Origin of the sequence: Methylobacterium aquaticum, assembly GCF_016804325.1 — a bacterium.
Taxonomy (GTDB): Bacteria; Pseudomonadota; Alphaproteobacteria; order Rhizobiales; family Beijerinckiaceae; genus Methylobacterium; species Methylobacterium aquaticum_C.
Genome location: NZ_CP043627.1, coordinates 2,081,888 through 2,306,095, shown reverse-complemented (window position 1 = coordinate 2,306,095; position 224,208 = coordinate 2,081,888). Strand labels below are relative to the sequence as shown.

Sequence of the window (224,208 nt, the reverse complement as noted above, 5' to 3'; positions counted from 1 at the left end):
GCGCGCCCGACGAGATGCGCTGAGGCACCGCCCGAGACCGGAACGCGACCTGACGTCGCGGCACGCCGTGAGGCGGCGCCGCGACGGGATGCGAGCGATGGGATCTGACGGCCGCCCGTCCCATATGGGGATTCGGCGGCCGGTGCCGCCGAACCGGGCCCGATGCACGGCGAGGTGACGCGAGGGCGAACAGGATGGTGCTGCCATGACGACCAATGCTTCCCGGGTTCCCGTCGATTACGACGGCTACGAGCAGGATCGGCAGCCGGCCAACGCCCGCCAGGACCAGGCGCGCCAAGGCGCCCGGCCCGATCCGCTCGCCGAACTCGCCCGCATCGTCGGCCAGGACGATCCGTTCCGCGCCCTGCTCGAGGCCAAGGAAGCCAAGGAGGCGAGCCGCACCGAGTCGCGCGGCCGCGTCGAGCCGGTGATGCCGCATTACGGCGAGGCGCCGGGCCCCGCCCTGTCGGCCACCCGCGGCGAGCCGACCTTGGGCGCCCCGATGCCGGAGCCCGGCCCCGCGCCGGCGCACACCCCGGCCGGCGCCTTCAACCAGTACCTCGCCGCGGTGGACCGCGAGATCGATTCCGAGCCGGCGCCCGGCGCGCCGGAGCCGGCGGAGAACCCCGAGCCGCGGCCCCGGGGCCGCCGGCGCATTGCGCTGGTCGGCACGGCGCTCGGCATCGTGGCGGCCTCCATCGGCGGCGCGCTGACCTGGAAGGCCTTCCACCACAGCCGCTCCGGCGCGCCGATCCTGGTGATGGCCGACCAGGCGCCGCTCAAGGTCGCGCCGCAGAATGCCGGCGGCGTCGAGATCCCGGACCAGAACAAGCAGATCTACGAGCGCACCGCCACGGCGCCCGCGAAGGATGCCGGCCAGATCCGCATCGTCAACCGCGAGGAGCAGCCCCTCGACGTGAAGCAGGCGGCGCGCTCGCTCGCCGCCGAGGCAGGCGCCTCGGCTCCGCCCGCCACGCCGGGCAACCCCCTGACCGATTCCCTCGGCGAGCCGCGCCGGGTGCGGACCGTCTCGGTCCGGCCCGAGCCGTCGCCGGCCGAGGCCCAGCGCGCCGCCCAGGCCGCGGCGCAGGCCGCCGCCGAGCAGCAGGCGCCGGCCTCGCCGATCCCGACCATGACCCTGCCGACCGAGGCGACCGGCTCGACCCCGGCCCCGGTCACGCCGCGCGGCCCGCGGGCGATCCCGATGACGCTAGCCACCCCGGCGCCCGTCGCCGAGACGCCGGCCGCCGAGCCGGCGCGGCCGAAGCCGGTCCAGCGCGTGGCTTCGGCCGAGCCGCCGACCACCACCCAGGCGATGCCCTCGCCGCAGACGCCGGTCGGCGGATTCTCTGTGCAGCTCTCAGTGCGTGCCACCGAGAAGGAGGCCGAGATCGCCTTCCGGCAGGCCCAGGAGCGCTACGGCGCCGTCCTCGGCGGCCAGTCGCCGCTGATCCGCCAAGCCGAGGTCAACGGCAAGTCGATCTATCGGGTCCGCGTCGGGCCGATGTCGAAGGAGAGCGCCGACGGCTTGTGCGGCAAGCTCAAGGCCTCGGGCGCCGCCTGCTTCGTCGCCAAGAACTGAGGTCGCAAGGCGCGTCGGGCATCGGCGCTCGACGGGCCGCGCCCCGAAAACCTCCCGGCCGTGGCACCGCGGCGACAGCCGCGAGCCGGCGAATCGCCGCAATTCGACGTTCTTTCCGCCTGCGATTCCCGTTCGATCGGCGCCCGCATCGGCGCCGGCGGGGACCGTGCGACCGTTTTCTTCCAACCGACGAGAGCCGCCGTCGATGACCCTTGCCCTGATCCTCGGCTGCGCCGGACCGACCTTGAGCCCCGAGGAGGCCGCCTTCTTCCGTGCGGTGCAGCCCTGGGGCTTCATCCTGTTCAAGCGCAACGTCGAGACCCCCGAGCAGGTCCGCGCCCTCACGGCGTCGCTCCGCGAGACCGTCGGGCGGGCCGACGCCCCGATCCTGATCGACCAGGAGGGCGGCCGGGTGCAGCGCCTGACGCGGCCGCACTGGCAGGCCTATCCGTCCGGCCGCGCCTACCTGCGCGCCGGCGGCCCCGAGGGCGGGCCGGCGCTCGCCCGCCTCGGCGCCCGCCTGATGGCCCACGACCTCGCCCAGGTCGGCATCAACGTCGATTGCGCGCCGGTCCTCGACGTGCCGGTGCCGGGCGCCCACGACGTGATCGGAGACCGGGCCTACGGTACCGATCCGGCCGTGGTCGCAGCCTTCGGGCGTGCGGTGGCCGAGGGGCTGATGGCCGGCGGCGTACTGCCGGTGATCAAGCACATGCCCGGCCATGGCCGCGCCGGCGCCGACAGCCACCACGCCCTGCCGGTGGTCGAGGCGAGCCTGGACGACCTCGACGGGCACGATTTCCGGCCCTTCCGGGCGCTCGCCGACCTGCCGATGGCGATGTCGGCCCACGTCGTGTTCCGCGCCCTCGATCCGGAGAGCCCGGCCACCACCTCGGCGACGATCATCCGCGAGATCGTGCGCGGCCGCATCGGGTTCGACGGCCTCCTGATGACCGACGACCTGTCGATGAACGCCCTGTCCGGCAGCTTCCGCGCGCGCGCCGCCGCCGCCTTCCAGGCCGGCTGCGACATCGGCCTGCACTGCAACGGCGATCGCTCCGAGATGGAGGAGGTGGTCGCCGAGAGCCCCGTGCTCTCCGGCGAGGCCCTGCGCCGGGCCGAGGCCGCGTTGGCCCGCCTGAGCCCGGCGCAAGCCGCGTTCGATCCGGCCGAGGCCCGCGCCCGCCTCGATGCCGGGCTCGCGGCCGCGGCCTGAATGCCCGTTTCGAGTGTATTCGACTGGCAAAATGCAGTGGTGAGGAGGAGATATCCTACCCTCCCACCTGATCCTGAGGTGTTAGTCGATCGAAGATCGACTGACCTCGAAGGAGGATTCCAGAGGCGACGGCGATTTCCGGAGCCCTCCTTCGAGGCTGCCGCAAGCGGCAGCACCTCAGGATGAGGTTAAGGGTAGGATGATCCTGGTTTCATCCGGTATTTAGTGGAAGATACGACTCGAGCAGGCTCTGAGATGACCGAGACATTCGAGGAGCCTGCGGAGGCCGGCGACGGCGCGGGTTTCGTCGTCGATGTCGACGGATTCGAAGGCCCTCTCGACCTCCTCCTCGAACTCGCCCGGCGCCAGAAGGTCGACCTCTCCCGGATCTCGATCCTGGCCCTGGTCGAGCAGTACCTCGCCTTCATCGACGAGGCACGCCGCCTGCGCCTGGAACTGGCGGCGGATTATCTCGTGATGGCGGCCTGGCTCGCCTACCTGAAGTCGCGCCTGCTCCTGCCGGCGCCGCCCCGCGGCCCCGAACCCGCCGCCGGCGACCTCGCCGAGGCGCTGGGCCTGCGCCTGCGCCGCCTGGAAGCGATCCGCGCCGCCGCCCTGATGCTCTCCGAGCGGGCCCAGCTCGGGCGCGACGTGTTCGCCCGCGGTGCCCTGCCGCCCGAGCCCGCGACCACCGCTCCGGGTTCCTTCGCGGTCACCCTGCACGACCTGATCGCGGCCTATGCCCGCCAGCGCCAGGAGCGGGCGCGGGCCCAGGTGACCTTGCCGCCGCGCAGCGTCTGGTCGCTGGTCGATGCGAGGAATGCCCTCGAGCGGCTGATCGGCCCGCGGGACGACTGGACTGATCTCGATTCCTACCTCGCCCAGTACCTCGCCGACCCGAAGCGCCGCGCCACCGTGCGCGCCTCCTCGCTCTCGGCGGTGCTGGAACTCGCCCGCGAGGGCCAGATCCTGCTGCGCCAGGACGGCGCCTACGCGCCGATCCAGATCCGCGCCGTCGGGCCGTGAGTCGCGTGGCCAACGACCGTGCGGCGAAGAATTCCGGGGCCAAGGCGTCCCGTCTGCCCGACACGCCGCCCCCCTCGGACACCGTCCGCCTCGCCGAGGCACTGATCTTCTGCGCGTCCACGCCCGTCACCGAGGCCGACCTCGCCGCCCGGCTGCCGCCCGGCACCGACATGCGCGCGGTGCTGGCCGAGATCGCCGGCGCCTACGCGGACAGGGGCCTCGTGCTGGCGCGGGTCGCCGGCGGCTACGCCTTCCGCACCGCGCCCGACCTCGCTCCAGCCCTACGGGGCGGCGTGCCGGAGCCGCGCAGGCTGTCGCGGGCCGCCCTCGAAACGCTCGCCATCGTCGCCTATCACCAGCCGGTGACCCGGGCCGAGATCGAGGAGATCCGCGGCGTCACCACCTCGAAGGGCTCCCTCGACCTCCTGCTCGAGACCGGCTGGGTGCGGCTGCGCGGCCGCCGCCGCACGCCGGGGCGCCCGGTGACCTACGGCACCACCCCGGCCTTCCTCGACCATTTCGGCCTCGACGCCGTCTCCGACCTGCCGGGACTCGACGAGCTGAAGGGCCTCGGCCTGCTCGAGGGCCGGTTGCCCGCCGGCTTCCGGGTGCCGCAGCCGGGGGACGCTGCCGGCGCCGACGAGGATCCCATCGACGGCCCCCCGCTCCCCGGCGACGCCGCCGCGGAGTGAATTCCCGGGTGGGGCATTCCGCCGGCCCCCGAGGAAATGCTTGTTTTCGCCTCTGGCCGTCCTTACGTTCCGGCCGCACCGCACGCGCTCGGGCCGCCCCCACGGCGACGATGAGCCTGCGGAATCAGAGGTTTGGGACGTCGTACGACGCCCCGCGAGAGTGCCGCGGCGATGCAGACGCCGCGCAGGAGAGAACCATGGGCGGCGCGAGTATCTGGCACTGGATCGTCGTCGGCGTGATCATCATGCTGCTGTTCGGGCGCGGCAAGGTGTCCGACCTGATGGGCGACGTCGCCAAGGGCATCAAGGCGTTCAAGAAGGGCATGGCCGACGACGACCAGGCCCCGGCCGCGCAGGTTCCGCATGCGCAGGTTCCCCCGGTCCAGGTGCCGCCCCCGGTGGTGCCGCCGGCGGCCGTGCAGCCCGCCCATGTACAGCCCACCCATGTGCAGCCTCACGTGCCGACCGCGCAGATGCCGCCGCTGGGCACCGAGCCGAACGCCGACCGCAAGGTCGGCTGAGCGGTCCCGCCCGGGCCCGATCCCCGTGCGGAGGAGCGCGCGACCCGTCCGGTCGCCCTCCTCGTCGCCGCCGACGCGACCGGCGGATCCCGGCGTCAAGGTCCTCATCTTTCATGCGGAACCTGCTCGGCGGTGACTGGCGTCGATGCGTCGGCGTGCTAGACAGCCCGCGCGAGGCGCCCGCTCACGAGCCGCGCCGCGTGAGTCCAGGAATCGCGCCGCGCGAGTAGCAGGGCCGTCACGCCATGTTCGATATGAGTTGGGGCGAGGTGATGCTGATCGGCGGCGTCGCGCTCGTCGTCATCGGCCCCAAGGACCTGCCCAGGACCCTGCGCACCGTCGGCCAGGTCGTCGCCCGCGTGAAACGCATGGCCGGCGAGTTCCAGAGCCAGTTCAGCGAGGCGATGCGCGAGGCCGAACTCGACGACGTCCGGCGCGAGGTCGCGGACATCAACCGCAGCGTCTCCTCGGCCACGAGTACCGGGTTCAACCCGGTCCAGACCATCCGCAACGAGATCAAGGGCGCCGTCGACGGCGTGCCGAAGCCCACGACGCAAGGCTTGCCGGGCGCGGAGGCTTCGTATTCGGATCCTTTGGCCTCCGACACGCCCGCCGCCGTGCCGCCGGAGCCTCCGGCCTTCGATCCCGCCGCGCCGCCGGCCTATCCACTTCCCGAGCCCGTGGCCGAGAAGCCGTCCATCTCGGCCCTCGCGGCGGCGACCGCCCAACTCAAGGCCGATGCCGCCCGTAGCGCGTCATCATCCGCCACCTCCCACGACACCGCCAGCACGGGCCACACTGCATGATGACCGAGGCCGATGAAGCCGAGATCGAGGCCTCGCGCGCACCCCTGATCGAGCACCTGATCGAGCTGCGCTCGCGGCTGATCAAGTCGCTGCTCGCCTTCGCGGTGATGTTCTTCGTCTGCTTCTTCTTCGCGCAGCACATCTACAACATCCTCGTCCACCCCTACGTGGCGGTGGTGGGGGCCGACAAGGCGCGGCTGATCGCGACCCACTTCCTCGAGCAGGTCTTCACCAACATCAAGCTGAGCGTGTTCGGCGCCGGCTTCCTGTCCTTCCCGGTCGTCGCGACCCAGCTCTACGCCTTCGTGGCGCCGGGTCTGTACCGCAACGAGCGCCGGGCGTTCCTGCCCTATCTCGTCGCCACGCCGGTCTTCTTCCTGCTCGGCGCCCTCGTCGTCTATTTCCTGGCGATGCCGCTGCTGATCAAGTTCTCGGTCAGCCTGCAGCAGATCGGCCAGCCCGGCGAGGCCACGATCGAGCTCCTGCCGAAGGTGGACGAGTACCTCTCGCTCATCATGACGCTGATCTTCGCCTTCGGGATCGCGTTCCAGCTGCCGGTGATCCTGACCCTCCTGGGCCAGATCGGGCTGATCGATTCGACCTTCCTGAAGGAGCGCCGCCGCTACGCGATCGTGCTGGTCTTCGTCGCCGCCGCGGTGCTGACCCCGCCGGACGTGATCAGCCAGCTCTCGCTGGCGGTGCCGATGCTGCTCCTCTACGAAGCCTCGATCGTGTCGGTCCGCGCCATGGAGAAGCGCCGCGAGCGCGCCCGGGCGGCGGAGGAGGCGGAGAGCTAAGTCCGACCGACTTCGCTCCCGACGTCTCGGACACCCGCCGCGTCATTCCGGGGCCGCGCAAGCGGAGCCCGGAATCCAGAAACTCAGGCGTTGCAGGAAAGGACGGAACGGTCTTCGCTTCGTCCTGAACCACCAGCGGTTCTGGATTCCGGGCTCCGCTTGCGCGGCCCCGGAATGACCCGGCGGGTGGAACAACGGCTTGGGTCGATCTCAAGCCGGGGCTCTTGCCGTTTCAACGTCTTCCAACGCCCCATCCATCTCCGCCGCCAGGTCGAAGAACCGTCGCCGCACCTCCGCCGCGTAGGGGTTCTCGCGCTCGATGGCGTGGTAGACCTCCGGCGCGTCGTGCCGGACCATGCCGACCGCCTGTATCACCAGGTCGAAGCTGCGGGTGGTCATCCGGGTCGGCAGCGGCTCCATCGCCACCAGCACCTTGGCGATCAGGTGCGTCAGCCCCTGCACGGCGGCGGCCTCGCGGTCATGCGCCTCGGGCGTCGTCAGGATCACGGTGAGCCCGAGCGCGCGGCGCAGGAAGGCGCCGACCCGGCCCGCCTTGTCGCCCCGGACCGGGCAGACCGCGATCTTGAGGCCGCGCAACCCGTCCCGTGCGCTCTGCGGCCCGAACAGCGGATGGGTGGCGACGATGTCGATGCCCGGCGGCAGGCCGGCCCGCATGATCTGCGCCGGCCGCACCTTCACCGAGCCGACATCGAGGACGAGGGCGCCCGGTTGCAGGTGGGGGGCGACGTCGCGCACGACCGCGGCGAGGGTCGAGACCGGGGTCGCCAGGATCACCACCGGGCAGGCGGCGGCCTCGGCGAGGCTGCACCGCGCGAGGCCGGCCGCCGCGAAGGCGGAATCGGGCGCGAACGGGTCGTGGACGCGCAGCGAGAACAGCGGCGCCAGATGGGCGGCGACGAGGCGGCCGAAGGCGCCGAAGCCGATCAGGCCGAGGGCGGGAAGCGGGACGGGGGAGGACGGCATGGGAGACCTCGGATGGGGCGAGGTCGGCGGGTCCTGATGTTCTGGAGCCTCAACCGCCGACACGTCGCAGCGGTTGAGAGATGACGAGCACTCTGCCGCTTACGGGAGCGGCGCGTAATAGAGTCCGGCGAGGCGGGTGCTGGTCATGGCCGAGCCTCTACGCCGGGCCGGCCGGCCACGTCAATCAGAACTCGATCCCCTCCTGCGCCTTCACCCCGGCGGCGAAGTGGTGCTTGACCTGGCCCATCTCCGTCACGAGGTCGGCGGCGGCGATCAGCTCCGGCTTGGCGTTGCGGCCGGTCACTACGACGTGCAGGTCCGGCCGGCGCCGGCTCAAGGTCTCGACGACCTCCGCCAACGGCAGGTAGTCGTAGCGCAGCGCGATGTTCAATTCGTCGAGGATCAGGAGCCGGATGGTCGGATCGGCCATCAGCGCCTCGGTCTGCGCCCACGCCGCGCGGGCCGCCGCCACGTCGCGGTCGCGGTCCTGGGTCTCCCAGGTGAAGCCCTCCCCCATCGTGTGCCAGGCGACCTGATCGCCGAAGCGCTCCAGGGCGAAGCGCTCGCCGGTCTCCCAGGCGCCCTTGATGTACTGCACCACCCCGACCCGCCAGCCGCGGCCGAGCGCCCGCAGCATCAGCCCGAAGGCCGCGGTCGACTTGCCCTTGCCGGGGCCGGTATGGACGATGAGCAGGCCCTTCTCGATCGTCTTTCCCGCCACCTCGGCATCCTGCACCGCCTTGCGCTTCTCCATCTTGGCGCGGTGGCGCGCCGCCTCGTCGTCGGTCATTCGCTGTCTCCCTTGATGGTCATCGGCAGGCCCGCCACAACCAGCACCACCCGGTCGGCGATGGTGGCGAGGCGTTGGTGGAGGCGGCCCGCCTCGTCGCGAAACCGGCGCGCAAGCGCATTCTCCGGCACGATGCCGAACCCCACCTCGTTCGAGACCAGCACGATCGGCCCGGGCACCGCCTTGCACGCGGCGATCAGGGAATCGACCTCCGCCGCGAGGTCGGCCGCCTCGTCCAGCATCGCGTTGGTCAGCCACAGGGTCAGGCAATCGACCAGCACCGGCCGTCCGGCCGGGGCCTCCCGTATCGCCGAGGCCAGGTCGCGCGGCGCGTCCACCGTCTCCCAGGGCGCCGGGCGGCGGGCGCGGTGCTCGGCGATGCGAGCCGCCATCTCGTCGTCCCAGGCTTGCGCCGTCGCGACGTAGCGCCAGGGGCTCGGCTGCGCCTCGATCAGCCCTTCGGCGTAGCGGCTCTTGCCGGAGCGGGCGCCGCCCAGCACCAGGGTCAGGCGCGGGGCAGCGCGAATCCGGTCCGGCACGGGCATCTCCTCGGTCGAAAGCCTGATGCGAAAAGCTGGGCCCGGAGGTGTCGCGGCAGCCGGCATCGATTGCAAGCCCGTTCCCGACCCGCTAGGGTCGCCACGACGGTGCCTCGGCGACGAGGTGAAAAGGGAACGCGGAAACCGGATGTCCGGCGCGCCGCGGCTGCCCCCGCAACTGTGAGCGGTCGAACACGGTCCGCCATCGGCCACTGGAGCGATCCGGGAAGGCGGTGGGCCGGCACGAGGCCGCGAGCCAGGAGACCTGCCGTCCCCCCTTCTCTCTCGACGCCGCCGGTGGGGCGGCAGGAGCTCGTCATGGTCGCGATCACCCGGTCCCTTTCTCCCGCCCTCGTCGGCGAGCGCCTGAGCGCCGTCGTCCTGGCGGCCACCCTCGGCATCGGCCTGCTGTTCGTCTCCGGCTTCGCGCCGGTGGTCGCCCTGCACAACGCCGCGCACGACTGGCGCCACTCCGCCAACTTCCCCTGCCACTGACCAGGGCCGAACCCATCCGGGCCGTGCGGCCTGCGCCCTGACCGGGCGCGGGCCCGCGGCCCTTTGGTCGTGCAGGTGATCCCTCCCATGACGAAAAGTCTTCTCGCCGCGGCCCTGGTCGCCGGCTTCCTGGCCGCATGCGTGGCCTCCGCGCTGCAATTCGCCCTCACCTCGCCGCTGATCCTTGCGGCGGAGAAGTACGAGACCGCCGAGACCGTCGCCCCCGCCCGGCACGCCCTGGCCAACCCGCTGATCGTCCTGGCCCATGCGGGCCACGACCACGGTGGCGAGCCGCAATGGCAGCCGGCCCCCGGCCTGCCGCGCCTCGCCTTCACGGCGCTCGCCACCCTGGTGAGCGGCGTCGGGTACGCGCTGCTCCTCGGGGCCGTGCTGGTCGCGACCGGCCGCACGGTGACGCCGTCGGAGGCGTTGCGCTTCGGCATCGGCGGCTTCCTCGCCGCCAGCCTCGCGCCGGCCATCGGATTGCCGCCGGAACTGCCCGGCATCGCCGCGGCGGGGCTCGAATCGCGCCAGCTCTGGTGGGTGGCGACGGCGCTCGCCACGGCGATCGGCCTCTACCTGGTGGCGATCCGCCGCGGGCCGGTCGCGATCGGCCTCGGCCTCGCCCTCATCGTCGCGCCGCATGTCTGGGGCGCTCCGCACGGGCCGGAGGAAATCTCCGCGATGCCGCCGGTCTTCGCGGCGCAGTTCGCCGCCCGGTCGCTCGCCATCGGCTTCGCCTTCTGGGCGGTGCTCGGCCTCGCCTTCGGCTGGGCCTGGGAGGCGGTGAGCGGGGCGAACGACGCGGTGCGCCGCAGCGGGGTGACCGCGTGACCGATCCCGTGACCCTCTACGTCTGCACCACCTGCCGCGACGCCGCCGATCCGGCGGAGGGTCCCCGCGCGGGCGCCCGCCTGCACGACGCGCTCGCCCAGGCCCTCGCGGCCCGGCCGGGAGCGCCGATCCGGATCGAGCCGGTGGAATGCCTCTCGGTCTGCAAGCGGCCCTGCACGGTCGCGGTCGCGAGCCCCGGCCGTTGGACCTACGTCTACGGCGACCTCGATCCGGCGATCTCCGCCGACATCATCCTCGACGGCGTCGGCCTCTATGCCGGGACCCCGGACGGCATCGTGCCCTGGCGCGAGCGTCCGCAGGAATTCCGCAAGGGGGTCGTCGCCCGCATCCCTCCCGCGCCGGTGACCGCATGACCATCCTGAACAAGATTCCCTGCACCATCGTCACCGGCTTCCTCGGCGCCGGCAAGACCACGCTGGTGCGCCACGCCATCGAGCACAACGACGGTCGGCGCCTCGCCATCATCGTCAACGAGTTCGGCGATGTCGGCTTCGACGGGTCGCTGCTCGCCGAATGCGGCATCCCGGGCTGCGACGCCGACGCGGTGGTAGAACTGCCGAACGGCTGCATCTGCTGCACCGTCGCCGACGATTTCGTGCCGGCGCTGAACAAGCTCCTCGACCGGCCGGAGCCGCCGGAGCACATCCTGATCGAGACCTCCGGCCTCGCCCTCCCGAAGCCCCTGGTCCAGGCCTTCAACTGGCCGGCGATCCGCTCGCGGGTTACCGTCGACGGCGTGGTGGCGGTGGTGGACGGCCCGGCGGTGGCGTCCGGCGCCTTCGCGGACGACCCGGAGGCGCTGGCCGCCCAGCGGGCCGCCGATGCCAGCGTCGATCACGAGAACCCCCTGGAGGAGGTGTTCGAGGACCAGCTCCTCTGCGCCGACCTCGTGGTGATGAACAAGTCCGACCTCCTCGACGAGGGTGAGCGGGCCCGCGTCCGCGCCGAGGTGGAGGCGCACCTGCCGCGCGCCGTCAAGCTCGTCGAGACCGCCCACGGGGCGCTGGATCCCCGCGTGCTGCTGGGCCTGAATGCCGCCGCCGAGGACGACCTCGCCTCCCGCCCGTCGCACCACGAGACGGAGGAGGATCACGACCACGACGATTTCGAGAGCGTGGCCTTGCCGGTGAAGGCCGCGGGCTCGCCCGAGGACCTCGCCGCCCGGGTGGCGAAGGCCGCCGAGGTCGAGGGCGTGCTGCGGATCAAGGGCTTCTGCGCCGTCGCCGACAAGCCGATGCGCCTCGTCGTCCAGGGCGTCGGCCGCCGCGTCGCCCACCATTACGACCGCCCCTGGCGCCCCGACGAGCACCGGGACGGGACGCTGGTGGTGATCGGGCTCACCGGGTTCGACAAGGATGCGGTGGCGGCGGCATTGAAGGGCTGAGGCATCGAGCGGCCTCGTCCTTTCCCGGCGGGCAGCAGGGCTGTCCGTGGACGGGACGTGGCGCTGATTTTCCCCTCTCACCGCGGGCGGGGAGAGGCCTGAGCTTCGAAGGCGCTCAGGAAGTCCGGCAGCGAACCGGGAGGTTCGCCGCGAGAGTGAGGGGGCTCGACGAATGAGATTCCTCCGGACATACCCCCTCACCCTCGCTGCGGCTTTCGCCTCCGCTTGCCGCGTCTCCTGAACGGAGACACGGCCCTCTCCCCGCCTGCGGGGAGAGGAGAGAGCCCGCGCTATGCTTTCAAGTCGGGCCGGCCGAGGCCATATCGTCGGCATCACGTCGATCTGTGCATGAAAACCCCAAGCCCCGGAGGGCATCGCATGTCGGAGCCCGCGGCGCGGCGCTGGAGCGTGCAGGAGTTCTTCGCCTGGCAGGAGCGCCAGGACGAGCGCTACGAGCTGGTCGGCGGGGTGCCGGTCCGGATGAGGCCAAGCGCCCGCAACGTGTATGACGACATCGTGGTCAACCTCGTGGCGGAGTTCCGCACCCGGCTGCGCGGCACCCCGTGCCGGCCCTTCACGGGTGACGGCAGCGTCGAGACCCTGCCGGGCCAGATCCGCCGGCCCGATCTCGGCGTGGATTGCGGTTCGCGCGATCCGAACGGGCTGACGGCGGCGGAGCCGCGTCTGGTCGCCGAGGTGCTGTCGCCCTCGACGCGAGACTTCGACGCTTTCGACAAATTGGAAGAGTACAAGGCGGTCGCGGGTCTCGCGGTGATCCTGCTCGTCGAGCCGAACGCTCCCGAGATCGCCCAGTGGCGGCGGGATGCGGACGGCGCTTGGCAGCGCCGCCTCGTTGCCGGGCTCGACCAGACGATCGACCTGCCGGAGCTTGGCATGAGCCTGGCGCTGGCGGATATCTATGACGGCGTCGCGTTTCCAGTTCGGCCCCGTCTCGTCTCGGGGACCTGAGGGCCGATGCATCTCCTGCGCATCGATACGGTGTCCCTCGACGAGGGCGAGGCGGCGATCGATCTGGGCCAGGCGCCCGGCGACATCGTCGCCCTGTCCTTCACCGATTCGGACCTCGCCGGCCTCGCGGGCGCCTACACGGCGCTCACGGGCGGGGAGAGTGGCGTCGAGTGGCCGAGCCTGCGGCTCGCCAAGATGGCGCAGCTGCGCCACCCGCTCTCGGTCGATCTCTACGCCGATGCGGTGATCGCCCGGGCCCGCTTCGTGCTGGTGCGCTGCCTCGGCGGGCTCGATTACTGGCGCTACGGGCTCGAGCGGCTGGCCGAGACCTGCCGGGCCTACGGCATCCCGCTCGCGGTGCTGCCGGGCTGCGACCGTCCCGATCCCCGCCTCGCCGCGATCTCGACGGTGACGCCCGGCTTGCGCGACGCCCTCGACGGCTATGTCCGGGCCGGCGGGACCGAGAACCTGCGCCGGCTCCTCGTCCGGATCGCCGCCGAGCTCGGCCGCCCGGTCGAGCCCGAGCCGCCCCGGGCACTGCCGCGGGGCTTTGCCTGGTGCCCGGGCTGCGGCCCCCTCGACTCCGTCGGCGCGGCCTCGCCCGTCCCGTGCGCGGTCCTGCCCCGCGCGCTCGTGCTCGTCTACCGCTCGGCGATCCTCGGCGGCGACACCGCCCCCGCCACCGCGCTGGCGGCGGCGCTGTGGGAGCGCGGGCTGGCCCCCACCATCGTGGCGGTGGCGAGCCTGAAGGATCCGGAAGCCGTATCGGTCGTCCGCGAGGCGATCGCGGTGCAGCGCCCCGCCGTGATCGTCGCCGCGACCGCCTTCTCGGCCCGGGACGATGCCGGCTTCGTCCTCGATGGGGCCGATTGCCCGGTGATCCAGGCCTTCACCGTGGGGTCGAGCCGGGAGGCCTGGGCGGCCTCGTCGGGGCCTCAGCGCCGCCGACCTCGCCATGCAGGTGGCTTTGCCGGAATTCGACGGGCGCATTTCCGGCTTCCCGGTGTCCCACAAGGAGGAGGCGCCGGAGGTCGAGGGGTTTCGCGAGCGCCGGGCGGTGCCGGATTTCGCCGGGATCGCCGCCACCGCCGACCGCGCCGCCGCCTGGGCCCGCCTCGCCGCGATCCCGCGCGCGGAGCGCCGCCTCGCCCTGGTCCTGTCGGATTACCCGGCCCGGGGCGGGCGGGCCGGCTTCGCGGTCGGGCTCGACACCCCGGCGAGCACGCGGGCGATCCTCGCCCTTCTCGCCGCCGAGGGCTACGCCGTCTCGGACATCCCGGAGCCGGACGCCCTGATGCGCCGGCTCACCGAGGAGGTCCCGAGCCTCGCGGTGCCGCTCGGCGCCTACGAGGCCTGGCGCGCCCGGCTCCCGGAAGAGGCCCGCGCGGCGCTCCTCGCCGAGTGGGGCGAGCCCGGCGACGATCCGGCGTTTCGCGACGGCGCCCTCCGGTTCCGGGCCGTTCGGGCGGGCAACGTGCTCGTGGCGCTCCAGCCGGATCGCGGCCACAAGGGCGACCGCAAGGCGGCCTATCACGATCCCGATGCGGTGCCGTGCCACGCCTTCCTCGCTTTCCACCTCGCGTTGCGCGAAGGAAGCGATGCGCTGATCCATCTCGGCACCCACGGCACCACCGAGTGGTTGCCCGGCAAGGCGGTGGCGCTCTCGCCCGCCTGCTGGCCGGCGCTCGCCGTCGGCGCCCTGCCGGTGATTTACCCGTTCATCGTCGACGATCCCGGCGAGGCGGCGCCGGCCAAGCGCCGGATCGGCGCCGTCACCATCGGCCACCTGCCGCCGGAGACGGCGGAAGCCGGCCTCGACCCGGAGGCCGCGACCTTGCGCGAACTCGTGGAGGAATACTCCGCCGCGACGGTGCTCGACCCGCGCCGGGCGACCCTGATCGCCCGCGGCATCCTGGAGCGGGCCGAGGGGGCCGGGCTGCTCGCCGCCGCCGGGATCGACCGCGACACGGCGATGCCGGACGCGCTCGCCGCCCTCGATGCGCATCTGTGCGACCTCGCCGAGGTGACGATGCGCGACGGGCTGCACGTCTTCGGCGCGTCACCGGAGGCCCACCCGAATGCGGACCGGCCGAGCGGGCGGGGCTCGTCGCCGCCCTCGATGCCCGCTTCGTGCCCCCGGGCCCCGCCGGTTCGCCGGCCGCGGCCGGGCCGACGTGCTGCCGACGGGCCGCAACCTCGCGACCCTCGATCCCCGCGCCCTGCCGACCCGGGCCGCGGCGATGCTCGGCGAGACGGCGGCGAAGGAAGTCGTGCGCCGCTACCTCCAGGACGAGGGCGAGTATCCGGCCCGCCTCATCATGGATCTGTGGGCCTCGCCCACCTTGCGCACCGGCGGCGAGGATGTGGCGCAGGCGCTCGCCCTCATGGGCGTGCGCCCGACCTGGGACCACGCCTCGACCCGGGTGACCGGCTTCGAGGTGCTGCCGCTCGCCCTCCTCGACCGGCCGCGGATCGACGTGACGGTCCGGGTCTCGGGCGCCTTCCGCGATACGTTCCCCGACACGCTGGCCCTCCTCGACCGCGCCGCCCGCATGGTCGCGTCGCGCGAGGAGGACGATGCCGACAACCCGCTCGCCGCCGCCCGCCGCCGCGGCGAGGCACCGGCCCGGGTGTTCGGGGCCGCCCCCGGCCGTTACGGCGCCGGCACCGCGGCGCTCGCCCTCGACGGGGAGTGGAGCGGGCGGGACGACCTCGCCCGCGCCTATCTCGAGGCCACCGCGGAGGCGACCGGCGCCGAGGATGCCGATTTCGCCGCCCGGGTCGCGGCGGCGGATGCCTATCTCCACGCCTTCGACGTCGCCGAGCGCGACCTCCTCGACGGCGATGCCGGCGCCGACGCGATGGGGGGTTTCTCCGCGGCGGCCGAGTCGCTCGGCGCGGCGCCCGTGCTCTACAGCCTCGACACCAGCCGCCCGGAGGCGCCCCGGGCCCGCACCGCCCGCGAGGACGTGGCCCGGCTGATTCGCGGCCGCCTCGCCCATCCGCGCTGGATCGCCGCGCAGCTCCGCCACGGCTGGCGCGGGGCGCAGGAACTGGCGCAGGGCTGGACGCGGTCTTCGTGATGGCCGCCGCCACCGACGCGGTGCCGGATGCCGAGATCGACCGGCTCTACGATGCCTATCTCGGCGACCCGGACGTGCTGGCGGCGATCGAGGCGGCCAATCCCGGCGTCGCGCAGGCGCTGCGCGACCGCTTTTCGGAGCTGCGCGACCGCGGCCTGTGGCGCAGCCGGCGCAACTCGCTCGCCGCCCTCGAGCCGCGCGAGGCGGCCGAATGAGCGCCGTGAACCCGGCTCCCCGGCGCGGGTGGTGCCCGGGCCTCGCCCGGCCGATGCCGACCGGCGACGGTCTGCTCGTGCGCCTCCATCCGGTCGCCGGCCGGCTCACGGCCGATCAGGCGCGGGCGGCGGCGCGGGCGGCGCGGGAGGGCGGCAACGGCCTCCTCGACGTGACGGCGCGGGGCAACCTCCAGATCCGCGGCGTGACCGAGGAGAGCCACGGGCGGGTCGTCGCGATTCTGGCCGCGGCAGGCCTCGGCGACGTGCGCCACGACGGCGGGCCCAGCGGCTGACGCTCAGCCCGCCGCTCGCGGGGGCGACCTGCCTCGCCGTCGTCGCGGCCGTGGAGGCGATCGGCCGCGCGGTGACCGGGCTGCCGGCCAAGACCCTGGTGGCGGTGGAGGACGACGGCGGCGGGCTCGGGCCGGTCGAGGCGGATGTTTGGGTGCGGATTTCAGGCTCCTCCCCCTCCCCTTGCGGGGAGGGGTTGGTGCAGGAGGCACCACTGAGCCTTATCCGGCACCACCCCCACCTCCAACTCCTCCCCACAAGGGGGAGGAGAGGTGCACGCCTTCAGCGGTCAGTGGGATAAAACACGGCTCTAGGCTTGTGTTGGATCGGGTGAGAGACAGGGATCTGCCTCAACTCCAGCTCGCCCTCGCCACCCCGTCCGGCCCGCTCTGGCTCGCGCCGATCCCCGCGCCCACCGCGCTCGCCACCCTGCGCACCCTGCTGCAAGCCCTCGCCGCCTCGGGCGCCCGTCGCATGCGCGCCCTCCCCGATCCGCAGCGCGACGCCCTCCTGGCCGATCTCGTCCCCGGCGAGGCGCCCGCCGCGAGCGTCGCCGTGCCCGCCGGCCTGCACGGCCGCACGCTCCTCGCCGAACTGCCCTTCGGCCGCTGCGATGCCGCCCTCCTGGAGGATCTCGCGGCCTGGAGCGAGACCCATGGCGACGGCCATCTCGCCCTGACGCCGGGCCGGGGCATCGCCCTGACCGCCCGCGACGACAGCGACGCCACGGCCTTGCGCGAAACGGCCGCCGCCGCCGGCCTGATCGTCGATCCCGGCGATCCGCGGCGCGCCGTCGCCGCCTGCCCGGGTGCGCCGGCCTGCGCCTCCGGCGGCACGCCGGCGCAAGGCCACGCGCCCCGCCTCGCCGCGGCCTTCGCGCATCTGGCCAGGCTGGGCGCCACCGCCCACGTCTCCGGCTGCCCGAAGGGCTGCGCCAGTCCGAGCCCTGCCAGCCTCACCCTGGTCGGACGGCCGGACGGCCGCTACGGGGTGGTGCTCGACGGCAACGCCGGGACGCCGACCGACCTCTTGCTCACTTTCGGCGCCGTCCTGGAGCGGCTAGAGAGCACACGAATCACCGCCACTCTTGATGACCCCTCGGGCCTGAGAGACGCATTCCGGGAGCCCGCATGAACCCGCGCCTCGACTACATCCGCGACGGCGCCGCCATCTACGCGCGCTCCTTCGCCATGATCCGCGCCGAATCCGACCTCGCGCGCTTCCACGGCGCCGCCGAGCGGGTGGCGGTGCGGATGATCCATGCCTGCGGGATGACCGACCTGCCCGCCGATATCGACCTGTCGCCGGATTTCGCGGATGCCGCCGAGGCCGCCTTGCGCCGGGGCGCCCCGATCCTGTGCGACGTCCGCATGGTCGCCGACGGGGTGACCCGGGCCCGCCTGCCGGCCGGCAACGAGGTGATCTGCACCCTCTCCGACCCGCGGGTGCCGGAGCTGGCAAAGACCCTCGACACCACCCGGAGCGCCGCCGCGATGGAATTGTGGCGCGATCGGCTCGCCGGCTCGATCGTCGCCGTCGGCAACGCGCCGACCGCGCTGTTCCGCCTGCTCGAGATGCTGGACGAGGGCGTGGCCCCGCCGGCCGCGGTGATCGGCATTCCGGTCGGCTTCGTCGGCGCGGCCGAATCGAAGGATGCCCTCGCGGCGGATGGCCGGGTGCCGTTCCTGGTTGTGCGCGGCCGGCGCGGCGGCAGTGCCATGGCGGCGGCGGCGGTCAACGCGCTGGCCAGCGAGGTCGAGTGATGGACGGGCCTTCCGCCTTCCTGCCCCCCGACCCGGCCGAGACCGCCGACGCGCCGCGCGCCGCCGTCACCGGCACGCTCTACGGCGTCGGGATGGGGCCGGGCGATCCGGATTACCTCACCGTGCGGGCGGTGCGGGTGCTGGAGCGCGCCCACCACCTCGTGCATTTCTGCAAGGCCGGCAAGCGCGGCAATGCCCGCACCATCGCCGACGCGGTGGTGCGGGATGCCGCCCGCGAATGGCCGCTGCCCTATCCCTACACCACCGAGCTGCACCCCGAGGACCCGGCCTACGTCTCGGCACTCGCCGCCTTCTACGACGAGGCGGCGACGCGCCTCGCCGAGGTGCTGGCCGCCGGCCGCGACGTGGCGATCCTGTCGGAGGGCGATCCCTTCTTCTACGGCTCGTTCATGCATCTCTGGCGCCGCCTGAAGGACCGCTTCCCGGTCGAGGTGGTGCCGGGCGTCACCGGCATGTCGGGCTGCTGGACCCGGGCCAACACCCCGATCACCTGGGGTGACGACGTGCTGACGGTGCTGCCCGCCACCCTGCCCCACGCGACCCTCGTCGCGCGGCTGAGCACGACCGACGCCGCCGTGGTGATGAAGCTCGGGCGGCACCTGCCGAAGGTGCGCGCGGCGCTGACCGAGGCCGGACTGATCGGCCGCGCGGTCTATGTCGAGCGCGGCACCATGGCGGGCGAGACCGTGACGCCACTGTCCGAGAAGCCCGACGACCAGGCGCCCTATTTCTCGATGGTGCTGGTCCCGGGCGAGGGCCGTCGGCCGTGAACGGATCCGTCACGGTGATCGGCCTCGGGCCGGGCGATCCGCGCTACCTCACGCCGGCCGCCGCCCAGGCGCTCGACGGGGCCGAGGACCTGATCGGCTACTTTCCCTACGTCGCCCGGGTGCCGGAGCGGCCGGGGCTGGTGCGCCACGCCAGCGACAACCGGGTCGAGGTCGACCGCGCCCGCCACGCCCTCGAACTCGCCGCCGCCGGGCGCCGGGTCGCGGTGGTGTCGGGCGGCGATCCCGGCGTCTTCGCCATGGCGGCGGCGCTCTTCGAGGCGCTGGAGGCCGGCGATCCGGCCTGGCGGTCGCTCACCATCACGGTCGAGCCCGGCATCACCGCGATGCTGGCGGCGGCCGCCCGCGTGGGCGCGCCGCTCGGCGGCGATTTCTGCGCCATCTCGCTCTCGGACAACCTGAAGCCCTGGGAGGTCATCACCGCCCGGCTCAACGCCGTGCTGGCGGCCGACCTCGTGGTGGCGCTCTACAACCCGATCTCCCGGGCCCGCCCGTGGCAGCTCGGCGCGGCGCTCGCCCTCGCCGCCGAGCACCGCGCGCCCGACACCCCGGTGATCCTCGCCCGCGCCGTCGGCCGGCCGGACGAGGCGATCCGGGTCCTGCCCCTCGCCGAGGCGCGCGAGGCACAAGCCGACATGGCGACCCTGGTGATGATCGGCGCGAGCGCCACCCGGCTGATCCCGCGGGAGGGCCGGGCGCCCTTCGTCTACACCCCGCGGTCGGTCGCCCGATGAGCCTCCAGCCAGGCCAGGGCGTCGCGGGCTCGATCCACGCGGGTCACGTTCGGCAGCACGGGCTGCCGCACGATCACCACCGGGAGCGCGAGCGCGCGCGCCGCCGCGATCTTGCCGTAGGTCGCCTCACCCCCGGAATTCTTGGTCACCAGAACCTCGATGCCGTGGCGGCGCATCAGCGCCTCCTCCTCCGCCGCGCCGAACGGGCCGCGGGCCTCGATCGCCGTCACGTCGAGCCCCGGCAGCGCGTCGCCGACCGGCTCGATGGTGCGCACGACGTAGCGGTGCTGCGGGGCTGCCGCGAAGCCGGCGAGTTCGAGCCGGCCGACCGTCAGGAAAATCTTGCGCGGCGTGGCGCCCAGGGCCGGCACGGCCTCGGCCACGCTGTCGACCTCGCGCCAGTCGTCGCCGGGCTCCCGCGCCCAGGCCGGGCGCCGGATGGCGAGGAGCGGCACGCCCGCCGCGCGGCTCGCCAGGGCGGCGTTGCGGGAGATGACCTTGGCGAAGGGGTGGGTCGCGTCGATCAGCGCCGCGATTGCGTGCTCGCGCAGGTAGGCCGCCAGCCCTTGCGCCCCGCCGAAGCCGCCGATGCGGGTGCGGGCCGGGAGCGCCAGGGGCGCCGCCGTGCGGCCGGCGAGCGACAGGGTGATGTCGAAATCCGTCCGGTCGGCGAGCAGCCGGACCAGGCCCGCGGCCTCGGTGGTGCCGCCCAGGATGAGGATGCGCATGGCCGCCTTGTCGCCTGAGGCGCCGTCCCTGTCGAGCGCCCGCGGGTCGTCCTCGATTCCTTGGCTGTTCGTCGTCGGGATCGGCGAGGATGGCCGGGCCGGGCTGTCGCCCGCCGCCGCCGCGTCCCTCGATCGGGCCGGGCTGGTGATCGGGGGACGGCGCCACCTGGAGCTTGCCGCGCCGCTCTGCGCCGAGACCCTGGCCTGGCCGAGCCCGCTCTCCGACGCCTACCCGGCGATCCTCGCCCGGCGCGGCCAGCCGACCTGCGTGCTCGCCACCGGCGACCCGTTCCATTACGGCGTCGGCGCGGAACTCGCCCGGCTGGTGCAGGCAGACGAGATCGCGGCCTTTCCGCAACCCTCCGCCTTCAGCCTGGCGGCGGCGCGGCTCGGCTGGCCGCTCGCCGAAATCGCCTGCGTGACCCTGCACGGGCGGGCGCTGGAGCGGGTGATCCCGCATCTCCAGCCCGGCGCCCGGCTCCTGGTCCTGTCATGGGACGGCTCGACGCCCGAGAAACTCGCTGCTCTGCTCGCCGCGCGCGGCTTCCCGCGCTCGCGCCTCACCGTGCTCGAGGCGATGGGCGGTCCCCGCGAGCGCCGCCGCACCGCCCCGGCGGCGGAGTTCGCGGAGGCTGGAATCGATCCGCTCAACACCGTGGCGGTCGAGGTGGCGGCCGAGCCGGATGCCCGGGTGATTCCCCTCGCGCCCGGCCTCGACGATGCCTGGTTCGAGAATGACGGCCAGCTCACCAAGGCGGAGATCCGCGCCGTCACCCTCGCGGCCCTGCGCCCCCGCCTCGGCCAGCTCTTGTGGGATGTCGGTGCCGGCTCGGGGTCGATCGGCATCGAGTGGTGCCTTCGCCACCCGGCGAATCGCGCGGTCGCGGTCGAGGCGCGCGAGGAGCGCGCCGCCCGCATCCGCCGCAACGCGCTGAACCTCGGCGTGCCCGACCTGCGGGTCGTGGTCGGCCGGGCGCCCGAGAGCCTCGCCGGCCTGCCGGCGCCGGACGCGGCCTTCCTCGGCGGCGGCGTCTCCGATCCGGCCCTGGTCGCGGCGGTCCTGGACGCCTTGCCGACGGGCGGGCGCCTCGTCGCCAACGCGGTGACGCTGGAGAGCGAGGCCCTGCTGCTGCGCTGCCACGCCGAGCGGGGCGGCACCTTGCGGCGCCTCTCGGTCGCCCGGGCCGAGCCGGTCGGCCACCTCACCGGCTGGCGCCCGGCGATGCCGGTGACCCAATGGGCGCTGACGAAGCCGTGACGCCCGCGATCATCCAGGCGCGGGTCCCAGGGAGCGCCCCGCCGCCGCCGCTCCTGCACGGCCCGGCCCGCACGCCCGCCAGGGCGGCGCCCCGCGCCCTCGTCGCCGGCATCGGCTTTCGCCATGCCACCGCGGCCGACGAGATCCTGGGGCTGGTGGCGGAGGGCCTGCGCCAGGCCGACTTGCCCGGCGCGCACATCGCGGCGCTCGCCACGGCCGCCGACCGCGCCGGCGATCCGGCCATCCGCGCGGCGGCCGAAGCCCTCGGCGTGCCGCTCGTCGCCATCGGGGTCGAGGCCCTGCGCGAGGCCGGCCGCCGGGTGGTCACCCGCTCGGTCCGCATCGAGGCCCTGCGCGGCATCGGCTCGCTCGCCGAGGCCGCGGCCCTCGCGGCGTCCGGGCCCGAGGGCCGCCTCGTCCTGCCCCGCATCGCCTCGGCGGGCGCCACCTGCGCGCTCGCCGCCAGCGGAGACGCCCTTTCGTCATGATCCACTTCATCGGTGCCGGCCCCGGGGCCGCCGACCTCATCACGGTGCGCGGCCGCGACCTCATCGCCCGCTGCCCGGTCTGCCTCCATGCCGGCTCGCTGGTGGCGCCGGAGATCCTGTCCTGGTGCCCCCCCGGCGCCCGGATCGTCGACACCGCGCCCCTCTCCCTCGACGCGATCATCGACGTGATGAGGCAGGCCTATGCGGCCGGCCACGAGGTGGCGCGGCTGCATTCCGGCGATCTCTCGATCTGGAGCGCCGTCGCCGAGCAGACCCGCCGCCTCGACCGGCTCGGCATCCCCTACGACCTCACCCCCGGCGTCCCCTCCTTCGCCGCCGCCGCGTCCGTGCTCGGGCGCGAACTGACGGTGCCGGAGGTGGCGCAATCGGTGGTGCTGACCCGCACCAGCGGCCGCGCCTCGGCGATGCCCGGCACGGAACGCCTCGCCGCCTTCGCGGCGACGCGGGCGACGCTGGCCATCCACCTGTCGATCCACGTCATCGAGACGGTGGCGGCCGAGCTGATCCCGCATTACGGCCACGACTGCCCGGCGGTGGTGGTGTTCCGCGCCACCTGGCCGGACGAGCGGGTCCTGCGCGGGACGCTCGAAGACATCGCGGCCAAGGCCGCCGCGGCGGGGCTGGAGCGCACGGCGCTGATCCTCGTCGGGCCGGCGCTCGGGGCGACGGAGTTCCGCGAGAGCGCGCTGTACGCGGTCGATTACGACCGGCGGTTCCGGCCGGGCGGGGCCGTGGCCGCGCCGGCCGGACCCCAGCCGACCTGACCCGATCCGCGACGGCTCCCGGCCGTTGCGGATGTCGTACTCCGTCCGGAGACAGTGTCATGCGGATGAGACTCGCCACCGACGCCGACGCGGCCCTGCTCGCCCGGATCCACACCGCGAGCTGGAGGAGCGCGTATCGGGGCATCCTCGATCCGGACTTCCTCGCCGGCCCGATCGAGCAGGACCGATTGCAAACCTGGACCGGCCGCCTCGGGCCGCATCATCCGCACGTGACCGCCCTCATCGCCGAGGAGGCCGACGAACCGCTCGGCTTCGTCTGCGCGGTCGGGGCGGAGGATGAGCGCTGGGGAACGCTGATCGACAATCTCCATGTCCTGCCCACGGCGAAGGGGCGAGGCCTGGGGACGGACCTGCTCGGCGCCGCGGCGGAGTGGTCCCTGCGTTTCCATCCCGCTTCAGGAATCTACCTGTGGTGCTTCGAGCAGAACGAACCGGCCCGCCGCTTCTACGAGCGGCGCGGCGGCGTGATCGCCGAGCGCAGCCGGCACGCCATTCCCGGGGGAGGCGACCGGCCGGTGATTCGGTATCATTGGCCCGAGCCCGCCGTTCTCGGTAGGTCCAAGTCGACCGGCCGCGCTTGACGCCACCCGAGATGGTGGAGCAGATTCAGGTTCGAATATCGGCATCTCAACCGAATGTTGTTCCCCATTCGCAACCTCATCCTGAGGTGTCAGTCGATCGCAGATCGACTGACCTCGTAGGAGAGCTCCAGAAGTCTCAGCGATCTCTGGAGCCCTCCTTCGAGGTTAGCCCATCTTCGATGGGCTAACACCTCAGGATGAGGTCGAGTGTGGGATTGCATGTTCGAATCAAGCAAGCAGTACCTGATAGTAATTAATAAATTATTGCAGTTGATCGAATTGACCGGCATGAAAAAAATGAGTGCTCCATTGAAGTTTCTAAATGTCGATATCGATATTATTGGTCCGACCGGCGGCCAAGTTATTGCAAATTATTTTCGACAGCAATTGATTATTTTGCAGAATAGCCCAAGCCTACTCTCGTTTGAGCCACTCGTAATGCACAGCGATGCCAATTCTTGCATCGCATCGTTAGCATGCTTGATTCGTGCAATGCCCTCGGATTTGAAGCTGTTGTGGTCGCACTCTGCGGCACGTTACTTCAATGTCGGGTACGAGGGCGACCTGGGAATGCACTCCGTCACGGCAGAAATTTCGAGTACATCGCTTCAAGTTATGGGAGAGATTGGTGCGCAGCTTCGAATAACGATTTATGCCCCTCAGCGAGCATGACCTGGCTGCAAGGTGAATTTGCCAATTTCGATCCGGGGATGCTGCAACTTGAACTGTCCCGTGCGCTCAATCGTCCGCATGGAGATCGGCCAGCAATGCCTCGACACTGTCGAAGCGGGGAAGCTGACCGGCACGGGCTTCTTCCTGCATCGCCGCGAGCGTCGTCTCGTTCGGCGCGAGGAGATCGAGAGGCACCGTGCCCTCGCGCGCGACGCGGATGAGCATCAGGCGAACCGCATCGGAGACCGTCAGCCCCATGGCTTCGAGCGCCACGGCGGCTTCGCGCTCGGTCGACGCATCGATCTCCGTTTTCACAAGAGCCTAAGCAACCATCGTCGTAGTCTCCCTGAGGGCCATGCCTTTTAAGGTCTTAAATACTTGGAATTGCTGCAACATGCGACTGCAGTGCGGCCAAGCTTGATGGGGCACTCGGAGGTCCAGAGTGCTTCGGATACCAGAATGCTGGCGTGAGCAAAAATGGCGCGTCGCCATTAGATCAATACTAGATATTTATCAGTAAAAATCACCTTAAAAGGCATGTCCCTGAGGGCTTGAATGTAATCCCTTCCGTTAGGCGCGTCACGCGACGACGCCCCTCACCCCACCGGATGAAACGGCGCCCGCCCGACCAGCCCGCCTTCCCGGTCGAACACCACCACCTCCAGCGAACTGCCCGAGCCCGCCAGCACCCGCGCCGCGGTCGCCCAGGCGTAGCGGGCGATCAGGTCGGCGATCGGAAGATCGTTCGCTTGCGCCAGGCGCAGCACCTCCAGCGCGGTGTTCGCGCCCGCCGCCCGCAAGCCGAGGTCCGGCCCGCCTCCGGCCTCGACGATGCGCTCGGCGAGCCAGGCGAGGTCGACGGGCCCGGAGCGCGAATGCAGGTCGAGGAGGCCGTGGCCGAGCTTCGCCATCTTGGCGATGCCGCCGGCCACCGTCACCCGCGGCACCGGGTGGCGGCGCAGGTACTTGAGCATCCCGCCGGCGAAGTCGCCCATGTCGATCAGGGCCTGGGGGCCAAGCCGTGCAGGCGCGCCACGGCCTCCTCGGAGGTCGAGCCGGTGGCGCCGGCGACGTGATCGAGGGCGCCGGCCCGGGCGACGTCGATGCCGCGATGGATGCTGTCGATCCAGGCGGCGCAGGAATAGGGCACCACCACCCCGGTCGTGCCGAGCACCGACAGGCCGCCGAGGATGCCGAGGCGCGGATTCAGGGTCTTCTGGGCCAGAACCTCGCCGCCGGGGATCGCGATCTCCACCACCACGTCCGGCGGACCGCCGAGGCCGGTCGCGGCCTCCGCGATCGCCGCCGCGATCATCCGCCGCGGCATCGGGTTGATCGCCGGCTCCCCCACCGGCAGCGGCAGCCCGGCCCGGGTCACGGTTCCGACGCCGGGACCGGCCCGGAACGCGATGCCGGAGCCCGGCGGACCGCGCCGGACGGTCGCCAGGACCAGGACCCCGTGGGTCACGTCGGGATCGTCGCCGGCATCCTTCACCACCCCGGCGAAGGCCCCGCCCGCGACGAGCCCGCTCCGCGCGAGCGCGAAGGCCGGGCGGGCACCGCTCGGCAGCGCGATCTCGACCGGATCGGGGAAGGCGCCGGTGACCAGGCCGACGTAAGCCGCCTTGGCGGCGGCCGTCGCGCAGGCGCCGGTGGTCCAGCCGCGGCGCAGGGTCTCCCGTGGTCGTGTCGCATCCATGCGGCGTGGTATCACCCGGGAGCGGCGCGGTGAATGCGCGCCGTGTCGCCCAGTGATGGACTCGTTCGTGACCCAAAGCCCTGCCCGCGGTCTCCTCATCGCCGCCGCCCGTTCCGGCTCCGGCAAGACCACCGTGACCCTCGCCCTGCTGCGGGCCCTGCGCCGCCGCGGATGGGCGGTCGCCGGGGCGAAATGCGGGCCGGACTACATCGATCCCGCCTTCCACGCCGCCGCCACCGGCCGGCCGAGCTACAACCTCGACAGCTTCGCCATGGACGGCGCGCTCCTCGACGCGGTGGCGGGCCGGGCCGGCACGGAATCCGACCTGCTGCTCGCCGAGGGCTCGATGGGCCTGTTCGACGGCGTGGTGGCGGAGGAAGGCCGCAGCGGCGCCAACGCCGACATCGCCGCCCGCTACGGCTGGCCGGTCGTGCTGGTGCTCGACGTCTCGGGCGCCGCGCAATCGGCCGCCGCGACGGCGCTGGGGGTCCGGGCCTACGACCCGCGCCTGACGCTGGCCGGGGTGATCCTCAACAAGGTCGCGAGCCCCCGCCACCGCCGTCTCGTCGAGGTCGGGCTTACCCGGATCGGAATCAAGGTGCTCGGCGCCGTGCCGCGGGAGGCCGCTCTGGTCCTGCCGGAGCGCCATCTCGGGTTGATCCAGGCCAGCGAGACCGAGGACCTGGAATCCCGCCTCGACCGCCTCGCCGATCTGGCCGAGGCCTCGATCGATCTCGACGCGATCGTGGCCGCCGCCGGCGGCAGGGTACCGGAGCCGGCGATCGGGCATCTGCCGCCGCCGCCCGGCCGGCGCCTCGCGGTCGCGCGCGATGCCGCGTTCTCGTTCGTCTACCCGCATCTCGAGGCCGGCTGGCGCGCGGCCGGGGCCGAGATCGTGCCGTTCTCACCGCTCGCCGACGAACCCCCGCCGGAGGAGTGCGACGCCTGCTGGCTGCCCGGGGGCTATCCCGAGCTCCATGCCGGCCGGATCGCCGCCGCCTCGCGCTTCCTCGACGGCTTGCGTGCCTTTGCCGGAACGAGGCCGGTCCATGGCGAGTGCGGCGGCTACATGGTGCTGGGCGAGAGCCTGGAGGATGCCGAGGGAACGACCCACCGCATGGCCGGCCTCCTGCCGGTCGCGACCTCCTACGCCCGGCGCCGGCTGCATCTCGGCTACCGGATCGCGACGCTTGCCGGGGGGGGATCCCTCGGTGCCGCGGGGCAGGGCCTGGTCGGGCACGAGTTCCACTACGCGAGCGAACTCACGCCGCCGCCGGGGCCCGACGAGGCCCTGGCCGAGGTGACGGATGCGGAAGGGCGTGCCCTCGGGCTGGCCGGCCACCGGCGCGGCCGGGTCAGCGGCAGCTTCTTCCACCTGGTGGGCCTGCGCTGACCGGAGCCTGCGCGACGGGCGGCCGCTATTCGGCGGCCGCGACGCTGTCCTCGCCGCCCGCCGCGCTGGCGTGGCGGCCGAGGCGGGCGGCGGAGCGCACGATCGCCAGAACCTCGCGGCGCAGTTGCTCGTCCTCGATCTGCACGTAGGCGCGCAGCAGCTCGATGGCGCCTTGCGCGCTCAGGAAGCCGAAGACGTTGTCGTCGCCGGACTCGCTGCCGCCCTGGTCCTCGAAGAAGGCCGAGACCGGCACTTCCAGCAGCCGGGCGATCTCGCGCAGGCGGCCGGCGCCGACGCGGTTCTGGCCCTTCTCGTATTTCTGGACCTGCTGGAAGGTCACGCCGACGGCATTGCCGAGGGCGGTCTGGCTCAGTCCCTTGGCCTTGCGCAGGGCCGTGATGCGGACTCCGACGAGACGGTCGACCTCAGTGGTTTGCTTGGGCATCGGTCCTCGACATCTTCGTGCTGGCTTGCCGGAAGCCCCCTCCCCGATTCCAGAGGGCCGCCGTCCCGCGTCGTTCATGCCCGCGACGGCCGGCGCTCCCCGCTCCGGTGACACCACGGATGTTCGTGCCCGGCCCGGCGGCGAAGACGCCTCGCATCCGGTCCGCTCCATTCCCTCGTCGTCCCGTTCCGACCCCGGCGTCTCTCGCCCCGTGAGGGCGCGCGGACCGCGGTCGGACGACATGAAAGACTAGCGATGCCCGCCCGGTCGAGGCCGTCCTGTCGTCGGTCTCGCGGTGCGGGTGCGGGTCTGCCATGCAACCCGCATCCCGTCTACACGCTCCGAGGGAATTCCCCAAGGGAACAAACGTGGAAAAAATACTGAGTTGCACAGCCTCCCCAGGTTGCCGCCTCATGGACCCCGGCCGGCCTGGGCGGGTCACCTTGCCGAGGGCGGGATGGTTCCCATCTCCACGGCCTAATCCGAACGGACAGGAGGATGCCCGCGATGTTCATCGCCATGAACCGGTTCAAGGTCTACAAGGAGGCCGCCCAGGACTTCGAGCAGGTCTGGCTCGGCCGCGACAGCCACCTGGGAGAAATGCCGGGTTTCGTCGAGTTCCACCTTCTGCGCGGGCCGGAACACGAGGACCACGTTCTCTACGCCTCGCACACGATCTGGTCCTCGCGGGCGGATTTCGAGGCCTGGACCCGCTCCGAGCAGTTCCGCAAGGCGCATAGCCGCGCCCCGGGAACGAAGCCGCTCTATCTCGGCCACCCGCAATTCGAGGGCTTCGAGACGATCCAGACCGTCGCCCGGGAAGGCTGACGATCCCCGGCCGACGATGGCCAGCTAACGGTCATAAGCGGGGGCGGATCGCCCCCGTCCCCGTCATCCGGCCGGGGTCACGCCGCCCCGGGCCGATCGAGCCGCGGCAGGAACACCGCGAGCAGGCCGACCGCCGGCAGGAAGGCGCAGAGCCCGTAGACGAACTCGATGCTGGTGCGGTCGGCGACCTCGCCCAGGATCGCGGCGCCCAGGCCCCCCATCCCGAAGGCGAAGCCGAAGAACAGGCCGCCGACCAGGCCGACCCGGCCGGGCAGCAATTCCTGCGCGTAGACGAGGATCGCCGGCATCGCCGAGGCCAGGATCAGGCCGATCGGCACCGTCAGCGCCACGGTCCAGAACAGGTTGGCGTGCGGCAGCGCCAGGGTGAAGGGCAGCACGCCGAGGATCGAGCCCCAGATCACCACCTTGCGGCCGAACCGGTCGCCGATCGGCCCGCCCGCGACCGTGCCGGCCGCGACCGCGCCGAGGAACACGAACAGGTAGAGCTGCGAATCCTGCACCGACACGCCGAAGCGGTGGATGAGGTAGAAGGTGAAGTACGAGCTGAGGCTCGCCATGTAGAAGTATTTGGAGAAGATCAGCACCAGGAGCACCGCGATGGTGCCGACCACCTTGCCCCGCGGCAGGGTGCGGACAGCCGCCCCGCCCTTCTTGCCCCGGGCGGCGCCGGCCCTCAGGCGGTCGCGGTACCAGCGCCCGACGAGGCTCAGGACCACGAACCCGATCAGCGCCGCGACCGCGAACAGGGCGACGCTCGGCTGGCCCAGCGGCACGACGATGAAGGCGGCGAGCAGCGGCCCCAGAGCCGTGCCGGCATTGCCGCCGACCTGGAACACCGATTGCGCCAGGCCGTAGCGCCCGCCCGAGGCGAGGCGGGCGACCCGCGAGGCCTCCGGATGGAAGATCGCCGAGCCGAGGCCGACGAGGCAGGCGGCGAGGATCAGCAGGCCGTACGACCCCGCATGCGACAGGAGCAGGAGGCCGCAGAGCGACAGCAGCATGCCGGTGGCGAGCGAGAACGGCATCGGCCGCTTGTCGGTGAACAGGCCGACCACCGGCTGCAGCACCGACGCCGTGAGCTGGAAGGCCAGGGTCAGGACGCCGATCTGGCCGAAATCCAGGCTGTAGGCCTGCTTCAGGAGCGGGTAGATCGCCGGCAGCAGCGACTGCATCATGTCGTTGAGGAGGTGCGACAGGCTCAGGCCCCCGAGCACCACAGCCGCCGGTCCCGCCGCCGCAGCACCGGACGGCACGCCCCGGCCCGCGGCCGCCGGCATCTCCACGGCCACGCCGCCCTCGCTCGCTCGCGCATCCATCGCTGGGTCCATCCCTTGCCGGCCGGCCTGTCGGCCGCTCGCGCCGCGCCGCCCGTCGACAACGATCCAGGGGTTGCGGCGAGTGTCTCATACACCTGCCGTCTTGACCCGTCCCCTCGGCCGAAGCAGGGCTGGGATGCCGTCGGTCCCGGGCTTGCTGCCTGCCCGGCAATCAGCCGGCGGCGGCCCGGGATGCGTGCGGAAACGGCACGGTCCCGCCCGGTCCGTCCCCTTCCGGCACAGGCACGGGTCACGGGTCATCTCGCCATGCGACACGAACGGTTCCCGGGAGACGACAACGCGGGCCTCGCCTCGTCGGAGGCGCGGGCGGTCTGGAACGCGCTCCTGCCCCGCCGCGGCCGGGCGGTCCTGCGGCTCGCCATTGCGGGCGGCGCGGCCCTGGCCGAGCTCGCGGCGGTGACCCTCACGGGGCTGGCCTGCGAGATGATCTACCACCTCGTCACCTACGAGCGGCAGCCCGAGCTCGGCCCCTCCCTGGCGGTCGGGCTGTTCCTCGGCCTGTTCGTGGTGCTGCCGAACGTCGCCCGGGGCGAGTACAGCATCGAGAACTATCTCGCCCGCGCGCCGCATCTGCGCCGGACCATCAGCCTGTGGCTCGCCGCCTGGGCGGTGGTGCTCGTCCTCGGCTTCCTCAGCAAGACCACCGGCGACCATTCCCGCGCCGCGGCGCTCGCGACCTTCCTCGCCGGCCTGCCGGTGCTGGTCGTGACCCGCTTCGCCACCGTGGCCCTGGTGCGCCACCTCATCACCCCGCGCTCCGATTCCGCCCGCCGCATCCACCTGATCGGCTACGAGGACGACGTCGCGAGCTTCTACGCCACCCACGACACCGCGGCCCTGGGGCTCAGGGTGATCGGCGTCAGCACCCTGCGCGACGCCCCTCCGGGGGGCGATCCGGAGGCGCGCCGGACCCAGCTCGCCGAGGACCTGGATCTCAGCGTCTCGGTGGTGCGCTTCCTGCGCCCCGACGACGTGTTCGTGCTGGTGCCCTGGGCGGAGGTCGAGGATCTGGAGGCCTGCGTCGACGCCTTCCTGCGGGTGCCGGTCGCCCTGCACCTGCGCCCGGGCCGGGTGATGGACCGCTTCAGCGACGTGCGCCTCGGCCGGGTCGGGCTCCTCACCGGCATCAATGTCGGCCGCGCGCCGCTCTCGGCCCTGGAGGTCGCGACCAAGCGCGTCTTCGACGTGGTGGTGGCCTCCCTCGCGCTGCTGGTGCTCTCGCCGCTGCTCGCCCTGATCGCGATCCTGATCCGCCTCGACAGCCGGGGTCCGAGCCTGTTCCGCCAGAAGCGCTACGGCTTCAACCAGGAGGCGTTCTGGGTGTTCAAGTTCCGCAGCATGCGCTCCGATTCCGGCACCGCCTTCCGCCAGGCAACCCGGGACGACGATCGCATCACCCGGATCGGCCGCATCCTGCGCCGGACCAACCTCGACGAATTGCCCCAGCTCCTCAACGTGATCCGGGGCGACATGTCGCTGGTCGGCCCCCGCCCCCACGCGGTCGCCCACGACCGCAGCTTCGAGCGCCGCATCGCGCTCTATGCCAGGCGCCACAACGTGCGGCCGGGGATCACCGGCTGGGCGCAGGTGAACGGCCTGCGGGGCGAGACCCTGACCGATGCCGACATGCAGCGCCGGGTCGAGCACGACCTGTTCTACATCGACAACTGGTCGCTGTGGTTCGACCTTAGGATCCTGGTCATGACGGTGGTGGCGCGGAGCGCGTTCAAGAACGCGTATTGATCCCGACGGTCGGTGGAAACGACCTTTGTTTCCGTTCTCGAATTGTCGTCGAGCCTCTGGCTTGGCATGGACAATTCGAGATGGCTCAAGGGCCCGATGCGTCAGCATATTGGGCCATTGGGATGAGAAGGGCGCCCTCTGCGCCCCTCCCTGTGTCGCACCGGAACGGCGAGGGACGGCGCCGGATCAGCCCGCGAGCTTCAGCCCGTGCCGGCGGCCCGCCTCGAAGGCCTGGAGATCCAGCGCCAGGCCGACGACCTGATCGGACTTGAGGTGGGTGGGGTCCAGCGGACCGCCGAACCCATGCTGCAGGTAGATTTCCTGGACCTCCGGCGTGCGCATCGCGCCGCCCATCGTCCAGTTCGGGAAGAGGCGTCCCGGCACGTCGCGCACGTTGACGATCGTCGCGGCGGCGTGGCGCGGGTCCCGGGCGATGCGGTCGTAGGTTCCGGCCACCCTCGCCCGCTCGCCTTCGAGGATCTGGACGAACCAGGTCTTGTCGAAGATCAGGAAGCCGGTGATGCCGTCCCGGCTGTTGTTGCGCTGGGAGATCGAGAGGATCTCGCGCATGTTGGTCAGCATGGCGCGGTCGCCGCCCGGCACGGTGTTGCGGCTGTAATAGACGAGTTGGTGGATCATCGGACGCTTCACTCCCACCGGCGGATTCGGATCGCCCGGAGGAGCGCCAGCCGCCGTCATCACGACGCGCGAGTCGGGATGCGAAGTGAGAAGCGTCGAACCGGGCTCAGGCTCCCGACCGCCGGCGGTCCATTCGCGAGGAGCATTAACGAACCGTCCACGACCGGACGCGGAAGCGGATCGCCGCATTCGGCCTTCGGCAAGAATCGTCGATCCTGGCGGGCTCGCGGCCCCGGGCCGGACGGCCGCCGTCAGCCGGCGTCTCCCCGCCCCTGGCACGCCCCGCACTCGCCCTCGATCTCGACGATCCGGCTCGCCGGCTTGAACCCGGCCTGCGCCAGGGTCCGGTCCAGGCTGCGCTCGATCTCGGCCGAGATCGTCTCGTCGACGCTGCCGCAGCTGCGGCAGATCAGGAACACCGCGCTCTCGCCGGCGCCGTGGCCGTGCTCGCAGGGGACGAAGGCGTTGCGGCTGGCGATGCGGTGGACGAGGCCGTGCTCGGTGAGGAAGTCGAGGGCGCGGTAGACCGAGACCGCGGCGACCCGCTTGCCCGGGACGCTCAGGCGCTCGGCGATGTCGTAGGCGCCGAGGGGTCGCCCCTCCTCGGCCACCACCTCCAGGGTGCGGCGGCGCAGGGACGTGAATTGCAGGCCGAGATCCTGCGCCAGCCGCTCGGCCCGCGCGATCAGGTCGGCCGTCCGGGCGGGACCATGGGCGTGCCCGTCCTCGCCATGCGCGTGACCGTGATGCCCGCAGGTTCCGTGCTCGTCCATCCGACACCCTCCCGCGCCGTCCTAGTGCATCTTCGACGGAGTGCAGACCGGCTCGTCGAAGAAAATGCGGCAGAATCAAAAACCTAGAGCATCGTCCGATCGCAGGGCGATCCGGTGATGCTCTACCCCACCTGGGCGGCGGTTGACAGGCCCCGCCTGTTACAGTGTAACGATCCGCACCGGGGCGCCATCCGGCCGCCCCCATATGGGGTCCGCGCGCCCGCCCGCCGAGGGCGCCCGAGACCCGAGCGACCGATTCGCCGATGCCGCATTCCCATGCCCCCGCCCTGCGGGACGATGCCGCCCCGCGGCCCCAGGCCGTGCCGTTCTCGCTGCTGCGGGTCGGGGTCGGCCCGCGCCTCGCCGTGGCGGCCCTGCTGGCGGGAGCGCTCTGGGCCCTGATCGGCTGGGCGATCGCGTGACGGCGCCGCTCCCGATCTCCGCCCATGACGGTACCCTTGGAGGCCCCCCCGGCGGCGCCCTGGTCCTGCGCGGGCTCACCCTCGGCTATGCCCGCCATCCGGCGGTCCACCACGTCGACGGCACGATCCCGGCCGGATCGCTCATCGCGGTGGTCGGGCCGAACGGCGCCGGCAAGTCGACCCTGCTCAAGGGCATCATCGGCGAGATCGCGCCGCTCGAGGGCGAGGTCGCCCGCGCGGGGCTGGCGCGGCAGGACATCGCCTACCTGCCCCAGGCCGCCGAGATCGACCGGGCGTTTCCGATCGCGGTGTTCGACCTCGTGGCGATGGGGCTGTGGCGCCGGGTCGGGCCGTGGCGGTCGCTGAAGCCACACCGGGCCGCCGTCGCGGCGGCGCTGGCGGCGGTGGGCCTCACCGGTTTCGAGCGTCGGCCGATCGGCACCCTGTCGGGCGGCCAGCTGCGTCGGGCCCTGTTCGCCCGCGTCCTGCTCCAGGATGCCCGGGTCATCCTGCTCGACGAGCCCTTCGCGGCGATCGACGCGCGCACCACCGACGAACTCCTGGCGCTGGTCCATGGCTGGCACGCGGAAGGGCGCACCGTGGTGGCGGTGCTGCACGACCTCGACCAGGTCGCCCGCCACTTCCCCTCGACCCTGCTGCTCGCCCGCGAGGCGGTGGCCTGGGGGCCGACCCACGAGGCGCTGACCGCCGACAACCTGCGCCGCGCCCGCCGGCTCTGCGAGGCCTGGGACGAGGACGCGCCGGTCTGCCGCGCCCCGGCCGCAACGCCGCACAGTCACGACCACGCGCCGCACGGCCACGGCGCCCACGACCACACCCACGGGCACGCCGCGTGATCGACTTCCTGACGGCACCCTTCGTCGAGTTCTCGTTCATGCGCCGGGCGCTCGCCGGCTGCATCGCCCTGTCGGTCGGCGCCGCGCCGGTCGGCGTCTTCCTGACCCTGCGCCGGATGAGCCTGATGAGCGAGGCGATGAGCCACGCCATCCTGCCGGGCGCGGCGGTCGGCTTCCTGTGGGCCGGCCTGTCGCTGCCGGCGATGACGCTCGGCGGCCTCGTCGCCGGCCTCGCCGTGGCGCTCCTGTCCGGCTTCATCGCCCGCTCGACGGTCTTGCGCGAGGATGCGAGCCTCGCCGCCTTCTATCTCATCTCGCTCGCCGCCGGCGTGCTGCTGATCTCGGCCAAGGGCTCGTCGATCGACCTCCTGCACATCCTGTTCGGCACGGTGCTGGCCCTCGACGACGACGCCCTGGTGCTGCTCGGCGGCATCGCCACCGTGACCCTGGCGGGCCTCGCCGTCGCCTACCGGCCGCTGGTGATGGAATGCGTCGATCCGCTGTTCCTGCGCTCGGTCGGCCGGGCGAGCGGACCGGTGCATTACGGCTTCCTCGCCCTGGTGGTGCTCAACCTCGTCGGCGGGTTCGCCGCGCTCGGCACGCTGCTCGCCGTCGGGCTGATGCTGCTGCCGGCGATCACCGCCCGGTTCTGGGCCCTCGACCTCACCGGGCTGATGCCGATGGCGGTGATCCTGGCGCTGACGGCGAGCGTGGCCGGGCTCCTCGTCTCCTACTATGCCAGCCTGCCGACCGGGCCGGCGATCGTGCTCGCCGCCGGCGCCCTCTACGTCGCCTCGATGCTGTTCGGGCCCCGCGGCGGACTGGTCTGGCGGCTTTTGCCCGCCCGTCACCTGGAAGCGTGAGCTACTTCGCGGTGTGAGACTCGGGCGGCCGCGCCGGCTCGCCCCGGTGCGCCGCCCGCCGGCAGGCATCGGAGCAGTAGCGCACCTCGTCCCAGACCCGCTCCCATTTCTTGCGCCAGGCGAAGGGCCGCCCGCACTGGGCACACATCTTCTGCGGCAGGTCGCCCTTGCGGCGCATCTTCGGCATGGCTTTGTCAGCGTCCGGTCTTGCCCGCATCGGCGAGCGGGATGGCGCTCCAGCGGGTGATCTGCACGTAGCCGTCGCGGGCCGCCACCAGGAGTTGGCGGCGGTAGGAATGCACCACCGTCCCGGGGACGTGGCGGTGGCCTTCCGTCCAGCCGGAGGCCTCCTGCACGAAGACCCGGTTGTCGTTGACCCGCGCCAGGGTCTCGATGGAGCCGAAGGCCCGCACCCGGCGCAGGATGGCGGCGACCGGCTGGCGGAAATCCAGGGTGCGGTCGAGGTCGGTGACCCGCGGCCAGTAGGCGCCGTCGCCCTGCGGCTCCGCCTTGCGCCACAGGCCGGGCAGGTCCCGGGCGATCGGCCCGCGGGCGAGCCGCGTCGCCGCCATCTGGCAGCGGGCGAGCAGGGTCTCGTGCGTCTCGGCGGCGGAGATCGGGAAGACGTCCTGGGCCAGGATGTCGCCGATGTCGAAGCCCCCCTCGGCCAGGACGTGGGCGGTCACGCCCCAGCTCTCGTAGGAATCGAGGATGGCGCGGAACAGCGGATAGGGCCCGCGCCCGTCCGGCAGCGGCGAGGGATGGATGTTGAGGGCGTAGCGCACCCGGCCGGGCCAGCCGGTGATCAGCCACGGATAGCCCGCCACCACCAGCGCCCAGTCGCGGCCGTGCTCGGCCGACAGGGCCTCGATGTCGGAGACGCGGATGCGCGAGAGCTGGATCGGCACGCGGTGGCGCCGGGCGAGCGCGACGACCGCCTCGTTCTGGTCGTAGATCCCGTCGCAGGGGCGGGAGAACAGCTTGATCGGCTGCCAGCCCGACGCGACCAGCCCCTCGAACACACCGCCCAGGAAATCGATTCCCGCGAAGGCGAATTTCACGTCGCGAACTCCCTGCACCCCGACGTCCGGCGGCACCACGCGCCCTAGCTAGGGGTGTTATGGGCAGTCGGAGGGGAGTCGCAATGGTGCGTGTGTTAGCCAATGTTTCACCGGGAGGCTGACCGCGCGTGCGCACCCTCCGCCTCGTCCTCGGCGACCAGCTCCATCCGCGGCTCGCCACCCTGACCGATCTCGACCCCGGCGCCGACACGGTGCTGATGGTCGAGGTTCTCGAAGAGGCGACCTATGTGCGCCACCACAAGCAGAAGCTGGTGCTGGTCTTCTCCGCCATGCGCCACTTCGCGGCCGAGCTGGGCGAGCGCGGCATCGCGGTCGACTACGTCGCCCTGGACGATTCCGGGAATACCGGCTCGTTCACCGGCGAGGTCGAGCGCGCCATCGCCCGCCACAGGCCCGACCGCATCGTCGTGACGGAGCCCGGCGAGTGGCGGGTCGAGGCGATGCTGCTCACCTGGGAGGAGCGGTTCGGGTTAGCCGTCGAGATCCGGGACGATACCCGGTTCCTGTGCCCGCGCCCGGTCTTCGCCCGCTGGGCCGAGGGGCGCGAGGCCTTGCGGATGGAGACCTTCTACCGCGCCATGCGCCGGCGCACCGGTTTCCTGATGGAGGGGCGCGAGCCGGTCGGCGGGCGCTGGAACTTCGACCACGACAACCGCCGCCGCCTGCCCGCGGACCATGCGGTGCCGGAGCGCCGCCGCTTCCCGCCCGACGCGGTGACGCGCGCGGTGATGGATCTCGTCGCACGCCGCTTCCCCGACCATTTCGGCGATCTCGACGGCTTCGCCTGGCCGGTGACGCGACGGGACGCGCTGGAGGCCCTGCGGCACTTCCTCGACGATTGCCTGGCCGCGTTCGGCGATTACCAGGACGCGATGCGGTCCGGGACGCCGTTCCTCTATCACGGGCTGATCGCGCCCGCCCTCAACCTCGGCCTCCTCGACGCCGAGGAGGTCTGCCGCGCTGCGGAGAGCCGCTGGCGCGACGGTTCGGCGCCCCTCAACGCCGTCGAGGGCTTCATCCGCCAGATCCTCGGCTGGCGCGAATACGTGCGCGGGCTCTACTGGGCGCGGATGCCGGATTACCCGGAGACCAACGCGCTCGACGCCACCCGCGACCTGCCGTGGTTCTACTGGTCGGGCGAGACCGCCATGGCCTGCCTCGCCGAATGCGTGCGCGACACCAGGGCCCATGCGCATGCCCACCACATCCAGCGCCTGATGGTGCTGGGCAATTTCGCGCTCCTCGCCGGCCTCGCGCCGCGCCAGGTCGAGGAATGGTTCCTCGTGGTCTATGCCGACGCCTATGAATGGGTGGAACTGCCCAACGTCCACGGCATGGCGTTGTGGGCCGATGGCGGGCTCCTCGGCTCGAAGCCCTACGCCTCGTCCGGCGCCTATATCGACCGGATGTCGGATTACTGCCGTACTTGCGCCTACGACGTGAAGGCGAAGACCGGCGAGACCGCCTGCCCGTTCAACTACCTGTACTGGAACTTCCTGATCGCCCACGAGGATCGTCTGCGCGGCAACCCGCGGCTCGCCATGCCCTACCGCACCCTCGACAAGATGGCGCCGACGCGGCGCGAGGCGATCGCGGTGGAGGCCGCCCGCTTCCTCGATTCGCTGAGCCCGTCAGAGGGGCAGCCAGGCGGTCAGCGTGCCGTAGACGCCCGGGCGCCGGATCTGTTCCTCGTAGACCCAGCCGGCTGAGATGCGAAAGCTGACCCGCGCCAGCGCGAAATCGGTGGCGTGGAGGCCGAGGCTCCATTTCCGGTAGCCGGTCCGGTCGGCGTAGAGCGCGGCCTCGGGACCGAGATAGGCCGCCCCGAGTTCCGGCAGCCGGATGCCCCACGAGACCCGGCCCCAGGCGCTCCAGCGGGCGGTGCCGGCGATCAGCGTCGTGGTCAGGAGCGTCGCCTCGGTCGGCCGGGCCCACAGCTCGCCCTGCACCCGTGCCCCGAAGCGCGGCGCCGGCAGTTTCGTCGTACCGGGGCTGTCCAGCACCTCGAAGGCGAGTTCGGGCCCGGCGAACAGGGCGGCGACGCCCCAATCGTGCATCCATTGCCAGCCGGCGACCGCACCGGCCTGGACCGTGTGGCGCAAGGTGCGCGGCGGCGTCTGCTCGGCCTTCGCCCGCGGATCGCCCCACCAGTCCCGTTCCGGCCGCAAGCCGTAGCCGAGGGTGGCGAGCGTCACGACGCCGTCCCGGTCGATCCCGCCCGGGGCGACCTTGGCCCCGGCGCTGACGAAGGTCGAGCGGCCGGCATCCAGGCTGCCGAACAGCACGGTCCGCACCTCCTCCCGCTCGTCCGCCCATGCGCCACCCGGCCAGGCGAGGCCGACGACCGCGTAGAACAGGGCGGGATGGACCGGGGAAAGAGGCACGGCGACCAGGCATGGCGTCGCGAAAATGGAAATATCTTTTCCATAAAACGCAACGTCAAGCGGCAACAGGAACCACGTCACAGATTTGCATTGGTACCCGCCATCTCGCCCGACGACCTATCGTCGGGTGGATCGTGCCGGGATCCCGCCCCGTCCGGTCCGATCGCGGCGTGAAGCGCGCATGCAGACCGGTCCCGAGACTGTCAGCACTCGCGCGCCTAGGCTGCTATTGCCTGAAAAATCAACGAATTAGGTGCCGTTCGTGCTTGAACTTAACCAATGATTAACCGCATCATCGGACGCTTGGCCGGCAAAGCGCTCTGCACCCCCAGAAGGATCGTCTCACGCTCAGGAGGTTCCATGGTCTCCAAGGAGTTCCGGCAGCAGATCGAGGGTTACGGGCTGACCACGGCCCACATCCTCTACCGCATCCCCGATCATCCCGGCGTCCTGCAGACCTATGTCTGGCAGGATTACGACCTCGCCCCGCGCTTCCCGGTGCTCAACGGTTTCCTGGATTTCTGGAAGCGCGAGCTGGACGGGCCGCTGCATTCGGTGCGGGTGGCGCATTCGCACCTGATCAAGCCGGCGGAGTTCAAGGCCGTGAACGGGGTGCTGACGCTGCACTGAAAGTCCGGGGCTCGGCGCTTTATCCGGGAGCGTGGCGCTTTTTCGGCGCTCTGCCCTACGATTGCCCGGTTGACCGTGTGTGAGGCCCCCAACGGTCGCGCTCCTCGAGGAGCGGGACGCTCACGTCGGTGAACCATGCACAGGCGCATCCTCTCCGCGGCCGGGCCGCTTCGACGGCGGCTCGGGCCCCTTGTCGCCGCAGGGCCGGCCCGTGCCGATCTCGGTGCGGGGGCCGCCCATGCGCGCGGGTTGGCCCGGGCGGCGGACTGGGCTAGAGGGGGCCGGGCGACCGCGCCGGCGAGCGCGGCGCCCTCCCCCGAGGACGCCACGATCCCGCCCGGGGGCACCTCCCCGGCACCCGACGGCCAGAGCCCCGTGACGCAATTCTCCCGCACATCCGAGGTCCTGACCGTTCTTGCCGCCCAGGAGACCGAGCGGCTGACCGTCGGCGACATCGTGGCGGTTCTGCGCGACCGGGCCTTCGCGCTCCTCGTCGTGCTGCTCGGCCTGCCCAATTGCCTGCCGATGCCGCCGCCGATCCCGCTGATCTGCGGCCTGCTCCTGGCGCTCGTGGCGGCGCAGATCGCCGCCGGCATGTCGGCGCCCTGGCTGCCCCGCGCGCTGCTGGGCCGCTCGATCGCCCGCTCCGACCTGCAACGGGCGGTCTCCCGCGCGGTGCCGCTGCTGCGCCGGCTCGAGCGCTGGTCGCGGCCGCGGCTGCGGGTGTTCGAGAACGACATCGGCATGCGCGCCATGGGGCTCCTGCTCCTGGTGCTCTCCCTGGTGCTGATCGTCGCCGCCCCCCTGGTCGGCCAGATTCCGCTCGGCCTCGCCGTGACCCTGGTCGGCCTTGGCCTCGTCGAGCGCGACGGCGTCGTGGTGGCGGCGGGCCTGGGCGTCGGCGTTCTCGGCGTGCTGCTCAATCTCGGCTTCGTCTACGCGGTGTTCACCGCCGTGATGGGGCTCCTGAGCCTGGGTGCCGCCGGGGCGTGAGGCGGAGATCGGCCGTCGCGTCCGGGTGAGGTCAGGCGTGCGTCCGGAGCCCGACAGCGGCACCGGGCGTCGATCGCAGCCGGAAATCCGTCGCACAGGGGCCGATGGGCCCGTGTGAGGCGCGGACCATCACAGGCGGGCCGACACGATGTCCCTCTCGATCGACCTTCCCCTGATCCTCTCCGCCGCCTTCGTCGCCAGCGCCAGCCCTGGCCCGGCGACGCTCGCGATCGCCGACACCGCGATGCAGGCCGGGCGGCGCACCGGCCTCGCGCTCGCGCTCGGCGTCGTCACCGGCTCGCTGACCTGGTCGGTCGCCGCGGCGCTCGGGCTCGCGGCGGTCATGGCGTCGAGCGTGTGGATGCTCGAGCTGCTGCGCTACTGTGGTGGCGCCTACCTGCTGTATCTCGCCTGGCGGTCGGCGCGCAGCGCGATCCGGGGCTCGGCGGCCCGGACACCCCACGTCGCCGAGGCCTCCGCCGCGCGGGCCTATGCCCGGGGCCTCGCCCTGCACCTGACCAACCCGAAGGCGATCCTGTTCTTCGGCTCGCTTTACACGCTGGGCCTGTCGCCTCGGACCACGCCGGCCGAACTGATACTCGTGATCGCCGCGATCGGTCTGCAGAGCACCCTGATCTTCACCAGCTATGCCTGGCTGTTCTCGAATGGCCGGATGGCCCTGGGCTATCAGCGGCTGCGGCGCTGGTTCGAAAGCGCCTTCGCGCTGCTGTTCGCCGGGGCGGGCCTGCGGGTGCTCACCGCGCGGCTGCCGACCTGATCGGTCGGTCCAAGCCGGCCAGGGCCGCCGGCGTATCGACGTCGATCAGCACCCCCGCCTCGTCCACTGGCAGTTCCAGAACATCGTCGCGCCGCGCCAGGAGCGGGCCGGCACCGCGATCACCGTCGAGAGCGGCGAGGCCCGGAGCGAGAAGGCGGCGGTTGAGCAGCACCGGGTTGCCCCGCTGCCCGTCCCGCACCGGCACCACCGCGGACGGGGCGACCGGAGCGGTGCGAAACCCCTCGGCGAGCCGTACGAGCAGGCCGGGCCCGATCCGCGGCATGTCGCCGAGGAGAATCAGGGCCGCCGCGATCTCGCCCGGCAGGGCATCGAGCCCGGCGCGGAGCGAGGTCGACAGGCCGTCCGCATAATCCGGATTCTCCACCAGCGTCAGCTTCAGGCCGGTCAGCGCGTCTCGCACCGCCTCGCCTGCATGGCCGAGCACCGCCACCACGGGGCCGAGATCCGCCGCCACGGCCGCTTCCGCCGCGTGGCGCACCAGGGGCTTGCCGTCGAGGGGGCTCAGAAGCTTCGGGCTCGCGCCGAAGCGGGTCCCGCGGCCGGCGGCCAGAAGCACCGTGCCGACCGGGTCAGGCATCGTCGGCGCTCTCCCCGCCGGCCCGGGGCTGGGGCCGCGACACGATCTCCATCAGCAGCCCACCGACCCCGAACCCGACGATGTCGTCGCGGGTCACGGGCAGGCCGGCCAGCAGGCGCTGGAGCACCCAGTCGAACCCGTTCTCCTTCGGCGAGCGGGCGCAGCCCGGCGCGCCGATGACCGGCGCCTCACCCAATCGGCCGAGCAGCAGAAGGTTGCCGGGATCGACCGGCATGCCGAGATGGTCGACGACCCCGCCCGCGGCCTCGATCCCGGCTGGGATCACGTCGCGCCGGTCGGCGATGGCCGAGGCACCGAACACCACCGCCAGTTCCGCGCCGTCCCGTGCGATCGCGTCGTGCAGGGCCCGGGCCACGGCACCGGATTCGTGCGGCACCCGGGACTCGGCGACGATCCGGGCGCCTGCCGGCTCCAGGCGAGCGTCGAGGGTGCGGAGGGTCTTGTCGACGACGCTCGGCTTCAGGCCCGGCAGCAGGGTCGAGATCGCGGCCACCCGCGTCAGGCGGTAGGGCGCGACCCGGATCGCCGGCGCGGCCACGCCTAGCGCCCGGTCGAGCACCGCGCCCGGCACCGCGTAGGGAATGATCTTGACGGTCGCCACCATCTCGCCGGGCACCACCGGCTTGAACGGCACCAGGGTCGCCAGGGTCACCGATTCGTCGATGCGGTTCACCGCGGCGATCACCGCCTCGTCGAGGACGAGGAGGCCGGCTTGCGCGGCGTGGAGGTTGGCCCGGCCGGTGAAGGGCGGCTCGACGGTGACGCCCGGCCCGGCGACGGCCGCCGCGAGCCTGTCCGCCGCCGCATCCTCGCCGACATCGCCCGGTTCGAGCGCCACCGCCACCACCTCGGCGATGCCGGCCGCTTCGAGGCGCGTCGCTTCGTCCGGGCCGATCACCCGGCCCTTCTTCACCACTGCCTCGCCGGCGCGCACCGAGTGGGCGGCGATGAGTCCGGGGGCGTCCGCGATCGGAACCGGGCCGAACCTCATGCGGGGCCCGGCGGCGATCCTGCCGCAGGGCCGCGATCACCTGGGCCAGCACCGAGACGGCGATCTCGGCCGGGCTGACCGCGCCGATATCGAGGCCGATCGGCGCGGCGACGCGGGCGATCTGCTCAGGCGCCAGGCCGGCGGCGCTCAGGCGCTCGACGCGCTTGCCGTGGGTCTTCCGCGAGCCCAGCGCCCCGACGTAGAAGCATTCGGCCCTCAGCGCCGCGATCAGCGCCGGATCGTCGATCTTCGGGTCGTGGGTCAGGGCCGCGACCGCGGTGTAGCGGTCGAGCGGCGGCAATTGCGCCAGGGCGTCGTCGGGCCAGAGCGCGAGGAGCGGCACGTCGGGAAACCGCTCCGGCGTCGCGAAGGCGGTACGCGGGTCGATGATGGTGACGTCGAGGTCGGTCGCCTGCGCCATCGGCGCGAGCGCCTGGCTGATATGGACCGCGCCGACCACCACGAGCCGCGGCGGCGGCACCTGCACGGTGAGGAACAGCGAACGGCCTTCCGTCTCGACGATCCCGCTCTTGCCCGACCGGAACCGGGCTGCCAGTTCGGACGCCAGCGGATCGCTCGCCACCTCGGCCTCGCGCACGAGGCGCTGGGAGCCGTCGGCGGTGTCGGTCACCAGGATGACGGCGCGGCGGGCGGCGCGCTCCCGGTTCATCTCCCGCAGGATGTCGAGCCTCACGCGACCGGCTCGACCAGCACGCGGATGCGCCCGCCGCAGGACAGGCCGACCCGCCAGGCGGTCTCGTCGGCGACGCCGAATTCGAGCACCCGGGACTTGCCGTCCTCGATCACGTCGGCGGCCTCGGCGATGACCGCGCCCTCGACGCAGCCGCCTGAGACCGAGCCGAGGAAGTTGCCCTCCTGGTCGATGATCAGGTGCGAGCCGACCGGGCGCGGGGCCGAGCCCCAGGTCTCGATCACGGTAGCGAGCGCCACGCCGCGGCCGGCCTCGCGCCAGGCCTCGGCGGTGGCGAGGATGTCGGTGTCTGTCGACAGCATCGGACAAGATCTCCGGGGCCGTCAGCCCCGCTCCAACAGTTAGGTGTCAACCGGCTTCGCGCAACCACGCCTTCGGCTCGCGGCCGCGCGGCTGGTGCGCGCCGAGCGCGCGGCAGAGATCGGCCATCGCCGACAGGCTGTGGATCGGCCGGAAGTCGTCGACATGGGGCAGCATCGCCCGGATGCCGCTGGCCCTGGCGGAAAACCCCTCGAAGCGCAGCAGCGGGTTGAGCCAGACCAGCCGCCGGCACGAGCGCCGCAGGCGGTCCATCTCGTGGGTCAGCTCCGGCGTCACCTCGCGCTCGAGCCCGTCGGTGAACAGCAGCACCACCGCGCCGCCGCCGAGCACCCGGCGCGACCAGTGCCGGTTGAACAGGTGCAGGGCCTCGGCGATGCGGGTGCCGCCCTCCCAGTCCTGCGCCCGGGCGCTGGCGCGGGACAAGGCCTCGTCGGGATCGCGGCGGGTGAGTTCCCGGGTGATGTTGGTGAGCCGCGTCGCGAAGACGAAGCTGTGGACCCGCCTCTGCTCGGACAGCGCGTGCAGGAAGTGCAGGAACAGCCGGGAATACTCCGCCATCGAGCCGGAGATGTCGCAGAGCGCCACGATCGGCGGCGGCCGCTCCCGCGGCGCCCGGAAGGCGAGGTCGATGGCGCCGCCCGCCCGCACCGTGCGCTGGAAGCTGCGGCGGGGATCGATGCGCCCGCGCGGGCGCGCCTCGAACCGCCGCGTCCGGGTCGCGTCGTCGGGCAGCCGGAGCGCGCCGATGAGCCGGCGGGCCTGGGCCACCTCCTCGGCGCTCATCTGGGCGAAGTCCTTGGCCTTCAGCACCTCGGCCTGCGACACAGACAGGGTGACGGTGGTGAGATCCTCTTCCGTGACTTTGGGCTTGGGCCGCTCGGATTTCGGCGACAGGGCGTCCTGCACCCTGAGCGCCCCGGCATTCGGGGGTTTGGGCGGCGCCTTGTCGGGGGCGACCGGCGACATCTGGGCGATCATCTTCTCGATGAGGTCGCGCCGGCGCCAGAACAGCCGGAAGGCCTCGGCGAACAGGGTCGAGTGCTCGCGCCGGCGCACCAGCACCGCGTGGAGGGTCCAGTAGAAGTCCTCGCGGCTGCCGATCGCCGCGGCCTCGACCGCCTCGACGGCGTCGATCACGTCGCCGGGCCCGACCGGCACGCCGGCGGCGCGGAGAGCCCGGGCGAAATACGCGATGTTGTCGGCAAGCCGGCCGGAGCCCGCGGGCGCGTCGCTCATCCAGCGGACGATCTCACCTCGTCGAGCAGCGCCTTGGCGCGCCCGCCCTGCATCGCCTGGATGTCGTCCTGGTACTTCAACAGCACGCCGAGCGTGTCGATGACCAGCGTCGGATCCAGCGCCACGGCGTCGAGCTCGACGAGTGCCGTGGCCCAATCCAGGGTCTCGGCGACGCCCGGCGCCTTGAACAGATCCTCCTTGCGGATCGCCTGCACGAAGGCGACGACCTGGCGCGACAGGGCCTCGGGCGCGTGCGGCAGGCGGGTGCGCAGGATCTGCAACTCGCGCTCCGCATCCGGGTAATCGACCCAGTGGTAGAGGCAGCGGCGCTTCAACGCGTCATGAATCTCGCGGGTGCGGTTCGAGGTCAGGATCACCAGCGGCGGCTCGGGCGCGCGAATCGTGCCGAGTTCGGGAATCGTGACCTGGAAGTCGGACAGGACCTCGAGCAGGAAGGCCTCGAAGGCCTCGTCGGTGCGGTCGAGCTCGTCGATCAGCAGCACCGGCGCCCCGTCCGCACCCGGCTCCAGCGCCTGGAGCAGCGGCCGGCGGATGAGGTAGCGCTCGGAGAAGAGTTCGGATTCGAGCCGCTCACGGTCGACGGCGCCGCCGGCCTCGGTGAGGCGGATCGCCATCATCTGGCCGGCATAGTTCCACTCGTAGACGGCGGCCGCGACATCCAGCCCCTCGTAGCATTGCAGCCGGATCAGCGGCCGGCCGAGCGACTTCGCCAGCACCTTGGCGATCTCGGTCTTGCCGACCCCGGCCTCGCCTTCGAGGAAGAGCGGCCGCTGCAGCTTGAGCGAGAGGAACACCACGGTGGAGAGCGCCCGGTCGGCGACGTAGCCGGCCGAGGAGAGCAGCGCCTGGGTGGCGTCGATGGAGGTGGGGAGGGTCATTCGGCGGAGGAGGCTTCTCGCGGGTGACGGGTGGCTTCCGCCAGCTTGCTTTGACGATAGCTATTTGGAGCGGAACGCCGCCAATCAAACCCTCCCCCCTCTGCGGGGGAGGGTGGCCCCTGCGTCAGCAGGGTCGGGAGAGGGGACGCCGTTTCCGGAGAGGTCGCGACCATGATGACGGCTGCCACGTCCGGTGCCGTCGCGCTGCCCCTCTCCCGGCTCGCATCCGCTCGCCACCCTCCCCCGCAGAGGGGGGAGGGTTCTCACACGCGCGTCGCGCCCTACCGATCCGCCGCCTTCTGCACGGCGCGCCGCGCCATGACGCCGATCAGGTGGGCCCGGTAATCGGCATCGGCGTGGATGTCGCTGTTGAGGCCGCTCGCCGACGGCGACATCCCCTCCAACGACTTCGCGGCGAAGCGCTTGGCCAATGCCTCCTCGGCCTCGGTCCAGCGGAAGACCCCGTTCGAGCCGGCACCCGTCACCGTCACCCGGATGTCGCTCGGGCGCTTGGCGACGAACACGCCGACGAGGGCGTAGCGCGAGGCCGGGTTGCGGAACTTCTCGTAGGCCGCCTTGTGGGGAATAGGGAACGAGACGCCGGTGACGATCTCGCCCTCTTCCAAGGCCGTCTCGAACAGCCCGGTGAAGAACTCCTCCGCCGTCAGCTTGCGCTTGTTGGTGCTGATCGTGGCGCCGAGGGCGAGGCACGCCGCCGGGTAATCGGCCGCCGGATCGTTGTTGGCGACCGAGCCGCCGATCGTGCCGCGGTGGCGCACCGCCGGGTCGCCGATCAGCGCCGCGAGTTCGGCCAAAGCCGGAATCGCCTCCTTCACGTCGTTCGACGCGGCCACGGCGCCGTGGGTGGTCATCGCCCCGATGGTGATCGAGCGCGGGCTGCGCTCGATGCCGACGAGGTCCGGCACCTTGCCGAGGTCGATCAGCGTGCCGGGGGCGGCCAGCCGCTGCTTCATCGTCGGGATCAGGGTGTGGCCGCCGGCGACGAGCTTGGCGTCCTCTCCGGCGAGCAGGCTCACGGCCTCCTTGAGGCTGTTCGGCTGGTGATAGGCGAAAGCGTACATGGGGCTCTCCAGATTGTCTCTTATTCCGCGGCTTCCGGGCGCAGGTGGGGGCTCGCCTGCGCGGCCCGCCACACCGCCAGGGGCGTGGCAGGCATCGCGATGTTCTCGTGGCCCAGCGCGTCGGTGAGCGCGTTCATCACCGCCGCCGGGGCCGCGATGGCGCCGGCCTCGCCGCAGCCCTTGATGCCGAGCGGGTTCGACGGGCACGGCGTCACCGTCATGCCGACCTCGAACGACGGCAAATCGGCCGCCCGCGGCATCCGGTAATCCATGAAGCTCGCGGTGACGAGCTGGCCGTCGGCATCGTAGAACGCGCCCTCGAACAGCGCCTGGCCGACGCCCTGCGCGATGCCGCCATGGACCTGGCCCTCGACGATCATCGGGTTGATGACGTTGCCGAAATCGTCGACCGCCGTGAACTTTTCGATGGTGACGACGCCGGTATCGGGATCGACCTCGAGCTCGCAGATGTGCATCCCGGCCGGGAAGGTGAAGTTGGTGGGATCGTAGAACGCCCCCTCCTTCAGCCCCGGCTCGAGCTGCGCGCCGCTGAACTTGTGCGCGACGTAGGCCTGCAGCGCCACCTCGCCGAACGCCAGCGACTTGTCGGTTCCGGCGACCGAGAAGCGGCCATCCTTGAACTCGATGTCGTCCTCGCCGGCCTCCATCGCGTAGGCCGCGACCTTGCGGCCCTTGGCCACCACCTTGTCGATCGCCTTGGCGATGGCCGACATGCCGACCGCGCCGGAGCGCGAGCCGTAGGTGCCCATGCCGAACTGCACCTTGTCGGTGTCGCCGTGGACGATGGTGACGCTCTCGATCGGCACGCCGAGCCGGTCGGAGACGAGCTGCGCGAAGGTGGTCTCGTGGCCCTGGCCGTGGCTGTGCGAGCCGGTCAGCACCTCGATCGACCCGGTCGGGTTCACCCGCACCTCGGCCGATTCCCACAGGCCCACGCCGGCACCGAGCGACCCGACGGCCTGCGACGGGGCGATGCCGCAGGCCTCGATGTAGGACGAGAAGCCTAGCCCACGAAGCTTGCCGTTGCGGACGCTCTCGCGCCGGCGGCGGGCGAAGCCCTTGTGATCGGCGATCTCCAGCGCCTTGTCGAGGGAGGCGGAATAATCGCCGCCATCGTACATCATGATGACGGGCGTCTGGTGCGGGAAGCTCTTGATGTAGTTCTTGCGCCGGAACTTCGCCGGGTCCTGGTTCAGCTCGCGCGCCGCGACCTCGACCAGCCGCTCGATGACGAAGGTCGCCTCCGGCCGCCCGGCACCGCGATAGGCATCGACCGGCGCGGTGTTGGTGTAGACCCCGTCCACCTCGCAGTAGATCGCCGGGATGTTGTACTGGCCCGACAGGAGCGGCGCGTAGAGGTAGGTCGGCACCGACGACGAGAAGGTCGAGAGATAGGCGCCGAGATTGGCGATGGTGTGGACCTTCAGCGCCAGAATCCTGCCACCCTCGTCCATCGCCAGTTCGGCATGGGTGACGTGGTCGCGGCCATGGGCGTCGCAAAGGAACGCCTCGGTGCGGTCGCTGGTCCACTTCACCGGCCGGCCGACCTTCTTCGCCGCCCAGACGCAGATCGTCTCCTCGGCGTAGATGAAGATCTTCGAGCCGAAGCCGCCGCCGACATCCGGCGCCACCACCCGCAGCTTGTTCTCCGGCGCGATGCCGATGAAGGCCGAGAGCACGAGGCGCGCGACATGCGGGTTCTGGCTCGTGGTGTAGAGGGTGAAGGCTTCCTCGGCCTCGTCGTACTCGCCGACCGCGGCGCGAGGCTCGATCGGGTTCGGCACCAGGCGGTTGTTGACGATGTCGAGCTTGGTGACGTGCGCGGCGCGGGCGAAGGCCGCCTCGACGTCGGATTGGTTGCCGAGATGCCAGTTGAAGACGGTGTTGTCGGGGGCGACGTCATGGACGACCGTGCCGGCGCCCGCGGCCTTCGCGGTCTCGACCACCGCCGGAAGCACGTCGTACTCGACGGTGATCACCTCGGCAGCATCCTTGGCCTGGGCCAGGGTCTCGGCGATCACCACGGCGACGTGGTCGCCGACATAGCGCACCTTGCCCTGGGCCAGCGCCGGGTGGGGCCCAGCCTTCATCGGCGTGCCGTCCTTGGAATGGATCATCCAGCCGCAGATCAGCCCGCCGACCTTGTCGGCTGCCAGATCCTCGCCGGTCAGGATGCCGACGACACCCGGCATCGCTGCGGCGGCCGAGGTGTCGATGCCGCGGATCGTGGCGTGGGCGTGGGGGGAGCGCAGGAAATAGGCATAGGCCTGGCCCGGACGGTTGTAGTCGTCGACGTAGCGGCCCTTGCCGGTGATGAAGCGCTGGTCTTCCTTGCGGCGCACCGAGGCGCCGATACCCGTGGCGGTCATGGCGTTGAGTCTCCCGGATCTGGCCTCGTGGGCCGGCGCCGAGGGGCCGGCCTCGTTCTTGATGGCGTCTCGTTGTTGGTCCGGTTGGTGCGGACAGATTTTCGTAGAGCGCAGGGTGTGAACCCTCCCCCCTCTGCGGGGGAGGGTGGCCTGCGAAGCGGGCCGGGAGAGGGGCAGCGCAACGCTGACCCAGCTCGCGCCCTTCAAAACGGCTCAAGCTTTTCCGAAACCGGCGTCCCCTCTCCCGCCCCGCATCCGCGGGGCCCCCTCCCCCGCAGAGGGGGGAGGGTCACCGGCAGCGTCGCCCTACTCCGCCGCGACCTTCTGCGGCTCGGCCGCCATGTTCTCCGCCCCCGCCGCGATCGCCTTGACGATGTTGTGGTAGCCGGTGCAGCGGCAGATGTTGCCCTCGAGCTCGTCGCGGATGGTGTGCTCGTCCAGCGCGTTGCCCTTGCGGCGCACCAGATCCACGGCGGTCATGATCATGCCGGGGGTGCAGTAGCCGCACTGGAGGCCGTGATGCTCGCGGAAGGCCGCCTGCATCGGGTGCAGCTCGCCGCCCGACGCCAGGCCCTCGATGGTGGTGACCGAGCGGCCGTCGCACTGCACGGCGAGCACGGTGCAGGCCTTGATCGCCTCGCCGTCGAGATGGACCACGCAGGCGCCGCACTGGCTGGTGTCGCAGCCGACATGGGTGCCGGTGAGGCGCAGGGTCTCGCGCAGGTACTGCACCAGCAGGGTGCGCGGATCGATGTCGGCGGTCACGGCCTTGCCGTTCACCGTCAGGCTGACAGCGCTCATGGGTGACGTCCTCCTCCTGGCCCAAAGGCTTCTTGGCCGAAAACCCGCGGATCCTGTCCGTCGGACCCGGTCGCTCGTGGTGGCCGGGCCGGCCTGCCTTTCTGGAATCGCTCGAATTCGAGTGTCAACCGGCCGGAAGCGCCGGTCAAGGCGCGGCACTCCGACTTTTTGGCGCGCAAACCGGCCGTTTTCGCCCGGTTTGGATCACTCTGCCGATTCGCCTCGCAACAAGTTGATCGCGGGCGATCGAAAGCGGCGTCAGGCGGCCGAGGTCTCGCCGGCCTCGCCGCCCTGAACCTCCTTGGCGAACGTGTCGAAGAAGTTGTCGGCGTATTTCTTCGCCACGCCGTTGATCAGGCGGCCGCCGAGCTGGGCGATCTTGCCGCCGACGCTGGCCTCGACGTCGTAGGTCATCTTGGTCTGGCCGCCCTCGGCGGGCTCGAGCCGGACCACCGCCCCGCCCTTGGCGAAGCCCGCGACCCCGCCCTGGCCCTCGCCGGTGATGCGGTAGCCGTTCGGCGGGTCGATGTCGGTGAGCGTCACCTTGCCCTTGAAGGTCGCCTTCACGGGCCCGACCGCGATCTTGGCCGAGGCCTGCAGCTCGTTGTCCCCAACCTTCTCGAGGGTCTCGCAACCCGGGATGCAGCGCTTGAGCACCTCGGGGTCGTTCAGCTTCTCCCACACGGTCTGCTGGTCGGCCGGCAGCAGCACCTCGCCGGTCATCGTCATCGCCATGGCGGCGTCCCCCCTGGTTTCTGGTGAAGCGGGCTTCGCCGAAAGGGTAGCGGAGCCGTAGCGTCACGGCCAGCGGGGCTTTCGCACACCCGCCCGGCAACCCCGGATTGTCGAGTGGTGCGGTGCTTGCTAAGCCTCGCGGCAAGGGACGGTCGTGACACCCGGGTGACGGGCACGGCCAGGGAGGCGCGGGCGACAAGCCCGCCAATGGAGAACGTGACCGCATGGAGGTCTTCGCGCAGCAGCTCATCAACGGGCTGACGCTGGGGTCGATCTACGGCCTCATCGCCATCGGTTACACGATGGTGTTCGGTATCATCGGCATGATCAACTTCGCCCATGGCGACGTGTTCATGCTCTCGGCCTTCATCGCGCTGATCACATTCCTGATCGTCACGACCTGGCTCGGCATTTCGTCGATCGCGCTGGCGCTGCTGATCGTCCTGATCTGCGCGATGGTGCTCACCGCCCTGTGGGGCTGGGCGATCGAGCGGGTCGCCTACCGGCCGTTGCGCGGCTCGTTCCGCCTGGCGCCGCTGATCTCGGCGATCGGCGTCTCGATCTTCCTGTCGAACTTCGTCCAGGTGGTGCAGGGCGCCCGCAACAAGCCGACCCCGCCGATGATGCGCGAGGTGATCACGCTGTGGACCGGGGATAACGGTTACGCCGTGGCGCTCTCCTACAAGCAGATCATCATCATGCTGACGACCGTCGTGCTGCTCGCCGGCTTCTGGTACCTGGTGCAGAAGACCTCGCTCGGCCGGGCCCAGCGCGCCTGCGAGCAGGACCGCAAGATGGCGGCTCTCCTCGGCATCGACGTCGACCGCACCATCTCGCTGACCTTCGTGCTCGGCGCCGCGCTGGCCGCGGTCGCCGGCACCATGTACCTCCTCTATTACGGCGTCGTCTCCTTCGCCGACGGCTTCACCCCCGGCGTCAAGGCGTTCACGGCGGCGGTGCTCGGCGGCATCGGCAGCCTGCCCGGCGCGGTGCTCGGCGGCCTGCTCATCGGCCTCGTCGAGACCTTCTGGTCGGCGTATTTCTCGATCGAGTACAAGGACGTGGCGGCGTTCTCGATCCTTGCGATCGTGCTGATCTTCATGCCCTCCGGCATCCTCGGCCGGCCCGAGGTCGAGAAGGTCTGATGGCGAATCCGGCCACCTCCGGGGCGGCGCCCAACGCCGCCGACCGCGCCGCCACCGATAGGGCGGCGATCGTCAAGGACGCGGCGCTGTTCGCGCTCGTCACCCTCGGCCTGTGCGTCCCGATCGTCGCCTTCCGCACCGATCTGAGCCAGACCTCCGCCCTCGACCTCGTGCCGCGCTGGGGCCTCGTCACGATCCTGTGCGGCCTGGTCTTCGTCGGGCGGCTCGCGCAACGGCTGATCCTCGCCAACCGCGACGCCCGCCGGACCCTGACCCCCTCGCCGGTCCAGGCGACGGAGGCGGTGCATGCCGAGCCGAACGCCTCGCAGAGGCTCTCGGGCTTCGCCCTGCCGGCCTTTCTCGGCGTGACGCTCGCCTTCCCGCTGCTCGCCGTGCTCGGCACCGGGGGCCTGGGCGAATCCCGCTACTGGATCGATCTCGGCATCCTGATCCTCACCTACGTGATGCTGGGCTGGGGCCTCAACATCGTGGTCGGGCTCGCCGGCCTCCTCGATCTCGGCTACGTCGCGTTCTACGCCGTCGGCGCCTATTCCTACGCCCTGCTCTCGACGGTGTTCGGGCTGTCGTTCTGGATCTGCCTGCCGCTCGCCGGCCTGTTCGCGGGCCTGTGGGGCATGGTGCTGGGCTTCCCCGTCCTGCGCCTGCGCGGCGACTACCTCGCCATCGTGACCTTGGCCTTCGGCGAGATCATCCGCCTGGTGCTGATCAACTGGACCGACTTCTCGGGCGGCGCCGCCGGCATCTCGTCGATCCCCCGCGCCACCTTCTTCGGCGTGCCGTTCACGGCGGACGAGGACGGGTTCGCGGCGAAGTTCGGGCTCGACTTCAGCCCGATGCACCGGGTGATCTTCCTCTACTACCTGATCCTGGCGCTTGCACTGATCACCAACGGCGTGACGCTGCGGCTGCGCCGCCTGCCGATCGGCCGCGCCTGGGAGGCCTTGCGCGAGGACGAGATCGCCTGCCGGTCGCTCGGCATCAACACCACCAACACCAAGCTCACGGCCTTCGCGCTCGGCGCGATGTTCGGCGGCTTTGCCGGCTCGTTCTTTGCCGTGCGCCAGGGCTTCGTCAGTCCCGAGAGCTTCAACTTCCTCGAGAGCGCGATCATCCTGGCGATCGTGGTGCTCGGCGGCATGGGCTCGCAGATCGGCGTCGCCATCGCGGCGGTGGCGATGGTCGGCGGGCCGGAGATGCTGCGCAACCTCGGCTTCCTCAAGGCGGTGTTCGGCGAGGGCTTCGATCCGAACGAGTACCGCCTGCTCCTGTTCGGCCTCGCCATGGTGATCATGATGATCTGGCGCCCCCGCGGCCTGATCTCGGAACGCGCACCCTCGATCGTGCTGAAGGAGCGCAAGCGCATCTCGGGCTCCCTCGTGAAGGAGGGCCACGGCTGATGGCGGCCTCTCTCGCCTCCCCCCGCATGGCCGACCCGGTCCTGACGGTCGACCACGTCACCATGCGATTCGGCGGCCTCGTCGCCGTCAACGACCTGTCGTTCAAGGTCGGCCGCGGCGACATCACGGCCTTGATCGGCCCGAACGGCGCCGGCAAGACTACGGTCTTCAACTGCATCACCGGCTTCTACAAGCCGACGGAAGGCATGATGACCCTGCGCCACCGCGACGGCGCCGAGTTCCTGCTGGAGCAGCTGCCGGGCTACGCGGTGAACCGGAACGCGCGGGTCGCCCGCACCTTCCAGAACATCCGCCTGTTCACCGGCATGACCGTGCTGGAGAACCTGCTGGTGGCCCAGCACAACCCCTTGATGCTGGCCTCCGGCTTCACCATCGCGGGGCTCCTCGGCCTGCCGGCCTATCGCCGGGCCGAGAAGGCCGCGGTCGAGCGGGCCAAGGACTGGCTGGAGCGCATCCAGCTGATGGACCGCGCCGACGACCCCGCGGGCGCCCTGCCCTACGGCGACCAGCGCCGGCTCGAGATCGCCCGCGCGATGTGCACCGATCCGGTCCTGCTCTGCCTCGACGAGCCGGCCGCCGGCCTCAACCCGCGGGAATCGCTGCTCCTCAACGATCTCCTGCGGGCGATCCGCGACGACCACGACACCTCCGTGCTCCTCATCGAGCACGACATGTCGGTGGTGATGGAGATCTCCGACCACGTCGTGGTGCTCGATTACGGCACCAAGATCGCCGACGGCACGCCGGCGGAGATCCAGAGCGACCAGAGCGTCATCGCCGCCTATCTCGGCGTCGAGGACGACGAGGTGGAGCAGGTCGAGGCGGAGGTGGGGGTATGAGCGTCGCCGGCATCAACGTCCTGGTGGACGAGACCCGCGCCCGGGAGGCCGGCACCCGGGCGCCGCTCCTCACCGTGCGCGGGGTGAAGACCTATTACGGCAACATCATCGCGCTCAAGGGCGTCGATCTCGACGTCAACGAGGGCGAGATCGTCACCTTGATCGGCGCCAACGGCGCCGGCAAGTCGACCCTGATGATGACGATCTTCGGCAGCCCCCGGGCGCGCGAGGGCACCATTACGTACGCGGGCCGCGACATCACCCGGATGCCGACCCACGAGATCGCCCGGCTCAACCTGGCGCAATCGCCGGAAGGCCGGCGGATCTTTCCGCGGATGACCGTCTACGAGAACCTGCAGATGGGGGCGGCCGTCAATGGCGGCGCCCATTTCGAGCAGGACCTGGAGCGGGTCTGCGCCATGTTCCCGCGCTTGAAGGAGCGGCTCTACCAGCGCGGCGGCACGATGTCGGGCGGCGAGCAGCAGATGCTTGCGATCGCCCGGGCGCTCATGAGCCGGCCGCGGCTCCTGCTCCTCGACGAGCCGTCCCTCGGCCTGGCGCCGCTCATCGTCAAGCAGATCTTCTCCGCCATCAAGGAGCTCAACGAGCGCGACGGCATGACGGTCTTCCTCGTCGAGCAGAACGCCTACCACGCCCTCAAGCTGGCGCATCGCGGCTACGTGATGGTGACGGGCACGATCACCATGTCGGGCACCGGCAAGCAGCTCCTCGACGACCCGTCGGTGAAGGCCGCCTATCTCGAAGGGGGACGGCACTGATGCAGGGGTTCCTCCACGAGGAGAGCACGATCTGGCTCTTCCTGCTCGTCACCGTGGTTATGGGCGGCTGGATGGCCTGGATGATCGGGCGCGGCATCGCGCTCGGCTGGAAGCCGTACTGGCAGGCGGTGGTCTCGCTGCTGCTGCTCGGCTTTGCCGTGCGCTTCATCCACTACGCGTTGTTCGAGGGCACGCTGCTGTCGCCGTACTATTACGTCGTCGACACGATCGTGCTGCTCGTCATCGGCTCGGCCGGCTATCGCGCCACCCGCGCCCGGCAGATGACGACGCAGTATCGCTGGCTCTACGAGCGCAGCTCTCCGTTCTCCTGGCGGGCGAAGGCGGGAGACGCCTGACGCCCCCTGCCCTGCACGCGTCGCCGGGTGCAGGGCCTCACGCGATCCGGGGCGTCTCGCCCCGGCCCCCGATCCGGGGTCCCCACGCCCCGGTCTCCCGGCCGAAAGGGCCCAAGAGCCCGACGTGACCGTCGATCCAGAGGAGTATTGAGATGAAGCGTACGCTACTGGCCGGCTTCGCCCTCGCGGCCACCGTCGCCTGGGCCGGCTCGGCGCAGGCCCAGATCAAGCTCGGCGTGGCCGGCCCGATCACCGGCGCCAACGCCGCCTTCGGCGCCCAGCTCAAGAACGGCGCCGAGCAGGCCGTCGCCGACATCAACAAGGCCGGCGGCATCAACGGCCAGAAGATCGTCCTGGTGATCGGCGACGACGCCTCCGATCCGAAGCAGGGCGTGTCGGTCGCCAACAAGTTCGCCGCCGAGGGCGTGAAGGCCGTGGTCGGCCACTTCAACTCCGGCGTCTCGATCCCGGCCTCCGACGTCTATGCCGAATCCGGCATCGTCGAGATCACCCCGGCCTCGACCAACCCGAAATACACCGACCGCAAGCTGTGGAACACCTTCCGCACCTGCGGCCGCGACGACCAGCAGGGCGCGGTCGCCGGGGCGTGGCTCGCCGACAAGTTCAAGGGCAAGAACGTCGCCTTCGTCCACGACAAGACCCCGTATGGCCGCGGGCTGGCCGACGAGACCCTGAAGGCCCTGAAGGCCAAGGGCGGCAAGGACGTGCTGTTCGAGGGCATCAACCCGGGCGAGAAGGACTATTCGGCCCTCGTCTCGAAGCTGAAGCAGGCCAAGGCCGACGTGGTCTATTACGGCGGCCTGCACACCGAAGCCGGCCTGATCGTGCGCCAGATGCGCGACCAGGGCCTCAACGCCCCGCTGATGAGCGGCGACGGCATCACCGACAAGGAATACGCCCAGATCGCCGGCCCCGGTGCCGACGGCACGCTGATGACCTTCTCGCCGGATGCCCGCAAGAACCCCAACGCCAAGGACGTGGTCGCGGCCTTCAAGGCCAAGAACATCGACCCCGAGGCCTACACCCTCTACTCCTACGCCGCCGTCCAGATCCTGAAGGACGCCATGGAGGCCACCAAGTCGACCGACGGCAAGAAGGTCGCGGCCTACATGCACGAGGGCAAGCCGTTCAAGACCGTGATCGGCGACATCTCGTACGACAAGAAGGGTGACATCACCCGTCCGGACTACGTGATGTACATGTGGAAGAAGGGCGCCGACGGCCGGATCGACTATACCGGCAACGAGCAGACCCAATAACGGTTTAAGAGCCGATCGAACCGGCCCGGCGCCTCGTGCGCCGGGCTTTTCTATGGAGAGTTTTCGGCTGAATTTCGGGTCTGGCGAGGCTCGGCAGATCTCGAACTCTCCTCGTCATTCCGGGGCCGCGCAGCGGAGCCCGGAATCCAGAGCCGCCAAGAAATCAGAAGAAGTCGAATCGCGCTCCGCTTCATCTATATCCGCCTGCGGTTCTGGATTCCGGGATCCGCTGCGCGGCCCCGGAATGACGAGGAGAGGTGTCGACGCCAGTTCCAGATCGACTTGCGATGAGTCGACCTGTGCCGAAAGCGAACCATGCACCGGGCAGCAGAAGCCTGCCCACGCGCGGCGCTTGTCCGTCCCTCGCTCCCGTGCTCCGCTGGGGCGACAGCGCAGGAACCGCCGATGCCTTCGTCCGATCTCGTCATGATGCGTGCCACCGACCTCGCGCGGGCGATCCGCGACCGGGCCGTCTCGGCCCGGGAGGTGATGCAGGCCCATCTCGACCAGATCGCCCGCCACAACCCGGCAGTGACCGCGATCGTCTCCCTGCGCGATCCCGACATCCTGCTCGCCGAGGCCGAGGCCGCCGACCGGGACCTGGCGGCGAACGGTCCGCGCGGGCCGCTGCACGGGCTGCCGCACGCGGTGAAGGACCTGTCTGCCACGGCCGGAATCCGCACCACGCAGGGCTCGCCGCTCTTTCGCGACACGGTGCCGGACACCGACGCGCTCCACGTCGCGCGCCTCAGGCAGGCCGGCGCGATCCTGATCGGCAAGACCAACGTGCCGGAATTCGGCCTCGGCTCGCACAGCACCAACCCGGTCTTCGGCACGACCCGCAACGCCTACGACCCGGCGAAGGCCGGCGGCGGATCGAGCGGCGGCGCCGGGGTGGCGCTGGCGCTGCGCATGGTGCCGCTCGCCGACGGCAGCGACCATGGCGGCTCGCTGCGCAACCCGGCCGCCTGGAACAACGTGCTGGGCCTGCGCCCCGCCGCCGGCCGGGTGCCGGGCAACACCGACGAGGTCTTCCTGCCGCAGCTCGGCGTGATGGGGCCGATGGCGCGCTGCACCGCCGATCTCGGCCTCTTGCTCTCGGTCCAGGCCGGCTACGATCCGCGCACCCCGACCGCGATCCGCCAGGACCCCGCCGCCTTCGCCTCCGTCCGGCCGCGGGAGCTGAAGGGCCTGCGCATCGGCTGGATCGGCGATTTCGGCGGGCATCTGCCCTTCGAGCCCGGTGTGCTCGACCTCTGCGAGGCCGGCCTGAAGGCCTTCTCCGATCACGGCGCCGCGGTCGAGCCGGTCCTGCCGGCCTTCGATCCGGAGGCGATCTGGCGCGCCTGGGTGACCCTGCGCCAGGGCCTCACCGGCGCCGGTCTCGCGGCGCATTGGCGCGATCCGGGCAAGCGCGCGCAGATGCGGCCGGAGGCGGTCTGGGAGGTCGAGCAGGGCCAAAAACTCACGGCGTTCGACCTGCATGCCGCCAGCGTCGCCCGCACCGCCTGGTATCATTGCGTGCGTGGTCTGTTCGAGCGCTTCGACGTGCTGGCCCTGCCCGCCGCGCAGGTGTTTCCGTTCGATGCCGGCGAGACCTGGCCGCGCCGCATCGCCGGGCACGCAATGGACACCTATCACCGCTGGATGGAGGTGGTGGTGCCGGGTACGCTGTCGGGGTGCCCGGTGATCAGCCTGCCGGTCGGCCTCAACCCGGCCGGGCTGCCGATGGGGCTCCAGCTCATCGCCCCGAACCACGACGAGGCCGGGCTGCTTGCCATCTCCGCGGCCTACGAGGCCGTGACGGGGTTCGACCGCACCCTGCCGCCGGCCTTGCGCGACTGAATCGCGGCGGCGCGGACGGGATAGGCTGCCTGCTCCGCTTGCCGCCGACAAGACCCGGCGCCATAAATGGCGGGCAACAAGCTCGGCCACGCCCGAACGGCCGGCACCGGAGGAAATCTCGATGAAGCCCTTCCTGATGGCGGCGCTCGCCGCCGGCGTGTCTTTCGCAGGAGCAGCGCTCGCGCAGGACACGACCGCCGGCGACACCAAGTCGAAGGTCGACAACCTGGAGAAGCTCGGCAGCTTCAAGCAGACCGGCGTCGCCGAGCCGGCGCCGATCCCGCAGACCGGCCGGCGCGCCGACGCGATCAACCGTACCCTGCAGAAGATCAAGGTGCCGGACGGCTTCAAGATCGAGCTCTACGCCGTGGTGCCGGATGCCCGCGCCATGGCGGTCGGCCCGAATGCCGGCGTGGTCTTCGTCGGCACCCGCAAGTCCAAGATGTACACCGTCACCGACCGCGACAAGGACCGGGTCGCCGACGAGGTCAAGGTCTACGCGCCGGGCGTCGACTTCAAGATTCCGAACGGCGTCTGCTTCTCCCGGGACGGCGTGCTGACGGTGGTGGAGCAGAACCGCGTGCTGGCCTTCCCGGCCGCCGAGTTCTTCTACGAGGGCACCGACGGCCCGGCGGTCGTGGTGGTCAAGCAGGGCGAGCTGATCCCGCCGGCGGAGGAGAGCTACAACCACACCGCCCGGATGTGCCGCATCGGGCCGGACGGCAAGCTCTACGTCTCGCTGGGCCAGCCCTACAACGTGCCGCCGAAGGACAAGGCCGACCTCTACGCCAAGACCGGCATCGGCGGCATCATCCGCATGGATGCCGACGGCAAGAACCGCGAGGTCTACGCCACCGGCATCCGCAACTCGGTCGGCATGGACTTCGCCAACGACAAGACGCTGTGGTTCACCGACAACCAGGTCGACGGCATGGGCGACGACCAGCCGCCGGGTGAATTGAACCAGATCACCAAGCCCGGCCAGAATTTCGGCTTCCCGTGGTATGGCGGCGGCGGCGTCCGCACGGTCGAGTACAAGGACGACAAGATCCCGGCCGACGTCGTGCCGCCGAAGGCGGAACTGCCGCCCCACGCCGCCGATCTCGGCATGATCGTCTACAAGGGCAAGTCGTTCCCCGAGAAGTACCGCGGCGGCATCTTCACCGCCGAGCACGGCTCCTGGAACCGCACCACGCCGATCGGTGCCCGGGTGATGTTCGTGCCTGTCAACAAGGACGGCAGCGCCGGCAAGCCCGAGCCCTTCGCCGAGGGCTGGCTGACCGAGGGCGGCGAGTATCTCGGCCGCCCGGTCGACGTCGCCACCCTGCCCGACGGTTCGCTGCTGGTCTCCGACGACACGGCCGGCGCGATCTACCGCATCTCCTACGAGAAGTAGGTTTTTTCGGAGTTGGGGCGGCGCTGCCGCCCCGCTCCCCTCCAGGAGATGCTCATGACCCGCACCCTCGCCCTCCTGATCCTTCTCGGCGCGACCGTGCCGGCCGCCGCCGGGGACGCCAAGGCCGGCCGGGCCAAGGCGGTGGGCTGCCAGGCCTGCCACGGCCTCGACGGCCTCTCGAAATTGCCCGACGCGCCGAACCTCGCCGGCCAGGTCGAGCCGTATCTCGTCAAGGCGCTGACCGAGTTCCGCAACGGGACGCGCAAGAACGAGGTGATGTCGGTGGCGGCGCAGGATCTGTCGGATGCCGATATCGCGAATCTCGCGGCGTATTACAGTGGGATCCAGATCGATGTGATCCCGCCGGGGTGATTTGTGCCGTGTGAGGTCGTTCACCAGGCAGTTTCAAAATCAATTACTCCGTCCCACCTGCGACCTCATCCTGAGGTGTTAGCCGATTAGAAATCGGCTGACCTCGAAGGAGGGCTCCAGAGATCGCCGAGGTTTCTGGAGCCCTCCTTCGAGGCTCCTTTCAGTCGCACCTCAGGATGAGGCCGTGGGTGGGGGCGACTGCAAGAAGCAGTCGGCAGGCCACAGGCTCCCAAGCCGACCGATCCGGTGCGTTACGCCCCGACCCGCCCGATCACCGCCACCGGCCCGCCCCCATCCGGCCCCTGGTGCTCCGCCCCACCCGACACGAACAAATCCGTCCGCCCGATCGCCGCGGCCGCGACGCCTCCGACCAGCGCCCGCGCATGGCGAGTGGCGTTGATGTCGCTGTCGTCGTTCATGATGTGGCGCTGCCCGCGGATCAGGCCGTTGCCGGTCGGCTCGGCCTTCGCGAGGAGGGCGACCACGCGCTCGGCGGCCTCGGGCGGGAGCTGGCCGCCCGTCGGCAGCCCGAGATCGGCGAGCGCACCCTGGATCGCCGGAAAATCGATCCCGTCGCGCATGACCCGGTGGGCGATGCGCAAGCGGCCGCTCCAGCCCGGCGCGTTGCCGAGCACGATGACCTCGTTGCGCATCAATTCGATTCCCGCCGAGGCGCTGGCGCGGCCGGAATAGAGATCGGTGCGGGTGCCGATCACGGAATCGTCGAGGGCCGATTCCGGGATCTCGCCGAGCGCCAGCCCGATCCCGAGCGCCGAAGCGCCGCGGGACAGGCCCATCGAGGCGTAGGTGTCGTGGGTGGCCACGGACTCGCCCCGGGACGCCGCCTCCTGGATGCGGGCGCTGGTGAGGAGCGGGCATTTCACCTGCACGAAATGCACGTCCTCCACCTCGGTGAGGCCCGCGTTCGCCATGGCGCGGCGCACGGCGGCGGCGGTGGCGCGGACCTGCGCCATGCGGCCGATCTGTTCGGGCAAGAAGTCGTCCGTGAAGGCGGTGCCGACCGCGAGCGCCTTGCCCTCCGGCGTCTCGCCCTCCACGCTCGGCCCCTCGCGCCGGGCGACGATCAGGAGGTGGGGCGAGAGCCCGCCCTCGGTGCCACCGGACATCACGAGCGCGACCCGGGCGCCGATCGTCGCCGGCGACACGCCGAGGCGGGCGGCGAGCGCCGCTTCCAGCGCCATCACGGCGAGCGGCCGGGTGAAATCGTTGACGCAACCATTGCCCTCGGTCTTGCCGAACACCGCCACGATCTCGTCGGGCGCCACGGTGCCGGTGTCGATCAGGGCCTCGAGCCCCGACACGTCGGCGGGGTGGCGGGTCGGCACGCGGAAGACGAGGCATTCGGGCATCGGGGACTCTCGGTGTGCGGCGGTCGAATGGGCCGGCCGGGAAGCCGGACGGGCGGCGCCCGCCCTTGCAAGTGCGCCGCCAACCGCCCGACGAGGCTGCGCCGCCACAAGCCTGGCCATAACTGCGCCACCCGGGTAGCCGCGCCGGGGGCGGATGCGCTAGTCTGGCCTCCCGCGCCCGGGAGGTCCGAAAACCCGATGCCGATACCGTTGAGCCGCACCCGGCCCGCCGTGTCCGCACGGGCCTCCCTGACGCCCCGGGCCGAAGTCCCCGCCGGATGAGCTTCGTTTCCCCTTTACCCGGCGGTGCCCCGCAGCGGGTTCTGATCTACTCGCACGACACGTTCGGGCTCGGCCATCTGCGCCGCGCGCGGGCGATCGCCCATGCGCTCGTGGCCGGGGCGCCGGAGCGGCGGGTGGTGATCCTGTCGGGCTCGCCGGTGAGCCACGCCTTCCGCTTCGCTCCCGGGGTGAGCTGCCGGCGCCTGCCGGGAGTGACCAAGCTCGCCAGCGGCGAATACCAGAGCCTCGGCCCGGGACATGGCCTCGGCGAGGTGGTGGCGGCCCGCGCCGCCCTGATCCGCCACGTCGCCGAGCGCTTCGATCCCGATCTCTTCCTCGTCGACAAGGAGCCGGCGGGCTTCCACGGTGAGGTGCTGCCGGCGCTCCACCGCCTCAAGGCGCGGGGCTGCCGGCTGGTGCTGGGCCTGCGCGACGTCCTCGACGATCCCGAGCTTCTGGCGCCCGAATGGGAGCGCAAGGGCGCGCTCTCGGTGCTGCCGCTCTACGATTCGCTCTGGGTCTACGGCCTGCGGGAGATCTACGCCCCCCTCGACGGGCTGGCGCTGCCGGGAGGCGTCGCGGAGCGGCTGACCTATACCGGCTATCTCCGCCGCGAGGCGCCCGAGGCGGACCTGCCCGACGAGGCGGCGGAGGAGCCGTTCCTCCTCGTGACGCCGGGCGGCGGCGGCGACGGGGTCGAGCTGGTCGAGGCGGTGGTGCGGGCCTACGAGGCGCATCCCATCGCCCACCGGGCGCTGGTCGTGTTCGGTCCGTTCTTCCCGGCCGCCGCCCAGGCCGCCTTGGGCGCCCGCATCGCCGCCCATCCGCGGCTCGCCTCCCTCGATTTCGACGCGCGGCTGGAGCGGCTGATGCGCCGCGCCGCCGGCGTGGTGGCGATGGGCGGCTACAACACCTTCTGCGAGATCCTGTCCTTCGACCGCCCGGCCCTGATCCTGCCGCGGGTGCGGCCCCGGCGCGAGCAGCTGATCCGGGCGCGGGCCGCCGCCCGGCTCGGCCTCGTCGGCGTGATCGAGCCCGGCGAGGACGAGGACACCACCCGCATGGCCGCGGCCCTCGACGCCCTGCCCCACCGGCCGACCCCGTCGGCCCGGCCGATCCCCGGCCTCCTCGACGGCCTGCCGGCGATCCGCCGCCTCGCCGCTGCCGCCGACGCCCCTTGCCTGGCCGCCGAGTAAGCGACGTCCGTTCATGCCCCCGCTCCGCATCGCCGTCCTGGTCAAGGGCTATCCGCGCCTGTCCGAGACCTTCATCGCGCAGGAACTCCTCGGCCTCGAGGCACGGGGGCTCGACCTCGCGATCTGGTCGCTGCGCCAGCCGCATGACGGCGCCGTGCATCCGATGCACCGGCAGATCCGCGCGTCGATCGCCTACCTGCCCGAATACCTCCACCAGGCGCCGTGGCGGGTCTTGCGCGGGGCGCTCGCGGCCCTGCGCCGGCCGGGCCTGTGGCCGCTCCTGAAGGTCGTCCGGCGCGACCTCGCCCGCGATTGCACGCCCAATCGCGGCCGGCGCCTCGGCCAGGCCCTGGTGCTCGCCCGCGAGCTGCCGGCGGAGATCGGCCACATCCACGTCCATTACCTGCACACCCCGGCCTCCGTCGCGCGCTACGCCGCGCTCTTGAGCGGGCGGAGCTGGAGCGCGTCGGCCCACGCCAAGGACATCTGGACCACGCCGGACTGGGAGCTGGCAGAGAAGCTCGACGATGCGCGGCTCGCCTTCGCGGTCACCTGCACGGCGGCGGGCGCGGCGCGCCTGCGCGAGGTCGCGGCCGATCCGGGCCGGGTGTCCCTCGTCTATCACGGCCTCGACCTGTCGCGGTTTCCCGCGCCGCCGGAGAGCCGCCCGGGCAGGGACGGGTCGGACCCGGCCGATCCCCTGCGCCTCGTCACCGTCGGCCGGGCGGTGGCGAAGAAGGGGTTCGACGACCTTCTCGACGCGCTGGCCGCCCTGCCTCCCGACCTGCATTGGCGCCTCGCCCATATTGGCAGCGGCGAGGCGCTGGCGGCTTTACGCGAGAAGGCGGCGGCGCTCGGCCTGTCGCAGAAGGTGATCTTTTTGGGCTCCAAGCCGCAGCCCGAGGTGGTGGCGCTCCTGCGCGAGGCCGACCTGTTCGTGCTGCCGGCCAAGCGCGCCCCCTCCGGCGACCGCGACGGGCTGCCCAACGTCATCATGGAGGCGGCCTCGCAGGGGCTCGCGGTGGTCGCCACCGACTTCGCCGGCATCCCGGAATTCCTGCGCGACGGCATCGAGGGACGGCTGGTGCCGCCGGGCGACTGGGGGGCGCTCTCGAACGCCATCAACCTGCTCGCCCGCGATCCCGCCGAGCGGGCGCGCCTCGCCGCGGCGGCGCTCGCCCGCCTGCGGACGGAATTCGGCGCCGAGGCCGGGTTCGAGACGGTGGCGCGGCTGTTGACGGATGCCGCCGGGCGATGAGCCGGGTCGCCTTCTACGCGCCGCTGAAGGCCCCCGATCACCCGGTGCCGTCCGGCGAGCGCACGATGGCGCGGCTGCTCCTGCGGGCGCTGGCAGCGGCCGGATTCGCGCCGGAACTCGCCAGCCGCTTGCGCACCCGCGATCCCGACGGATCCCGGCATCCGGGCTTGAAGATGGAATCCCTGGCGGAGGCCGAGCGCCTGGTCGCGGCCTACCGGGCCGACCCGCCCGCTCTGTGGTTCACCTATCACGTCTACTACAAGGCGCCGGACTGGATCGGCCCGGCGGTGTCGCGGGCACTCGGCATTCCCTACGTGGTGGCGGAGGGCTCGCGGGCGCCCCGGCGCGCCACCGGCCCGCACGCCCTCGGCCATGCCGGCGCCGAGGCGGCCCTCGACGCCGCCGACCTGATCCTCGTCATGAACTACCGCGACCGGGCGGCGCTGGAGGCGGCGCGGCCGAGCCGGCAAGTTCTGTCCGAACTTCCGCCGTTTCTCGATCCGGATGATTGGGTGCTGTCCGGCGGCACACAAGGGGATTCGAGTTCGAGAGACACGCCTTCGAAAATTCAGCGTGGGATCCCCTCTCCCGAGTGGGAGAAGGGTAGGGGCGATCGAAGATCGCGCGAGGGTGGATCGGCTTCAGAATTAAACTCAGTCCGTTCCGCTGCGTTGCTCGGCGCTCGGAGTTCAATCCTGAAGCCGAGCCACCCTCACCCCCGACCCGTCTCCCACTCGGGAGAGGGGGGAACCCGCGCCTCGTCCTCCGCCCGCATCGCCCTGCCCGCCGGGAACTCGCCCGAACCCCTGCGCCTCCTCACGGTCGCGATGATGCGCGACGGCGACAAGCTCGCCTCCTACCGCCTGCTGGTGGAGGCGCTGGCGCAGATCGGCGACCATCCCTGGACCCTCGACGTGGCCGGCGACGGCCCGGCGGCGGCTGAGGTCGCCTCCCTGCTGGCGCCCTTCGGCGACCGGGTGCGCCGCCACGGGGCCGTGGAGCCCGCCGCCCTCTCGACTCTCTACGCCGCCGCCGACCTCTTGGTCTGGCCGGCCGTGAACGAGGCCTACGGCATGGCGCTGCTGGAGGCCCAGGCCCATGGCTGCCCGGTGGTGGCCGGCGGCTATGGCGGGGTGCCGGACGTGGTGCGGGACGGCGCGACCGGCCGGGTGACGCCGCCGGGCGACGCCCCGGCGCTCGCCGCCGCGATCCGCGACCTCGCCGGGGCGCCCGACACGCTCGCGGCGATGGGCCGAGCCGCCCTCGCCTTCGCCCGCGAGGAGCGCGGCCTGACGACCGCCGCCGCCCGCCTGCACGCGGCGCTCGGGCCCCTGCTGCGGGAGCCCGCATGAGCCGGATCCTGATCGCCGTCACCCATCTCCTCGGGGCCGGCCATCTCACCCGGGCGGCGTCCCTCGCGCGGGCCTTCGCGGGCGCCGGCCACGCCGTGACGCTGGTCTCCGGCGGCATGCCGGTGGCGCTGCCGCGCCTCGACGGAATCCGCCTGGTCCAGCTGCCGCCCGTGAGAATCACCGGCACCGCCTTCACGGCGCTTCTCGACCCGGACGGCGCGCCGGCGACCCCGGAGCGCCTGGCGTCCCGCCGCCAGACCCTGCTCGCCGCCTTCGCGGAGGCCGCGCCGGACGCGGTGATCACCGAGCTCTACCCGTTCGGCCGCCGGGTCCTGGCGCCGGAATTCGAGGCCCTGGTCGCGGCGGTGCGAGGGGCTGCGTCGCGCCCTCTCCTCCTCGCCTCGATCCGCGACGTACTGGCGACCCCGAGCCGCCCGGAGCGGATCGCCGCCACCCATGCCCGCCTCGACGCTTACGATGCCGTGCTGGTCCACGGCGATCCGGCCTTCCTGCCGCTGGACGCCTCCTGGCCGGTCGAGGCCGCCCTGGCCGCGCGGCTGCGCTATACCGGCTACGTCGACGAGGCGGAGACGGCGCCGGCTCCGGGCGGTCCCCGCTCCGGCATCGTGGTCTCGGGCGGCTCCAGCGCCGCCGGGCTGCCGCTCCAGGAGACCGCGGTCGCGGCCGCGCGTCTCACCCCGGCCCTGTCCTGGCGCATCCTCGTCGGCCGCGCGGTGCCCGAGCCGGCCTTCGCGACGCTCGCGGCGGCCGCGCCCGCGAACGCCGCCGTGGAGCGGGCCCGGCCGGATTTCCGTGCTCTCCTGACGCGGGCCGCCCTCTCGGTCAGCCAGGCCGGCTACAACACGGTGCTGGACCTCCTGCACAGCGGCTGCCCGGCCCTGCTGGTGCCGTTCGAGGCCGGCCACGAGACCGAGCAGCGCCTGCGCGCCGAGACCCTGGCGGCCCACGGCCTCGCCCGGGTGCTGCCGGAATGCGAACTGACGGCGGACAGCCTGGCGGAGGCGGCCCTGGCGGCGGCGCCGCCTGCCACGGACCGCGCCATCGCCCGCGACGGGGCGCGGCGGAGCGTGGCGATCGTGGAGGGGATGCTGGCTGGAAAGACGAAGCACTTCCCCTCCCCCTTGCGGGGAGGGGCTAGAGCATTTTCCGACGAAGTGGATACCGGTTCGTCGCAGAAAATGCGGCAAAATCAACGACCTAGAGAGCTTCGCGATTGCAACGCGATCGTGAAGTGCTCTAGGGGTGGGGGTGGTGCAGAAGGCACCGCCTCGCTCCGCGTGGAACCACCCCCACCCCTGACCCCTCCCCACAAGGGGGAGGGGAAGGCGCTCTACCTCCACACATCTTTCGACATCACCCCCCTTACCGACGCCCTCGCCCGCGCCGCGGACGAAGGCCGCATCACCTCCCTCTGGTGGCGCGACGACGACGCGGTGTCCCATACCCCCGCTCTCGACCGCCTGCTCGCGCTGGCGGCCCGGACCGGCTGGCCGGTGGCGCTCGCGGCGGTGCCGGCCCGGGTCGAGCCGTCGCTGGCGGCGCGCGTCGCCGACGAGGCAGGGGTCGATCTCCTGGTCCACGGCCTCGCCCACGCCAACCACGCCCCGCTCGACGCCAGGAAGGCCGAGTTCGGCCCGCATCGCCCGCCGGCAGCGCTGAAGGCCGAGGCCGCGGAAGCCCTGGCGCTCGCGACGGCCCGCCTCGGCCCCCGCCTGCTGCCGGTGCTGGTGCCGCCCTGGAACCGCATCGCCGCCGCCCTGCCCGAGGCCCTGCCGGCTCTCGGCTATCGCGGCCTCTCGGCGGCCCATCCCGTGCCCACGGTGCCGGGCCTCGCGCAAGCTCACGCCGCGATCGACCCGATCGCCTGGCGCGCCGGGGCCACGCTCGCCGATCCGGCTGCGGTGATCGCCCGCGCCGTCCGGGCGGTGGCGGAGGGCGGCGCGGTCGGGCTCCTCACCCACCACCTGGTGCAGGACGACGCGACCTGGGACTTCTGCGAGCGCCTCCTCGACCGCCTCGCCTCTTCCCCTGCGACAGGCCGGGCATTCGGAATATCGCGGGCCGCCACTTTGTTTGCGCCCACGCCGTCGCCCATGTCACAACCGGACCCTATCTTCCGGTGAAGATCCGGGGCCGCCCCCATCCCCGAGAGGACAGCACGGCATCAGGATGACGGCACCGCTCCTGTCGATCCGCGACCTCACGGTCGATTTCACCACCGATACCGGCGCGTTCCGGGCGGTGGACGGCCTGTCCCTCGACGTGCCGGCGGGCCGGACCGTGGCCCTCGTCGGCGAATCGGGCTCGGGCAAGTCGGTCACCGCGCAGGCCATCCTCCAGATCCTGCCCAAGGTCGCGCGGATCAGCGGCGGCCAGATCCGCCTGTCGGATCCCGCCAGCCCGCCGGGCGTCACCGACATCGCGGCGCTGAAGGCCGATTCCACCCGGATGCAGTCGCTGCGCGGCGGGCGGATCGCGATGATCTTCCAGGAGCCGATGACCTCGCTGTCGCCGCTCCACACGGTCGGCGACCAGGTCACCGAGGCCCTGCGCCTGCACGCCGACGTCTCGGCCGACCAGGCCAGGGCGAGGGCGATCGAGGTGTTCGAGCGCGTCGGCTTCCCCGATCCGAAACGGGCTCTCGTCACCTATCCGTTCGAGTTGTCGGGGGGCTGCGCCAGCGCGCGATGATCGCGATGGCGCTCATCACGAAGCCCGCCCTCCTCATCGCCGACGAGCCGACGACGGCGCTCGACGTGACGACCCAGGCCCAGATCCTGGAGCTGATGCGCGAGTTGCAGGCCGAGACCGGCATGGCGATGCTGCTCATCACCCACGATCTCGGCGTCGTCGCCAACATGGCCGACGACGTGGTGGTGATGTATCGCGGCCGGGTGATGGAGGCGGGCTCGCGGGACGACATCTTCCGCCGGCCCGGCCATCCCTACCTGAAGGCCCTGATGCGGGCGGTGCCGCGTTTCCACATGGAGCCCGGCGAGCGCCTCACCCCGATCCGCGAGGTGAAGAGCGCGGTGCTGGCCCGCAAGGCCGGCGAGCCGCACCGGCCCGATCCGGCCGGGCCGCTTCTCGCCATCGAGGGGGTGCGCAAGTCCTTCACCCTGCGCTCGGGCTGGTTCAAGGGCAAGACCCGCACCATCAACGCCGTCAACGGCGTGTCGCTCAAGCTGCATCCGGGCCGGACGCTGGGCCTCGTCGGCGAATCGGGCTGCGGCAAGACCACCCTGTCGAAGGTGGTGATGCGGGCGTTGCGCCCCGATTCCGGCACCGTCACCTTCGACGACGGCTCGGGGCGCGGGCCTCGCGACGTCTTCGCTCTCAAGGACCGGGAGCTGAAGGATTTCCGCCGCGCGGTGCAGTTCGTGTTCCAGGACCCGTTCTCGTCGCTCAACCCGCGGATGACGGTCTACGAATTGCTGACCGAGCCCCTGCGCATCCACGGCGTCGGCAATGCCGACGAGCGCTACGAGCGCGCCAAGGAACTCCTGGACATGGTCGGGCTCGACCAGTCGTCGTTGCGGCGCTACCCGCACGCCTTCTCGGGCGGCCAGCGCCAGCGCCTCGGCATCGCCCGGGCATTGGCCTTGAAGCCCCGGGTGCTGCTCTGCGACGAGCCGGTCTCGGCCCTCGACGTGTCGGTCCAGGCCCAGGTGCTCAACCTGTTGAAGGACCTGCAGGCGAGCCTCGGCGTCTCCTACCTGTTCGTCTCGCACAATCTCGCGGTGGTCGACTACATCGCCGATACGATCGCCGTCATGTGCCGGGGCTACATCGTCGAGGAGGCGCCGAAGGAGGCGCTGTTCCGCAACCCCGCCCATCCCTACACGCGGGCGCTGCTCGCCGCCGTGCCCGAACCCGATCTCGACCACCCCCTCGACCTGAAGCTGCTGATGAGCGACCGCTTCTCCGATCCCGCGAGCTGGCCCGAGCCCTACCGCCTCACCGGCGGCGCGGCCGGCACCATGACCGAGATCGAGCCCGGCCATTGCGTCCGGGTCGCCGGGCCGGTGCTCCGGCAAGCCGCCTGATTTTCTCGACGAGATTCCGATGTCCCACGGCGCCGCCCTCCGTCCCCATCCCTTCGTCGAGCGGCTGCGCCGCCGCTTCCTCGGCCGCCTGTTCGATCGGCTGGGCTACGACCTCGTCCCGGCGGTGTCCGACTGGAACCACCGCCCGCTCTCGGGCCCCGAGACCGAGGCGCTGATCGCCGGCGCCGCCGCGCGCCTCGACCACGATCTGGCCGCCTCCGGCCTGTCGCTGCCCGGCGGGACGCGCGCGGCCGTCGCGACCTTCTGGGACCTGATCGCGACGGCGCCGGTGGCGCAGAAGCGCGGCGGCAACGGCTTCAACGGCGCGTTGCAGCTCTACGTGCTGATGCGGGCCCTCAAGCCGGAGGTGATCGTCGAATCGGGGGTGTTTCGCGGGCTCACCACCTGGGTGATGCGCCAGGCCTGCCCGGAGGCCGAAATCTTCTGCTTCGATCCCGACCTCTCCGGCCTACGCTACCGCGATGCCAAAGCGCATTACCACGCGGGCGACTGGTCGGCGGCGCGCCTGCCGCGTCTCGAGGCGGACCGGGCGGTCGGGTTCTTCGACGACCACATCAGCCAGGCCCGACGGGTGCTGGAGGCCCGCGAGCGCGGGCTGACGCGGCTGGTCTTCGACGACGACGCCGCGGCCCACCGCCTCCACTCCCACGGCGGTCCGGCCTTCCCGACCATCGCGATGCTGACCGCGCCCCGCTCCGGCGAGCCGGTGCGCTGGCGCCGCAACGGCCGGGAATTCGTCTACCGGCCGGACGACCCGGAGGCGCAGGCAGCGCGTGCGGCCATCGCCGCCACCCACGCCTTCGACGACCTGCACGCCGCGACCGGCTACTCGCCCACCCGCCTCACCTGGGTGCGCCTGCACGGGAGGGACGGGACATGACGCTCGGGTTCCGACGCCTTTTCAAGGACGCGACGGCTCACCCCTCCCCCCTCTGCGGGGGAGGGTGGCCTGCGGAGCAGGCCGGGAGAGGGGAACCCGGGCTCCGGAAAAGACTGAACCGTTCTGAGGGGCGCCAGCTGGATCAGCGTCGCGCTGCCCCTCTCCCGCCCCGCTCCGCGGGGCACCCTCCCCCGCAGAGGGGGAGGGTTGGGCGGGCATCGCCCTGTCCCTCCTGTTGTTGGGCGCCCTCCCCGCCCTCGCAGCCGAATCCCCCGCGGACCGCCTGCCCAAGCAACCCCTCGTCGTCGAGTCCACCACCCAAGGCCGCCAGATCGGCAAGCCCGGCGGCGACGTGGTCACCCTGGTCTCGAAGGCCCGGGACATCCGCTACATCTCGACCTACAGCTACACCCGCCTCGTCGGCTACGACGAGACCTTGGCCTTGAAGCCCGACATCCTGGACAAGGTCGAGAACGACGGCGACCGGATCTACACCTTCACCTTGCGCGAGGGCCATCGCTGGTCCGACGGCCAGCCCTTCACGGCGGAGGACATCCGCTACTGGTGGGAGGACGTCGCCAATGCCAAGGACCTGAGCCCGTCCGGCCCGCCGGAATTCATGATAGTCGACGGCCGGCCGCCGCGTTTCGAGGTGATCGATCCGCTCCACGTCCGCTTCACCTGGGACAAGCCGAACCCCCGCTTCCTGCCGGAACTGGCCTCGCCGCGCGATCCGTTCATCTACCGGCCGGCCCATTACCTGAAGAAGTTCAACCCACGCTACACGCCGAAGGCCGAGATCGAGCCGCTGGTGAAGCAGGCGAAGGTCAAGGGCTGGGCGGCGCTCCACAACCGGCTCGACGCGATGTTCGAGCAGACCAACCCGGACCTGCCGACCCTCCAGCCCTGGCGCGTCACCAACACGGCGCCGGCGGCCCGTTTCGTCTTCGTGCGCAACCCGTACTACCACCGGGTCGACGCCAACGGGCAGCAACTGCCCTACATCGACAAGGTCTTCATGGATGTCGCGGCCGGCGGCCTGCTCGCCGCCAAGGCCAATGCCGGCGAGGCCGACCTCTTGTTCCGCGGCCTCAACATGGAGGACATTCCGATCCTGCGCGAGGGCGAGCGGGCCAAGGGTTACCGCACCCATCTCTGGCCCACCGCCCGCGGCTCGGAACTCGCGCTCTACCCCAACCTGACCGTCACCGATCCGGTCTGGCGCCAGCTCAACCGCGACCTGCGCTACCGCCGCGCGCTCTCGCTCGCCATCGACCGGCGCACTCTCAACAACGCCCTGCTGTTCGGGCTCGGCACCGAGGGCAACGACACGGTGGTCGAGAAGAGCCCGCTCTACAGGCCGGAATACCGGACCCTCAATGCCGGCTACGACCCTGCGCAGGCCTCCCGCCTCCTCGACGAGATCGGGCTGACGCAGCGCAACGGCGCCGGCATCCGCCTGCTGGCCGACGGGCGCGAGCTCGAGATCGTGGTCGAGACCGACGGCGAGAGCAGCATGCTCACCGACGGGCTGACCCTGATTTCGGAATTCTGGCGCGAGATCGGCGTCAAGCTGTTCGTCAAGCCGCAGGACCGCACGGTCCTGCGCAACCGCGCCTATTCCGGCGCCGCCGTGATGGTGGCGGCGCAAGGGCTCGACCTCGCGATGCCGACCGCCGACATGTCGCCGGACGAGCTCGCCCCGGTTCACCAGGACACCTATGCCTGGCCGAAATGGGGCCAGTACGTCGAGACCAAGGGCAAGGAGGGCGAGCCCTGCGACATCCCTGCCGCGAAGGTGCTCATCGACCTCAACGCCCGCTGGATGGCCACCGCCGACAACACCGAGCAGGCCAGGATCTGGGGCGAGATGCTCCGGAACCGGGCCGAGAACCAGTGGGTGATCGGCACCGTCTCGGGCGCGCTCCAGCCGGTGGTGGCCAAGACCCGGCTCCTCAACGTGCCCGACAAGCAGACCTATAGCTGGAAGCCGACCGCCTTGATCGGGATCTACCGCATGGACCAGTTCTTCTGGGGGCCGAACCCGAAGGAGGCGTCGCGGTGATCCGCTACCTCGCCCGCCGCCTCCTTACCATGGCGGTCACGCTGCTCATCATCTCCGCCCTCGTCTTCGTCATCATCAAGCTGCCGCCGGGCGACTTCCTCACCAACCAGATCGCCGAGTTGCGCTCGCAGGGCGAGGCGGCCTCGGTCGCCAAGGCGCAGTTCCTGATGCAACAATACGGCCTCGATCGCCCGGTCTGGGAGCAGTACCTGCGCTGGATCGGCCTGTGGCCCAACCCGGAAGGCGCCTTCAACGGCCTGATCCAGGGCAATTGGGGCTGGTCGTTCGAGTATGACCGCCCGGTGCGCGAGGTGGTCGGCGACGCGCTCTGGCTCACCCTCGTCGTCAACCTGGCGGTGGTGATCTTCGTCCACCTGGTCTCGATCCCGATCGCCCTCTACTCGGCGACGCGGCAATACTCGATCGGCGACTACGTCGCGACCTTCATCGGCTATATCGGGCTCGCGACCCCGTCCTTCCTGCTGGCCCTGGTGATGCTGTTCTACGCCAACCGCTGGTTCGGGGTGTCGATCGGCGGGCTCTACGACAGTGCCTATGCCGGCCTGCCCTGGACCTGGGAGAAGGTGCGCTCGCTCCTCGCCCACCTCGTCGTCCCGACCCTGGTGATCGGGCTGGGGGGCACCGCCGCGATGATCCGGCGGATGCGCGCCAACCTCCTCGACGAGCTGGGCAAGCAATACGTCGTGACGGCCCGCGCCAAGGGCCTGCCGCCGACCCGGGCGCTGATCAAGTATCCGTTCCGGATGTCGCTGAACCCGTTCATCGCCGATATCGGCAACCTCCTGCCCCATCTCATCTCGGGCTCGGTGCTGGTGTCGCTGGTGCTGAGCCTGCCCACCGTCGGGCCGATCCTGCTCGCCGCCCTCAAGAGCCAGGACCAGTTCCTGGCCGGCTTCATCCTGATGTTCGTGGCGATGCTCACGGTGATCGGCATGCTGGTCTCCGACCTGCTGCTCGCCTGGCTCGATCCGCGCATCCGTCTTGGGGGAACTGGCCGATGAGCCTGGAGCTGCGCGACCGGCCGCACCACTTCGTCGACACCGCCCCCTTCGATCCCGGCCGCACCGAGCCGGTGGGCGCCGAGAGCAGCGCCGTCGACCGCGCCTCGTCCTGGCGCCTGACCTGGTGGAAGTTCCGCAAGCACCGGGTCGCGGTGGCGGCGGGGCTGATCCTGATCGCCTTCTACGCCCTGATCCCGTTCGTCGAGGTGATCGCGCCCTACAACCCGGCCAAGCGCCACGGCGACTACCTCTACGCGCCGCCGCAATCGATCCATCTCTTCCACGAGGGCCGGTTCGTCGGACCCTACACCCATCCCTACCACTTCACCTTCAACATCGAGACGTTCCACCGCGACTACACGGTGGACCGGACCAAGGTGCAGCCGCTGCGGTTCTTCTGCCGCGACGACGGCTATTCCTTCTGGGGGCTGGTCGACACCGACTGGCACGTGGTCTGCCCGCCCAAGGACGGCACGATGTTCCTGCTCGGCACCGACCGGCTCGGGCGCGATCTCCTCTCGCGGATCATCTCGGGCACCCGGATCTCGCTTACCGTCGGTCTCGTCGGCATCGCGGTGTCGTTCGCCCTCGGGTTGTTCTTCGGCGGCTTGGCCGGCTATCTCGGCGGCTGGGTCGACAACGTGATCCAGCGCGTGATCGAGATCCTGCGCTCGCTGCCCGAATTGCCGCTCTGGCTCGCGCTCTCGGCGGCTTTGCCGCCGAACTGGAGCCCGATCCTGGTCTTCTTCGGCATCACGCTGATCCTCGGGCTCCTCGACTGGCCGGGCCTCGCCCGCGCCGTGCGCTCGAAGCTTCTGGCTCTGCGCGAGGAGGATTACGTCCGCGCCGCCGAGCTAATGGGTGCCTCGAAGAGCCGGATCATCGCCCGCCACCTGATCCCGAACTTCATGAGCCACCTGATCGCGTCGGCGACCCTGTCGATCCCCTCGATGATCCTCGGCGAGACGGCCCTGTCCTTCCTCGGGCTGGGCCTGCGCCCGCCGGTGACGAGCTGGGGCGTGCTGCTCAACGAGGCGCAGAACCTCGCGGCGGTGCAGCTCCATCCCTGGCTGCTGGCACCGATCCTGCCGGTGGTGATCGTGGTGCTGGCCTTCAACTTCCTCGGCGACGGCCTGCGCGACGCGGCCGACCCTTACCACTAGGCGGCGATGCGCGAGCGCCTCGCCTCCCGGCTCCTCGTCCTCGACGGCGAGGACCGGCTGCTGCTGTTCCGCTTCGCCTTCCGCACGGGCGCGCTCGCGGGCAGCGAGTACTGGGCGACGCCGGGCGGCGCCGTCGAGCCGGGCGAGAGTTTCCTGGAGGCGGCGATCCGGGAGTTGCGGGAGGAGACCGGCCTTGCCTGCCCGGAGGCGGCGCCGGAGATCGGCGAGCGCGCCTTCACCATGCAGCTGATGGATGGCGAGTGGGTGAGCGCGCGGGAGCGCTTCTTCGCGCTGCGGGCCGGGACCGCTCCCCTCTCCCGCGACGGCTGGACGCCCGACGAGGTCGAGGCCCTGGCCGAGCATCGCTGGTGGTCGCGAGCCGAGATGGCGGCGTCGGGGCTGCGAATCTACCCGCAGGACATCGTGAACCTGTACGACACCGCCTGCGCCGTCCTGAAAGGTCCCGCGTAGGGCCGCGGGACCGGGATCGGGCTGCTCCCTAGAGGCTGGCCTCTTCGGCGTCGAGCGACGCCAGTTCGGTCCGCGCCTCGGAGATCAGGCGGGCATGCTGGAGCTGGAGGGCGCGGCTGTTGCCGCCCAAGCCCGCCGAGGAGCGGATCTCGGCGAGGGTCCGCTCGTAGTCCTCGAGCTGCGCTTCGATGCGCCGACGGCGCTCCGCGATGCTGTGCGACATTCCGGTTCCCCTTGGTTGTGGGGCGGGCCCGCCGCGAAGGCGGACCCGCTCGAGACGCCAAGCCCGGCCGCCGGAACGGCCAGGCTTGCACAGCCAAGGTCATGGATGCGGCGAGAATGCGGCGAGGCCGCCCCGGATGGGGCGGCCGGCCAGCGCAACGGCTCAGAAGCCGCGATAATAGCCGCGCGGGCCGTGGCCCCAGCCGCGATGGTGGCCCCAACCGCGGTGGTGACCCCAGTGGCGCGGGCCGCCGAAGCCGTAGCGCGGCCCGAAATGGCGGCGATGGCCGTAATAGCCGTGGCGCGGGCCCCAATGGCGGTGGCGGCCGTAATAGCCGTATTGCGCCCAGGCAGTCGGGACTGCGGACACGTCGGGAGCGGCAGCGGTCTCGGTCAGGGGAGCGGCGGTCGCCCCCTGCGGCATGGCGGCGACGCCACCCAGGATCAGGCCGGCGGCCAGCATCACGGTCTTCAGCACGTGGTCGGTCCCTTACTCATGCGGGCCTCCGGAGGGAGGCATGGACCGCGGAAACGCGCGAGGGGCGAAAAGCGTTGCGCCGCTTGCGTCATGAGATGAACAATAGGGTGCCGGATGCAGGCAGAAGCGAGAGCACGGAACGATCTGGAAGCCGGCGCACGGATCGTCTGTTGAGAGAAGGTCAATCCTCGACTTCGACGCGGAGGGCCGCCTCGTCGCCCTGGAGGTTCTCGACGCCTCGACCTCGCTCGCCGCAGGGGCCGACATCCGGAAGCTCGGCTCCGAGGCAGCCTGACGCCGGGCGTCGTCACGCCATCTTGAGCGTCATGTCGTCGACGCGGGCGTTGGTTGCGCCCTTCACGAGCGCGATGCCGTGCTCGCAATCCTCGCGGCGGACATAGCCTTCGCCCGAATCGGCCACCACCTCGCCGTTCTCGGCCCGCAGGCGCCAGCGCCACTCGCCCTTGCCGTCGCGATAGAGTTCGAAGCGCATCGGGGTCTCCTGTGCTGGACATGCCAGACCCAAGAGATGGTGTACCGGGCGGGCCAGGCAATGACGGGATTCGCGTCCCGGCCGGTCATGGGCGCTCGACTGCCGGGGGAAGGGGTCGAAGCGCAGGCCCTCCGGAAACGGGGCACGGCTTGCGACGCGCGGCGAGGTTCGAGCCCCCGACGCGCTCCGGAATGCCTCGGTGGTGCCGGGGCATTCGACGGGACGTCGATGGCCGCGCGCGAGTATCCTTGCGTCAGTCACGTTCCCCAGGGTACAGACTTACGCTTGGCTGGGTGGCAAGGGTGGGTGGAGAAACGCCGCGTCTCCATGGCGTGACGCGTGACGGGCAATAATCTACGTGCGACGTTCATTTTGTCGGCGGACGGCCTTCGATTTACAACATATTTACATGTTGGACGATTATATACTTAGCATGTTAATCATAATGAAATATGACTACCATTCCGAGAGGCCGAATCGTTTCAAGCTCTGCCACTTAACGCCGCGTTGAGCCAATTCATGTTAGTTCTCCGGAATGGAGGAGATCGATCAATGCTAGGTATCGATATCGATTTGATTGGGATCCCGGCATTCGTCATCGATATATGCTCGAATGATAATTTCTGGGTCGTGGCGATCAACCGCGCCGACGCTCAAGCAATGAATGTCGAAATATGTGATGTCATCGGACGGCGCGTCGAAGAGTGCGTTCCGCCGGAGGTTGCCGAGCACATCCTTGCTCGCTACTCGGAGTGTGTTTCGAAACGAGCCTTGCATGAATACGACGAGCGGATCGGCAGCGGCGACGAGGCGCGATGGTGGCGCACGACCCTGACGCCTGTCGTCGATCCCCAATCCGGTCGCGTGTGCCGGATCGTCGGCGTCTCGGTCGAGATCACCAAGAGAAAAGAACACGAAGACATCCTGTCGGATGCCGCATTCTCCGATCCCCTGACGGGCCTCGCCAACCGGCGCCGCCTCGAACGCGATGTCGCGCATGCGATCACGCGGGCGAGGCTCGAGCATCGTGGATTCGGACTGGTCGTCGTCGACCTCGATGGTTTCAAGCCGATCAACGATCGCCACGGCCACCGGCGCGGCGATGACGTGTTGCGTCACATCGGATCCTTGCTGAAGCTCAACGTCGATCATCGTGAAACGGTCGCCCGGCTCGGAGGCGACGAATTCGCCCTGATCATGGAGACGGCGAGTGCGGGGGACGTGCGGAAGCGAGCCGCCGCCCTCGGCCTGCTCCTCGATCGGAACCTGCTCATCGCCGGCGAGTCGATCAAGATCGGCGCCAGTGTCGGATGTGCGTTCTGGACCGTCGAGACGACGTTCAACGAACTGTTCGAAGTCGCCGACGCCGATATGTATCGACAGAAAGCAATCCGGAAGATGGCGGCCTGATCGCGGCCTTCGGCGTGGTGTGGGGATACGCTCGCTTCACAGATGGCCGCGGGCCTCGGGGCGCCGCCATGGGCGGCGCTCCCTTCGGTCGGCGAGACCCGGAATGCGAGAAGCCCGCGCTCCTGTCCGGAACGCGGGCCTCTCATCCGTCAACGGAGATCGGGTCGATCAGCGCGGGGCGCGGTCGAGCCAGCCGATCGAGCGGCCGTCACGGTTGGCCCCGCCGCCCGCCGGGCGCTGCTGGCGGTTGCCGTCGGCGCGCTGGCCCCCCTGGGGGCGGCCCTGGCCTTGGCCCTGCGGCCGGCCTTGACCCTGGCCCTGCGGCCGGGCCGAACGGCCCTCTTGGCCGCCGCGACCGTCATGGGCGCGGGGCTCGCGGTGCTCCTGGGGACGGCCGGCGCCGTGGCGCGGCTGGCCTTGACGGCCGGCCGGCTGGCCCTGGCGCCCACCGGGCTGCTGGCCCTGGCGGCCACCGCCGGGACGCTGGCCGCGGGGACCGGAGCCGGGCTGGCGCCGGTCGCGCTCGGCCTCGGCCACGGCCTGGGCGGCCTCCTCGCGGCTCGGGGGCACGAAGCCCTCGGGGATCGCCATCACCGGCACCTTCTGGCGAGTCAGGCGCTCGATGTCGCGGAGATAGGCCTTCTCCTCGTCGTTGCAGAACGAGATCGCGAGCCCGTCCTTGCCGGCGCGGGCGGTGCGGCCGATGCGGTGGACATAGGCCTCCGGCACGTTCGGCAGGTCGAAGTTGACGACGTGGGACACGCCGTCGACGTCGATGCCGCGGGCGGCGATGTCGGTCGCCACCAGCACCCGGCAGGTGCCGGCACGGAAGGCGGCGAGCGCCCGCTCGCGCTGCGGCTGCGACTTGTTGCCGTGGATCGCCGCCGAGCCGATGCCGTCGCGCTCGAGGCCCCGCACCACGCGGTCGGCGCCGTGCTTGGTGCGGGTGAAGACCAGCACCCGGTCGATCGACTCGTCGCGCAGGATGGTGGCGAGCAGCTGCTGCTTCGAGCCGGTCGGCACGAAGACGACCTTCTGGTCGACCCGCTCGGCGGTGGTGGCGACCGGGGTCACCGCGACCTGCACGGGGTTCTTCAGGTACTGGTCGGCGAGGCCGGCGATGTTCTTCGGCATGGTGGCCGAGAAGAACAGGCTCTGGCGCTGCGCCGGCAGCAGCTTCACGATGCGCTTGAGGGCGTGGATGAAGCCGAGGTCGAGCATCTGGTCGGCCTCGTCGAGGACCAGGTACTCGACGCCGTCGAGGGTGAGCGAGCGGCGGTCGATCAGGTCGAGGAGGCGGCCCGGGGTGGCGACCAGCACGTCGACGCCGCCCGCCAGCGCCCGCTCCTGGCGGCCGATGGTGACGCCGCCGAACACCACCGTGGTGGTGAGCTTCAGGAACTGGCCGTAATCCTTGAAGCTGTCGGCGATCTGGCTGGCGAGCTCACGGGTGGGGGCGAGCACCAGCACGCGGCAGGAGCGGCGCGGGGCCGGCTTGCCGGCGCCCTCGGTGGCGAGGCGGTGCAGGATCGGCAGCGCGAAGGAGGCGGTCTTGCCGGTGCCGGTCTGGGCGATGCCGCACAGATCCTTGCCCTGCATGGCCGGCGGGATCGCCTGGGCCTGGATCGGGGTCGGCGTGACGTAGCCGGCCTGGGCGAGCGCCTTCAGGATCGGCGCCGCGAGGCCGAAATCGGTAAACTGGGTCAAGTTGAATCTTCTTGGTATTTGGCAGCGGGATCGCCGCAAGGCGCGCGCGTTGCACGGCCTTCATCGCGATCCGATGTCAGGAGACCGCCCGCGTGATGGAGCGATCCGAGGGACGAGCGATTAAGAGAGGGCCGGGCCTGCCGCGCAGGTGCCGCGGCGAAATCCGTCACGCAGCCCTCTCGAGCGGACCGCGATCGGCCGCTGACGCTGCAATCCGCCATATGGCGTTGTGCGGGTGCGAAGTCAATCGGCGGATCCTGCATCCACCGCGCCGCACCCGTGCGATGAGCGCTTGCGAGGGAATGGCACCCGGTGGTTGATACGGCCAAGAGCGTCGTCAGGCCGGAGCCGCCCGAAATGTCCGACCACCCTGCCCTCGCCCGCGCGGAATCCTTTGCCGCCGCCTACGGCCTGCGCCGGCCGCTCCTCCTCGCCCCGATGGCCGGGGCCTGCCCGCCGGCCCTGTCGGTCGCGGTGATGCGGGCCGGCGGTCTGGGCGCCTGCGGGGCGCTGCTGATGCCGCCGCCCGCGATCCTGGCCTGGGCCGATGCGGTGCGGGAAGCGGGGCCGTTCCAGATCAACCTGTGGATTCCCGATCCCGCCCCCACCCGCGATCCCGCCCACGAGGCTCGGCTACGCGCCTTCCTCGGCCGCTTCGGCCCGGCGGTGCCGCACGAGGCCGGCGACGCCGCACCGCCCGATTTCGCGGCGCAATGCGAGGCGCTGATCGAGGCCCGGCCCCGCGTCGTCTCCTCGATCATGGGGCTCTACCCGCCGGATTTCGTGGCGCGACTGAAACAGCGCGGCATCGCCTGGTGGGCCACGGTCACGAGCGTGGCGGAGGCCCTGGCGGCGCAGGAGGCCGGGGCCGATGCGCTGGTGGCCCAGGGCGCCGAGGCCGGCGGCCATCGCGGGAACTTCCGGGCCGAGGAGGCGGAGGCCCGGGCGGTCGGCCTGATGGCCCTGCTGCCGGCGGTGGTCGATGCGGTGCGGATTCCCGTGATCGCCACCGGCGGCATCGCCGATGCCCGCGGGGCCGCCGCGGCCCTGCTCCTCGGCGCCAGCGCCGTTCAGGTCGGCACCGGCTTCCTGCGCTGCCCGGAGGCCGGGATCCCGCCCGCCTGGGCCGACGGCCTCGGCCGCGCCCGCCCCGAGGACACGCGGCTCACCCGCGCCTTCAGCGGCCGTACGGGGCGAAGCCTCGCCACCGAGTATGTGGCGGCGGCAGCAGAACCGGATGCCCCGGCGCCCGCCCCCTACCCGGTCCAGCGCGGCCTGACGCAAGGCATGCGCGAGGCGGCGGTGAAGGCGGGCGATCTCGCCCGGATGCAGGCCTGGGCCGGGCAGGCGGCGGGATTGGCGCGGGCGGTGCCGGCGGGCGAGCTGGTGCAGGAGATCGGGGCAGGGATGGATCGGCTGTTACGGTAGGCAGACGACGCATCGATTCGACGAGGAGCGCCAGCCGCCCTCCGGCTGATCGCCTCGGCCTCGCCCCGCATTGTCGGGCGGGGCCACAGGCAAGCGAGGAACGGAGACTGTCTTGGTTACGCTCGACATTGCCCAGCCCGACGATCTGCAAGCCTTCAAGACCGAGTTGCAGGACGCCTTTGCGGTGGCCGTCATCGAGGAGTTCGGGCCTCTTCCGAATGGCCCGATTCCGTCCGAGAGCGATCTCGATCACTCCATCGCCTCCCCGGGCGCCGTGGTTCTGCGGATTCTCTGCGACGGGCGAAAGGTCGGCGGCGCCATCGTGACGATCGATGGCGAGACGCACCACAATTCACTCGACTTCTTCTTCATATCGACGCTGGAACATGGCCGAGGTCTGGGTCGCGCAGCCTGGACGGCGATCGAGAATCGATATCCCGAGACGCGGGTCTGGACGACGCACACGCCGTATTTCGAGAAACGCAATATCCACTTTTACGTGAATACGTGCGGATTCAAGATCGTCGAATTCTTCAGCGCCCATCACCCCGACCCCCATTTCCCGGCCTCTGACGAAGCGTCACGGCAGGACGACTTGCCCGGCGGTGGCGAGGCCTTCCGATTCGAGAAGATCATGCGGGGGCCGGGCTGCTGAACCGGCCCGACGCGTCCCGCCGGCGGCCTCGGCCATGGGCATGATCCGGTACTGCCACCGCTCGGCCTCAGGCCGATCGAGCCGGCGGGGATGCCGGGCTCCTCGGCGTCCTATTCCGTCGCCGCCAGCGGCTTTGCCACATCCTCCAGCGACTTGCGCTCCGCCGCCACGCCCCAGATCCCCGCCACCACCCCGGCGGCGATCATCAGGCCCGAGGCCAGCAGGTAGCCGCCGAAGATGGCGGTGCGGGACTGGCCCTCGATCAGCACGCCGAACAGGGCCGGCCCCACCGCCCCGACCGAGGTGCCGACCGCGTAGAACAGCGCGATGGCGAGCGCCCGGATCTCCAGGGGAAACACCTCGCTCACCGTGAGATAGGCCGAGCTCGCCGCAGCCGACGCGAAGAAGAACACCGCCATCCAGCACAAGGTGAGAGTGGTCGCGGTGACGAGATCCTGCTGGAACGCCCAGCCGCTCAAGGCGAGCAGCACCCCCGACATCGCGTAGGTGAGGGCGATCATGGGCTTGCGGCCGACCGTGTCGAAGAACCGGCCGAGCAGGACCGGGCCCAGGAAGTTGCCGGCGGCGAAGGGCAGGATGTACCAGCCGACCCCGTCGGCCGGGACCTTGTAGAAATCGATCAGGATCAGCGCGTAGGTGAAGAAGATCGCGTTGTAGAAGAAGGCCTGGGCCGACATAAGCACGAGGCCGACGCCTGCCCGCTGCCGGTAGGCCTTGAGCGCGGCAAACACCTCCGAGAGCGGCGTGTGGCTGCGCTGGCGCAGCCGCGCCTTCGGGAACGGGCCGTCGCTCACGGTATGGCCCTCCTTGCGGAAGCGCGCCTCGATGCCGGCGACGAGCGCCTCCGCCTCCTCGTGCCGCCCGTGGGTCATCAGCCAGCGCGGGCTCTCGGGAATCCAGGTCCGTAAGGCGAGGATGATGAGCCCCAGGAACGCGCCGAGGCCGAAGGCGACGCGCCAGCCGAGGTCCGGCCCGAACAGCGCGGGATCGAGCACGACGAGCGACGTGCCGGCGCCCAGCACCGCACCGAGCCAGAAGCTGCCGTTGATGACGAGGTCGGTCCAGCCGCGGGCCCGGGCCGGGATCAGTTCCTGGATGGTCGAGTTGATCGCCGTGTACTCGCCGCCGATGCCGGCCCCGGTGAGGAAACGGAAGAGGCAGAAGCTCCACAGGTTCCAGGACAGGCCGGTGGCGGCGGTGGCCGCGAGATAGACCGCCAGCGTGATGAAGAAGAGCTTTTTTCGCCCGAGCCGGTCGGTGAGCCAGCCGAACCCGACGGCGCCGAGCACCGCGCCGGCGAGATAGCTCGACGTGGCGAGCCCGATCTCGGCATTCGAGAATTGCAGCGTCGGGCTCGCCTTGAGCGCGCCGGCGAGCGCGCCCGCCAGCGTCACCTCGAGCCCGTCGAGCACCCAGGTGATGCCGAGCGCCAGCACCACCAGGGTGTGGAACCGGCCCCAGGGCAACCGGTCGAGCCGGGCCGAAACGTTGGTCTCGATCACGCCGCCGGGGGCGGCACGGGAGCTCGGGGAAACCGTCATCGGGGCCTTTTTCGGCGCGGGGCTGACCATGTCCCCGTGGGAAATGGCTCACCGGGCCGCGACGGGAACCCGCAACACGCCGGAAACCTTGGAGGCGAGCGCCTACCCCTTCACGCCGACCGGCTTGAACACCCCCGTGGCGGTCGCCACGATTCGCCCCGCCGCGTCGCGGATCTCGGCGTCGCAGAACAGGATCGACTGGCCGGCCCGCGTCACCCGCCCCTCGGCGAGGAGCACGCCGTTCCCGGGCGAGAGGAAGCGGGTCTGCATGTCGAGGGTCACCACCGGCCGGCCGGCGGTGAGCCGGGCCACCGTGCCCATGGCGATATCGAGGAGGGTGCAGAGGATGCCGCCATGGGCGATGCCCAGGTTGTTGCCGTGCTGCGGCCCCAGCTCCAGCCGCAGGCGCGTGCGCCCCTCGACGACCTCCAACGCCTCGATGCCGCAGAGCCGGGCGAACGGGATGTCCGCGCCGTAGATCGTGCCGTCCGCCGCCTCGTCCATCATCCGCTCCGTTGCGTCTGTCGCACCTATGAGGAGTGTTCGCCGGCCTGGCAATTCGCGCTATGACGGCGCATGAGCGCTTCGACCCCCACCTCCTTCGTCCGCACCCGCTGGTGGTGGGTGCGTCACGCCCCCGTGCGGAGCGACGGCGGCCGCATCTATGGCGGCCAGGACATCGCCTGCGATTGCTCCGATGCCCACGTCTTCTCCGGCCTCGCCCCCGTGCTGCCCCGCGGCGCGGTCTGGGTCGCGAGCCATCTCGGCCGCACCCGCCAGACCGCCGAGGCCCTGTGGCAGGCCGGCGACTTCACGGTGGACGGCACCATGCCCCGCCTCACCGCCCTCCCCGCCCTGGCCGAGCAGGATCTCGGCGACTGGCAGGGCCAGGACCGGACCCGCTTCTTCGCCGAGCGCCAGCCCGAGGCGGCGAGCTACTGGTTCGCCCCCGCCGACGAGCGCGCCCCGGGCGGCGAGAGCTTTTCGGAGCTGTGCGCGCGGGTGAACGGCGCGATCGAGGAGCTGACCGCCGAGCATCGCGGGCGCGACATCGTGGCGGTGGCCCATGGCGGCACGATCCGGGCGGCGATCGCGCTCGCGCTGAATCTCGGGCCGCAGGGCGGCCTCGCCTTCGCGATCGAGAATTGCTCGCTCACCCGCCTCGACCACTATGCCGGCCCCGACGGGGCGGGATGGCGGGTCGGGATGGTGAACGCCCAGCCCTGGCTCGGCGCCGCGGACGGGGCCGGGCCGGCGGCCTGACACCGACGAAGCGGGGCCATACCGGTTTTTCAGCGCCGCCCCGCTCGGGCGGCGGTTGACAACCGGGTCCCCTTGTCCGGACCATGCACCCGGGCGCCCTCGACGGCGTACCGCACGAACGAACGTCTTCGACGAAGGACGGACCGGGTGAGGACAACGTTTCTGGCGGCGGCTCTGGCCGTCGCATTGCCAGTGATGGCTTGGCAGGGGGCGGCCTGCGCGCAGCAGGCGCCCGCCGGCCATTCCCAAAAGACCTCCGCGAGGATCTCGGACGGCGTCGTGCGCCTCGGCTTCCTGCTCGACATGTCGGGGCTCTATGCCGACGTGACCGGGCCCGGCAGCGCCGCGGCGGCCCGCATGGCTGTGGAGGATTTCGGCGGCACGGTGCTGGGCGTGCCCATCGAGGTCGTGGTCGCCGACCACCAGAACAAGCCCGACATCGCGGCGGCCACCGCCCGGGCCTGGTTCGATACGGACAGGGTCGACGCGATCCTGGACGTCGCGGCCTCCGCCACCGCGCTCGCCGCCGCCGACATCGCCAAGGCCAAGAACAAGGTCATCGTCTTCAACGGTCCCGGCTCGGTGCGGCTCACCAACGAGGCCTGCTCGCCGGTCTCGGTCCACTGGGCCTACGACACCTATGCGCTGGCCAACGCCACCGCGCTCGCCACCGTCAAGGCCGGGGGCGATTCGTGGTTCTTCCTCACCGCCGACTACGCCTTCGGCCAGGATCTCGAGCGCGACGCGAGCGCCGTGGTGAAGGCGAATGGCGGCAAGGTGCTGGGCAGCGTGCGGGCCCCGCTCAACAACGCCGACTTCTCGTCCTTCCTGCTCCAGGCGCAGGGCTCGGGGGCCAAGGTGGTCGGTCTCGCCAATGCCGGCGCCGACACCACCAACGCGATCAAGCAGGCGGCCGAGTTCGGGCTCAGCCAAGGCGGGCAGAAGCTCGCCGGGTTGCTGGTCTATATCAGCGACGTGCACAGCCTCGGGCTGAAGGCGACGCAGGGGATGCTTCTCACCGAGGGCTTCTACTGGGACCTCGACGACGAGACCCGGGCCTGGTCGAAGCGCTACTTCGAGCGCGTCGGCAAGATGCCGAACATGTCGCAGGCCGGCGTGTACTCGACGGTGACGCACTACCTGAAGGCGGTGAAGGCCGCCGGCACCGACGAGACCTCCGCCGTGATGACGGCGATGCGGGAGATGCCGGTGGACGACTTCTACGCCCGCGGCGGGCGCATCCGGGAGGACGGCCGCATGATCCACGACATGTACCTGTTCGAGGTCAAGAAACCCGAGGAGTCGAAGGAGCCGTGGGATCTCTACCGGCGCGTCGCCACGATTCCGGGCGATCAGGCCTTCCAGCCGCTCGCCGCCTCTCGCTGCCCGCTGGTGAAGAAATGACCCCGATGGCCGGAATACGGCAATCGAACGGCCCCCGGCCATCGGCGAGCGCGACGGCGCGCCGCCGCGCGCGCGGTGGACCGTCCTCGCAGCGCCAGCGGAGAGGACCGCACCGATGACTCTACGCTGGCGCCGCCGCCCGGAGGGCTCGACCTGGGGCGATTTCGGTCCCGACGACGAGCTCGGCCGGCTCAACCTCCTGACGCCCGAGAAGGTGCGCCAGGGCGCGGCCGAGGTGCGGGAGGGCCTGACCTTCTGCCTCAGCCTGCCCCTCGACTTTCCCGGCGGCAACGTGCTGAACCCGCGCCGCCACCCGCCGCAGATCCGTCCGACGGTGCGGGCGAGCGGCCGGCCGAACATGAATTTCATGGTGTGCGAGGAGGTGCCGGACGCCACCGACGTCATCAGCGACGACCTCGCGGTGCTGCACCTGCAATACTCGACGCAGTGGGACAGCCTCGCCCATGTCGGCTCGCTGTTCGACGTCGAGGGCGACGGCACCCCGCGCCCGGTCTACTACAACGGCTTCCGGGCCGGCTCGGACATCACCGGCCCGGCGACGGCGGAGGAGGCGGGCGCTCCCTCCCGCGCCCAGGCGCTCGGCATCGAGCGGCTGGCCGAGCGCGGCATGCAGGGCCGCGGCGTGATGATCGATCTCCACGCCCATCTCGGCGAGGCGCGGGTGGCGGTCGGCTACGACCAGCTCCGCCGCATCCTCGACGCCGATGGCGTCGTGGTCGAGCCCGGCGACATGGTCTGCCTGCATACGGGCTTCGCCGAACGGCTGCTCGGCATGAACCGCAACCCGGATCCGGCGATCGTCTTCGACCTCTGCGCCGGCCTCGACGGGCGCGACCGCAGGCTCCTGAACTGGATCACCGATTCGGGGCTCTGCGCGCTCATCGCCGACAACTATGCCGTCGAGGTCCATCCGGCCCTGCCGGGGGACGGCTGCTGCGCGACGCTGCCGCTCCACGAGCATTGCCTGTTCCGCCTCGGGGTCAATCTCGGCGAATTGTGGCACCTCACCCCGCTCGCCACCTGGCTGCGGGCGAACGGGCGCTTCCGCTTCTTCCTGACCGCGCCGCCCTTGCGGCTGCCCGGCGCGGTCGGCTCGCCGACGACGCCGATCGCCACGGTGTGAGAGAGGTTTGAAGGGCCGCATGGCTCGTCCCAACCTCGAGCTCATCCCGAGAGCCTGTTTGATTGATCTCAACAGGTCCCAAACCAACCGCGTCATTCCGGGGCCGCGAAAGCGGAGTCCGGAATCCAGAACCGCCGATCGCCCAGAATAAAGCGGACCGTGTGTCGCTTTATCCTTTCACATCTGAGGCTCTGGATTCCGGGCTCCGCTTCGCGGCCCCGGAATGACGAGGAGGGGATCAAATCTGTAGGATCAAACCAGAAGCTCCGAAGTTTGAGCGATCGACGGTCGCGGACAGATCGAAACCACGTCAAGCAACCAATCAATACGGGAGGACACCATGAGCGAGATCGCGGTCATCGGGGCCGGGCTGATGGGGCACGGCATCGCCCTGGTCCTGGCGCTCGGTGGGCACCGGGTGCGGCTCACCGACAGCCGGAAGGAGACCCTGGACCAGGTGCCGGGCCTGATCGCCTCGGCCCTCGACACCCTGCGCGAGGCCGGCGCCGTCTCGGACGAGTGGACGCCGGAGCGCGCCGCGCAGGCGATCCGCCTCGAACCCGACCTCGCCGCGACGGTCGCGGGGGCAAGCCTCGTCATCGAGGCGATCACCGAGAACCCGGAGGCGAAGCGCACCCTGTTCGCCGAGCTCGACCGGCTCTGCGCCCCCGAGACCCGAATCGCCAGCAACACCAGCTATCTCGACGTCTTTCCGCTGATCCCGGACAACCGTCAGAAGCACGCCCTGGTGATGCACTGGTACACCCCGCCCTACATCGTCGACCTCGTCGACGTGGTGCCGGGGCCGCAGACCGACCCGGCCGTGATCGAGGAGGCGCGCCAGCTCGCGCTGGGCCTCGGTCAGGTGCCGATCGTGCTCAAGCGCTTCATCCCGGGCTACGTCGCCAACCGGATCCAGTCGGCGATTTCGGCCGAGGTCTACCACCTCCTCGACGAGGGCGTGGCCTCGGCCCGCGAGATCGACGACGCGATCATCCACGGCCTGGCGCTGCGCATCCCGATCCTCGGCCACCTCGCCAAGGCGGATTTCACCGGCATCGAACTGCTGCGCCATGCGCTCGCCAATGCCAGCTACAGCCCGCCCCCGGCCCGCACCCGCTCGGACGCGGTCGACGACCTGGTGGCGCAGGGGCGCACCGGCGTGATGGCGGGGAAAGGCTTCTTCGACTGGGGCGGGCGCGACCCGGCCGAGCTGTTCCGCGACCGCGACCGCCGGCTCCTCGCCCTGAAGCGGGCGATGAAGGAGGTCGGCCGGATGGAGGGCGAGTGAGCGGTCGACCAGGGCCGCCGCGGCGCTATAACCGGTAGCCTTGAGCGCGGAAGCGAGGCGGCGGCGATGTTCGAGTTCCCGGTCCTGTTCGGCGATATCGGTGGCACCAATGCGCGCTTCGCCGTGCAGGAGAAGCCGGGCGCCGAGCCGGTCGTGCTCGCCCACGAGAAGACCGCCGCCTATCCCGATCCGAGCGCGGCGATCCGCGCCGCCCTGGCGGCGAGCACGGTCGCCCCGCCCCGCTCGGCGATCCTGGCGGTGGCGGCCCGGGTCGACGGGCCGGCGGTCCACCTCACCAACGCCCATTGGGTGATCGAGGGCGAGCGGATCGGCCGCGACTTCGGCCTCGCGAGTTGCCGGATCGTCAACGACTACGTGCCGGTCGCCGCGGGCGCCGCCGATCTCGACCCGGCCGGGCGCGACCGCTCGATCCTCGAGCAGATCGGCCCGACCCTCTGCCCCGATGGTGGCGCGCGCCTCGTCCTCGGCCCGGGCACCGGCTTCGGCGCGGCGGGCCTCGTGCCCTACGGCAAGCAACTCGCCATCGTGTCGACCGAGGCCGGCCACACCGATTTCGGGCCGAGCGACCCGGAGGATTTCGCGTTCTGGCCGAATCTCGCCCGGATCGAGGGCCGCATCACCGTCGAATCGCTCCTCTCCGGCCCGGGCCTCACCCGGCTCCATGCCGGGCTCGGCGGCGGCGAACTGGACGCCAAGGACATCACCGAGCGCGGGATGTCGGGCGAGGACCCGGCGGCGCAGCGGACCTTGCGTGTGTTCTCCCGGCTGCTCGGGCGGCATTGCGGCGACCTCGCCCTCACCTTCCTGGCGACCGGCGGGGTCTATATCGGCGGCGGCATCGTGCCCCGCATCCTTGACGTGCTCAACGAGGGCGCCTTCCGGCAGGCCTTCGAGCACAAGCCGCCCTTCTCCGACCGCATGAAGCAGATCCCGACCTGCGTCATCACCATCGCGGATCCGGCCTTGGCCGGCCTCTCGGCGCTCGCCTGCCAGCCGGAGCGGTTCGCCTATGACGGGCAGCACTGGACGGCGTGAGCGACGGCGGTGATCGAGGACGTCTTGCGACCTGATCGACGGTCTTCACACCCGCCATGTCAATCCGGGGCCGCGACGCGGAGCCCGGAACCCCAACATCAGAGCCTGTTTTACTTGCGAAAATTAAGCTGCAACGACCTTTTTCATCCCACTCGCGACCTCATCCTGAGGTGCTGGCGATCGAAGATCGCGACTGAAAGGAGCCTCGAAGGAGGGCTCCAGAAGTCTTCGCGATCCCTGGAGCCCTCCTTCGAGGTCAGTCGATTTTCAATCGACTGACACCTCAGGATGAGGTCGTGTGTGGGAGTAAGTGCTTGAGTCAATCAAACAGGCTGTCAGATCGTAGAGAACGAAGCGGAACGAGGCCTGCTCTGTTCTGAACCATCAGCAGTTCTGGCTTCCGGGCTCCGATTCGCGGCCCGGGAATGACGCATTGGACGTGAGATCAGTAGAGACCGATCAACCAGTCTCTGGAACCGTAAATTTAATACCCCTTCCACAATCCCGGCGTCGCCAGTTCGACCAGATGTCCGTCGGGATCGCGAAAGTACAGGCTGACGCCGCCGCGCGGCCAGGTCGTGCGGCCCTCGATCGCGATGCCATGCGCCGCGAGGTGCCGCTCCCAAGGCCCGAGCGCGTCGGCCAGGATCGACAGGGCGAGGTGCAGCGGACCCGATCCGTCATGCGGCGGGATGGTGCCGCCGGGCGTGGGCACCGGGTTCAGGGAGCCGCCGCGGGGAAACAGCAGCAGGACGCCGCGCCCGGCGACGTCGAAGGCCCGCATCCGGTGGTCCTCGTGGAGGCAGGGCAGGCCCATCGGCCCGCCCCAGAACGCGGCGGCCCGCGCGAGGTCCTCGACATAGAGGACCGTTTCGAGGATCCCGGCGATCTCCGGCATGGTGCGACCTCCCGTCGGAGAACGCCCGGGCCCCGCCGAGGTTACGCGGCGGCCGGGTTGACCGCCTCCTCGGCGAGCTCGGACAGGAGCTCGTCGGTGTTCTCCTCCTCGACCAGGGTTTCCTTGATCAGGCTCTCGGCCTCGCCGAGGCCCAGCTGCTTGGCCCAGGCGAGCAGGGTGCCGTAGCGGGTGATCTCGTAATGCTCCACGGCCTGCGCGGCGGCGATCAGGCCGGCATCGAGCGCCTCGCTGCCGGAGAATTCCTGCATCACCTCCTCGCCCTCGGCGATGATGCCCTGGATCGCCTGGCAGGTGACGCCCTCGGGCTTCTCGCCCACGATCCGGAAGACCTGGTCGAGGCGCTTCACCTGCTCGCGGGTCTCCTCGACATGGACGGCGAGCGCGCCCCGGAGCTCCTCGGAGCGGGCGGCCTTGGCCATCTTCGGCAGCGCCTTCAGGATCGCGTTCTCGGCGAAGTAGGTGTCCTTGAGCTGGTGCAGGAAGAGCGCGCGGAGGTTCTTCTCGTCGGCCATGGTCATGCTCCCGTGGGGTACCCAGATACCCCGGCAACGTCCCGGTCGCCGCCTTCGTTCCTCGTGCGATCACGCGCTTCGTGATCGGCGCGGGCCCTGTTTCGCATGGGCGGCCGATGCCATCTCATGGGGAGGGGAGTGGCGATACGCGGAGATCACCCCATGACCACGGTGTTCGACGAACGGGAGAGGGCCGCCGAGGCTTTGTTCGCCCTCGACGAGGAATTGCGCTTCCTGGCGCTCGCCCGGCGCAACAAGATTCTCGCCACCTGGATGTGCGAGCGTCTGGAGCTCACCGGCCGCGAGGCGGAGGCCTACAGGCAGCGCCTGGTCGAGGCCGGGGCGACCCCTCCCCCGGCCGGTCGGACACCCGACGACGCTCTCGCCGAGCGGTTGCGGGCCGATCTCGCGGCGAAGGGCGTCGTCGCCGAGGACCTGCCCAGGCTGATCGCCCGCACGGGTGCCGAGGCGGCCCGGACCGTGCGCGAGCAGGCGAGGCGCTGAAGGGCTGACGCCGTCCCGTGACCGGCGCCGGACAAACGCCCATCGTCGCCGTCGTCGCCGACGCATGCCTGCGCGATGCCTGCGCCGAGGAGCAAAAAACGATGCTCGCAACCGGGATCAACTGAGTTGACGACGCGGAGGGCGTCGGGATCGTCGGGCCAGTATCGGCGCCATCCGCAGAGCCTCTCGATCCTCACCGCCCCCGCCCATCGCGCCACTTCAGGAACTCCTGATACAGCTGATCCCGGTCGACCTCACCGGCGCCCCGGCGCTGGGCGAGGAACTGCGCCACCTCTCCGGGCGCTGCCGCCGCCTGCGGGGCCGGGGCGCTGCGGTGCTCCAGCCAGTCCCGGGCGGCCGGGAAGCGGGGCCAGTCGGCGACCTCGGCGGCGAGGTTCACCTCGCGCCATTTCGGATGGCGCGGGGGTTTCAGGAACGCGTCGTACCGGCTGAAGAAGGCGTCGACGAAGCGGGCGATGCGGGCATAGCGCTCGCTGCCCTTCGGCCAGTTATAGGCCGCCAGGATGGTGCCGACCGCGAGCGTGCGCACCGTCTTCCCCTCCGGCGCGAGGAGCGGGTAATCGGCATGGGCCAGTTCCGCCGGCATGTAGCTCTCGGCGACGCCGTCGGCGAAGGGCACGTCGAGCAGGTGGAAGCGGTCGCCGGCCTGGAACTCGGCCAGAACCGCCACCGGCTTGGCCGCCACCGAGACGACGGCGGCGATCTCGCCCCGCTCCAGCATGGCGAGCGCCTGCGGCTGGTCGACGTTGACGACCTCGACGGCGAGCCCGATCCCGGACAGCATCGCCCGCCCCGACACGTCGGTGCCGCTGCCGCGCACGTCGAAGCTCACCTTGCGGCCGGCGAGCTGGCGGATGTCGGTGATGTCGCGCGGGGCGACGACGTGCAATTCGTCGTTGAACAGCCGGGCGATGGTGGCGATGTGCGACCGGGCGTTGCCGACCCGCTTGTCCTTGCGCAGCTGGTCGAGGGAATCGGTGCGCACGAAGGCGATGTCGATCCCCCGCAGGTAGCGCAGGTCGTAGGCGTTCTGGCCCGCGCCCTTGCCCATCACCGGCAGCACCCGCAGGTCGTTGACGCCGTCGAGCACGAAGGCGAGGTCGCTCGCCATGCGGAAGTAGGTGCCGCCGGGGGTGCCGGAGATCACCGCCACGGTGTTGGCGTTGAGGTGGCTGCCGAGCGCCACGTCCTCGGCGCTCTCCCGCGGGGCGGCGGCCTGCACCCGCGGCTTTGCCGGGGCGGCCCGGGCGGGCCGGGCGGGCGCCGGCGCGGGGCTCGGCGGGGGATCGGCGGGCTGAGCGCGGGCCTCCGGGCCGGCCCAGGGCAACAGGCAAGGCAGCAGGAGGGCGAGCCGGAGCGCGGCGCGGCGGATCATGCGGTGTCTCCCCATCGCTCGAAGCGGGTCACTCGCCGCCCCAGGGCGCGGAGAGGGAGGGCACGAAGGGGGCCGGCAGACCGGCCTGCCGGACCGGGCTGGTCCAGCCCGCCGGACCCCGCGGCGCGAGGCCGGCCGTCGGCGTCTCGCCGGGATCGCGGGTCGCGAGATCCCGGTTCGGCCGTTCCGGCGTCCCTTGGGCCTGCCGGTACAGGGCGCTGGCGGTCTCGGGATCGCCGCGCAGGCCGCGAACCTGGAGGGCGGCGAGCCGGTCGGGATCGTAGGTCTCGGCGAGGAGCGCGGTCGCCCGGGCGCTGCCGCTCCGCAGGCCGAGGGTGAGGTAGAGCCGCGCCCCGCTGATGTCGCCGCGCCCGAGCAGGGTGGCGGCCTGGGCCAGCAGCCGTTCCTCGTCGACCGTGTCCGGCACGCCCGCCGGCCGGGGCACGGTCCAGGCGGCCCCGCCCCGCGGCGACGGGCGGGCCTGGACCACCATCGACGGCCGCGACGGTGCCTCGCCGGCCGGCAGGCGGGCCTCCGCGTCACGGTCGCGGCCGGCCTTCAGGCGTGCGAGGCGCTCGCGCGTCTCGGCGACGGTCCGCTCGGCGGCGAGCCGGCCTTGCTCGGCCCGGTCGCGGGCGCCGGCGGCCTGCGCCTCGCGGGCGACGGCCTCGGACTGAGCGACCTGGGCGGCCCGGAGCGCCACGGCGAGGCGGCGCAGGCCGGCCCGCATCATCGCCCGCTCCCGCGCCGCATTCTGCGCCTGGGCCTGGTGGGCGACCTGCGCCGCCTCGGCGGCCGTTTCCAGCACGGCGACCCGGCGGCGCGCCTCGGCGAGCGCGCCCGCCAGCTGCTCGGAGCGCGCCCGCTCCTCCGCCAGCGCCTGCCGGCCCGCATCGATGGTCGTCTCCACGGACAACCGCCCCTCGTCGGCGGCCTGGGCCTGGACATCCGGCCCGGGCACCTGCACCGCCCGCGCCCGCAATTCCTCGACCTCGGCCCGGGCGGCGATCAGATCGCGGCGGGCCGCCATCGCGGCGTCCGACAGGGCGTTGGCCCGGGCTTCCTCCTGCTCCAGCCGCCGCCGGGCCAAGTCCGTCTCGCTCTCCGCCTGCCGCACCCGCGCCTCGGCCCGCTGCCGGGCCTCCTCGACGGCGCGGACATTCACGGTAGCCGGTGCGGGCTCGGGGAGCTTCGCCGCGGGGCGGCCCCGATCGACGGGGCTCGCCTGCTCGGATGCCTGCCGGGTCGTATCGGCCGCCTGGCGGGCCAGGATGACGCGCGCCTGCATCTGGCGCGGCACGCCGGCCCGGTCGGCCTCGCTCACGTCGGTCCAGGCCGTGGCCGCCCGCGGCGGCGCCGCCTGTTCCTGGCCTGCCTGGTCCTGGCCCGCCGCCGGCGGGCTCTCCTCCACCATCGTCAGCGCGACGCCGGATGCCGCCAGCGCCAGGCATCCCGACAGACCGAGCCAGAATTTCATCACGCGCCCCTCCGGCTCGCACGGACGGATCACCGCGCCGTCTCGTCCGGCCGACATTGGGCCGCCGGGACAGCCGGGAGCTATCTGGGCGATGGGGGGCGGTCGGGACGCGCGTCGTCCCCGAAGGGCGTAAGGCGCGCCTCCGTCTTTCGGATCAGGCGAGGGCGCGACGGATCGCGGCCCGGACCCGCTCGGGTGCCTCGAAGGGGAGGAAATGCGTGGTGCCCGGCACCGTCTCGACCTCGACGGTGCCGCGTCCTTCGTCCAGCACGCAAGTGCTGCCGGTCTCCGCCCGCAGGATCCCGGCCGGGCAGGACAGGCGGGCGAGCGCCGCCCACGGATCGTGATCCTGCGCCGTATAGCTCGACGCCTCCCAGGCGCCGGTGCAGGCCAGCGTCACGCCACCCGCGACATCCCGGAACCCGTCGGCGACGTAATCGGCGAGCGGCGCCTCCGGCCAGGTGCGGAACGCGCCGCGCCCCCTGTAGGCGGCGAGAGCCGCCTCGCGGGACGGGAAGTCGCTGCGCCGCCGCAGGGCTCCCTCCGCGAGGCCGGCATGGCCCTCGCCGCGGCGCTCCGGCGGCTGGATCACCGGATCGAGGAGCACGAGGCGGCGCACGCGCGAAGGCCGCTCGGCGGCGGCGAGCAGCGCGGCGGTGCCCCCATCGAATGGCCGATCAGCACGAGGCGCGGCGCGTCGAGCCGATCGAGGAGCGCGATGAGGTCGTTCGTGACGTCCCACCAGTCGGTCCGCCCCTTGGGCTCCGCCGGCAGGGTGGAGCGGCCGTGGCCGCGATGGTCGCAGGCCAGGATGTGCAGGTCCGCCAGCGGCGCGAGCAGGCTGCGATAGGTGCGGGCGTTGAAGCCGTTGGCGTGCAGCAGGAGTCCGGCGAGGGGCTGTTCGGCCGGCCCGAATTCCAGGGCCGCGAGGCGCCCGCCGGAGGGGTCGCCGATGTCGATCATCCGCCGTTCGAAACCGGATTCGCTCACGCTCTGATCCCCTTCGGTCGCGCCAGGGCGGTCCCGGCGGCGCCCAGCGCCATCAGCACGGCGGTGCCGAGGAAGACCGCCCGCATGCCGACATGCCCGCCGACGAAGCCGCCGAGCAGCGGCCCCACCACCTGCCCGACATATTGCGACGAGGTCGAATAGCCCAGCATCGTCCCGGCGACACGGTCGGGCACCGAATGGCGGATCACGCTGGCGATGCAGGGCAGGAGCCCGCCCAAGGCCAGTCCCATCAGGAAGCGCAGGGCCACGAGCTGCCACTCGCTCGTCACCAGGGCCTGCGGCACGAGGAGCAGGGCGGAGGCCGTCAGGCTCCCGGTGATGACGGTCCAGGGGCCGATCCGGTCGGCGAGCCGCCCCAGCCGCGGCGCCGACAGGATGCTGCCCAGGGCGGTCGCCGACATGGCGAGCCCGGCGACCAGGGTGACCCGGGCGGGATCGGGCGTCAGCTCGGCGACGTAGACGGTGATGATCGGCTCGACCGACATCACCGCCAGCATCAGGAGCATGCCGGTCGCCAGCATGGCGAGCGCCGGGCGCTTGTCGGGGATGCTGGAGAACCCGCCGCCTTCGCGCGCGGATTTCGGCGGGCGCGGCGCCTCGCGGATCAGGAACAGCGTCGCCAGGAAGGCCAGGAAGATTACCGCGCCTGCGGCCAGGAAGGTGGCGCGGATGCCGATCAGCGGCGGCAGCATCCCGCCGACGAGCGGCCCGACGAGGTTCCCCGCCATGATGCCGGAGCCGAGCGTGCCGAGGGCCCAGGCCGAGCGCGCCTTCGGCGTCTGCGTCGCCACCAGCACCGTCGAGCCCGAGGCATAGCCGCCGAGGAACCCCACCAGCAGCCGCAGAGCCACCAGTTGCCAGACGTTCTCGGCCAGCCCGATCAGCGACATCGCCACCGCCATGCCGAGGCTCGCCCGGATCAGCATCAGCTTGCGGCCGTAGAGGTCGGCGAGCCGGCCCCAGAGCGGCGCCACCAGGGCGGCACTGAAGAAGGTCGCCCCGAAGGCCACGCCGGACCATTGCACGATCGCCGCCTGGTCCCTGACCCCGAGTTCCTCGACATAGAGCGGCAGGAACGGCAGCAGCAGCGTCATCGCCACGAGGGTCGTGAACGAGCCGAACACGCACACCGCGAGGTTGCGCCGCCAATGGGCGTCCTCGGGGGCCTCGTCCGGATCGCGGTCCCGGGTCATCGTCACGTACCTCCCCCGTCCGCCTTTAGCATTCACACATCTGGATTTGAGTGCTTCTCCCTTCGAAAGTCGCGCGCCCCTCCTCCCCCTTGTGGGGAGGAGTTGGAGGTGGGGGTGGTGCCGGAGAGGCCTCGCGCTCTACGCGGCACCACCCCCACCCCTAACCCCCCCACAAGGGGGAGGGGAAAGCGCTCGCGTTTACAATGGGTTGGACTTCAGAGGAGTTATGGGAATCTACATCTGCAAGCCTCGTCCACTAAGAGCTCGACCGTAGACGCCTCTCCGCCCGCCGCGAAGCCGCGCCGGCCGCGCGCCGTCATGCCGCGGGCCGCCAATCCGGCCAGGCCCCGACGCGGTGCACCAGCCTCCGGTCCCGCGCCTCCTCGCCGAACGGCGCCAGGACCCAGTCCCACTCCAGCATCGCCGGCCCCGGATCGACGCCGTAGAGGAGGTCGATCCGCTCCACGACCCGCCCGTCCCGGTCCTCCTCGGTCTCGCCGCGGTCGGTGACGAGACAGATCCGGGCCGATAGCCCCGCCAGGGCGTCGAGATGGGCCGCCACGATGCGGCGCCCGAACGCGTCCGCGTCCGTGAAGGGCCCGAGCCGGCCCGCCGCCTCGAGCCGGGCGACCGGCAGGATCGGCAGTTGCGACAGGAGATTGGCCGAGACCACGAGGTCGGCCTCGCGGCAGGGAGGCGGCAGCATCGGCCCAAAGGCGTCGCTGCGGCCGAGCAGCAGGTCGCGCGTGCCGCTGAGGTCGTGGACGAGGCGCGAGACGTTGGGGTGGCGCCGCGCGCGCCAGCGGCCCCGCCAGGGATGCACCGCATCGACCAGCACCACCCGGCGAAACCCCGCGGCCAGATCCTCGATCGGCACGTCGTCGATGAGGCCGGAACCCAGCACGACGACGGTGTCGCGCCGGGGCAGGTCCCGCATCGCCGCCCGCACCGCGTCCTTCGCCGCCGCCAGGTGCGGCGCCCAGGCCGCACGGCAGCGCCGGGAGCGCGAGGCGAGGCGCACGCTGTCGCCGGCATGGCCGAGGCGCCGCGCGGAGAGCGACGCCGGCTGGACGATCCAGTGCAGCAGGTCGAGGAGCACTAGAGCCCCCGGCCTCCACCACGAAGCGCGCCACCGCCTCGACCCCGTCGCCGTGACGTAAGGACGCGAAGACGTAGGGCCGCGCGCCGCGCATCCGCTTGGTGTCCTCCTCCATCACCCCGAGATCGGCGCCGACGAGGGGCGCGAGATCGGTCTTGTTGATGACGAGGAGGTCGGAGCGGGTGATGCCGGGGCCGCCCTTGCGCGGGATCTTCTCCCCGCCGGCCACGTCGATGACGTAGATCGTCAGGTCGGCGAGTTCCGGCGAGAACGTGGCGGCGAGGTTGTCGCCGCCGGATTCGAGCAGGACGAGGTCGAGGGCGGGAAAGCGCCGGCGCATCTCCGCCACCGCCGCGAGGTTGATCGAGGCGTCCTCGCGGATCGCGGTATGCGGGCAGCCGCCGGTCTCGACGCCCATGATGCGCTCCTCCGGCAGGGCGCCGGCCACGGTGAGGAGGCGCGCATCCTCCTTGGTGTAGATGTCGTTGGTGATGGCGCAGAGGTCGTAGCGCTCGCGCAGGGCCTTGCACAGGCCCTCCATCAGGGCGGTCTTGCCCGACCCGACCGGGCCGCCGATGCCGACCCGCAAGGGGCCGTGGTTGGAACCGGGACCGTGGCTGGAGGTCATGGTGTGGTCGATCTCCTGAATGTCAGTCTGGAAGTCAGTACAACCGCCCGCCATTCGGCACCGGCCGCTCGGGCGCGATCAGCACCACCGCGCCCTCCCCGTCCGGAACCCCGAGGGTCAAGACCTCGGAGCGGACCGGGCCGACCTGGCGCGGCGGCAGGTTGACGACGCAGAGCACCTGCCGGCCGATCAGGCTGTCGGGCGTGTAGTGCACCGTCACCTGGGCGGAGGATTTCCTCACGCCGATCGCAGGCCCGAGATCGATGACGAGACGGTAGGCCGGACGGCGCGCCTCCGGGATCGGCGCCGCCTCGACGATCGTGCCGACCCGCACGTCGAGCTTCAGGAAATCGTCGATGGCGATCGGGTCCGGCGAAGGGGTCTGGTCCATGGAATCCGGGCTCGGAGGGAAGGAGGACGGACCGTAGCCGAGTTTCCCCTCGGGCCGAACCCCACGATCCACCTGGAGCACGTCACGATTGCCCCGCAATCGTGACGTGCTCCAGGTCTTTGATCGTGCGGCGTTTTCTACGACGAACCGGCATCCACTTCGTCGGACAATGCTCTACCCCGCGATCTCGATCCGCGCCTCGACGCCGAGGAGACGCCCGAGACCGCGCAGGCGGTTCGAGAGGCGGTCGCTGGCGAGATCCCGCAGATCCTGCGGAAGGGTCAGGACGACCGCGCCGTCGCGCATCGCCAGTGGCGTGCGGGGCAGGATGCCCTCCATCGCCACCGAGACCGGGAAGGCGACGCGCAGCACCGCGCCGAGGAGGCGTGCCTGCTCGAACAGGCGCGGGCCGGCGAGCTGGCGCAGGAGCGGGCTCGCCTTCTCGGGGGAGACGCCCTCGTGGCGGAAGAACACCGCCACCGCCAGATAGGCCCGGCCGGGATGGTCGATGCCGACGAAGGAGGCGTGGGCGATGACGTTGAGGCTCTGCTCGCCGCGGTAATCCGGATGGGTGCGCCAGCCGACATCGGCGAGGAGGCACGCGGCGTGGCGCAGGCGCCGCTCGTCGGCGGTCTCCGGCGTCGACAGGCTCGCCATGAAGGCGTCGGTCCAGGCCTGGAGTTCGGAGCCGTGGCCGGGGCTGCGGCAGCGCAGGCGGTTGAGCTCGGCCGCCGCCAGCAGCAGCGGGTCGCGGGCACGCGCCGCGTCGTCGAGCTTCTCGTAGAGCAGGCCCTCGCGCACGCCGGTGGCCGAGATCGCGATCTCCCGCGGGCGCCCGGAGCGGATCAGCTCCTCGAGCACCACCGCGCCGTAGGCGAGCAGCGGCCGGCGCGCTTCCGACACGCTCTCGACGGCGGCGAGCGTCGCGGCGTCGGATTGCTCGACGACCTGGAGGAAGGACAGCTCGTCGTTCGGCTCGATGGTGTAGCCGTGCATCACGTGCAGGCGGTAATCCCGCGCCGCCTGATGCAGGCGCGCGAGCGCCCGCCAGGTCCCGCCGACGGCGTAGAAGGTGCGGCCCTTGAGGGTATCGAGCTGCGGGCCCGCCTTCTTCAGCGCCTCCGCGGCGATCTTGCGGGCTTTCTTGAGCGAGCCGCCGCTGAGATCCTGGAGCGCGAGGCCACCGAGCGGCATGGTCACGCCGCTGCCGACCGCCGAGCCGCGCAGGTCGACGAGTTCGAGGCTGCCGCCGCCGAGATCGCCCACCACGCCGTCGGGCGCGTGGAACCCCGAGATGACGCCGTAGGCCGACAGCTCCGCCTCGCGCCGGCCCGACAGGAGCTCGATCGGATGGCCGCAGGCGGCCTGCGCGGCCTCCAGGAAGGCCGGGCCGTTCTCGGCGTCGCGGGCGGCGGCGGTGGCCAGCACGAAGACCTGGCCGACATGCATGGCCTCGCACAGGACCCGGAACCGGGCGAGCGCCTGGAGGGCGCGGCGCACCGCCTCCTCGTTGAGGCGGCCGGTCGAGAGCACGTTGCGGCCCAGCCCGCACAGGACCTTCTCGTTGTAGAGCGGGGTCGGCGCCCGGCTGATGCCCGAATAGGCGACCAGCCGGACGGAATTCGACCCGATATCGATGATCGCGACGGGGCTGCCCGGCTCGATCCGGGCAAGCGCGGCTTCGTTGAGGGCGGTCTGATCCAGGCCCATCCAGGTCCTCATACGGGAGCGCCGCCTCATGGACGGGGCTCCCGGGACGGGCCTGGGGCCTCGTGTCAGGCGCGCTGGGCGCGCCGGCTGAGAGCGCGCGGACTCGACTTCTTCGATGCCTTCCCGCGCCCCGACAGGCTCGGGTTGGTCATGAAATACTTGTGCGCGTTGAAGGGCTCCTCGCCCTCGGCGGGCTCGATCCGCTCGCTCGCGCCCGACGCCAGTACACGCCAGCTCTGCTGGTTGTCGAGGAGATTCGCCATCATGATCTGGTCGAGCACCTGCTGATGCACCGTCGGGTTGAGGATCGGCAGCAACGCCTCCACCCTGCGGTCGAGGTTGCGGCTCATCAGGTCCGCCGACGAGATGTAGACCCGCGCCTTGGGGTGGGGCAGGCCGACGCCGTTGCCGAAGGCGTAGACCCGGCCATGCTCCAGGAACCGCCCGACGATCGACTTGACCCGGATGTTCTCCGACAGGCCCGGCACGCCGGGCCTGAGGCAGCAGATGCCGCGCACCACGCATTCGATCACCACGCCGGCCTCGCTGGCATCGTAGAGCGCGTCGATGATCTGGGTGTCGACCAGCGAGTTGCACTTGATCCAGATCGCCGCCGGCCGCCCGGCCTTCGCGTGGGCGATCTCCTCGGCGATGTGCTCGATGAGGCGCTTCTTCAGGGTCAGCGGCGAGACCGCCATCCGCTCCAGCTCCGCCGGCTCGGCATAGCCGGTGATGAAGTTGAAGATCCGCGACACGTCGCGGCCGATCACCGGGTCGGCGGTGAAGAACGACAGGTCGGTGTAGATCCGCGCCGTGATCGGATGGTAGTTGCCGGTGCCGACATGGCAGTAGCTCACCAGGCGGTCGCCCTCGCGGCGCACCACCATCGAGAGCTTGGCGTGGGTCTTCAGCTCGATGAAGCCGAACACGACCTGCGCGCCGGCCTTCTCGAGGTTGCGGGCCCAGCGGATGTTGGCCTCCTCGTCGAAGCGCGCCTTCAGCTCGACGAGGGCCGTCACCGACTTGCCGGCCTCGGCGGCTTCCGCCAGGGCGGCGACGATGGGTGAGTTGGACGAGGTGCGGTAGAGCGTCTGCTTGATCGCCACCACGTTCGGGTCGCGGGCGGCCTGCGACAGGAACTGCACCACCGAATCGAACGACTCGTAGGGGTGGTGGACGATGAAGTCCTTCTGGCGGATCGCCGCGAAGCAATCGCCGCCGCTCTCGCGGATGCGCTCGGGGAAGCGCGGGTTGTAGGGCTTGAACTTCAGGTCCGGGCGGTCGATCCCGACGATCTGCGAGAGTTCGTTGAGGGCGAGCATCCCCTCGACCACGAACACCGCGTCGGCGGCGATCTCGAGCTCGTCGGCGACGAAGTTGCGCAGGTCCTCCGGCATGGTGGCCACCACCTCGAGGCGGATGACCACGCCGCGGCGGCGCTGCTTCAGCGCCGTCTCGAAGTGGCGCACCAGGTCCTCGGCCTCCTCCTCGATCTCGAGGTCGGAATCGCGCACCACCCGGAAGCCGCCCTGGCCCTTGACGAGGTAGCCCGGGAACAGGCGGCTGGTGAACAGCACGATCACCTGCTCGATGGCGATGAACCGGGCGGTGCCGGTCTGGCCGAGATCGGGCAGGCGCACGAAGCGGTCGATGATCGAGGGCAGGCGGATCAGCGCCCGCAGCACCCGGGCGTCGCGCGGGCGCACCAGGGTGAGCGCGATGGTCGAGCCGAGATTCGGGATGAACGGGAACGGGTGGGCCGGATCGATGGCGAGCGGCGTCAGGACCGGGAAGATGTGCTGGAGAAAGTAATCCTCGAGCCAGGCCGCCTCCTCCGCCGAGAGGTCCATCGCCTCGACGAGGTCGATGCCGTGATGGTGCAGCTCCTCGCGCAATTCGCTCCAGCGCCGCTGCTGGTCGCCGGCGAGCCCGGTGACCTCGGCATCGATGCGGGCGAGCTGCTCGGCCGGGGACAGGCCGTCGGCCGACGGCGCGGTCAGCCCGGCGCGGACCTGGTCGTGCAGGCCGGCGACCCGCACCATGAAGAACTCGTCCAGGTTGTTGGCCGAGATCGACAGGAAGCGCAGCTGCTCCAAGAGCGGATGCCCGGTATTCGAGGCCTCTTCCAGCACCCGCCGGTTGAATTGCAGCCAGGACAATTCGCGGTTGACGTAGCGACCCGGCTCCTGGCGCAGGGCCCGGCCGGCGGCGACCGCCTCGGCCCTGGCCTGGCGGGCGGCGTCCGCGACGACCTCGGAACCGGATTTGGCGGCCGTCTTGGAAGCGACCTTGGACGCTGCCTTGGATTCGGCCAGGATCTCCGCCTCGTCGCGCCGGGCGCCCTCCCCCGCCTCAGGCGTCGCCTCGGTCTCGTCGAGGACCGGGATAGCACTGGTTCCGGCAGCGGTGTCCGACACGATGGCTCCTCCTTGGATCGATGCCGGGTCGCGGCTTCCAGCCCTCCCCGGTGACAGGATAGTTTGACATTTGCATGAACGGGGTCTGCATGAACGGGGCCGGATCGCGCCATTCGCGCTTCCGGGGGGCCGTCCGGGCTCAGTCCTCGTCCGGCTCGTCGCCGGGATGCTCCTCCTGATCCCCCTCCAGTTCCGCCAGGGTGGCGAGCGCGAGCGGCCGGGTGATGCGCCGGCGCCGGCTCAAGCCCTCGCGGTCGAGGAGCGCCACCACGTCGCGGGCCCGCGCCAGCGACCGGTCGAGCCGCAAGGCCAGGGCGTCGACGACGCTGGTGTCGACGACGAGCTGGCGGTCGAGGAAGAGCTTCACCAGCACGACCTTGAGCAGGGCCTCGTCGGGCGGCGCGACGCCGATGCCGGGCGCCAGGCGCAGGCGCGAGCGCAGGTCCGCGACGGAGAGCCCCCAGGCGTCGACGGGACGCGACGCCGTCACCACCACGCTCAAGGCCCGCTCGCGGGCGAGGTTGAGGAGGTGGAACAGGGCAGCCTCGTCGCGCCCTTCCGCCCGGTCGGCATCCTCGATCACCAGGGCGTCGGCTTGCGCCAGATCCGGCACCGCCGCCGCGGTCACGGCGGCGACCGGCACGGTCAGGGCGCCGGAGCGCTCGGCGAAGATCGCCGCGAGATGACTCTTGCCGCTGCCCGGCGGCCCGGTGAGCACCAGGACCCGGTCCGGCCAGTCGGGCCAGGCCTCGATGCGGGCATACGCCCCCTCGTTGGAGGGGCTGACCAGGAAGTCCTCGGAGCCGAAGCGGGGAGCGACGGGCAAATCGAGGGCGAGCTGGCGCGGTCGGTCGGACATGCGGTGTCGGGGGTCCGGGAGTGACGAGGCAGGGGTTCGAGGGGTTTCAGGGCTTCGATATGGCGGGCGGCGCCGGTTTCGCCACCGTGACCGTGGCGACGGTGGCGTCGGCGGTCAGGATCGGCGTGCCGTCGTGGTAGAGCCGGCTTTCCAGGTAGCGCTTCACCGCGAAGCGGGCGACGACCCCGAGCGCCGCCGCCACCGGCACCGCGAGCAGCAGGCCGAGGAAGCCGAACAGCGAGCCGAAGGCGAGCAGCGCGAACATCAGCCAGACCGGGTGCAGCCGCACCGCGTCGCCGACGAGCTTGGGCTGGAGCACGTTGCCCTCGAGGAACTGCCCGACCAGGAACACCCCGACCGTCAGCACCACCGAGACCCAGTCGGGCCAGAACTGCACCAGCGCCACGCCGGTGGAGAGCAGGAAGCCGGTGAGCGAGCCGACATACGGGATGAAGGTGAGGAAGCCCGCCATCAGGCCGATCAGCACGCCGAAATTCAGCCCGACGCACCACAGGCCGAGCGCGTAGAACGTGCCGAGGATCAGGCAGACCAAGCTCTGGCCGCGGATGAAGGCGGTGATCGCCCCGTCGATGTCGCGGGCGAGCATCCGGGCGGTGGGGCGGTGGCGCGGCGGCACCCAGCGGTCGAGGGTCGCGATCATCCGGTCCCAGTCGACGAGGAGGTAGAACGCCACCACGGGCGTCACCACCAGCAGCGAGATGATCCCGACCACCGCCTGGCTGCCCGACCACAGCGAGCGCAGGAAGCCGAGGATCCAGGCCACCGCCTGCCCCATCAGGTTGCCGACCGAGGATTGCAGTTCCTGGAGCGCGCCGTGGCCCCCCGCCCGCTCGATCAGGGGCCCGGCCCGCTCGGCGATGATCGCCTGGAGTTTCGCGATCATCGCCGGCAGCGAGGCGACGAGGGCCGCGACCTGGTTGGCGGCGAGCGGCACCACCAGGATCAGGGCCAGGATCAGCCCGAGCAGGAACGTCGCCAGGATGATCAGCGTCGCGGTGAGCCGCCCGATCCCGAGCCGCTCCAGCCGGTCGGCGACCGGATCGAGGGCATAGGCGAGCGCCGCGCCGGCCACGAAGGGCAGCAGCACGTCGCGCAGCTGGTAGAGCAGGACCACCACGAGGGCGACGACCGCCAGGATGAGGGCGGCCCGGCGTTGGATCGGCATGCTCAGCTCACCCCCGTCGCCCCCGCGAATCCGTCGCGTCCCGGCCGGTCCGAGATGGAAGGGCGCCGCCGCAGGGTCAAGCCCGGTCTGCGGGCGCTTCGGGATTCCGGCGCCGGGCGCCCTGCGGAAATAGGTTAATAAAAAATATCCCGGCCATCAAAAATAATACATCAGCTCGCCGAGAAATTCAATGCTTTGGGTTTTCTTGGCGTTGCCGCTGGGACATGAATCGGATAAATAGGAGATACACCGAAAATCGATGGCGGCCTGCCCCGTCTCCAGCGCCTGCGCCGTACGAAGGAAGTGCCATGACCAGCATCGGCAATACACCGGCGTCGTATATCACCACACTCATGCAGCCGACCGGCCCAGTTCACTTCGGTCCCAAATGGACCCCTGGACCGGGAGATACGGACGAGGCGGCCGACGCTATTCTCAAGATTGTCGACACCATTTCCACCAAGGCGTCCGCCGCCACCAAGACGGCAGCCGCCAGGATCGGCGAGGAGGCGATGCGCGCGGCTGAGATCTGGGCGAGCCACAACCACGGCAGCAGTGACGGCGTGCGGTATTACGAGCGTCCGGAGGACATCGAGGATCCGGTCGAGCGGGCCGCGATGATCAAGTTAGCCAAGGAGCAGGCCGAGTGGAATGAGCGGACCCCGGGGATGCATCACTGGCCCGAGAGTATCCGAGAGGGGCAGAAGATCTTCGCGCTTATGGAAAATTATTTCTGGACCGATTTTTCCTACACGACAGGTCGCGCCGGCGGTACCTTCGTTCCGCCGCAGAGCAGCATGGCGACCCTGCAGTTCCTCGGAACGCTCCGGACGAAGATCGACGCGCTGACCGCCGATATGGAGGCCGTCGCCGACATCACTGGGCACATCGTCTCCCCGCGCACTGACGGCCAGCTCGAACTCGGCAAGTTCGAAATGCGGGATAAGAGAACCGGCAATCTGTATATGAAAATGGGCGACGATCATTTTCTGAGATATTATGATATGGGCAAAGAATTTCTTGCGCTTGATTATAGCGATGGCGGCGTCGAACCGTAACGTGACGGCGTTTCGGTCTCGGGTGGCGTCTCTAAGCGACGCAAAAATGTTCATCATGACAAAAAATCGAAACAAGCGACAATATCGGCCTTGATACTCTATCGATCGACCGCGTTTTATTTCCACTCGAAATGAAATTCGATCGGCTCCAATGCCAATACGCTCCACTCCATTGCGGCCTGCGCCATCAGGAGCATCTGCGCCGCGTCAAGGATGTGTCATGACTAGCATCGGCAATACACCAGCGTCGTATATCGCCAACCTGATGAAGCCGACCGGACCGGTGTTCTACGGCCGCGCACCTGGGATTGGACCGGAGGATACGGACGAGGCCGCCGATGCGATCCTCAAGATCGTCAACAAGATCTCGGTGGAGACCACCGCTGCGAGCAAGGCGGCTGCCGCCAAGATCGGTGACGCAGCGTTGAGCGCGGTCGAGCGATGGGAGATGCCGAATCACAGCAGCAGCGAGGGTGTGCGGTACTACGAGCGCCCGGAGGACATCGAAGATCCAGAGTATCGCGCAAGAATGATTGATTTAGCCAAAAAGGAGACCGCGCAGAAGGCAATCGACGCCGTGACGCCGGGGTACCATCGCTGGCCAGAACAAATGCGGGAGGGCGAGAAAATATTTTGCATCATGATGGATTATTTTAAGTCAGATTTTTCATATACGACCGGCAAAACCAGTGGCGGCGATGTCATCGAGCAAAGCAATACGTCGTATTTGAATTTTCTTGGATCACTTCGGGAGAAAATTGCGACGTTGACCGCGGGCGTCGCAGAGGTTGCAGACATTACCGGCAAGATCGTCTCCCAGGGAGCCGATGGCCAGCTTCGCATTGGCAAATTCGAGGCACGAGACAAGATAACAGGGCAATTGTTCATGAAAATGGACGATCAGAATATGCTCAGATTTTACGATCAGGGCGCAGTATTGCTCGATGTCGATTTTGGGATATCAAATGTGGAGCAATAGGCGATTTTCACTGCCTATCGTTCAGAAGAGTTCTTTGATAAGAAATCAAATATGAAAAAATAATCAAATAACATTGTCGAAAAAAAAGGGTCAACACTTCAAGCGGTACATATCACGGAGACTGCCATTCTTGATAGTGTGACATCCCTATCTCTTCTAGCTGTGATACGGCCACATATGCCATCGACCCCGGTTGCGGCCAGTGTCACCGAGAACACCTGCACCACGCAAAGGATGTGTCATGACCAGCATCGGCAATACACCAGCGTCGTATATCGCCAACCTGATGAAGCCGACCGGACCAGTGTTCTACGGCCGCGCACCTGGGATTGGACCGGAGGACACGGACGAGGCCGCCGATGCGATCCTCAAGATCGTCAACAAGATCTCGGTGGAGACCACCGCTGCGAGCAAGGCGGCTGCCGCCAAGATCGGTGACGCAGCGTTGAGCGCGGCCGAGCGATGGGAGATGCCGAATCACGGCAGCAGCGAGGGTGTGCGGTATTACGAGCGCCCGGAGGACATCGAAGATCCAGAGTATCGCGCAAGAATGATTGAATTTGCGAAGAAGGAGGTCGAACGGAAAGCCACTGAAGCTGTGACTCCGGGTTTCCACCGTTGGCCGGAACAAATGCGGGAGAGCGAAAAAATATTTTTTATTATGGAAGATTATTTCAAGTCAGATTTTTCATATACAACCGGCAAAACCAGTGGCGGCGATGTCATCGAGCAAAGCAACATGTCGTATTTGAGCTTTCTTGGATCGCTTCGCGAGAAAATCGCGACATTGACAGCGGGCGTTGCAGAGGTTGCAGATATTACCGGCAAGATCGTCTCCCAAGGAGCCGATGGCCAGCTTCGCATTGGCAAATTTGAAGCACGAGATAAGGCGACTGGGGAATTGTTTATGAAAATGGATGATGAAAATATCCTCAGATTTTACGACCAAGGCACGATACTTTTCGAAGTAAATTATGGAGAATCAGATGTCGAACAATAGTACTTAAATCATTAATGATCGTACTATTGATTACACACTGATTGATTAAATTGAAATTAATTTTCAAAAAATCGAATTTTGTCACTGATATTATCGATCATAGCGGTGACTATCATGCCCAGAGGCGTGACAGTCACCGCATTTTCTATCCGTATATGTTGTAAGGCGCGGTGCCGAAGTCGTCAGCACTAATCAGCGATGCCGAAACTCCGGATAGAAGCACGCTCGTTGTTCCAGCGGTGATCAAAGTGCTGTTTCCGGATGCAGCAAAGCTGTATCCGAGCTCAGCTGGAAGTAAAATTTTGTCTATACCATCCTCAAAGTCGTAGATAATATCAGCACCGTGTTCAGTATTGAAAACAAATTCATCCGCGCCAGCGCCACCGTAAAGCGCGTCGTTGCCTCGCCCCCCAACTATCTCATCGGCTCCACCGTCACCGTAAAGAGTATCATTTCCTGCGTAACCCTCAAGAAAATCATCTCCGTCCAAGCCTTTAATAATATCATTTTGTCGGCTCCCTTTTATATACTGCGTACCAGCCATTCCTCTTATGTCGTTTATACCTCTCAGCTCAGTTCCGTTCAAATTCAAATAATTATTTGTGACTATATACGCCGCAAGCGAACTCTGATTGTCGATCAACTCGACGCTTTCCATTGATGCTATCTCCAGCCAGATGAAGTTATAGTACCACGGAACATTAGTGATGAGAATTCTATCATTTCCAGTCCCGCCATCATAATGATCGGGACCTTGCCCGCCCTCAACGAGAAAGGTGTCATTCCCACCTTTACCGATAAGAACGTCGTTTCCCAATGCGCCATCGATTGTATCATCGTACTCCGTTCCATAAAGAACGTTATTATTGTAATCACCCTTGATGGTCATTGTTATATCCTCGTTGCATCGCGAATCGCGCGCACCTGAAATCTACGATTTTTTATTCAAATTTACTCCACAGAAATAAAATTTTCTCGGAGGTTGCAGAAAGCACATTTCCAGAAATGAAGCGGCACAGCGGCACCCGCCTCATCGACCGGTCGCCCCTCCCCCTCGCCACCCCGCAAGCCCCTGCACCACCGCAGAGGCGACCGACAGCCCGGCGAGCGCCGGCATCGCGACCGCCTCCGCCTCCACCGCCGTGATCCCGAGCGCCCGGCTCCCGAGGAGCCAAGCCAGGAAGGCGATCTGGCCGGCAGTGTTGAGCTTGCCGATCGCGAGCGGCGGGGTCTCCAGCGGGCGGCCGGCGAGGCGGGCGAGGCCGGCACCCAGCACCATCAAGGCATCGCGGGCGATCAGCAGAGCGGGGAACCAGACCGGTACGAGGCCGGCCAGCGTCAGGCTCACCAGCACGGCGAGCATCAGGGCCTTGTCGGCCAGCGGATCGAGGATCGCGCCGAGCCGGCTCGTCAGGCCGTAGCGGCGGGCGAGGACTCCGTCGATGCCGTCGGAGAGCCCCGCCACGGCAAACAGCAGGAAGGCCGTGCCCCAGGCCTCGCGGGCGATGCCCCAGACGACGAACGGCACCAGGGCGAGGCGCGCGGCGGTGATCAGGTTCGGCAGCGATCGGAGCGGCATCGTCGACAACGGCAGGTGCGGCAAGGACATGACTCCCCGAGGACATGGCTCCCCGGCTGCCCTGCCTCGCGGTCGCGGGCAAGACTCGCGATCCCTCACAAGAGCGGCTAAGAGCGGTCGCAGCATGGGACGGATCGAGGCGAAGGGTCGAGGGATGACGACGGGCGAGCGCCAGAACGGGATGACCTACGCGGAGGCCGGCGTCGACATCGATGCCGGCAACGCCCTGGTCGAGGCGATCAAGCCCCTGGTGCGGGCGACCCGCCGGCCGGGGGCCGATGCGGAGATCGGCGGCTTCGGCGGCCTGTTCGACCTGAAGGCGGCGGGCTTCAAGGACGCGATCCTGGTGGCGGCCAATGACGGCGTCGGCACCAAGGTCAAGATCGCGATCGAGACCGGCCGCCACGCCACGATCGGCATCGACCTCGTGGCGATGTGCGTCAACGACATCATCGTCCAGGGCGCCGAGCCGCTGTTCTTCCTCGATTACTACGCCACCGGCAAGCTGGTGCCGGGGGTGGGCGCCGACATCGTCAAGGGCATCGCCGAGGGCTGCCGCCAGGCCGGCTGCGCGCTGATCGGCGGCGAGACCGCCGAGATGCCGGGCCTCTATGACGGGTCCGATTACGACCTCGCCGGCTTCTCGGTGGGGGCCGCCGAGCGCGGGGCGCTGCTGCCGGTCCCCGGCATCGCACCCGGCGACGTGGTGCTCGGCCTGCCCTCCTCGGGCGTGCACTCGAACGGGTTCTCGCTGGTGCGCCGGATCGTGGCGGCCTCAGGTCTCGGCTACGACGCGCCCGCGCCGTTCGCGGAAGGCGTCAGCCTCGGCGAGGCGCTGCTGCAGCCGACCCGGATCTACGTCAAGCCGCTGCTGGCAGCGCTGAAGGCGACCGGCCACGGCGCGATCAAGGCGCTCGCCCACATCACCGGCGGCGGATTTCCCGACAACCTGCCCCGCGTCCTGCCCGACGGGGTCGGCATCGCCATCGACCTCGACGCGGTGAGCGTGCCACCGGTCTTCGGCTGGCTCGCCCGCCAGGGCAACGTCGCCGAGGCCGAGATGCTGCGCACCTTCAATTGCGGCATCGGCATGGTGGTGGTGGTCGATCCGGCCAAGGCCGAAGCGGTGGAGCAGGCACTGACGGCTGCCGGCGAGGCGCCGGTGCGGCTGGGGCAGATCACCCCGCGGGGCGAGGCGCCCGTGACCTTCTCGGGCACGCTCGCCCTATGAGCACGCGGACCCGGATCGCGATCCTCATCTCGGGCCGCGGCTCCAACATGGTGTCGCTGATCGAGGCGGCGCAGGCGCCGGACTACCCGGCCGAGATCGGGCTCGTCGCCTCGAACCGGCCGGATGCGCCGGGCCTCGCCCGCGCCGCCGAGGCCGGGCTCGCCACGGCGGCGGTCGATCACCGCGCCTTCTCCGACCGGGCCGCCTTCGAGCGGGCGCTCGACGCGGAATTGCGCCGGCACGGCGTCGAGCTCCTGGTGCTCGCCGGCTTCATGCGGGTGCTGACGCCCTGGTTCGTCGAATCCTGGGCCGGGCGGATGATCAACATCCACCCCTCCCTGCTGCCGTTGTTCCGCGGCACCCACACCCATGCCCAGGCGCTGGCGGCCGGCGTCCGGGTGCATGGCTGTACGGTGCATTTCGTGGTGCCCGAGCTCGATGCCGGCCCGATCGTCGCCCAGGCCGCCGTGCCGGTGCTGCCGGAGGACGACGAGGACAGTTTAAGCGCCCGGGTGCTGGTGCAGGAGCACCGGATCTATCCCGCGGCCCTCGCCCTGGTGGCGAGCGGGCGGGCCCGCCTCGATGGCGGCCGGGTGGTGTTCGCGGCGGGCAGCGGGGCCGCCGAGGGTGCGCTGGTGGTGCCGGGCCTCGCCTGATCCCGGTCACGGTGACGCATCCGCCTCGAAGGGAATCGTAAACCTTCGGGGCGAGGATTGCGGAGCGTGCCGCGTTCTGGCACCGCACCCTCCGCATCCTGCATGATGCCGCACGGATCCTCCCTCGCATGTCCAGAGCGTCGCGCATTCTCGGCTGGCTCATCCTGGCCGCCATCACGGCGGCGACGATCCTGCCGATCGGCTATCGGCCGGTGAGCCACATGCCGGTCTCGGTCGAGCGGGCCGGCGCCTTCGCGGTGCTCGCCTTCCTGTTCGCCATGGGCTATCCGCGCCATCGCTGGCGGGTGCTGGTGCTGGTCGTGGCGGTGGCGGGGGCCCTGGAGGCGTTCCAGCTGCTCGAGGCGACCCGGCACGGCCGGTTCGCGGATTTCCTGGTCAAGGTGTTCGGCTGCGGTTGCGGCACGGCGGCGTCGCTCGCCGCCGACCTGGTCTGGCCCCGGCTTCGCACCAGCGGCGAGGCGTGAGCCTCAGTTGATGCTGTAGGCACGCTCGATGACGACGCCGCAGCTCTCGGCCAGGGTGAAGGCCATCTCGCGGGTCAGGCCGAAGATCAGCGGCGTCTCGCCGCGATAGAGCGTATAGCGGCCGTTGGGCCGCACCGTGATGCGCACCGCCTCGTGCATGGCTGCCTCCTCCGATGGCCGGCCCGTTCTCGTGCGGATCGGCTCGGGGCGGGACGATAGGCCAATTCGGGGCGGCCGCGAAGGGCTCAGACGGCCGATGGCGGGTGGCGGACGACCGTGACCTCCTCCTCCGGCGCGGCGACGCGAAATCCCGCGAGGGTCAAGCGGCAGAGACGCGATCGGGCTGCCAGGCCCGGCGGGGGAGCGGCGCGGGCGCCGCATGGGCGCCGGCCCGTTGCAGCGCGATCTCGGCGGCGCGGCGCGACTGCTTCAGGGCGACGAGGGCCGACCAGCGCATCGCCACCTCGTGCCGGGCGAGGAGCCGGCCGGCGCCATCGAACCGGCGCCAGCCGCAGCGCTCCTGGCCGGCTTCGTCGGTCTCGTCATAGGTCTCGTAGCGGGCGACCAGGGTGCCGGCGGCGTCGAACTCGTCGTGGTACCAGCGCACCCCATCCAGCGGGGCGCCGCGGCTGCGCGAGCCCCGGATCACCAGACGATGCTCGACGGGGGTGCGGAAGATCGTCTCGAAGACGGGCGGCTGGAACAGCATGACCGTCGATCATCCCCCTCTGCATCGTCGCGAACAGCTCTTCTGGGCGACATGGTGCGATGCAGCATAACCGTCGTCAAGACCGTGGCGCTGCGACACGCGATGCGATTTGGGCGCCGATGGGTGCTCCTTTGGTCCAAGATGCCCTAGCTTCCGCGGCGGGTCGCGACGAGCGGGAGATTCGTGGATGCAGGGTGGGGCGCTTTGGGGTGTCGGAGTGCTGGTATTGGCCCGGCTCGCGGGGCCGGCGCTCGCCGCCGAGGGCGATTGCACCGGTTACGGGGAACTGGGCGCCGGCGCGGGACCGCGCCTCGGCACGATCAAGGAGGGCGAGGCCCGGGTGCCGTTCGTGAAGGGCACCTCAGGGGGCAAGGGCTGCCCCGGGCCCGATCCGGCCTGCCGCGAGAAGGCCTTCCTGGTGCCGGGCGATACCGTGATCCTCGGCGCCGCCCGGCCGGGCTTCGTCTGCGCCACCTACGTCGGAAAGACCGGCGCGACCCGCTCCGGCTGGGTGGCCGACAAGGCGGTCGCCGCTGCGCCCGCCTCCCCCGCCCCGTCCCTGAAGGACTGGACCGGCACCTGGACGGCGCCGGAACAGACGGTGGTGATCCGGCCGGGCAAGGCGGCCGGCACCCTCGCGGTCAGGGGCGACGCCACCTTCGGCTCCCAGGATCCGGACCGCATCCGCCGCGGCACGGTGAATGTCGGCCAGGTCGAGGGCGAGACCGCGCCGAAGGGGACGGACCTCGCCTTCACCATGGGGGACAAGGGCACGCTGCCCTTCTCGGCCGGCGATCCCGGCGATTGCCGCCTGCGCCTCACGCTGCTGCCGCCGTACCTGCTCTCCGAGGACAACCATGCCTGCGGCGGCATGAACGTGACCTTCACCAACCTGTACCGCCGCACCAAGCCCTGACCATCGGGCCCTGATCCGGACGAGAGCAAGGAGCGATTGCCATGCGCCGCCACCGCCACGCCAAGATCGTCGCCACCGTCGGCCCGGCCAGCAACACGCCGGAGCGGCTCAAAGCCCTGTTCCTCGCCGGGGTCGACACCTTCCGGCTCAACTTCTCCCACGGCACCCACGACGACCACGCCAAGGTCCACGCCGCCATCCGCGCCCTGGAGCAGGAGACCGGCCGGCCGATCGGCATCCTCCAGGATCTCCAGGGCCCGAAGATCCGCATCGGCACCCTGCGGGGCGGCCGGGCGGAGCTGGCCACCGGCGACCGCATCCGCTTCGTGCGCGAGGGCCGGGAGGGCGGCACCGACGCGATTCCCCTGCCCCACCCCGAGATCTTCGCCGCGGTGGCGCCGGGCCAGGAGTTGCTGATCGACGACGGCCGGGTCCGGGTCCGGGTGGTCGGCGTCGACGACGCGGCGATCGACGCCGACGTGGTGGTGGGCGGGCCGATCTCCGACCGCAAGGGCGTGAACCTGCCCGGCACGGTGCTGGCTCTCTCGCCGCTCACCGAGAAGGACCGGCGCGACCTCGCCTTCGGGCTCGATCTCGGGGTGGACTGGGTCGCGCTCTCCTTCGTCCAGACCCCCTCCGACGTGATGGAGGCCCGCGGGCTGATCGCCGGCCGGGCCGGGCTGATCGCCAAGATCGAGAAACCCTCGGCGCTCGACCACATCGAGGACATCATCCGCATCGCCGACGGCGTGATGGTGGCCCGCGGCGATCTCGGCGTGGAACTGCCGCCGGAGGACGTGCCGGGGCGCCAGAAGGAGCTGGTGCGGGCCTGCCGCCGGGCGGTGAAGCCGGTGATCGTGGCGACCCAGATGCTGGAATCGATGGTCGCGGCGCCCTCCCCGACCCGGGCGGAGGCCTCCGACGTGGCCACCGCCGTCTATGACGGCGCCGACGCGGTGATGCTCTCGGCCGAATCGGCGGCGGGGAAATACCCGATCGAGGCGGTCTCGATCATGGACCGCATCATCCGCCGCACCGAGCAGCACCGGCTCTACCGCTCGCTCGTCGCGGCGAGCGAGCCGGAGGTCGAGGACAGCCCGCCCCACGCGGTCGCCGCGGCCGCGGCGACTCTCGCCGACGCGATCGAGGCGGCGGCGATCGTCGCCTTCACGTCGAGCGGCACCACCGCCGCCCGCATCGCCCGCAAGCGCCCCAACGTGCCGATCCTCGCGGCGACCTCCGACACGGCGGTGTCGCGCCGCCTCAGCCTGTACTGGGGCGCCCATTCGGTGCTCGGGCCCGAGATCGATTCCTACGAGGCGATGGTCGACCGCGCCGCCGAGGTCGCCGCCCAGGAAGGGTTCGCGCAGGCCCCGGACCTCGTGGTGGCGGTCGCCGGCATCCCGTTCGGCCGGGCCGGGACGACCAACAACCTGCGGGTGGTGGAGCTGGGGCGGAAGGCGAGCGGGGTGTAATCGTCCGTCGTCACTCAACCGGTTTCACCACAGGGCTCGACACCGGCGCGAAACCCGCTGCAATCATCTACTCCATCCACGACCTCATCCTGAGGTGCGACTGAAAGGAGCCTCGAAGGAGGGCTCCAGGGATCGCGGAGACTTCTGGAGCCCTCCTTCGAGGTCAGTCGATCTGCGATCGACTGACACCTCAGGATGAGGTGAGAGGGTAGGAGATCGGGTCTCTACGCCAAGCAACACGCCGGTGACTGGGCACCGGCATCCCGGCTCCGCGACCTTCCGTCAGACCCAAAAAGTTCGGACGACGACAAGTTGTACACGCGGAATCGGCCTGCTACACTCGGCCTTCCCTAGGAAAACCGATCCCGGAGGGCCCGGCCATGCGCACCCTCGTCGCCCTGATGACCCTGCTCGCCGTCGGCCAGGGCGCGCTCGCCGCGAGCGGCGACGGGGAGGCGGCCCGGGCAGCGATCCTGCGCCAGCAGGAGGCCTTCCGGCACGACGACGCGGCCGGCGCCTATGCCGAGGCGGCGCCCGCCATCCGGTCGATCTTCGGGAGCCCCGAGACCTTCATCGGCATGGTCCGGCAGGGTTACGGCGCGGTCTACCGCAACCGCCGCTTCGAGTTCGGCAGCGACGAGGCCCTGCCCGACGGAAGCCTCGCGCAGGGGGTGCGCATCCAGGACCAGGACGGCACCGATTGGGAGGCGCTCTACACCCTGGAGCGCGACGGGGACGGGGCGTGGCGGATCACCGGCTGCCGCCTGCGCAAGGCGCCGGGCGCGAGCGCCTGAACCACGGGCTGACGCGCGGCGCGGTTTCGTGTAGGGCCTGCGCCAGTATCAGGACCGATCACCGTGCTTCATGTCTCGACCCGCGGCAGCGCCGCCCCGCTGACCTTCACCGACGCGCTGCTGGCGGGACTTGCCCGCGACGGCGGCCTGTACATCCCGCAAGAGTGGCCGCAGATCTCCCGCGAGACCATCGCGGGCCTCGCCGGGCGGCCCTATGCGGAGGCGGCCAAGACCGTGCTGTCGCCCCTCGTCGACGGTGAGATTGCGAGCGCCGATTTCGGCCGGATGATCGACGAATCCTACGCCACCTTCCGGCATCCGGCGGTCTGCCCGCTGACCCAGCTCGGCGACAACCTGTTCCTGCTCGAACTGCATCACGGCCCGACGCTCGCCTTCAAGGACGTGGCGATGCAGCTGCTCGGCCGGCTGATGGACCACGCGCTGAAGGCCAAGGGCAGCCGCGCCACCATCGTCGGCGCCACCTCGGGCGATACCGGCAGCGCCGCCGTCGAGGCGTTCCGCGGCCTCGACAACGTCGACGTGTTCATCCTCTACCCCCATGGCCGGGTGTCCGAGGTGCAGCGCCGGCAGATGACCACGGTCGATGCGGGCAACATCCACGCGCTGGCCGTCGAGGGCACCTTCGACGATTGCCAGGCGATCGTGAAGGCTTTGTTCCAGCACCCGCGCTTCGCCGAGGACGTGCGGCTCTCGGGCGTCAACTCGATCAACTGGGCCCGGGTCGCCGCGCAGGCGGTCTACTACTTCACCAGCGCCGTGGCGTTGGGCAGCCCGCACCGCCCGGTCTCGTTCTCGGTGCCGACGGGCAATTTCGGCGACATCCTGGCCGGCTGGGCGGCGAAGCGCATGGGCCTGCCGGTCGGCCGGCTGATGATCGCCACCAACGCCAACGACATCCTGGCCCGCACGCTCGCCAGCGGCTCCTACGAGGTGCGGGGCGTCGCTCCCACCACCTCGCCGTCGATGGACATCCAGGTCTCGTCGAACTTCGAGCGCCTGCTGTTCGAATGCCTCGACCGCGATGCCGGCGCCGTCAACCGGCTGATGGCCGGCCTGAAGCAATCGGGCGCCTTCACCCTCGACGAGCGGACGCTCGGACGGGTCCGGGCCGAGTTCGACGCGGCGGCGGTGCCCGAGGACGAGGTCGTGGCCGAGATCCGCGACATCTACCGGGGCACCGGCCAGATCGTCGATCCGCACAGCGCCATCGGCGTGCGCGCCGCCCGCCAGCTTCTCGCCGCCGACCCGGCGACGCCGGTGGTGGCGCTCGCCACCGCGCATGCGGCGAAGTTCCCGGACGCGGTCGAGGCCGCGACCGGCGTGCGCCCGGCCCTGCCGCCGCACCTCGCCGACCTCCTGGAGCGGCGCGAGCGCTTCACGGTGCTGCCGAACGACGAGGCGGCGGTGGAGCGGGCGATCCGCGAGCGCGCCCGCATCCTGAAGAGCGCCGCATGAACGGGACCGCCGCATGAACCAGCATTTCGCGACCCTCGGCGCCTCGCCGGACCTCAAGATCACGCGGCTCCCCAACGGCCTCACCGTCGTCACCGAGGCGATGCCGGGGCTCGCCACCGCGACCCTCGGGGTCTGGGTCGGCGCCGGCTCGCGCAACGAGCGGCCGGAGGAGCACGGCCTCAGCCACCTGATCGAGCACATGGCGTTCAAGGGCACGGCGACGCGCTCGGCCCGCCGGATCGCCGAGGACATCGAGAATGTCGGCGGCGAGATCAACGCCGCCACCAGCGTCGAGCAGACGAGCTACACCGCCCGGGTACTCGGCGAGGATGCCGAGGTCGCCCTCGACGTGCTCGGCGACATCCTGACCCGCTCGGTCTTCGAGGCCGGGGAACTGGCCCGCGAGAAGGGCGTCATCCTCCAGGAATACGCCGCCGTCGAGGACACGCCCGACGACGTGGTCTACGACGCCTTCACGGAGGCCGCCTTCCCCGACCAGCCGATCGGCCGGCCGATCCTGGGGCGCCCGGACACGATCAACAGCTTCGACAAGGCGGCGATCGAGGCCTATCTCGCCCGCGAATACACCCCGGGCCGGATGGTGCTGGCCGCCGCCGGCGCCGTCGAGCACGACGCCATCGTGGCGGCGGCCGAGAAGCATTTCGGATCGATGCCGGCCGGCGAGGGGCCGGAGGCGGTGGCGGGCCGCTATGGCGGCGGCGAGCGGCGGATGCCGCGCAAGCTCGAACAGGCCAACCTGGTGCTCGGCCTGCCGGGCCTGTCGTTCCGGGACGACAACTACTATGCGACGCATCTCTTCGCGCAGGTGCTCGGCGGCGGGCTGACCTCGCGGCTCTGGCACGAGGTGCGCGAGACCCGGGGGCTGGCTTACGAGATCCATGCCTTCCACTGGCCGTTCAGCGATTGCGGCCTGTTCGGCATCGGCGCCGGCACCTCGGGCAGCGACCTGCCGGGCCTCGTCGAGGTCACCCTCGGCTGCCTGCGCGAGGCGGCCGACACGGTCGACTCCGCCGAGCTCGCCCGGGCCAAGGCCCAGCTGAAGGTGGCGTTGCTCTCGGCGCTGGAGACGCCGGGCGGCCGCATCGAGCGCACGGCGCGCCAGCTCCTCGCCTGGGGCCGGGTGATCCCGGCCGCCGAGGTGATCGCCAAGGTCGATGCCGTCACTCCCGACGACGTGCGGGCGGCCGGCCGCGCACTGATCGCCGGCGCGCCGACCCTCGCGGCGATCGGGCCGATCAAGAAGCTGCAGAGCCTGGAGACTGTCGGGGCGATGGTGCGGGGGGCGTGATCCGCTCCGCGGCGTCATCGGTTCTCCGCCGATAGCCGTCCCGTGGGGCTGTCAAAGGAAGGGCGTGGCGCGTCTCCCCTCTCCCGTGTGGGAGAGGGGTTGGGGGTGAGGGTGCTACGGTTCCGCAGAAAACTGAACCGTTCCGCTGCCAGCACGACGCTCAGCGCTTTAAACTGAAGCGTGTCACCCTCACCCCTACCCCTCTCCCACACGGGAGAGGGGATCCCCGCGCCTAATTCTTTAAGAGGTTTTTCCTCACCCAGCGCCGCGGCTCGCGATGGGAGAGGGCTCACGCCCCCTCCCCCCAGACAAGCCCGTATGCCGGGCCGCCCCTCACCCCTGCGCCAGAGCCGCCGCCACCCGGCGGGCGAAGGCCACCGGATCGCGCGGCGGGTCGCCGCCCTGGACGTGGGCGAGATCGACCAGCGTCTGGGCCGCCTCCCCGACATCCTCGCCGGCCGCCGCCCGCTCGGCGATGCGGCGGATCAGCGGATGGCGCGGATTCAGCTCCAGCACCGGCTGGCCGCCCATGCCGCGGCCGGCGCGGCGCAGCAGGCGCTGCATCTGGAGATCGGGCCCGAAGGCCGGGGCCGAGAGCAGCACCGCGCTGTCGACGAGGCGCTGGCTCGCCTTCACGTCCGAGACGTCGTCCTTCAGCGCCTCCTTCAGCTTCGGCAAGAGATCCGCAAGGTCGGCCGGCGCATCGCCCTCGGACACCTCCGGCTCGAAGGCCGAGAGGTCGTCGCCGCCCTGCGTGATGCTGCGGATCGGCTTGCCCTCGTAGGCATCCATCCGCTCGGGCCAGAACGCATCGACGTGGTCGGAGAGCAGCAGCACTTCGAGGCCGCGGGCGGTGAAACCCTCGATCTGGGCCGAGCGCTTCAGCGCGTCCACGTCGTCGCCGACCAGGATGTAGATCGCCTCCTGGTTCGGCTTCATCCGCGCGACGTAGTCGGCCAGCGAGGTCCAGCCCTCCTGGGTCGAGGAGTGGAAGCGCAGGAGGTTGGCGATGTCCTGGCGGTGCTCGGCATCCTCCCACAGCCCCTCCTTCAGCACCGGCCCGAAGGCCTGCCAGAAGGTGGCGTAGCTCTCCGCGTCCTTCGCCCGGGTCTTCAGCTCGGAGAGCACCTTGGCGGTCACCGCGCGGCGGATGCGGGCGAGAACGGGGGTGGCCTGCAGCATCTCGCGCGAGACGTTGAGCGGCAGATCCTCGGTATCGACCACGCCCTGGACGAAGCGCAGCCAGGACGGCAGCAGCCCGGCCTCGTCGGTGATGAACATCCGGCGCACATGCAGGCGCACCTTGCTGTCGCGCTGCTCCTCGACCGCCATGAACGGCTTCATGCCCGGCACGAACAGGAGCGCGGTGAATTCGAGCTGGCCTTCCGCCCGCCAGTGCAGCGTCGCCCAGGGCTTGTCGAAGGCGTGCGCGACCTGGCGGTAGAACTCGGTGTAGTCCTCTTCGCTCACCTCGGACTTGGCTTTCCGCCACAGCGCCGTGCCCTTGGTCGAGGGCACCTCCTCGCCGTCGCGCACCAGGGTCACCGGCACGGTGATGTGGTCGGCCCACTTGCGCAGGATGGTCTCGAGGCGGATCGGCTCGAGATATTCCTCGGCATCGGCCTTCATATGGAGGACGATGTCGGTACCGGGCTCCGAGCGGGTCGCGGGCGCCAGGGTGTATTCGCCCTGCCCCTCCGAGGCCCAGGTCCAGGCCTCGTCCGAGCCGGCCTTGCGCGAGGTGACCTCGACCCGGTCGGCGACCATGAAGGCCGAGTAGAAGCCGACGCCGAACTGGCCGATCAGGCTCGGGCGCTCCTCGGGCTTGGCGTCGGCCAGCGACTGGCTGAAGGCCCGGGTGCCGGAGCGGGCGATGGTGCCGAGATTCTGCGCCAGCTCGTCCTTGGTCATGCCGATACCGGGATCCGACAGGGTCAGGGTCCGGGCGTCCTTGTCGGGGCTGATCCGGACCTTGGCGTCGGCCGGCAGCGCCAGGGCGGACTCGGTCAGCGCCCCGAAGCGGCGCCGGTCGACCGCGTCGGCGGCGTTGGCGACGAGCTCGCGCAGGAAGATCTCGCGCTCGGAGTAGAGGGCGTGGACGACGAGGTCCAGGAGGCGCCCGACCTCGGCGCCGAACGAATGCCGCTCCACAGTCTCGCTCACGTGGTTTTTCTCCGATTGGGAACAAATCGTCGCGGGCGGATATGCGGGGCCGGTTCCGGCTTTTCAAGGAAGCGGAGGCGCGTCTCCCGTCAGGCGGGTGACGATCGCCCGCACCTCGGCCCGGCTTGCCGGTTCCCGATCGACCGAGCGGTGGATCGACAGGCCCTCGATCATCGCGTCGAGGGCCCGCGCCGTCCCGGGCGAAAAATGCTGCTCCAGGGCCGCGCGGCTCTTGCCCATCCAGCCCTGCATCACGCTCCGCAGAGCGGGCACCCGGGCGGCATAGGCGTAGAGCTCGTAGCTCAGGAGCAGGTTGCGGGGTGTCGCCCAACTCTCGTCCACGATGAGATCGACCACCGCCTCGCAGGCCTCCACGCGGGTCCCGGCCACGGCCAGCCGCTCGGTGAACCGGGCCGACACCGTGTCGGCGAGCAGGGTGAAGGCCTCGGTCAGGAGGTCGTCCAGACTCGCGAAATGGTATGTCATCGAGCCGAGCGGCACGTCGGCGGCGGCCGCGATCCGCCGGTGGGTCGTGCCGGTGACGCCGTGCTCGGCGATCGTGTCGAGGGCCGCCCGGAGGATGCGGGCGCGGCGGTCGGGATCGTGGCGGCGGGTCACGGCGGGCGGTTCTGCGTTTCGGGGCGGGTTGGCTTTCGGCCGGGATATGTACATATGTACGCATCGCAGCGAGACGCCAACCGACAGCGGGGATCCATGACGGGCCAGAAGCAAAAGATGCTCGCCGGCGAGCTCTACGTCGCCGACGATCCGGAGCTGATCGCCGACAACCGGCGCATCTCGGAATGGATGGACCGCTACAACGCCGGCAACAGCCTGAGCCAGCCGGAGCGGCAGGCGCTGATGGCGGAGGCCTTCGCCCGGGTCGGCGAGGGCTGCAACATCCGGCCGCCGTTCTGGTGCGATTACGGCTACAACATCAGCCTCGGCCGCGGCGTGTTCCTCAACTTCAACTGCTGCATCCTCGACGTGGTCCAGGTGACCATCGGCGACATGACGCAGATCGGGCCGGGCGTGCAGATCCTCACCGCCGACCACCCGCGCGATCCGGTTCAGCGGAGACAGATGCTGGAATTCGGCCGGCCGATCGCGATCGGGGCCAATGTCTGGATCGGCGGCGGGGCGATGATCCTGCCGGGCGTGACGATCGGCGACGACGCGATCATCGGGGCGGGCAGCGTCGTGACCCGCGACGTGCCGGCGGGGGGTGTCGCGGTGGGGAACCCGGCGCGGGTGCGGGTGGCGGGGTGATTCGGCGCGTGCATCGCGAAGAAGCCTGCCGCCGACCTCCCCACCTCATAGGGTCATTCCGGGGCCGCGCAGCGGAGCCCGGAATCCAGAACCGCGGATGGTTCAGGAAAAGAACGGCCAGCGACCCGATTTATTCTCTACCAGCCGAGTATCTGGATTCCGGGCTCCGCTGGCGCGGCCCCGGAATGACGCGGAGGGTGTCGGTTCCGGTTCAGGGATCGACTGGCGACCGCATTGCACCGATCCGCGTCACCCCTCCGGCCGCCGCACCACCAGCAGGTTCGCCACCAGGACCTGCACCGGCTCGCCATGCTGGTTCAGCGTCGTGGTGCGGACCTTGGCGAGGCCCTGGCTCGGCCGCGAGCGGGAGGGGCGCAGCTCGATCACCTCGCTTTCCAGCCGGATCGTGTCGCCGGGGCGCAGGGGTTTGGGCCAGCGCAGCTCGTCCATGCCCGCCCCGATGATGCCGCCGGCGAGCCGCAGCTCGCTGTCGACGAGGAGCCGCATGGTCAGGGACGCGGTGTGCCAGCCGCTCGCCGCGAGGCCGCCGAAGAAGGTCGAGGCGGCCCGCCCGGCGTCGAGGTGGAAGGGCTGCGGGTCGAATTCTCCGGCGAAGCGGACGATGTCGGCCTCGGTCACCGTGGCCTCGCCCGAGCCGTAGACCTGGCCCGGCGCCAGATCCTCGAGATACAGCGCCCGCGTCATCGCTATTCCCCTCCCGCTGCCGCGAGGACCGGCGTCGCCGCCCGCTCCCCGCGAAACCACGCACCGGCGGCGACCGCGCCGGCATTGATGAGCCCGAGCGCAGCGAGACCGAGGCCGAGCGCCAGGAAGACCCCGTCGAGCCCGTAGCCGAGGCGCAACGCCAGGAAACCGCCGCCGATCGAGACCGCCATGCGGGACAGCCCCGCCACCAGCGGCCAGCCGACCCGGCCGGCGCCTTGCGAGGCGAAGTAGAGGGCGAGCCCGATCCCGGCGAATCCGTAGAACGGCCCGACGAGGTGGAGGTAGCGGCTGCCGACGCCGAGCATCTGCGGATCGTGCCCGAACAGCCCGAGGAACGGCAGCGGCCACAAGGCGGCGGCAAGCCCGATCGCTTCCGTCAGCCCGCCGGCGATCAGTGCCCCGGTCCAGGCCACCCGGAGCGCCCGGGCCCGGTCGCCGGCGCCGATGCAGGTCCCGACCATCGCGCCGATCGGCGCGCCGAGGCCGAAGACGAGGGGCACCAGCAGGTATTCGAGCCGCGCGCCCGTGCCGTAGCCCGCGACCGCCGCCGGACCGGCCTCCCCCGCGAAGGCGGTGGCGGCGGCGATGGTGATGTTGGTGGTGGCGCTGACGATCGACGAGACGGCGCCGATCCGCAGGATGTCGCGCAAGGGCGCCAGAGCGAGGCGCGGCGGGCGGGAGCCGGGCCGCAGGAGGCCGCGCCCCGTCCAGATGTGATGGACGAACACCGCCGTGCCGGCGGCGTAGTAGGCCAGCACCGCGACGCCGCCGCCGACGATGCCGAGGCCCGGAACCGGCCCGAACCCATAGATCAGGGCCGGCGAGAGCGGCACCAGCACGGCGGCCCCGATACTGGTCACGATCGCCGGCAGGGCCATGTTGCCGGTGCCGCGGATGACGGCGGCCAGCGCGTTGAACAGCCAGACCAGCGTCGCGCCGCAGAAGACCACCCCGCCATAGGTGGCGGCCGCCTGGAGCGAGGCGCCCTCGCCCCCCATCGCCCGGTAGAGGGCCGGCCCGAAGGCGAGTTCGAGCACGGTGGTGAGGAGGCCGAGGACCAGGCCGATGGCGGCGGCATACCACGGCAGCCGGTCGGCCTCCGCGCGCCGGCCGGCCCCGAGGCTGCGCGCCACCGCCGACAGGATGCCGCCGCCCATGGCGCCGGCGGAGATCATCTGCACCAGCATCAGCACGGGAAAGACCAGCGCCATGCCGGCGAGGGCATCGGTGCCGAGCCCGGCGACGAAGGCGGTCTCGATCAGCCCGACCAGGGCCTGGACCAGCATGACGACGACGTTGGGCGCGGCGAGGCGCAGCAGCGTCGGGCCGATCGGGGCATGGAGCAGGCGGTGGGTGCGCGCATCCATCGGGAGGCGCTCCTCGTGAGGCAGGGCGGCCGGCACATCCGGCGCAGGCGTATTAGCGGCATATGCCAGCTTTTCGTCAAGGTGGAGGGCGGGGCGCCGGAATGAGTCAGCGGGCGCGCAGATGGGAAAAATTGATGGCCTGCCGACCGGCACTCACGCTCGCCACGTAGAGGTCGAGGTCGTCGGTCAGCAGAACCGACGTATCGTTCTGCGCCTCCAGAAGAGCCGCGTCGGTCAATCCGAGGAAGCGAAACTCGGGCCGCCCCGCCGCTGCCTTGCTCGCAACCGTTGTCTCTACGCAATCGACAACGAAGTTTTGCGAGACCGCGCAGAGGCGCGTGCGACCCGGCTCGGCGAATTGACGAACAAGGTTGGAGGTCTCGGCGAGGACGTGTGGAATGGTGATGACAGATGGCGCTCTTGCCAGGATATCTTGCAGCAGCAGGAAATCCTCGACCGTGTAGGACTGTGTCCGTTTATGCCGCAGAATGTATTCCTGCGACGCCAGACCGACGATCAACAGCACCATGAGGTTGGTGTCGAGGATGGTGAGCGCAGCCTTCAATGGGCGGGCTCGCGAATCTCGGACGAGAGCACATCTCCGGTCCGATCATCGATCGTCACGACCTTGTAGGTTCGACCGAGAACGCGATCCCGCACCGAGGCCCCGGGGCCGACCCATGGATCGTCCCAGGGACGCGAGAATCCGATCGTGATGCGCCAGGCATCGTCCGTCTTCCTGACCTCTTCCAGGCCGACGTGGCGCAGATCCTCGTCGGCATGAATGTCTGCGATCCAGCGCTTCGCGGTTGCGATGGCCTCTCTTGCGTCCATGGCCCTTCCCGTCACATCGCGTCCGATCGGACGACGTAGTCCCCTCGAATACGGCCCATGTCCGGGCACCATCCATATTGGTGCGCCATGCCGGGCGCGTACAGGCGGTCAAGGCCGGCCGGATCAGGTTTCCTGCGCCTTACAGCGCCCCTACGCCGCCGCCGCCAACGCCGCCAGCCGCTCCGCCTCGCAGGAAGCCAGGTCGAAATCGTCCTCCGGCACCCGCGGCAGGAAGCGCTCGACCTGCTCGCAGAGCACGATGTCGGGCAGGATGCGCTCGACATAGGTCCAGTCGATGTTCGACGACCAGATGAAGTGGACCTCGCGAAAGGTCTCGGCCAGCATCGCGGTCAGGCCGTTCCCGGCGAAGTTGGCGCAGGAATCGCCGAACAGCACCAGGATGCGGGGATCGGCGTCGGGGGAGCGGTTGCGGTAGACCGCGTGGGCACCGCTATGCAGCTCGCCGAGGCGGCCGGCGGCGGTGAAGGCGTCGATGAGGCGCCCTCCCCCGACCCGCTCGGCATCGCGGAAGAGCTGGTAGTTGTGCACGGTCTCGAGGGGCGGGTCGGCGAGCTTGTTGCCGATGTCGAGCACGGCCTCGAATTCGTGGAACGGCCGGTCCAGGAAATCGACGCGCGGGCGCGCCCCGCAGGCCCGGCAGACCAGCCGGTAGGCGAGCAGGCAGCCGTGGATGTTCCAGTGCGTGTCGGTGCGGTAATGCAGGTCGCGCTCGGTCCTCGCCGCCCGCATCGGCCCGAGGAGGTCGATCCAGGCCCGCCGGCCCGGCCAGGACCAGCGCATCAGGGTGCCGAGGCGGCGGACCGGCGCGAGGCGCGGGTCGAGGGTCAGGCCGTCGAAACGGTCCTCGTAGACGCTCAGCTTCTCGGGCACCACGAGGTGGAGGTAGCGGGCGCCGAAGCTCCGGGCGCGGCGGATGCGCCGCAGGATCTGCCGGCGCCACCCGCGCAGGACCCGGTCCATCGAGCGGACCCGCCGGTACTGGTCCGCGACCTCGTTGGTGCCCCCGGTGAGGAAGAGCCAGCCGTCCTTGCCCGCGTGATACATCCGGTTCCCTGCCCTCCGGCCGCGTCGCGGGCGGGAGGAGGTCCCGCGCGGGCGATCGGCTGCCCCGAGGGGTCTGATACCGCAGGATGGAGAAATAAAGGTCGCCGGGAGGGATCAGCGCTCGCGGACCTTGGCGCCGTAGCGGCGGCGCCACTCGGCCAGGATGCGGGTCCGGTTGCGGGCCATCCACTCGAGGTCGCTGCGGATCATCCGCGCCTCGGCATGGGGCGGGTAGTGCGGGCCCGGGCGGGCAATGCCGGGATGGGCCACGATGGCGAAGCTGCGGGCGTAGAGGGCGCTGGCTTCGCGGCTCGCCGCCCAGTCCGCCACCCGCCGGGCGAGCGCGAGATGGGGCCGGCCGGCGACGACCGCGAAGGCCTCCGCCTCCCAGCCGGTGCCGTCGACCGGTACCACGATGTCGATGGGCGCGCCCGACGCCTTCTCGGCCGCGGCCCGCATGTCGAAGGAGAGGCCGACGGCGGCGGCCCCCGACGCGGCCTCCCGGCACGGGGCCGAGCCGCCGGGCAGGTAGGCGGCGACGTTCCCGTGGAGCGCGTCCATGTAGGCCCAGCCCGCCTCCTCCCCGAGGCTCTGCAGCCAGCCCGCGACGAGGAGGTAGCCGGTGCCGGAGGTGGCCGGGTTCGGCATGACGATCCGCCCCGCGAGGGCGGGGCCGAGGAGGTCGCGCCAGAAGCTCGGGCGGGTGATCCGGTGGCGGGCCGCGACCTCGACGTTGAAGCAGATCACCCCCAGATAGGCGTCCATCCCGGTCCAGCTGTAGGGCGGGATCGGGTCGCGGAAGAACGGCCGCAGCGCCTCGACGCCCGCGGGGCGGTAGGGATCGAGGAGGCCCGCCGCCTCGAATTGCAGCAGGCTGGTGGCGGCGATCCCGAGGAGGAGGTCGGCCTGCGGCGCGTCCCGCTCGGCGAGGACCCGATCGGTGACGATGCCGGTCGAGGCCCGCAGCCAGGCGATCTCGACGTCCGGCACCGCCGCCTCGATCGCCCGACGGATCGGGTCGAGCTGCTCGATCTCGAGGGCCGTGTAGGCGACGAGCCGGGTGCGGTCCGCCGCCGCGGCCGGCGCCGGACAGGCGGCGAGGCCCGGGAGCGCGAGGATCAAGAGTGCAAGGCCCCGGAGCGCACGACCCCGGAGCGCGAGGGCGAGCGAGGCCCGGAACCGCCGGAGAGCCGCGCGGCCTGCCCTCCTCCCACTCGCCGATGCCGCCTTCCGCACCGCGCTCCCTCTCGCTTCGCCGCAGCCGCTCGGCCCCGATCAAGTGTCGCGAAAGTCGTGGCCCGTCTCGCGATGAACACCCGCGGCACGACACAGGTCCGAACGGGCGAAGCGTCGGCGTGCCGACATGCATCTGCTTTAAGCCGACCCCGATACCGGCACCATCCGGAACCGGAAGTCCCTGCGACGGTGCGATGACGCGCCGCATGGCGCGGCGGAAAGACCAGCGCGGCGGCCGAAAGGCCCGCGCACACGGGAAGCCGGCACGATGGTGCAGCGCCGTTTTCGCCACGGCCCCCTCGCGACGACGCCGAACCGTACGATAGGTCGTTGATATTGCCAGTTATTCCGTGCCGGGAGGGTACCCACCCGCCCCCGACTTGCTCTAGGATGACGGCCGCACGGACCGTTTCCAGAGACGCCACGGTATGACCCAACCGACTCCGCCAGTCGCCCTGATCGCGGATGACGACGATTTCTTCCGCCTCGCCGTGGTGGCGATCCTGACCCGCAACTTCGGCTTCTCCGAGGTCGTCGAGACCGGTTCCCTCGACGCCGCCGTCGATCAGCTCTCGACCCGCCGGGGCGCCGTGACCCTGGCGCTGTTCGACCTGGCGATGCCCGGAATGGAGGGCCCCGGCAGCCTGAGCGCGGTGCGCGAATGCTTCCCGGCCGTGAAGGTGGCGGTGGTCTCGGCCTCGACGGAGCGCAACAAGATCCTCACCGCCCTCGAGGTCGGGGTCCACGGCTACATCCCGAAGGGGATCGGCTCGGCCGAGCTGACCCGGGCCGTCGGCATGGTCCTCGACGGCCAGGTCTTCGTGCCGGCCTCCCTGGCGGTGCTCGACGGGGCGGGCCCGCGCCCGGCGCTCGAGTCGCGGAGTCCCGCCTTCGACGGACGTCCGGACGGGCGGCAGGACGGGCGCCAGCTCCGCATCCCCGACCTGACGCCGCGCCAGCGCGACGTGCTGGCGCTCCTGGTCGAGGGACGCTCGAACAAGGAGATCGCCCGGCGGCTCCAGCTCGGCGAGGGCACGGTCAAGGTCCACATGGCGGCGCTCCTGCGCAGCCTCGGGGTGCAGAACCGGGCCGCGGCGGCGGTGGTCGGGGCACGGCTCCTGGCCGATTGATCTTCGCCAGTCGATCTTGACCGATCGATCGCGGTCGGGCCGCTCGGCGTTACGATCAGGAAAAGAAGCGGGTGCCGAAGCCTGCAAACAAGCCGGGCCCGGCGACGTGGCGACAAGGCAGCATTGACCTTTCGCTCAATGCTCTGTCCGGCTGGACCGAATCACTCCCGTCCCGGACCTCTTCCGGCAATGCCGCGCCCTCCGGATACTTCCCCTGGGGCAGGACACTAAAACTTATTTTAACTTGACACTGTAGCCCGTCTTCGTATCACCTTCCCGTGTGTGGGGGAGGCGGTGACAAGTGCTCGCTTCACCGGTCGAATGTGCGATCGCGGCGTGATGGAGCGCAGCCGCGCGACGGAAGGCGACGGGAAAGAGTGATGGATCGGGAAGCGATCGGAACGGAAAGCATCCACGCGACCCTGGACGCCCTGCTCAACCTGCCCCCCTTGAGGAAATCGCCGCAGCTCTCCGCCTTCCTGTCCTACGTCGTGCGCGAGAGCCTGGCGGGACGCGGCAGCCTGCTCAAGTCCTATACCATCGCGACCGACGCGCTGGGCCGCTCGACCAGCTTCGATCCGGCGACGGACGCGATCGTGCGGGTCGAGGCCCGGCGCCTGCGCCAGGTGCTGCAGCAGATCTACGCCGACCCCGCCTGCGCGCTCGACGTGCGCATCGACCTGCCGCTGGGCCGCTACGAGCCGAGCTTCCGGCAGATCGCCCCGGCGTCGGGACCATCCTCGCCAGCCGGCTCGCGGGAGCCGGCGTTGAGCGGCATGCAGGAGAGCGAGCAGCGCTATCGCGCGCTGGTCGAGGCGAGCGCGGCGGTGGAGTGGCGGTCGGGCCCCGACGGCGGCCTGATCCAGACCTTCGGCCTGAATTCGCGCACCGGCCTGAGCGATGCCGAGCTTTCCGGTTTCGGCTGGCTCGACGCCCTGCATCCGGGGGATCGCGGCGCGGTCGAGGCCCTGTGGCGCGCCTGCTGCCAGAGCGGCACGCCGCTGGACGCGACCTACCGGGTACGCCACGTCGGCGGCCAATACCGCTGGATGCTCGGCCGCGCGGTGCCGCTCGAGAGCGCCGAGGGCACGATCCGGGAATGGGTCGGCACCATGGCCGACATCGACGAGCAGATCCGCGCCGCCGAGGCCCTGCGCACCAGCGAGGAACGGTTGCGCCTCGCCGTCGCGGCGGCCGGTATGATGACCTGGGACGTCGACGTGGCGACCCGGGAGGTCACCTGCTCGGAATTCGGCGCGAACCTGATGGGCGTGACGACGGGATCGCTCGACGAGCTCTTCCTGGCGATGGTGGTGCCGGACGATCTGCCGGCCGTCCTCGCCAGCCTCGAGCCCGCCCTGCGGGGCGAGGGCACCTACGACGCGCAGTACCGCATCGTCCACGAGGACGGCATCCGCTGGATCTCGGCCCGCGGCAGCCTGATGACCTCCTCCGACGGCCGCCCCCGGCTGATCGGCGTCGCCTGCGACATCTCCGGCCGCTACGTCGATTCGCACCCCGCCGAGGAGCGGCGGTTGTCGGCCTGACGCTGCCGTCCCGTTCTCGGGGGCTTCAGGCCGCGGCCTTGGCCGGGCGGGGCCCGCGGGGCGCGGCGGCCCGCTTGCGGGGCGGCTTCGGAGCCGACTCCCTGGGAGCCGGATCCTTGGCCACCGGTGCGGTCCCGCGCTCGCTCCCGTGCCACCAGCCCTGCCAGCTCCAGCCGCCCGGCCCCGTGACGGCATAGAGCACGAAGCCGGCGGCGAGGCCGAGCTGGGCGAGAAACAGCTCCTGCTCGATCCGGGCGACGGCGCCGGAGAACTCCCAGAACCGGTGCAGCAGCAGGCCCGCCACCACGGCGTGGAGGGCGAGACCGAGGCCGACGAGGCGCGGCAGCAGCCCGAGCAGGACGAGCAGCGGGCCGAAGATGCCGATCACCACCGAGGCCGTCGCGACGGCGTTCGGGTACGGCATGCCGGTTCCGGCGAGCGTGAGGGCGAAGCCCGAGGGGTTGAGCGCCCGCCCGATCGCCGCCGGCAGCAGGGCGGCGGCAAGGAGCAGCCGTCCGGCGAGCAGGATTCCATCGTTGCGCGCAGCCATCCCGAGCCCCTTCATCCGTTCGCCGGACGGTGGCGCGGGACCGGTTAAGGGGGCTCTACCGGGCGAACAGCCGGCCGCGCTCGGTCCACAGCACCGTGGCAAGGGCGAATCCGCTCAAGGCGCAATAGCCGAGTGCGAGCGGCGTGACCGTGCCGTCGAAGGACTGTCCGACGACGAGGCCGCAGAAGGCCGCGAGCAGCGTGGTGTAGAAGCCGAGGAACGAGGAGGCGGTGCCGGCGATCGCCGCCAGGGGCTCCATCGCCAGGGCGTTGAAGTTCGGCATCGCGAAGCTCATCAGGAACTGGCACGCCGCCAGGGTGACGATGAGAAGCCAGAGCGGCGGCGTCCCGGAAAAGGCCAGGACGAGCGCGAGCTGGAGGCAGGCGGCGAGGAACAGCCCGATTGTGCCGCCATGGGCCAGCCGCCGCATGCCGAGGCGGCGCACGAGGCGGGCATTGATCAGCGTCGCCACGCCCATCGCCCCGGCGATCAGCGCGAAGGCGACCGGGAACAGGGCCCCGAGATGGTAGAGCCCGGTATCGAAGACGGCCTGCGCCGAACCGACATAGCCCATGATGCAGCCGGTGGTGAGGCCGAGCGCCGTGGCGTAGCCGAGGGAGGCCCGGGTCCGCACCGTGACGGCGATGCCCGCCCCGATCGCCCGGGCCGAGACCGGCCGGCGGAAGGCCGGGTGCAGGGTCTCGGGCAGGCGGGTGCCGAACCACGCCAGGGTGACGAGGGCGAGCGCCAGCATCAGGCCGAAGATCATCCGCCAGCTGCCGGCGAACAGGACGAGGCTGCCGAGCGAGGGCGCCAGAATCGGCACGATGAGAAACACCATCATGCAGAACGACATGACCCGGGCCATGTCGCGCCCCTCGTAGCGGTCGCGCACGATCGCCACCGCGAGCACGCGGCCCGCCGCTCCCCCGACGCCCTGGATCGCGCGGGCCAGCAGCAGCACCTCGAAGCTCGGCGCCAGCATGGCGAGCACGCTGCCGGCGAGATAGATGCCGATGCCCGCGATCAGGGCCGGGCGCCGCCCGGTCCCGTCCGAGACCGGGCCGTAGACGAGCTGGGCGGTGCCGAAGCCCAGCATGTAGACATAGACCAGGAGCTGCAGCCGGTTGGGGTCCTGGACCGAAAAATCGTGCTGGATCGCCGGGAAGGCCGGCAGGAAGCTGTCGATGGTGACGGCGGTCAGGCCCATCATCAGCGCCATCAGGGCCACGAACTCGACGAAGCCGGGCCCGGCCCAGGCCGATTCGGCCCGGGTCGTCTCGAGCTCGGTCGCCTCGAGCTCGGTCTTCTTGGGCTCGGCCGTCTCGGGCTCGGTCGCCCCGCCGCTCGCGCTGCTTGCCATAATTATCCCGAGGGGCCGGCTCTCGCGGAAAGGCGGCCGGCAACGGCGCCGAGCAGTGACGCAGGCCCGCCGGACCCGCAAGGCGGGACGCGGCATGGCTGCGATGCGGCACTCCTCCGCCCTCGGGGCGCGGCGTTCGCGCAGGGCGGCGGCGCCGACATCCTGCTCGATCCCTGCCGGCGCGATTCCGCCCCGGCGGTCGCCGTCGCGGCGCGCCACGCCGCCACCCGCAGGGGTTGGTGCCGATCCTCATAGCCGACCACGCCGATCGAAGGCCGGTCACGTCAGGACGCCCGGCATCGCGCCGACTCATCCGGCCACCGCCTATGGCTACATCCAGCCGGCGCCTCCTGCCGGGCGAGGCCGGTGCGGACGGAGCGCGCGTCGTCGCGCGCTTCCTCGAGAAGCCGGACGCCGCGCGCGCTGCAGATCTCGATCGACGCCGCGGTGATGGAGCGGACCGCCCGGGCCGGCGTGCTGCCTGTGAGCTTCCCGTGGTCGGATATCGGCACCGGGGGCGCCGTGTGGGAGGTCTCGCCCCGGGATGGCGACAGCGCGATCTTGACTTGCCCTCGTATCGCGAGACCGGCCTCGGGAACACGATCGTCTTCGCTATGCCGCACCATTAAGGAACAAGTAGCGATTCTGACCTAAGGAGAGAGGACCCGGTCGCGGGCGCGGCACAGGAGAGCACGATCTTGGCTGCCGGCATTCCCGCAGAGTTCGACGAGACCGGCCGCCTGGACTGGCTGCTGCGCTTCGATGCCCCGACCGACGCGCGATACGAGGCGGATCATGGCCGGGAGCGGACGACCGCCCTGCGGCAGCTCATCCTGGTCGGGCTGATCTTCTACAACATCTACAACTTCACCGCCATCTGGCTCATGCCGGACATCTTCGAGCTGAGCGTCGTGGTCCGCCTGCTCGTGGTGACGCCGGCCTCGCTCGCCCTGGCCTGGATGCTGTCGCGGAACGGATCGGCGATGCGCGAGATGCTCGTGCTCGGCGGCCTGATCGGCTCCATGGTGATGCCGATGCTGCTGTTCTGGCTGACCACGGCCCCGCTCGGCGTCTTCACGTTCGGTGAGTCGATCCTGGTCGTCATCTACGGCAATCTGTTGCTGGCACTCCGCTTTCGTCACGCGCTGGTCTTCACGGCGTTCGCGTTCCTGTTCGCGACGCTGGCCGTGTGCACGAAGAACGGGCTCGATCCCGAATTGCAGCTCGCCTTGCCGGTCCAGTACGGGACGGGCTGCGTGTTCTCCCTCTACGCGAACTTCCGCATGGAACGGCAGCGCTGCATCGAATATCTTCGTGTGCTTGCTGCGCAATCCGTCTCCGAGGCGGCGGAGGCGGCGCGGGAGCGCTACCAGGGCCTGTCGCATACCGATGCCCTGACCGGCCTGCCGAACCGCCGCCTCCTCGACGAGACCACCGAGGAGTGGTGCGCCGGCGAGCGCGCCGTCGCCCTGCTGATGATCGACATCGATCACTTCAAGCCGTTCAACGACACGTTGGGGCACCCGCAGGGCGATGCCTGCCTGTGCCGCGTGGCGGCCCTGTTCGCCACCTTCGTGCCGGGACCCGAGACGGTGACCGGGATCCAGCCCGACATCCTGGCCGCCCGCTTCGGGGGCGAGGAATTCACCTTCGCCCTGCGCGATGCCGGAGCGCCGGAGGCGGTCCGGTTCGCCGCCGCCCTGGTGCGCGCCGTCGCGGCGCTCGACATCCCCCATCCGAGCCGTCCGGACGGCGTCGGAATCGTCACGATCAGCGTCGGCGTCGCGCTGAAGGATGCAGGCGCCCCCGGGTCTCGGCAGGCGCTGTTCGCGGAGGCCGACCAGGCGCTCTACCGGGCCAAGAGACGGGGACGGAACGGCTACGCCCTGGCGGAGGGCAACGGCGCGGTGGCGGCGATCCCGTCGGTGTCGGTGATCGCCAACATCGCCTAATACCACTGGCCCAAGGTGCTGACGCACCGGTCCATTGACCCATATCGAATTGTCTATGCCAAGCCAGAGGCTTGACGAAAATTCGAGAATGGAACCAAAGGTCGTTTTCAACGACCGTTGGTCTTAAGACCCGAAGACCGCCTCAGGAACACCCGAAGGCCCACCGGACCCATGCGAGCAGCCGCAGGGGCGGGTCAGCGCCCGGTGCAGCGCAGGGCCTCCCGCTGGCAGGCGAAGCCCGGCGTCGAGCAGTGGACCCCGTCGGCGCCGCGGGTGCAGACGCGGCAGGAATCGGTCCATTCGCGGCAGCCGGGATCCTCGGCCGGCGACATCGCGACGGGGTGCGCCGCAGGGCCGCGGCTTGGTGCGACATGGGCCACGAGGATCGTCGCCAGGGTGGCGGCGGCGGCGATCCACGCGAAGGCGGCATCGCGGGAGCGGTCGGGTCGGAAATCGGCCATGCCGAGGGTCCTCACCCGCCGCTCCCCGCCTGTCAATCCGCCGGCTCGCTTACTCGGCCGCGCGGACCTCGGGTGTTCCCACGCCGGAGGCGGCGAGCCGCGGCGCGGACGAGGTCTCGGCCACCGGCAGCTCGTCCTCCTCGGCCAGGACCACGAAGCGCCCGGCCTCGCCGTCATAGACCAGCAGGTGGCCGGTCTCGATCTCGAACAGCCAGCCGTGCAGGGTGAGCTGGCCCGAGGCGAGCGCGCTCGCCACCGCCGGATGGGTGCGCAGGTGGTTGAGCTGCACCAGCACGTTCTCCATCGCCAGGGCGTGGAGGCGGCGCTTGTCGTCGATGTCGTCGGGATAGGCGTCGCAGACGATCTTGCGGGCCGCCTCGCCGTGGCGCAGCCAGGCGCCGACATTCGGCATCTTCTCGGCGAGGCCCGGCGTGAGCAGGCCCTTCATGGCGCCGCAATCCGAGTGGCCGCAGATCACGATGTCGCGCACGCCGAGCGCCATCACGGCATACTCGACCGCCGCGGTCACGCCGCCCAGCATGGTGGCGAAGGGGGGCACGATGTTGCCGACGTTGCGGGTGACGAACAGCTCGCCCGGACCCGCCTGGGTGATCAGCTCCGGCACGACGCGCGAATCGGCGCAGGAGATCACCAGGGCCTTCGGCTTCTGGCCGTCATGGACGAGGCGCTGATAGACGGAGCGCTGGCTCGGAAACACCTGCTCGCGGAACTGCGTGAAACCCTGAACGATATTGTCCATCATCGGCAACCTCCTTTCGCTGGGGCACGATCGTGTCGGCCCCGTCGGGACCGCATCACCGTGCAGGGAACGTGACAGGCGCCGGCCGGTTGCCTCGGGCCCGGCCTCTCCCTCTGCGTCATCTGGCCCGGCTTCGCGGCGGGATGAGAGGTCCGGCCGTCATCGTGGCCGTTCGCGGTGCGCTATGACGGCGCGGCGAATTCTGCGACGAAGGGGCGTCCGCGCTTTCCCGGAGACCGCTCCCGCCATGCATCCGCACACCTTCCTCTGCGTCGACGCCCATACCTGCGGCAACCCGGTGCGGGTGGTCGCCGGCGGCGGCCCGGTCCTGCCCAACGTGCCGATGGGCGAGAAGCGGCAGATCTTCGTCGCCGAGCACGATTGGGTGCGCCGGGCCCTGATGTTCGAGCCGCGCGGCCACGACGCGATGTCGGGCTCGATCCTCTATCCGCCGTCGCGGGAGGATTGCGAGCTCGGCGTGCTGTTCATCGAGGTCTCGGGTTGCCTGCCGATGTGCGGCCACGGTACGATCGGCACCGTCACGGTGGCGCTGGAGCAGGGCTTCGTGGTGCCGCGCGTCGAGGGGCGCCTGTCCCTCGAAGTACCGGCCGGCAAGGTCGAGGTCGAGTATCGCCGCAACGGCCGCTTCGTCGACGAGGTCCGGCTCTACAACATCCCGAGCTACCTGCACGCCGCCGGCGTGCGGGTCGAGGTGCCGGGGCTCGGGCCGCTCACCGTCGACGTGTCCTATGGCGGCAACTTCTACGCCATCGTCGAGCCGCAGGCCGGGTGGGCCGGCCTCGACGGCATGACCTCCGCCGACATCCTGACGCTGAGCCCCCGCGTGCGCGAGGCGGTGCAGCGGGCCGTCGCCCCGGTCCACCCGGAGGATCCGCGCATCCAGGGCCTGAGCCACGTGATGTGGGCCGACGGCCCGAAGCACCCCGAGGCCCATGCCCGCAACGCCGTGTTCTACGGCGACAAGGGATCGACCGCTCGCCCTGCGGCACCGGCACCTCGGCCCGGATGGCGCAGCGCGTCGCCAAGGGCCTGTTGAAGGTCGGCGACGACTTCGTCCACGAGAGCATCATCGGCACGCTGTTCCACGGCCGGGTCGAGGCGGCGGCCGAGGTCGGCGGACGCCCCGCCATCCGCCCGAGCATCGGCGGCTGGGCCCGGGTGATCGGGCACAACACCATCCTGGTCGACGAGCGCGATCCCCTCGCCTTCGGGTTCCAGCTGGCGTGAGTACCTCCTTCGATCGGCTTCGTCCGCAGGATCCTGGACAGAGGCCGCGAACTCCCACCCTCCACCTCATCCTGAGGTGTTGGTCGATCATCAATCGACTGACCTCGAAGGAGGGCTCCAGAAGTCTCTGAGATTCCTGGAGCCCTCCTTCGAGGCCGCTACGCGGCACCTCAGGATGAGGTCGCGAATGGGGAGAAAGGGACGCATGCGGGGCGAGCCTCGCCGATGAGACAGGCTCGGAGGTGTGGAATCGTCATTGCGACGCCCCCTCCCCGATCATCGTGAAGCCCTGCGCCTCGAAGAAGCGCCGGGCGGCCTTGCTCCGTAGGTAGGCGAGGAAGCGCGCGCCCCCGTCGCCCTTCGCCTCAACGGTGACCGCGAAGGGATAGACCACCGGCGGGTGGCTGCCCTCGGGAAAGACCCCCACCACCTTCACGCCCGGATCCGACTTCGCGTCGCTCTCGTAGACGACGCCGAGCGGCGCCTCGCCGCGGGAGACCAGCGCCAGGGCCGCCCGCACGTTGTCGGCCTGGGCGAGCCGCGGCTGCACCTGCGCCCACAGGCCCAGTTTCTCGAACGCCGCCTTGGCGTATTTGCCGATCGGCACCGAGCTGACCTCGCCGGTGGCGAGCCGCCCGTCGGGGCCGAGCGTCAGCGAAAACCAGTCCGGCGTGAATGCCGCCTCGGTCACCCTGGCATCCTTGGGCGCCACCACCACCAGGCGGTTGGCGAGCAGGTTCACCCGGGTCTCGGGCCGGATCAGCTTGCGGGCGGCGAGGTAGTCCATCCATTCGAGATCGGCGGAAGCGAACAGATCGGCGGGCGCGCCCTGCTCGATCTGGCGCGCCAGCGCCGAGGAGGCGGCGTAGCTCGCCCGCACTGGAAGGCCGCTCTCCGCCGTGAAGGCCTGGCCGGCCGCGTCGAGGGCGTTCTTCAGGCTCGCCGCGGCGAAGACCGTGGTCGGTTCGGCGGCCGAGGCCTGGCCTGCGAGGAGGAAGAGGCAGGCGGCCCAGAGGGCGCGGGTGCGGCGCATGGGAGGAATCCTCTCGTGGCGACCGGTGGTCGGCCGGCGCAGACTATGCCGGCGCGTGCGGCGCCGGCCAACTGCGACTCATGACAGGGCGGCCAGAGGGCCATGACGGTCAGGCCCAGATCGGCTGGAGCAATGCCCGATCCGAGCAACATCATCAGTCGATAGGGACCTCACTCTCACCGCGTCATTCCGGGGCCGCGAAAGCGGAGTCCGGAATGACGAAGAGGATTTTCGAGACTGTCGAGATCAATCGAACAGGATCTCAGGCGGCTAATGGAATCCTCTTCATGTCACGATCACCGGCTCGCCCGCGTGATCGCCCGGTCCGCATTCACCCGCGCCGTCCAGTCCCTGGCCTTATCCTCGCCCTTCAGATCGACGAGTTGCGCCCCGCCGACATCGGCGTTCTTGAACTCCGCCCCGGACACGGTCGCGCCGGTCAGGTTCGCCCCCGACAGATCGGCGCCCAGCAGCACCGCGTCGCTGAGGTCGGCACCGCGCAGGTCGGCATAGTCGAGCCGGGCGCGGCCGAGATCGGCGCCGCGGAGGTTCGCGCCGGTGAGGTTCACCGAGACGAACACCGTCCGCATCAGGCCCATCGACTGGTTCTTGAGGTCGGCCCCGCCCTTCAGACCGGCGAGATTCGCCCCGCTCAGGTTGGCACCGCGAAAGTCGCCGATCGGGACCGCGCGGCTGAGATCGGCGCCGCTGAAATTCGCGTCACGCGCCATGATGCCGAACATCCGCGCGCCGGCGAGCTTGGCGCCGGAGAGGTCCGCCTTGAGGAACCAGGATTGTTCGAGGTTGGCACCGCTGAGATCGGTACCCCGCAAAAGGGCCTTGTTCAGGCGCGCGGTGCGCAGGTTGGTGCCCCGCAGGTCGAGGCCGGAGAGATCGAGGCCGGACAGGGACTTGCCCGAGAGGTCGACCGGCCCACCCCGGGCGATCAGCGCCTCGACGTCGGCCCGGCTCATCTCGGCCCGCGTCATCGCCGGCGAGGCCATGTCGGCACCGAGCAGCATGTCCTGCTCGGCGGCGGCCGGGCCTGCGGCCAAGGCGGCGAGCGCGGCAAGAAGGGTCAGGGCGCGCATCGGTTCACTCCCGTCGGGATGCGGCGCCGGTGAATCGGGCGCTCGCTGATTGTCCGCAATAGAGCATCGCGGCCTTCCCGACGCGAGGGGCACGAACGGCCAAGGAACGGCCGAGGAACGGCTGAGTGCGCGGGCCGGCTCGATGAGCCGGCCCGCGCGAAGTCGGTCAGTGGCTATGCGCGTGGTCCCGCGCCGGCTCCGGTGCCTGCACCGCCCCCGGCGCCGCCTCGAGGTTCTCCTCGCGCACGCGCTTCCTCTGGAAGAACCGCATCGCAACGACGAAGAAGACCGGGACCAGGATCACCGCCAGCACGGTAGCGGAGATCATCCCGCCCATCACGCCGGTGCCGATCGCCTGCTGGCTCTTCGAGGCCGCACCGGTCGCGATGGCGAGCGGCACGACGCCGAAGATGAAGGCGAGCGAGGTCATCACGATCGGGCGGAAGCGCAGGCGCGAGGCCTCGACCGTGGCGGTGTCGAGCCTGGTGCCGGGCTTCCAGAGTTCCCGCGCGAACTCGATGATCAGGATCGCGTTCTTGGCCGACAGGCCGATGATCGTGATGAGCCCGATCTTGAAGTACACGTCGTTGGGCATGTCCCGGATGAGCACGCCGGCGACCGAGCCGATCACGCCGAGCGGGATGACGAGCATCACCGCGAGCGGGATCGACCAGCTCTCGTAGAGCGCGGCGAGGCACAGGAACACGATCAGCACCGAGAGGGCCAGCAGCAGCGTCGCCTGCGAGCCGGCCTGCTTCTCCTGGAGCGACTGACCGGTCCAGGTGTAGCCGAAGCCCTTCGGCAGCTGGGTCATCAGCCGCTCCATCTCGGCGATGGCCTCGCCCGAGGTGAAGCCCGCCGCCGGCTCGCCGGTGAAGCGGACCGACTGGTAGCCGTTGAAGCCGATGATCTGGGACGGGCCGACGCTCCATTTCAGGTGGGCGAAGGACGACATCGGCACCATCGTCCCCTGCTGGTTCTTGACGCCGTAGTTCAGGAGGTCGGTGGCGTTGAGGCGCTGGTTGTCCTCGGCCTGGACGATCACCCGCTGCATCTTGCCCCGGTTGGGGAAGTCGTTGGTGTAGACCGAACCGAGATTGACCTGGATGGTGTCGTTGATGTCGGCGAAGCTGACGCCGAGCGCCGCCGCCTTCTCGCGGTCGATCACGAGCTCCGCCTGCGGCGCGGGCGGCAGGCCCTCGACGTAGACGTTCTTGAGGATCGGGCTCTTGCGGGCGATCGCCAGCAACTGCTCCTGGGCCGCCATCAGGGCGGCGTAGCCCTTCTGGGCCCGGTCCTGGAGACGGAAGCTGAAGCCCGAGGCGTTGCCGAGGTTGTCGATCGGCGGCGGCTCCAGCGCCTGGATCACCGCGTCGCGGTAGCCCGCCATCGCCTTGTTGGTGCCGGCGACAAGAGCCGCCGCCGACTGGTCCTTGCCGCGCTCCGACCAGGGCTTCAAGGTCACGAAGGCCTGCGACGTCATCTGGCCCTGGCCGGAGAACGAGAAGCCGTTGACGATCGTCACGGTCGCCACGCCCGGCTGGGCCAAGAGGTGCTCCTCGGTCTTCTTCACCGCGGCGAGCGTGCGATTGAAGGAGGAGCCCGGCGGGGTCTGGATGTCGACGGTGAAGAAGCCCTGGTCCTCGACCGGCAGGAAGCCCTCGGGCAGGCGCACGAAGGCGTAGGCCGTACCAGCGACGAGGATCATGTAGACCACCATCATCCGGCCGGACTTCTTCACCGCCCAGGCGACGCCGCGGCCGTAGCGCGCGGTCTCGCGGTCGACGATGCGGTTGAACCAGCCGAAGAAGCCGCGCTTGGCGTGACCGTGCCCTGCCTCGATGGGCTTCAGCAGCGTGGCGCAGAGCGCCGGCGTCAGCGACAGCGCCAGGAAGGCCGAGAAGGCGATCGAGGTCACCATCGCGATCGAGAACTGGCGGTAGATGATGCCGACCGAGCCGGGGAAGAACGCCATCGGGATGAACACCGCGACGAGCACCAGCGTGATGCCGATGATCGCGCCGGTGATCTGGCCCATCGCCTTGCGGGTCGCCTCCTTGGGCGACAGGCCCTCCTCGGACATGATCCGCTCGACGTTCTCGACGACGACGATCGCGTCGTCGACCAGGATGCCGATCGCCAGCACCATGCCGAACATGGTGAGCACGTTGATCGAGAACCCGGCGAGCAGCATGATCGTGCAGGTGCCGAGAAGCGCGATCGGCACCACGATCGTCGGGATCAGGGTGTAGCGGATGTTCTGGAGGAACAGGAACATCACGATGAACACCAGCACCACCGCCTCGACGAGGGTGTGGAGCACCTTCTCGATCGAAGCCTCGACGGCGGGGGTGATGTCGTAGGGGATGTCCCACTTCACCGTGTCGGGGAAGAACTGGGACAGCTCGACCATCTTGGCGCGGATGGCCTTGGCGGTGTCGAGCGCGTTGCCGTCCGGCGCCAGCGTCACCGAGATGCCGGCCGCCGGTCCGCCGTTGAGGCGGGTGGTGAACTTGTAGTCCTCGCCGCCGAGCTCGATGCGGGCGACGTCGCGCAGGCGCACGGTCGAGCCGTCGGGATTGGCGCGCAGGACCACCGCGCCGAACTCCTCGGGCGCCCGCATCTGGCCCTTGACGACGATCGGGTAGTTGACCGCGTTGGTCTCCGGGCTCGGCTGGGCGCCGACGGCGCCCGACGCAATCTGGACGTTCTGGCGGGTGATCGCCTGGGTCACGTCGGCGGCGTTGAGCGACAGGCCGCGGAGCTTGTCGGGGTCGATCCAGACCCGCAAGCTGCGCTCGGTCGAGTACAGGGTGGCGCGCCCGACGCCCGGGATGCGGCGGATCTCGTTGATGACGTTGCGGATGAGGAAGTCGCCGAGCGCGACCTCGTCCATCGACCCGTCCTTGGAGACGAGGGTGATGATGTTGAGGGTCGCGGCCGAGGCCTCCTCGACCAGGATGCCCTGCTGGCGCACTTCCGCCGGCAGGCGCGCCTCGACGCGCTTGAGGCGGTTCTGCACCTCGACGCCGGCATAGCCCGGATCGGTGCCCGGCTCGAAGTTCGCCGTAATCTCGACGACGCCGAACGAGTCGCTCGCCGATTCGAAGCTCTGGATGTTGGCCGCCCCGTTCAGCTCATCCTCGATGAGGCGGGTCGTGCCGGTATAGAGATCTTCCACCGAGGCGCCCGGGAAGGCGGTGGACAGGGCGATCGAGGGCGGCGCGATGATCGGGTACTGCGCCACCGGCAGCATCGGGATCGTGAGCGCGCCGCCCAGACAGATGAACAGCGCGACGACCCAGGCGAAGACCGGCCGGTCGATGAAGAAGCTGGCCAAGGTGGTGGTCTCCTCAGCGCTGTTCGGTCGAGGCGGGGGCGGGGTGCGACCCCGACCCGGCCGACGCGACGGTGGTGGTCTCGAACGGCACCGCCGCGACCTGGGTGCCGGCGACGATCTTCTGGAAGCCCTCGGCGACGACCCGGTCGCCCTCCTTCAGCCCGTCGCGGATCACCCACTGGCCTTCGACCACCGGCCCGACCTCGACCGGCTGGAGCACCACCTTCTGGTCCGGCCCGACGAGCCAGACCTGGGCGCGGCCGTCGTTGGAGCGGTGCACCGCCTGCTGCGGCACCGCGATGGCGTCGGAATCGATGCCCTGCTTGATGCGCGCCCGCACGTACATGCCGGGGAACAGCTCGCCATGCGGGTTCGGGACCACGGCGCGGAGCGTCACCTGGCCGGTGCTCGGATCGGCTGTCACGTCGGAGAACAGCAGGCGGCCGGGCTCGGGATAGAGCGAGCCGTCATCCATGATGACGCGCACGCTCGCGACATCCGGCGCGAGGCGGTCGAGCTCGCCGCTGGCGAGATCCCGGCGCAGCTTGTTCAGTTCGCCGACCGACTGGGTGATGTCGACGTAGATCGGATCGAGCTGCTGGATCGTCGCCAGGTTGCTGGCGCCGCCCTGCTCGACGAGCGCGCCTTCCGTGACCAGCGCCCGGCCGATGCGGCCCGAGATCGGCGCCCGCACATCCGTGTAGCCGAGGTTGAGCTGGGCCCGGTCGCGCGCCGCCTTGGCGCCGGCGACCTCGGCCTCGGCCTGCTTCTGGGCCGCGAAGGCGGCATCGTACTGGGCCTGGCTCGCGGTCTGGCGCGACAGCAGGGTCTCCAGGCGCTCGGCCTGCTGGCGGGTCAGCACCAGGGCGGCCTCGGCCTTGGCCAGCGCCGCCTCGGCGCTGGCGAGGTCGGCCCGGAACGGCATCGGGTCGATCTTGTAGAGGATGTCGCCCTCCTTGACCTGGCTGCCCTGCTCGAAGGTGCGCTTGGTCACGAGGCCGGCGACGCGCGCCCGCACCTCGGCGATGCGGGTCGGCGCGGCCCGGCCCGGCAGGTCGCGCTCGTAGGGAATCGGCTGGTGCTTGACCGTCACGATCGAGACTTCCGGCGGGGCGGCAGGCGCCGCAGGCGTGGCGGCCTGCTGGGCCGGCTTGCAGGCGGCGAGCCCGAGGAAGAGGGCGGTCGCTCCAAGGAGGATGCGGCGGCGTTGGATCACGGGGCGGTCTTTCCTGCGCAAGGAGGACACGGCCGGGGCGCGATCGCGCCGCCGGGCGTCCAGGCAAAGGTCGGGTCGGCTCGCGGCGCGAGCCTCGAGGCAAAGGTCGGACGGGGCTCGCGGGGCGAGCCTCGATACGCGCCTCGGCGCTACTGCCGGGAGGCGACGACGGCTCGCGAGGCTCGCAAGGTTCCGAGGCGGAGATGTGACGGTGCGCCGGGTTCCGTTAAGGAAGCGGCCTTGTCGGGAACGACGTGGGGACCGTCGCGCTCAGGCCTTCGGCGGGCGCTCGGGCAGGGCGGCGCCGGCCTGGACCGGGATGCCGAGGCTGCGCGGGGGCAGGAGCGCCGCCTCGCCGGCCATCGGGTTCTCGGGCGGGCAGGCGAAGGTCGCGCTCGCCGCGCCGCCATCGTCGGGGCGGGGCGTGTCGACGCCGGTCGCCGTGAGGGTGCAGGCCGGGCTCTTCACCCAATGCGCGTGCAGGCTCTGCATCGGCGACGCGCCGTGGGCCGCCCGCAGGACCGGCTGCGGTCGGCCGGAGGCGGCATCGGCCGACGACATCGCCAGGAGGGCGAAGCCGAGGCCGACGAGGGCGGTCGCGCAGAGACGCGCGAGAGATGTCCAGAGACGACCGGTCACAGAGCGGAACAGTGGGGGTTCCGACCGCACCGCACAAGGCGCCGCGACATTCTGTCAGGGACGCGGCGGGATCCGGGCGGACGGCCCGCGGGCTTGATCGGAGCCGCGCATCGCCGTACCGATTTTTCGAAATCGAGGTCGTGAAATCGAGATCGGGAGAGAATGCCATGAGCGCGCCGCGGGACGTCTACATCTGCGATTACGTGCGCACGCCGATCGGCCGCTACGGCGGCGCGCTGGCGAAGGTCCGGGCGGACGACCTCGCCGCCGTGCCGCTGGCGGAGCTGGCCCGGCGCAACCCGGCCCTGAAGGAGGCGGTCGAGGAGGTATTTCTCGGCTGCGCCAACCAGGCCGGCGAGGACAACCGCAACGTCGCCCGCATGGCCCTGCTGCTCGCCGACTACCCCGAGCGGGTGCCGGGCCTCACTCTCAACCGCCTCTGCGCCTCGGGCCTCGACGCGGTCGGGGCGGCCGCCCGGGCGATCCGGGCCGGCGACATCGACCTCGCGGTGGCCGGCGGCGTCGAATCGATGACCCGGGCGCCCTTCGTGATGGGCAAGAGCGAGGGCGCGTTCCAGCGCCAGGCCGAGATCCACGACACCACCATCGGCTGGCGCTTCATCAACCCGGTGCTCAAGCACCAGTACGGCGTCGATTCGATGCCGGAGACCGCCGAGAACGTCGCCGAGGATTACCAGATCGGACGCGCCGACCAGGACGCCTTCGCGCTGCGCTCGCAAGCCCGGGCGACCCGGGCGCAGGACGACGGCACCTTCGCGGGCGAGATCGTCGCGGTCGAGATTCCCGACCGCAAGGGCGGCCACGTCAAGGTCGAGCGCGACGAGCATCCCCGGGCCGACACCACCGCGGAGGGTCTGGCGAAGCTCAAGCCCTTCGTGAGGAAGGACGGCACGGTCACCGCCGGCAACGCGTCCGGCGTCAACGACGGCGCCGCCGCCCTGGTGCTCGCCACCCGCGAGGCCGCCGAGCGCCATGGCCTGACCCCGATCGCCCGGGTGCTCGGCCTCGCCTCGGCCGGCGTGCCGCCCCGCATCATGGGGATCGGCCCGATTCCCGCCGTCGAGAAGCTCTGCGCCCGGCTCGGCCTCAAGCCGTCCGATTTCGACGCCGTCGAGCTGAACGAGGCCTTCGCCTCGCAAGCGCTCGCCTGCCTGCGCGGCCTCGGCCTCCCCGACGACGCCGATCACGTGAACCCGAACGGCGGCGCCATCGCGCTCGGCCATCCCCTCGGCATGTCGGGCGCGCGCATCGCCGGCAGCGTCGCCCTGCAGCTCGGCCGGACCGGCGGCCGGCTCGGCCTCGCGACGATGTGCGTCGGCGTCGGGCAGGGCGTGGCGCTGGCGGTCGAACGGGTCGGCTGATCGGGCCATCCTCGGTTGTGGAGCGGAGCGGGATTCCCGCCCCGCTCCCGGCCGCATCGGCGGGGGCACGCGCATCGGGGGACGAAAGTCCCATCGTGCCGCACTGCACCATGGCAGGCCCGCGTGGCATGGTTTAAGTATGAACCAGTCTCGCCCCTTCCCCAGGACCCGCGCGGACGATGCGCCCGCCTCCGCGGGACGGATCCCGCGGCGCAAGCGGTCCCCCCAGCGATCCCTCATGCGATCCCCGATGACCCGCCACGCTTTCCCCAACGGCCCCGCTCGTCCGTCGTCCGAACGGAGCCGCCGTTTCGCCCCTTCGTCCCGGTGAGGCCTGCCATGCCCAGCAAGACCGGATCGCGCCCGGACGCGGAGGATTCCCACGAGGCCGACGGCCCGGAGGCCGGCGACGCGGAAGCCGAGTTCCTGACCGTCCTCGGCCAGCGCGTCCGCACCATGCGGGCGGTGCGGGCGATGTCGCGCAAGGTGCTGTCGCAGACCTCGGGGCTCTCCGAGCGCTACATCGCCCAGCTCGAGGGCGGCCAGGGCAACGTCTCGATCATCCTGCTGCGCCGGGTGGCGCTCGCCATGGGCGTGCGGCTCGAGGACCTGATCGCCGCGGTCGAGAGCCCGCCGGACTGGCCGGTGGTGCGCGACCTCCTGGCGAAGGCGAATGCGGACCAGATCGCCGAGGCCAAGCGCATCCTGTCCGGCGCGGCCGCGCCCGGCGAGGGCCCGACGCAGCGCGTGGCGCTGATCGGCCTGCGGGGTGCGGGCAAGTCGACCCTCGGGCGGATCCTCGCCGAGCGGATGGGCTGGACCTTCGTCGAGCTGAACCGCGAGATCGAGCGCGAGAACGGCCTGTCGGTGGCGGAGATCTTCGCGATCTACGGCCAGGAGACCTATCGCCGCCTGGAGCAGGCCGCCCTGCGGAGCCTCGCCGAGCGGCCGGGCCCGATGGTGCTGGCGACCGGCGGCGGCATCGTCGCCGAGCCGGTCACCTTCGACCTGCTCCTGTCCTCGTTCTTCACCGTCTGGCTCAAGGCGCGGCCGGAGGAGCACATCCACCGGGTGCGCGAGCAGGCGGCCAAGGGCCTCGTCCAGGCCCGGATGCCCGACAGCGACAACGCCCTGCGGGAGATCCGCGCCGTGCTGATGAGCCGCGAGCCGCTCTATGCCCGCGCCCGGGCGGTGATCGACACCGCCGACCACACCGTCGCCGAGACCGCCGCCGAGCTGACCGGAATGGTCGAAGGCTATCTCGGGAATGCGCGGCGCCACGGCTGAGGCCCGGGTGCCACAACCGGGCCGGCCGGCGTGAAAATCGCCGGCTCGACCGGCGACCACACGCATTCTGGCCGCAAATGAGTCGGCAGGCTTCCCGATCACCACGGGACGCGTCGGGGTCGAGGAGCACGATGGAGAGTTCGAACCGGGCCGAGAGCTACGAGGCGGCGCACGAGGGTGGGGCGGGCCAGGTGGTCGAGGCGGCGCATTTCTCCGCCATCCGCAGCGTCCGCACCGAGGCGGAAGCGCTCCTGACGCTGGCCCGTGCCCTCGACAACGAGCTGAAGGCCGGGTTCGGCGCCGCCGTCGCGGCGATCCACGACATTCCCGGCCGGGTGATCGTGTCGGGCATCGGCAAGAGCGGCCATATCGGGCGCAAGATCGCCTCGACGTTGGCCTCCACCGGCACGCCGGCCTCGTTCATCCATCCGAGCGAGGCCAGCCACGGCGACCTCGGCATGATCACCTCGCAGGACATCGTGATCGCGCTGTCCTGGTCCGGCGAGACGACCGAGCTCGGCGACCTCATCAGCTTCTCGCGGCGCTTCGCCGTGACGCTGATCGGCATGACCTCCAACCCGGCCAGCACGCTCGGCCAGGCCGCCGACATCCTGCTGCCGCTGCCGCTGGTGAAGGAGGCCTGCCCGCACAACCTCGCGCCGACCTCGTCGAGCGTGATCCAGCTCGCGCTCGGCGACGCGCTGGCGGTGGCCCTGCTCGAGCGCCGCGGCTTCTCGGCCAGCGACTTCAAGGTCTTCCATCCGGGCGGCAAGCTCGCGGCCCGGCTCAAGACCGTGACCCAGCTGATGCATGCCGGCGAGGAGATGCCGCTGGTGCCCCGCGGCATCCGGGTCTCGGAGGCCCTGATCGCCGTGATGGGCAAGCGCTTCGGCTGCGCCGGCATCGTCGACGAGGCCGGCCGGCTCGTCGGCATGATCACCGACGGCGACGTGCGCCGCCACATGAGCCGCGGCGACGGCCACAGCGACCTCCTCGCCCGCCGGGTCGAGGAGATCATGACGCCGGCGCCGATCACCACCACCCCCGGCACCTTCGCCAGCGCTGCCCTGGAACTGATGAACCGCAGCCAGATCACCGCCCTGTTCGCGGTGGAGCGCGGGAAACCGGTCGGCATCCTGCACATCCACGATATCCTGCGGGCGGGCGTGGTCTAGAGCACGTCACGATTGCGCTGCAATCGCGAAGCTCTCCAGGTCTTTGATCTTACCGCATTTTCTCCGACGAACCGGCATCCACGTCGTCGGAAATGCTCCAACAGAGGCGCGGGCGGCCCTTCGGTCCCTCCCACCCTCGAACCTCATCCCGAGGTGCCGCGCAGCGGCCTCGAAGGAGGGCTCCAGACATCTCTGCGATCCCTGGAGCCCTCCTTCGAGGTCAATCGATCTTCGATCGACCAACACCTCAGGATGAGGCAGAGGGTGGGACGGTCGATCGGACGGCGGACTTACGCCGCCCCACCAGGCTCTTGCAGCTTTTCAGTCCGATCGTTCAATACGGCACCCCGCCCCGCCGCTTCTCCCGCATGGCCTCCGCGTACCACGTCAGCTCGTCGAGGAAGCGGCCGGTCGGGCGCTCCAGCCAGGGCTGGAGCGGGCGGCCCTCCTCGTCGAGCGCCTTGTGGACCTCGGGGATCGGCAGCAGCGACGGGATGCTCGGCGTGCCGAGCTCGCCCAGCATCGCGCGCAGCTGCATCGCCGCCCGCACGCCGCCGTAACGGCCGGCCGAGTAGCAGACGATCGCCGAGGGGCGCCAGAAATACTCTTCCAGGAAGTGGTCGAGGGTGTTGGAGAGGGCCGGCGGGATGCTGTGGTTGTACTCCGCCGAGACCACCACGAACCCGTCCGCCCGGCGATAGAGGGCGGCGAGCCGCTCCAGCGGCTCGGGCGCCTCGCCCTTCGGGTATTCCTTGTACATCCGCGTGAGCAGCGGCAGGGCGAGTTCCGCCGGATCGACCAGCGGCGCCTCGTGGCCACGGGATTCGAGGGCCTGGACCAGGTAGCGGGCGGCGCGCAGGCCGTTGCGCCCCTGGCGCACCGAACCGAGGATGACCGGGAACACGAGCGACATGGCGGGACTCCGGGAAGCGAGGACGCTCCCCGGAGTCTAACACCATCTTACATCATGCCGAGCATCCGCGGCAGCCACAGCGAGATCGCCGGGACGTAGGTCACGACCACCAGGAAGATCAGCATGGTGAGCAGCCAGGGCCAGACCGCGATGGTCAGTTCCGTGATGCCCATCCGGGTGATGCCCGAAGCGACGTAGAGGTTGAGCCCGACCGGCGGGTGGCACATGCCGACCTCCATGTTGACCACGATCAGGATGCCGAAATGCACCGGATCGATGCCGAGCTTGGCGGCGATCGGGAACAGGATCGGCGCCATGATGAGCACGATGGAGGACGGCTCCATCACGTTGCCGGCGACGAGCAGCAGGATGTTGACGATCAGCAGGAACACCACCCAGTTCAGGCCGGCCCCGGTGATCCAGCTCGCCATCGCCTGCGGGATCTGCTCGCTCGTCATCAGGAACGAGAACAGCACCGCGTTGGTGATGATGTAGAGCAGCATCGCGCTCATGTTGGCCGAATCGAGCAGCACCCGCGGCACGTCCTTCCAGGTGAGATCCCGGTAGACGAACAGCGCGATCACGAAGGCGTAGACGGCGCTGACAGCCGCGGCCTCGGTCGGCGTGAAGGCGCCGCTATAGATGCCGCCCAGCACCAGCACGATCAGCAGGAGGCCCCAGACCGACTTGCGGAACGCAACCCAGCGCTCGCCCCAAGTCGCCTTCGGCATCCGCGGATAGCCGAACTTGCGCGCCCGGTACCAGGTGGTGAGGCCGAGAAGCGCCGCCAGCATCAGGCCCGGGATCACGCCGGCGACGAACAGGGTCGAGATCGAGGCCGAGGAGACGCGCTGGCCGTCGGGCCCGGTCACCACCGCGCCGCTGGTGGCCACCGAATACATCACCATGACGATCGAGGGCGGGATCAGGATGCCGAGCGCGCCCGAGGTGGTGATGACGCCGGCGCCGAAGCGCTTCGGGAACCCCTGCGCCACCATGGCGGGCAGGATGATCGAGCCGATCGCCACCACGGTGGCCGGGCTCGAGCCCGAGATGGCGGCAAACAGCGCGCAGGCCATCACGCCGGCCAGCCCCAGGCCGCCGTGCCAGTGGCCGACCATCGAGGTGGCGAAGTTGATCATCCGCCGGGCGACGCCGCCATGGGTCAGGAAGTTGCCCGACAGGATGAAGAACGGGATCGCCATGATCTCGAAATTCTCGATCCCCGTGAACAGCTTGAGCGCCACCGCCTCGATCGGCACGGTGGTCATGGTGAACAGGAAGGTGAGCACCGAGAGGCCGAGCGCGATCGAGATCGGCATCCCGGTGAGCATCAGGGCGATGAGCAGCCCGAAGATGATGGCGGCATTCATCGGGCGGTGCCTCCGGTGCGGGCGTCGTTGGCCAGGTCTTTCGCAAGGTCTTCCGCGGCGTGCGGGCTCTCGACCACGCCCTCGACATGGCCCGGATCGTGGTGCGGCAGTTCCCCGGTGCGCCAGAAGCTCCAGGCGACCTGGAGGAAGCGGAAGCACATCAGGTAGGAGCCGAGGGGAATCGCCAGGTAGACGACCCAGCTCGGGATCTCGAGATCGGGCGTGGTCTGGTCGGTATCGACGAGGCCGTAGACGAAGCGCGCGCCCATCGTGCCGACGATGGCGGTGAACAGCGCACCGCAGAACAGGCCGAACAGCACGATCCGGTCGCGCCAGGCGGGCGGCAGCTGGTTCACCGCGACGTCGACGCCGACATGGATGCCGGTGCGCACGCCGTAGGCGGCGCCGAACTTCGCCATCCAGACGAACATGTAGATGCACAGCTCCTGGGCCCAGGAGAGGTGGATCGCGGTGGTGATCGGGTAGAGCAGGTCGATGCCCGACGCGTAGCGGTGGACGACGGCGACGAAGATCAGCAGCGTCGCGCCCGCCATCAGGCTCGCGATCAGGATCTCCTCGAGGCGGTCGAGGATGCGCAAGGGGTGCATGGGGTCTCCCGGGAGGGGTCGGGGCGTCGGAGCGTGGCGGCGTCAGGCCGGATCGCCGTCGGGCCGGTTTTCGCCGTCGGGCCGATTTTCGCCGTCGGGCCAAGCGAAGCGGATGTTGCGGTCGCGCAGGCCCGCCAGCACGACCTCGACGCCGCCGGACTTCACCATCCATTCGAGGCGGTGGTCGCGGTATTCGCGCCGGCGCCCGCCGGTGGTGTAGAGGTCGGCGGCCTCCGCCATCCGGGCCGCCGCCATGTCGAATTCCCGGAAGGTCTGGGCCACGGACGGGCGCTCGCGGACCCGCGCGTGCCAGCGCGCGAGCGCGCTGCCCGCTTCGGGCCCCAGCCCGTAATGCACCGAGCGGTTGACCATCGGCGCCGCCGCGGCGTCGGCCCAGCCGAAGGACGCGCCCCCGAACCACTCCGCCTCGCCGAGGCGGCCGGCGAGCCAGTCCTGCAGGATCCTCGTCTGCGACGCGGCCTGACCGCGCAGATGGTCGGCGAGGGCGCCGGTGGCGCGGCGGAACCACAGGATCTCGCCGAACCCCCAGTTCACCGCCTCGTACTGGGTGTCGCAGACCTCTTCCGTCATGCGGGCGACCGCGCGGGCGGCGGGGTCGCGCGGCAGCAGCGGCGGATCGGGCCAGCGTTCCTCGATGTATTCGAGGATCACGGTCGATTCGAAGAGGCTCAAGCCCCCGTCGACCAGCACCGGCACCTCCTGGCGCGGATTGGCCTGCGCGAAGTCGCCGTCGCTCCGGCCCGTGCCGAAGGTCTCCGGCAGCTCTGCGGTGAAGGCCACACCCTTCTCGCGCAGGGCGATCTTGACCTTCTGCGCATAGGACGAGAGCGGGTGCTCGTAGAGCAGCATGATGGTGGTTCCCCCCGAACCGTCTCGTTCGTTGGTGGCAGTCTCGCACGCGGCGGCGCGCCGCGGGAACCCGACGATGGTTGGGTTCCCGTCGCCGGGTGGCGGACGTCTCCGGGGAGGCGGGACGCGCGATCCTCGATCGCGCCCGTCCCCTACTTCATGTTTGCCGCGAAGATCCGGTCGAACTCGCCCGAGGCCTTCGCCAGGTGCAGCCACTGGTCGACATAGGCCTTGAACACCCCGTCGCCGCGCGGCAGCAGGAAACCCATCTCGCCGTATTGCAGCGGCCGGTCGGGATTCACCGCGCACAGGCCCGGATGCAGCGTCTCCTGGAGCTTCACCTCGACCGACTCGGCGACCATCACGTCGGCGCGGCCCTCGGCGATCTCCCGCCAGATGACGCGGTTGTCGGGAAAGAGCTGGATCTGCGCCTTGGCGAGGTTGGCGCGGGCGAACTTCTCGTTGGTGCCGCCGGGATTGACGACCACCCGGGTCGACGGCTGGTTGATCGCCTCCGTGGTCTGGTACTTGGAGACGTCGTCGCAGCGGACGATCGGCGCCTTGCCGTTCACCAGGTACATCTCGCTGAAGAAGGCCTCGCGCTGCCGCGGCAGCGTCACCGAGATGCCGCTCATCGCGATGTCGCACTTCGCCTTGAAGTCGGCCATCAGGTTCGACCACTTGGTCTGGATGAAGACCGCCTCGGCGCCGAGCGACTGGGCGAGGGAGCGGCCGAGATCGATGTCGATGCCGACGAAGTCGTTGGCGCCGTCGGGACGGTAGGAGAACGGGCGGTAATCGCCGGTCGTGCAGACGTTGAGAACCTTGCGCTCGATGACCTGGTCGAGGCGCGAGGGCTCCTCCGCCGCGAGGGCCGGACTCGCCGCGAGCACCAGCATCGCGCCCGCCACCCAGCGCGACGCCACCGAACACATGGCCATGACTCTTGCTCCCCTTCGCCACGCCCGTGGCGCGGGGCAACCTAAGCAGACTTGCGTCGGCGGGCCAACGCCTCGCCCGCTTAGGTTCTTGTTTCATCGCAGATTTTTCGCGCCGAACCGGTCACCGCTTCGGCGGAATCCGCCGAGAGCAATTTCCGTCGAGGCGGATACCGGTTCGCCGTGGAAGAATGCGGCAACGACGAGGGACTGGAGAGCGTCGCGCTTGCCACGCGGCCGGGGAGGCGGAAGGGGTGCGTCGAGGTCAGGGGGGCGTCCGCGGCGGGCATCCAAGGCCTCGGGCCGAAGGCCCCGCCCGCTACGCGTCGTCGCTCGCCAGGATGGCGGCCTCGGACGGGGCGTCGAGCGCGAAGACCAGACCGTCCGGCCGATAGGCGATCTCCGCCGTTCCGCCGAAATAGGCGCTCAGCGTGCGCTCGATGAGGGCGCTGCCGAACCCGCGCCGCGTCGGCGCCGTCACCGGCGGCCCGCCCCGCTCGCGCCAGTCGAGCCGGAACCGCGCCCCCGGTCCCGTCCCCTCCTCGGACCAGCGCACGTCCACGGTCCCGGTGTCGTTCGACAAAGAGCCGTATTTCGCCGCGTTGGTCGCCAGCTCGTGCAGAGCGAGCGCGAGCGCCACGGCGAGCTGGGGCTGGAGGGTGAGGGCGGGCCCGGCGAGTCGGATCCGCTTGCCGATCGCGCCGTGCGGGGACAAAGTCCCCTCGATCAGGTGGCGCAGGTCGGCCGAGCGCCAGGAGGCGTTGGTGAGCACGTCGGTCGCGGTGCCGAGCGCCACCAGTCGCGCCGACAGCGCCTCGCCGGCCGTCGGAAGGTCGGTGGCGTTGCGCAGGGTCTGCCGCGTCACCGACTGCACCACGGCCAGCACGTTCTTGAGCCGGTGGGCGAGCTCGCCGTTGAGGAGCCGCAACTCCTCCTCGGCCCGCTTGTGGGCGCGGAAGTCGCGGGTCACCGTGCCGGTGCCGACGACCTGGCCCGCGCTGTCGGTGATCGGGAAGGCCGAGTACAGGACCGGGATCGCCTCTCCCGTGCGGAAATGGCGGAAGGTCAGCTCGCCCGACCAACGGCCGTCGCACTCCAAAGCCGCCAGCATCTCCGCCATGACGGTGTCGACCTGCTCGGGCGGGAGGAAATCCGTGATGGTCAGGCCGGCGAGGTCGGCACGATCGAGGCCGACCATCCGCCTTGCAGCCTCGTTGAGATAGATGAAGCTGCCGTCGGTCCGCGCCATGCCGATGAAGTCGGTGCTGGTCTCGGCCAGCCGCACGAAGCGGTCGCGCTCCTCCTCGCTCTCGCGCAGGGCGGTGATGTCGCGCGAGACCGACAGGACGCGGTCGAACGTGCCGTCCGGGTTGCGGATCGGGCTCAACGCGACGTGCCACCATTTCGGCGTGCCCCGCATCGTGCTGGCGCGGCCGACGAAGCTCCGCGCCTGCCCGGCACGGGCCGCCGCCAGGGCGGTCACGGCCTCCTCATGGCCCCGTCCGGCCCAGAAATCGGGCCAGTGGCAGCCGCGGATCGCGTTGAAGTCGCTCACCTCCATCACCTGCTGGCCGCCCTCGGACATGAAGGTCAGCCGCCCGTCGAGGTCGAGCACCTTGATGCAGTCGGTCGAGCTGGCGAGCACGCTGGTCAGGAAGGCCTCGCGCTCCGCCGCCGCCGCCGCGCTCCGCCGCGATTCGGCCTGCGACGTCTCCGCCTCGATCAGCGCGTGCCGCAGGGCGACGACCAAACCGACCAGCCCGGCCGTCGTGACCAGGTACACCGCCGAGGCGACCGATTGCGCGAGCGACAGGCTGCCGACGGGCGGCACCGCGAGCAGCGCGGAGCCGGCCAGGGCCGCCGACAGGAGGGTGGCCCACAATCCGGCCCCGCCCCCGAGCAGCAGGGCGATGAGGACCACGGCGGGCGTGAACAGGAACCACGGGGCGAATTCGGACAGCCAAGCCGTGCGCAACAGGGCGATGCCGGCGACGACGAGGACCGGGACGCCGTAGCGCACGCGCCACGATGGCGGGCTCGCGACGATCAGGGCGCGCAGACGGTCGAGACGACCGCGCAGGCGCATGTCCATCCCCGTCCGATCCATGATGCGCGCCGACCCAAGCCCCATTCCGAGAAAGCCCCGCCCCGACGCGAGACCCGCGCTGACGCAGGTGCCGCGAAACCCCGGCCCCGCGGCCGATCGCCTCTAGCACGATTGTACTAGGCGTCTCCAGGGCAGCGTCGCGCCGGGCGGCCGAACCGGTATCGTTTTACCACAGCAAAGGATGGCGATAGACCTCCACCCAGTCCCCCTCCGCGACCCCGGTCACGGCCTCCGGCAGTTCGGCGAGCCCGTCGCTGCCGGTGAGCGAGGACAGGATTCCGGCGCCGTCGCGGGGGAACTTCACCGCCTCCATCACCCCGTCGGCGCCCCGCCGCAGCGAGACGCGGACGTATTCCCGCCGCCCGGCCTTCTTGGCGTAGCGGAAGGCGGCGCGGACGGGCTGGCTCGGGGGGCCTCGGGCAGGGCGCCGCCGAGGCGGGCGAGCAGCGGGCGGACCACGAAGAGCAGCGTGACGTAGACCGCCACGGGATTGCCCGGCAGGCCGACGAAGGCGGAATCGCCGATCAGCCCCATCGCGACGGGGCGGCCCGGCTTGATCGCGAGGCGCCAGAACACCAGCCGGCCCGCCGCCTCGACGGCTGCCTTGACGTGGTCCTCCTCCCCGGTCGAGACGCCGCCCGAGGTGACGATGAGGTCGTGGCCGGCCGCCGCCGCCCGCAGGCGATCGGGCAGGAGGGCGGGGTCGTCGCGCAGGATGCCGAGATCGCTCACCTCCGCCCCGAGGCGGCGCAGCAGCGCGGCGAGGAGGACGCGGTTCGAATCGTGGATCGCCCCCGGCCGCAACGGGGCACCCGGCTCGGTGAGTTCGTCGCCGGTCGAGAACACCGCCACCCGCAGGCGGCGGCGGACGGCGATCGCGGCGTGGCCGGTCGCGGCGGCGAGCGCGAGGTCGGGCGGGGTCAGCCGGCGGCCGGCGGGGATCACGAGGCTGCCGCGCGCCACGTCCTCGCCGGCGAGCCGCCGGTTGGCGCCGGGTTTCAGGCCCGCCGGCAGCGCGACCGCGTCGCCCTCGCGCCGCACGTCCTCCTGCATGAAGACGGTGTCGGCCCCCGGCGGCATCGGCGCCCCGGTGAAGATCCGTACCGCGGATGCCCCGACCGGGGCGGCCTCCGGCACCGCCCCGGCGGGCAGGCGCCCGCGCACCGGCAGCACGGTGTTGCGGCCCGGGACGAGATCGGCGAAGCGCACCGCGTAGCCGTCGACGGCGGAATTGTCGAAGGGCGGCAGGTCGAGCCCGGCGAGAACGTCGTCGGCCGCGATGCGACCGTCGGCCTGCCCCAGGGGCACGGACTCGATCCCGGCGAGCACCGGCAGCCGCTCGCCGACGAGGGCGGCGGCATCCTCGACCGACAGCAGCGGTCCGCCGAAGGCGAAGCAGTCGTCAGTCAGCTGCGCCATGGGACACAAGTCTCTCCAGGACCACGGCCAGGGGCTCCGACCGCGCCAGCACGATATCGGCGACCGCCTCCACCGCGTCGAGGGGGACGATAGGCCGGCCGGCCTCCGGGAAGGGATGGTCGCTCGCCACCGCGACGATGCGGGGATCGTCCGGATGGAGCGGCGGACGGCCGTTGGCGTGGCGGTAGACCTCGAGCTTCGGATGCGCCTCGCGCTTGAAGCCCTCGATCACCGCGAGGTCGCAAGGGGAGAGCCGGCGCAGCAGGTCGGGCAGGCGCGCCTCCTCCTCGACCTCGCGGATCTGCACGACGCGGCGGCGCGACGAGACGATCACCTCGGTGGCGCCCGCCTCGCGGTGGCGGAAGGAATCCTTGCCCGGCTGGTCGACGTCGAAGTCGTGGTGGGCGTGCTTGAGCGTCGCCACGCGCAGGCCCCGGGCCCGCAGGGCCGGGATCAGCCGGACGAGGAGCGTCGTCTTGCCGGCGCCGGACCAGCCGGCGAGCCCGATCACCCGCATGAGGCGTCTCCCGCCCGGGTGAAGCCGAGCTGGCCTAAGTCGGCGGCGAGCCCCTCGTCGTCGAGGAGGCTCAGGACCATCGCCAGCGCCGGCTCGCCGCGGCGCGCCTCGCGGAAGGCGAAGTCGTAATGCTCCTCGGTGAGGGGCAGGAAGCCGAGGCCGTAATCGCGCGCGACCGTCGAGATCGCCACGCCCCAATCCGCCCTCCCCTGCGCCACTGCCGCCGCGACGGCGTTGTGCGAGCGCGGCTGGTTCCAGTAGCCGGCGGGCCGGGCGCCGTTCAGGAGCCCGTCGACCAGGGCCCGGGTGCCGGCGCCGGTGTTGCGGTTGACCATCACGGCCGCCTCGTCGGCGACGAGCCGGGCCACGGCCGCTTGCGCCGAGGCCCCCTCGAAGCGGGCATCGCCCTTGCGGAACACCACGCCCTGGAGCCGGCGCCAGCCCTGCGCCAGGGCGAGGCCCGGGGTGAGGTAGGGCGCGTTGTAGCGCCCGGTCTCGGGGTCGAGCAGGTGCATGGCGGCGAGGTCGCATTCGCCGCGGCGCAAGGCAGCGAGCCCCCCGGCGGAGCCGACCCAGAGGGTGCGGGCCGTGACGCCTCGCCCCGCGAGATGCCCGACCAGCCGGTCGAGGCCGAGGCAATGGCTGCCGACGATCGTCAGGTCCGGCGGGCGCCCCGCCCGGCCGATCCGCGACAGGCGCACGGTCTCGCCGGCCTCGAGTCCGGCGCGGTCGGCCGGGACCGCGAAGAAGCCGTCGGCCTGCGAGAAGGCCGTGACGGCGCCCGATCCCTTGGCGAGGGGCAGGGCCACCAGCCCCTCCGTTCCGCGGGAGAGCGCCGCCATCACGTATTCGGTGCGGCCGAGTTCGGAGCCGAGACGCTGCGGCAGGCGCGCCTCGACGCTCTCCTCCTCCCGGGGGGCCAGGCCGGCGAGCGCCCGGATCAGCGGCACGACGAATTCGTGGAAGGTGAACATCGCCGAGGTCGGGAAGCCCGGCAGCACCACCACCGGCACGTCGCCGGCCCGCGCGAGGCAGAGCGGCTTGCCGGGTTTCAGCGCCACGCCGTGGACCAGGATGCCGGGCTCGCCCAGCCGCGCCAGGATCCGGTGCGAGACGTCGCCGGCCCCCTTCGAGGTGCCGCCCGACAGGACGACGAGGTCGGCCCTCGCCAGGGCCCGTCTCAGGGCGTTCTCGAGCGCGACCTCGTCGTCCGGCACGATGCCGCCCGGGATCGCGACGCCGCCATTCTCGGTCACGCTCGCCGCCACGATGGCGCCGTTCGAATCGTAGAGCCGGGCCGGAGCGAGAGGCTCGCCCGGCGCCGCCAGCTCGTCGCCGGTCGAGAGCACCGCGACGCGGGGCCGGCGCACCACCTGGATTTCGGCGAGGCCGCAGGCGGCGAGCATCCCGATCTCCCGGGCGGTGACCAGGGTGGCGCGGCGCAGGACGGTCTCGCCCCGCGCCATGTCGGCGCCGGCATAGCCGACGAACCGGCCCGGCCCGGCGGCCTGCGCGAGCGCGATCGCCGGTTCGGGACCGTCCTCGAACTCCGTCGCCTCGATCATCACCACCGCGTCGGCGCCCCGGGGCAGCACGCCGCCGGTGGCGATCGGCGTCGCGGTGCCGGGACCGACGGCGAGGGACGGCGCGATCCCGCAGGCCAGGATCTCGGGGTTGAGGACGAGGCGGCGCGGCGCCGCCTCGCTCGCCCCCTCGGTGTCGGCGCTGCGCACGGCGAACCCGTCCACCAGGGCACGGTCGAAGGGCGGCACGTCGATCGGAGAGGCGATGTCGGCGGCGAGCACGCGCCCCAAGGCCTCGTGCAGCGGCACTGTCTCGGGCGGCAGGGCTCCATGCGGCACGGCCTCGCGCCAGCGCGCCATCGCCTCATCCCGGCTCACCACCGCCAGGAACTGCTCCTGGCGCGAGGCGGCGGCGAGGCGCGCGAGGAAGGGGTCGGCGGGAGGGAGGGTCACAGCGGCAGCACCTCGACGGGAGTCCCGGCGGGATAGCCCTCATGGGCCGGCGGCACCAGCAGGGCGGCATCGGCCAGGACCAGGCGGTGGAGCGGAAGCTCGGCCCCGCCCAGCGGCGCGGCGCCCGCCGGCACGCGGCGCAGGAACACCAGATCGGTCAGGCCGATGACGGAGGCGACCTTGCGGGTGAGCGGCAGAACCGTGGGGATGTCCGGTGCGGCGCCGCAGAGGGCCGCCATGAGCGGCCGGCCGAGGGCGAGCCAGGCGGCGAGCGCCGCATCCGGCCGGCCCGGCAGCAGCAGCACCGGCCGTCCCGCCGCCTCGCCGAAACCGGCGCTCTCGCCGGGCCGCAGGGCGATGCCGTGGGCGTGGAGCCGCCCGGCCTGCGCGAGGGCGGCGGCGCTGCCGTCCCGCCGCCCGGGCCCGGTGCCGCCGATGACGATCACCGCGTCGGCCCCCGGCGCCCGGAGGGATGCGGCGAGGGCATCGCCGTCGGCCGGCCGGCAGGCCGTTTCGACGCTGCCGCCCTGCTGCGCGATCCAGGCACGGAGGACCGGCGACAGGGTGTCGGGCTCGGCGGCGAGGAGCCGCAGGTGCGGGCGGCGGATCGCCACCCGGCCGGGCCCGCTGCCGCCAGGGCGAGGCCGTGCAGCGCGCTTACCCGCTCGCCCGCGGCAAGGAGCCGGGCGCCCGGCGGCAGCTCGGCGCCCGGGGCGCGCGTCCCCTCACCGACGACGATCTCGGCCTCGATCTCCCGCTGATCGGCTCCGAGCGCCGCGATCTCCCGTGGACCGGCGCCGAGCGCCTCGGGCGGCAGCAGCGCGTCGGTGCCGGGGGGAAGCGGTGCGCCGGCCTCGACCCAGGCGGGGGGACGTGACAGCCGGACGGGTCCGTAGGGCGAGGCGCCGACGCTCTCCGCCGCACTCACCGCCCAGCCGTCACGGAGCGCGATCCGCGCCTCCGGCCGGCCGCCTTCGACCACGACGTCCCCGGCCGCCACGGCGCCGACGGCTTCGGCCGGGCCGACGACCACGGGCGCGACCGGGCGCGCCAGGGCGGCGAGCGCCGCCGCCGCCTCGGCGACGGGCATCAGCGCGGTCGTGGACGCCCGCGGCGTCACCGGTGGACGCACGGGCGGGGTAGCGAGGCCATGGGATTGTCCTGGTCCCGGGACGAAGGAATGAGCCGATGCGGCAAGCCCCGGCCGGGATCAAGGTTTCGATCCTGGGCGGCGAACCCGGCGGAGAAAATGTCGCGGCCGGTCGTCGGTCGCGTGCGATCCGGCGCTATCACCCCGCCGTGAAGGCGGGGTGATAGCGGACCTCTCCGGCCGGTTGCGCTTCCCGGAAACGCAGGACCTGGAAATAGGCCGCCGGGACGCCCGCGAGGATGAGGGCCGGATCGCAGGCGAAGCCGAACCGGCCGTAGAAGGCGGGATCGCCCAGGACGACGCAGCCGCCGGCCCCGCTTGCCGCAAGACCGTCGAGCCCCGCCTGCACCAGGGCCGTACCGACTCCGCGCCTGCGCCGGTCGCGCTGCACCGCGAGCGGGCCGAGGCCGAACCAGCCTGCGATCGTCACCGGCGAGAAGGCGATGTGCCCGACGATCCTGTCCGCCTCGACCGCCACCAGGGAGAGGGCAAGCGCCTTGTCCGCCCGCAGGGCATCGACGATGGCAGCCTCCGTTCCGCTCGCATGCGGGGCATCGCGGAAGGCGGCAGTGACGAGCGCGCGGATGGCCGGCGCGTCGGCAGGTGTCTCGGGGCGCAGGAGCATGGTGTCAGCCTACCGCGGTCGACGGGCCGTCGCCACCTCGCTTAAGCTCGACGCGGCGTCACCCGCCAGCAAGGGCCGGACATGCCGGATTCGTTCACCGCTCTCGCGCATGGCCCGTCCCGGCCGGAGATCGAGCGGGTCGCGCGCCATTTGCGCCGCCTGGAAGCGATCGCCGAACGGCATCGCCTCCGCCGGCGGGTCATCCGCCTCGTGCGGGGCGGCGCGGGCGGAGGCGCCACGCTCCTCGTGTTGATGAAGGCGAAGATCGCGGCCTCGCTGTCCGCGAAGCTCGTCGTCGTAGCCCTGGTCGGCCTCGGCTTCGCCTGGCCCCTGGCCGCGCTCGCGGTCTTCGCCCTGGTCACGTTCCTGGTGAGCGTGTTCGGGGACGAGACGATCCACTGCGACGGCTGCGACTGCTTGCGCGCCAATCCCCGCCGCGCCCGGTTGCGGGAGCTGATCGCGCAGCGCCGGGCGTGGCTGGCGAAGCCGACCGGCGCGGCACCCCGCATCCGGGATGGCCGGGGGCCGGCGCGGCGGTGACGGGCTCGCGATCGACCGAGATTCAAGCGCTCGGTTCCGCCGCCGCGATGTCGGCCTCGGTCACCGCCTCGATCGGCTTGGCGATCTTGAGCGCCCGGGTCGGCTGCCCGACGCACATCAGCAGGATCACGGTCTCGGTATCCGGGCAGCCGGGATCGGCGCAGGCGATCTCGTTGACCGAGAGCGCGTCGTCCTCCGCCAGCGCCAGGACCCGGCGCGCCCGCTCGGCGAGGGCCTGGCGCGCCGAGGCCTGCGCGCGAACCCGGGCGCGCAGGGCCTTGAGGCTCGGGAACACCGAAGGACTCAGGCCGCCCCCCAGGCCGGGAACGGATCCGGCAGGGCCCGGTCCGCCGCCGCCGGCCCGTCCTCCGGGCCGACCAGGCAGGCATCGAGGGCCTGCCGGATCGCCGCCTCGTCGAGCCCGGTGCCGATGAAGACCAGTTCCTGGCGCCGGTCGCCCCACGCATCGCTCCAGTGCCGCATCAGCAACTCTCGCGATTCGGGGTGATCGGGCCAGCGCGAGCGCGGCACCGCGGCCCACCAGCGGCCGAGCGGCGTCACCCGGGCGGTGGCGCCGGCGAGCGAGAATTCCCCGACCCAGTCCGGCCGGGTCGCGAACCAGAGATGGCCCTTGGCCCGGATCAGCCCCGGCCAGGTCGCCTTCGTGAAGGTATCGAACAACGCCGGGTGGAACGGCCGCCGCGCCCGGTAGACGAAGGACGAGATCCCGTATTCCTCGGTCTCCGGCACGTGCGCGGCGGCGCCGTACAATTCCTTGAACCAGTGCGGGTGGGTCTGGGCCCGCTCCTCGCTGAACAGGCCGGTCTCCAGGACGGTGCCGAGGGGCACCCGGCCGAACCCGGCCTCGACGATCCGGGCATCGCCGTTGAGGCCGCGCACGACCTTGCGCACGAGGTCGCGCTGCTCGGGCGAAACGTCGCCGGCCTTGTTGATCACCACCACGTCGGCGAACTCGATCTGCTCGACCAGGAGATCGACCAGGGTGCGGGTGTCCTCCTCGCCGGCGGTCTCGCCGCGGTCGCGCAGGAAGTCGTGGGAAGCGTAATCGCGCAGCAGGTTCACCGCATCGACCACCGTCACCATCGCGTCGAGGCGGGCGATGTCGGACAGGGACGCCCCGTCCTCGGCCCGGAACGAGAAGGTGCTGGCCACCGGCAGCGGCTCGGAGATGCCGGTGCTCTCGATCAACAGGGCATCGAAGCGGCCCTCCTCGGCGAGGCGCCGCACCTCCCGCATCAGGTCGTCGCGCAGGGTGCAGCAGATGCAGCCGTTGGTCAGTTCGACCAGGCGCTCGTCGGTCCGCGACAGGCCGGCCTCGCCGGCCCGGACGAGGTCGGCGTCGATGTTCACCTCGCTCATGTCGTTGACGATGACCGCGACCCGGCGCCCCTCGCGGTTGGCGAGCACGTGGTTGAGAAGCGTCGTCTTGCCGGCACCCAGGAAGCCGGACAGGACGGTGACGGGCAGGCGGGGATCGGGCTGTCGTTCGAGCATGGATGGGCACCTCCAGGTTTGTAACAATATAACATAACCCTTCCTGTCAAGCCGGACGGTGAGCCGTGGCGTTCGGGCGCCTTCCCGGCGGGGCGCCCGGCCGCGTAGACCGGTCCCGCCCTCCCCGGACCGCCCCTGCATGCCCCCGTCGTCCCGCCTCGCCCTCGCCGCCCTCGCCTGCCTCCTCGCCGTCACGGCCCGCGCCGAGGCGCCGATGCGCGGCCATGGCGGCCCGGTGCGGGCGCTCGCCGTGACCGCGGATGGAAGCCGGGCCCTGTCGGGCAGCTTCGATACCTCGGCGATCCTGTGGTCGGTCGCGGACGGAGCGGCTTTGCGAGTGTTGCGGGCCCATGACGGGGCGGTGAACGCGGTGGCGCTCCTGCCCGATGGCGGGCTCCTCACCGGGGCCGAGGACGGGCGGATCGTCCTCTGGCGCGAGGGCCCGGAGCCGGAGCGGATCGTCGCCACCCATGCCGGCCCGGTCTCCGGCCTCGCCGTCGCGCCGGACGGGCGGCGGATCGCGTCGTCGTCCTGGGACGGCACCGCCCGGATCACGCCCCTCGACGGTGGTCCCGCCCTGGTGCGCGCGGGTCACCAGGGCGGCGTCAACGGCGTCGCCTTCCTGCCCGATGGGCGCCTCGTCACCGCGGGCACCGACGCCACGGTGCGGATCTGGCCGGAGACGGGAGCGCCGCTCACGGTGCAGCTCGACACCCCTGTCAACGCGGTCGTGGCGGCGCCCGACGGCGAGATCGCGGCGGCGGGCGCCGACGGGACGCTACGCCTGATCCGGCCGGATGGCGGCATCCGGGCGAGCGTGGAGATCGGCCCGCGGCCGGTGGTGGCCCTGGCGCTCTCGCCCGACGGGCGCCGTCTCGCCGCCGCGACGGTCGGCGGCGCGGTGGGACTCGTCGACCGGGCGGAGGCACGGGTGCGGCTCACCCTGGTCGGGCCGGGCCTGCCGGTCTGGTCCCTGGCCTTCCGCGGCGCCGACGAGCTCGTCACCGGCGGCGGCGACCGGCTGGTGCGGCTCTGGGACCTGCGCACCGGCGAGCCGATCGGCCCGCTCGCCATGACCCGCCAGGCCGATCCGCTCGCGGCCTTCGCGGGCGACCGGGGCGCCGAGGTGTTTCGCGCCTGCGAGGCCTGCCACACCCTGACGCCCGACGGCGGCAACCGCGCCGGGCCGACCCTGCACGGCGTGTTCGGCCGCCGCATCGCGGCGGTGCCGGACTATCCCTATTCCCCGGCCTTCCGCCGGCTCGACATCGTGTGGACGCCCGAGACCGTCGCCCGCCTGTTCGAGATCGGCCCCGCCCGCTTCACCCCCGGCACCAAGATGCCGGAGCAGACGATCACGGCAGCGGAGGACCGGGCGGCCCTGGTGCGGTTCCTGGAGCGGGCGACGCGGTGAGGGCGAGACGGCGCACGCCTCCGCGCTTCACGTGAGGTGAAACGCACCGGCAATGATCTCGAGCCGCGTTGCGACGTCGGCGACATCATAGGGCTGCGTCCAGTCTCCGCCATGCCCGATGCCATTGCGGCTCTCATAAAGACGGTAGACATAGGCGTAATGCGCCCGGGACTTGTCGAGCAAGAGCTGCACCCGGATCAGGAATGCGACATCCGATAGCCTGCTTTTCCGCAGCGTCTCCCACACGCGGCGCTCCGGCCACGGCAAAGCGTCGGAACAATGCACGGTGAGCAATCGTTCGACCGCCTCGTTCACGGCGTTCTCGAACCGGGTAAACACGTAGAGAAAATAGGCGCTGCTGTTGCGCTCGCGCTGCCGCACGGCGGCATCGTAGGCGCTGTCGTCATCCTGCGCGAAGGCATGGCTCTCGAGAGCAGCGAAGGCGCTATCGGTGATCGCGTATTGATCCGCCAACTCGCGGAAGATGCTCACGCGAGGTCGCCTGCTTCGACCACGTGACGAAAGACATCGCCATCGAGGGGAATGCCCCGCGTTCTGTCCTGGGGCCTGTAGACCATCCACAGGGACGACGGGCTCAAGGGCTCCGACCGATCGACGAGGATCAGCGCGGTTGCCGGCGTAATCAGGTCGACCCGGCCGTTTCCGCCGAGGATCCACAAGCCCTTGGGCTGGAATCGGACGGCACGGCGCCCGCCGACGAGCAGGTCGAAGGACGGCATGGAGCGGGGCCCGATGCCGTACTCGCACATGAGGTCTTCGTTCATGGCGACGGGCGGGCGGTCGACGATCTCGACTTGCGGAACGTCGGCGATCCACCGGCCGATCTGTTCCTTGAGTTCGTCCAGTCGCCTCAGCCAATCCTCAGCGCGCCGCTCGAACCGCTCGCGCTCCGCTTCGTGCCGGAGCGAAGTCCAGGCCCGCTCGGCTGATCGATCGTTCCGGAAACGGCCCCTATCGTAGGCGATCGTCGTGGTTTCGGTCTCCGTCTCGATCGTGTGGTCGTGAAGGTCGGCTCCGCGATATCCGTGGTGGCGCAACGCCGCCGAGAGATCGGACATCGAGAGTTCGTTGCCCTCCTCCGCCCCGATGAGATCCGCACACGCGACGATACCGTCCCGGTTGAGATGGTCGGCGATCACGTCGAGAATGTGGTCTGTCGGTCGGTCCATGGCAGCAGAGCCCGCAGCGCTTTCGGGACGAACAACGATCGTATGGAACGGAGTTTATCGGGACCGCCGTTTCACGTCCACGACCCATTCCCTAGGACAGATCGATCCGGCCCCACGGTGGGGGTACGCCGCCCTCACGCTCCCCGCGCCCGGATGTAATCCTCCGAGGTCCGCGGCCGGTTCTCCGCCGCCGCGTGCGGGTCGAAGCCCTCGTCGATGACGTGCGAGACCCGGCAGGTGTCGCACATCATCAGGGCCTTGATCCGCTGCTCCCCGGCCTGGCCGGCGAACATCCAGTGCCGGTCGCGCAACCGGCCGATCACCCGCTCGATGGTGCTGCGGGTGCCGAACGGCTTGCCGCAGGCGACGCAGTCGAACGGCTCCTCCTCCTTGAGGACCCGGCGCGGCGCCGCCCAGGCGGCGAAGTCGAGCTGCGGCACGAGATCGATCACGTCCTCCGGGCAGGTCGCGGCGCACAGGCCGCATTGCACGCAGGCGCTTTCGGCGAAGGTCAGGCGCGGGCGATCGGGATCGTCGGCGAGCGCGCCGGTCGGGCAGGCGCCGACGCAGGCGTGGCACAGCGTGCAGGCCTCGGTCCTGAAGGCGAGGCCGCCGAAGGGCGCGCCGGCATCGAGCGGCACCCGGTCGACCGGCTGCGGCGCGGCGTGGTGCATCTCCGAGACCGCGAAACGCAGGACGCCCCGCAGGTCGCCGTCCGGCATGAAGCCCGACGGCGCGGGTGCGGGCGTGCCGCGGACGCCGTCCGCGAGGGCCGCTTCCAGGGCATCCGGGTCGTCGGTCTCGATCAGCGAGACGACCGAACCGCCCGAAACCGGTCCGTAGCCGAGGGCCTGCGCCACCCCGCCGAAGCGGGCGGCGTTGCGGACGAGCGCCGCGACGTCGTGCTTCGGCCTGGCCCGACCGAGGAACCGCACCGCGCCCGCGCCGTAGGCGAAGGCCGCCGCGATCGTCTCGGGCCCGACCTGGGTCACCTCGTTGACCGGGAACGGCAGCACGTCGGCCGGCAACCCGTCGCCGTAGCGCGCCAGCGCATCGATCAGGGGCGCGCCATGCGCCTCGTCGTGGACCAGCAGCACCGGGGCCGTGCCGCCGGCCTTGCGGAAGGCGGTGAGCAGGGTGCGCAGGCGCCGCATCAGCGCGTCGGCCGGCGGTACGGCGTAAGCCGCGGCCCCGGTCGGGCAGACCGAGGCGCAGGAGCCGCAGCCGGCGCAGACATGCGGATCGATCGCCACGTGGTCGCCGGCCGGCGCGATGGCCCCCGTCGGGCAGACGTCGAGGCAGCGGGTGCAGCCGGTGATGCGCGAGCGCGAATGGGCGCAGAGATCGGCGTGGAAGTCGACGAAGCGGGTCTTGTCGAAGGTGCCGACGAGGTGGGACGCCTCGAACAGGACCCGCTCGACCCCCGCCGGATCGCCCGGATCGGCCCGCAGGTAGCCGCTGCGCAGATCGTGCGCCGGGAAGAGCGGCGTGCCGCCGGTGAGGTCGACGACGATGTCGCAGGTCGAGGTCGCGCCGTCCCGGGCCGGGCCGAATTCCAGCCTCCGCCGCGAGGAGGGCAGCGGCAGGGCGGTGTCGTCGACCCGCAACGAGAAGGCGCCGAGATGGCCGGTCGCCGCCCGCACGGTGCCCTTCAGCACCGGGATCTCGCCGGAGCGCGGCGGCGCCACCTCGCCGGGCCGGGTGAGCAGGACCGTCACGTCGAGATGGTCGGAGAGGCGCTGGCCGGCCTCGATCGCGACCTCGTCGCGGCCATAGACGAGGGCCACGCCCCGGCTCTCGAAGCTCACGCTCGCCGGCAGCGGCATCGGCTCGGCGGCCGCCGCCAGCAGGGCCGCCATCTTCGGACCGGCGGCCTGCGCCTCCCCCGACCAGCCGGCCGTCTCGCGGATGTTGGCGAAGGCGACGCGCTCCTCGGCGCCCAGTTCCTCCGCCACCTCGCGGAAGAGCGGCGCCTTGAGGGTGCAGGAGACGGTGACCGGGGTACCCGAGGCCATCGCGCCCCGCACCCGCTCCAGTTCGCGGCCGCAGAACTGGTCGCCCGTCTCCAACCGTCCGCCGCAGGCCTTGCCGATCGCCGCCGCATCGAGGGGCATGCTGCCCTCGCAGGAACAGGCGATCACGATCCGATCCGACACCGCAGGATTCTCCCACCGGGCCCGACCCGCCGGCACCCGCCGGCAGCCGGGCCGCGCCCCTGGGGCGTCATGCCCCTTGTTCACCGCTCCAGCGCTATATACGAGCCGTTCAAAAGAACGACCCGACACGTGCGCGCAGGCAACACCCTTCATCTCATGAGTTCCGTCGATCCCCCCGGCCTGATGCTGCCCCCGGCCTTCCGGCCGCTGCGCCTCTCCGCCTCGGCCGGGACGGCGCATGACCGGGCCTGCGCGCTCGCGACGGGCGACGACGAGGCCGCCGGCACCCTGGTGGTCGGCGCCCGGCCCGGCACCCTGGAGGTCGCGGTGGTGCTGGCGCCCGAGGAGCGGCTGGCGGTCGCCCGCCGCGTCGGGATCGTCGGCTTGACCGCGCTCGTCGAGGCGGTCGGCAGCCATGCCCCGCCCGACAAGCCGGTGACGCTGGACGCAGCCGGCACCCTGTTCTTCGACCGGGCCCGCCTCGGCGGCGGGCGGCTGGCCTCTCCCGAGGGTTGCATCGAAGAGGCGGTGCCGGACTGGCTGGTCTTCTCCTGGATGCTGATCGCCTCGAAGCGCGAGGCGGGCGATCCCGGCCACACTCCCGATTCGACCTCGCTGGAGGAGGAGGGCTTCGAGGCCGGTCCCGACGCGCTGGTCGAGAGCTTCGCCCGCCACCTGTTGCGCGGGCTCGCGCTCTGGGGAGAGGACGGGCCCGACGCCGCGCTCGCGCGGGCCCGCGCCCACCTCGATGCCGACCCCGCGGCTGTCCGCCTCGACGGGAGCGGCTGGTTCGATCCCGCCCGGGGAGGCCCGCGCCTGTGAGCCTCAAGCTCCCCCGCACCCTGCGGCTCGACCCTTCCGACACCCTGGTCTTTCCCCACGCCGCCCCGCCCGGCGAATGGGCGGTGACCGGCAGCTTCCTGTTCCTCGACGAGGATCCGGCGGCGCTGGTGGGCAAGGAGCGGGCGGCGTTCCGGGCCGGCTTCGTCGGGATCGACTCCTTCGGCTTCTCGACCCTGGTGGTGGTGAGCGAGGCGAGCCCGGCCGAGCGCGACGCCGCGACCGAGGCGCTGGCCGCGCAGTTCCAGGACCGCCTCGGCGCGCCGGACCGGGCGAGCGCGCTCGCCGCCGCCCGGGAGGAGATCGCGGTGGCGGAATCGCTCTGCGGCCCGGCGGTCGGCACCGTGCTGGCGCTGCACCGGACGCTGGAGGACGGCGAGATCCGCGAGCGTTTCCGGGCGCTCCGCCCGCGGGAGGGCGCGGTGCCCGGAAGCGACCGGCGCCACGCTTATGCCCGCGCCTTCGATTTCTACGAGACCGACGACGAGCCGGAGGAGCGGGTCGACCTCGCGGGATTGCTCGCGGGCAAGCCGGACGGCGATCCGCGATGATGGCCGGTTCGGCGCGGGTGAGTGGACGTCATCCCTTCCACGACCTCATCCTGAGGTGTTAGTCCATCGAAGATGGACTGACCTCGAAGGAGGGCTCCAGAACTCGCCGAGATCCCTGGAGCCCTCCTTCGAGGCTCCCGTTGGGCGCACCTCAGGATGAGGTCGCGGATGGGATACCCGGTCTCCCAGGTCATCTTTAGAACCCCTCCTCGAACCGGCTCCGAATCCCCACCATGCCTGAATTCTGGGTCTCGAGCGGCCATCACCTCACCCGGCGCGATGAGGGCGGGGGGCTCGTCGTCACCGACGAGTTGGTGCTCGCCTATCTCGCGCGCCCCGAACTGGTCCCGCCGGAGGAAGCCTGCGAGGCCGAGCGGGCCTTGCATGCGGCGCTGCTCGCCGATCCCCGCCGTCCGGTCGGGCCTTCCGAGATCGCGGCGATCACCGATGCGGATGCGCGGGAGAACTGGGAGGTGATCCTCGCCTTCCGCGACCGCCTGCTCGCCGCCCGCTCCGTCGAGGCGGCCTATCTCGACCTCGTGCGGCGGGGCGCCTCGGGCACGCCGCCGCTGTTTCTCAACCAGCTCGTCCACCTCGCCTTGCGCAACGCCCTCGACGGCTGCGACGACCCCCATACGTTGCGCGCCGCCGAGCTGTTCTTCCGCCCGCAGCGGGCCTCCGTCACCGACGGCTCGCTGCTCCTGGCCGATGCCGAGCTGATCGACGAGGCCGAGGGCGCCCGCGGGCAATCGCCCCTCGTGGCGATGTTCGGGCGCGAGCCGGTCTCCGAGCTCGACGTGCTGACGGCGGAGAATGCCTGGACCTACTGGAGCCGGTCCGACGCCTTCAGCATGGCGCTGAACCTCGGCTCCGACCCGAAGAGCCGCGAGGGGCTGGCGCGGGCGATCGAAGCCTTCGTGCGCCACCTGCTGGCAGTCGAGGTCGCGGTCGTGCCGATCCCCGCGATCGAGGACAAGGACTGGCGCTGGTTCGTCGGCCTCGACGCCGAGGGCACGCGGATCGGCAACGCGCTGTGGCGCGGCGAGCCCGTCGACGCGGCGACGGCCGAGCGGGTGATCGCCCTGTTCCGCCTGACGATCCTCGATGCCACGCGGGCCGACCCGCGGGTCGGCGACCGACCGGTCTACCTGCTGCTCGCCATGGCGCCGGACCGGACGGTGACGATGAAGCCGCAGAACCTGATCGCCGGCCTGCCGGTTGTCGTGACGGGAGAGGCCTGATGAGCACGCAGCTGATCGCCGTCGGGGTCGTCGTCGCCAGGCGCAAGCTGAAGGGGCCGTGGGCGAGCCACGCCTGGTTGCCCGTGGCCGTCCTGCCGGGGCAGCCCGGCACCGCGCCCTGGACCCGCCTCTCGGCCTCGGAGGACGAGGAGACGTTCTATGCCGGCTCCTACGAGGTCGAGCTGCACCCGGCCGAGACGGCGCATTACGGCGACAACCTCGCGGCGGCGCAGCCCTCGCTCTGGGTGGCCCTGCGCGAGACCGGCCCCGACACCTACGCGGTCGCCACCGTGACCGCCGATCCCTACGAGGGCGAATCCCTGGCGGAGGGCATCGGCGAGATCGTCGAGGCGGTGCCGATGCCGCCGGAGATCCAGGCCGAGATCGGCGCCTTCTACCGCGCCTTCCACGTCGAGCGGGTCTTCCACAAGCGCAAGCGCGACCGGGCCGATCCGGAGGCCCTGGCACGGCAGGGAACCGGCGCCCGGCGCCGGCCGGAGGAGCCGTGAGCGACGGCTTCCTCGCCCGCTGGTCGCGGCGCAAGCGCGACGAGGCGCGACGGCCCCCGGAGCCCCCGGCGGTCGTGCCGGAGGCCGCATCGCCGGCCGAGGACGAAACCTCTCTCAGCCCCGAGGAACTGGCGCAGCTCCCGTCCCTCGACGCGCTCACCGCGGCGACCGACCTGACCCCCTTCCTGCGCACCGGCGTGCCGCGGGTCCTGCGCAACGCGGCCTTGCGCCGGATGTGGTCGATCGACCCGGCGATCCGCGACTTCGTCAGCGAGGCGCGCGAATACGCCTACGACTGGAACACCCCCGGCGGCGTGCCGGGCACCGGCGGTGCGATCTCGGCCGAGGACGTGCGGGCGATGGTGGAGAAGGTGTTCGGGGGGGTGGAGGAGAAGACCTCCGCGCCTTCCGACGACAGTGACGTGGCCGAGGAGAGCGCGGCTCTCCCCGCTCCCCGCGGGCGGGGAGAGGACATCATCGACCCTGTCGTCGACGATGTCCGGGATATTCGATCTTTGGAAGCGCTCTCCCTGCCTACGGCAAATCTGTCCGGGGAACAGAAAACGCGCGGGTTTCCCCCTCCCCCCTCTGCGGGGGAGGGTGGCGAGCGGAGCGAGCCGGGAGAGGGGCAGCGCGACGCCGATCCAGGGAGCGCCCTTCATGGAGGTCGCGACCTCTCCGGAAGCGGCGTCCCCTCTCCCGGCCCCCTCCGGGGGCCACCCTCCCCCGCAGAGGGGGGAGGGGAAAACCTGCGCCATTCCGCTTACCCGGACCGCCCCGCGCCCACGGGGATCGGGATTGCGCACCAAACTCCAGAGCTCTCGTCCTTGACCGGGAAAAGCCCCAACTACCCCGAACCGCCCCCCTCCCCGCCCCGCCTGCGACGCCATGGCGGGGCCTTGCCGATTTGAAGCATTAGAAAGTCGAATTGCGCCCTACTGAATCCTCGCTATGGTGCCGGCGATGGGACGTTGCATCCTTCAAATGAAGGAGGAGCCCGAGGGCCGGGATGGTAGGGTCGCTTTGCGCGAGGTGATGGTGAACCAGGGGCCCGATCCGATCGACGAGATCGACGCTCTGCGCGCGCAGGAATACGACCTCCTGGCGGCCGTGCTCGGCCGCGCGCCGGCGCCGGACCTGCTGACCGCCCTCCAGGGTCTCGACGGCGACGGGTCTCCCCTCGGCCAGGCCCATGCCGCGCTCGGCCGCGCCGCCCGCGAGGGCGAAATGCGCGAGATCGGCCGCGATTACTTCGCGCTGTTCGTCGGCGTCGGGCGCGGGCTGATCATGCCCTACGCCTCCTATTACCTCACCGGTTTCCTCAACGAGCGGCCGCTGGCCCGGGTCCGGCAGGATTTCGCGGAGCTCGGGCTGGAGCGCGATCCGACGTCGAGCGAGCCGGAGGACCATGCCGCCACCCTGCTCGAGGTGATGGCGAACCTCGCCTCCCGGCGCCTGCCGGCGGAGCCGGGCGCCGACCATCGCTTCTTCGAGCGGCATCTGAAGCCGTGGATCGGGCGTTTCTTCACCGACGTTGCGGCGCAGGCGGCGACGCCGTTCTACCGTGCGGTCGGCGAGCTCGGCGAAGTGTTCACGACGATCGAGGCGGAAGCCTTCACGATGGAGGCTTGAGATGAACCGGGAAGCGGACACGCAGAGGAGAGCCGCGATGCGGCAAGACAACGAGACCCGGAAGACCGACACGAACAAGGACGGCGAGACCGGGCTGGGACGGCGGCAGTTCTTCCGCGCGCTCGGCGGCGGCACCGCCGCCGCGGCGGCCGCCATCGCCTCCGTGCCGCTGACGCCCACCGAGGCCCAGGCCTACGATCCCGGGAATGCCGAGACCCGGTCGCGCTACCGCGAGACCGACCACGTCAAGGCCTTCTACCGCACCAACGGCTACGAGACGCTCAAGAAGTGAGACCGGCGATGCTGACCAAGCGCAGGAGCGGCGTTGCGGGCCGCGGCAGCCACCAGGCCCTCGCCGCGGGCCTGACCGCCCACACCCTCGACCGCCGCGGCTTCCTGCGGAAATCGGGACTGGCCGCCGGCGGCCTCGCGGCCCTCGGCACCGTGCGGCTCGGCGCGGTGCGCCAGGCCCAGGCCGCCGGCTCGTCCGCCGACCCGGCGCAAGCCGTGATCCGCAAGAACGTCTGCACCCACTGCTCGGTCGGCTGCACGGTGACGGCCGAGGTCGTCAACGGCGTCTGGGTCGGCCAGGAGCCGTCCTGGGCGAGCCCGATCAACCGCGGGGCGCATTGCGCCAAGGGCGCGGCGATCCGCGAGCTGGTCCACAGCGACCGCCGCCTGCGCTACCCGATGAAGATCGTGAACGGCGAGTGGCAGCGCATCTCCTGGGACCAGGCGATCACCGAGATCACCGACAAGCTCCAGGCGATCCGCAACAAGAACGGCGCGGATTCGGTCTACTGGCTCGGCTCGGCCAAGTTCACCAACGAGGCCTCGTACCTGTTCCGCAAGTTCGGAGCGTTCTGGGGCACCAACAACGTCGATCACCAGGCCCGCATCTGCCACTCGACCACGGTGGCGGGCGTCGCCAACACCTGGGGCTACGGCGCCCAGACGAATTCCTACAACGACATCCGCAACGCCAAGACGATGATCATCCTCGGCGGCAACCCCGCCGAGGCGCACCCGATCTCCATGCAGCACGTGCTGTCGGGCAAGGAGATCAACCGCGCCAACATGATCGTCATCGATCCGCGCTTCACGCGGACCGCCGCGCACGCGACCGAATACGTCCGCATCCGCTCCGGCACCGACATCCCGGTGATCTGGGGCATCCTCTGGCACATCTTCCAGAACGGCTGGGAGGATAAGGACTTCATCGCCCAGCGCGTCTACGCGATGGACGACGTGCGCAAGGAGGTCGCCAAGTGGACGCCCGACGAGGTCGAGCGCGTCTCCGGCGTGCCGGGCGAGCAGCTGAAGCGCGTCGCCGAGCTCTTCGCCAAGGAGAAGCCCTCGACGCTGATCTGGTGCATGGGGGCGACCCAGCACACGGTCGGCACCGCCAACGTGCGGGCGCTCTGCATCCTGTGCCTGGCCACCGGCAACGTCGGCAAGCCTGGGACCGGCGCCAACATCTTCCGCGGCCACACCAACGTCCAGGGCGCGACCGATCTCGGCCTCGATGTGACGACGCTGCCGCTCTATTACGGCCTCGTCGAGGGCGGCTGGAAGCACTGGGCCCGGGTTTGGGAGGTCGAGTACGACTGGCTGCAGTCGCGCTTCGATGAAGTTCCCGCCAGCGCCGGCCGCAAGGCGCGCTCGCGCAAGGAGAACATGGAGACCCCCGGTCTCACCTCGACCCGGTGGTTCGACGCGGTGAGCCTGCCGGCCGACCAGGTCGACCAGCGCACCCCGCTCAAGGCCATGATGGTGTTCGGCCACGGCGGCAACACCGTGACCCGGATGCCCGAGGCGGTGAAGGGCATGGCGGAGCTGGAACTGCTCGTCGTCGCAGACCCGCATCCCACCACCTTCGCGGCGATGGATGCGCGCCGGGACAACACCTACCTGCTGCCGATCTGCACCTCGCTGGAGATGGACGGGTCGCGCACGGCCTCGAACCGCTCGATCCAGTGGGGCGAGCAGATCGTCAAGCCGGCCTTCGAATCGAAGAACGACTACGAGGTCATCTACCGGATGGCCGAGAAGCTCGGCTTCGCCGACAAGATGTTCAAGAACACCAAGGTCGTGAACGGCGTCCCGGATGCCGAGGACCTGCTGCGGGAGATCAACCGCGGCGGCTGGTCGACGGGCTATTGCGGCCAGAGCCCCGAGCGCCTGAAGGCGCACATGAAGAACCAGCACAAGTTCGACCTCGTGACGCTCCGCGCGCCGAAGGACGATCCGGAGGTCGGCGGCGACTATTACGGCCTGCCCTGGCCGTGCTGGGGCAAGCCCGAGATCAAGCATCCCGGCACCCACATCCTCTACAACACCTCGCTGCACGTGAAGGAGGGCGGCGGCACCTTCCGGGCCCGGTTCGGCACCGAGCGCAACGGCGCGACCCTGCTGGCGGAGGATTCCTTCTCCAAGGGCTCCGACCTCACCGACGGCTACCCGGAATTCACCTTCGGGGTGTTCCGCAAGCTCGGCTGGGACAAGGACCTGACGGCCGACGAGCTCGCCACGATCCAGCGGATCGGCGGCAGCAACCCGGATGCGGTCAGCTGGGCCACCGACCTGTCGGGCGGCATCCAGCGGGTCTGCCTCGATCACGGCGTGATCCCGTTCGGCAACGGCAAGGCCCGGGCCAATGCCTGGAACCTGCCCGACCCGGTGCCGGTCCACCGCGAGCCGGTCTACTCGCCCCGCCCCGACCTCGTCGCCAAGTACCCGACCCGGCCCGACGAGCGGCAGTTCCGCATGCCCAATGTCGGCTTCTCGGTGCAGAAGGCGGCGGTCGATCGCGGGATCGCCAAGCAGTTCCCGATCATCCTGTCCTCCGGCCGCCTCGTCGAATACGAGGGCGGCGGCGAGGAGACGCGGTCGAATCCCTGGCTCGCCGAGCTGCAGCAGGACATGTTCGTCGAGGTCAACACGGCGGACGCGGCCGAGCGCGGCATCAAGGACGGCCAGTTCGTCTGGGTCCACGGCCCGAGAACACCGCGAAGGCCAAGGTGAAGGCGCTGGTGACCGACCGCGTCGCCAAGGGTGTGGCCTGGATGCCGTTCCACTTCTCGGGCTGGTACCAGGGCAAGGACATGCGTGACTTCTACCCGAAGGGCGCCGACCCGGTGGTGCTCGGCGAGAGCGTCAACACCGTCACCACCTACGGCTTCGATCCCGTCACGGGCATGCAGGAGACCAAGGTGACCCTCTGTCAGATCAGCGCGGCGTAAGGGGGGATCCTCATGGCCAGAATGAAGTTCCTCTGCGACGCCGACCGCTGCATCGAGTGCAATGCCTGCGTCACCGCCTGCAAGAACGAGCACGAGGTGCCGTGGGGCATCAACCGTCGCCGGGTCATCACCCTCAACGACGGCAAGCCCGGCGAGCGCTCGGTCTCGATGGCCTGCATGCACTGCACCGACGCGCCCTGCGCCGCGGTGTGCCCGGTGAACTGCTTCTACACCACGGCCGATGCCGTGGTGCTGCATTCCAAGGACCTGTGCATCGGCTGCGGCTACTGCTTCTACGCCTGCCCGTTCGGGGCGCCGCAATATCCCCGCGTCGGGAATTTCGGCTCCCGCGGCAAGATGGACAAATGCACCTACTGCTCGGGCGGCCCGGAGCCCGACCTGTCGGTGGCCGAGTACGAGAAATACGGCTCGAACCGCCTCGCCGAGGGCAAGCTGCCGCTCTGCGCCGAGATGTGCTCGACCAAGTCGCTGCTCGCCGGCGACGGCGAGATGATCGCCCAGATCTACAAGGAGCGGGTGATCAAGCGCGGCTACGGCTCGGGCGCCTGGGGCTGGAAGACGGCCTACCGCGAGACGATCGCGATCTAGGGGACTTCCGATGCGCAGGCTGACCTCCCTCCTCCTCGTGGCGGCAACCCTGGCGCTGACGGCGCCCGCCGTCGCCCAGGTGCGCGCGCCCGACGGCGCCCCCAACCCCACCGCCTCCTCGGTCAACGAGGAGATGCTGTTCAAGCAGGACCCGAAGATCCACGGCCGGATCTCGATCCCGAACGCCACCGCCGCCAACCTGATCCAGCCGCAGGGGCGGGAATGGCGCGACTTCCGCGAATCCTGGATGCCGTGGATCGGTGCCCTCGCGGTGCTCGGCATGCTGGCGGCCCTCGGGCTGTTCTACTTCACCCGCGGCCGCATCCGCCTCGAGCACAGCGAGGAATCGGGGCGTAAGATCCTGCGCTTCAACAGCTTCGAGCGCTTCTCGCACTGGATGACGGCGAGCTGCTTCATCGTGCTGTCGCTGTCGGGCCTCAACTACATCTTCGGCAAGCGCCTGCTGATGCCGCTGATCGGGCCGGAGGCGTTCGCGACCCTTGCCCAGTACGGCAAGTACGCCCACATCTACCTCGCCTGGCCGTTCATGCTCGGCGTGCTGTTCATGCTGGTCCTGTGGATCAAGGACAACATCCCGGGCAAGATCGACTGGATCTGGCTCAAGCAGGGCGGCGGCCTCCTCGGCGACGCGCATCCGAGCGCCGGGCGCTTCAATGCCGGCCAGAAGATGGTGTTCTGGATGGTGGTCGGCTTCGGCTTCGCCATGGGCGCCACCGGCATCATGATGATCTTCCCGTTCGCCGCGACGGACATCAACGGGATGCAGGTCATGCAGGTGATCCACTCGCTGATCGGCGTCGTGTTCATCGCCGGCATCCTGGCCCACATCTATATCGGGTCCCTCGGCATGGAGGGCGCCTACGACGCGATGGGCAGCGGCGAGGTGGATCTGGCCTGGGCCAAGGTGCATCACGATCTCTGGGTGAAGGAACAGCAGGCCAAGACCGCGAGCGGGCCGCAGCTCGGCCGCGGTCAGGTGCCGGCCGAGTAAGGGCGGAGAGAGCAGCGATGAAAGCCTTCCTGGTCGCGGTGGTCGCCGCCCTGGTGCTGGCCACCGCGGCGAGCTTCCTGCTCGGCGAGAACCAGCGTTTCGCCTACCAGGCCTTCGCCACGTCCGGCGCGCGGGTCTCGGATCCGGGCACCAACCTCGTCGGCCCGCGCTGGACCGGCGACATCAAGGAACCGGCGGCGGCCGGCCACGCGATGAAGGCGGGCTCGTGATGCGGACGATCGTCATCCTCGCGGCCCTCGCCGCCTCGGCGAGCGCGGCGCATGCCGCCGGCCCGCCGGCCAACCTGTGCCAGGAGCTCGTCGCCTTCGTGCATCCGAAGGCGCCGGACCCGGCTCCGGCCGCGCTCCAGCCCGCGACGCCCGCCGTACAGGCGCCCGACCGCGGCGTCGCGCAGCAGCCGAGCGGCGGCGCCGGCGAAGTGCAGCAGAAATCGGGCCTGAGCGGCCCGGTGGCGCAGACCGGTCCCGGCGCCTCGGGCCCACAGGGACAGGCCCAGGCCCCGTCCCAGGCCGCTCCCGCCCCGGCCGGGGCACCGGCGCAGAAGAAGCCGAGCCCCGAGCAGATCGCCCAGGTCGATGCGGCGGCTGCCTCCAACGACGTCCAGGCCTGCCGGGCGGCCGCGCAGGCGATCCGGCGTGCCGGCGTGGTGATGCCGGCGCCGCTCATCGCGCTCTCGGCGCTCGATCCGAGGTTCTTCGCGGCGCAGTAGCGCCGCGACCCTCCCGTACGGGCCTGACACCGTCCCACCCGCCGCGCTAGGCTGCTCTCCGACAACGATCGGGAGGGACACCATGGGCGACGATCTCAAGAGCGCGGCCGACGCGATCCTCCAGCGTGGCGTCGCGCGGAATCCGGGCCTGCCCGGTCTCGTGGCGATGGCGACCGACCGGGAGCGCACGCTCTATGCCGGCGCCGCCGGCCAGCGGAGCGAGACCGCGCCGATGACCTCCGACACGGTGCTGGCGATCTTCTCCACCACCAAGGCGGTCACCGGAACGGCGGTCCTGCAGCTGGCGGAGGAGGGCCGGCTCGATCTCGACGCGCCGGCCTCCGCCTACGTGCCGGCACTCGGCGAGATCCAGGTGCTCGAGGGCTTCGGCGACGACGGCGCCCCGCGCCTGCGCCCGCCGGCCCGTCCGGTCACCACCCGGATGCTGCTGCTGCACACAGCCGGCTTCGGCTACGACATCTTCAACGAATCGTATGCCCGCCTCCTGCGCGAGACCAAGCGGCCGAGCGTGACCAGCGGCACCCGCGCCTCGCTGATGACGCCGCTGCTGTTCGATCCCGGCGAGTCCTGGGAGTACGGCAGCAACATCGACTGGGCCGGCCAGGTGGTCGAGGCGGTGACGGGACAGCGCCTCGGAGCGGTGATGCGGGAGCGCGTCTTTGCACCGCTCGGCATGGACTCGACCGGCTTCGCGCTGACGCCGGACATGCGCGCCCGCCTCGCCCGGATGCATCAGCGGAACGAGGACGGCTCGCTCAAGGTCCTCGCCGGCTTCGAGCTGCCGCAGGAGCCGGAGGTCGAGATGGGCGGCCACGGGCTCTACTCGACCGCCGAGGACTACCTGCGCTTCATCCGGATGTGGCTCAACGACGGCGCCTCGCCGAACGGGCCGGTGCTGCGGCCGGAAACGGTTGCGATGGCGGCCACCAACGGCCTCGGGCCCTCGCTCAAGATCCGCGCCCTGCCGGGGGTGAAGCGCCACCTCTCGCACGATGCCGAGTTCTTCCCCGGCATGCCGAAATCCTGGGGCTTGAGCTTCATGATCAACGACGAGCCGGCGCCGACCGGGCGCTCGGCCGGCTCGCTGGCCTGGGCGGGGCTCGCCAACCTCTATTTCTGGATCGATCGGAATGTGGGGGTCGGCGGGTTCTGGGGCACGCAGCTGTTTCCGTTCGCCGATCCGGCTGCCGTGGAGAACTTCTTGGAGTTCGAGACGGCGGTGTACAGGAGCTTGTCCTGAATCTTGCAGTGCCTCCGATCTTCCAATCCGCGACCTCATCCTGAGGTGTCAGCCCTTCGAAGATGGGCTGACCTCGAAGGAGGGCTCCAGATACCACTGCGGTCCCTGGAGCCCTCCTTCGAGGCCGCTACGCGGCACCTCAGGATGAGGTCAGCGGGTGGGATAGGATGGGTTTTGGAGCAAGGAAGCCCTCACGCCCCGATGAACACTCCGGCAATCGCCGCGCTGGTCAGGTTCGACAGGGTGCCGGCGAGGATCGCCCGGAGGCCGTAGGAGGCGACCTCCGCCCGGCGCTCGGGCACCAGGCTGCCGAAGCTCGCGAGCTGGATCGCGATCGACGACAGGTTGGCGAAGCCGCAGAGCGCAAAGCACAGGATCGCCGTCGTGTGTTCCCCGAGTTCGCCGCTCTTCAGGACCGGCGAGAGGTTGGCGTAGGCCAGGAACTCGTTGAAGGCGAGCTTCTGGCCGATGGCGCCGCCGACCAGGGTCGCCTGGTCCCACGGCACGCCGAGGAGCCAGGCGAGGGGCGCGAGCGCCGCCCCGAGCAGCCCCTCGATCGAGGCGCCCGGCATCCCGACGAGACCACCCCCGTAGGCCACGAGGCCGTTGAGCAGCGCGATCAGGCCGACGAAGGCGATCAGCATCGCGCCGACCGCCACCGCGACCGCGAGGCCCTTCTGGGCGCCGTCGGCGGCGGCCTCGATCACGTTGACGGCCCGGGTCTCGCCGAAGGTGACCCGCATGGTCGTGACCCGGCTCGGCTCGGTCGAGGGCATCAGGATCTTGGCGTAGAGGAGCCCGCCGGGGATCGCCATGAACGAGGCGGCCAGCAGATACGGCATCGGCACGCCGAGCGCGGCATAGCCCGCGAGGATCGAGCCGGCCGTGGAGGCGGCCCCGCTCGTCATCACGGCAAAGAGTTCGGCCTCGGTGAGGAGCGCCAGGAACGGGCGCAAGGCCACCGCGATCTCGCTCTGGCCGATGAAGATGGTGATGACCGCCGAGAAGGTCTCGATCGGCGAGGTGCCGAGTACCCGCTGCAACGCCGCCCCGAGAGCCCGGGCGAGCGCCTGCATCACCCCGAAATGATACAGGACCGCGATCAGCGCCGAGACGTAGATGATCTGCGGCAGGACGCGCAACGCCAGCACGAAGCCGCCGCCGCCGAACAACTCGAACATCTTCGGCTCGACGAGGCCGCCGAACAGGAAGGCCACGCCCTTGTCGCCGTAGGACAGCACCGCCTGGACCGCGTCGGCGACGGCGCCCAAGGCCCCGCGCCCGGAGGGCCAGAACAGCACCACGGCGCCGATCCCGATCTGGACGGCGAGCGCCGACAGCACCACCCGCGGCCGGATCGCCCGGCGGTCGGTCGAGAACAGCGCGGCGACCGCGAGCAGGAACGCGATGCTGACAGCAGCGTGGATCAGGCGGTCCGGCATTCGCATCTTCCCCTTCGGCAGATCCCAGCAAGCCTGATGCCGCATCGTTCAGTGCCGGTTCAAGCGCGACGGTTCGTGATGAGGCCGGTCATCGTGCTGCCTGAAAAAGCGGCGATGCCCCGTCAAGCCCAGGGATGCGCGCGAAACCGGCATCCCGGCCGCCACCGTCCCGGGAGGGCAACGCCATGCCGCCGCTCCGACACCTGCTTCTCGCCCTCGCGGTCCTGGCGAGTTTCGTCGCCACCGCCCTCCCCTCGGCGGCGGCCCCGGCCGAGCGGCGGATCGCCCTCGTCGTCGGCAACGGCGCCTACGCCGACGGCGCGATCCCGACGGCCGCCAACGATGCCGGCCTCGTCGCCCAGACCCTGCAGGCGGCGGGGTTCGACGTGGTCGGCGCCCGCGACCTCGACGAGGAATCGCTGCGGCGGACCTTGCGCGACTTCACCGACAAGGCCGCGGCGGCGGGGCCCGACGCGGTCGCCTTCGTGTACCTCTCCGGCTACGGGCTGCAGCTCGAGAACGAGGCCTATTTCGTCCCGGTCGACGCCCGGATCGAGACCGCCTCCGACGTGCCGCTCCAGGCCTTGCGGGTGTCGGACTACGTCAAGCGCCTCGCCGCCCTGCCGCTCAAGGCCCGCTTCATGGTGCTCGACGCCGCCCGGACCGCGCCGTTCCGGCTCAAGGGCGATCCGCTGGCCGGCGGCCTGCCCCTCGTCGAGGCCGAGCCCGGCAGCCTGATCGCCACCAATGCCGCGCCCGGCACCGTCGGCCCGGCCGAGACCGGCCCCTACGGCGCCTACGCGCTGGCCCTCGTCGAGATGATCCGCGAGGGCGGCCTCGCCCCGGCCGCCCTGTTCGAGCGGGTGCGCCTGCGGGTGGCGGAGGCGACGCGCGGCGCCGAGGTGCCGTGGAGCGCCTCGCGCATCGAGGCGCCGTTCGTGTTCCTGGATCGTGCGGCCGGAGCGCCGTCCCTCGCCGGATTCGAGGCGCCGGTAAAGCCGCTGGGCGAGATCGGCGCGCGGGAGGCCTATGCCGCCTGCCTCGGCCGCGACACCCTGGCGGGATACGAGGAGTTCGTCGGCGCCTATCCGCGCGACCCGTTGGCCAAGCGCGTGCGGGCGATCATCGCGGCCCGGCGCGAGGCCCTGACCTGGCGGCGCAGCGCGCTCGCCGACACGCCGGAGGCGTACTGGTCCTATCTCGGCCGCTATCCGCGCGGGCCGCATGCCTGGGACGCCCGCCGGCGCCTCTCGGCTTTGGCCGCCGCCGTCGCGCCGCCGCCGGATTACCGCGTGCTCGCCTACGACCTGGCCCCGCCCCCGCCCGACGAGGTGATCTATGTCGAGCGGCCGGCGCTCGTCCTCGACGATCCGGTCTACGCCCTGCCGCCGCCGCCCGTCGCCTTCCTGCCGCCGCGGCCGACCGTGCTGGTGGAGCTGGCCCCACCCCCGCCGCCGGTCGAGGCCTACATCCTGCCGGTGCCCGCTTACGTCCCGGTGCCGACCTACGTGGTGGCTCCCCCCGCCGTAGTGCCGCCGCCGAACCCGGTGCTGTTCCAGAACCTCCACGTCACGAACGTCACGGTGGTGAACGAGCACGGCGCCGAGCCGGTGCCGCCGGGAGCGTCCCGCCTCGCGCCGGTGGCCGGTGCGGTCGCGGGGGCGGCGCTCGGGGCCGCCGCGTCCCGGGTCGCCCTGCCGCCGGCCATCGCCCGGAAGGCGGCGTTGCGGCCGGACCCGCTCGGCGCACCGGGCCAGATCCCGCGTGCCACTGGCCCGATCGGTGGACCGCCTCCCGGCGCGACCGCCCTGCGGCCGGGACTGCCGGGTCAGATCCCGTCCGGGCCGCGCCCGAACCCCGCCCAGGCGCTGCCCGGCGCGGGCGGCACGCCGTTGCCGGCCATTGCCGGCCGGCCTGGCGCGCCCGCCGGCCCGGCGCCGGGTCGCCCCGTCGGGCTCGGCCAGATTCCGGGCCAAGGCGTCTCGGGCCAAGGCATCTCGGGCCAAGGCGTCTCGGGCCAAGGCATCTCGGACAAAGCCGGTCCACGTCCGGGGGAAGGGCCGATCCCCGCCCAGGCCGCGCCAGCCGCCGCGCAACCCAGGTCTCCGGCCGCAGGCCGTCCGGGACAGCCGGCCCTCGCCGCCCGTCCGCCGCAAGGACCGGCCGCCGCGCCGCCGCCGACGGGCATGCAGCCCCAGGGCGTGCGGCCCCCGGTCACGCCGATGCGCGCCGTGCTGCCGATGCGGCCGGCCCCCGTCCAGGCCGCGCGCCCGGCCTTGCGCCCGCTCGCACCGCCGCCTCGCATGGCCGCCCCGACCCGCGCGCCGCGGCCGGAAGACGGGTTGCAGCGGCTCCGGATGGAGCAGGCCGTGCGCCAGCAGGCGATGCAGCGGCAGCAGGCTCTCCAGGCACAGCAGGCCCAGGGTCAGGCCCAGGCGCGCCAGCGCTTCGAGGCGCAGCGGATGATGCAGAACCAGCAGCAGCAGATGCAGGACGCGATGCGGCGCCAGCAGGCCCAGGCCCTGCGCCAGCCGCAGATGATGGCGCCGCGGCCCCAGCCGATGGCCCCGCCGCAGATGCACCCGCCGCAGGCCGGTCCGCGCCCGGCGCCCCATGCGCCGCCGCCGGGGCATGGCTGCGGGCATCCGGGTGGACCGCCCTGCCGGTAAGTGTAGCATCTGTCGACCTCTCGACAGTATTCATATCCTCCTCGTCATTCCGGGGCCGCGTCAGCGGAACCCGGGATCCAGAACCGCGGATGATTCAGGAGAAAGCGGAGATCGTCCCACCTTCGTCTTAAGCACCTGAGGGTCTGGATTCCGGGCTCCGCTTTCGCGGCCCCGGAATGACGCGGAGGGTGTCTCTTGCCGTCGAGCGAAACTCAGACGTCGCCGATCAAAAAGAAGGGGCGCGGCCCCTCCCCTTTTCCGGAGGAGGCACCGCGCCCCATTCGTCAGTCGAGACGTTGAAACCTCAGTCGATATCCTCGACCGCGTCGGCCCCGCCATAGACGCGGTGGGCCAGCGACGCCTCGATCAGGTCGTCGATGTCGCCGTCGAGGACGTCGTCGGGGCTGGTCGACTGGGCGCCGGTGCGCAGGTCCTTCACCAGCTGATACGGCTGGAGCACGTAGGAGCGGATCTGGTGGCCCCAGCCGATATCGGTCTTCGAGGCCGCCTCGGCATTGGCCTTCTCCTCGCGCTTCTTCAGCTCGAGTTCGTAGAGGCGGGCGCGCAGCATGTTCCAGGCGGTGGCCCGGTTCTTGTGCTGCGAGCGCTCCTGCTGGCACGCCACCACGATCCCTGTCGGGTTGTGGGTGATGCGCACCGCCGAATCGGTGGTGTTGACGTGCTGGCCGCCCGCTCCCGACGAGCGGTAGGTGTCGATCCGGCAGTCGGATTCCTTGATCTCGATCGTGATCCGGTCGTCGATGACCGGGTAGACCCAGACGCTGGCGAAGCTGGTGTGCCGCCGGGCGTTGGAATCGTAGGGCGAGATCCGCACCAGGCGGTGGACGCCCGATTCGGTCTTCAGCCAGCCATAGGCGTTGTGGCCCTTGATCAGGAGCGTGGCGCCCTTGATCCCGGCCTCTTCACCGTCCGACCACTCGACGATGTCGACCTTGTACTTCCGGCGCTCGGCCCAGCGGGAATACATGCGCTGGAGCATGTTGGCCCAGTCCTGGCTCTCGGTGCCGCCGGCGCCGGCATGCACTTCGAGATAGGTGTCGTTGCCGTCGGCCTCGCCCGAGAGCAGGGTCTCGATCTGGCGGCGCGCGGCCTCCGCCTGCACGGCGCGGATCTGCTCCTCGCCCTCGCGGATGCTGGCGGAATCCTCCTCCATCTCGCCGAGCTCGATCAGCGTCGCGCCGTCCTCCAGCCCCTGCTCCAGGCGCCGGATCGCCGTGACGGCCTCGTCGAGCTGCGTGCGCTCGCGCATGACCTTCTGGGCCTCCTCCGGATCGTTCCAGAGCGAGGGGTCCTCCGAGCGGGCGTTCAGCTCCGCGAGGCGCTTGTCAACGGTATCCCAGTCAAAGATGCCTCCTCAGCAGTCCGATCGACTGCTTGGCGGCATCCGAGAGTTGCTCGATCTCGGCGCGCATCTGGTGTGGGTTCACTCACGTGAGGTGGGGTGCAGGGTGATAGCGCCGGGGGGCGCGGGTGTAAACGGATTGCAGCAACGCCGATGCATCAGCACCCTGTGGCGATCGAAGCCGGCTCCCGGCCGGCCATCACGATGCGGGGCGCACGGGCATGGGCGAGAAGCCGACCCCGAGGGCCTTCATCACGGCCAGCAAAGTCGCGAGGGTCGGGTTATCCAGGTCGTACCCCTCCTCTGGCATTCCCTCCTTGGACGCGATCCGTGCCTCGCCCTTGGCGCGAACGGCGATCTCGAGAGCTGTCGCGATATGGTTCGCATCGCCCGTCTCGAAGGCGTCCGAAAGGAAGACCGCGATGGCCTCGTCGGTTTGGAGCGAGGCGGCAAAATCGTAGTCGGTGATCTCGTCAGCCATGGTCAGGCCTCGTCGGCAGCGAGTTGCAGCGCTTTCTTGATGTCGCGACTCTGGCTGGATTTGTCACCTGCGCAGAGCAGGATCACGATGTCATCGCCCCGCCGCTGAAAATAAACGCGGTAACCAGGGCCATAGTGGATGCGCAATTCGCTCACGCCGCCACCCACGGGCGCCGCGTCTCCGATGAGGCCGTTCGCAAGCCGCAGCAGACGAGCCGCGATGGCGGCTCGTGCTCGCGGGTCCTTGAGCTGCTGTTCCCAGCGACGATAGGTTTTCGTCTGCCTGATCCGAATCATCGCGTTCGACCATGCAGGACGGGGCAGTCCGATACGGACCTTTGACGGTCATGGATCACATGCGCGAAGGGCGAGGCACCTGCCGGCGCCCCTCCCTTCCTCTCACCGTCAGTACAACCCGCCCGCCTGGGCCGCCCGGTCCGCATCGGCCGGGACCGCCGCCGGCGCCGCCGGCTGGGCGCTGGCCGGGGCCGAGTAGCTGTCCGGCGGGGCGGTGCCGGGCTTGAAGGCCTCGAGCAGCCCGCCCTCCGAGCCGCCGGCGCGGGTGCCGCTGGCCGCGTTGATGCGGATCAGCTTGATGCCCGGAGGCACCCGGAACGGGGTCGGCGGCTTGTCCTTCAGGGCGGCCTTCAGGAAGTCGCGGGCGATCGGGGCGGCAAGCCCGCCGCCGGTGGCGCTGTCGCCGAGGGACCGGGGCTTGTCGTAGCCGATATAGATGCCCACCGCGAGGTCGGGCGAGAACCCGACGAACCAGGCGTCCTTGGAGTCGTTGGTGGTGCCGGTCTTGCCGGCGAGCGGCTTGCCGATCTCCTTGAGGATGGTGGCGGTGCCGCGCTGGACCACGCCCTCCATGATCGAGACGATCTGGTAGGCGGTGAGCGGGTCGAGGACCTGCTCGGAATCGTCGACCAGCTTCGGCTCGTCCTGGCCCGACCACTTGTCCGCGTCGCAACCGATGCACTTGCGGGTGTCGTGGCGGTAGATGGTCTCGCCGTTGCGGTCCTGGATCCGGTCGATCAGGGTCGGGCGGATGCGCCGGCCACCATTGTCGAGCATCGAGTAGGCGGTGACCATCCGCATCACGGTGGTCTCGCCGGCCCCCAGCGACATCGGCAGCACCGGCAGCATGTCGTCGTAGACGCCGAAGCGGCGGGCATACTCGGCGATCAGCGGCATGCCGACATCCTTGGCGAGCCGCACCGTCATGAGGTTCTTCGAGTGCTCGATGCCGTAGCGCAGGGTGTGGCCCCCCCGCCGGCCTTGCCGCCGTAGTTGGTCGGGGTCCAGGCTTCCTGGCCGGGGCCCGCCTCGATGGTGATCGGCGTGTCGAGGACCATCGAGGCCGGGGTGTAGCCGTTGTCGAGCGCCGCCGAGTAGACGATCGGCTTGAACGACGAGCCGGGCTGGCGCATCGCCTGGGTGGCGCGGTTGAACTCGCTTTCGTCGTAGGAGAAGCCGCCGACCATCGCGTGGACGCGGCCGGTATAGGGATCCATCGCCACAATGGCGCCGGAGACCTCCGGGATCTGGCGCAGGCGGTAGGCGTTGCCGGGCCCGTCCATGCGCTCGACATAGACCACGTCGCCGGTGTTCAGCGCCGCCGCGACGCTCCGGCCGGTCCAGCGCACGCCCTCCGCCGAGATGATGCCGGTCTCGCGGTCCTTCGAGACCTGCCCCGAACTCTCACGCTTCGGCTGCAGGCCGATCGTGGCCCGCCCGCCGGAGGTGTCGAGCACCACGGCGAGGCGCCAGGGCTGCACGTCGCCGAGCGCCGGCACCTCGGCCACCGCCATGCCCCAGTCGCGGCCGGCCAGCTCGACCCGGCTCTTGGGCCCGCGCCAGCCGCGCGCTTGGTCGTAGCGCACCAGGCCGTCGACGAGGGACTTGCGGGCCATCGCCTGCATCTTCGGGTCGAGGGTGGTGCGCACCGACAGGCCGCCCTCGTAGAGCTTCTTCTCGCCGTAGCGCTCGGAGATCTCGCGGCGGACCTCCTCGGCGAAGTAGTTCGCGTTGGCGGTGTTGGGCGAGACGGTGCGCGGGTTGACGCCGAGCGGCAGCTTGCGCTCCGATTCGGCCTCCTCCTTGGTGATGTACCCGTTCTGGGCCATCAGGCCGATGATCTCGTTGCGGCGCGCCAGCGCCTGCTGGGTCCGGCGATAGGGATGGTAGTTGTTCGGGCCCTTGGGCAGCGCCGCGAGATAGGCCGCCTCGTGGATCGTCAGCTCGTGGACCGACTTGCCGAAATAATCGAGGGCGGCAGCCGCGATGCCGTGCAGGTTGCGGCCCGGCACGATCGTGCCGAGGAAGATCTCGTTGAGGTAGAGCTCGAGGATCTTGTCCTTCGAGTAGGTCGACTCGATGCGAAGCGCGATCAGCGCCTCGCGGATCTTGCGGTCGAAGGTCTGTTCGGAGGAGAGCAGGAAGTTCTTGGCGACCTGCTGGGTGATGGTCGAGGCGCCCTGCTTCTTGCCGCTCGAGGCGTTGGTCAGGGCCGCCCGGACGATGCCCTCGGGGTCGATGCCGCCATGCTTGTAGAAGTTCTTGTCCTCGGCCGACAGGAAGGCCGCGATGACGATCTTCGGCATCGCCTGGATCGGCAGGTAGAGCCGGCGCTCGCGGGCATATTCCGCGAGCAGGCTGCCGTCGGCGGCGTGGACGCGGGTCATCACCGGCGGCTCGTAATTGGCGAGCGCCGCGTGGTCGGGCAGGTCGCGCGAGTACTTCCAGAAGAAGTAGCCGCCCGCCGCGGCGCCGACGACGACCGCCATCGCGCCGATGCTGAACAGGAAGCCGAAGAAGCGGAGGATGAAGCGCATCGATACCCGATCCGTCGATGATGCCGCGCGGCCCGCAGGGCCTTGACCATGAGCCCGGAGCGGCGGCGGATGCCACGCCCGGGCACGGCTCCTCACGGAAACGCGACAGCCATGGCGGCGCGCCAGACCGCTCCCGCGCTTAGCGGAAGCGGCTTGCGAAAGCCAGGACAGCGAGGGGCCGACGGGTCCCTATCGACACGTTCTCTATGGTGAAACTGGGGCGGGCGCGATCTGGCCAAGTCCGATCTCGGCAGGTCCGATCTGGGCCGGCGTGATCTGGGCGGCCTTGCCGATCCGCGGCGCCTCGGTCCCGCGGGCGATGGCGGGCGGCAGGCGGGCGGCGAAGAACGCCTCGATCGCCTCGGCCATCTGGCCGGTGACGTTCAGCCGCCATTCGTCGGAGAGCAGGAGGTCGAGGTCGCGCTTGCTCGACAGGTAGCCGAGCTCGACCAGCACCGAGGGCACGTCGGGCGAACGCAGCACGCGGAAGCCCGCCTCGCGATGGGGCTTCGTGCTCATCTCCATCACGCCGGAGAGGCGGGTGAACAGGCCCTTGGCGAAGCGCGCCGAGAAGCCGCGGGTCTCGCGCAGGGTGAGTTCCTGCAGGATGTCGGCGACGTCGCCCGGCCCCTCGCCCTGGTCGGCGCCGGCCGCGGCGTCGGCCTTGTTCTCGCGGTCGGCGAGCCGGGCCGATTCGGCGTCGGTGGCCTTCTCCGAACCGGTATAGATCGTGGCGCCGCGCACCTGCGGCGCGGCCGAGATCGAATCGGCGTGGATCGACACGAACAGGTCGGCGCGGGCATCGCGGGCGATGCGCACCCGCTCGGCGAGCGGCACGAATACGTCGCGGTCGCGGGTCATCTGCACCCGGATCCTGCCGCCGGCCTCCAGGCGCCGGACCAGCCCTTGGGCAACCCCGAACACGATGTCCTTCTCGTAGACCCCGTTGCCCGCGATCGCGCCCGGATCGATGCCGCCATGGCCGGCATCGATGATCACGAGGGGACGCGAATCGACGCCCTCGCGGGCCGGTGGGCCCGCCGCGCGGGGCGGCTCGGGGGCCTGCGCGGCGCGGCGGAAGGCCTCGCGGTCGCTGCGGGCGAGATCGATGGTGAGCAGGGTCGCCCCGTCCCGCGGGCGGGTCGTGGTGGCGACCCGGGCCACCGTGGCGGCTTGCGCCAGGTCGATGACGATGCGCGAGCGCCCCGGGGCGAACAGGCCGTAGCGGTAGGAGGCGACGAGGCCCTCGCGCTTGCGTCCGGCCTCGGGCGGCAATTGGAAGTTGACCTCGGGCAGGTCGACGATCGCCCGGTCCGGCCGCTCCATCACGAAGGCCCGGGCCTCGACCGGCCGCGACAGCACCACGGTCAGGCGGGTGCCGCCCTCAGGGATGACCGCCGTCTCGGCGGCGATCGCCACCGCGGGACGGTCCGCGGCGGATCGCTCGGCGGCAGGCCGCTCCGCCGCGCGGTCGGGCGCCGGCGGAGTGGCGCCGGCGGCGGCCGGCAGGAACAGGCCCGTGGCCACGAGGGCGGCGCGGACGAGCAGGCGGATCGGACGTGCGCGTGTCGGCATGGTCTCGCGGCGACCTCAGGCGGCATCCCGGTTACGCGATAACCGCGCCATGGTTAACGCATCGCAAAGGCCTCCGGATCACCGGCGAGCGGCTGTGGCCGCGGGGGTACACAGGGCGGGACGCGGTCGTCGCCGCGCGGGTCACAGGGCGGGACGCGGTCGTCGCCGCGTCGGTCACAGGGCGGGACGCGGTCGTCGCCGCGTCGGTCACAGGGAATGACGGGCCATCGGGCCCGAGCCCCGTGAAGATGCTTGCAAATTCCGCCGGACACTCTGTAATGATGGTGACCCCTGCCCGTTGCCGCCGGCTTTTCGCCGCGGACCTCGGGCTCGCCCGGACGCTCCTGAAGCGGCTTCGGCGCTGGCCGGCCGCCGGCGGATCGTCCGACGATCTCGCGAGCCGGGCAGGTGTCTTTCGATCCGCGACGGCGTTCGTGAACGTCGTCGCCCGTGTTTACCGGCGGCCGGACCTCAGCGTCCCGGCGCCTCGATTCGAAAGGTCGGTGGGAGAATGCGCGGACGCACAGCCTCGGATCTCGAAGCTGCCGTCCCCGGCGCACGCGTCCGGCGTCGCGCCCGTCCGCGCTCCCTGCCCCCGGCCATCGTCAACCCCTCGCGCGCGTGGATGCGCGCAGCGGCGATTGACGGCACACCCCGCACGACATCATCCGCCGCGCCCGACCGGGCACGGCACGGGAGAGCCCTCCCGGCGCAGGTTTCCGCGCCCGGGGCGGCACCGGATTACGGAGGCTCGTCCTCCCGCGCCCGGCCAGGATCCCCGAGGATTTCCTCCTCACGGTCCGTTCCCGGATGCCCCCGTCCAGCGGCGCTGCCGTCGGTCGCCATGCCGAAAGTTCGTCATGGCCAACAAGATGCTCATCGATGCCGCCCACCCGGAAGAGACCCGGGTGGTGACGGTCAAGGGTTCGAAGGTCGAGGAATTCGACTTCGAATCCGCTAGCCGCCGCCAGCTGCGGGGCAACATCTATCTCGCCAAGGTCACGCGGGTCGAGCCGTCGCTGCAGGCCGCCTTCGTCGAGTACGGGGGCAACCGCCACGGCTTCCTCGCCTTCAGCGAGATCCATCCCGACTATTACCAGATCCCGATCGCCGACCGGATGGCGCTCCTCGAGGAGGAGGCGCGGGCCGAGCGCGAGCACGAGGAGCGTCCCGAGCGCCAGGAGCGCAGCGAGAGGTCCGAGCGCGGAGAGCGGTCCGAGCGCAGCGACCAGCCGCGCCGCCGCCGCCGCCGCGGCCGCCGGGCCGAGGCTTCGTCGCGCCCGGCCGACGCCGTGGTGAGCGCCCCCGTCCAGGACGGGCAGGAGGGCGCTGCCCGGAGAGCGCGACCCAGGAGAGCGCCGTCCAGGAGACCCGCGCCGAGGCGACCGACTGGCAGGACGCCCATCCCCGGGAGACCCTGGCGCAGGAGACGTTCGCCCAGGAGACGTCATCGCAGGACGCTCCGGCGCAGGACGTCCATGCGCAAGAGAATTCGGCGCAGGAGAATTCGGCGCAGGAGAACCCGGCTCACGAGGCTCCGCGGCAGGAGGATGTCCGGACCGAGGGGGCGAGCATCCGGCGCAGGAGACCGCTCCGGCCGGCGAGACCGTGTCGCACGGGTCGTCCGTCGCGGCGCAGGATCACGCCGAGGCCCCGGCCGGCGATGCGGTCGCGCAGGACAATGCGGCTCATGCCGGCTCGGCTGACGACGCGGCGACCCCGCAGGCGCCCGCCGCCGAGGCCGCCCCGGTGCCGGGCGAGGCCGGATCCGAGATCCCGGCGGCGATCGTCGCCGCCGTGTCGGCGGAGCCCGCCCCCGTCGCGGAGATGACCGAGGCCGCCCCCGCCGCGAGCGAGCCGGCCGAGGCCCTGTCGCCCGCCGACGACGCCGTCCTGCCCCAGCCCGTCGCCGCCTCGCAGCCGATCGACGCCGAAGAGGCGGAGATCCGGGCCGAGATCGAAGCCGACGAGGATGCGGACGAGTCCGACGAGGACGAGGACGACGATTCGGACGAGGACGACGACCACGAGGATGACGAGGACGAGGACGGGGAAGACGACGAGGACGACGAGGACGAGGACCACGAGGAAGCCGTCGTCGAGCAGGTCGGCGGCCGCGGCGACGCGCTGGCCGAGATCCCGAGCGCCCCCGCACCCCGCGCCGGCACTACAAGATCCAGGAGGTGATCAAGCGCCGGCAGGTCATCCTGGTCCAGGTCGTCAAGGAGGAGCGCGGCACCAAGGGCGCGGCGCTGACCACCTACCTGTCGCTGGCCGGCCGCTACTCGGTGCTGATGCCCAATACCGGCCGGGGCGGCGGCATCTCGCGCAAGATCACCAGCGCGGCCGACCGCAAGCGCCTGAAGGAGATCGCCACCGACCTCGAGGTGCCCGAGGGGATGGGCGTCATCCTGCGCACGGCCGGTGCCTCGCGCACCAAGCCGGAGATCAAGCGCGACTTCGAGTACCTGATGCGGCTGTGGGAGAGCGTGCGCGAGCTCACCCTGACCTCCGCCGCGCCGGCGCTCGTCTACGAGGAGGGCTCGCTGATCAAGCGCGCCATCCGCGACCTCTACAACAAGGACATCGACGAGGTTCTGGTCGCGGGCGAGGACGCCTACCGCGAGGCCAAGGACTTCATGCGGATGCTGATGCCGACGCAGTCGAAGGTGGTGAAGCCCTACCGCGACCCGACGCCGGTCTTCGCCCGCTTCGGGGTCGAGCAGCAGCTCGACGCGATGTTCTCCAGCCACGTCTCCCTGCGCTCGGGCGGCTACCTCGTCATCAACCCGACCGAGGCGCTGGTCTCGATCGACGTGAACTCCGGGAGAGCCACCCGCGAGCACGACATCGAGGACACCGCGTTCAAGACGAACCTGGAGGCCGCCGAGGAGGTGGCGCGCCAGCTGCGCCTGCGCGACCTCGCCGGCCTGATCGTCATCGACTTCATCGACATGGAGGAGAAGCGGAACAACCGCGCCGTCGAGAAGAAGCTGAACGAGTGCCTGAAGAACGACCGCGCCCGCATCCAGGTCGGTCGGATCTCGCCCTTCGGCCTGCTCGAGATGTCACGCCAGCGCATTCGCACCGGCGTGCTCGAATCCTCGTCGGTGCCCTGCCCGCATTGCGGCGGCTCGGGCTTCGTGCGGGCGACCGCCTCGGTGGCCCTGCTGATCCTGCGGGCGATCGAGGAAGCGCTGATCAAGTCGAACAGCCACAACCTGATCCTGCGCACCCGGACCGAGGTGGCGCTCTACATCCTCAACCAGAAGCGGGCCCACCTGCACGAGCTCGAGGCGCGGTTCGGCGTCGCGATCATCATCGCGGCCGACGAGCGGCTGGCCGCCACCTCGGCCTTCCACCTCGAGCGCGGCGACATCGCCCAGCGGGTCGAGCCGCGCCCCGTCACCAGCATCCGGGCCGAGGCGGTGCTGCCGCCCCCGCTGGAGGAGGATGACGAGGACGAGGAGATCGTCGAGGAGGCCGAGGCGGAAGGCGAGGCCGAAGTGGAGGCCGAGGCCGAGGGCGATACCGAGGCGGAGACCGCCGAGGGTGCGGCCGGCGAGGACGAGGGCGGGGGCAAGCGCCGCCGCCGCCGTCGGCGCCGGCGCGGCCGGGGCGAGCGCGGCGAGGCCGAGGGTCACGAGGCCGACGAGGCCGGCGACGAGCCGGTCCGGGCTTCGGCCGAGACGGGTGCGGAGCCGGGTTCCGAGCAAGGTTCCCAGGCCGTGTCGATCCCGATCACCGAGGACGGCGCGGCGCCCGAGCGCGAGAGCCGCGAGGAGGCCCTGAGCCGGCGCCGCCGGCGCGGACGCCGCGGCGGCCGCGGGCGCGACCGCTTCGAGGAGAGCGCCGGCACGATCGGCGACGAGGTCGTGGCCGGGGCCGAGCCGGGTGAGACCGGCGCCAGCCTGGTGCAGGATTCCCTCGCCGAGGAGATCGTCGCCCTCGACGAGATCGCCGGCCCGGCGCCCGAGGCGGTCGGCCATCCGGTCGCGGCCCGGATCTTCCTGCGGTCGAGCGCGAGGCCCTGACCGCCGAGGCGATCGAGGCGCCCGCCCCGGTCGGCGAGTTCGAGCCCGTCCACGGCTCGCACGCCGCCCAGGCCCCCGAGCCCGCCGCCGAAGCCCCGGCCCCCGCGCCGGAGCCCGAGCCCGAGCCGGTGGCGGTCGTGCTCACCCCGCCCGATCCGGACCGTCCGAAGCGGGCCGGCTGGTGGTCCCGCACCAAGGCGGCGATCGGCGGCGAGTGACCGATCCCGGGGCGAGCCGGCGGCTCGTCCCCCTCATTTACTGATGAACGGCATGGGCCGCGCTCCGCAGGGAGCGCGGCCCATGCCGTTGTGACAGGGATCTTCGACGACGGCGGGCCTGGACCGGATGGCAGATCGGCGCGGCATTTTATACAATGCGGCGATGGGAGGCCTTACAACCATCATATGTAAGAACAGCGCCGCCCCTGTATACGAACGTCGCAACACCACTCCGCGTAAAATATTACCCGAGGTCAAATAACACGCTAATCCATAGTCGGGAGCGGGCGTTAACGGAAATGATACGGGCTTCGGCGAGAGATCGCAGGGTGACACCCTGGATATCTCCCATGTTCCGCTCCCGCAAAGCCGCCGCGCCAGCCCCCGTCGAGACTCCCGAGATGGTCGAGACACGTCTCGCCGGATTGGTCGAGCGGGCGGGGACGGCCGGTGCCGAGCTGGGAAGCGGCCGGTTGGCCGCCGCCCTCGGGCGCCTGGTCGAGCAGATGCGGGGCACCGCCGCCACGGATCTCGCCAACACCGCCCGCGTCGCCGCGGAGGCCTCGGAGGCCGCCACGGTGCTGGGCTGGATGACGCACGACGCCGGGGAGATCGCCGGGCAGACCCGCGCCATGGCGGCGGCGGTCGAGGAGGTCGCGGCCTCGACCCGGGAACTCGCCGGCCGCTCGCAGGCCAGCGCCGACGTCGCCGAGCAGGCGACCGGCGGGATCGCGGCCTGCGCGGCCGACATGCGCGAGGCGAGCCGCACCATGGCGGCGATCGAGACCCATGCCGGGCAGATCGAGCAGCGCCTGACCGGCTTCGAGGGCGCCGCCCTGCAGATCCAGGAGATGGCCGGCACGATCGAGGCGATCTCGAGCCAGACCAACCTCCTGGCGCTGAACGCGACGATCGAGGCGGCCCGGGCCGGCGAGGCCGGGCGCGGCTTCGCGGTCGTGGCCGCCGAGGTCAAGCAGCTCTCCGGCCAGACCGCCCGGGCCACCGAGCAGATCCGCGGCCGCCTGGCGGTGCTCCTCCAGGAACTCGCGGCGATCCAGGCCGCCGTCGCCGAGAGCCGGCAGGCCGTGGCGGGCGGCACCGCCGCGGTCGCCCGGGTCGAGGCCCGGGTGGCGCAGGAGGGTCAGGCCGTGGCCCGCTCGGCGGAAGGGATCCGGGCGCTCGCCGAGGTGCTGGGCCAGCAGGATGCGGCGACCGCCGAGATTTCCTCGAGCGTGCAGCAGGTCGCCGGCAAGGCTGAGAAGACCAGCACCGAGATCACCGGGCTGATGACGATCCTGGTGCGGGCCGAGACCGCGGCGCAGGAGGCCCTCAAGGCCGGTGCCGTCCGCGGCCTGCCGTCCTACGCCCTGGTGCGCCTGCCCGCGGATATGGGGATGTGGAAGCGCCGCCTCGCGGCGGCCCTGGTCGGGATCGGGCAGGTTTCCGCGGCCGTGCCGCCCTTCCGCGACGCCGCGGCGGATCTCGGCCTCGACCCGGCCGATCCCGCCACCGCGCGGCTCGTCGCGGCCGGCGCCGAGGCGCATCGCCACGCCGCGGCCATGGCCGAGGCGTTGGGGCGTGGCGACTGGGGCAGCGCGATCCCGGCCTTCCAGGCCTTCGAGGCCGCCGCCAAGGCGATGGTGGAGGCCGCCGAGGGCGCCCGTCGCTGACGGGCGCCAGGCCGGGCGGTTCGCAAATCGAGACTTCCGGGCGATCCTCGTGGGATCCGGGACGCGTCGCGCGTCCTGGGTCGAGGGAGGACCGGCCATGCTCTACGCCATCCTGTGCTACAAGGACGAGGACGTCGTCGCCGCCTGGAGCGCGGCGGAGGATGACGCGGTGATGCAGCGGCTCGGCGAGGTCCACGGGCGGCTGGAGCGCCGGGGCCAGCTCGGCCCGTCCTTGCGGCTCCTGCCGACCACCGCCGCCACGACGCTCCGCAAGGCGAGCGAGCCGCCCTTGGTGATCGACGGGCCCTTCGCCGAGACCAAGGAGCAGTTGCTCGGCTTCTACGTCGTCGACGTCGCCGACCTCGACGAGGCGTTGGAGATCGCCCGCGACCTCGCGAGCGCCAATCCCGGCGGCGCCTACGAGCTGCGCCCGGTCCTGCTCTACAATCCCGATCCCCGGGCCCCCTCGCCCGATCCCCGGCGGGCGTGACGGTGAGCGAGGCCTCGCCCGACGCCGCCTGGCTCGCCGCCGCCCTCGCGGCGGCGCGGCCGCGGGTGGTCTCGGCCCTGCTGCGGGTGTTTCGCGATCTCGACACCGCCGAGGAGGCCTTCCAGGAGGCCAGCCTGCGGGCCCTGCGCACCTGGCCCCGCACCGGCCCGCCGCGGGACGTGGCGGCCTGGCTGATCCTGGTCGGGCGCAACGCCGCCCTCGACGGCACGCGCCGCCGCGCCCGCCAGGCGCCGCTGCCGGCGGACGAGGTCCTGTCCGATCTCGACGACGCCGAGACGCCGATGGCCGAGGCGATCGACGGGCAGGCCTACCGGGACGATATCCTGCGACTGCTGTTCATCTGCTGCCATCCGGACCTGCCGGCGACGCAGCAGGTCGCGCTGGCGCTGCGCGTCGTGTCGGGGCTTCCCCTCGCGAAGATCGCCCGGGCCTTCCTGGTCTCGGACGTCGCGATGGAGCAGCGGCTCACCCGCGCCAAGGCCCGCATCGCCAAGAGCCCGGTGCCGTACGGGGCGCCGGGGCCGGCCGAGCGGGCGGAGCGTCTCTCTGCCGTCGCGGCGATGCTCTACCTCGTCTTCAATGCCGGCTACTCGGGCGCGACCGGCTCGGAGCGCGCCGCGCTGTGCGACGAGGCGATCCGCCTCGGCCGCCTGCTCCTGCGGCTGTTTCCCACCGACCCGGAGGTGATGGGGTTGCTGGCCCTGATGCTGCTCCAGCATGCCCGCTCGCCGGCCCGCTTCGACGCCGACGGCGAGATCGTCCTGCTGGAGGATCAGGATCGCGGGCTCTGGCGCCAGGCGATGATCGCCGAGGGGCTGGCGCTGGTCGACAAGGCGATGCGCCACGTCACGCCCGGTCCCTACCAGGTCCAGGCGGCCATCGCCGCCCTGCATGCCCGCGCCGCGCACCCCCACGAGACCGACTGGGCCGGGATCGACGCGCTCTACGCGGCGCTGGAACGGATGCAGCCCTCGCCGGTCGTGACCCTCAACCGCGCCGTCGCCACCGCCAAGGTCGCCGGCCCGGCGGCCGGGCTCGCGCTGGTCGAGCCCCTGGCCGGGGCGCTCCAGGGCTACTTCCATTTTCACGGCCTGCGCGGCGCCCTGCTGATGCAGCTCGGCCGGAATGCGCAGGCACGGGAGGCGATGGGCCGGGCGATCGCCCTCGCCGGCACCCCGGCGGAAGCCGCCCATATCCGCCGGCATCTCGACCGGCTCACCGGCGACGATTCCTGACATCGCGAAAAAATCCGAGCCGGGCTGTCGGGGATCGGCGCCGCCGCCCGTCCTTGCCAGCGAGGCCGTATCGATGACCGGCCCATCCGAGGAGAGGACCCGATGAGCGACGACACCTCCAACCACCCGTCCGACGCGACCGCCCCGGTGAAGGGCGGCCTCGTCACCTACCTGACGGTGGATGGCGCCCTGAAGGCGGCCGAGTTCTACACCCGCGCCTTCGGCGCCGAGATGGTCGCCGCCCTGCCGGCGGACGAGCAGGGACGGACCTGCCACGTCCATCTCCACGTCAACGGCTCCTCGCTGATGCTGAGCGACGCCTACCCGGAGCACGGCCACCCGCTTCAGCCGCCCCAGAGCTTCACCCTGACCCTGATGGTCGAGGATATCGACGCCCGCTACGCCCGCGCCGTCGAGGCCGGCGCCACCGCGATGATGCCGCCGGCCGAGATGTTCTGGGGCGACCGCTACGGCCAGCTGCGCGACCCCTTCGGGGTGGTCTGGGCCATGAATCAGCAAAAGAACCAGCAGAACAGCTGACGCCGCCGATGGGACCGGCCACGGCCGGTCCCCTGCCCTCTCGCCAGCGAGCGCCCCATGACCGATCCGACCGGACGCGACCTCGTCCTCACCCGCCTGATCCCCGCCCCGGCAGCCGCGCTCTACCGCGCCTGGACCGAGCCGGACCTGATCAGGCAGTGGTTCGCCCCCAAACCCTTCACGGTCGCGGCGGCCGAGACGGAGCTTTTCCCCGGCGGCACGACCCGCATCGTCATGCGGGGCCCGGACGGCAGCGAGTTCGCCAGCAGCGGCGTCTATCTCGAACTGGTCGAGAATGCCCGCATCGTCTTCACCGACGCCTATACGAAAGCCTGGGAGCCGGCGGCGAAACCGTTCTTCACCGGCATCGTCACCTTCGCGCCCGAGGGCGGGGGCACGCGCTACACCGCGCTCGCCCGGCACTGGAGTGCGGAGGATCGCGCCGCCCACGAGGCGATGGGTTTTCACGATGGCTGGGGCCGCTGCGCCGACCAGCTCGCCGATCTCGCCGCCCGGCTGTGACGGGAGACACGACCATGGCCCATGTCAGCACGTGCTTATGGTTCGCGCGCGACGCCGAGGAGGCGGTGGCGACCTACGTGTCCCTCGTCCCGGGCTCGCGGATCGGGTCGATCCTGCGTGCCCCGGGCCCCTGGCCCGGGGGCGAGCCCGGCGCCGCGATCCTGGTGAGCTTCACCCTCGGCGGGCAGAGCTTCCAGGCCCTGAACGGCGGCATGACGGCCGAGTACGGCACCGCCGCCTCGATCGCCGTCGCCTGCCCGGACCAGGACGCGGTCGACCGCCTGTGGGACGGGCTGCTCGCGGGGGGCGGCAGCGAGATCCAGTGCGGCTGGCTGCGCGACCGCTGGGGCGTGCCCTGGCAGATCGTGCCGGAAATCCTGCCGCGCCTGCTCGCCGACCCGGACCCTGCCGTCGCCGCCCGGGTGTTTGCGGCGATGCAAGGCATGGTCCGGATCGACGTGGCGGCGCTGGAGCGGGCGGCGGCCCGGGAGTGAGGGGGAGTGCGCTTCGGGGGCATGCTTGCGCAAGGTCGCCTATCCCATCAGAAATGATAGGCGACATCCTACCCTTCCACCTCATCCTGAGGTGTCAGTCCATCAACGATGGACTGACCTCGAAGGAGGCCTCCAGAAGCCTCGGCGATCCCTGGAGCCCTCCTTCGAGGTCAGCCGATTTTCAATCGGCTAACACCTCAGGATGAGGTTAGAGGGTAGGATGATCCCGTCTGCCTCAAGTCTTTGGTAGAAAACCCTGCTCGAACAGGCTCTCAGGATGAGGTCGCGGGTGGGATGTAAAATTTCCCCGCGTCCTTGGATTATCAATCGAGCGGCCCGTCATGCCTCTCGCTCGCACCAATACACAAAGGTCCGATACGGAAACGTCACCTCGTCCCGCCCGGCCAGTTCCGGCGTGCGGGTCATCAAGTCGCGCACGTCCTGCGCCACCCGCGCCCGCTCCGCCTCCGGCAACGCCGCGATGAAGCTCACCGACAGGGTACGGTCGAGGATCACCTGCTCGGGCGTGCCGGTATGGCCGTGCGGAAACGACGCCTCGTGCAGGGGCCCGAAGCCCTCGGCCGGAAACAGGGTCCGCCATGCCCCGGTATGGTAGCGCGGCGCGTCGCCCTCGTGGGCGTTCATGATCGCCGTCAGCTCCCTCACCCAGGCGGTGTCCTCGTCGCGGACGTTCCAGACCAGGCCGAGGCGGCCGCCGACCCTGAGCACCCGGCGGATCTCGGCCAACGCCGCCGTCGTCGAGAACCAGTGGAAGGCCTGGGCGCAGAGGAGGGCGTCGAGGTTCCCCTCCTGGAGCGGCATCGCCTCGGCGGAGCCGGCGAGCGCCGTCACGCCGGGAAGCGACGCGGCGAGCCGCGCCCGCATCGCATCGACCGGCTCGATCGCCGTCACGGCGGCGCCGGTGGCGGCCAGCAATCCGGTGAACTTGCCGGTCCCGGCGCCGAGATCGGCGACCGTCCGGCCGGGTCCCAGGCGCAAGGTCTCGCGCAGCCAGGCGCCCAGGGCCGCCGGGTAGTCGGGCCGGCCGCGGGAGTAGGTCTCGGCGCTCGAGGCAAAGCCGGTCGCAGCCGCCGGGTGCAGATCGCTCATGCCGTGCGTCCTCCTCCGCTCAACGAAGCCAGCCCTTGAGCCGCCGCACCGCCTCCTGCGCCTGGGCCTCGCCGCCGGCGAAGGACAGGCGCAGATGGTGGGCGCCGGCCTCCGGGTCGAAATCGAGGCCGGGCGTCGCCGCGACGCCGGCCTCGTCGAGCATGCGGCGGCAGAAGCCGATCGAGTCGTTGGTGAGCCGGGCGACGTCGGCATAGAGGTAGAAGGCGCCGTCGGCCGGATGCACGTCGCCGAGGCCGATCGCCGGCAACTCGTTCAGCAGCAGCGCCCGGGCCCGGGCGTAGTCGGCCTTCACCCCTTCCAGCTCCTCGGTGGCGTCGAAGGCGGCCAGAGCCGCGACCTGCGACAGGTAGGGCGCCGAGATGTAGAGGTTCTGCGCCAGCCGCTCGATCGGCCGCACCAGGGCGTCCGGCACCACCATCCAGCCGATGCGCCAGCCGGTCATGCAATAGTATTTCGAGAACGAGTTGATCACGACCGCGTCCGGATCGACGGCGAGCGCGGTCGCGGCAGGCTGGCCGTAGGTCAGGCCGTGATAGATCTCGTCCGAGATGAAGCGCAGGTTCATCTCGCGGCAGGCCTGAGCCAGGGACCGAAGACCCGCCTCGTCGATCATCGTGCCCGACGGGTTGGCCGGGCTCATCACCAGCAACCCGGAAAGCGGCGAGACGGCGTGGGCGGCCCGAAGGCTAGCGGCCGTCGGCACGAAGCCGTCCTCGGCCCGCAGGGTCAGGCCCACCGGTTCGAGGTCCACGGCCTGGAGCACCGAGCGATAGGCCGGGTAGCCGGGTGCGGCGATGGCGACGCGCCCGCCGGCATCGAACAGGCTGAGAAAAGCGAGCACGAAGCCCGCCGAGGAGCCGGTGGTGACGACGACCCGCTCCGGCGCCACCGCGACCCCGTAGGCCTCGGCGTAGTGGCGGGCGATGCGCTCGCGCAGGGGGGCGATGCCGAGCGCCTCGGTATAGGGGATGCGGCCCGAGACCAGCGCCGCTTGCGCCGCCGCGATGGCGGATCGCGGCGCCGGGGCCGAGGGCTGGCCGACCTCCATGTGGACCACGCTGTCGCCCTGCCGCTCGCGCCGGGCCGCGGCGGCGAGCACGTCCATCGCCAGGAAGGGCGCGACGCGGGCGGCGCGGCGGGAGACGAGAGAAGCGGGATCGGACATGACGGACCTTGGAACATGGTACGGGTGCGCCCCCGCACATAGCGGGGTTTGCCGGAGATTGCGCCCCGCGGCCCGCACCAAGCGTGATTTGACAAGGCCGCCGCGAAACCGCCTAACCCGCAGGCCACGAAGCGCGCCAGGATTGTGCGCCACCGACGGTGGACGACCCCGATGAGGACGACGATGCTGCCCCTGCCCCGCCTTCTGCCCGCCCTCGCCCTCGCGGGCCTCGTCGCCGCGGTTGCCCCGACGCAGGCGCAGTCGCCGACCACCACCCCGGCAGCGCCCGCGCCGGCCGCCCCTGCAGCGGCGACCCCGATGGGCGATGCCCAGCGCCAGGCGATCGAGACCGTGGTGCGCGACTACCTGATGAAGAACCCGGAAATCCTCCAGGAGGCGATGGCCGAGCTGGAGAAGCGCCAGCAGGAGGCCCAGAAGGTCGCCCAGGCCAGCGCCCTGAAGGAAACCCGCGACACCCTGCACAACTCGCCGCACGGCTTCGTCGCCGGCAACCCGAACGGCGACGTCACGGTGGTCGAGTTCTTCGATTACAATTGCGGCTACTGCAAGCGGGCGCTCGCCGACCTCCAGACCCTGATCAAGGGCGACCCGAAGCTGAAGGTGGTCCTGCGCGACTTCCCCGTGCTCGGGCCCGATTCGCTCGAGGCCAGCAAGGTCGCGCTCGCCGCCAAGCAGCAGCTCAAGGGCGACAAGCTGTTCGACTACCACACCCGCCTGCTCGAGAGCCGCGGCCGGGTGAACGGCGAGCGGGCGATCGCGGTGGCGAAGGAAATGGGCCTCGACGTCGCCAAGCTCCAGAAGGACATGCAGGCCCCCGACATCCAGGCGGCCCTGCAGGAGAATGTGGGCCTGGGCGACAAGCTCGGCCTGTCGGGCACCCCGGCCTTCATCATCGGCGACGAGATCATCCCGGGCGCCGTCGGCGTCGAGCCGATCCGCAAGACGGTGGCCGGCGTGCGTCAGTGCGGCCACGCCACCTGCTGACGCCGAGCCTTCCCGCTTGCCCGTCGCGCCGGCGCCACTATCGCGCGCCGGCCGCATGGTCTATGAGGCCCGCCGATCGCCCGCCGGACATCCCGACGCCCCCGCGTCGTCCGCGCGTCGCCCCGGTGGGCCTGCCCCGCCCTCATCACGATTGTCGAAGACCCGCCCGTGCCCTCCAACAACAAGCATGATCCCTTCGACCCCGAGCTCGTCCGCGAGCTCGCGACCCTGATCGCCGAGACCGATCTCAGCGAGATCGAGGTCGAGAAGGGCGACCTGCGCATCCGCGTCGCCCGCGAGCGCATCGTGCAGCAGGTGCAGGTTCCGGTGGCCGCCGTCGCCCCGGCGCTGCCTGCCGCCGCGATCCCCGCCGCCGCCCCGGCCCTCACCGCCGAATCCGACCCGAAGGCGCTCGCCGCCCATCCGGGCGCGGTGCTCTCGCCGATGGTCGGCACCGCCTACCGCAAGCCGTCGCCGGAGGCGAAGACCTTCGTCGAGGTCGGCTCGCGGGTCGAGAGCGGCGCCCGGGTGCTGCTCGTCGAGGCGATGAAGACCTTCAACGACATCGTGGCGCCGCGCGCCGGCACCGTGACGGCAATCTTCATCGAGGACGGTCAGCCGGTCGAGTTCGGCGAGCCGCTCCTCCTGATCGAGTAATCGCTCAGCGGACGGCGCGTCGTCCGCTTCGTTTTCTGGTCTGCCGCAGGTTTTGATCGCAAAACCGGCGGCCATTGTTGCGAAACCTGCTCGGGCCCCCATGTTCGACAAGATCCTGATCGCGAACCGGGGCGAGATCGCGCTCCGGATCCTGCGGGCCGCCAAGGAGCTCGGCATCGCGACGGTGGCGGTGCATTCCACCGCCGATGCCGACGCCATGCACGTGCGCCTCGCCGACGAGAGCGTGTGCATCGGCCCGCCGCCGGCCCGCGACAGCTACCTCAACATCCCGTCGATCATCGCCGCCTGCGAGATCACCGGCGCCGACGCGGTGCATCCGGGCTACGGCTTCCTGTCGGAGAATGCGCGCTTCGCCGAGGTGCTCAACCACCACGGCATCGGCTTCATCGGCCCGAAGGCCGAGCACATCCGGATCATGGGCGACAAGATCGAGGCCAAGCGCACCGCCAAGCGCCTCGGCATCCCCTGCGTGCCGGGCTCCGAGGGCGGCGTCACCGACACCGACGAGGCCAAGCGCATCGCCGCCGATATCGGCTACCCGGTGCTGATCAAGGCGGCCTCCGGCGGCGGCGGCCGCGGCATGAAGGTCGCCCGCAGCGAGGCCGACATCGAGAACGCCTTGATGACCGCCCGCACCGAAGCCAAGGCGGCCTTCGGCGACGACGCGGTCTACATCGAGAAGTATCTCGAGAAGCCGCGCCACATCGAGGTGCAGGTGCTCGGCGACGGCCGCGGCAACGCCATCCACCTCGCCGAGCGCGATTGCTCGCTCCAGCGCCGGCACCAGAAGGTGTGGGAGGAAGGCCCCTCCCCGGCGCTGAACGCCGAGATGCGCGAGCAGATCGGCGGCACGGTCGCCCGGGCGATGCAGGAACTCGGCTATCTCGGCGCCGGCACGATCGAGTTCCTCTACGAGGACGGGCAGTTCTACTTCATCGAGATGAACACTCGTATTCAGGTGGAGCATCCCGTTACCGAGATGATCACCGGGATCGACCTCGTCAACGAGCAGATCCGGGTGGCGGCGGGCGCGCCCCTGTCGGTGCGCCAGGAGGACGTGCGGGTCGAGGGCCACGCCATCGAGTGCCGGATCAACGCCGAGCATCCGGCGACCTTCCGGCCCTCGCCGGGCACGATCACCTATTTCCACCCGCCCGGGGGCCTCGGCGTGCGGGTCGATTCGGCCGCCTTCCAGGGCTACCGCATCCCGCCGCACTACGATTCGCTGATGGGCAAGCTCATCGTCCACGGCCGCACCCGCAACGAGTGCCTGATGCGCCTGCGCCGGGCGCTGGACGAGTTCGTAGTCGCCGGCGTCGACACGACGCTGCCGCTGTTCCGCACCCTGGTGCGCAACGCCGACATCCAGAACGGCCTCTACGACATCCACTGGCTCGAGGAATTCCTCAAGACCGGCGGGCTTGAGATCGCCTGAGGGCGGCAGACGGGATCGGACCATCGACAGGGGCGCCGCGAGGCGCCCCTTTTTCGTGCCCGGCTGCGGCATCGCAGCAATCGATGACGCGCGAGCTTCTTGGGCGCGCAAGATTTTTGCGGCAGCGCGGAACGCCATGACGTTTCGTCAGTTTTCCCGCCAAGAACGGCCGACACGACCGAGACGATCCCTGCGTTAGTCGGGGACCCACCTCAGTCGAGGCCGTCTCGTCACAATCCGACATTCGAAAGAGACCGACGATGCGCGTCATCAAGCTCGCCGCCATGGCTGCCCTGCTGGCTACCCCCGCCCTCGCCCAGGCGCCGGCCTATCAGGGCCCGGTCCTGCCGAACCCGGCCGCCTCGATCATCGACCCGCTCTCCACCGGCAGCGTGGCGAATCCCTACCGCCCGGCCCGCGTCGGCGGCGTCGGCACCAGCACCCTGGCGACCGACATCGACCCGGCGACGGGCGGCAACGCGGCGATGCCGGAGCGGATGAACCCGAATCTCGGCAACACCTCGGGCGGTCCGCTCGTGCGCCCGTAACGAGCGACACGGGCGGCGACGGTCGTCCCGCTCCCACGACGAACGGTCCGCGGCTCACGGCCGCGGGCCGTTTTTCGTCCGTCGGCCGCCCGCCCCCACTCTTTGCCTCGGCCCGGCCATGAGGGAGAATGGCACCCCCGCGCCCTCGGCTCGCGCCCGGAACCCTGGTCGATGCACGGCAGCCTGAACGTCGAGATCACCGCCGAGATCCTGCTCAAGGCCTATGCGGCCGGCATCTTCCCGATGGCGGAGGATGCGGACGACCCGACCCTGTACTGGGTCGAGCCGAAGGAGCGGGGCATCCTGCCCCTCGACCGGTTCCACCTCGGGAGCCGCCTCGCCCGCACGGTGCGCAACGGCGACTTCGAGGTGGTGACCGACCGCGATTTCGACGCGGTGATCGAGGGCTGCGCCGCGCCGCGCCGCGACAGCGACCGCACCTGGATCAATGCCCGCATCCGCGCCCTCTACGGCGAATTGTTCGATCTCGGCCATTGCCACACCGTCGAGGTCTATGCCGGCGAGCCGCGGACCCTGGTCGGCGGCCTCTACGGCGTCTCCCTCGGCGCGGCCTTCTTCGGCGAGAGCATGTTCCACCTCGCCCGGGACGCCTCGAAGGTGGCGCTCGTCCATCTCGCCGCCCGGCTGAAGCGCGGCGGCTACACCCTGCTCGACGCGCAGTTCGTCACCAGCCACCTCTCCCAGTTCGGCGCCGAGGAGGTGCCGCGCCACGTCTACAAGACGATGCTGCGCGACGCGATCGACCGGCCGGCGCAATGGGACAGCGCCGCCCTCACCGGGCCGGAGGCGGTCGCGGCCCTGCTCGGGCCCTGAGCCGGAGCGACGGCTTCCGCTCTGGCCACCCAAGTCGAAGCCGACCACCCAAGTCGAAGCCATAGCCAAGTCGAGCATCCAGGAAAATTCGGCAATCGCAATTGCCACCCCGACCCTTCCGCCACGTTCGCACGCCGCCGGAATGTTGCAGCCTCGTCACTGTGGTCGCGGTTCGTACGCCGATCCTGCCGCGATACTTCCTGAGAGCGCCCTGTGACCTTCGCCGGGATTGCGGCGGAACGGTGAAGCTCGCTATCTCTCCTGAACTTCGCAGTGCCGTGCGGCGCCGCACAGACGATTCGGGTTCGGGGAGTGTTACGGCCATGGTGGCGTCGCGCTGGGGACTTCTGGTCACGACCGCTCTGGTCTCGGCCGCGCTGATCGCGCCGGCGGGCGCGCAGGGCACCATCGCCCTCGAGACGATCGACGTCGTGCCGGTGACGCCGGTCGGCGGCGCGGGCGGCACCCGCAGCACCGGCGAGCGGATCGACGGCGGCGCCCTGCCGCTGGCCAAGGTGCCGTTCACCGTCGAGACCGTGACGGCGAAGAAGCTCGAACAGGACCGCGCCACCCTCGACCCGACCTTCACGCTCGCCCGCACGACGCCCGGCGTGAACCTGTCCGACGGCCAGGGCAACAGCTTCCGCCAGACCCTGACCTATCGCGGCTTCGACGCCTCGCCGCTGCTCGGCGCGCCGCAGGGGCTGGCCGTCTACCAGAACGGCACCCGCATCAACGAGGCCTTCGGCGACGTGGTGAACTGGGACCTGATTCCCCAGGTCGCGATCAACCGCATCGACATCGTCACCGGCAACCCGATCTTCGGTCTCAACGCGCTCGGCGGCGCGGTCAACATCGAGATGAAGAACGGCTTCACCTGGCAGGGCAAGGAAGTCTCGGTGATGGGCGGCTCCGACGGCCGCATCCTCGGCACCCTGCAATACGGCGAGGTGATCGGCCCCTGGAGCTTCTACTTCGCCGGCGAGGGGCTGCGCGATGCCGGCTGGCGCTACCAGTCGCCCTCGGAGATCGGCCGAGTCTACGCCGATATCGGCCACCGCTCCCTCGATTCCGAGTTCCACATCATCGCCTCGGGCGCCAAGACCTATTTCGGCGCCGCCGCCGCCGCGCCGGTCGACTTCACCCGCGACAACGAGCGGGCGATCTTCACCTATCCGCAATCGATCGACACCGCGGTCGGCCAGATCCAGGTCACCGGCAAGGTCAACGTGTCGCCGACCTGGGACCTGTCGGGCAACGCCTATGTCCGCCGCTTCAGCCAGTATGTGATCGACGGCAACGACGGCAACTTCGAGAATTGCTCGTCGCGCTCGAACTTCCGCGGCAACCTCTGCTTCGAGGATGACGGCTTCTCGGCCGCGCCGGGCCAGACCCAGGCGCAGTTCCGCAACCAGTTCCTGATCCTGGGTCCCCGCAACCAGCAGATCCCGTTCCGGGCCGGCATCCCCTACGGCACGGTCGACACCGTGCGGACCGAGGCGACGGGCTATGGCGGCTCGCTCCAGGCCACCAACCGCGACCGGATCTTCGACCGCCCGAACACCTTCATCGTCGGCGGCAGCATCGACGTCGCGAGCTACGGGTTCAAGTCGGGCAGCACGCTCGGCGTCATCAATCCCGACCTGAGCGTCACGACGAACCCGAACAACCCGACCTACGGCAACATCCCGGGCCTCGGCATCGGGCCGATCCGCACCGCCGGCGCCCTCGGCATCGCGCCGAGCTCGGTCACCGGCTCGAACCTCTATATGGGCCTCTACGCCCTCGACACGTTCGACGTCACCGACCGGCTGTCGCTCACCGCCGGCGCCCGGCTGAACTTCGCCCGGATCTCGACCCAGGACCTGACCGGCTTCTCGCCCGACGTCACCGGCACCCACTACTTCAGCCGCATCAACCCTGTCGCCGGCCTGACCTACCGGGTCTACGACTGGCTGAGCGTCTATGGCGGCTATTCCGAGTCGAACCGGGCGCCAACGCCGCTCGAACTCGCCTGCGCCAACCCGAACCGGCCCTGCCTGCTGCCGAACTCGCTGGTCGCCGACCCGCCGCTCCGCCAGGTTGAGGCCCGCACCTACGAGGTCGGCATCCGCGGCTCGGTGCCGAACTTCTACGAGGGCGGCCTGCTCACCTACAAGCTCGGCGCCTTCCGCACCGACCTGACCAACGACATCCTCCAGGTCGCGGTGCCGGGCAACGCGGCGCGCGGCTACTTCGTGAACGTGCCGGCGACGCAGCGCCAGGGCATCGAGGTCGCGGCCGAGTACACCACCGGACGCCTGAGCCTCTACGCCAACTACGCGCTGATCGACGCCACCTTCCAGTTCCGCGGCGACCTGTCCTCGCCCAACAACCCGCTCGCCGAGGACGGCCTCATCTCGGTGCGCCCGGGCAACAAGCTGCCGCTGGTGCCCGACCACCAGATCAAGGCCGGCTTCGACTACGCCATCACGCCGCAATGGCGCTTCGGCATGAACATGCAGGCGTTCTCCTCGTCCTATTTCCGCGGCGACGAGTCGAACATCAACCGCAAGCTGCCGGCCTACTTCACCGCCAACCTGAACACCAGCTTCCAGCTGACGCCGACCGTGCAGGTCTTCGGCCTGGTGACCAACCTGTTCAACAACCGCTACGCCAATTTCGGCACCTTCCTGGAGCGCAGCGACGACTTCGCCGGCCGCTACGTGCTGAACGACCCGCGGACGACCACCCTGGTGCAGCCGCTCTCGGTCTATGGCGGCGTGCGGATGACCTGGTAGGCGGCTCCCCGGCCGCCGGTTGACACGGGCCCGCGGCGGGGTTCGTGTCGCGCCGAGCCCGTCCGTCGACACCTTCGGGACCGGATGGCGCGGGATCCCCTCTCCCGGGTGGGAGAGGGGGTTCTGCGCTTTTCCGGTCGCCCGCAGCCTGCCGCATCGCGGCTTTCCCCCGCTCCCCCGAGAGCCCGTTGCGCCCGACCCCGCCCCCCGCTGCCGAGCCCGCCGCCCGCCGGCTCCTGCCCGCCCTCTGGTCCGGCCGCCCGATGCGGGCGCGGCTGATGGTGGTCGTCGTCCTCATCAATCTGGTGGCGGCGGCGATCTCGGGCGCGGTCATCATCCACAAGGCGCGCACCGCCACCGAGGTCGAGACCGCGGCCTCGCTGGCGGTGGTCGAGCCGCTGGTGGCCGAGACCCTGCAGGCGCTGCAGGATGCGCCGCTCCCGGGCCTGTTCCGCACCCTGTCCTACCGCTTCCAGGGCCTGCGCCACGTCCGGGTGACCCTGCTCGACGCCGCGAGCCAGCCGGTGGCCGCCGGCCCGCGGCGGGAGGGCACGCGGCGGGCGCCGCACTGGTTCGCCGCCCTGATTGCCCCGCCGGCACAAACCCACGAGGTGCCGCTGGTGCTGCGCGGCGCCCGCATCGGCACCGCGCTGGTCACCGCCGAGCCCTCGGACGAGATCGACGAGGTCTGGGGCTACGCCCTGGCGCTCGGCCTCACCGGCCTCGCCCTGAGCCTCGCCATGCTGGCGATCCTCCATGTCGCCTTCGGCCGGATCCTGAGCCCGCTCGCCCAGCTCGCCGCCGGCCTGACCCGGCTGGAGCAGCAGGATTACGACGCCCGGGTCGACCGGCCCGACACCCGCGAGCTCGCGGTGATCGCGACGAGGTTCAACCGCCTCGCCGGAGTGCTCGGCGCGGCGCGGGCGGCCAACCTCCGGCTCCATCGCCGCGTCATGACCGCCGAGGAGGACGAGCGCCGGCGCACCGCGCTCGAACTCCACGACGAGTTCGGCCCGTGCCTGTTCGCCATGGAGGCCAATTCCTCCTCGATCGCCCGCATCGCCGCAACCCTCGACGAGCCGGCCCGCAGCCGCCTGACCCAGCGCACCGACGACATCGCGGCGATCGTCACGCGGGTCCAGACCATCAACCGGGCGCTCCTCAACCGCCTGCGCCCGGCCGGCCTCGGCCAGGTGCCGCTCGCCCGCTGCCTCGAGCTCCTGGTGCGCGAGACGGCGCGGCACCATCCCGAGGTCGCGATCGAGGGCCGCTTCGAGCACCTCGAGTCCGGCTACGGCGACCTCGTCGACCTGACCGTGTATCGCTGCGTGCAGGAGGGGCTGACCAACGCGCTGCGCCATGCCGGGGCGTCGCGGGTGACGGTGGCGGTCGCCGGGCGGGAGGGCAGCCTGCGCCTTGCCGTCGACGACGACGGGAGCGGCGTGGCGGCGGATCAGGCCGAGCGAGACGGCGAGGGCGAGGGACGCGGGCTTGCCGGGATGCGCGAGCGGGTCGAGGCGTTGGGCGGCCGCCTCGCGCTGGTGCCGCGCGAGCCCGGCACCTCCCTGCGGATCGTGCTCCCGGCCGGAACGCCCGAGGAGGAGGCCGCGTGACCCGCGTCGTCATCGTCGACGATCACCCGATCGTGCTCCAGGGTGCCCGGCGCCTGCTCGAGGATGCGGGCGCCGAGGTATGGGGGGCCGCCTGCCTGCCCCGCGGCTACCGCGCGATCCTGCGCCACCGGCCCGGGGTGGCGGTGATCGACCTGACGTTCCCGGGCCGGGAACTCGCCGGCCTCGCGCTGGTCGGCCGGGTGCGCAAGCGGGTGCCGGCCACCCGCGTGCTGGTGTTCAGCATGCATGCCGACCCGGCGATCGTCGCCCGCGCGCTCGCCGCAGGCGCCATCGGCTACGTGCTCAAGGACGCGCCGGCCGGCGACCTGGTGCGGGCCTACGAGCAGGTCCGGATCGGGCGGCCCTATCTCGACGGACGGCTCGCCACCGAGGTCGCCCTGCTCCAGGCCGATCCGCGCCGCTCCCTGCTGGGTACGCTCACCGCCCGCGAGCGCCGTATCCTGGCCCTGCTGGCGGAGGGACGGGGCTACGCGGCGATCGCCGAGGATCTGTCGGTCAGCTACAAGACCGTGACCAATTCCTGCGCGGCCCTGCGCCAGCGCCTCGGCGTGGCGACGCTGACCGAGCTGACGCATTTTGCGGTGCGGCACGTGACCGACCTGCGGTGAGGCTTCGGGTTCGGGGCAGTTCGGTCGCGGCGGCTCACGCCCGGGCGACGGCAAGACGAGTTCGCGTCGATAGCGCGCACCCGTCCATGGCAGCCGCCCATTCGTCCGATCGCCGGGGCACGACCGTCGGCAGAGCCGTCGGACGTCGGACCACCGTGACCTGCTTGACGGATGGTACCCCGCAGGCCTCATCCGACCGTCAGCGATTTTCACGAATAGTTAGACATTTCGTTTAACGACCGCCGTGCAGATTGTTCCCTTCCGGCAGGCGGCTTTGAAACTGATCAGCAAGATCGCAGCTGCGAGCGTTGCCGCGAACCTCGTCATCCTGGTGACGGCGGCGGTGACCGGGAGCCGGATGTCGCGGCTCTACGAGGCGGAGTTCTTCTCGTTCCACCGGCACCAAAGCCAGTCGATCCTCGACGCCCAGATCCGCAGCGACGTCTGGGACGGCTACGGCGCCGCGGTGACCGATACCGCCCGCGAGATCGCCCAGGGCGAGACTGCGCGCGCGATCGTCGCCGAAAAGGCGGGGACGCCCGATCGTCTGGCCGCCGAATGGTCGCGCGGCGCGGTGTCGAGCGGCAAGGTCGTCCTGCTCGGGCTGACCCTGGTCGACGCAAAAGGCGCCAGGATCGCCGAGCGCTGGGCGGAGCGGCCTTCTGCGGTGCCCGCCAGCCTCGCCGAAGCCGTGGCGAAACGCGAGGGGCGCGACCGCTTCCAGGTTCTGCGAACGGTCTGGCTCGACGACGGGCGCCCGCGCCTGACGGTGTCGGTGCCGATCGGCGGCCTGCGGCTCGCTGGCTACGCGATGCTGCACACCGACCCGATGCCGGCCTTTGCGGGCCTCGAGACGGCAGTCGGCATGGCCCTCGACGTCACCAGCCTGTCGGGTGAGACGCTCCTTTCGGCAAGCGGTGGGGCCGCGAGCGCACCGGGCCAGACGATCCACGACCTCGTTGCCAAGGGGCCGGACGGCGCCGTGGTCGCCACCATCCGGGCTCGCGCGGATACCAGCGGCCTCCAGGGGCAACTGGATGCCATCGCGACCCGCACCTTCGCGATCTTCGGCGGCGTATGCGGCCTCGTCGCCCTGCTCACCGGAGCGGCGATCCTGATGCTGGTCCGGGTCGCGGCCCGCGAGGGTGCGACGGAGGCCCAGCAGGCCACCCAGCAGGAGCGCGACCGGGATGCGTCGGCGCGGATCGAGCGGGAGCGGAAGGCGGAGATCCTCCGCGCCCAGGAGCGCGAGGCCGAGATGCAGTCCCTGGCCGGCACGATCGAAACCAGCGTGCGCCGAGCCACGGGGGAATGCGCCCGCAGCGCGGAGGCGGTCGCAGCGGAATGCGCCCGGCTGGCGGAGCAATCGGACCGGGCCCGGGCCGAGGCCGGCGACGCGGAAAACCTGTGCGCCTCGTCCCTGGCCACGGCGCGGGCGGTCGCGGCAGCCGGCGAGCAATTCCGCACTTCGATCGGCCTGATCGCCGACAAGTCCGCCGCGGCGGCCGACCGTACCGGCGACGTGGTCGCGCTGACGGAGCAGGCCCGTGACCGGATCGGGCAGCTGGAGCGGGCGAGCGGGGAGATCGGTCAGGTCGTTCGCCTGATCGGGGCGATCTCGCAGCAGACCAACCTGCTGGCGCTCAACGCCACGATCGAGGCGGCCCGGGCCGGGGAGGCCGGCCGCGGCTTCGCGGTGGTGGCCGCCGAGGTGAAGGCACTGGCGAGCCAGACCGGTCGCGCCGCCGAGGACATCGTCGGGCGCATCGGTGCGATCCAGGAGGGGACCGGGGCCGCGGTGACCGCGATCGGCGAGGTCGCGGCCGCGATCGGCGAGGTCGACGGCACCTTCCGCAGCATCGCGGCCGCGTTCGACGAGCAGGGCGAGGTGATCGCCCAGATCACCCGCAGCGCCGAGGACGCGCTGGCGGCGAGCCGCGGCCTGTCCGGCAACATCGCGGGCCTCGGCCGGACGATCGAGGCCTTCGATCACGGCTCCCGCACCTCCCTGGCCTCGATGCACGATCTCACGGGCGCGATGACGACCCTCGACCGCGAGGTCGGCGACCTCGTCCTGCGCCTCAAGTCGGCGTGACGCTTCCCCTGCACCGCGATCCCCGCTCGGCCCATCCCCCCTCTGCCACGCCGCCCATGGAGTTTCCGATGACGACCCGCCGCCTCGCCTTTCTCGGCCTGCTCCTCTGCGCCGCCCTGCCGGCCTATGCCGACGCCCCCTTGCAGGTATCGGGCGCCACCACCGTCGACGCCCAGAAGATCCTGGCGCTCGTCGAGGCCAAGCCGGATCTCGCGATCATCGACACCCGTCGCGCCGAGGACTTCAATGCAGGCCATCTCGACGGCGCCGTCCGCCTGCTCGACACCGACGTGACCGCGGACGCCCTCGGCGGAATCGTCAAGACGAAGGCCGCGCCGGTCCTGTTCTACTGCAACGGCACGAAATGTGGCCGGGCCGCGAAGGCGACCGAGACCGCGATCGGCCTCGGCTACAGCCAGGTCTACTACTACGCCCTCGGCATGGAAGAGTGGAACAAGCTCAGCCTGCCTCTCGCGAAGTGACAGCCGGCCGATACGAAGTCCGGTGGGAGTCCTTCCGGACGTCGTATGACGGCCCTACAGCGCCTCGCCCCGCATCAGCCGCGGCTGCCGGCCCCGCAAGCCCGCGGCCTCGCGGATGAACAGCCGCTTCAAGCCCGGAAGGCGGTCGACCAGGCCGAGGCCGAGGTCGCGGGCGAGGCGGACCGGCAGGGCATCGTTGGAGAACAGGCGGTTGAGGCCATCGGTGGCAGCCCCCATCGCCAGCGTGTCGAAGCGCCGGCCGCGCTCGTAGGTCTCCAGCGCCTCCGGCCCGCCCGGATCGAGGCCGAGGCGCATCGTATCGGCGAGCGCCTCCGCCAGGGCGGCGGCGCTGCGCAGGCCCAGATTCAGGCCCTGGCCGGCGATAGGGTGGATGACGTGGGCGGCGTCGCCCAGCAGCAGCAGGCGCCGGGCACCGAAGCGCCGGGCGATGCCGAAGGAGAGCGGATAGGCCCGGAGCGGCGATTCGAGGGCGAGGCGGCCGAGGCCCAGGCCGAAGCGCCGCTCGACCTCCAGCAGGGCCTCCTCGGGCCCGCCGCCGAGGAGAGCGGCCACGTCCGCCTGCCGCTCGGTCCAGACGATCGAGGAGCGATGCCCGAGCGATCCCCCGGGGGGAAGCGGCAGCACCGCGAAGGGGCCGGAGGGCAGGAAGTGCTCGATCGCCCTCCCCTCGTGGTCGCGCTCATGCGCCACCGTGGCGACGATGCCCGATTGCGGATAGGACCAGCCGACCCAGCCGATGCCCGCGGCCTCGCGCAGGCGCGAGCGGGCACCGTCCGCCGCCACGACGAGGTCGGCCCGGATCGTCCGGCCGTCCGGCAGGCGCGCGGTGATCGTGTCGGTCTCCGGCACGGCGGCCGCAACGGGGCTTGCCTCCAGCACCACGCCCGCGGCGACGGCGGCGTCACGCAACGCCGCGAGCAGGCCGCCGCCCTCGATCATGTGGGCGAAGGGCTCGCCCTCCGCCACCTCGCCCTCGAAGGTCAGGAAGGTCGGCCGCACCGGGTCGGCGAGGCGGCTGTCGGTGATGACCATCTCGCGGATCGGCTGGGCGCTGGGGAGCACCGCGTCCCACACGCCGAGGCGTTCCAGCATCCGCCGGGCCGCCGCCGCCACCGCGTAGGCACGCAGGTCCCGCGGAGGATCCGCGCGGCCGAAGGCCGGATCGCAGACCGTGACCCGCACGGCCTGGCCCAGGCCCTGGCGCAGGGCGAGCGCCAGGGCCAGCCCCGGCAAGCCTCCGCCCGCGATCACGATCTCCCGCGCCGATCCCCGCAACCCGCTCACGCCGTCACCCTGCGCCATCTCGTGATCGCCCGCTGCTCGTCCGTTGGGCACGGCTCATAGCATAGTGCAGGCGCTTGGCGTCGCTTGACGGCGCGCATCGGCCTGCGTCAGCTACGCGCCCCTCCACCAGCCCGGAACTCGTCCCTTGCGCGCGGTCGCCGACCTCCTCGACATCCTCGACCTGGAGCCGCTGGAGCAGAACCTCTTCCGGGGTCGCTCGCCGAAGGATCGCTGGCAGCGGGTCTTCGGCGGCCAGGTGATCGGCCAGGCGCTGGTCGCCGCGACCCGGACGGTGCCGCCGGAACGCCGGCCGCACTCGCTCCACGCCTATTTCCTGCTCGGCGGCGACCCCAGGGTGCCGATCGTCTACGAGGTCGACCGCATCCGCGACGGCCGCAGCTTCACCACGCGGCGGGTGGTGGCGATCCAGCACGGGCGGCCGATCTTCTCGATGTCGGCCTCCTACCACGTCGAGGAGCCGGGCTTCGACCACCAGGCCACGATGCCGGCGGTGCCGATGCCCGAGGACCTGCCGGGCGAGGGCGCGCTCAAGGCCTCGATGCTGCCGCGGATGCCCGAGCCGGTGCGGGCCTATTTCGAGCGTGAGCGGCCGATCGAGCTGCGCCCGGTCGAGCTGTCCCGCTACGCCTCGCGCGAGCCGGGCCCGGCGCGGTTCCACGTCTGGATCCGGGCGACCTCGCCCCTGCCGGACGATCCGGCGATCCACCGGGCGGTGCTCGCCTACGCCTCCGACATGACGCTGCTCGACACCTCGCTCGGCCCCCACGGCCGCACGGTGTTCGAGAGCGAGATCCAGCCCGCGAGCCTCGACCACGCCCTGTGGTTCCACCGGCCGTTCCGGGCCGACGAGTGGTTGCTCTACGCCCAGGACAGCCCGAGCGCGTCAGGGGGCTGCGGCTTCTCCCGCGGGCTGATCTTCACCCGCGACGGCACCCTCGTGGCCTCGGTCGCGCAGGAGGGCATGATCCGCGAGAAGCGGGTGCCCGTCGAGCCGGAGGCCTGAGGCGACCTGCTGCCATTTTGAGCGATTGCCGCTTATTTCATCGGCATTGCCGCCGGGAGCGGCTTCAATATCCGCAATCGGCCCAGGAACCGGGCAGCTTGTCCGTAGGTCTGCGGCCCGATCGTGGCACGTTCCTTGATTGATGCCTTTCGAGACCGGCGCCGGAGCCCAACGGGTTCGCCTTGAGGCACCGGTTCACGCCTCGCCCGGCTCGTCCGGGCGGGCGGGCGGACGCCAAATCGAAAGGGGGCTCGTCCCATGAAGATCGTCATGGCCATCATCAAGCCGTTCAAGCTGGAAGAGGTCCGCGATGCCCTCACCAGCATCGGCGTGCACGGCCTGACCGTGACCGAAGTGAAGGGCTACGGCCGGCAGAAGGGGCATACCGAGATCTATCGCGGGGCCGAGTACGCGGTCAGCTTCCTGCCCAAGCTCAAGATCGAGGTCGCGGTCGCCGTCGACCTCGTCTCGAACGTCGTCGACACCATCGCGGCCGCCGCCCGCACCGGCCAGATCGGCGACGGCAAGATCTTCGTGATGCCGCTCGAGAAGGCCGTGCGCATCCGCACCGGCGAGACCGACGTCGACGCCCTCTGAGGCCCGCGGGCGGGGCCGGTTCCCGTGCCCCGCCGCCCCCTTCCCGTCATTGCCCTTGACCCCATCGGGAGTTCCTCTTCCATGAAGCTTCGCAACGTCCTGGCTCTGGGCCTGGGAGGCGCCGCGCTGGCGCTCCTCCTGGTGGAGCCGTCCCTGGCGCAGACGCCGACCGTCGAGGCGCCGACGGCGGCCGCCGCGGCGGCGGCGCCGGTGCCCAACAAGGGCGACACCGCCTGGATGCTGATCTCGTCCGCGCTGGTGCTGATGATGTCGATCCCGGGCCTCGCCCTGTTCTACGGCGGCCTCGTCCGCACCAAGAACATGCTGTCGCTGCTGACCCAGGTCTTCGCCATCGTCAGCCTCGCCTGCATCGTCTGGGTGTTCTTCGGCTACAGCCTCGCCTTCACCAATGGCGGCGGCCTCAACGACTTCGTCGGCGGCTTCTCGAAGGCGTTCCTGCGCGGCGTCGACGCCAACTCGGTCGTGGCGACCTTCTCGAACGGCGTCGTCATCCCCGAATACGTCTACATCTGCTTCCAGATGACGTTCGCGATGATCACCCCGGCGCTGATCGTCGGCGCCTTCGCCGAGCGCATGAAATTCTCGGCCTTGATGCTGTTCTGCCTGCTGTGGCTGATCTTCATCTACTTCCCGATGGCCCACATGGTCTGGTACTGGGGCGGCCCGGACGCGGTCGGCAACGCCGCCAAGGCGCTGGCCGCGGCCACCGACGAGGCCTCCAAGAAGGCGGCCCAGGACGCGCTCGACGCGGTCAATGCCGATGCCGGCATGCTGTTCAAGTGGGGCGCCCTCGACTTCGCGGGCGGCACCGTGGTGCACATCAACGCGGGCATCGCCGGCATCGTCGGCTGCCTGATGATCGGCAAGCGCATCGGCTACGGCCGCGACCTGCTCGCCCCGCACTCGCTGACCATGACGATGATCGGCGCCTCGCTGCTGTGGGTCGGCTGGTTCGGCTTCAACGCCGGCTCCAACCTCGAGGCCAACGGCTCGGCGGCGCTCGCGATGATCAACACCTTCGTGGCCACCGCCGCGGCCGGCCTGTCCTGGCTCCTCGTCGAGTGGGCCGCCAAGGGCAAGCCTTCGCTGCTCGGCATGCTCTCGGGCGCGGTCGCCGGCCTCGTCGCCGTCACCCCGGCCTGCGGCTTCGCCGGCCCGATGGGCTGCATCGTGCTCGGCCTCGTCGCCGGCGCCGTCTGCTTCGTGATGTGCTCGACCGTCAAGAACGCGCTCGGCTACGACGACTCCCTCGACGTCTTCGGCGTGCACTGCGTCGGCGGCATCCTGGGTGCGCTCGCCACCGGCATCCTGGTCAACCCGGCTCTCGGCGGCGTCGGCGCCCCCGACTACGCCGCGAAGCCCGGCGAGCTGGTGGCCGCGGCCTACGAGTTCGGCCCGGCCTTCCTGGCCCAGGCCAAGGCGGTCGGCTTCACGATCATCTGGTCGGGCGTCGGCTCGGCGATCCTCTACAAGATCGTCGACGTGGTGGTCGGCCTGCGCGTGACGCAGGACGAGGAGCGCGAGGGCCTCGACCTCGCCGATCACGGCGAGCGGGCCTACAACTACTGAGACCTTCGCGGGCCGGGGCGGTCGTCGCCCCGGCTCGTGCCTGACGACGATGATGAGCCCCGGTGCGGTCGCGCCGGGGCTTTTTTCCTGGGCTGCAAGGGGGCCGGAAGCGGGAGCCGGAAACGGGAGCCACCGGCGGACAGGATTGCACCTGGACCGACGCGCTGCCACAAGCCCCGATTCAGTGACGCCCCAACGACCACTGAAGGCCACCATGACCTCCGACGACGTCCTCGCCGAATTCCGCTCCGCCGGTGCCCTGCTCGAGGGGCATTTCGTGCTCTCCTCCGGGCTGCACAGCGCAGTGTTCCTGCAGAAGATGGCGATCTTCACCGATCCGGTGCGGACCGCACGGGTCTGCGGCGCGCTGGCCGAGCGGATCGAGGAGCGCTACGGCCGGGTCGACTACGTCGTCTCGCCGGCGATCGGCGGCATCGTGCCGGGCTACGAGACCGCCCGGGCGCTCGGCGCCAAGGCGATCTTCGTCGAGCGCGACCCCGGCAAGCCCTTCGCCCTGCGCCGCGGCTTCCAGATCCCGAAGGGCGCCCGCGCGGTGATGGTCGAGGACATCGTCACCACCGGCCTGTCCTCGCGCGAGTGCCTGGCGGCCCTGACCTCCGAGCCCGGCGAGGTGGTGGGCGCCGCCTGCCTGATCGACCGCTCGGGCGGCAAGGCCGATCTCGGCATGCCGCTGGTTGCGCTGGTCACCCTCGACATCCCGAACTACCCGGCCGACCAGCTGCCGCCGGAGCTTGCCGCGATCCCGGCGGTGAAGCCCGGCAGCCGCGCCCTGCCGGGCGCCTGACCCGACCCGCTTATGCCCGGGACTGGAGCGTCGGATAGGCCCGGCGCACCGCCCGGGCGATCAGCACGACCAGAACGACCTTCACGGCATCGCCCGGCAGGAACCAGGCGGAGCCGATCGCCGCCTTGGCGAGGTCGACCCGGGCGACGGCGGCGATCCACGGGATGCCGACCGCGTAGGTGAGGACGACCCCGCCGAGGACGAGGATCAGCACCTCCTTCCAGACGGTGAGAGTGCGCAGGGATCGCTCGTACAGGAACCCGATCACGAAGGCGGCGACCGGCCACATCAGCACGAAGCCGCCCCCCGGCCCCATGACGATGCCGAGCCCGCCCCGGCCCCCGGCCATCAGCGGCAGCCCGGCGCAGACCAGGAGCACGAACAGGGCGAGCGCCGCCCCGCCCCGGGTAGCCCCCGCGATCGCGCCGGCCAGCATCGCGCCCATCGATTGCGCGGTGATCGGCACGCCGATCACCGGCAGGGTCACGGGCGGAAACAGGCCGAGCGCCGCCGTGAGGGCGGCAAAGAGCGCGACGAAGACGATGTCCCGGGTCGACATGGGTATCCTTGGTGTGAGGGAGGGGTATTCAGCGGGTGGCCCCGTCCGGGTCGTAGGAGCGCGCATCGATCGCCGCCGCGATGTCGTCGCCCATCTTGAGCATCCGCACGACCACCGGGACGGTGAGCGCCACGAGGCTGCGCTCCAGGCCCGGGCCCGCTGCGCCTCGCGCACCTCGGCGGTGATGGCGGCGAGCACCGGAATGAAGCGCAGGGTCAGCGCGATGGCGAGCCCCACCTTGGCGGGATCGACGCCGAGCGGCCTGAGCCAGGCGAGGCCGCGTTGCAGCGCCTCGATCAGGTCGGCGGTGCGGGTCGTGAGCGTCACGAGGCCGGCGAGCAGGACGAGCGCGGCGAGGCGGGCGGCCACCAGCAGCCCGGCGAGCCAGCCGTCGAGGGCGAGCTGGACCAGGACCAGCACGGCCAGCATCCAGGCGAGCGGCCGCAACTGCACCAGGACGAGGCGGGCCGGGATGCCGGCGATCCGGTAGAGGAGCCCGGCGACGACGAGCGCCGCGACGGCGAGGTCGACCCGCGGCAGGGCGAACAGACCGGTGCCGGCGAGGACCAGCGCCAGGATCTTCGCTCCCGGGGGCCAGCGATGGACGAGGCTCTCCCCCGGCACGTACGGGGTCACGACATCCTCGCGACATAGGCCGGCAGGGCGATCGACGGTCGGTCGTCGATCACGACGCGGCCGTCCTCGAACACCAGCACCCGGTCGAAATGCTCCAGGAAGGCGAGGTCGTGCGAGACCACGATCGCCCGCTGGGACAGCCCGTCGATGGCCTCGGCGATCCGGCGCTTGTTGCGCAGGTCGAGGAGCGTCGTCGGCTCGTCGAACACGATCACGTCGGGCGCCATCGCCAGCACGCCGGCGAGCGCCAGGAGTTGCTTCTGGCCGCCGCTGAGCAGGTGGGCCGGGTGGTCGCGCAGGTCGAACAGGTCGTAGCGGCGCAGAGCCGCCTCGGTCCGCCGGGCGATCTCGTCCTTGGGCAGCCCGAGGTTCTTCAGCCCGAAGGCGAGGTCTTCGGCCACCACCGGCAGCACGATCTGGTTGTCGGGATTCTGGAACACGAAGCCGACCTTGCGGCGCACCGCCTTGCCGTCGCGGCGCGTGTCGAGCCCGTCGACCCGCACGCTTCCCCGCGAGGGCAGCAGGAGGCCGTTGAGCAGGCGCGCGAAGGTGCTCTTGCCGCTGCCGTTGCCACCCACCACCGCGATGCGCCGCTCCGCCAGGTCGAGGGTGAGGTCGCGCAGCACCACGCGCTCGCCGAAGGCATGGCCGACCTGCCGGATCTCGATCATGGCGACCTCTCGGTCATGGATTGGGCCTCTCCTCAAGGAACGGCGGACTGTCCGGAGAAAAGAATGGCGCGGGCTTCCCCTCTCCCCGCGGGCGGGGAGAGGGCTCCATCGACCTCGTCGTCGATGGAGCAAGCGGAGGCGCAGCCGAAGCGAGGGTGAGGGGGTGTCGACGAGTGAGGCTCTTCCGGAAACACCCCCTCACCCTCGGCTGACGCCTCGCTGTGTTCCCTGAACGGGAACACAGCCCTCTCCCCGCCCGCGGGGAGAGGAGAAACCCGCGCCACGCCTTTCTCCGGACAGCCCTGCACCGGCTGGAACCTGTCGACTGGCGCCACCTCATAGCACCTCCGGCGCGGGCCGACAGGGCGCAAGGCCGAGGCGATGCGGACGCCTCGGGCGGTTTGGAAACTTTCCCCGCCTCCCCTATCTCTCCCGCGGGCGGATCGGCCCGCGGGGGTGCACAGGATGACGACCGGGACGGCCTACCTCTTGGTCGCGATCGCCGGAACGGAGTGCGCCCTGCCGCGCGGGGCGGTGCGGGAGATCCTGCCCCTGCCGCGGCTGTGGCGTCCGCCGGGGGCGCCGGGGGCGCTCGCGGGCTTCCTCAACCTCGCCGGCAGCGCCGTGCCGGTGGTCGATCTCGCGGCGCTGTTCGGCCTCGGCCAGCCGGGGACGGCCATCGCTGCGACGAATCGGGCGGCGCTCTACCGCCACCTGATCCTGCTCAAGGGCGAGTCGCCCCTGGCCCTGCTCGTCGACCGGGTCGCGGACGTCGTGCGGGTCGAACCGGACCGTGTGCGGCCGGTCGCCGACGGGGCGACGCTGAACGGCTGCGTCGCCGCCGAGATCCGGGTGGGCGAGCGGCTGGTGCACGGGCTCGCCGTCGACCGCATCCTCCTCGCCGAGGAGCGCGACCGCCTCGCGGCGCAGACCCGGGACGCGCAGGCGCGCCTCGCCGAGTGGGCGGCCTGACCCGGAGATGCGGCCCCTGAAGGGCGCGGCCCCGACCTGCGACCCGGCCTTCGCGGCGCTCAAGGGCCGCCTCGTCGCCCGAACCGGCCACCATTACTACGCCGACAAGGACGACCTCCTGTGGGAGCGGGTCGGCCGGCGCATGCGCGCCCGGGGCGTCCCCGATCCCGCCGGCTACCTCGCGCTCCTGGAGGGATCGGAGGGGGAGTGGGCGGCGCTCGAATCCGAGATCACCATCGGCGAGACGTTCTTCTTCCGCTACGCCGAGCAATTCGCGGCCCTGCGCGGCACGATCCTGCCCGAGCGCATCGCCGCAAGGGGCGCCGAGCGGCGGCTGAGGATCTGGAGCGCGGGCTGCTCCACCGGGCCGGAGACCTATTCGGTCGGGATCGTGCTGCACGAACTCCTGGGCGAGCGCCTGCCCGACTGGCGCATCGGGCTCACCGGCACCGACATCAACCGCGACGTGCTCGGAATCGCCCGGCGGGCGGTCTACGGCACCTGGGCCCTGCGCACCCTCGGGGCGGAGGAGCGCGAGCGCTACTTCCGGCCCGGCCCGCGGGAGGGCACCTTCGCGCTGAAACCGGAGTTCCGCGGGCTCGCCCGGTTCGAGCCGCAGAACCTGATGAGCCTGCTGGACGGCACGGCCTCCCTGGCGCTGACCGAGTACGACCTAATCCTGTGCCGCAACGTCCTGATCTACTTCCACCCGGACGTGGTGCAGGCCCTGGTGCGGGCGCTGGCGCAGCGCCTGCGGCCCGGCGGCTGGCTGCTGCTGGGACATGCCGAGCCGAACCCGGCCTTCGCGGAGTTCCTGGACCCCGTCTCCCTGCCGGGCACCGCCGCCTATCGCCGCCGGGGAGACGGGATGCTGCCGGACATGGGCCCGCCCCCGGCCGCCCTGCCCGAGCCGGTCCCGGACACGGCCTGGATGCCGCTCCTGCCTCCGACGGCGCCCGAGCCGGCCCCGGCGCCCCGGCTCGTGCCGGAGACACCGGCGCCCATCCCGGCCACGACGGAGGGAGCGAGCCCCCCGGGGGCCCTCGCCCTCGTCCGGGCGCTCGCCGATGCGGGCGACCTCGAGGCGAGCTGGCAGGCCTGCCGGGCGGCCCTGGGGCAGGACCCGACCGATCCGCGCCTGCGCTACTACGAAGGACTGCTCGCCCGCGCCCGGGCCCGGCCGGACGAGGCGGAACGTGCCTTCCGCGGCGCGCTCTATCTCGATAAAGGCTTCGTGATGGCGCATTACCACCTCGGGCTGACCCTGATCGCCGCCGGCCGCCGCGAGGCCGGTCGGCGTGCCGTAGCCAACGCCCTGCGGCTCGCCGCGACCCTGCCGGCCGAGGCGGTGCTGCCCGAGGGCGACGGGCTCACGGCCGGCGATCTCTCCGGCGCCGCCCGGCCGCTTCTGGGCGACGAGGCCGCCTGATGCCGCAATCCGCCCTTCCCGCCGGGCCGGCCCTGCCCGGCGACAACGCCCTGACCGCCGCCCGGATCGAGGAGATCCTGGAGTCCCGCACCCGCAGCCTCGCCACACGGGGCGCGGCGCCGGAGGCGCGGCCGACCCGCTCGCTGCTGGTCTGCCGGGCCGGCGCCGAGACGGTCGGTCTCCCCCTCGACGGCGTCGCCGAGGTGTTTCCGTTCAGGCCCTGCACCCCGGTGCCGGGGGCGCCGGCCGCCCTCGTCGGACTCACCGGGCGCGGCGGGGCGCTCGTCACCGTGCTCGATCTCGCGGCGGCCCTCGGCACAGGGCCGGCCTCTCGGGAGGAAGCCGGCGGCCACGTCGTGGCCCTGCGCCGCGACGGTCCCCGCATCGGCCTCAGGGTCGATCGCGTCCTGTCGATGACCGAGGCCGTGGTCGAGCCCTCGGCCGAGGGGCTGGGCAGGCGGGCGGTGGCGGGGTATGCCCGCGTCGCCGCACGGAATCCCGACGAACCCGTCTCCGCGGTGATCGACTTCGCAGTGATAGACTTGGCCTCTCTCCTGGCGCCGCTCCTCGCCTCCGGCCGGCCCGGGCCGGCCTGACCCCGCCATCCAGCCAAAGAGAAATTCTCGCGTGTCGCTCTCGATCGGGAACCGCATCCTCCTCGGCTTCGCCGCCGTCGTCCTGGTGATCGTGGCGCTCGGCGTCTACGCGGTCGGGCAGATCGGCGAGGTGCGCAACGCCACCGACATCATCGTCACCCGCGACCTGACGGTGATGCACCAGCTCGAGAACATCCGTGAGGCGCAGCGCCGGATGAGCGACCTGCGCGACGAGGCGGCCACCCGCTACTATCTGCGGGCGCTCGGCCGCGAGCTGACCTCCAAGGAGGAGCCGACGGTGACCTGGCGCCGCACCGCCGCCTCCGCCGAGACGGCTCTGGCCGGCGCGATCACCACCGCCAACGACTACCGGGCCCAGTCGCTCTCGGCCGACCGCGCCGCCGCCTGGCAGCGCATCGCCGAATTGCTGGTCGCGGCCGGCGCCGAGTTGCGCACCACGCGCACCGCCACCGAGCGCCAGTTCGAGGCGATCAACGCCAGCGACGTGCCGGCCATCCAGGCCTCCGAGACCGCCCTCGACCAGTCCGGCGAGAACTTCGTGCGCACCATGGGCGCGGCACGCGACGCCCTCGACGGCGCGATCACCGCCGGCCAGCGCCGGGTCGGGGCGATCTACGAGGAGAGCCGGCTCTCGACCCTGGTGGCGTTGGCCCTCTGCGTCGTCATGGCGGTCGTCATCACGGTTCTGATCCGCCGCTCGGTGGTGCAGCCCCTCGACGCGGTGATGGCCTTCGTCGGCAAGGTCGGCAGCGGCGACCTCACCGGCCGCATCGCCGACAGCCGGCGCGACGAGCTCGGCCGCCTCGGCGGCGTCCTCAACCAGATGGTCGAGGGCCTGCGCCAGCTCGCCAGCCAGAACCGCGCCTCGACCTCGAACCTCAACGCCGCCGCCGCCGAGATCCGCGCCTCGGCCCAGGAGCAGGCGGCGAGCGTCGAGGAGCAGTTCGCCGCCGTGCAGGAGACCGCCGCCACCGTCGACGAGATCACCCATGCGGGTGCCCAGATCGGCAAGCGCGCGCAGGAGGTCATCGCCACGGCGCAGGCCACCGCCCAGACCTCGAGTGCGGGCTTGCGCGCCGTCGACGAGACGGCGAAGGCCATGGACGCGATCCGCGAGCAGAGCGAGGCGGTGGCCGAGAACATCGTTGCCTTGAGCGAGAAGACGCAGGCGATCGGCGAGATCATCGCGACCGTCAACGACGTCTCGGAGCGCACCCATCTCCTGGCGCTCAACGCCGCCATCGAGGCGGCGGCGGCGGGCGAGAGCGGGCGCAGCTTCGCGGTGGTGGCCTCGGAGATGAAGGCGCTCGCCGACCAGGCCAAGGAGGCGACCGGCCAGGTGCGGGCCATCCTCGGCGACATCCAGCGCGGCATCAACGCCTCGGTGATGCTGACGGAGGAGGCGGTCAAGCGCGTCGCGGTGGGCAAGGAGCGCACCGATACCACCCATGCGACGATCGAAGAGATCACCGCCCGGGTGCAGGAGAGCGTCCAGACCTTCCAGCAGATCGTCGCCTCGACCAACCAGCAGCAGCTCGGCATCGAGCAGGTGATGGGCGCGCTCCAGAACATCCGCCAGGCGAGCCAGCAGACCGCCGCCGGCACCCGCCAGGTCGAGGCCGCCGCCGCCAACCTGAGCGAACTCGCCGCCGCCCTCCTGGCGCTGGCCGAGCGCTACCGGCTCTGAGCGACGACGACAGCGCCACGCCCCGATGGACGATATCCGCCAGCTTCTCCTCGCGGCCTTCGACGCCGAGCACCGCGAGCATCTCGCGGCGATCCGGGCGGCCCTCGCCGCGGCCGAGGCGGGCC

Annotated in this window: 206 protein-coding genes, 10 pseudogenes and 1 riboswitch (2 of these 217 only partly in view); of the genes and pseudogenes, 123 read left to right on the top strand and 93 right to left on the bottom strand. The window is 71.0% G+C overall.

The window, feature by feature from the left end; translation table 11 throughout:
- The 8 genes from argS to tatC all read left to right on the top strand — a co-directional run.
- On the top strand, positions 1-23 hold the 3' portion of the coding sequence (gene argS, locus F1D61_RS10345) for an arginine--tRNA ligase (RefSeq protein WP_203157763.1). It extends 1,735 nt beyond the left edge of the window; the window shows 23 of its 1,758 coding nt (coding positions 1,736-1,758); its start codon lies beyond the left edge, outside the window; it ends in the stop codon at positions 21-23.
- Between the two features lie 182 nt (positions 24-205).
- Positions 206-1,582, top strand: coding sequence for an SPOR domain-containing protein (locus tag F1D61_RS10340; RefSeq protein ID WP_203157762.1), 1,377 nt, complete (start codon positions 206-208; stop codon positions 1,580-1,582).
- A 205-nt stretch (positions 1,583-1,787) separates the two neighbouring features.
- Positions 1,788-2,798 (top strand): beta-N-acetylhexosaminidase, encoded by a 1,011-nt coding sequence (gene nagZ / locus F1D61_RS10335; RefSeq protein WP_203157761.1) that lies wholly within the window; start codon positions 1,788-1,790, stop codon positions 2,796-2,798.
- 255 nt (positions 2,799-3,053) lie between these two features.
- Positions 3,054-3,824, top strand: coding sequence for a segregation and condensation protein A (locus F1D61_RS10330; protein ID WP_203157760.1), 771 nt, complete (start codon positions 3,054-3,056; stop codon positions 3,822-3,824).
- A gap of 53 nt (positions 3,825-3,877) precedes the next feature.
- Positions 3,878-4,516, top strand: coding sequence for an SMC-Scp complex subunit ScpB (scpB, locus tag F1D61_RS10325; protein WP_246775952.1), 639 nt, complete (start codon positions 3,878-3,880; stop codon positions 4,514-4,516).
- A gap of 197 nt (positions 4,517-4,713) precedes the next feature.
- On the top strand, positions 4,714-5,037 hold the full coding sequence (locus tag F1D61_RS34045) for a twin-arginine translocase TatA/TatE family subunit (protein WP_246775815.1): 324 nt from the start codon (positions 4,714-4,716) through the stop codon (positions 5,035-5,037).
- Between the two features lie 245 nt (positions 5,038-5,282).
- Positions 5,283-5,843 (top strand): Sec-independent protein translocase protein TatB, encoded by a 561-nt coding sequence (gene tatB, locus F1D61_RS10315; protein ID WP_203157758.1) that lies wholly within the window; start codon positions 5,283-5,285, stop codon positions 5,841-5,843.
- Positions 5,840-6,640: a twin-arginine translocase subunit TatC gene (gene tatC, locus F1D61_RS10310; protein WP_203157757.1), complete on the top strand. Its 801-nt coding sequence runs from the start codon at positions 5,840-5,842 to the stop codon at positions 6,638-6,640. The genes tatB and tatC overlap by 4 nt, the downstream gene beginning before the upstream one ends.
- 210 nt (positions 6,641-6,850) lie before the next feature.
- Here tatC and F1D61_RS10305 read toward each other — a convergent pair whose 3' ends face one another.
- The 3 genes from F1D61_RS10305 to cobU all read right to left on the bottom strand — a co-directional run bounded on the left by F1D61_RS10305 (position 6,851) and on the right by cobU (position 8,959).
- Complete coding sequence (locus F1D61_RS10305; protein ID WP_203157756.1) at positions 6,851-7,624, bottom strand: prephenate dehydrogenase; 774 nt, start codon at positions 7,622-7,624, stop codon at positions 6,851-6,853.
- Positions 7,625-7,808: 184 nt separating this feature from the next.
- Positions 7,809-8,414 (bottom strand): cob(I)yrinic acid a,c-diamide adenosyltransferase, encoded by a 606-nt coding sequence (cobO, locus tag F1D61_RS10300; protein WP_203157755.1) that lies wholly within the window; start codon positions 8,412-8,414, stop codon positions 7,809-7,811.
- Positions 8,411-8,959, bottom strand: coding sequence for a bifunctional adenosylcobinamide kinase/adenosylcobinamide-phosphate guanylyltransferase (cobU, locus tag F1D61_RS10295; RefSeq protein WP_203157754.1), 549 nt, complete (start codon positions 8,957-8,959; stop codon positions 8,411-8,413). The genes cobO and cobU overlap by 4 nt, the downstream gene beginning before the upstream one ends.
- A gap of 83 nt (positions 8,960-9,042) precedes the next feature.
- A riboswitch (cobalamin riboswitch) is annotated at positions 9,043-9,240 on the top strand.
- A gap of 31 nt (positions 9,241-9,271) precedes the next feature.
- Here cobU and F1D61_RS10290 point away from each other — a divergent pair.
- The 11 genes and pseudogenes from F1D61_RS10290 to cobJ all read left to right on the top strand — a co-directional run bounded on the left by F1D61_RS10290 (position 9,272) and on the right by cobJ (position 19,551).
- The gene (locus tag F1D61_RS10290; RefSeq protein WP_203157753.1) at positions 9,272-9,448 is read left to right on the top strand and encodes a CbtB domain-containing protein; all 177 of its coding nucleotides are present in this window, start codon (positions 9,272-9,274) and stop codon (positions 9,446-9,448) included.
- 87 nt (positions 9,449-9,535) lie between these two features.
- Positions 9,536-10,282, top strand: a complete 747-nt coding sequence (locus F1D61_RS10285) for a CbtA family protein (protein WP_203157752.1) — start codon at positions 9,536-9,538, stop codon at positions 10,280-10,282.
- Positions 10,279-10,656 (top strand): DUF1636 family protein, encoded by a 378-nt coding sequence (locus tag F1D61_RS10280; protein ID WP_203157751.1) that lies wholly within the window; start codon positions 10,279-10,281, stop codon positions 10,654-10,656. Before F1D61_RS10285 ends, F1D61_RS10280 begins: the two co-directional genes overlap by 4 nt.
- Positions 10,653-11,687 (top strand): cobalamin biosynthesis protein CobW, encoded by a 1,035-nt coding sequence (gene cobW, locus F1D61_RS10275; protein ID WP_203157750.1) that lies wholly within the window; start codon positions 10,653-10,655, stop codon positions 11,685-11,687. Before F1D61_RS10280 ends, cobW begins: the two co-directional genes overlap by 4 nt.
- 378 nt (positions 11,688-12,065) lie before the next feature.
- The gene (locus F1D61_RS10270) at positions 12,066-12,656 is read left to right on the top strand and encodes a Uma2 family endonuclease (protein ID WP_203157749.1); all 591 of its coding nucleotides are present in this window, start codon (positions 12,066-12,068) and stop codon (positions 12,654-12,656) included.
- Between the two features lie 6 nt (positions 12,657-12,662).
- Positions 12,663-15,954, top strand: a pseudogene (gene cobN / locus F1D61_RS10265) (cobaltochelatase subunit CobN).
- The gene (locus F1D61_RS10260; protein ID WP_432443240.1) at positions 15,951-16,247 is read left to right on the top strand and encodes a hypothetical protein; all 297 of its coding nucleotides are present in this window, start codon (positions 15,951-15,953) and stop codon (positions 16,245-16,247) included. Before cobN ends, F1D61_RS10260 begins: the two are co-directional and overlap by 4 nt.
- Before the next feature lie 328 nt (positions 16,248-16,575).
- On the top strand, positions 16,576-17,379 hold the full coding sequence (locus F1D61_RS10255) for a hypothetical protein (RefSeq protein WP_246775813.1): 804 nt from the start codon (positions 16,576-16,578) through the stop codon (positions 17,377-17,379).
- On the top strand, positions 17,376-18,008 hold the full coding sequence (locus F1D61_RS10250) for a precorrin-8X methylmutase (RefSeq protein WP_203157748.1): 633 nt from the start codon (positions 17,376-17,378) through the stop codon (positions 18,006-18,008). Before F1D61_RS10255 ends, F1D61_RS10250 begins: the two co-directional genes overlap by 4 nt.
- A complete protein-coding gene (locus F1D61_RS10245) occupies positions 18,008-18,799 on the top strand; it encodes a precorrin-2 C(20)-methyltransferase (RefSeq protein WP_203157747.1) in 792 nt (263 codons plus the stop codon). Before F1D61_RS10250 ends, F1D61_RS10245 begins: the two co-directional genes overlap by 1 nt.
- Positions 18,796-19,551, top strand: coding sequence for a precorrin-3B C(17)-methyltransferase (gene cobJ, locus F1D61_RS10240; RefSeq protein WP_203157746.1), 756 nt, complete (start codon positions 18,796-18,798; stop codon positions 19,549-19,551). The genes F1D61_RS10245 and cobJ overlap by 4 nt, the downstream gene beginning before the upstream one ends.
- Here cobJ and F1D61_RS10235 read toward each other — a convergent pair.
- Positions 19,524-20,279: a cobalt-precorrin-6A reductase gene (locus F1D61_RS10235; protein WP_203157745.1), complete on the bottom strand. Its 756-nt coding sequence runs from the start codon at positions 20,277-20,279 to the stop codon at positions 19,524-19,526. The genes cobJ and F1D61_RS10235 overlap by 28 nt on opposite strands.
- On the opposite strand from F1D61_RS10235, the gene cbiE reads away from it, so the two are divergent.
- The 5 genes from cbiE to F1D61_RS10210 all read left to right on the top strand — a co-directional run bounded on the left by cbiE (position 20,278) and on the right by F1D61_RS10210 (position 24,084).
- Positions 20,278-21,537, top strand: a complete 1,260-nt coding sequence (cbiE, locus tag F1D61_RS10230) for a precorrin-6y C5,15-methyltransferase (decarboxylating) subunit CbiE (RefSeq protein ID WP_203157744.1) — start codon at positions 20,278-20,280, stop codon at positions 21,535-21,537. The genes F1D61_RS10235 and cbiE overlap by 2 nt on opposite strands.
- The gene (locus F1D61_RS10225; RefSeq protein WP_203157743.1) at positions 21,516-22,025 is read left to right on the top strand and encodes a cobalamin biosynthesis protein; all 510 of its coding nucleotides are present in this window, start codon (positions 21,516-21,518) and stop codon (positions 22,023-22,025) included. The genes cbiE and F1D61_RS10225 overlap by 22 nt, the downstream gene beginning before the upstream one ends.
- Positions 22,022-22,810, top strand: coding sequence for a precorrin-4 C(11)-methyltransferase (gene cobM / locus F1D61_RS10220; protein WP_203157742.1), 789 nt, complete (start codon positions 22,022-22,024; stop codon positions 22,808-22,810). Before F1D61_RS10225 ends, cobM begins: the two co-directional genes overlap by 4 nt.
- 59 nt (positions 22,811-22,869) lie before the next feature.
- The gene (locus F1D61_RS10215) at positions 22,870-23,412 is read left to right on the top strand and encodes a GNAT family N-acetyltransferase (RefSeq protein WP_203157741.1); all 543 of its coding nucleotides are present in this window, start codon (positions 22,870-22,872) and stop codon (positions 23,410-23,412) included.
- 219 nt (positions 23,413-23,631) lie between these two features.
- Positions 23,632-24,084 carry a hypothetical protein gene (locus F1D61_RS10210; protein WP_203157740.1) on the top strand — a complete coding sequence of 151 codons (453 nt, stop codon included), beginning with the start codon at positions 23,632-23,634 and terminating at the stop codon, positions 24,082-24,084.
- A gap of 66 nt (positions 24,085-24,150) precedes the next feature.
- On the opposite strand, the gene F1D61_RS10205 is transcribed toward F1D61_RS10210, so the two are convergent.
- Positions 24,151-24,399: a type II toxin-antitoxin system RelB/DinJ family antitoxin gene (locus tag F1D61_RS10205; RefSeq protein WP_203157739.1), complete on the bottom strand. Its 249-nt coding sequence runs from the start codon at positions 24,397-24,399 to the stop codon at positions 24,151-24,153.
- A 281-nt stretch (positions 24,400-24,680) separates the two neighbouring features.
- A pseudogene (locus tag F1D61_RS10200) lies at positions 24,681-25,783 on the bottom strand (cobalt-precorrin-5B (C(1))-methyltransferase).
- A 67-nt stretch (positions 25,784-25,850) separates the two neighbouring features.
- On the opposite strand from F1D61_RS10200, the gene F1D61_RS10195 reads away from it, so the two are divergent.
- Positions 25,851-27,176 carry a cobyrinate a,c-diamide synthase gene (locus F1D61_RS10195; protein WP_246775812.1) on the top strand — a complete coding sequence of 442 codons (1,326 nt, stop codon included), beginning with the start codon at positions 25,851-25,853 and terminating at the stop codon, positions 27,174-27,176.
- A 25-nt stretch (positions 27,177-27,201) separates the two neighbouring features.
- On the opposite strand, the gene F1D61_RS10190 is transcribed toward F1D61_RS10195, so the two are convergent.
- Positions 27,202-27,621: a helix-turn-helix domain-containing protein gene (locus F1D61_RS10190; protein WP_203157737.1), complete on the bottom strand. Its 420-nt coding sequence runs from the start codon at positions 27,619-27,621 to the stop codon at positions 27,202-27,204.
- A 507-nt stretch (positions 27,622-28,128) separates the two neighbouring features.
- Between F1D61_RS10190 and F1D61_RS10185 the strand changes: the two genes are divergently transcribed.
- Positions 28,129-28,449 (top strand): antibiotic biosynthesis monooxygenase family protein, encoded by a 321-nt coding sequence (locus F1D61_RS10185; RefSeq protein ID WP_203159007.1) that lies wholly within the window; start codon positions 28,129-28,131, stop codon positions 28,447-28,449.
- Positions 28,450-28,526: 77 nt separating this feature from the next.
- On the opposite strand, the gene F1D61_RS10180 is transcribed toward F1D61_RS10185, so the two are convergent.
- Entirely contained in the window at positions 28,527-29,786 is a 1,260-nt protein-coding gene (locus F1D61_RS10180) for an MFS transporter (RefSeq protein WP_203157736.1), read from the bottom strand.
- A gap of 267 nt (positions 29,787-30,053) precedes the next feature.
- Here F1D61_RS10180 and F1D61_RS10175 point away from each other — a divergent pair, with 267 nt between their 5' ends.
- Positions 30,054-31,550 carry an undecaprenyl-phosphate glucose phosphotransferase gene (locus tag F1D61_RS10175; protein ID WP_203157735.1) on the top strand — a complete coding sequence of 499 codons (1,497 nt, stop codon included), beginning with the start codon at positions 30,054-30,056 and terminating at the stop codon, positions 31,548-31,550.
- A 186-nt stretch (positions 31,551-31,736) separates the two neighbouring features.
- Here F1D61_RS10175 and F1D61_RS10170 read toward each other — a convergent pair whose 3' ends face one another.
- Positions 31,737-32,189, bottom strand: a complete 453-nt coding sequence (locus F1D61_RS10170) for a BLUF domain-containing protein (RefSeq protein WP_203157734.1) — start codon at positions 32,187-32,189, stop codon at positions 31,737-31,739.
- A 251-nt stretch (positions 32,190-32,440) separates the two neighbouring features.
- Positions 32,441-32,962: a Fur family transcriptional regulator gene (locus tag F1D61_RS10165; RefSeq protein WP_203157733.1), complete on the bottom strand. Its 522-nt coding sequence runs from the start codon at positions 32,960-32,962 to the stop codon at positions 32,441-32,443.
- 263 nt (positions 32,963-33,225) lie between these two features.
- On the opposite strand from F1D61_RS10165, the gene F1D61_RS10160 reads away from it, so the two are divergent.
- Genes F1D61_RS10160 through F1D61_RS10150 form a run of 3 tightly spaced genes read left to right on the top strand, consistent with a single transcriptional unit; the run spans position 33,226 to position 35,104 of the window.
- A complete protein-coding gene (locus F1D61_RS10160; RefSeq protein WP_203159403.1) occupies positions 33,226-33,384 on the top strand; it encodes a hypothetical protein in 159 nt (52 codons plus the stop codon).
- On the top strand, positions 33,381-34,241 hold the full coding sequence (gene aztA, locus F1D61_RS10155; RefSeq protein WP_246775811.1) for a zinc ABC transporter ATP-binding protein AztA: 861 nt from the start codon (positions 33,381-33,383) through the stop codon (positions 34,239-34,241). The genes F1D61_RS10160 and aztA overlap by 4 nt, the downstream gene beginning before the upstream one ends.
- A gap of 38 nt (positions 34,242-34,279) precedes the next feature.
- Positions 34,280-35,104 (top strand): metal ABC transporter permease, encoded by an 825-nt coding sequence (locus F1D61_RS10150; RefSeq protein WP_203159005.1) that lies wholly within the window; start codon positions 34,280-34,282, stop codon positions 35,102-35,104.
- A 1-nt stretch (position 35,105) separates the two neighbouring features.
- On the opposite strand, the gene F1D61_RS10145 is transcribed toward F1D61_RS10150, so the two are convergent.
- Positions 35,106-35,291, bottom strand: a complete 186-nt coding sequence (locus F1D61_RS10145) for a DUF2256 domain-containing protein (protein ID WP_203157732.1) — start codon at positions 35,289-35,291, stop codon at positions 35,106-35,108.
- A gap of 7 nt (positions 35,292-35,298) precedes the next feature.
- Positions 35,299-36,165 (bottom strand): methionyl-tRNA formyltransferase, encoded by an 867-nt coding sequence (locus F1D61_RS10140; protein ID WP_203157731.1) that lies wholly within the window; start codon positions 36,163-36,165, stop codon positions 35,299-35,301.
- A 128-nt stretch (positions 36,166-36,293) separates the two neighbouring features.
- On the opposite strand from F1D61_RS10140, the gene F1D61_RS10135 reads away from it, so the two are divergent.
- A complete protein-coding gene (locus tag F1D61_RS10135) occupies positions 36,294-37,895 on the top strand; it encodes a cryptochrome/photolyase family protein (RefSeq protein ID WP_203157730.1) in 1,602 nt (533 codons plus the stop codon).
- On the opposite strand, the gene bcsS is transcribed toward F1D61_RS10135, so the two are convergent.
- Positions 37,818-38,570 (bottom strand): cellulose biosynthesis protein BcsS, encoded by a 753-nt coding sequence (bcsS, locus tag F1D61_RS10130; RefSeq protein ID WP_246775810.1) that lies wholly within the window; start codon positions 38,568-38,570, stop codon positions 37,818-37,820. The two genes, F1D61_RS10135 and bcsS, sit on opposite strands and share 78 nt — an antisense overlap.
- A 360-nt stretch (positions 38,571-38,930) precedes the next feature.
- Here bcsS and F1D61_RS10125 point away from each other — a divergent pair, with 360 nt between their 5' ends.
- The 3 genes from F1D61_RS10125 (at position 38,931) to F1D61_RS10115 (ending at position 40,971) form a co-directional block, all read left to right on the top strand.
- The gene (locus tag F1D61_RS10125; protein WP_203157729.1) at positions 38,931-39,200 is read left to right on the top strand and encodes an usg protein; all 270 of its coding nucleotides are present in this window, start codon (positions 38,931-38,933) and stop codon (positions 39,198-39,200) included.
- 375 nt (positions 39,201-39,575) lie between these two features.
- On the top strand, positions 39,576-40,193 hold the full coding sequence (locus F1D61_RS10120; RefSeq protein ID WP_203159003.1) for an exopolysaccharide biosynthesis protein: 618 nt from the start codon (positions 39,576-39,578) through the stop codon (positions 40,191-40,193).
- Positions 40,194-40,341: 148 nt separating this feature from the next.
- Positions 40,342-40,971 (top strand): LysE family translocator, encoded by a 630-nt coding sequence (locus F1D61_RS10115; protein ID WP_203157728.1) that lies wholly within the window; start codon positions 40,342-40,344, stop codon positions 40,969-40,971.
- On the opposite strand, the gene F1D61_RS10110 is transcribed toward F1D61_RS10115, so the two are convergent.
- The 10 genes and pseudogenes from F1D61_RS10110 to F1D61_RS10065 all read right to left on the bottom strand — a co-directional run bounded on the left by F1D61_RS10110 (position 40,949) and on the right by F1D61_RS10065 (position 50,757).
- Positions 40,949-41,569, bottom strand: coding sequence for a nucleotidyltransferase family protein (locus F1D61_RS10110; protein ID WP_203157727.1), 621 nt, complete (start codon positions 41,567-41,569; stop codon positions 40,949-40,951). The two genes, F1D61_RS10115 and F1D61_RS10110, sit on opposite strands and share 23 nt — an antisense overlap.
- Positions 41,562-42,581, bottom strand: a complete 1,020-nt coding sequence (locus F1D61_RS10105; RefSeq protein WP_203157726.1) for a molybdopterin-binding protein — start codon at positions 42,579-42,581, stop codon at positions 41,562-41,564. The genes F1D61_RS10110 and F1D61_RS10105 overlap by 8 nt, the downstream gene beginning before the upstream one ends.
- Positions 42,582-42,600: 19 nt before the next feature.
- Positions 42,601-43,275 (bottom strand): annotated as a pseudogene (locus F1D61_RS10100) (XdhC family protein); the annotation flags it as partial.
- Entirely contained in the window at positions 43,272-43,595 is a 324-nt protein-coding gene (locus F1D61_RS10095; protein ID WP_203157725.1) for an XdhC family protein, read from the bottom strand. The pseudogene F1D61_RS10100 and the gene F1D61_RS10095, both read right to left, overlap by 4 nt.
- Before the next feature lie 46 nt (positions 43,596-43,641).
- Entirely contained in the window at positions 43,642-44,850 is a 1,209-nt protein-coding gene (locus F1D61_RS10090; RefSeq protein ID WP_203157724.1) for a vWA domain-containing protein, read from the bottom strand.
- Positions 44,847-45,749, bottom strand: a complete 903-nt coding sequence (locus tag F1D61_RS10085) for an AAA family ATPase (RefSeq protein ID WP_203157723.1) — start codon at positions 45,747-45,749, stop codon at positions 44,847-44,849. Before F1D61_RS10085 ends, F1D61_RS10090 begins: the two co-directional genes overlap by 4 nt.
- Positions 45,750-46,030: 281 nt before the next feature.
- Entirely contained in the window at positions 46,031-46,831 is an 801-nt protein-coding gene (locus F1D61_RS10080) for an FAD binding domain-containing protein (RefSeq protein WP_203157722.1), read from the bottom strand.
- 20 nt (positions 46,832-46,851) lie between these two features.
- A complete protein-coding gene (locus F1D61_RS10075) occupies positions 46,852-49,221 on the bottom strand; it encodes a xanthine dehydrogenase family protein molybdopterin-binding subunit (RefSeq protein WP_203157721.1) in 2,370 nt (789 codons plus the stop codon).
- A 306-nt stretch (positions 49,222-49,527) separates the two neighbouring features.
- Entirely contained in the window at positions 49,528-50,022 is a 495-nt protein-coding gene (locus F1D61_RS10070; RefSeq protein WP_203157720.1) for a (2Fe-2S)-binding protein, read from the bottom strand.
- Between the two features lie 258 nt (positions 50,023-50,280).
- Entirely contained in the window at positions 50,281-50,757 is a 477-nt protein-coding gene (locus F1D61_RS10065; RefSeq protein WP_203157719.1) for a CoxG family protein, read from the bottom strand.
- A 224-nt stretch (positions 50,758-50,981) separates the two neighbouring features.
- Between F1D61_RS10065 and F1D61_RS10060 the strand changes: the two genes are divergently transcribed.
- From F1D61_RS10060 to F1D61_RS10020, 9 genes are all read left to right on the top strand, one after another.
- Complete coding sequence (locus F1D61_RS10060; protein WP_203157718.1) at positions 50,982-51,902, top strand: branched-chain amino acid ABC transporter permease; 921 nt, start codon at positions 50,982-50,984, stop codon at positions 51,900-51,902.
- Positions 51,902-53,320 (top strand): high-affinity branched-chain amino acid ABC transporter permease LivM, encoded by a 1,419-nt coding sequence (livM, locus tag F1D61_RS10055; RefSeq protein ID WP_203157717.1) that lies wholly within the window; start codon positions 51,902-51,904, stop codon positions 53,318-53,320. The genes F1D61_RS10060 and livM overlap by 1 nt, the downstream gene beginning before the upstream one ends.
- The gene (locus F1D61_RS10050) at positions 53,320-54,180 is read left to right on the top strand and encodes an ABC transporter ATP-binding protein (protein WP_281437040.1); all 861 of its coding nucleotides are present in this window, start codon (positions 53,320-53,322) and stop codon (positions 54,178-54,180) included. The genes livM and F1D61_RS10050 overlap by 1 nt, the downstream gene beginning before the upstream one ends.
- Entirely contained in the window at positions 54,177-54,959 is a 783-nt protein-coding gene (locus tag F1D61_RS10045) for an ABC transporter ATP-binding protein (RefSeq protein WP_203157716.1), read from the top strand. The genes F1D61_RS10050 and F1D61_RS10045 overlap by 4 nt, the downstream gene beginning before the upstream one ends.
- Positions 54,959-55,315: a DUF6867 family protein gene (locus tag F1D61_RS10040; protein WP_203157715.1), complete on the top strand. Its 357-nt coding sequence runs from the start codon at positions 54,959-54,961 to the stop codon at positions 55,313-55,315. Before F1D61_RS10045 ends, F1D61_RS10040 begins: the two co-directional genes overlap by 1 nt.
- Positions 55,316-55,467: 152 nt before the next feature.
- Positions 55,468-56,595: a branched-chain amino acid ABC transporter substrate-binding protein gene (locus tag F1D61_RS10035; protein ID WP_203157714.1), complete on the top strand. Its 1,128-nt coding sequence runs from the start codon at positions 55,468-55,470 to the stop codon at positions 56,593-56,595.
- 405 nt (positions 56,596-57,000) lie between these two features.
- The gene (locus F1D61_RS10030; protein WP_203157713.1) at positions 57,001-58,440 is read left to right on the top strand and encodes an amidase; all 1,440 of its coding nucleotides are present in this window, start codon (positions 57,001-57,003) and stop codon (positions 58,438-58,440) included.
- Positions 58,441-58,561: 121 nt separating this feature from the next.
- Positions 58,562-59,836: a PQQ-dependent sugar dehydrogenase gene (locus F1D61_RS10025; protein WP_203157712.1), complete on the top strand. Its 1,275-nt coding sequence runs from the start codon at positions 58,562-58,564 to the stop codon at positions 59,834-59,836.
- 54 nt (positions 59,837-59,890) lie between these two features.
- Positions 59,891-60,208 carry a c-type cytochrome gene (locus F1D61_RS10020; RefSeq protein WP_203157711.1) on the top strand — a complete coding sequence of 106 codons (318 nt, stop codon included), beginning with the start codon at positions 59,891-59,893 and terminating at the stop codon, positions 60,206-60,208.
- 251 nt (positions 60,209-60,459) lie between these two features.
- On the opposite strand, the gene F1D61_RS10015 is transcribed toward F1D61_RS10020, so the two are convergent.
- The gene (locus tag F1D61_RS10015; protein WP_203157710.1) at positions 60,460-61,578 is read right to left on the bottom strand and encodes a ring-opening amidohydrolase; all 1,119 of its coding nucleotides are present in this window, start codon (positions 61,576-61,578) and stop codon (positions 60,460-60,462) included.
- A gap of 278 nt (positions 61,579-61,856) precedes the next feature.
- Between F1D61_RS10015 and F1D61_RS10010 the strand changes: the two genes are divergently transcribed.
- The 10 genes and pseudogenes from F1D61_RS10010 to F1D61_RS09965 all read left to right on the top strand — a co-directional run bounded on the left by F1D61_RS10010 (position 61,857) and on the right by F1D61_RS09965 (position 75,355).
- The gene (locus tag F1D61_RS10010) at positions 61,857-63,056 is read left to right on the top strand and encodes a glycosyltransferase family protein (protein WP_203157709.1); all 1,200 of its coding nucleotides are present in this window, start codon (positions 61,857-61,859) and stop codon (positions 63,054-63,056) included.
- A 13-nt stretch (positions 63,057-63,069) separates the two neighbouring features.
- Complete coding sequence (locus F1D61_RS10005) at positions 63,070-64,314, top strand: glycosyltransferase (protein ID WP_203157708.1); 1,245 nt, start codon at positions 63,070-63,072, stop codon at positions 64,312-64,314.
- Entirely contained in the window at positions 64,311-65,666 is a 1,356-nt protein-coding gene (locus F1D61_RS10000; RefSeq protein ID WP_246775809.1) for a glycosyltransferase family 4 protein, read from the top strand. Before F1D61_RS10005 ends, F1D61_RS10000 begins: the two co-directional genes overlap by 4 nt.
- Positions 65,663-67,810, top strand: a complete 2,148-nt coding sequence (locus tag F1D61_RS34040; protein ID WP_246775808.1) for a glycosyltransferase — start codon at positions 65,663-65,665, stop codon at positions 67,808-67,810. Before F1D61_RS10000 ends, F1D61_RS34040 begins: the two co-directional genes overlap by 4 nt.
- A gap of 46 nt (positions 67,811-67,856) precedes the next feature.
- A pseudogene (locus F1D61_RS09990) lies at positions 67,857-69,733 on the top strand (ABC transporter ATP-binding protein).
- A 19-nt stretch (positions 69,734-69,752) separates the two neighbouring features.
- On the top strand, positions 69,753-70,634 hold the full coding sequence (locus F1D61_RS09985) for a hypothetical protein (RefSeq protein WP_203157707.1): 882 nt from the start codon (positions 69,753-69,755) through the stop codon (positions 70,632-70,634).
- A 235-nt stretch (positions 70,635-70,869) separates the two neighbouring features.
- A complete protein-coding gene (locus F1D61_RS09980; RefSeq protein ID WP_432443239.1) occupies positions 70,870-72,699 on the top strand; it encodes an ABC transporter substrate-binding protein in 1,830 nt (609 codons plus the stop codon).
- Positions 72,696-73,721 carry an ABC transporter permease gene (locus tag F1D61_RS09975; protein ID WP_203157706.1) on the top strand — a complete coding sequence of 342 codons (1,026 nt, stop codon included), beginning with the start codon at positions 72,696-72,698 and terminating at the stop codon, positions 73,719-73,721. The genes F1D61_RS09980 and F1D61_RS09975 overlap by 4 nt, the downstream gene beginning before the upstream one ends.
- A complete protein-coding gene (locus F1D61_RS09970) occupies positions 73,718-74,884 on the top strand; it encodes an ABC transporter permease (protein ID WP_203157705.1) in 1,167 nt (388 codons plus the stop codon). Before F1D61_RS09975 ends, F1D61_RS09970 begins: the two co-directional genes overlap by 4 nt.
- A gap of 6 nt (positions 74,885-74,890) precedes the next feature.
- The gene (locus F1D61_RS09965) at positions 74,891-75,355 is read left to right on the top strand and encodes an NUDIX hydrolase (protein WP_203157704.1); all 465 of its coding nucleotides are present in this window, start codon (positions 74,891-74,893) and stop codon (positions 75,353-75,355) included.
- 28 nt (positions 75,356-75,383) lie between these two features.
- On the opposite strand, the gene F1D61_RS09960 is transcribed toward F1D61_RS09965, so the two are convergent.
- From F1D61_RS09960 to F1D61_RS09945, 3 genes are all read right to left on the bottom strand, one after another.
- A complete protein-coding gene (locus F1D61_RS09960) occupies positions 75,384-75,578 on the bottom strand; it encodes a hypothetical protein (RefSeq protein ID WP_203157703.1) in 195 nt (64 codons plus the stop codon).
- Positions 75,579-75,740: 162 nt separating this feature from the next.
- Positions 75,741-76,055, bottom strand: coding sequence for a hypothetical protein (locus F1D61_RS09955; protein ID WP_203157702.1), 315 nt, complete (start codon positions 76,053-76,055; stop codon positions 75,741-75,743).
- A 307-nt stretch (positions 76,056-76,362) separates the two neighbouring features.
- Entirely contained in the window at positions 76,363-76,548 is a 186-nt protein-coding gene (locus F1D61_RS09945; RefSeq protein ID WP_203157701.1) for a YegP family protein, read from the bottom strand.
- A gap of 552 nt (positions 76,549-77,100) precedes the next feature.
- Here F1D61_RS09945 and F1D61_RS09940 point away from each other — a divergent pair.
- Positions 77,101-77,958 carry a GGDEF domain-containing protein gene (locus F1D61_RS09940; RefSeq protein ID WP_203157700.1) on the top strand — a complete coding sequence of 286 codons (858 nt, stop codon included), beginning with the start codon at positions 77,101-77,103 and terminating at the stop codon, positions 77,956-77,958.
- A 168-nt stretch (positions 77,959-78,126) separates the two neighbouring features.
- Here the strand turns inward: F1D61_RS09940 and F1D61_RS09935 are convergent, their stop codons facing one another.
- Positions 78,127-79,665, bottom strand: coding sequence for a DEAD/DEAH box helicase (locus F1D61_RS09935; protein ID WP_203157699.1), 1,539 nt, complete (start codon positions 79,663-79,665; stop codon positions 78,127-78,129).
- A gap of 357 nt (positions 79,666-80,022) precedes the next feature.
- On the opposite strand from F1D61_RS09935, the gene F1D61_RS09930 reads away from it, so the two are divergent.
- Positions 80,023-81,093, top strand: a complete 1,071-nt coding sequence (locus F1D61_RS09930) for an NAD(P)H-dependent flavin oxidoreductase (protein ID WP_203157698.1) — start codon at positions 80,023-80,025, stop codon at positions 81,091-81,093.
- A gap of 112 nt (positions 81,094-81,205) precedes the next feature.
- Positions 81,206-81,748: a GNAT family N-acetyltransferase gene (locus F1D61_RS09925; protein ID WP_203157697.1), complete on the top strand. Its 543-nt coding sequence runs from the start codon at positions 81,206-81,208 to the stop codon at positions 81,746-81,748.
- 110 nt (positions 81,749-81,858) lie between these two features.
- On the opposite strand, the gene F1D61_RS09920 is transcribed toward F1D61_RS09925, so the two are convergent.
- Both F1D61_RS09920 and F1D61_RS09915 read right to left on the bottom strand, forming a co-directional pair.
- Positions 81,859-83,310 (bottom strand): MFS transporter, encoded by a 1,452-nt coding sequence (locus tag F1D61_RS09920; protein WP_203157696.1) that lies wholly within the window; start codon positions 83,308-83,310, stop codon positions 81,859-81,861.
- Between the two features lie 102 nt (positions 83,311-83,412).
- Complete coding sequence (locus F1D61_RS09915) at positions 83,413-83,817, bottom strand: PaaI family thioesterase (protein WP_246775806.1); 405 nt, start codon at positions 83,815-83,817, stop codon at positions 83,413-83,415.
- A gap of 69 nt (positions 83,818-83,886) precedes the next feature.
- Here F1D61_RS09915 and F1D61_RS09910 point away from each other — a divergent pair, with 69 nt between their 5' ends.
- The 5 genes from F1D61_RS09910 (at position 83,887) to F1D61_RS09890 (ending at position 89,468) form a co-directional block, all read left to right on the top strand.
- On the top strand, positions 83,887-84,573 hold the full coding sequence (locus F1D61_RS09910) for a histidine phosphatase family protein (protein WP_203157694.1): 687 nt from the start codon (positions 83,887-83,889) through the stop codon (positions 84,571-84,573).
- 147 nt (positions 84,574-84,720) lie between these two features.
- Positions 84,721-85,977 carry an ABC transporter substrate-binding protein gene (locus F1D61_RS09905; protein ID WP_246775805.1) on the top strand — a complete coding sequence of 419 codons (1,257 nt, stop codon included), beginning with the start codon at positions 84,721-84,723 and terminating at the stop codon, positions 85,975-85,977.
- Positions 85,978-86,092: 115 nt separating this feature from the next.
- Positions 86,093-87,121 (top strand): cyclase family protein, encoded by a 1,029-nt coding sequence (locus tag F1D61_RS09900; protein ID WP_203157693.1) that lies wholly within the window; start codon positions 86,093-86,095, stop codon positions 87,119-87,121.
- Positions 87,122-87,461: 340 nt separating this feature from the next.
- Positions 87,462-88,412, top strand: coding sequence for a 3-hydroxyacyl-CoA dehydrogenase family protein (locus F1D61_RS09895; RefSeq protein WP_203157692.1), 951 nt, complete (start codon positions 87,462-87,464; stop codon positions 88,410-88,412).
- Between the two features lie 66 nt (positions 88,413-88,478).
- Complete coding sequence (locus F1D61_RS09890; protein WP_203157691.1) at positions 88,479-89,468, top strand: glucokinase; 990 nt, start codon at positions 88,479-88,481, stop codon at positions 89,466-89,468.
- A 484-nt stretch (positions 89,469-89,952) separates the two neighbouring features.
- Here the strand turns inward: F1D61_RS09890 and F1D61_RS09885 are convergent, their stop codons facing one another.
- Entirely contained in the window at positions 89,953-90,366 is a 414-nt protein-coding gene (locus F1D61_RS09885; protein WP_203157690.1) for a VOC family protein, read from the bottom strand.
- Positions 90,367-90,407: 41 nt separating this feature from the next.
- Positions 90,408-90,899 carry a ferritin-like domain-containing protein gene (locus F1D61_RS09880; protein WP_203157689.1) on the bottom strand — a complete coding sequence of 164 codons (492 nt, stop codon included), beginning with the start codon at positions 90,897-90,899 and terminating at the stop codon, positions 90,408-90,410.
- A gap of 162 nt (positions 90,900-91,061) precedes the next feature.
- Between F1D61_RS09880 and F1D61_RS09875 the strand changes: the two genes are divergently transcribed.
- Positions 91,062-91,403, top strand: coding sequence for a DUF1476 domain-containing protein (locus F1D61_RS09875; RefSeq protein ID WP_203157688.1), 342 nt, complete (start codon positions 91,062-91,064; stop codon positions 91,401-91,403).
- A gap of 193 nt (positions 91,404-91,596) precedes the next feature.
- Here F1D61_RS09875 and F1D61_RS09870 read toward each other — a convergent pair whose 3' ends face one another.
- From F1D61_RS09870 to F1D61_RS09820, 12 genes and pseudogenes are all read right to left on the bottom strand, one after another.
- Complete coding sequence (locus F1D61_RS09870) at positions 91,597-92,799, bottom strand: TAXI family TRAP transporter solute-binding subunit (RefSeq protein ID WP_203157687.1); 1,203 nt, start codon at positions 92,797-92,799, stop codon at positions 91,597-91,599.
- 28 nt (positions 92,800-92,827) lie between these two features.
- A complete protein-coding gene (locus F1D61_RS09865) occupies positions 92,828-94,276 on the bottom strand; it encodes a hypothetical protein (protein WP_203157686.1) in 1,449 nt (482 codons plus the stop codon).
- 154 nt (positions 94,277-94,430) lie between these two features.
- Positions 94,431-94,895, bottom strand: coding sequence for an alpha/beta fold hydrolase (locus F1D61_RS34035; RefSeq protein WP_246775804.1), 465 nt, complete (start codon positions 94,893-94,895; stop codon positions 94,431-94,433).
- Positions 94,865-95,266 carry an alpha/beta fold hydrolase gene (locus F1D61_RS34030; RefSeq protein ID WP_246775803.1) on the bottom strand — a complete coding sequence of 134 codons (402 nt, stop codon included), beginning with the start codon at positions 95,264-95,266 and terminating at the stop codon, positions 94,865-94,867. Before F1D61_RS34030 ends, F1D61_RS34035 begins: the two co-directional genes overlap by 31 nt.
- The gene (locus F1D61_RS09855; RefSeq protein WP_203157685.1) at positions 95,263-96,480 is read right to left on the bottom strand and encodes an MFS transporter; all 1,218 of its coding nucleotides are present in this window, start codon (positions 96,478-96,480) and stop codon (positions 95,263-95,265) included. Before F1D61_RS09855 ends, F1D61_RS34030 begins: the two co-directional genes overlap by 4 nt.
- Before the next feature lie 316 nt (positions 96,481-96,796).
- Positions 96,797-97,579 carry a hypothetical protein gene (locus tag F1D61_RS09850; protein ID WP_203157684.1) on the bottom strand — a complete coding sequence of 261 codons (783 nt, stop codon included), beginning with the start codon at positions 97,577-97,579 and terminating at the stop codon, positions 96,797-96,799.
- Positions 97,580-97,583: 4 nt separating this feature from the next.
- Positions 97,584-98,207: pseudogene (gene ureG / locus F1D61_RS09845) on the bottom strand (urease accessory protein UreG); the annotation flags it as partial.
- Between the two features lie 34 nt (positions 98,208-98,241).
- A complete protein-coding gene (locus F1D61_RS09840) occupies positions 98,242-98,598 on the bottom strand; it encodes a tRNA-binding protein (protein WP_203157683.1) in 357 nt (118 codons plus the stop codon).
- Positions 98,599-98,772: 174 nt separating this feature from the next.
- Positions 98,773-100,308 carry an exopolyphosphatase gene (ppx, locus tag F1D61_RS09835; protein WP_203157682.1) on the bottom strand — a complete coding sequence of 512 codons (1,536 nt, stop codon included), beginning with the start codon at positions 100,306-100,308 and terminating at the stop codon, positions 98,773-98,775.
- A gap of 65 nt (positions 100,309-100,373) precedes the next feature.
- The gene (locus F1D61_RS09830) at positions 100,374-102,725 is read right to left on the bottom strand and encodes an RNA degradosome polyphosphate kinase (protein ID WP_203157681.1); all 2,352 of its coding nucleotides are present in this window, start codon (positions 102,723-102,725) and stop codon (positions 100,374-100,376) included.
- Between the two features lie 139 nt (positions 102,726-102,864).
- Positions 102,865-103,584: a DnaA/Hda family protein gene (locus F1D61_RS09825; protein WP_203157680.1), complete on the bottom strand. Its 720-nt coding sequence runs from the start codon at positions 103,582-103,584 to the stop codon at positions 102,865-102,867.
- Between the two features lie 46 nt (positions 103,585-103,630).
- Positions 103,631-104,770, bottom strand: a complete 1,140-nt coding sequence (locus F1D61_RS09820; protein ID WP_432443238.1) for an AI-2E family transporter — start codon at positions 104,768-104,770, stop codon at positions 103,631-103,633.
- Positions 104,771-105,078: 308 nt separating this feature from the next.
- Here F1D61_RS09820 and F1D61_RS09815 point away from each other — a divergent pair, with 308 nt between their 5' ends.
- The 3 genes from F1D61_RS09815 (at position 105,079) to F1D61_RS09805 (ending at position 107,807) form a co-directional block, all read left to right on the top strand.
- Positions 105,079-105,828 carry a hypothetical protein gene (locus F1D61_RS09815; RefSeq protein ID WP_203157679.1) on the top strand — a complete coding sequence of 250 codons (750 nt, stop codon included), beginning with the start codon at positions 105,079-105,081 and terminating at the stop codon, positions 105,826-105,828.
- A gap of 220 nt (positions 105,829-106,048) precedes the next feature.
- Positions 106,049-106,807 (top strand): hypothetical protein, encoded by a 759-nt coding sequence (locus tag F1D61_RS09810; protein ID WP_203157678.1) that lies wholly within the window; start codon positions 106,049-106,051, stop codon positions 106,805-106,807.
- Positions 106,808-107,048: 241 nt separating this feature from the next.
- A complete protein-coding gene (locus F1D61_RS09805) occupies positions 107,049-107,807 on the top strand; it encodes a hypothetical protein (RefSeq protein ID WP_203157677.1) in 759 nt (252 codons plus the stop codon).
- Between the two features lie 145 nt (positions 107,808-107,952).
- Here F1D61_RS09805 and F1D61_RS34795 read toward each other — a convergent pair whose 3' ends face one another.
- Positions 107,953-108,696 carry a calcium-binding protein gene (locus F1D61_RS34795; RefSeq protein WP_203157676.1) on the bottom strand — a complete coding sequence of 248 codons (744 nt, stop codon included), beginning with the start codon at positions 108,694-108,696 and terminating at the stop codon, positions 107,953-107,955.
- 141 nt (positions 108,697-108,837) lie between these two features.
- The gene (locus F1D61_RS09795) at positions 108,838-109,386 is read right to left on the bottom strand and encodes a CDP-alcohol phosphatidyltransferase family protein (protein ID WP_203157675.1); all 549 of its coding nucleotides are present in this window, start codon (positions 109,384-109,386) and stop codon (positions 108,838-108,840) included.
- Between the two features lie 154 nt (positions 109,387-109,540).
- Here F1D61_RS09795 and purM point away from each other — a divergent pair, with 154 nt between their 5' ends.
- The 3 genes from purM to F1D61_RS09780 all read left to right on the top strand — a co-directional run bounded on the left by purM (position 109,541) and on the right by F1D61_RS09780 (position 111,758).
- The gene (purM, locus tag F1D61_RS09790; RefSeq protein ID WP_203157674.1) at positions 109,541-110,617 is read left to right on the top strand and encodes a phosphoribosylformylglycinamidine cyclo-ligase; all 1,077 of its coding nucleotides are present in this window, start codon (positions 109,541-109,543) and stop codon (positions 110,615-110,617) included.
- Positions 110,614-111,273: a phosphoribosylglycinamide formyltransferase gene (purN, locus tag F1D61_RS09785; protein ID WP_203157673.1), complete on the top strand. Its 660-nt coding sequence runs from the start codon at positions 110,614-110,616 to the stop codon at positions 111,271-111,273. Before purM ends, purN begins: the two co-directional genes overlap by 4 nt.
- Before the next feature lie 128 nt (positions 111,274-111,401).
- Positions 111,402-111,758: a VanZ family protein gene (locus F1D61_RS09780; protein ID WP_203157672.1), complete on the top strand. Its 357-nt coding sequence runs from the start codon at positions 111,402-111,404 to the stop codon at positions 111,756-111,758.
- A 3-nt stretch (positions 111,759-111,761) separates the two neighbouring features.
- On the opposite strand, the gene F1D61_RS09775 is transcribed toward F1D61_RS09780, so the two are convergent.
- Together F1D61_RS09775 and F1D61_RS09770 are read right to left on the bottom strand one after the other, a co-directional pair.
- Positions 111,762-111,917: a hypothetical protein gene (locus tag F1D61_RS09775; protein WP_203157671.1), complete on the bottom strand. Its 156-nt coding sequence runs from the start codon at positions 111,915-111,917 to the stop codon at positions 111,762-111,764.
- A 160-nt stretch (positions 111,918-112,077) separates the two neighbouring features.
- Positions 112,078-112,467 carry a hypothetical protein gene (locus F1D61_RS09770; protein ID WP_203157670.1) on the bottom strand — a complete coding sequence of 130 codons (390 nt, stop codon included), beginning with the start codon at positions 112,465-112,467 and terminating at the stop codon, positions 112,078-112,080.
- Positions 112,468-112,693: 226 nt separating this feature from the next.
- Here F1D61_RS09770 and F1D61_RS09765 point away from each other — a divergent pair, with 226 nt between their 5' ends.
- The 5 genes from F1D61_RS09765 (at position 112,694) to F1D61_RS09745 (ending at position 118,437) form a co-directional block, all read left to right on the top strand.
- The gene (locus F1D61_RS09765; RefSeq protein ID WP_203157669.1) at positions 112,694-113,383 is read left to right on the top strand and encodes a hypothetical protein; all 690 of its coding nucleotides are present in this window, start codon (positions 112,694-112,696) and stop codon (positions 113,381-113,383) included.
- Between the two features lie 41 nt (positions 113,384-113,424).
- Positions 113,425-114,858 carry a pyruvate kinase gene (gene pyk / locus F1D61_RS09760; RefSeq protein ID WP_203157668.1) on the top strand — a complete coding sequence of 478 codons (1,434 nt, stop codon included), beginning with the start codon at positions 113,425-113,427 and terminating at the stop codon, positions 114,856-114,858.
- Positions 114,859-115,238: 380 nt separating this feature from the next.
- Positions 115,239-115,652 (top strand): DUF4864 domain-containing protein, encoded by a 414-nt coding sequence (locus tag F1D61_RS09755; protein WP_203157667.1) that lies wholly within the window; start codon positions 115,239-115,241, stop codon positions 115,650-115,652.
- A gap of 63 nt (positions 115,653-115,715) precedes the next feature.
- Positions 115,716-117,128, top strand: a complete 1,413-nt coding sequence (gene thrC, locus F1D61_RS09750; protein WP_203157666.1) for a threonine synthase — start codon at positions 115,716-115,718, stop codon at positions 117,126-117,128.
- A 13-nt stretch (positions 117,129-117,141) separates the two neighbouring features.
- Positions 117,142-118,437, top strand: a complete 1,296-nt coding sequence (locus F1D61_RS09745; protein WP_203157665.1) for a M16 family metallopeptidase — start codon at positions 117,142-117,144, stop codon at positions 118,435-118,437.
- A gap of 333 nt (positions 118,438-118,770) precedes the next feature.
- Here F1D61_RS09745 and htpG read toward each other — a convergent pair whose 3' ends face one another.
- Both htpG and F1D61_RS09735 read right to left on the bottom strand, forming a co-directional pair.
- Positions 118,771-120,600 (bottom strand): molecular chaperone HtpG, encoded by a 1,830-nt coding sequence (gene htpG, locus F1D61_RS09740; RefSeq protein ID WP_203157664.1) that lies wholly within the window; start codon positions 120,598-120,600, stop codon positions 118,771-118,773.
- Positions 120,601-120,663: 63 nt separating this feature from the next.
- Entirely contained in the window at positions 120,664-121,218 is a 555-nt protein-coding gene (locus F1D61_RS09735) for a TetR/AcrR family transcriptional regulator (RefSeq protein WP_246775802.1), read from the bottom strand.
- Positions 121,219-121,314: 96 nt separating this feature from the next.
- Here F1D61_RS09735 and F1D61_RS09730 point away from each other — a divergent pair, with 96 nt between their 5' ends.
- Positions 121,315-121,869 carry a sugar O-acetyltransferase gene (locus F1D61_RS09730; RefSeq protein WP_203157662.1) on the top strand — a complete coding sequence of 185 codons (555 nt, stop codon included), beginning with the start codon at positions 121,315-121,317 and terminating at the stop codon, positions 121,867-121,869.
- 249 nt (positions 121,870-122,118) lie between these two features.
- Here F1D61_RS09730 and F1D61_RS09725 read toward each other — a convergent pair whose 3' ends face one another.
- The 6 genes from F1D61_RS09725 to F1D61_RS09700 form a co-directional block, all read right to left on the bottom strand.
- Entirely contained in the window at positions 122,119-122,574 is a 456-nt protein-coding gene (locus tag F1D61_RS09725) for a MaoC family dehydratase (protein ID WP_203157661.1), read from the bottom strand.
- Between the two features lie 2 nt (positions 122,575-122,576).
- Positions 122,577-123,962, bottom strand: coding sequence for an MATE family efflux transporter (locus tag F1D61_RS09720; protein ID WP_203157660.1), 1,386 nt, complete (start codon positions 123,960-123,962; stop codon positions 122,577-122,579).
- A 106-nt stretch (positions 123,963-124,068) separates the two neighbouring features.
- Positions 124,069-124,527, bottom strand: coding sequence for a PIN domain-containing protein (locus F1D61_RS09715; protein WP_203157659.1), 459 nt, complete (start codon positions 124,525-124,527; stop codon positions 124,069-124,071).
- Complete coding sequence (locus F1D61_RS09710; RefSeq protein ID WP_203157658.1) at positions 124,524-124,796, bottom strand: hypothetical protein; 273 nt, start codon at positions 124,794-124,796, stop codon at positions 124,524-124,526. Before F1D61_RS09710 ends, F1D61_RS09715 begins: the two co-directional genes overlap by 4 nt.
- Before the next feature lie 150 nt (positions 124,797-124,946).
- A complete protein-coding gene (locus tag F1D61_RS09705) occupies positions 124,947-125,861 on the bottom strand; it encodes an alginate O-acetyltransferase AlgX-related protein (protein ID WP_203157657.1) in 915 nt (304 codons plus the stop codon).
- Between the two features lie 114 nt (positions 125,862-125,975).
- A complete protein-coding gene (locus F1D61_RS09700; protein ID WP_203157656.1) occupies positions 125,976-126,983 on the bottom strand; it encodes an extracellular solute-binding protein in 1,008 nt (335 codons plus the stop codon).
- A gap of 542 nt (positions 126,984-127,525) precedes the next feature.
- Between F1D61_RS09700 and F1D61_RS09695 the strand changes: the two genes are divergently transcribed.
- Both F1D61_RS09695 and F1D61_RS09690 read left to right on the top strand, forming a co-directional pair.
- Positions 127,526-128,227, top strand: a complete 702-nt coding sequence (locus tag F1D61_RS09695; RefSeq protein ID WP_203157655.1) for a response regulator — start codon at positions 127,526-127,528, stop codon at positions 128,225-128,227.
- A gap of 380 nt (positions 128,228-128,607) precedes the next feature.
- Complete coding sequence (locus tag F1D61_RS09690; RefSeq protein ID WP_203157654.1) at positions 128,608-129,774, top strand: PAS domain-containing protein; 1,167 nt, start codon at positions 128,608-128,610, stop codon at positions 129,772-129,774.
- A 25-nt stretch (positions 129,775-129,799) separates the two neighbouring features.
- On the opposite strand, the gene F1D61_RS09685 is transcribed toward F1D61_RS09690, so the two are convergent.
- Complete coding sequence (locus F1D61_RS09685; RefSeq protein ID WP_203157653.1) at positions 129,800-130,324, bottom strand: DoxX family membrane protein; 525 nt, start codon at positions 130,322-130,324, stop codon at positions 129,800-129,802.
- Positions 130,325-130,379: 55 nt separating this feature from the next.
- Positions 130,380-131,546 carry a multidrug effflux MFS transporter gene (locus F1D61_RS09680; RefSeq protein WP_246775947.1) on the bottom strand — a complete coding sequence of 389 codons (1,167 nt, stop codon included), beginning with the start codon at positions 131,544-131,546 and terminating at the stop codon, positions 130,380-130,382.
- An 839-nt stretch (positions 131,547-132,385) separates the two neighbouring features.
- On the opposite strand from F1D61_RS09680, the gene F1D61_RS09675 reads away from it, so the two are divergent.
- Complete coding sequence (locus tag F1D61_RS09675) at positions 132,386-133,639, top strand: GGDEF domain-containing protein (RefSeq protein ID WP_203157652.1); 1,254 nt, start codon at positions 132,386-132,388, stop codon at positions 133,637-133,639.
- Between the two features lie 194 nt (positions 133,640-133,833).
- Here the strand turns inward: F1D61_RS09675 and F1D61_RS09670 are convergent, their stop codons facing one another.
- Both F1D61_RS09670 and F1D61_RS09665 read right to left on the bottom strand, forming a co-directional pair.
- On the bottom strand, positions 133,834-134,100 hold the full coding sequence (locus tag F1D61_RS09670; RefSeq protein WP_203157651.1) for a hypothetical protein: 267 nt from the start codon (positions 134,098-134,100) through the stop codon (positions 133,834-133,836).
- A gap of 49 nt (positions 134,101-134,149) precedes the next feature.
- Positions 134,150-134,860 (bottom strand): carbonic anhydrase, encoded by a 711-nt coding sequence (locus tag F1D61_RS09665; RefSeq protein ID WP_203158995.1) that lies wholly within the window; start codon positions 134,858-134,860, stop codon positions 134,150-134,152.
- A 247-nt stretch (positions 134,861-135,107) separates the two neighbouring features.
- On the opposite strand from F1D61_RS09665, the pseudogene F1D61_RS09660 reads away from it, so the two are divergent.
- Positions 135,108-136,108: pseudogene (locus tag F1D61_RS09660) on the top strand (4-hydroxyproline epimerase).
- 253 nt (positions 136,109-136,361) lie between these two features.
- Here F1D61_RS09660 and modA read toward each other — a convergent pair.
- From modA to F1D61_RS09635, 5 genes are all read right to left on the bottom strand, one after another.
- Positions 136,362-137,141, bottom strand: a complete 780-nt coding sequence (gene modA, locus F1D61_RS09655) for a molybdate ABC transporter substrate-binding protein (RefSeq protein ID WP_203157650.1) — start codon at positions 137,139-137,141, stop codon at positions 136,362-136,364.
- 296 nt (positions 137,142-137,437) lie between these two features.
- Positions 137,438-138,232 carry a pentapeptide repeat-containing protein gene (locus F1D61_RS09650; RefSeq protein ID WP_203157649.1) on the bottom strand — a complete coding sequence of 265 codons (795 nt, stop codon included), beginning with the start codon at positions 138,230-138,232 and terminating at the stop codon, positions 137,438-137,440.
- Positions 138,233-138,398: 166 nt separating this feature from the next.
- A complete protein-coding gene (locus tag F1D61_RS09645) occupies positions 138,399-141,572 on the bottom strand; it encodes an efflux RND transporter permease subunit (protein ID WP_203157648.1) in 3,174 nt (1,057 codons plus the stop codon).
- Between the two features lie 13 nt (positions 141,573-141,585).
- A complete protein-coding gene (locus tag F1D61_RS09640) occupies positions 141,586-142,788 on the bottom strand; it encodes an efflux RND transporter periplasmic adaptor subunit (RefSeq protein ID WP_432443237.1) in 1,203 nt (400 codons plus the stop codon).
- A gap of 270 nt (positions 142,789-143,058) precedes the next feature.
- A complete protein-coding gene (locus F1D61_RS09635) occupies positions 143,059-143,427 on the bottom strand; it encodes a hypothetical protein (RefSeq protein ID WP_203157647.1) in 369 nt (122 codons plus the stop codon).
- A gap of 167 nt (positions 143,428-143,594) precedes the next feature.
- Between F1D61_RS09635 and pcaF the strand changes: the two genes are divergently transcribed.
- The 3 genes from pcaF to F1D61_RS09620 all read left to right on the top strand — a co-directional run bounded on the left by pcaF (position 143,595) and on the right by F1D61_RS09620 (position 147,271).
- Positions 143,595-144,809, top strand: a complete 1,215-nt coding sequence (pcaF, locus tag F1D61_RS09630; RefSeq protein WP_203157646.1) for a 3-oxoadipyl-CoA thiolase — start codon at positions 143,595-143,597, stop codon at positions 144,807-144,809.
- Positions 144,810-145,148: 339 nt separating this feature from the next.
- On the top strand, positions 145,149-146,096 hold the full coding sequence (locus tag F1D61_RS09625; protein ID WP_203157645.1) for a helix-turn-helix transcriptional regulator: 948 nt from the start codon (positions 145,149-145,151) through the stop codon (positions 146,094-146,096).
- 131 nt (positions 146,097-146,227) lie between these two features.
- A complete protein-coding gene (locus tag F1D61_RS09620) occupies positions 146,228-147,271 on the top strand; it encodes a KpsF/GutQ family sugar-phosphate isomerase (RefSeq protein WP_203157644.1) in 1,044 nt (347 codons plus the stop codon).
- A gap of 334 nt (positions 147,272-147,605) precedes the next feature.
- On the opposite strand, the gene F1D61_RS09615 is transcribed toward F1D61_RS09620, so the two are convergent.
- The 12 genes and pseudogenes from F1D61_RS09615 to F1D61_RS09565 form a co-directional block, all read right to left on the bottom strand.
- Positions 147,606-148,184, bottom strand: a complete 579-nt coding sequence (locus F1D61_RS09615; protein ID WP_203157643.1) for an NADPH-dependent FMN reductase — start codon at positions 148,182-148,184, stop codon at positions 147,606-147,608.
- A 47-nt stretch (positions 148,185-148,231) separates the two neighbouring features.
- Positions 148,232-149,557, bottom strand: a complete 1,326-nt coding sequence (locus F1D61_RS09610; RefSeq protein ID WP_203157642.1) for a TRAP transporter large permease — start codon at positions 149,555-149,557, stop codon at positions 148,232-148,234.
- Positions 149,554-150,165: a TRAP transporter small permease gene (locus tag F1D61_RS09605; protein ID WP_203157641.1), complete on the bottom strand. Its 612-nt coding sequence runs from the start codon at positions 150,163-150,165 to the stop codon at positions 149,554-149,556. The genes F1D61_RS09610 and F1D61_RS09605 overlap by 4 nt, the downstream gene beginning before the upstream one ends.
- A gap of 42 nt (positions 150,166-150,207) precedes the next feature.
- On the bottom strand, positions 150,208-151,035 hold the full coding sequence (locus tag F1D61_RS09600) for a glutathione S-transferase family protein (protein ID WP_203157640.1): 828 nt from the start codon (positions 151,033-151,035) through the stop codon (positions 150,208-150,210).
- Between the two features lie 152 nt (positions 151,036-151,187).
- Positions 151,188-151,976, bottom strand: a complete 789-nt coding sequence (locus F1D61_RS09595; protein ID WP_246775801.1) for a transporter substrate-binding domain-containing protein — start codon at positions 151,974-151,976, stop codon at positions 151,188-151,190.
- A gap of 316 nt (positions 151,977-152,292) precedes the next feature.
- Positions 152,293-154,065 carry a PAS domain-containing protein gene (locus tag F1D61_RS09590; protein WP_203157639.1) on the bottom strand — a complete coding sequence of 591 codons (1,773 nt, stop codon included), beginning with the start codon at positions 154,063-154,065 and terminating at the stop codon, positions 152,293-152,295.
- Between the two features lie 181 nt (positions 154,066-154,246).
- Positions 154,247-155,499 (bottom strand): annotated as a pseudogene (locus tag F1D61_RS09585) (molybdopterin molybdotransferase MoeA).
- Positions 155,483-156,016, bottom strand: coding sequence for a molybdopterin-guanine dinucleotide biosynthesis protein B (gene mobB, locus F1D61_RS09580; RefSeq protein WP_203157638.1), 534 nt, complete (start codon positions 156,014-156,016; stop codon positions 155,483-155,485). Before mobB ends, F1D61_RS09585 begins: the two are co-directional and overlap by 17 nt.
- A complete protein-coding gene (locus F1D61_RS09575; RefSeq protein WP_246775800.1) occupies positions 156,007-157,992 on the bottom strand; it encodes a molybdopterin biosynthesis protein in 1,986 nt (661 codons plus the stop codon). Before F1D61_RS09575 ends, mobB begins: the two co-directional genes overlap by 10 nt.
- Positions 157,989-158,531, bottom strand: a complete 543-nt coding sequence (locus F1D61_RS35045; RefSeq protein ID WP_348649460.1) for a molybdopterin-binding protein — start codon at positions 158,529-158,531, stop codon at positions 157,989-157,991. The genes F1D61_RS09575 and F1D61_RS35045 overlap by 4 nt, the downstream gene beginning before the upstream one ends.
- A complete protein-coding gene (locus F1D61_RS35040) occupies positions 158,435-159,082 on the bottom strand; it encodes a hypothetical protein (RefSeq protein ID WP_348649439.1) in 648 nt (215 codons plus the stop codon). The genes F1D61_RS35045 and F1D61_RS35040 overlap by 97 nt, the downstream gene beginning before the upstream one ends.
- A 199-nt stretch (positions 159,083-159,281) precedes the next feature.
- On the bottom strand, positions 159,282-159,767 hold the full coding sequence (locus F1D61_RS09565) for a GNAT family N-acetyltransferase (RefSeq protein ID WP_203157637.1): 486 nt from the start codon (positions 159,765-159,767) through the stop codon (positions 159,282-159,284).
- Positions 159,768-159,848: 81 nt separating this feature from the next.
- Between F1D61_RS09565 and F1D61_RS09560 the strand changes: the two genes are divergently transcribed.
- On the top strand, positions 159,849-160,307 hold the full coding sequence (locus F1D61_RS09560) for a hypothetical protein (RefSeq protein ID WP_246775799.1): 459 nt from the start codon (positions 159,849-159,851) through the stop codon (positions 160,305-160,307).
- A 22-nt stretch (positions 160,308-160,329) separates the two neighbouring features.
- Here F1D61_RS09560 and F1D61_RS09555 read toward each other — a convergent pair whose 3' ends face one another.
- Both F1D61_RS09555 and F1D61_RS09550 read right to left on the bottom strand, forming a co-directional pair.
- A complete protein-coding gene (locus F1D61_RS09555; RefSeq protein ID WP_203157636.1) occupies positions 160,330-160,602 on the bottom strand; it encodes a hypothetical protein in 273 nt (90 codons plus the stop codon).
- An 8-nt stretch (positions 160,603-160,610) separates the two neighbouring features.
- Positions 160,611-161,822 (bottom strand): GTP-binding protein, encoded by a 1,212-nt coding sequence (locus tag F1D61_RS09550; RefSeq protein WP_203157635.1) that lies wholly within the window; start codon positions 161,820-161,822, stop codon positions 160,611-160,613.
- Between the two features lie 139 nt (positions 161,823-161,961).
- On the opposite strand from F1D61_RS09550, the gene F1D61_RS09545 reads away from it, so the two are divergent.
- Positions 161,962-163,236: a c-type cytochrome gene (locus tag F1D61_RS09545; protein ID WP_203157634.1), complete on the top strand. Its 1,275-nt coding sequence runs from the start codon at positions 161,962-161,964 to the stop codon at positions 163,234-163,236.
- Between the two features lie 27 nt (positions 163,237-163,263).
- Here F1D61_RS09545 and F1D61_RS09540 read toward each other — a convergent pair whose 3' ends face one another.
- The 3 genes from F1D61_RS09540 to F1D61_RS09530 form a co-directional block, all read right to left on the bottom strand.
- The gene (locus F1D61_RS09540; RefSeq protein ID WP_203157633.1) at positions 163,264-163,728 is read right to left on the bottom strand and encodes a hypothetical protein; all 465 of its coding nucleotides are present in this window, start codon (positions 163,726-163,728) and stop codon (positions 163,264-163,266) included.
- Positions 163,725-164,426 carry a hypothetical protein gene (locus F1D61_RS09535; RefSeq protein ID WP_203157632.1) on the bottom strand — a complete coding sequence of 234 codons (702 nt, stop codon included), beginning with the start codon at positions 164,424-164,426 and terminating at the stop codon, positions 163,725-163,727. Before F1D61_RS09535 ends, F1D61_RS09540 begins: the two co-directional genes overlap by 4 nt.
- Before the next feature lie 134 nt (positions 164,427-164,560).
- Positions 164,561-166,540, bottom strand: coding sequence for a 4Fe-4S binding protein (locus F1D61_RS09530; RefSeq protein ID WP_203158990.1), 1,980 nt, complete (start codon positions 166,538-166,540; stop codon positions 164,561-164,563).
- A gap of 198 nt (positions 166,541-166,738) precedes the next feature.
- Between F1D61_RS09530 and F1D61_RS09525 the strand changes: the two genes are divergently transcribed.
- The 13 genes and pseudogenes from F1D61_RS09525 (at position 166,739) to F1D61_RS09465 (ending at position 178,209) form a co-directional block, all read left to right on the top strand.
- The gene (locus F1D61_RS09525; RefSeq protein WP_203157631.1) at positions 166,739-167,404 is read left to right on the top strand and encodes a biotin/lipoate--protein ligase family protein; all 666 of its coding nucleotides are present in this window, start codon (positions 166,739-166,741) and stop codon (positions 167,402-167,404) included.
- A complete protein-coding gene (locus F1D61_RS09520) occupies positions 167,401-167,973 on the top strand; it encodes a DUF6505 family protein (protein ID WP_203157630.1) in 573 nt (190 codons plus the stop codon). Before F1D61_RS09525 ends, F1D61_RS09520 begins: the two co-directional genes overlap by 4 nt.
- 233 nt (positions 167,974-168,206) lie before the next feature.
- Positions 168,207-169,214, top strand: coding sequence for a DUF6352 family protein (locus F1D61_RS09515; protein ID WP_203157629.1), 1,008 nt, complete (start codon positions 168,207-168,209; stop codon positions 169,212-169,214).
- Positions 169,214-169,723, top strand: a complete 510-nt coding sequence (locus tag F1D61_RS09510; RefSeq protein ID WP_203157628.1) for a DUF3305 domain-containing protein — start codon at positions 169,214-169,216, stop codon at positions 169,721-169,723. The genes F1D61_RS09515 and F1D61_RS09510 overlap by 1 nt, the downstream gene beginning before the upstream one ends.
- A complete protein-coding gene (locus F1D61_RS35330) occupies positions 169,720-170,634 on the top strand; it encodes a DUF3306 domain-containing protein (protein ID WP_432443236.1) in 915 nt (304 codons plus the stop codon). Before F1D61_RS09510 ends, F1D61_RS35330 begins: the two co-directional genes overlap by 4 nt.
- A gap of 124 nt (positions 170,635-170,758) precedes the next feature.
- Positions 170,759-171,355, top strand: coding sequence for a TorD/DmsD family molecular chaperone (locus F1D61_RS09500; RefSeq protein ID WP_203158989.1), 597 nt, complete (start codon positions 170,759-170,761; stop codon positions 171,353-171,355).
- Positions 171,356-171,392: 37 nt separating this feature from the next.
- Positions 171,393-171,647, top strand: coding sequence for a formate dehydrogenase (locus tag F1D61_RS09495; protein WP_203157627.1), 255 nt, complete (start codon positions 171,393-171,395; stop codon positions 171,645-171,647).
- A gap of 8 nt (positions 171,648-171,655) precedes the next feature.
- A pseudogene (locus F1D61_RS09490) lies at positions 171,656-174,597 on the top strand (formate dehydrogenase subunit alpha).
- Between the two features lie 12 nt (positions 174,598-174,609).
- On the top strand, positions 174,610-175,206 hold the full coding sequence (fdh3B, locus tag F1D61_RS09485; protein WP_048465462.1) for a formate dehydrogenase FDH3 subunit beta: 597 nt from the start codon (positions 174,610-174,612) through the stop codon (positions 175,204-175,206).
- A gap of 10 nt (positions 175,207-175,216) precedes the next feature.
- Positions 175,217-176,218: a formate dehydrogenase subunit gamma gene (locus tag F1D61_RS09480; protein WP_203157626.1), complete on the top strand. Its 1,002-nt coding sequence runs from the start codon at positions 175,217-175,219 to the stop codon at positions 176,216-176,218.
- A 17-nt stretch (positions 176,219-176,235) separates the two neighbouring features.
- Positions 176,236-176,448 carry a hypothetical protein gene (locus F1D61_RS09475; RefSeq protein WP_203157625.1) on the top strand — a complete coding sequence of 71 codons (213 nt, stop codon included), beginning with the start codon at positions 176,236-176,238 and terminating at the stop codon, positions 176,446-176,448.
- Positions 176,448-176,948, top strand: a complete 501-nt coding sequence (locus tag F1D61_RS09470) for a hypothetical protein (protein WP_203157624.1) — start codon at positions 176,448-176,450, stop codon at positions 176,946-176,948. The genes F1D61_RS09475 and F1D61_RS09470 overlap by 1 nt, the downstream gene beginning before the upstream one ends.
- Positions 176,949-177,030: 82 nt before the next feature.
- Positions 177,031-178,209 (top strand): serine hydrolase domain-containing protein, encoded by a 1,179-nt coding sequence (locus tag F1D61_RS09465; protein ID WP_203157623.1) that lies wholly within the window; start codon positions 177,031-177,033, stop codon positions 178,207-178,209.
- A 191-nt stretch (positions 178,210-178,400) separates the two neighbouring features.
- Here F1D61_RS09465 and F1D61_RS09460 read toward each other — a convergent pair whose 3' ends face one another.
- Positions 178,401-179,651: a NupC/NupG family nucleoside CNT transporter gene (locus F1D61_RS09460; RefSeq protein WP_203157622.1), complete on the bottom strand. Its 1,251-nt coding sequence runs from the start codon at positions 179,649-179,651 to the stop codon at positions 178,401-178,403.
- A gap of 185 nt (positions 179,652-179,836) precedes the next feature.
- On the opposite strand from F1D61_RS09460, the gene F1D61_RS09455 reads away from it, so the two are divergent.
- Positions 179,837-182,320 carry a caspase family protein gene (locus F1D61_RS09455; RefSeq protein ID WP_203157621.1) on the top strand — a complete coding sequence of 828 codons (2,484 nt, stop codon included), beginning with the start codon at positions 179,837-179,839 and terminating at the stop codon, positions 182,318-182,320.
- A gap of 304 nt (positions 182,321-182,624) precedes the next feature.
- Here F1D61_RS09455 and prfB read toward each other — a convergent pair.
- The 5 genes and pseudogenes from prfB to F1D61_RS09430 form a co-directional block, all read right to left on the bottom strand.
- Positions 182,625-183,753, bottom strand: a protein-coding gene (gene prfB, locus F1D61_RS09450) for a peptide chain release factor 2 (RefSeq protein ID WP_203157620.1) whose coding sequence is annotated in 2 segments (ribosomal slippage) — positions 182,625-183,683 and positions 183,685-183,753 — 1,128 coding nt in all. Because the reading frame shifts where the segments join, the coding sequence is not laid out codon by codon here.
- Positions 183,754-183,882: 129 nt separating this feature from the next.
- Complete coding sequence (locus F1D61_RS09445; RefSeq protein WP_203157619.1) at positions 183,883-184,164, bottom strand: addiction module antidote protein; 282 nt, start codon at positions 184,162-184,164, stop codon at positions 183,883-183,885.
- A gap of 2 nt (positions 184,165-184,166) precedes the next feature.
- Positions 184,167-184,460: a type II toxin-antitoxin system RelE/ParE family toxin gene (locus F1D61_RS09440; RefSeq protein WP_203157618.1), complete on the bottom strand. Its 294-nt coding sequence runs from the start codon at positions 184,458-184,460 to the stop codon at positions 184,167-184,169.
- Positions 184,461-184,568: 108 nt separating this feature from the next.
- A pseudogene (locus F1D61_RS09435) lies at positions 184,569-186,997 on the bottom strand (penicillin-binding protein 1A).
- A gap of 204 nt (positions 186,998-187,201) precedes the next feature.
- Positions 187,202-188,572, bottom strand: a complete 1,371-nt coding sequence (locus F1D61_RS09430; protein ID WP_203157617.1) for an N-acetylmuramoyl-L-alanine amidase — start codon at positions 188,570-188,572, stop codon at positions 187,202-187,204.
- An 810-nt stretch (positions 188,573-189,382) separates the two neighbouring features.
- Here F1D61_RS09430 and F1D61_RS34015 point away from each other — a divergent pair.
- The 7 genes and pseudogenes from F1D61_RS34015 to F1D61_RS09390 all read left to right on the top strand — a co-directional run.
- A pseudogene (locus F1D61_RS34015) lies at positions 189,383-192,603 on the top strand (hypothetical protein); the annotation flags it as partial.
- Between the two features lie 571 nt (positions 192,604-193,174).
- Positions 193,175-194,494 (top strand): methyl-accepting chemotaxis protein, encoded by a 1,320-nt coding sequence (locus F1D61_RS09415; protein ID WP_203157615.1) that lies wholly within the window; start codon positions 193,175-193,177, stop codon positions 194,492-194,494.
- Positions 194,495-194,591: 97 nt separating this feature from the next.
- Positions 194,592-194,984 (top strand): YciI family protein, encoded by a 393-nt coding sequence (locus F1D61_RS09410; protein ID WP_203157614.1) that lies wholly within the window; start codon positions 194,592-194,594, stop codon positions 194,982-194,984.
- A complete protein-coding gene (locus F1D61_RS09405; RefSeq protein ID WP_432443234.1) occupies positions 194,981-196,240 on the top strand; it encodes an RNA polymerase sigma factor in 1,260 nt (419 codons plus the stop codon). The genes F1D61_RS09410 and F1D61_RS09405 overlap by 4 nt, the downstream gene beginning before the upstream one ends.
- Before the next feature lie 102 nt (positions 196,241-196,342).
- Positions 196,343-196,780: a VOC family protein gene (locus tag F1D61_RS09400; protein ID WP_203157613.1), complete on the top strand. Its 438-nt coding sequence runs from the start codon at positions 196,343-196,345 to the stop codon at positions 196,778-196,780.
- Between the two features lie 57 nt (positions 196,781-196,837).
- Positions 196,838-197,302: an SRPBCC family protein gene (locus F1D61_RS09395; RefSeq protein WP_203157612.1), complete on the top strand. Its 465-nt coding sequence runs from the start codon at positions 196,838-196,840 to the stop codon at positions 197,300-197,302.
- Positions 197,303-197,316: 14 nt separating this feature from the next.
- Positions 197,317-197,796, top strand: coding sequence for a VOC family protein (locus F1D61_RS09390; RefSeq protein WP_203157611.1), 480 nt, complete (start codon positions 197,317-197,319; stop codon positions 197,794-197,796).
- A 339-nt stretch (positions 197,797-198,135) separates the two neighbouring features.
- Here the strand turns inward: F1D61_RS09390 and F1D61_RS09385 are convergent, their stop codons facing one another.
- The gene (locus tag F1D61_RS09385; protein WP_203157610.1) at positions 198,136-198,906 is read right to left on the bottom strand and encodes a class I SAM-dependent methyltransferase; all 771 of its coding nucleotides are present in this window, start codon (positions 198,904-198,906) and stop codon (positions 198,136-198,138) included.
- Positions 198,907-198,925: 19 nt separating this feature from the next.
- A complete protein-coding gene (locus F1D61_RS09380) occupies positions 198,926-200,092 on the bottom strand; it encodes a pyridoxal phosphate-dependent aminotransferase (RefSeq protein ID WP_203157609.1) in 1,167 nt (388 codons plus the stop codon).
- A gap of 183 nt (positions 200,093-200,275) precedes the next feature.
- On the opposite strand from F1D61_RS09380, the gene F1D61_RS09375 reads away from it, so the two are divergent.
- The 10 genes from F1D61_RS09375 (at position 200,276) to F1D61_RS09330 (ending at position 212,191) form a co-directional block, all read left to right on the top strand.
- Positions 200,276-201,097 carry a DsbA family protein gene (locus F1D61_RS09375; protein ID WP_203158987.1) on the top strand — a complete coding sequence of 274 codons (822 nt, stop codon included), beginning with the start codon at positions 200,276-200,278 and terminating at the stop codon, positions 201,095-201,097.
- 168 nt (positions 201,098-201,265) lie between these two features.
- Positions 201,266-201,754, top strand: coding sequence for an acetyl-CoA carboxylase biotin carboxyl carrier protein (accB, locus tag F1D61_RS09370; protein WP_203157608.1), 489 nt, complete (start codon positions 201,266-201,268; stop codon positions 201,752-201,754).
- A gap of 100 nt (positions 201,755-201,854) precedes the next feature.
- On the top strand, positions 201,855-203,210 hold the full coding sequence (gene accC, locus F1D61_RS09365; protein ID WP_203157607.1) for an acetyl-CoA carboxylase biotin carboxylase subunit: 1,356 nt from the start codon (positions 201,855-201,857) through the stop codon (positions 203,208-203,210).
- 260 nt (positions 203,211-203,470) lie between these two features.
- Positions 203,471-203,758: a hypothetical protein gene (locus tag F1D61_RS09360; RefSeq protein WP_203157606.1), complete on the top strand. Its 288-nt coding sequence runs from the start codon at positions 203,471-203,473 to the stop codon at positions 203,756-203,758.
- Positions 203,759-203,929: 171 nt separating this feature from the next.
- Positions 203,930-204,592 carry a leucyl/phenylalanyl-tRNA--protein transferase gene (gene aat / locus F1D61_RS09355; protein ID WP_203157605.1) on the top strand — a complete coding sequence of 221 codons (663 nt, stop codon included), beginning with the start codon at positions 203,930-203,932 and terminating at the stop codon, positions 204,590-204,592.
- A gap of 323 nt (positions 204,593-204,915) precedes the next feature.
- Positions 204,916-207,372 carry a TonB-dependent receptor gene (locus F1D61_RS09350; RefSeq protein ID WP_203157604.1) on the top strand — a complete coding sequence of 819 codons (2,457 nt, stop codon included), beginning with the start codon at positions 204,916-204,918 and terminating at the stop codon, positions 207,370-207,372.
- Positions 207,373-207,635: 263 nt separating this feature from the next.
- On the top strand, positions 207,636-208,985 hold the full coding sequence (locus tag F1D61_RS09345) for an ATP-binding protein (RefSeq protein WP_203158986.1): 1,350 nt from the start codon (positions 207,636-207,638) through the stop codon (positions 208,983-208,985).
- Positions 208,982-209,614: a response regulator gene (locus F1D61_RS09340; protein ID WP_203157603.1), complete on the top strand. Its 633-nt coding sequence runs from the start codon at positions 208,982-208,984 to the stop codon at positions 209,612-209,614. Before F1D61_RS09345 ends, F1D61_RS09340 begins: the two co-directional genes overlap by 4 nt.
- A gap of 274 nt (positions 209,615-209,888) precedes the next feature.
- A complete protein-coding gene (locus F1D61_RS09335; RefSeq protein WP_203157602.1) occupies positions 209,889-211,709 on the top strand; it encodes a methyl-accepting chemotaxis protein in 1,821 nt (606 codons plus the stop codon).
- 68 nt (positions 211,710-211,777) lie between these two features.
- Positions 211,778-212,191, top strand: coding sequence for a rhodanese-like domain-containing protein (locus F1D61_RS09330; protein WP_203157601.1), 414 nt, complete (start codon positions 211,778-211,780; stop codon positions 212,189-212,191).
- Between the two features lie 54 nt (positions 212,192-212,245).
- Here F1D61_RS09330 and F1D61_RS09325 read toward each other — a convergent pair whose 3' ends face one another.
- Positions 212,246-213,514: an FAD-dependent monooxygenase gene (locus F1D61_RS09325; protein ID WP_203157600.1), complete on the bottom strand. Its 1,269-nt coding sequence runs from the start codon at positions 213,512-213,514 to the stop codon at positions 212,246-212,248.
- Between the two features lie 127 nt (positions 213,515-213,641).
- On the opposite strand from F1D61_RS09325, the gene tesB reads away from it, so the two are divergent.
- The 4 genes from tesB (at position 213,642) to pyrE (ending at position 217,512) form a co-directional block, all read left to right on the top strand.
- Positions 213,642-214,520, top strand: coding sequence for an acyl-CoA thioesterase II (gene tesB / locus F1D61_RS09320; RefSeq protein ID WP_203157599.1), 879 nt, complete (start codon positions 213,642-213,644; stop codon positions 214,518-214,520).
- A gap of 258 nt (positions 214,521-214,778) precedes the next feature.
- Positions 214,779-215,117: a P-II family nitrogen regulator gene (locus F1D61_RS09315; RefSeq protein ID WP_048450383.1), complete on the top strand. Its 339-nt coding sequence runs from the start codon at positions 214,779-214,781 to the stop codon at positions 215,115-215,117.
- Positions 215,118-215,198: 81 nt separating this feature from the next.
- Positions 215,199-216,707, top strand: coding sequence for an ammonium transporter (locus F1D61_RS09310; protein WP_203157598.1), 1,509 nt, complete (start codon positions 215,199-215,201; stop codon positions 216,705-216,707).
- A gap of 214 nt (positions 216,708-216,921) precedes the next feature.
- Positions 216,922-217,512: an orotate phosphoribosyltransferase gene (pyrE, locus tag F1D61_RS09305; RefSeq protein WP_203157597.1), complete on the top strand. Its 591-nt coding sequence runs from the start codon at positions 216,922-216,924 to the stop codon at positions 217,510-217,512.
- Between the two features lie 10 nt (positions 217,513-217,522).
- Here the strand turns inward: pyrE and F1D61_RS35325 are convergent, their stop codons facing one another.
- Both F1D61_RS35325 and F1D61_RS09290 read right to left on the bottom strand, forming a co-directional pair.
- Positions 217,523-218,707, bottom strand: a complete 1,185-nt coding sequence (locus F1D61_RS35325) for a biotin transporter BioY (RefSeq protein ID WP_432443233.1) — start codon at positions 218,705-218,707, stop codon at positions 217,523-217,525.
- On the bottom strand, positions 218,704-219,378 hold the full coding sequence (locus F1D61_RS09290; protein ID WP_203157595.1) for an energy-coupling factor ABC transporter ATP-binding protein: 675 nt from the start codon (positions 219,376-219,378) through the stop codon (positions 218,704-218,706). The genes F1D61_RS35325 and F1D61_RS09290 overlap by 4 nt, the downstream gene beginning before the upstream one ends.
- A 465-nt stretch (positions 219,379-219,843) precedes the next feature.
- Between F1D61_RS09290 and F1D61_RS09285 the strand changes: the two genes are divergently transcribed.
- The 5 genes in view from F1D61_RS09285 to F1D61_RS09265 are tightly spaced (at most 31 nt apart) and all read left to right on the top strand, a layout consistent with a single transcriptional unit that may run on beyond the window.
- Positions 219,844-220,350, top strand: a complete 507-nt coding sequence (locus tag F1D61_RS09285; protein WP_203157594.1) for a chemotaxis protein CheW — start codon at positions 219,844-219,846, stop codon at positions 220,348-220,350.
- A gap of 7 nt (positions 220,351-220,357) precedes the next feature.
- Positions 220,358-221,779 (top strand): CheR family methyltransferase, encoded by a 1,422-nt coding sequence (locus tag F1D61_RS09280; protein WP_203157593.1) that lies wholly within the window; start codon positions 220,358-220,360, stop codon positions 221,777-221,779.
- Entirely contained in the window at positions 221,779-222,375 is a 597-nt protein-coding gene (locus F1D61_RS09275) for a chemotaxis protein CheW (RefSeq protein WP_203157592.1), read from the top strand. Before F1D61_RS09280 ends, F1D61_RS09275 begins: the two co-directional genes overlap by 1 nt.
- Before the next feature lie 31 nt (positions 222,376-222,406).
- Positions 222,407-224,083: a methyl-accepting chemotaxis protein gene (locus tag F1D61_RS09270; protein WP_203157591.1), complete on the top strand. Its 1,677-nt coding sequence runs from the start codon at positions 222,407-222,409 to the stop codon at positions 224,081-224,083.
- A gap of 25 nt (positions 224,084-224,108) precedes the next feature.
- Positions 224,109-224,208, top strand: partial view of a hybrid sensor histidine kinase/response regulator gene (locus tag F1D61_RS09265; RefSeq protein ID WP_203157590.1) — the 5' end (the start) only. It continues 2,222 nt past the right edge of the window; 100 of the gene's 2,322 nt are visible here — the first part of the coding sequence; its start codon is at positions 224,109-224,111; its stop codon lies off the right edge, out of view.

What these genes read in the sequence shown, in the direction of transcription:
- F1D61_RS10340 (WP_203157762.1), top strand. Translation starts at nt 206, where the DNA reads ATGACGACCAATGCTTCCCGGGTTCCCGTCGATTACGACGGCTACGAG.
- nagZ (WP_203157761.1), top strand. Translation starts at nt 1,788, where the DNA reads ATGACCCTTGCCCTGATCCTCGGCTGCGCCGGACCGACCTTGAGCCCC.
- F1D61_RS10330 (WP_203157760.1), top strand. Translation starts at nt 3,054, where the DNA reads ATGACCGAGACATTCGAGGAGCCTGCGGAGGCCGGCGACGGCGCGGGT.
- F1D61_RS34045 (WP_246775815.1), top strand. Translation starts at nt 4,714, where the DNA reads ATGGGCGGCGCGAGTATCTGGCACTGGATCGTCGTCGGCGTGATCATC.
- tatB (WP_203157758.1), top strand. Translation starts at nt 5,283, where the DNA reads ATGTTCGATATGAGTTGGGGCGAGGTGATGCTGATCGGCGGCGTCGCG.
- tatC (WP_203157757.1), top strand. Translation starts at nt 5,840, where the DNA reads ATGATGACCGAGGCCGATGAAGCCGAGATCGAGGCCTCGCGCGCACCC.
- F1D61_RS10305 (WP_203157756.1), bottom strand. Translation starts at nt 7,624, where the DNA reads ATGCCGTCCTCCCCCGTCCCGCTTCCCGCCCTCGGCCTGATCGGCTTC.
- cobO (WP_203157755.1), bottom strand. Translation starts at nt 8,414, where the DNA reads ATGACCGACGACGAGGCGGCGCGCCACCGCGCCAAGATGGAGAAGCGC.
- cobU (WP_203157754.1), bottom strand. Translation starts at nt 8,959, where the DNA reads ATGCCCGTGCCGGACCGGATTCGCGCTGCCCCGCGCCTGACCCTGGTG.
- F1D61_RS10290 (WP_203157753.1), top strand. Translation starts at nt 9,272, where the DNA reads ATGGTCGCGATCACCCGGTCCCTTTCTCCCGCCCTCGTCGGCGAGCGC.
- F1D61_RS10285 (WP_203157752.1), top strand. Translation starts at nt 9,536, where the DNA reads ATGACGAAAAGTCTTCTCGCCGCGGCCCTGGTCGCCGGCTTCCTGGCC.
- cobW (WP_203157750.1), top strand. Translation starts at nt 10,653, where the DNA reads ATGACCATCCTGAACAAGATTCCCTGCACCATCGTCACCGGCTTCCTC.
- F1D61_RS10270 (WP_203157749.1), top strand. Translation starts at nt 12,066, where the DNA reads ATGTCGGAGCCCGCGGCGCGGCGCTGGAGCGTGCAGGAGTTCTTCGCC.
- F1D61_RS10260 (WP_432443240.1), top strand. Translation starts at nt 15,951, where the DNA reads ATGAGCGCCGTGAACCCGGCTCCCCGGCGCGGGTGGTGCCCGGGCCTC.
- F1D61_RS10250 (WP_203157748.1), top strand. Translation starts at nt 17,376, where the DNA reads ATGAACCCGCGCCTCGACTACATCCGCGACGGCGCCGCCATCTACGCG.
- F1D61_RS10245 (WP_203157747.1), top strand. Translation starts at nt 18,008, where the DNA reads ATGGACGGGCCTTCCGCCTTCCTGCCCCCCGACCCGGCCGAGACCGCC.
- cbiE (WP_203157744.1), top strand. Translation starts at nt 20,278, where the DNA reads ATGGCCGCCTTGTCGCCTGAGGCGCCGTCCCTGTCGAGCGCCCGCGGG.
- F1D61_RS10235 (WP_203157745.1), bottom strand. Translation starts at nt 20,279, where the DNA reads ATGCGCATCCTCATCCTGGGCGGCACCACCGAGGCCGCGGGCCTGGTC.
- F1D61_RS10225 (WP_203157743.1), top strand. Translation starts at nt 21,516, where the DNA reads ATGGGCGCTGACGAAGCCGTGACGCCCGCGATCATCCAGGCGCGGGTC.
- cobM (WP_203157742.1), top strand. Translation starts at nt 22,022, where the DNA reads ATGATCCACTTCATCGGTGCCGGCCCCGGGGCCGCCGACCTCATCACG.
- F1D61_RS10215 (WP_203157741.1), top strand. Translation starts at nt 22,870, where the DNA reads ATGCGGATGAGACTCGCCACCGACGCCGACGCGGCCCTGCTCGCCCGG.
- F1D61_RS10210 (WP_203157740.1), top strand. Translation starts at nt 23,632, where the DNA reads ATGTTCGAATCAAGCAAGCAGTACCTGATAGTAATTAATAAATTATTG.
- F1D61_RS10190 (WP_203157737.1), bottom strand. Translation starts at nt 27,621, where the DNA reads ATGCCCAAGCAAACCACTGAGGTCGACCGTCTCGTCGGAGTCCGCATC.
- F1D61_RS10185 (WP_203159007.1), top strand. Translation starts at nt 28,129, where the DNA reads ATGTTCATCGCCATGAACCGGTTCAAGGTCTACAAGGAGGCCGCCCAG.
- F1D61_RS10180 (WP_203157736.1), bottom strand. Translation starts at nt 29,786, where the DNA reads ATGGATGCGCGAGCGAGCGAGGGCGGCGTGGCCGTGGAGATGCCGGCG.
- F1D61_RS10175 (WP_203157735.1), top strand. Translation starts at nt 30,054, where the DNA reads ATGCGACACGAACGGTTCCCGGGAGACGACAACGCGGGCCTCGCCTCG.
- F1D61_RS10170 (WP_203157734.1), bottom strand. Translation starts at nt 32,189, where the DNA reads ATGATCCACCAACTCGTCTATTACAGCCGCAACACCGTGCCGGGCGGC.
- F1D61_RS10165 (WP_203157733.1), bottom strand. Translation starts at nt 32,962, where the DNA reads ATGGACGAGCACGGAACCTGCGGGCATCACGGTCACGCGCATGGCGAG.
- F1D61_RS10160 (WP_203159403.1), top strand. Translation starts at nt 33,226, where the DNA reads ATGCCGCATTCCCATGCCCCCGCCCTGCGGGACGATGCCGCCCCGCGG.
- F1D61_RS10150 (WP_203159005.1), top strand. Translation starts at nt 34,280, where the DNA reads ATGCGCCGGGCGCTCGCCGGCTGCATCGCCCTGTCGGTCGGCGCCGCG.
- F1D61_RS10145 (WP_203157732.1), bottom strand. Translation starts at nt 35,291, where the DNA reads ATGCCGAAGATGCGCCGCAAGGGCGACCTGCCGCAGAAGATGTGTGCC.
- F1D61_RS10125 (WP_203157729.1), top strand. Translation starts at nt 38,931, where the DNA reads ATGGTCTCCAAGGAGTTCCGGCAGCAGATCGAGGGTTACGGGCTGACC.
- F1D61_RS10115 (WP_203157728.1), top strand. Translation starts at nt 40,342, where the DNA reads ATGTCCCTCTCGATCGACCTTCCCCTGATCCTCTCCGCCGCCTTCGTC.
- F1D61_RS10110 (WP_203157727.1), bottom strand. Translation starts at nt 41,569, where the DNA reads ATGCCTGACCCGGTCGGCACGGTGCTTCTGGCCGCCGGCCGCGGGACC.
- F1D61_RS10105 (WP_203157726.1), bottom strand. Translation starts at nt 42,581, where the DNA reads ATGAGGTTCGGCCCGGTTCCGATCGCGGACGCCCCCGGACTCATCGCC.
- F1D61_RS10095 (WP_203157725.1), bottom strand. Translation starts at nt 43,595, where the DNA reads ATGCTGTCGACAGACACCGACATCCTCGCCACCGCCGAGGCCTGGCGC.
- F1D61_RS10090 (WP_203157724.1), bottom strand. Translation starts at nt 44,850, where the DNA reads ATGAGCGACGCGCCCGCGGGCTCCGGCCGGCTTGCCGACAACATCGCG.
- F1D61_RS10085 (WP_203157723.1), bottom strand. Translation starts at nt 45,749, where the DNA reads ATGACCCTCCCCACCTCCATCGACGCCACCCAGGCGCTGCTCTCCTCG.
- F1D61_RS10080 (WP_203157722.1), bottom strand. Translation starts at nt 46,831, where the DNA reads ATGTACGCTTTCGCCTATCACCAGCCGAACAGCCTCAAGGAGGCCGTG.
- F1D61_RS10075 (WP_203157721.1), bottom strand. Translation starts at nt 49,221, where the DNA reads ATGACCGCCACGGGTATCGGCGCCTCGGTGCGCCGCAAGGAAGACCAG.
- F1D61_RS10070 (WP_203157720.1), bottom strand. Translation starts at nt 50,022, where the DNA reads ATGAGCGCTGTCAGCCTGACGGTGAACGGCAAGGCCGTGACCGCCGAC.
- F1D61_RS10065 (WP_203157719.1), bottom strand. Translation starts at nt 50,757, where the DNA reads ATGGCGATGACGATGACCGGCGAGGTGCTGCTGCCGGCCGACCAGCAG.
- F1D61_RS10060 (WP_203157718.1), top strand. Translation starts at nt 50,982, where the DNA reads ATGGAGGTCTTCGCGCAGCAGCTCATCAACGGGCTGACGCTGGGGTCG.
- livM (WP_203157717.1), top strand. Translation starts at nt 51,902, where the DNA reads ATGGCGAATCCGGCCACCTCCGGGGCGGCGCCCAACGCCGCCGACCGC.
- F1D61_RS10050 (WP_281437040.1), top strand. Translation starts at nt 53,320, where the DNA reads ATGGCGGCCTCTCTCGCCTCCCCCCGCATGGCCGACCCGGTCCTGACG.
- F1D61_RS10045 (WP_203157716.1), top strand. Translation starts at nt 54,177, where the DNA reads ATGAGCGTCGCCGGCATCAACGTCCTGGTGGACGAGACCCGCGCCCGG.
- F1D61_RS10040 (WP_203157715.1), top strand. Translation starts at nt 54,959, where the DNA reads ATGCAGGGGTTCCTCCACGAGGAGAGCACGATCTGGCTCTTCCTGCTC.
- F1D61_RS10035 (WP_203157714.1), top strand. Translation starts at nt 55,468, where the DNA reads ATGAAGCGTACGCTACTGGCCGGCTTCGCCCTCGCGGCCACCGTCGCC.
- F1D61_RS10030 (WP_203157713.1), top strand. Translation starts at nt 57,001, where the DNA reads ATGCCTTCGTCCGATCTCGTCATGATGCGTGCCACCGACCTCGCGCGG.
- F1D61_RS10025 (WP_203157712.1), top strand. Translation starts at nt 58,562, where the DNA reads ATGAAGCCCTTCCTGATGGCGGCGCTCGCCGCCGGCGTGTCTTTCGCA.
- F1D61_RS10020 (WP_203157711.1), top strand. Translation starts at nt 59,891, where the DNA reads ATGACCCGCACCCTCGCCCTCCTGATCCTTCTCGGCGCGACCGTGCCG.
- F1D61_RS10015 (WP_203157710.1), bottom strand. Translation starts at nt 61,578, where the DNA reads ATGCCCGAATGCCTCGTCTTCCGCGTGCCGACCCGCCACCCCGCCGAC.
- F1D61_RS10010 (WP_203157709.1), top strand. Translation starts at nt 61,857, where the DNA reads ATGAGCTTCGTTTCCCCTTTACCCGGCGGTGCCCCGCAGCGGGTTCTG.
- F1D61_RS10005 (WP_203157708.1), top strand. Translation starts at nt 63,070, where the DNA reads ATGCCCCCGCTCCGCATCGCCGTCCTGGTCAAGGGCTATCCGCGCCTG.
- F1D61_RS10000 (WP_246775809.1), top strand. Translation starts at nt 64,311, where the DNA reads ATGAGCCGGGTCGCCTTCTACGCGCCGCTGAAGGCCCCCGATCACCCG.
- F1D61_RS34040 (WP_246775808.1), top strand. Translation starts at nt 65,663, where the DNA reads ATGAGCCGGATCCTGATCGCCGTCACCCATCTCCTCGGGGCCGGCCAT.
- F1D61_RS09985 (WP_203157707.1), top strand. Translation starts at nt 69,753, where the DNA reads ATGTCCCACGGCGCCGCCCTCCGTCCCCATCCCTTCGTCGAGCGGCTG.
- F1D61_RS09970 (WP_203157705.1), top strand. Translation starts at nt 73,718, where the DNA reads ATGAGCCTGGAGCTGCGCGACCGGCCGCACCACTTCGTCGACACCGCC.
- F1D61_RS09965 (WP_203157704.1), top strand. Translation starts at nt 74,891, where the DNA reads ATGCGCGAGCGCCTCGCCTCCCGGCTCCTCGTCCTCGACGGCGAGGAC.
- F1D61_RS09960 (WP_203157703.1), bottom strand. Translation starts at nt 75,578, where the DNA reads ATGTCGCACAGCATCGCGGAGCGCCGTCGGCGCATCGAAGCGCAGCTC.
- F1D61_RS09945 (WP_203157701.1), bottom strand. Translation starts at nt 76,548, where the DNA reads ATGCGCTTCGAACTCTATCGCGACGGCAAGGGCGAGTGGCGCTGGCGC.
- F1D61_RS09940 (WP_203157700.1), top strand. Translation starts at nt 77,101, where the DNA reads ATGCTAGGTATCGATATCGATTTGATTGGGATCCCGGCATTCGTCATC.
- F1D61_RS09930 (WP_203157698.1), top strand. Translation starts at nt 80,023, where the DNA reads ATGTCCGACCACCCTGCCCTCGCCCGCGCGGAATCCTTTGCCGCCGCC.
- F1D61_RS09920 (WP_203157696.1), bottom strand. Translation starts at nt 83,310, where the DNA reads ATGACGGTTTCCCCGAGCTCCCGTGCCGCCCCCGGCGGCGTGATCGAG.
- F1D61_RS09915 (WP_246775806.1), bottom strand. Translation starts at nt 83,817, where the DNA reads ATGATGGACGAGGCGGCGGACGGCACGATCTACGGCGCGGACATCCCG.
- F1D61_RS09910 (WP_203157694.1), top strand. Translation starts at nt 83,887, where the DNA reads ATGAGCGCTTCGACCCCCACCTCCTTCGTCCGCACCCGCTGGTGGTGG.
- F1D61_RS09900 (WP_203157693.1), top strand. Translation starts at nt 86,093, where the DNA reads ATGACTCTACGCTGGCGCCGCCGCCCGGAGGGCTCGACCTGGGGCGAT.
- F1D61_RS09895 (WP_203157692.1), top strand. Translation starts at nt 87,462, where the DNA reads ATGAGCGAGATCGCGGTCATCGGGGCCGGGCTGATGGGGCACGGCATC.
- F1D61_RS09890 (WP_203157691.1), top strand. Translation starts at nt 88,479, where the DNA reads ATGTTCGAGTTCCCGGTCCTGTTCGGCGATATCGGTGGCACCAATGCG.
- F1D61_RS09885 (WP_203157690.1), bottom strand. Translation starts at nt 90,366, where the DNA reads ATGCCGGAGATCGCCGGGATCCTCGAAACGGTCCTCTATGTCGAGGAC.
- F1D61_RS09880 (WP_203157689.1), bottom strand. Translation starts at nt 90,899, where the DNA reads ATGGCCGACGAGAAGAACCTCCGCGCGCTCTTCCTGCACCAGCTCAAG.
- F1D61_RS09875 (WP_203157688.1), top strand. Translation starts at nt 91,062, where the DNA reads ATGACCACGGTGTTCGACGAACGGGAGAGGGCCGCCGAGGCTTTGTTC.
- F1D61_RS09870 (WP_203157687.1), bottom strand. Translation starts at nt 92,799, where the DNA reads ATGATCCGCCGCGCCGCGCTCCGGCTCGCCCTCCTGCTGCCTTGCCTG.
- F1D61_RS09865 (WP_203157686.1), bottom strand. Translation starts at nt 94,276, where the DNA reads ATGAAATTCTGGCTCGGTCTGTCGGGATGCCTGGCGCTGGCGGCATCC.
- F1D61_RS09855 (WP_203157685.1), bottom strand. Translation starts at nt 96,480, where the DNA reads ATGACCCGGGACCGCGATCCGGACGAGGCCCCCGAGGACGCCCATTGG.
- F1D61_RS09840 (WP_203157683.1), bottom strand. Translation starts at nt 98,598, where the DNA reads ATGGACCAGACCCCTTCGCCGGACCCGATCGCCATCGACGATTTCCTG.
- ppx (WP_203157682.1), bottom strand. Translation starts at nt 100,308, where the DNA reads ATGGGCCTGGATCAGACCGCCCTCAACGAAGCCGCGCTTGCCCGGATC.
- F1D61_RS09825 (WP_203157680.1), bottom strand. Translation starts at nt 103,584, where the DNA reads ATGTCCGACCGACCGCGCCAGCTCGCCCTCGATTTGCCCGTCGCTCCC.
- F1D61_RS09820 (WP_432443238.1), bottom strand. Translation starts at nt 104,770, where the DNA reads ATGCCGATCCAACGCCGGGCCGCCCTCATCCTGGCGGTCGTCGCCCTC.
- F1D61_RS09815 (WP_203157679.1), top strand. Translation starts at nt 105,079, where the DNA reads ATGACCAGCATCGGCAATACACCGGCGTCGTATATCACCACACTCATG.
- F1D61_RS09810 (WP_203157678.1), top strand. Translation starts at nt 106,049, where the DNA reads ATGACTAGCATCGGCAATACACCAGCGTCGTATATCGCCAACCTGATG.
- F1D61_RS09805 (WP_203157677.1), top strand. Translation starts at nt 107,049, where the DNA reads ATGACCAGCATCGGCAATACACCAGCGTCGTATATCGCCAACCTGATG.
- F1D61_RS34795 (WP_203157676.1), bottom strand. Translation starts at nt 108,696, where the DNA reads ATGACCATCAAGGGTGATTACAATAATAACGTTCTTTATGGAACGGAG.
- F1D61_RS09795 (WP_203157675.1), bottom strand. Translation starts at nt 109,386, where the DNA reads ATGCCGCTCCGATCGCTGCCGAACCTGATCACCGCCGCGCGCCTCGCC.
- purM (WP_203157674.1), top strand. Translation starts at nt 109,541, where the DNA reads ATGACGACGGGCGAGCGCCAGAACGGGATGACCTACGCGGAGGCCGGC.
- purN (WP_203157673.1), top strand. Translation starts at nt 110,614, where the DNA reads ATGAGCACGCGGACCCGGATCGCGATCCTCATCTCGGGCCGCGGCTCC.
- F1D61_RS09780 (WP_203157672.1), top strand. Translation starts at nt 111,402, where the DNA reads ATGTCCAGAGCGTCGCGCATTCTCGGCTGGCTCATCCTGGCCGCCATC.
- F1D61_RS09775 (WP_203157671.1), bottom strand. Translation starts at nt 111,917, where the DNA reads ATGCACGAGGCGGTGCGCATCACGGTGCGGCCCAACGGCCGCTATACG.
- F1D61_RS09770 (WP_203157670.1), bottom strand. Translation starts at nt 112,467, where the DNA reads ATGCTGTTCCAGCCGCCCGTCTTCGAGACGATCTTCCGCACCCCCGTC.
- pyk (WP_203157668.1), top strand. Translation starts at nt 113,425, where the DNA reads ATGCGCCGCCACCGCCACGCCAAGATCGTCGCCACCGTCGGCCCGGCC.
- F1D61_RS09755 (WP_203157667.1), top strand. Translation starts at nt 115,239, where the DNA reads ATGCGCACCCTCGTCGCCCTGATGACCCTGCTCGCCGTCGGCCAGGGC.
- F1D61_RS09745 (WP_203157665.1), top strand. Translation starts at nt 117,142, where the DNA reads ATGAACCAGCATTTCGCGACCCTCGGCGCCTCGCCGGACCTCAAGATC.
- F1D61_RS09730 (WP_203157662.1), top strand. Translation starts at nt 121,315, where the DNA reads ATGACGGGCCAGAAGCAAAAGATGCTCGCCGGCGAGCTCTACGTCGCC.
- F1D61_RS09725 (WP_203157661.1), bottom strand. Translation starts at nt 122,574, where the DNA reads ATGACGCGGGCGCTGTATCTCGAGGATCTGGCGCCGGGCCAGGTCTAC.
- F1D61_RS09720 (WP_203157660.1), bottom strand. Translation starts at nt 123,962, where the DNA reads ATGGATGCGCGCACCCACCGCCTGCTCCATGCCCCGATCGGCCCGACG.
- F1D61_RS09710 (WP_203157658.1), bottom strand. Translation starts at nt 124,796, where the DNA reads ATGGACGCAAGAGAGGCCATCGCAACCGCGAAGCGCTGGATCGCAGAC.
- F1D61_RS09705 (WP_203157657.1), bottom strand. Translation starts at nt 125,861, where the DNA reads ATGTATCACGCGGGCAAGGACGGCTGGCTCTTCCTCACCGGGGGCACC.
- F1D61_RS09695 (WP_203157655.1), top strand. Translation starts at nt 127,526, where the DNA reads ATGACCCAACCGACTCCGCCAGTCGCCCTGATCGCGGATGACGACGAT.
- F1D61_RS09690 (WP_203157654.1), top strand. Translation starts at nt 128,608, where the DNA reads ATGGATCGGGAAGCGATCGGAACGGAAAGCATCCACGCGACCCTGGAC.
- F1D61_RS09685 (WP_203157653.1), bottom strand. Translation starts at nt 130,324, where the DNA reads ATGGCTGCGCGCAACGATGGAATCCTGCTCGCCGGACGGCTGCTCCTT.
- F1D61_RS09680 (WP_246775947.1), bottom strand. Translation starts at nt 131,546, where the DNA reads ATGGCGCTGATGATGGGCCTGACCGCCGTCACCATCGACAGCTTCCTG.
- F1D61_RS09670 (WP_203157651.1), bottom strand. Translation starts at nt 134,100, where the DNA reads ATGGCCGATTTCCGACCCGACCGCTCCCGCGATGCCGCCTTCGCGTGG.
- F1D61_RS09665 (WP_203158995.1), bottom strand. Translation starts at nt 134,860, where the DNA reads ATGGACAATATCGTTCAGGGTTTCACGCAGTTCCGCGAGCAGGTGTTT.
- modA (WP_203157650.1), bottom strand. Translation starts at nt 137,141, where the DNA reads ATGCGCCGCACCCGCGCCCTCTGGGCCGCCTGCCTCTTCCTCCTCGCA.
- F1D61_RS09650 (WP_203157649.1), bottom strand. Translation starts at nt 138,232, where the DNA reads ATGCGCGCCCTGACCCTTCTTGCCGCGCTCGCCGCCTTGGCCGCAGGC.
- pcaF (WP_203157646.1), top strand. Translation starts at nt 143,595, where the DNA reads ATGAGCGCGCCGCGGGACGTCTACATCTGCGATTACGTGCGCACGCCG.
- F1D61_RS09625 (WP_203157645.1), top strand. Translation starts at nt 145,149, where the DNA reads ATGCCCAGCAAGACCGGATCGCGCCCGGACGCGGAGGATTCCCACGAG.
- F1D61_RS09620 (WP_203157644.1), top strand. Translation starts at nt 146,228, where the DNA reads ATGGAGAGTTCGAACCGGGCCGAGAGCTACGAGGCGGCGCACGAGGGT.
- F1D61_RS09615 (WP_203157643.1), bottom strand. Translation starts at nt 148,184, where the DNA reads ATGTCGCTCGTGTTCCCGGTCATCCTCGGTTCGGTGCGCCAGGGGCGC.
- F1D61_RS09610 (WP_203157642.1), bottom strand. Translation starts at nt 149,557, where the DNA reads ATGAATGCCGCCATCATCTTCGGGCTGCTCATCGCCCTGATGCTCACC.
- F1D61_RS09605 (WP_203157641.1), bottom strand. Translation starts at nt 150,165, where the DNA reads ATGCACCCCTTGCGCATCCTCGACCGCCTCGAGGAGATCCTGATCGCG.
- F1D61_RS09600 (WP_203157640.1), bottom strand. Translation starts at nt 151,035, where the DNA reads ATGCTGCTCTACGAGCACCCGCTCTCGTCCTATGCGCAGAAGGTCAAG.
- F1D61_RS09595 (WP_246775801.1), bottom strand. Translation starts at nt 151,976, where the DNA reads ATGGCCATGTGTTCGGTGGCGTCGCGCTGGGTGGCGGGCGCGATGCTG.
- F1D61_RS09590 (WP_203157639.1), bottom strand. Translation starts at nt 154,065, where the DNA reads ATGGACATGCGCCTGCGCGGTCGTCTCGACCGTCTGCGCGCCCTGATC.
- mobB (WP_203157638.1), bottom strand. Translation starts at nt 156,016, where the DNA reads ATGCGGGTGATCGGGCTCGCCGGCTGGTCCGGCGCCGGCAAGACGACG.
- F1D61_RS35040 (WP_348649439.1), bottom strand. Translation starts at nt 159,082, where the DNA reads ATGCCCGTCGCCGAGGCGGCGGCGGCGCTCGCCGCCCTGGCGCGCCCG.
- F1D61_RS09565 (WP_203157637.1), bottom strand. Translation starts at nt 159,767, where the DNA reads ATGCTCCTGCGCCCCGAGACACCTGCCGACGCGCCGGCCATCCGCGCG.
- F1D61_RS09560 (WP_246775799.1), top strand. Translation starts at nt 159,849, where the DNA reads ATGCCGGATTCGTTCACCGCTCTCGCGCATGGCCCGTCCCGGCCGGAG.
- F1D61_RS09550 (WP_203157635.1), bottom strand. Translation starts at nt 161,822, where the DNA reads ATGCTCGAACGACAGCCCGATCCCCGCCTGCCCGTCACCGTCCTGTCC.
- F1D61_RS09545 (WP_203157634.1), top strand. Translation starts at nt 161,962, where the DNA reads ATGCCCCCGTCGTCCCGCCTCGCCCTCGCCGCCCTCGCCTGCCTCCTC.
- F1D61_RS09535 (WP_203157632.1), bottom strand. Translation starts at nt 164,426, where the DNA reads ATGGACCGACCGACAGACCACATTCTCGACGTGATCGCCGACCATCTC.
- F1D61_RS09530 (WP_203158990.1), bottom strand. Translation starts at nt 166,540, where the DNA reads ATGCCCCTCGATGCGGCGGCGATCGGCAAGGCCTGCGGCGGACGGTTG.
- F1D61_RS09525 (WP_203157631.1), top strand. Translation starts at nt 166,739, where the DNA reads ATGAGTTCCGTCGATCCCCCCGGCCTGATGCTGCCCCCGGCCTTCCGG.
- F1D61_RS09515 (WP_203157629.1), top strand. Translation starts at nt 168,207, where the DNA reads ATGCCTGAATTCTGGGTCTCGAGCGGCCATCACCTCACCCGGCGCGAT.
- F1D61_RS09510 (WP_203157628.1), top strand. Translation starts at nt 169,214, where the DNA reads ATGAGCACGCAGCTGATCGCCGTCGGGGTCGTCGTCGCCAGGCGCAAG.
- F1D61_RS09500 (WP_203158989.1), top strand. Translation starts at nt 170,759, where the DNA reads ATGGTGAACCAGGGGCCCGATCCGATCGACGAGATCGACGCTCTGCGC.
- F1D61_RS09495 (WP_203157627.1), top strand. Translation starts at nt 171,393, where the DNA reads ATGCGGCAAGACAACGAGACCCGGAAGACCGACACGAACAAGGACGGC.
- fdh3B (WP_048465462.1), top strand. Translation starts at nt 174,610, where the DNA reads ATGGCCAGAATGAAGTTCCTCTGCGACGCCGACCGCTGCATCGAGTGC.
- F1D61_RS09480 (WP_203157626.1), top strand. Translation starts at nt 175,217, where the DNA reads ATGCGCAGGCTGACCTCCCTCCTCCTCGTGGCGGCAACCCTGGCGCTG.
- F1D61_RS09475 (WP_203157625.1), top strand. Translation starts at nt 176,236, where the DNA reads ATGAAAGCCTTCCTGGTCGCGGTGGTCGCCGCCCTGGTGCTGGCCACC.
- F1D61_RS09470 (WP_203157624.1), top strand. Translation starts at nt 176,448, where the DNA reads ATGCGGACGATCGTCATCCTCGCGGCCCTCGCCGCCTCGGCGAGCGCG.
- F1D61_RS09465 (WP_203157623.1), top strand. Translation starts at nt 177,031, where the DNA reads ATGGGCGACGATCTCAAGAGCGCGGCCGACGCGATCCTCCAGCGTGGC.
- F1D61_RS09460 (WP_203157622.1), bottom strand. Translation starts at nt 179,651, where the DNA reads ATGCCGGACCGCCTGATCCACGCTGCTGTCAGCATCGCGTTCCTGCTC.
- F1D61_RS09455 (WP_203157621.1), top strand. Translation starts at nt 179,837, where the DNA reads ATGCCGCCGCTCCGACACCTGCTTCTCGCCCTCGCGGTCCTGGCGAGT.
- F1D61_RS09445 (WP_203157619.1), bottom strand. Translation starts at nt 184,164, where the DNA reads ATGGCTGACGAGATCACCGACTACGATTTTGCCGCCTCGCTCCAAACC.
- F1D61_RS09440 (WP_203157618.1), bottom strand. Translation starts at nt 184,460, where the DNA reads ATGATTCGGATCAGGCAGACGAAAACCTATCGTCGCTGGGAACAGCAG.
- F1D61_RS09430 (WP_203157617.1), bottom strand. Translation starts at nt 188,572, where the DNA reads ATGCCGACACGCGCACGTCCGATCCGCCTGCTCGTCCGCGCCGCCCTC.
- F1D61_RS09415 (WP_203157615.1), top strand. Translation starts at nt 193,175, where the DNA reads ATGTTCCGCTCCCGCAAAGCCGCCGCGCCAGCCCCCGTCGAGACTCCC.
- F1D61_RS09410 (WP_203157614.1), top strand. Translation starts at nt 194,592, where the DNA reads ATGCTCTACGCCATCCTGTGCTACAAGGACGAGGACGTCGTCGCCGCC.
- F1D61_RS09400 (WP_203157613.1), top strand. Translation starts at nt 196,343, where the DNA reads ATGAGCGACGACACCTCCAACCACCCGTCCGACGCGACCGCCCCGGTG.
- F1D61_RS09395 (WP_203157612.1), top strand. Translation starts at nt 196,838, where the DNA reads ATGACCGATCCGACCGGACGCGACCTCGTCCTCACCCGCCTGATCCCC.
- F1D61_RS09390 (WP_203157611.1), top strand. Translation starts at nt 197,317, where the DNA reads ATGGCCCATGTCAGCACGTGCTTATGGTTCGCGCGCGACGCCGAGGAG.
- F1D61_RS09385 (WP_203157610.1), bottom strand. Translation starts at nt 198,906, where the DNA reads ATGAGCGATCTGCACCCGGCGGCTGCGACCGGCTTTGCCTCGAGCGCC.
- F1D61_RS09380 (WP_203157609.1), bottom strand. Translation starts at nt 200,092, where the DNA reads ATGTCCGATCCCGCTTCTCTCGTCTCCCGCCGCGCCGCCCGCGTCGCG.
- F1D61_RS09375 (WP_203158987.1), top strand. Translation starts at nt 200,276, where the DNA reads ATGCTGCCCCTGCCCCGCCTTCTGCCCGCCCTCGCCCTCGCGGGCCTC.
- accC (WP_203157607.1), top strand. Translation starts at nt 201,855, where the DNA reads ATGTTCGACAAGATCCTGATCGCGAACCGGGGCGAGATCGCGCTCCGG.
- F1D61_RS09360 (WP_203157606.1), top strand. Translation starts at nt 203,471, where the DNA reads ATGCGCGTCATCAAGCTCGCCGCCATGGCTGCCCTGCTGGCTACCCCC.
- aat (WP_203157605.1), top strand. Translation starts at nt 203,930, where the DNA reads ATGCACGGCAGCCTGAACGTCGAGATCACCGCCGAGATCCTGCTCAAG.
- F1D61_RS09350 (WP_203157604.1), top strand. Translation starts at nt 204,916, where the DNA reads ATGGTGGCGTCGCGCTGGGGACTTCTGGTCACGACCGCTCTGGTCTCG.
- F1D61_RS09345 (WP_203158986.1), top strand. Translation starts at nt 207,636, where the DNA reads ATGCGGGCGCGGCTGATGGTGGTCGTCGTCCTCATCAATCTGGTGGCG.
- F1D61_RS09330 (WP_203157601.1), top strand. Translation starts at nt 211,778, where the DNA reads ATGACGACCCGCCGCCTCGCCTTTCTCGGCCTGCTCCTCTGCGCCGCC.
- F1D61_RS09325 (WP_203157600.1), bottom strand. Translation starts at nt 213,514, where the DNA reads ATGGCGCAGGGTGACGGCGTGAGCGGGTTGCGGGGATCGGCGCGGGAG.
- F1D61_RS09315 (WP_048450383.1), top strand. Translation starts at nt 214,779, where the DNA reads ATGAAGATCGTCATGGCCATCATCAAGCCGTTCAAGCTGGAAGAGGTC.
- F1D61_RS09310 (WP_203157598.1), top strand. Translation starts at nt 215,199, where the DNA reads ATGAAGCTTCGCAACGTCCTGGCTCTGGGCCTGGGAGGCGCCGCGCTG.
- pyrE (WP_203157597.1), top strand. Translation starts at nt 216,922, where the DNA reads ATGACCTCCGACGACGTCCTCGCCGAATTCCGCTCCGCCGGTGCCCTG.
- F1D61_RS09290 (WP_203157595.1), bottom strand. Translation starts at nt 219,378, where the DNA reads ATGATCGAGATCCGGCAGGTCGGCCATGCCTTCGGCGAGCGCGTGGTG.
- F1D61_RS09285 (WP_203157594.1), top strand. Translation starts at nt 219,844, where the DNA reads ATGACGACCGGGACGGCCTACCTCTTGGTCGCGATCGCCGGAACGGAG.
- F1D61_RS09280 (WP_203157593.1), top strand. Translation starts at nt 220,358, where the DNA reads ATGCGGCCCCTGAAGGGCGCGGCCCCGACCTGCGACCCGGCCTTCGCG.
- F1D61_RS09275 (WP_203157592.1), top strand. Translation starts at nt 221,779, where the DNA reads ATGCCGCAATCCGCCCTTCCCGCCGGGCCGGCCCTGCCCGGCGACAAC.